Origin of the sequence: Microbacterium insulae, assembly GCF_042677065.1 — a bacterium.
Lineage (GTDB): Bacteria > Actinomycetota > Actinomycetes > Actinomycetales > Microbacteriaceae > Microbacterium > Microbacterium insulae.
In genome coordinates this window covers 1404315-1635000 of the sequence record NZ_JBHTII010000001.1, presented here as the reverse complement: position 1 = coordinate 1635000, position 230686 = coordinate 1404315, and the positions used below count along the sequence as shown (strand labels likewise).

The following is a 230686-nucleotide window of genomic DNA, read 5'->3' as shown; positions in this document are numbered from 1 at the left end:
CGCCGCGCATCGTGATGTCGAGCAGCAGCGTGTATCCGGCGACGTGGTCGAGAGCTTCCTCGGTGGTCACATGCGACGCGCGCCGGCCGATCACGAGTGCCAGCTCGCCTTCCTGGTCGAACCGCCGGTCGGTGTACGGAAGGCGGATGTGTTCCCCCGCTGCGATCACGGACGAGGGGGCTTTCAAGAACAACCCGAGTGAATCGACGTGATAGGCCTCCTGCATTTCGGCCTTGTGGTCGAAATAGTTCACCGGTGCGGCGATGATCTTGCCGGGATCGGGCACGATCGGATCGAGACGCAGGTCGTCGAGCGGCATCGGGTCGCCGTCGAGTCCGGACAGGATGTCTTCGAGCGGTCGCCCGTCCTCCAGCAGCCGGCGCATCGCACTCGTTCCACCGGCCTGTGGGCGGAGCAGCCCGGTCGCGTCGATGACGGCGTCGTCCACGACGACCCCCACGCGGGAGCCCCCTGCCTCGTCTCGGTAGCTGACGATCTTCACCGGGCGGCCTCCAATGTCGTTCGCGTGGGTCCGAGCAGCTGCTCGAGCGCGTCGTCGTAGAGCCAGGCGAGCTCGCTGTAGTCGTCCGGCCGGCGCATCCGGAAGTAGCGGTCGCGGTAGGCGACGAAGCCCGGATCGGCCGTGTGCCAGGATGCGCCCCAGGGTCTGGCGATGCGCTGGCAGCGGGTTGCTCGAGGGACGCGCATCGCGTCGTACGCCGCGAGCGCCGATACGTCGTCGATCTGTCCGCCGAGTACGCCGGCGAGCGCGAGTCCGTCTTCGAGCGCCTGGCACGCGCCCTGACCGAGATACTGAAGCATCGGATGCGCGGCGTCGCCGATGAGCACGGCGCGACCCGAGACGAACGTGTCGAGCGGCTCCTTGTCGTAGTTAGGGTAGGCCTGGGCCTGGGCCTGTGCCGGGACAACCGATCGCACGGCCTCGCACGTCGCCTCGAATCGCTCTCTGAGCTCGTCGGGGGTGCCCCAGTCGGAGCGACCCTGCTCACGCCACGTGCTGTGGAAGACAGCGACCTGGTTGTACAACTCACCTCGACGCACCGGATACTGCATGAGATGGAGGCCGGGGCCAATCCACAGCCGCACCTCGTGCGCATCAGGCGCGGGTGCGCTGTTCATCGGTGCGACGCCGCGAAACGCGACGTGTCCGCTGAAGACGGGCTCGTCGATGATGATCAGGCGGCGTACTCGGGAGTTGATCCCGTCTGCGCCGACGACGAGCCGAGCCGTGATCGCCCGGCCGTCCGTGGCGACGACGCGCATCGCTGGTCCTTCGTCGATGACCTCGTCGACGGTCCAGTCGTTCTCGAGGGTGACGTTCGCATGAGCGCGGCATGCGTCGAGGAGGGGTGAGAGGACGTCGCTGCGGTGGACCACGATGTAGGGGTAGCCGAATCGAGCGACGAGCGGAGCCTGGAGGTCGAGCGTCGTGAGACGCTCACCCGTGACGGCGCTCGAGATCACCCCGCGCTCCGGGAACACCGCGGTGCTGCAGATGTCGTCCATCACGCCGAGGCGATCGAGCACCCGGACCGCATTCGGCCCGATCTGAATGCCCGCGCCCACCTCCGAGAACTCGGCAGCGCGCTCGAGCACCTGCACCTGCAGCCCCGAGTTCGCCAGGGCGAGCGCGGTTCCCAAGCCGCCGATGCCACCACCCACGACGACCACCTGATGATCGGTCTGCTTCACAGTTCCTCCTCGAAGTCACCAGGACGGTAACCCGGCGCGCGCATCGCACGCATCACGTTTCTGTCCTCTGGAATATCGACGGACGAGGTGGACGGGTGGCTCGAATCGGCGGCCTCCTGCGGGAACACCGTGGTCACCAGTTCGTCGAAGCAGGGCCCCGGCCGACCTGCGACCATCGGCGTGCACTCCGGCGCGAGCTCCAGGCAGAATTCAGCGCCGTCGTCGATGAGCGCGTCGAGGAATCCCGGGAGGTGCGCGAGACCGTCGGGGTACGAGTCGTGCAGCACGACGACCCCGTGATCGACCGTCCGGCAGCGGTCGCGGGCGGGGGCTGCCCAGCCGCGGGGGTTGAGCCAGTCACCGGGCAGCACATTCCACAGCGCCGTGGTGTAGCCGCCGTCGCGCAGGACGGCGGCGGCCTCGTCGTTGAGGAGCCGGCGATCGATGATGCCTCCGGGCGCCGCGCCGACGGGACGGAACAGTGGCGGATCCGACGCGAACGAGGCGATCGCTGCCTGTGCTCGCAGAATCTCATCGCGCGCCGCACCCGGCGGCCGCAGCTCGCCGAGCGGCCCGGAATGCGACCACGTGTGGTTGCCGATCACGTGACCTTCGGACGCCGCCCGGGCGACGAGTGCACGATGGGCACCCACGGCTTTGGCACCGATGACGAAGAACATCGCAGGGATGCCGCGTCGGCCGAGCTCGTCGAGGACGAGCGGGGTGCCCACCGGGTGCGGTCCGTTGTCGAACGTCAGCGTCACCCTCATGTCAGGGCACGGTTTCCATGGCGGCGAGACGCAAGCCGCTCTCTCCACCGCGTATCAGCCAACGCAGCACGTCTGCGGGCGCGCCGACCGCCGCGATGCCGTCACGTTCGGCGCGTGCCGGTCCGCCGCCGGGCTCGTGATGAACCCCGACCTCGGCGAGCAGGCGATCGACGAGGGACGCCGGGAAGTCGGAGAAGCTCGCCCCCGTTCCGAGATCGACCGCCGAGATCCACGTCTGGCACGCCCGGAGCCAGGGCGTGTCCGTCATCCGCAGCGGCCGTCCGCGGTCGTCGCGACCGCTCGCCGCCCACGCCTGGGCGGGCAGATCCCGCCATTCGACCCTCAGATGCACGGCTGAGTGCTCGACGAGGTGCCGGAGCGCACGAGGCGGCTGCGTCGCGCCGAGTTCGAGCGCCTCCTGGCGTTCGCCGGGGCCGAACGTCACCGGGTCCACGCGACCCTCGCGCACCTCCTCCGCGAGCCGGGCCCACCCTCGCGCGTCGTATCCGACCGCCGCGATCGTACGACGCCGGACGCCCACGGTGTGTTCCCCGGTTGAGTCGTCATACGCGTGCTCCGGCAGCTGAGCGAGCCAGCGGAGGAAGTACGCCGTGCCGCGATAGGCCAGCAGCAGATCGTCCGCCGGGCCGCCCAGAGGGGAACGCGGTCCAGTCATGATCGCGAGACGAGGGTGCGCGCGAAGCCGAGCCGCTCGATAACCGGGCCGTCGTTGAATCGAAAGAGGTCGAACTCCGACTTCGCTTCGATCGACCACGGTATCCACGAGGGCACCACCACGAGATCGCCCTTCTCGAGCGCATGCCGCACACCGCCGACGACGAAGGTCCCGCGCCCGTCGAACACCTGCCAGACCGACGATCCCACCTCGTGGCGCTCCGGCGTGAGAGCGCCGGAGCGCAGTCGGTGGAACTCCGCGCGCAAAGTCGGCATCACGTCGCCTCCGGTGGTCGGATTGACGTAGCGGATCGCGGCGTGGCCCTGTTCGACCGTCGCCGGATGACCTTCGTCCTCGAGCTCCAGCTGCGCGGTCAGTGCGCGGTCCGTGTGCTCCCAGCGGTAGGCGGAGAGCGGTGAGCTGACGCGGTCGTCGAGCGCCGACAGCGGCCGCAGCCCGGGATAGGCCCAGAGTCGTTCGGATCGCGATACGTCGGGGCTCGCCTCGTCGGTCACCCGCTCGGTTCCGTACTCGAAGAAGCCCACGTCGATGTAGTCCGAGAGTGGGACGTCGAGACCGTCGATCCACGCCATCGGGTGGTCAGTGTCGTTGTGATGCCCGTGGAAATTCCAGCCCGGGGTGAGCAGGAAGTCACCACGACGCATCGCGACGGGGTCGCCGTTGACGACCGTCCAGACCCCTTCCCCCTCGACCACGAACCGGAAGGCGTTCTGCGCGTGACGATGCTCCGGAGCCGTCTCGCGCGGGCCCAGATACTGGATCGCCGCCCAGATCGTCGGCGATGCGTAGGGCGCGCCGCGCAGGCCGGGGTTCGCCAAGGCGATCGCGCGCCGCTCACCGCCACGTCCGACCGGCACGAGCTCCCCCGATCGCTCGGCCAGCGGATAGAGGTCCCTCCATCGCCAGACGAACGGCACGGCCTCCGACCGCGGGTGGAACGTCAGCACGTCGGATGTCTGCGTCCACAGCGGCGCGAGGTGGTGGGCGTCGAAATCGCGGTAGAGCTCGGCGAGCTCGGGCGTCATCTCGAGTTCGGCGTTCTGCAGTTCTGCGACGCCCTCGGCTTCGATTGTCATGGGTGACTCCTTCGGGTCGGCGCGCTACACGTCCTGCGGTGTGCCCTCGGGCAGGACCACGAGTTCCGCGGGAACCAGGTTGCGGATCAGCTGGTAGTGCAGCTGGCGATGGATGTCGGCCAGGCCCGCTTGATGGATGGGCACGACGATGCGCGGCTCGACCACGCGGGCGAACTCGATCGCCTCGGAGAGCTTCATCCACGGACCACCGACGGGAAGGAGCAGGATGTCGACCACGGGCGGCTTCGCATCGAACGCGTCGCCGGGATGCCAGACCCGCTCCTCCAGCAGGAAGCCCGTGTTGGCGAGGGAAGGAAGGGAGGGATGGATTGGCGCATGGGCCGATGGCGTCGGCTGAATCCGTACGCCTGCGGCCTCGAAGGGCGTGCCGTCGGACACCAGCCGGTCCCGCGGATTCGCCTCAGGCCCGGGCGCCGCTCCCGCAGCCGCAAGGCCTTCGGCGTTGCTCGCCAGGATCGCCTCGGGGTTCGCGGCGCGCAGCGCCGCCAGACGCTCGGCGTCGACGTGATCGGGGTGCGCGTGAGTGACGAGGATCAGGTTCAGATTGCAAAGCGACTCGAAGCCGGCCGAGTACGTGCCGGGATCGATCAACGCGGTGGCGCCGTCATCGGTCTCGACGAGGACGGCGGCGTGACCGAAGTGGGTCAGGCGCATGGTGCAGCTCTCCTTTGGTTCGAAGTCCGGTCAGATCCACACGCGAAGCGGCGGGCTGGGCGGATCCGGCGGTGCGGCGTCGCCCGGGACCCTCCGGCCGGTCGCCCACGCGATCAGTGCTCGCGGTTCACCCGTGATCTCGGTCGTCCCGTCAGCGATCGATGCGGAAGTCAGAGCCCGGTCGTCGTTGCGGATCACGAGCTCGAATCCGGTCAGTTCCCCGGCGAGGATCGAGGGAAGCATCGAGACAACGGTCACGGCATCCGTCTGCGAGAGGTCCTGCCAGGACCGGCCGAGGTCGGCGTGGTGCACGATCACCTGAAGTAGGCGATGGGCGGGCACGACCTGCAACTCCGCAGGAACGGCCGACCAGTCCTCGACGAGCGCCATCGCGTTCGTGAGGCGCTCCGCGGAGACGTCGAGGTCTGCGACGAGCACGGCTCCCGGGCGGAGGTTTCCGCCTTCGCCGAGCTCCCATCGACGATCGCGGTCGGGCGCGGGTAGAGGTCTGCCGATCGCGGCCAGCAGCAGGTCGGCCATCCGGTCGGCCTCGCGGGCGAGGTAGGTCACGACATGCCCGCCGCTCAGGCGGCCGCCGAGGATCGAGTGCTCCAGGAAGTCGTAGTCGAGAAACCCCGAGAGGGCGCGATCCACAAGCGCATCGGTCTCACGCGCGAGGGCGGGCAGCACCAGCGCGATGTCGGGCCGGCTCACGATCCCGCGCGTGCCGCTCACGGGTGAACCTCGCGTTCGGCAAGACCGGCCTTGCGAACGAGGTAGTCGAAGCCGGCTCGCAATTGCGCCGGGTTCCACACCTGGTCGCGTTTGAACGCAGTCTCCTGCTCATCCGACCAGACCTTCGGGCCGCCGGCGGCCCGCGCGTCCAGCTCGGTGCGGCAGGCGCGCTCGAGCAGCACCGCATACATCACTGCGGCCGCGGCATCCGCTCCCACGGTCACTGCGCCGTGGCTCGGCAGCAGCACCGCGTTCGCGCTTCCCGTCGCCCGGGCGACGGCAGAGCCCAGTTCGATCGTGGCGATGAGAGCTCCCGTCACTGCCGTCAGACGCGGCAGCTGCGGATGAGTGAAGGGCACCGCGTCGTGCGAGAGCGGGTGCAGCTCGGCGTCGAGCGAGGCGAACGCTGCGATCGCGGGAGCGTGGGTGTGCACGACGGCGTTCACGTCTTCACGCGCGCGGTAGAGCTGCGCGTGAATCGGGTACTCGATATGGCGTCGCCCGCTGCCCGCGAGAACGTCACCGTCCCACGAGACCAGCACGACCTGTTCCGTCCCGACCTCGTCGAATCCGTGGCCTGATGCCTTCATCCAGAGTCCGCGCCCGCCCGCGTCGCGGACGGACGGGTGTCCCCACACCATGTCACCGAGTCCGGCCGCGGCGAGCGCTGCGCATGCGTCGACGACGTCGTCGATGTGAACCTGGTCGCTCATCTACCCCTCCGCGATCTCGGCGACCAGCGGTGTGTCGACGCCGACCGGTCCAAAATCCGTTGCACCGCCCGGGCTGCCGATGGGGTCGGATCGGGTGGGCAGTGGCAACGCGAAGAAGGCTCGGTTGTCAGCGACCCACAGCGGGTCCTGACCGTCCGCCGGCGCCTGGATCGCCGAGACGGGGCACGCCGTCAAGCACGCGCCGCAGTCGATGCACTCGTCGGGCTGGATGTACCGCTTTTCCAGACCTTCGTAGATGCAGTCGACGGGGCAGACGTCGACGCACGAGCCGTCCATTTCGCCGATGCACTCATTCGAGATGACGTAGGCCACGTCACACCCCCGTTCCGGCAGTCGCGAGGCTGCGCGGCATTTCTGACGAGTGCCCGGGGAAGAGCTCCTCACCGGGACGGAGCAGGACCGCGATGTTGTTGACGGCCGTTGCTGCCTCGCCGAATCCGACGACCATCAGGCGCACCTTGCCCGGGTAGTCGGTGATGTCACCGGCTGCGAAGACTCTGGGGCGGCCCGTCGACATGTCGGTGCCGACTTCGATCTGCCGGGCCTTGATCGGCAGTCCCCAGGTCGTCAGCGGGCCGAGTGAGGCGATGTGGCCGAGCGCGGGGATGACGACGGATGCCGGGATCATCTCCGTCTCGCCGCTCTTCGCGTCGCGCACGACCAGGTGCCTGACAGTGCCCTCGCCGCACACCTCGCTGACTTCGGCGCCTGTGATCACTCGCGTCGCACCGCCGTGCATCTGCGCGACGGAGCTCTCATGGGCGGTGAACCGGTCACGGCGATGCACCACCGTGACGGTGCGAGCAGCGCCCGCGAGCATGTTCGCCCAGTCGACTGCGCTGTCCCCGCCGCCGACGACAACCACGTCGTGATCGGCGTAGTCGCCGGCTGGACCGACGATGCGGTGGATGCCGCCTCCGGCGTACTGGTCCACCGCGGGAAGCGGACGAGGCGTGAACCTGCCGATGCCGCCCGTGATCAGGACCGCGCCGCACCGGATCGTCGTGCCGGCGGTGGTGGTGACGACGACTCCGTCCGGCTCGTCTTCGAGCGTGGCGCACTCCTCGTCGAGCAGGATGCGGGGCCTCGCCGAAAGGGCCTGGTCGACGAGGCCGGAGATGAGGTCACGGCCGCGCACCGCGGGGAACCCCGCGACGTCGTAGATCTGCTTCTCCGGGTACAGCGCCGCGACCTGGCCGCCCAGGTGGGTCAGGCTGTCGACGAGGACGACGTCCAGTCCGCGCATGCCGGCGTAGTACGTCGCGAACAGACCGGCAGGTCCGGCGCCGATGATGAGCAGGTCACAGTCGAGCATTGTTCACGTCCAGAGAAGTCCGTCTGTCAGGGGCGGCTTGCCGGTGAGGTCGTCGTATGCGCGGCGGGCGCTCTCATGAAGAGGCACCGGGACGTCGCGCATGCGCGCCGGGTCGAGTGGGTACCCGAGCGGGGTGCGGTCCGGTGGCAGATGTGCGTACTGGCCTTCAATCGCCCCCCTGGTCTGCACCATGCACCATGTCGCGAGATAGGCGACCTCTTCGTCGAGGTCTTCGCGGCACAGCAGGACGAAGTCGGCGAAGTCGAGGGTCAACAGGTCGTGGTCCAGTCCCGGGAGGTAGCCCTTCTCGACGATCGCGCTGGGCCAGCCGAGCTCTGCGAGCCCAGCCAGTGCCGCATCGCCCCACTCGAGGTATCGCACCGGCCTGCGATCTGCGATCCGCTGCCATGCCGGCATCATGACCGCTTCCTGGATGACCACGTTGGCGTGCCCCGTCGCGAACGTGTGTATCAGCGGAAAGGGGCGCTCGTCATAGAGGAACCGGGCGCCCGCTGCCACGAGGGCCTTCGGGTCGGCGCCCGCAAGGTTCATACCCAGATGCGATGCGAGGCCGATCGCATTCACGCCGTCGTCGGGCGATGTGGCGATGACGAGCTGCCCGGCCGCGGCACCGAAGTCCGCGACGCTTTCGGCGGGAAGCGCGGCATCCACGGCGACGACCAGCCGATCACGGTGGGCGATCGAACCCAGCGCGCGCAGCCAGGGCGCGGCAGGACGCCCGGCCGGACCGGTGCCTTCATAGAGCAGCCGCGCGGCGGCAGCAGGCGTGACGAGGGCGATGTCGACCTCCCCCGCCTCCAGCGCGTCGACGGCGTCGGCGCCGCCGCGCCCGGCGTGAATCGAGAAGGTGGAAGTCGCGGGCGACCGGTCGCCGATCTCCTGGGCGAGCCAGCCGGCGATTCGTGTCAGGTTCGCCTGGCCCCAGTCCGCCTTGAATCGAATGTCGACGGGTCGGTTCAGTCGCGGCGAGGCGCCCGCCGGCGCCAGCATTGTCATGACGTCGGAATTGCGTCGAGGCCGTCCCTGTCCACCGAGAAGTGGACCTCGTTGACGGAGTCCACCGGCCAGCCGATGCGGTCGAATTCCTCTCGCACCGCGGACTCGTCCTCGCCTTCGTACAAGGTGACGATGAATCCCTTCTCGAGGTTGATGAAGCACTGCTGGAATTCGGCGTGGACGTTCTGCTTGATGTCGGGGATGTACGCCGCGACCTCATCGGGGTCGAGCGCGGGTGCCTGGTGGATACTCACGAAGACGGGCATGACGGTTCTCCTTCTCGATGGTGGATCAGTGGGATGCCGGAGCCGGGGTCCAGCCGAGGCTTTCCAATGAGATCTCGGCTGCGACGGCGCCGCATGTGTCGCACGAGCGTGCCGCGTCGTCCCCGTTGAAGCGACGGACGACTTCGGAGTACACCGCGATCGCCTCCACCTCGAGGTCCTGCTTCCACTCCAGGCGGTCAAGCTCGGCATCGCACTGCTCGCACGCGAAGACCGCGGCCCGGTAGGCGGGATCGTTGCCGATGTACCGGACCACCACGCTCTCCTCGTGCGGTTCGAAGCGGTGCGGGGTTCCTGCGGGCACGTACACGTGGTCGCCCGGAATGAGTGGCCAGTAGGTGACGTTCGTGTCGCGGAGCCGAACGTTGGCGCGACCGGCCATCAGAGCGATCACCGTGTCCTCTTCGAACGCGAGGTAGAAGGGCTGCGTCACACTGTTGCGCGAGAGCGTGATCTGCGGATCGACGTCCACCGGCATCACCGGTACATCGGCGTAGTTGCCCAGGTTCTTGGCGGCCTCGAAGGCCTGCACCATACGTCGCCGAGCCATCAGCCGAGCACCTCCTTGGCGCTGCCTGCGAGAGCGTGGAAGGCGGCGTTCGACACCCGCGTCTGCCCGACGAGGCGGTCCCACCCCCATGGTCGAAGGTCGAAGATCTCGTTCTCGTGGCCGCAGTTCGCACACACCCGGACGTCGTCCGAGTTGCGGATCCGCACGAATTCCACGCCTCCCCACTGGGTGGAGAACTGGGGGAACACGTCGGTCTCGTCGCCGAATGCGTTGGGGTCGTGGTCGGGGGCTCCCTCCGGGGCCGACCCGTACTCGAACTTCACGAGGTCCTTCTTGCACTTCGCGCATTTGGCGGTCAGTGCCTCGCTCTGGCCGGCCTCCGAAGACTGGCGCTGAGTGATCGTGACGAGCGCGAACGTGCCTTCCTTCGTCTCGTCGCGGAGGAACGAGTTCACGCCGTGGAACGGCTGGGTCGCCATGAGCGAGCCGGTGGGGATCATCGCCTCGTTCGTGCCCCACGACACCAGAAGCTCCGAAACGGTGTTCCAGTGGAAGAAGTGGTGATGTGTGCGGCCGGGTCCCCCGTAGAGCATGGCGCCGCACGGAACCATGACGCCCGCCCCGTCGTAGGGGAAGATCGGCATCAGTTGGGCATTGGATTTCGACATCCGCTCGTACACGCTCACCTTCAGCGGCTCGCGTGGTCCCACCGGCGCCGGGATCCGTCGTGTCCGATTGATGTCGGGCAGGGTCGAGACAGGCGACTCATCCACAATCGTCGACATGGAATCTCCTTCGATTCACGGGCAGGCAATGTAGCGCTATGCGGAACACTTCCGGGTTGATCAAGCCTAAACGCGGGTTCAGGAGTCAGCGCTGACTTTCTGCATGGCGACATATCGGGTGATTCCGCCATGAACGAGAATCACACCTCATTGACAACGGATTGTCAATGAGGTTCAGGGAATCGTCAGTCGAGCGCCATCCTCGACCGGACCAACCGCCGCAGGCGACGCAGCCGGCGTGTGGTCTCGACGATCTCGGACTCGGTTAGGGACTCTTCCATCCGGGAGGTCCACGTCTCGCGCCACCGTTCGAGGGCGGCTTCGTACGCCCTCATTCCGGCACCCGTCAGAACCACGATGCGAACGCGTCGATGATTCGGGTTGTCGCGCAGTTCGAGCAGGCCGTCTCCCGACATTTCGTTGGCCAGCCGCTGCACGGCCTGGCGCGACAGGCCCATGCTGCGCGCGATCTGGGCAACCGGAAGCGGCTTCGGCGACATTGCCACAGCGCCCAAAACCAGCCAGCGCGCGCTCGTGAGGCCGAGGCCCTTCACCGTCGCGTCGCCCACCGCGAGAAGGCGGTCATTCGTTCGGAAGATCTCGAACATCAGCTCGTCGATCGGACGAGTTCCCCGCCGCACCATCGAAGCGCGGCGGGGCGGGGCTGCTTCGTCGACGGCGGAAGGCTCTGCCGGAGGTGCGGACCGCGCGACTCCTCCCCACGCGGGGCCGGGACGATAGGCGCGCGTGACAGGGTCTTGTTCGACGTAGGAGTAGGACGCAAGTGTGGCGAGCAGCCGATGAACCGTCGACCGAGAGAGCCCGAGCTCACGGCTCGCGCGGTTCACCTGGATTTCCCGGCTTCCCTCGAAGAGGCGCAGCAGCTCGAGAGCGTTGGCGACCGAGGCGATACCTCCGGCTTCCCTTTTCGGGGATCCTTCGGCTGCTCCACCGCTCGTCGCCGTCACCCGGCCCATTCTGGCACCCGTGCTCTGGCGAGGCCGGGCGGTGGCGGCATCCGATTTCCTGCTGTGCAGAAGATTGACGCGACGCAGCGCCTCACCGGCGATGATCTGACTCAGTGGCGCCGGAAAGTGCGGCACTGGAATCTCAACGAGGAGGTGCCCATGAGCGCATGGCTCGGAGCATGGGACGTGGAGCAGAAGGCCATCGTCGGCACGTTCGTCATGGAGATGGTGGTCACCGAGCACCGCGGGGAACATGCCGTGGACTTCACCGGCGATCGCATCGCGGCGACCGTGTCGGACATCGTGGTCACCGGGGACTCACTGAGCCTCACGACGCATCTGACCAAGCCGCTCAAGGGCAACGCACTGGTGGAGCTCAAGCTCACCGGACCGGATTCGTTCGAGGGAACCGGCAAGATCAAGTTCCTGCCGAACTCGACCTTCACCGGCGTGCGCCGCGGCACGTCGTGATGCGGCTGCGCTGATCGTTATGTGGGTTTCGGGCGAATCGAGATCACGTCTGCGGCGGATCCGTCTCCGCTGAGCGTGCTCTGACGAACGATCAGCTCGGGGTCGAACACGACGTGCGGCCGCTTCCCCGGTGCGGTGGCGTCGACCTCGTCGAGGAGCAGCTCGACCGCAGTGCGCCCGAGGGCTTCTTGTGGTTGTCGGATGGACGAAAGCGGATAGAGCGGAAACGACTCGAGCGCTACGTCGTTGTAGCCGATGATCGCGAGGTCTTCGGGGAGGCGAATGGAGCCATCCGTCAGGAGGCGCTGGAGAACGCCGACGGCGATCGTGTCGTTGACGCAGAAGAGGGCGTCCGGCCGCTGGGCCGGCGGCCGGGCCAGGATCCGCTCCGCCACAGACCGCCCTGCGGCGGTGTCGCGATCCTCCGTACTGATGACCTCGAGCTGGGCTCCGCGTCGTTCGCCGATGGCAAGCTGCGCACCGTGCAATCGATCGCCGATCTGCTGGATCGAGATCGGGCCTCCGACGAAGGCGATGCGCGTGCGGCCCTGGTCCAGCAGGTGGTCGACGGCAAGGCGACCGCCGAGCACGTTGTTGACCGAGACGGATGAGAACCGGCCGGAGTTGCTCCGGTGGTCGATCATCACCGTTGGCTGTCGAATCTGCGCTGCCTCTAGGTAAGACTCGTTGTCGACGGCGGACACCAGAACGCCGCGGGCACGCTGCTCCTCGAACATCTTGAGATAGTCGCGTTCGATCGATGAGTCGCCTTCGGTGTCGGCGATCACCACCCGGAAGCCTGCCTCGGCGGCGCGACGCCGCGCGCCCCGAGCGACCATGTAGGTGAACGGGTCGCCGACGTCGAAGGCCACGAATCCTACGACCCCGCTCGTGCCTCGACGCAGCTGCCTGCCGGCGTCGTTGCGAACGTAGCCAAGCTCGTCGATCGCCTGCTGGATGCGCCGGGCCTTGTCCGGCGCGATCTTCTCGGGAGAGTTGAGGTAGGTGGACACCCATCCCGCAGAGACCTTCGCCCTCACAGCGACGTCTCGTATGCGTGCTCCCACCGCTCCGCCTTTCTGTGAGTGCGCCGGTTGCCATGCTAGCCGTGGGTCGCGCGATGGCGATGTCGCGGCCACCGTCCGCAACCGCAGGGGCTGGGCTCCGGGTGGAGCCCAGCCCAAGGCGGCGTCTACTCGATGAAGTCGGCCACATTCTCGGTCGAGATGAGCGTAATCGGCTGGTAAACCTCGCGCTCATCCGGGTTGTCGAAGTCGATCTCTTCCCCGTTGAGTGCCTGGGTCGCGAGGTCGATGGTGAGTGCTCCCATCGCGGCGGGATCCTGTGCCACAGTGGCGGACAGCGTGCCGCCCTGGATTGCCGTCAGCGCTTCGGCATCGCCGTTGAACCCCACGGTCACAATGCCGCTGACGGGGTCGAGCCCGGCGTCCTTGATCGCGTTCGATGCGGCGACGGCCATGGGGTCGTTGCACGCGAAGACTCCGGCGATGTCGGGGTCCTTCGCGAGCGCATCCTTCATGATCTTGTAGGCCTCTTCAGCCTTGGAGTTACCGGAGAGTTCGGTGACGACTTCGTAGCCCAGGCTTTCGATCTGATTGACGAAGCCGACGTTGCGGCGCGCGGCGTAGACGGCAGACGGCTCACACGTGATCGAGACGACCTTCTTGCTCGCCACGCCGTTCGCCTGAATCTGCGCATCGATGAAGTCGGCCGCCTGCACGCCGCCATCCTCGTTGTCGGAGATCACGATCGCGTCGTAGGGGACACCGCCGCCACCGATGTCGTTGATGATGACAGGGACACCCAGTTCCTGCGCCTTCGCCACAACAGGGCCGAGCGCGTCGGGCTTGAAGGGGCTGATGACCAGGACGTCGACGCCCTGATCGAGGAGCGCCTGGGCGCCCGTCACCATCTCGTTCTCGTCGCTCTTCTGGTCGTGCAGGACATACTCGTATCCGGCCTCCTCGACGGCGGTACGCGTCCCCTCCTCCATGCTCTGGAAGAACTCGTACTGCATGTCGTAGACGGAGAACCCGACGGTGACGTCGTCAGTGCCTTCCGTCTCGGCTGCACCGGGTGCGCCTGTCGTGCACCCGGTGAGGGCGATCACTGCCGTCGAGACGACGGCAACGCCCATGAGCCATTTGCTGTGCTTCATTGCGACTGCCTTTCTTTCCGGAGATTGTCCGGTGTTGGTGTTTCTTGATTGGGTCTGGTCTGCGTGAGTCGTTCAGGCCGTCAAGATCTTGGAACGATGACGCGGGGAACGTCGGAGTCGGCTGAATCCGGTGAACTTCGTGCGCAACCCGTCGATCGCCAGCGCAACCACCAGAACGGTGCCGAGGATAATCCGCTGATAGGCCGCGTCGACGCCCTGGCTCACGAGGAGGTCGTTGAGGACGGAGACCAGAAGGACAGCGGAGAACGTCCCGACCAGCGATCCCTTACCGCCCTGAAGGCTTGCGCCACCGAGCACGGCCGCCGTGATGACTCGAAGTTCGAACCCGTCCTGGGCCGACCCATCGGCTGTCCATACGCGCGTGACGTACGTGAGGCTGGCGATGCCGACCGCGACGCCGAGCAGCGCGAAGACGAAGAGGCGGACCTTCCACGCCGAGATCCCGCTGAACCGAGCCGCTGCGGGCGATGAGCCGTAGGCGATGACCCGACGCCCCGTCGGAGTGCGGCGGAGGATCAGATAGCCAGCCGCGAACACCAGCAGCATGATGATGAAGGTCGTAGGAACATACGCGATGCCGCCACTGCCGATCTGAGCGAACGGGGAGTCGACGTCGGAGTACGGCAGGGTTGCGGGGCCGTCCTGAGTGAGCACGAAGGCAATTCCTCGGAAGACGAAGAGCATGCCGAGCGTGGCGATGAAAGGCGGCACTCTCAGCGCGGTCACCAGTGCCCCGTTGATGAGGCCGCAGGCCAGTCCAGCCCCGAGCGCCGCGGCGATTGCGAGGCCGGTGCCGCCGATGCCGAACGCGAACAGCGAGATGACGCTGACGAGCGCGAGCTGACCGCCCACCGAAAGATCGAATGTGCCGTTCATGATCGCGATCGTCATCGCGCAGGCGACGATCCCGACATAGGCGCTCTCTCGAAGAATGGACTGAATGTTCTGGACGGAGAGGAAGTCGGGCGAGATCACGGCGGCGACGATCACCAAGAGCACCAAGACGGATGCAATTCCCCACCTGTCCCAGAACAGACCGAAGTCGAACGACCGTGTGGCCGTGGGATTACTTCTTCTCATCGAGTGCCTCCAGAGGGACCTTGCGGCGGATCGCCTGAATGGCCAGTGCGGCGACGAGCAGCAAGCCGATGCTGATGCGCTGGTATGCGGGCGGGACGTTGAGAAGGTTGAGGCCGTTGCGGATCGTCTCGATCAGCAGCGCTCCCAGAACCGTCCCCAAGATGGCAGCCCGCCCGCCGAGGAGGCTCGTGCCACCAATGACCACGATCGTGATGGCGTCTAGTTCGAACCCGACGCCGAGCTGACCGGAGCCCTTCTGCAACTGGGCCGAGATCAGGATCCCCCAGATCGCTCCGGCGATGCCGAGCAGCACGTAGACCGTGATGCGGATGCGGTCGACGGGCAGGCCAGACAGGCCTGCGGCATCCCGGTTGCTGCCGATGGCGGCCACCCAGCGGCCGAATCGCGTGTAATAGGTGACCCAGAACATGACGCAGATAGCGACGATGGCCAGCAGAATCGGGAGCGGGATGCCGAGCGGTCGGCCAGCGGCGAGATACTTCAGCACCGCGTCGTTGACGATCACGTCGCGACCCTCGGTGTAAGCGAGCGCTGCGCCCCGGATGATTACCAGCGTTGCCAGCGTCGCGATGAAGGGGGTCACGCCGAGCTTGGTGATGATCAGCCCGTTGACCAGACCGACGACAGCGCCGACGATCAGGCCGAGTCCGACCGCGAAGGCCGTGGGAGTGCCGTTGACGATCGCCGTACACGTCACCGCTCCGGTCAGTGCGACCGTCGAACCTACGGACAGATCGAACTCGCCCATCGTGATGCACAGGGTCATCGCAAGCCCGGGGATCACGATGATGCTCGCCGCGAAGAAAATGTTCTGGATGTTCTGGCCCGACACGAATTGCGGTGCCGCGACAGCAAGCGCCGCGACGACGACGATCAGCGGGATGAGGAGCGGCGCGGACTTGACGACGCGGGCGACGACGGTCATCGGCGAACGACGAGTGTCGTGACTGGAAGTGATCATCATGCAGCCAGTCCGATCCGCTTTTCGGTCGTCGCACACGCGATGACGTTCTCTTCCGTGCGATCGTCGCCGTCGAGCCGGCCCACCACGGTCCCGTGTGAGAGAACGACGATCCGGTCGCTCATCCCGATGAGTTCAGGAAGGTCGCTGCTGATCATCAGCACGGCGACACCCGCAGCCGTGAGCTCAGAGATCAGTGCGTGGATCTCTGCTTTCGCCCCGATGTCGACGCCACGGGTGGGTTCGTTGAGCAGAAGCAGTTGACCCTCGCGCGCCAGAGCGCGTCCGAGAAGGACCTTCTGCTGGTTGCCGCCGGAAAGCTGTGAGATGAGCTGACCCGGGCTGGAGGCTTTAATGCGCATTCGGGACCTATAGGTCTCATATGCGGTCGCCTCCTTCGAGAAGGACAAAAGCCCGAGGAACCATCGAACGCGATCGAGGATCGTGACAGTGAGATTGTGGGTGACGGAGAGGTGGGGGAAGATTCCCGCTTGCTTACGGTCGTCGTGGAGGTAGCCCACCCCTGCAGCGATCGCGTCAGCCGGCGTGGATGGCGCGAACGCGGTACCCTCGAGCGTCATCGTGCCCGACCTCAGCTGCAGCGCGCCGAAGACGGCCTGCGTGAGCTCGGCCTGCCCGGCGCCCGCGACTCCGCCGATGCCCACCACCTCGCCTGCCCGGACCGTCAATGAAACGTCACGGAGGATGCGCCCGGCGGCGATGCCCTTCACGTCGAGAACAACGCCGCCGATCACGCCCGGCTCACGTTCGAAGACCGACTTGACGTCTCGGCCGACCATCAGCTGGACGAGCTCGTCCTCGTTAGTGTCGGCGATGTCCAGCGTGGTGACCCTCTTCCCATCGCGAAGGATCGTCGCGCGATCCGCGACCTCGAACACCTCTTCCAGGTGATGGCTCACATAGATAATCGAGCGGCCTTCGGCTCGCAGCCGCTTCACGATGGTGAGGAGGCGCTCAACCTCACTCCGCGACAGCGCCGCGGTGGGCTCGTCCATGACGATGACTCGGCCATCGACCGACAGCGCTTTCGCGATCTCGACGAGCTGCTGCTCGGAGACGCTCAAGTCGCCGGCGAGGGCATCCGGATCGATGTCGGTGTCGAGCGTTGCGAAGACTCGCCGGCACTCATCTCTCATGGACGCGTAGTCGATTCCACGGGTGAACCTGCTGTAGGGCTCGCGACCGACGAAGACGTTCTCGGCGACGGTCAAATCGGGAAAGAGCGTGAACTCCTGATAGATGATCGCGATGCCCGCGAGAATCGCGTCACTGGGACGCGACGGCGCATACGGCTCTCCAGCGAGGGAGAGGCTTCCACGAGTCGGCGCATACACGCCCCCGAGGATCTTCAAGAGGGTCGACTTGCCGGCGCCGTTCTCGCCGACGATGGCGTGGACCTCGCCCGGCAGAACCGAGAAGGCCACGTGATCGAGGGCCTTGACTCCGGGGAACTCGACGGTGAGGTCAGTCACCTCGAGGACGGCGTCTTCACCAGCCATGGAACCCGACCCTTCAGCCACGTTGCGGAACGCAAGTTATGAATCGATTCACACCTGCCATCCAGATAGTAGATCGCGACGGTCGTCTTCGTCAACTCCATTGGCCCGCTCCCGGCAAACACCGGTCAGTGGCTGATGTCGATCAGGTCCTGGCCAAGGGTCGGTGCCGTGGGCTACGCTATGAATCGATTCATACCGTAGCCGACTTCTCGCAGTGTGTGTGAGGAACGTCGTGGGAGACCTTCAAAGGAGAAAAATGGCTGTCACCGGCACCGCGGTCGCTGAGCTCTTGCCCCAGAAGACCCGACGCAAGACACGTGTCGGTCTTGTAGCGGGCGGACTGGGCACGTACTGGCCGCAGTTCCCGGGTCTCCTGCCGCAGCTGCAGGAGTCCTCGCACTTCGTTTCTGAACGATTCGCTGAGATGGATGCCGAAGTGATCGATGCCGGCTTCATCTCGGACGCCCAAGAGGGTGCGGCCGCGGGCGAGCTCCTTCGCGTCGCCGACTGCGACCTCATCGTCATGTTCTTGACAACGTATCTGACCTCATCGATGGTTCTGCCAATCGCGCAGCGCGCCAACACACCCGTGCTGGTCATCGATCTTCAGCCGACCGAGAAGATGGATCACGCGAACTTCGACACCGGCATGTGGCTCGCGTACTGCGGGCAGTGCCCAGTGCCGGAGGTCGCCAATGTCTTCCGGCGTGCAGGGATCCCCTTCCGGTCCGTATCCGGGTACCTCCGGCAGGAGTCTGCGTGGGAGCGCATCGGGCAGTGGGTCCGCGCCGCGCACATTCGCGCCGCCCTCCGCCACGCTCGCCACGGCCTGATGGGTCACGTGTACCCCGGGATGCTCGACGTATCGACGGATCTCACCCTGCTTCCCGCGACCTTCGGCTCGCATGTGGAAGTCGTAGAGTTCGACGACCTTCGTCAGCGGGTCGAGGAGGTGACCGAGGCGGACGTCGCCGACCGGATGGCGCTGGCGCGAGAGATCTTCACGCTGGACGACACCGTCGTCGAGGAGGACTTCGCGTGGGGCGCGAAGGTCAGTGTCGGCCTGGACAGGCTCATTGACGACTTCGACCTCGACTCTCTGGCCTACTATCACCGCGGCCTAGATGGCGAGCAGCACGAGCGGCTCGGCGCCGGGATGATCCTGGGCGCGTCCTTGCTGACGGCCAGGGGCATCCCGACCACCGGCGAGTACGAGCTCAGGACGACAGTCGCCCAGCTCGCCACGCAGGTCGTCGGGGCTGGTGGATCCTTCACTGAGATCCAGGCGTTGAACTTCGAGGACGACGTCGTCGAGATGGGCCACGACGGTCCTGCCCATCTCTCCGTCTCCGCTCGCGATCCGCTGCTGCGCGGGCTCGGTGTCTATCACGGCAAGCGAGGCTGGGGCGTGAGCGTCGAGTTCGACGTGCAGCATGGCCCCGTCACCCTGCTCGGACTCGGCCAGGACCAGGACGGCTCGCTCGCTTTCGTCGCCTCTGAGGGCGTCGTCGTGCCCGGTCCTCTCTTGGCGATCGGCAACACGACGAGTCGGGTCGACTTCGGCCGTGACCCCGGCCTGTGGGTGGATCAGTGGAGCCAGACCGGCATCGGACACCATTGGTCCCTCGCGGTCGGGCACCGAGCTGCCGACTTCAAGGCGGCCGCCAACCTGCTCGGCATCGACTTCCGGCAGGTGTGAGATGCCCGTGTCGGTAATCGCAGTCCTGACTGCCAAGCCGGGGATGGGACCGCGCGTCATCGACGCGTTCCGCGTGGTCTCACCGCTCGTCCACCAGGAGCGGGGTTGCGAGCTGTACGCGGCGCATCTCGAGCAGGACGGTGACGTCGTCATCATGGTCGAACGATGGACGACGCGGGCGGACCTGGATGCGCATGCCGCGGGTGTGGCCCTTCGCAGGCTGAACGAGCTGAACGCCGACCTGCTGGTGCGGCCTTACGACGTCTGGTTCGTCGACGCGGTCCCGCTGGGCGACGCGCGCAAAGGTGAAATCCCCGACTGATCACTGTTAAACCGGCTCGGTCACAAATCGATGACGGCGACTCGGTCACAAATCGATGACGGCGACTCGATCGCGATCGCGATCGCGTGTGAGGGCGCGGCCGAGGACGGGAGAGCGCGGGACGATCGCCGCGGTGAGCAGCATGTGCCCGGTGCCGCGATGGGGCCGAGCACCTGCGCACCTGCAAGAGTGCTCAGCTGTTCGCCAAGGATGCGAGGTCGTCGCTCTCGGCATCCTTCAATCTCCCGCCCCATCGCTGGATGTCACGACAGCAGCGTTCGATCTTCCGCGTCAGGGAAGCTCTTCAAGCGGATGTGACCCGCGCCGATTCGGAGTCCGGCGGCGTGCTCCGGCTGGAGGCCTCATCGCGGCGCGACCGGACAGCCCGAGTAGCCCGGCCAAGACGAGGACACTGATCGTCAGTTAGACCCACGCTCCACGGCGAGAGGTCAGGACGGGACAGCGATTCAGACAGCGCACGCACACCCCAGCACACCCCGCTCGTTCGCTGACGACATCACCCCTCCCGCCGAGAGGGATATCAGTCAAGAGATGCATGCGCACAGCAGCCCCCTACAAACCTCGCGGGTCGAGTGGCCGGCCTGGGTTGCGCGCCCGGTTTACGTCAAGAAGGGCCGGTCCTCGCGGACCGGCCCTTCTTGACACTCAGCTATCAGTAGGTGCCGAGATCCTGCCACGGACCGTGGGGATCACCCGGCTGCTGATTGCGCGTCCACCACTTGGCCTTCCACGTGTGACCGTCGTGCGCCACCGTCTCGCCGCGCGTGTACACCCACGAAGCCGTCCAGGTAAGGACGCTCACTCCCGCTGCAGGAACGAGAGCGCCCTGTTCCATCCACGAACCCGTTGCTGAGCTGCCTGGCTTCTCGTTCTGGGTCCACCACTGCGCGACGTAGACCGCGCCGCCGTACGAGACCTTGTCACCCTTCTTGTAGACCTTCGTCGACACCCAAGCCGGCACGGGAGGCGCGGGAGCTACGAGGGTGAAGCTGACGGCCGTGGCGTTGCCTGCGACGTCGTACACCTTCAATTCGTTGGTCCCGAGCACCGCCCCGAAGACACCCGGCTTCACACCGTTCAGGTCGGACCACGTGTTGTCGGTCAGGTTCTTCTCGACACCGTTAAGCGTGAGCACGTCCACCTTGTACTGATCGAACAGCTTGAGCGAGAGGAGTTCGTACCCGGCCGATGCCGTCCCGACCGTCTCCGTCGCGCCACCCTTGATCGTTACCGTCGGGCCGGTGACGTCCAGGACGAAGCCCAGCGTCGCGACGTTGCCTGCCGTGTCGTACACCTTGAGCTCGTTGCTACCAGCCTTGCCACCGAACGCGCCCGGCTTGACCCCATCGAGATATGCATCGACGCTGTCAGTCAGGTCCGTCTCCACACCATTGAGGATGACCTTGTCCGTCTTCCCCTCATCGAAGAACGCGAACGAGACCTCGCGGAACACACCGTCCTTGCCCTGCGCACCCGGCTTGACGTTGATGGTCGGTGCGACCGTGTCCGCCGGCGGCGCCACGGAGGTGATGTCGGCCTCGAAGTGCAGCACCCTGCCGTTCTCGACCGTCCAGGTCTGACCGCCATTGTTGGAGATCAATGCCTTTCCGCCCGTGTACGGCGTGGTGTCGCTGTATGCGAAGCCGTAGGCGATGCTCGACGGCGTCGACATCACGATGGCGAACTGGTCGCCCGCCGACACCGCGAGGGGCGCCTCGAGCTGGAGTTCGACCCAACGCGCCGCATACGAGACCTCCGATTGCGGGACCGTCAGCTGCTGAATCGTCTCCCCCGGCGTCCCGTCGGCATTCACTCGGTGGAGCGCGAGCTGGAGCGGGCCCGTCGGTGCAGGCCGGTCACGCTGGAATGCGGTGAAGCGCACGGCAGACAGTGAGCCCGCTTCCTCAGCTGTGAACGTCTGGGCGCGCTGAAGCCCGCCGGAGACATCCCAGTACGTCAGGAAGCCTTCATCCCCGGATGAAACCGAGCCACGCTCCGGGAGTTCCGCAGCAGGCCCGACCGGAATGGTGACGTCGTAGCGCGCACCGCACGTGATCGGCTTGATCGCACCGCTCTCATCGAACTCGAGGGGCTGCCAGTAGTGCTTCGCGACCGCCTGGTTCCCCTGTGCACGTCCCGACTTCTGCTGATCCGACCAGACATCGGACTGATAGAGGTACACGGTCCCCGTCGACGTCTCGATCGGAAGGACATCTGTCGGCTGGCCGCCACACGACGTGGTCGTGATGTTCGTGCCCTTGATGATCGCCGGCGGGCGGTCCCAGTTGCCGAGGCCCTGCGAGAAGTCATCCTCGAGCAGCACAGCTCCGGATGCATCAGTCACTTCGATGTGGTTCACCGTGACCGACTCTCCTGCAGACTGGTCGTGTCGGAAGCCCACACGGCCTGAGAACGCGGTCGTACGCGGGGTGGTATCGAAGACCTCACCGTTCAGAGAGGTCGTGATCGTGTCGCCGATCGCGCGAATCTCGATGTCGAGCGTCTCGCCGACCGCGATCAGCTGTGGCGTGGCGACGATCTGAATCCCGCCGTCCGGTCGGATCTTCGTGAGGTTGCCTCCCGGCGCCTGGGCATGTCCGTAGTTGCCCACCAGCCACTGATAGCCGCCGCCGAACGCGATGCCGAACTGTGAGTAGTCGGCGTTGGCTGCCTTCCGAGTGGTCACGTTGGCTTTGACGATTACGTCGCCCCAGTCCTCGCCGTCACGGGAGTAGCCGACGCTGCCTCCCGTGATCTGCAACGCACCGTCGCGGATCTCCCACGAGTCCGCGCTCGCGCTCGTACCTGTCCACGGCCCTAGCGGGTTGTCCGCCGTGACGAAGCCCGTCCCTGTCGTCATGTATCCGCGGTTCGGGTCCGAATACGTCAAGTAGTACGTGCCATCGCGTTCGAAGATCGTGGGCGCTTCGGTCGCCCGCAGTCCGACCCGTGACCAATCGCCTGAACCGGACGTGTAGTCGTCGTTCAGGCGCTCGACGACGAGGTCGCCGCCACTCAGCCAATCCGTGGCGACGAGATAGGCCGAATTGTCGTCATCGATGAAGATCTGGTGGTCGCCGTAGTTCAGGCCGCCATCATTTCCCTTGGGAAAGGCGAGCTCCGGTTCGTCGATCTCGGTGAAAGGGCCGATCGGGCTGTCCGCCACGAAGACCCGGTAGCCCGAGACGTTGTCGTAGACGTTGAGCCACATCACATACTGATTGTTGGCCTCGTTGTAGGCGACGTGCGGTCTGAAGCACCCGTAGGTTCCTTCGCCGCAGCGCTCCTGCCACGTCTCGGTCGAGGCATCGAAGAGATCCTCGTGCGGAGTCCAGCTCACGAGGTCCGGCGACGAGTACACCTTCACGCCGCAGAACTGCGATCCCGCCGCCTGCCACTGGAAGCCACATCCGTACGTGGTGCCGTACAGGTAGTACGTATCGCCGTACCGCAGGATCTGACCGTCGTGCGCGTCGAGAGCATCGCCGTTCAGGTCGAAGCGAAGCGTGCCGTCGCGGTAGCCGGTGATCTGGCCCTGGGCGTTGCGAGTCTCATAGCCAGCGCGGTCGCGGTTGATGAGAGTCACCGTCTCTTCGCCGGTCGGTTCTGGTGGCGCGGCGGCCGCGGTGGACCCGACCACTCCAACCCCAGCTATGGCTAGCGCTGCGACTACGGCTGCGATTCGCAACCGGATTCTGCTTCTGTTCACAAGTCCTCCGACCTCACTGTCGTTCTCGTCCGCATTATGAATCGATTCATATGGTGGCTCCTCCGACTATAGGCCGACGTCGAAACGGAAGTCAACAAGGTCTCAGAGACGCAAAGACTGGCGCAATCCATACATGAGAGTGGTGGGGGAGGTCGAAATGAACCGATTTAGTCGACTGAACCGGCACGCGCAGAACGGTAATCGGCGGGTGATCCGCACACGGGGGCTGCGAGGCCACCGGCGCGTGCTCGACAAGTGTCACGACTTCAGATGGACAGATACCCACGCGAGGCGTCAAGGCAGCAGCGGCGCGCGAGAGCCACGCCGGCCGCCTCGTGGGCCGTTCCTCCTCCGATATACAGTGGGAGACACGACTCAACTTCGCCGATCTCCTGGCCTAGCCACAGATAGAGCTCAGTAACAACAGCGTCGTGCACGCGGTAGACCACTCGTTCCCCCTGCTTGCGCGTCGCGCGGAGCGGATCCGCAGTCAGGAAGCCCTCTTCCTCCAGTTCCCCCAGGTTGACGGGCACGATACTGCTGGTTTGCAGACCCGAGATCGGAACTGAGATTCGACGTAAGGGACTCAGTGCGCTCATCGAACGCATCCGATTCGAGCTCCGCCAGAGCGGGCGAGAGCGTACCAAGGGTCGCCGTCGTGGTCGCGTAGTCCATGTCGCTCCATGAAGTGGTCGCGACGTAGTCGCGGTCAGTCTGGTTTGCGGTGACGACCGCACAGATTGGCGCCTGTTCAGCGGAGCCTGACCCGGTCTCCCGGACGGTTCCTGTGGGTTGATCATGCCGCGATGTCGGCGGCGGTGTGAAGGGCTTCATCGTCGGCGGGGCTGAAGTTGTCGAGGCTGGTGGTGCCGGCGGCGGGGGTTGTAGAAGCCCTCGATCCGCTCGAAAATTGCCGACGCGAGTTGCGCCCGGTAGTCCCAGCTGGTTCGGTCGGGTGGCTCGCGTTGCATGGTGGACCAGAACGCCTCGATGAGAGCGTTGCCGCACAGCCCGCACGAACCGGTCGTGTGAAACCGGCGCGCGGGGTCGGGAATGGGCGGCGCGACGCCCGGGGCGAGTGTGACATCGAGCACGCAAAGCATCGGGTCCTCCGCCACCGATCAGAGACACCGCAACGTCCCGGCCAGGTGGGTCAGCGATCCAACGAAACGTCGGGGCACATACGAACGGGAGCTGCGCTAAATCTCTCCGATCGCGAGCCCTAGGCGAAGGTACATCTCGGTTACGGCTTCGTCATTGACGCGGTATCGAACGCGTTGCCCGCGGGTAGCGAGTTCGCGCGGCGGGTCTGCGATGAGCAGCTCGAACTTGAGGAGCTCGTCGATGCCGGTGATGACGGTCTGCTCGGGGAGGTTGAGCGCGTCGGAGATCTCCTTACGCCCACCGTCCGGGTGCGCGCGCAAGTGGCCGATGATGCCGGCCTTGAGCATGCTGCCGAATGCCTTGATGGGATCCTCCGCGGCTTCTGCGTTCGCGGGGCGGGCGACTCTCGGCATGCCTCATTCTTTCGCGGGCCGGGTGTCGCCGTCCAGTGGAACCGTATGAATTAGTTCTACACATTCCGAGTGTATGCATGTAACCTACACTCATGTCAACGACGGACATCGCATACCGTGCCGCTCTCGCGGCCCGCTCGGTGTCCCCCGAAGTTCCGACAGACAACGCCTGTCGACCAGGCGTAGGGTGCGACCCAAGTGCGTCAAGCCCTCCCCGGGGCGACCCGCGCTGCAGCGCTCTGCGTGTCACCCGAAACAAGGAAACCGAACCTTTTCGGTTCGACCCTTTCGTGCGTAGGATGCCCAGGACGGCGTGTCCCCCACGTGTCGCAACTCGCACCGATCGGGGCCGCCCGGTTGCCGGGAGGTGCGGATCATGACGTCACCGAATCCTGGAACGCGCCGCGCCCGCGGATGGGCGATCATCGGCGGCGCAATCCTGCTCGCCGGGATCATCGCGATCATCATCGTCGCACTGTCGAATCAGCGGCCCCCGCAATCCGCCCCGACGGAGACACCTAGTTCTTTCCCCTCCTCGACCCCCGCGGCCACCGATCCAGCAGACGCGGTGGTGGACGCGGCAGCCGAGGAGAACGGTTGGCGGGCTGAACCGATCACCACCGACGCCGAGCGTTACGCGGCCGCCGCGCTCGAGGCCGCTGCGACATTCGACACTACGAAGGCTTCCCGAGACGAATGGCTCGCCTACCTCGACTCGTGGTTCACTCCCGACACCAGGTACAGCTCAGCCCCTGATCAGCAGGCAGAGCTCGAGGCCGCTCAGCTGGAACTACGACAGGGAGTGGTCCTACCCGAGCAGGAGTGGGATTCCCTCGCCGCCGAGGATGGCCGGGTGGTCGCTGTCGCTGGGCGCGTCGTGACCGGTCAGGTCACGGATAACGCATCGGGCGACATGGCGATCGCGACGGCGGATGTCGTTCTGACGTTCACCCGAACGGATGGCGCCGGCGGCGAATCCTCGTTCGAGGAGTCAGTGCGGGTGAGTGTGCAGGTGCTGTGCGGTGCGGGGTCGGTTCCGACGCCGGACTCGGCTCAGCAGGCCGGGGACTGCAAGGTGGTGCGTTACTTCACGGAGCCCGTGGAGCCCTGACATGCCCACCCCGGCCGCTGCCGTCACTGCCCTCGCCGGAACGAGGACGGGACGCAGAGTGGTGGTCGGCATCGTGATCGCCGTCCTGCTCGTCGCGGCGATCGCGCTTACCCCGCTAATCGCGATCCCGTTCGCCGTCATGGGCGCGAGCATGGGCGTCCCCGCCGCCGAGGCACCCGGTGGCGGTCCCGCGGTGAAGGGCGAGTGGGGATACCCGCTCGCCGGCGTGTATACGAAGGGTCGCGGCTTCGGATACGGACCGGTGGTCGGGTGCAGTTATTGCCCTGCCCAGCACCGCGGCTACGACATGGCCCAAGAGTGCGGCAGCACTATCTACGCGGCCGGACCCGGCGAAGTGATCACCGCGGGCGTCTACCTCGACTACGGGAACTCCGTCCGCATCGACCACGGTGCCGGCCTCGTCACGATCTACGGGCACATGCAATGGGACTCGATCCGCGTCAAAGTCGGCGATCCCGTCACCGCAGGGACCGCCCTCGGTGCGGAAGGGAATACTGGACGGTCGTTCGGCTGTCACCTGCACTTCGAGGTCCGCGAGAACGACGTCCGACTCGATCCACAACCGTTCATGGCCGCTCGCGGCCTCCCCCTGATCTGAGAGCAACCATCGGAAGGAACTGCCATGGCCACCCCGCTTCGTATCCCGCTGGACGTCGACGTCCCCGACATCCAACCGGACTACTCGGCCCCCTTCTTCGAAGGCTTCCAAGTCATCGCGTCATGGATCCTCGCCGTCGCCATGCTCGTAGTCCTGGTGATGCTGATCCTCGCTGGCGCCGCCCTCGCCTTTCGTGGGCTGGCATCCGACCGGGTTCGCACCTGGGCGGGAGAGAGCATCATGTGGATCTTCCTGGCCGCCGCCGTCCTCGGCGCAGCCAGCGGTCTGTTCGCGTTCTTCGTGAACTTCGACTTCGGCTTCTGACATGCATGCCGTGCGCATCCTGCTCGCCTCGCTCGCGCTCGGCGCCGGCCTCGCGATCGCCGCGCACGCGCCTGCCCTCGCGACTGGCACCGCTGACCACCCCACAGCTCTCGTCTCGATGGATGCCGCCGCGATCACAGGCGAACCTTGGTCTGCACCCGCTCACCCAGTGGACTGCCGGGCGGCGAGCAATCAAGTGACGTGTACGCCGACGAACCCCGCCGAAGTCGCCGCACAAACCTGCTACCTCGGCGTGCTCGTCACGGGTGAGCGCACCACGGTCTGCACGACGTACGAGGATCACGCGGATGCAATACAGGCCGATGGCGGGAAGGTCGCGCTCGTCGAGTACGGCTGCAGCATCGGGGACGTCGCGTGCATCACCTTTGAGAACGCGGGGCGCGGGATGGCGATGGGGGCGACATCGATGATGTACGCCGTCGCCGCGAACATGCGCTTCGATACCTCGTCGCTGCTGTGGGATGCGGCTACCGGGGAGTGGTCGTTCTGGGCGTGGGCGATCCTCATCGTCACGTTCGGGTCCATGGTGTGGGCTGTGACCGCCGCCGTTGTCTCTGGCGACCGCGGCGAGGTCATCGCGGCGATCGGCCGATCATTCGTCGCGGTCGCGGCCGTTCCGATCACGCTCTGGTTGACGGGGCACCTGCTCAACGCGGTGGATGACATGACCTGGTACATCATGAGCCGCGACGGCCCGTCCGCGTTGTTCGCGACCCTGCAGGGCGTGATGTGGGCAGGCGGGCAGGCGAACTACTTCTTTGCGTTCCTGATCCACGGGCTACTGATGATCGGGATGCTGCTGCTCATGCTGGTGTTCACGTTCCGCAACATCGTCCTGGCCGCCCTCATCGCTGTCGGCCCCGTGGCGTGGATGCTGTTCCCCGTCCGCGGTGTGGGCCCGCAGTGGGTGGTCCGGTACGTGTCCGCCGTCGTGGTGTTGTTGCTGACCGGTCCGCTCACGATCGGGTTCGTCACGCTCATCATCAACGGGCTCTCGGCCGTGAACACGATCTGGGACCCACAGGCATGGCCGCTGCTGTTCGGCCTCGCCCTGGTGGCGTTCGCACCGTTCGCGATCTTCGGCCTGTTCAGCTTCGTCGGCGCGGTCGCCGCTGACGGCGTCGGCTCCCGCCTCGGCAGCCACGCCGGCCACCTCGGTGGTCGCGCGGCACGCACCGCAGTCGCCATCCCCACCCGCCTCGGCAGTGCTCCGGCAGGTGTCGCGAGCAGCGCGGCCAGCCGAACGAGCCGCACCGCGACGACAACAACGAGCGCGGCCAGCGGGGCGAAGACATCGACCGCCCAAGGTGCTAGTTCGCCCGCGAACAAGACCGCCGGCGCGACTTCGACCGCGCCGCCTGCGACTCGCACCACAGCTCCCTCGCGGCAGCAAAGTCACGGGCAATCTGCGCCGCCGTCGTCGCCTCGAGTGGAGAGGACTCCGTCATGACCACGACTCCCGATCTCGCGCGCCCGGTCCGGCTGCCGCGGCGATCCCGGCAGGGGATCGTGATGGGCATGGATGGGTGGCAGCTCACCTTCCTCACAGCCGCCGCAGTCACCGTGCTGGTCGCCGTGAACCGGTTCGGCCCTCCCGGGCTTCTCTATTCCGCCCCGATCTACCTCGCCCTCGGTGGCACCGCTGTCGCCACGATCCATGGGATCTCCGCGCCGCGAATGGGCGGTCTGTGGGTGATGAAGCAGATCCGCCACGCGACCGGTGCGACCGAGCAGCGGTTCCGTCCGGAGCGGCGTGAGCTGGTGGGGACGCTGAATCTACCGGGGGTGCGGGCGTCGATTCAGTTCTGGGACGTCAACGACGTGGCCTGCCTCTACAACCCGCACGAACGAACCGTGTCCGTGACAGCTGAGCTCGAGGTGCAGGGGTTTCTGATGCACGACACCCCTGACCGGTACGACCTCGCCCAGCAGTGGGCGCAGGTCCTCGCCTCCTTCACCCAACGCTCCGGCGTCAAACGGGTCACGCTGCAGGAGCGCACCCTGCCCACCACGATCCGTGCAGCCCGCGAGCACTACGACACCGTCCGCGTCCGCCGTGAACTCGACGCCGCGACGCCGGTCGGGGAGAACTACGAGGAGGTGATGAATGGGTCGGAACGGTTCGCGGTCGCGCACCGCAACTACCTCACCTTCACTCTCGACCTGATCGCGCTCGGCCCGCAGCTGAAGTCCCTCGGCGGCGGCAAGGACGCCATCCAGACCCTCGCCTACCTCGAGGCCAGGAACCTCGCCGACGCTCTGCGGGCCGCGAAGGTCAGCGTCCGGAAGTGGCTGTCTCCGCGGGATGTCGCGGCGCTGGCACGGGTGTCGTTCGACCCAGAGTTCGCCCCTGTCGTGCAGAACCGCGACGACACCCACACGGGCGTCGACCCGGTCGCGCTCGGACCGATGCACCTGGAGGAACCGAGGGGCAAGAACGGTGTGGTCTACACCGACTCCGGGGTCCACACGACCATGTGGGTGCACGAGTGGCCGCGGTCGGACGCGCCGGTCGGGTTCGTCGCGCCGGTGGTGTTCGCCCGCCACCCGCACACCGGCGAAGCGGTGACCCACATCTTCTCCCTCGTCCTCACGCCCGTCCCGGTCTCGAAGGCGCTCAAGCGGATCCGGGACGAGAAGAAGGTGTGGCGAGGGAACGAGAAGCTGCGGGCCAAGCGTGGTGCCGACGGTTCCGCCGCGGATGCCGCGGACTGGGATGCGTTGGAGAAGCAGGAGCAGGAGATCGTCGCCGGGCACGGCGAGTTCCGCTACGGCGCCTATCTCACCGTCACCGCCCCCGATGAGGAACGTCTCGACCAGGCGCTCGCGGGGATGCGCAATGCGCTGTCGCGGGCGGGGATGGAGGCGCAGATCCTGTATTGCCAGCAAGCCGAAGCCCTCATGGTCAACGCACTGCCGGTGGGGTTGGGGATGAAGTGATGGCCCGTCACACCCCGTTTTTCGAGCCGGCCGGCCTCAGCCGGCAGGAGCGTCGTGCCCTAAAACGAACCGCGGCGCCAGGTGCGGACGAACGGACACAGCGGACCTCGCGCCGGGACCGAAGCCTGCCTGAGCCCACGGTGCGAGGGCCGTTCGGACCGGGCCTGATCGACGGCGGCTATTGGAACCTGGCGCCGGCGTGGGTGCCGGCGCATCAGGCGACCTCGCAGCACCTGGCTGGGATCTACCCGTTCGTGGCCGACGCCGGGCTCGGCCACCGCGGCCCCATCATCGGTGTCGACCTGAACGCGGACGCGCTGTGGCACTTCTCCCCGTGGGAGACCTACGTCGACGCCACCGAGCGCGGCACCTTCTCCACCAACATCCTCGTCCTCGGCGCATACAGGGCAGGGAAGTCCGCCGCCGTGAAAACCCTCGTCACCCGCTCCCTCGCCTTCGGCCACCAAGCCGTCGTCCCCAGCGATGCGAAAGGCGAGTGGGTGATCGTCGCCGACGCGATCCCCGGCGGCAAGGTCATCACCCTCGGCGGCGGCACCACCGCCCGGCTCAACCCGCTGGATCGCGGTCCGCGCCGGTCGGATGCGAGCGATGAGCAGCATGAGCAGATGGTGCGGCAGCGGCGCATCGCCACCCTCATCACCCTCATCGAACTCGCCCTCGGCGGGCAACGACTCACCGCCGTCGAACACGCCTGCATCCACGACGCGCTGCAACGCTGCATCACCGACACCAACGACCAGCCCACCCTCCGCGGCGTCTACGACGAACTCGGACGCATGACCGCCGACCCCGGCACCGACACCCGCCTCGCGGAAGCGGCCGTGCAGCCGCGGTTCGTGCTGCGCCGGTTCGTCGAAGGCGACCTCTCCGGCCTCTTTGAGGATGAGTCCACCGTCGCGTTCGACGCGGACGCCCCCATCGTCGTCGTCGACACCAGCGAGCTGTTCGCGCGCGGCGACCTGGTCGCCCAGCTCACCCAGGTGTGCACGACCGCGTGGATTCAGGCGGTGGTGTCGGACCGGTCCGCGCACCGCACCCGGTATGTCATCCGCGAAGAGGGCTGGCGCGACATGACCTCACTGGCCGCGCTGCAGATGTACCAGCAGTGGCTGAAGCTGTCGCGGCACTACGGGATCAGCAACATCGTGATCCTGCACAAGATGGGCGACCTTGACGCGGTCGGAGACGCCGACTCCCAGGAACGCAACCTCGCCTACTCGATCGTCGGCGACATCGAGAACAAGTTCATCTTCCGCACCAACCACCAAGAACAGACCTCGCTCCGCGCCCGGCTGAACATGCCCGCGCCGCACGTCGACATGGCGAGGCAGCTGCGCAAGGGCGAGTTCCTCGCCTACGTCGGCCAATACGCCTACCTCGTGGACTGCTTCGCGACGTCCACGCCATGGGAGTACGAGCTGTTCAAGACCGACGACGCCGTCCGCGCCTCCGACCATCAAGACCCCGCCCAACTCACCGTCCTCGCTCCGGACGAGTTGGACGAGTACTGGCCCGCCCCCGCCGACACCGGTGTGGACGGGTGGCTCACCCCCACCAAGGAGTACCAATGACCACCCCACGCGCGTACGCGACCGTCACCGGTCCCACCGCCACCTTCACGACCCCCGACGGTCACACCGAACCTCTCATCGTCGGCGCCGACGAAGACATCCGGCAGGTCATCGTCGCCCGCACCGCCGAAGAAGCGCGCCGCAGCGGCGAACCGGTCGAGCTGGTCACCGCCGGCGACCGCGGCACCCACCGCCTCCTCATCACCCTCACCGGCGACATCACCGAAGCCCCCGACGTCGACGCCTTCGCGCCCACTGAGGCCGACGACTCGGACGCTCCCGAGGAGACGCTTCGCCGCGACATCCGATCCACCGAACCTGCACCTGAAGCACCCCTGGAAGAGGAGCCGGAGGCGGAGGTGCCGGCACGCACCTCCTTCATCACGCCACACAGCGGACAGGAAACTGCGACCGCCGGATGGCGCGGAGCCCTTGCGAGCCTCGGCATCACCGTGAAGCCGTCAGCTGCCGAGATGGCGCGACGGGAGCGAGAGCAGGTCGTTTCGAGGCAGTGGGCCGGATGCCGAACCATCGCCGTCGTCAACGGCAAAGGTGGCGTCGGCAAGACCATGACCACCGCCATGCTCGCCGCCGTCTACGCGCGGTTCGGTGGTGGGAACGTGCTCGCGTGGGACAACAACGACACCCGCGGCACCCTCGGCTGGCGCACCGAACAGGGCCTCTACGACACCACCGTCCGCGACCTGCTCCCTTCCGCCGAGGAACTCCTCGGACCGGCCGCGGGAGTGTCGGATATCTCCCGGTTCGTGCACCACCAGACCACCGACCGGTACGACGTGCTCCGCTCCAACCCGGAACTGCTCGCGACGGATCAGCGAATCGAGCACTCCGAGTTCGACCTGCTGATGCAGGTCGCCGCCCGCTACTACCGGCTCGTGATCTTCGACTCCGGCAACGACGAATCCGCCGAACGCTGGCTCCGCATGGTCGACTCCAGCTACCAACTCGTCATCCCCACCCTCGCCGCCCCCGAACCCGCCGAATCCGCCTCCCTCCTCCTCGACGCACTCCGCCGCCGCGACGAACGCTCCGCCCACCTCGCGGAGAACGCGGTCGTCGTAGTCACCAACCCGGAACCAACCCGGCGACTCGAGGTGGACCGTATCGTCGACGGGTTCACCGGCCACGTCCGCCAGGTCGCAACCATCCCGTTCGACCCCGCACTGAAGTCCGGGCCACTCCGCTTCGACGCACTGCGTGCGGCCACCAGGGATGCGTGGGCGGCGGTCGCCGCCCACGCCGCCACCCAACTCTGAACCGGACGGGAGTCGGCTGATGTTTGAGGGGTTGCTGGGCAGGATCGCCGCCGTCGGGGTGGCCGCCGCGATCCTGCTCAGTCTCCTGTTCGCCTTCCTCGCCGAAGCCACCACCCAGCTCATCTGCGGCACCCGCCCCACCCCCGCCAACCTGTTCTCCGGACTCTGGCTCGCCCTCACCGGCGACCCCACGACCTACACCGCACCCACTGACTGTGCTCTGCCCGTCTGGCAGATCCGCGTCCTCGACCTCGTCGCGCTCCTGCTTGTCGGCGCGATCGCGGTGTGGGCGCTGGCGGCGTACCGGCGATACCGGCACTCAGACCGGTCCTTCCTCACCGACCTCCGCCTCCGCCCCGGCTTCGCCCCCGCATCCGAGATCCGCGACCACCTCTCCGCCAAAGCAGTCCTCCGCCGCGCCACGCAACTGCGCCCCGACCTCGCGAAGCCCGGACCGTCCGACGTCGGCTGGCGGGTCGGACGCTCCCGTGGCATGGACGTCTACGTCTCCATCGAAGACTCCGTCGCCCTCGAAGGCCCACCCCGCTCCGGCAAGGGGTACCGGGTGCTGATATCCGCGATCCTCGACTGGACCGGACCGCTCATCACCACATCCACCACGAACGACAACCTCACCGCCACGATGCGGATGCGGCAGCGCCGCGGCGACGTCCACGTGTTCGACCCGCAAGGCCTGTCTGGCATCCCCCACCCGCTTCGCATCTCACCGATTGCCGGCTGCGAGAACCCGCTCGTGGCGATGCAGCGCGGCACCGCGATCATCACCGGCACCGCACTCGGGGCCTCGCAGACGAACGGGGAATGGGCGCAAGCCTCCGGAGTCGTCCTCGGCCGCCTCCTCCACGCTGCCGCCGTGGGTGGCCGGTCGATCGCCGACATTTACGACTGGGGCTCCAGCCCACACCTCGCGCGCGCCGCGGTCGACGTGCTCCGCTCCGACGGCGCGCCCGGGTGGGGCGACAGCCTCGAGGCCACCATCGCCGGCGACGAGAAGCTCGCCTCTTCCATCTGGTTTGGCGTCCAAGGCGCCGTCGCACCCCTGGCCGTCCCGCAGATCCGCGACGCCCTCAACCCCGGCCCCGGCGACCGCACCTTCGATCCGCGCACCTTCCTCGACGACGCCAACACCCTCTACCTGATCGGCTCCGCCTCCGGGGCATCCGCGATGGGCGGCTGGCTGTCTGCGGTGCTGGACGACATCGTCGAGGTCGCCCGCATCCGCGCGCTCGCCTCCCCCGGCTCCCGGCTGCCGCACCCGCTCGGGCTGATCCTGGACGAGATCGTCAACATGTTCCGATGGGGAAACCTCCCTCGCATCATGGCCGACGGTGGCGGCCGCGGAATCTGCACCTTCGTCGTCCTTCAAGCGCTCTCCCAAGCCGAGACCGCCTGGTCGCGTGCCGAGGCCGACACGATCTGGGCTGCCGCCACCGCCAAAGTCATCCTTGGGGGCGCGAGCCACGTCGATCACCTCCGCGATATCGAAGCGCTCCTCGGCAGCAGGGAAACCCGCCAGACGAACCGGTCCTGGTCCACCCGCGACGCGGGGCATTCCACCAGCGAGCACCGGGAACGGGTCCCGTTGATGTCGGTCGACGAGATCCGGCGGATGCCGCAAACTGCGGGCCTGCTCGCCTACCGCAACCGTCGCGGGGTGCTGCTCGAACTCACCGGCTGGGACGAGCGCCGCGACGCCGCCGACATCCGCAGCACCAAAGCCGCCACCGAAGCCGAACAAGCCCAGGTCTTCCGCACCCCCGCACCAGCACCGGCATTGGACCCTGAACCGGCCGTGGAGGAGGTGCCCGAGTGAGCAATTCCCGCCGCCCAGCCAACACCGACCGCTCCTACCGCACCGGCTACTTGAAGTCGCCCGCGTGGTTCGCACGCCGCGACCGGTGGTTCCGCACACACGCCCGCACCGGCATCCCCCTCACCTGCCAAGCCTGCGGGCACCCGGCGACATCAGCCGAGCTCGAGCTGCACCACACCGACTACCACGGCGTCGACAAGGACGGCGGGCAGTGGCGCGCCCGCGAGCCTCACGGCGACCTCGTGCCGCTGCATCCCGGATGCCACGAACTGCTCCACCGCCTCATCGACCGCGACACAGTCCTCTCTCGCGGCCGCGATCGGCGCACTGCCTCTGCCCTCGCGCTAGACCGTCTCCGCGCGAAGCTCGCCGAGCTGGATGGTGTGCCCCATGGGTAGCGACGAGGACGTCAGCAGGGCCGAACAAGCATTCGCGGCCGGTTTCACCGGTCCACGCGCCAGCCGGAATGTGTCATCCGAGGCGATCGGGGCACACATCGTCGATTGGTACACCCTCCCCGACGCCACCGCGGCCGATGAATGGGATCGCTTGCGGCGGTGGGTGGAGTGGGTCACCGTCCGCTACAACATCCCGCAGACCGTGATCCCCGTCTGCTGGTACCAGCACAGCGCGCTCGTCGAAGAACTCTCAGCCATCCACACCGCGCATCGCGCCATGTTCGACCGCTCCGACGCCGGCTTGGGACCGATCGGTTGGCACGAACGCTTCGCCATCGCCCTCCCCCGCCTCGCCAAGGCGTACGGCGGCGGCTGCAACAACGGACACCAAGCTTCGAAGCCCCGCACCTGGCCAACCCCGGGCGCGGAATGGGACGCGTGGACCAGCCAGGCCCACGCCCACCGAGACACCCACCCGGGTGACTCACAACGAAAGGAAACCCACCCATGACGACCAAGATCCCGGTCACCATCGAGGGCAACCTCACCGGCGACCCCGAACACGGCACCGGAGAGTCCGGCACCGACTACGCCAGGTTCACCGTCGCCGTCAACGACCGACGCCTCAACGAGAGCACGCAGCGATGGGAAGACGCCGGCACCGTCTTCCACCGCGTCGTCGTCTTCAACCAGCAGGCCCGGCACGTCGCCGACTCGCTCCGCAAGGGCGATAGCGTCCTCGTCGCCGGCGACCTGCGATTCGGCACCTACGTCGACAAGGACTCCGGTCAGACCCGCGAAACCCGCGATATCGTCGCGGACAACGTCGGTGCCTCGCTGAAGTTCTCGGGCATCGCTGTCGAGCGCAGCCCAAAAGCTGACGGCCCCGCAGCAGAGGCTACGGGGCCGTACGTTGCGCCGGTGGCCACCGGCGCAACAGTCGCTCGCTGAACCCTCGCAAGAAGGAGCGGGCGGGAGTCATCGTACTCCCGCCCGCTCCTCCATCTCCACGACTTCGCTGCGTCCCCGCCTGCCGGTAGGACAAATCCTGTCGCGAACCAGCTCATGCACGACGTCAACGCAGCCGCGCCCGGTGACGCCCAAGGGGCCGCGCGTTAGGGTCTGTCGGCTCATTGCTCTATGACTTGAACGAGGACGGCCTTCGGCGGCGTTGTTTCGTTCACCTCAAGGATTGATGCCCCGCCACGCCTGGGCATCGTAGGGTGGTCGCGACGTCGCATCGCCCGAGGCCGTCCCCAACTGCCGTTCGAGGGCACGCACCACCCCAGGGTGCGAGCCGGACCTGTCCCCAACAGGCCCGGCGTCGCGACCGTCCGGTCCCCTCGGGCTGCTTGGTTGGTGCCTGGCTGGCTCGAGGGGGCTGTTTTGCGCGAGCACAAGCTCGCGGCAAGTAGGTGTTACCCAGGTGCGAAAGCCTCGCGGAACGAGATCCCCAGAACCTCCCCAGTGTCCCGCTCGGCGTCGCTGAAAGCTACGGTACCTGTCCCCCATTCGGGGGACAAGTTGAAGCCCGCTGATGTTTCCTCAAGGTTCCCGCAAGAGTGGTCGATAGGGGGCGGGGAGTGCCCTGAGGCGTCGCCGTCGAGCGCAGCCCAAAAGCTGACCGCCCCGGTCCAACAGTTACTCGCTAAACCCTCCACAAGAAGGGATCGGGCGCGAATCGCCGTACTCCCCCGCTCCACCATCTCCTCGGCTCCGGTCGATCGGCCTAAGCTGACGGATCCGGCGTGGTCTGAGCAGTGACCGCGCTTCGCCACACCCAACACCGCTGCTCTTTGCCGGCCACCTGGAATCGGATCGCGACCGCCCGATCGGTCCACGCACACGCTTCAGCGAGCACGCGCGCAGGTGTTCCCCCGAACCGCACCCATGCCTCGACCGTCGCCGGCTGCGGATCCTTCGTCATTGGGAGAAGATCTAACTCGAGCTCGCTTCCGGTCAGCGTCTCCAGGCGCCCGGACTTCGCAAGCCGCTCCAGAATGCGCTGGTCCATCCGCCTGTCGATCTGCTCGGCGTATCGACGATTCGTAGTCACCGACCCCGGGACCTCCCTCCCGGCCAACAACCGAACTCTATCGCGCATCGAAGTTATGTTCTATTCTGTGATGTCATGAGCGCGATCGACATCGAACACGAACTGACGATATGGATGACCGACGACATCCCCACGCGCATGTTCTACGCAGGCCGCCGCTGGCGCATCACCGATACCCCTACGCGCCTTCGGCACTCGATCTGGGATCAGCCGACCGACGGCCACGCGCTCTACGGGTGGAGGTTTCAGGCAACCGACGAAGACGGCGCCACCTACGTGTTCGACGTCTATCGAGAGGAAGCTGGCTGGCACGTTCATCACACGTACCGCTGAAGCCACCAAGGAGTCATCCGACGCGGGCGGCGACACGCGCGGGTAGAGTCTGACGCCTAAGAACCGGTCCTCCGCAACTGGCGGCTAATCTTCCCCCGTGCCCCTCAGCTCCCTTGCCCCATACGGGGCGGCCGCGCTCATCGGCCTTCTCGTCGGCATCCTGTTGACCGTTCTTGTCTATGGCGGAACACGACGCTTTCGCGCGTACCTGCGCGCCCGTCGGGAGGAACGCATCCGCGAGCGGCGCATGAAGGCCTCGGCCAAGCCCCCGCTCCCGCAGCTCTGGAATCCCGGGCCTGCGCAAACGGCGACCGGCACGCACTCACGCCATCCCAGTACCGGCACCATCAACGACTTCCTGGACGGCCCGCGCCAGCGACCCGACTTCAATCCAGAAGCCGGACCGCGCGACTGGTGAGCCTGCGGAGTTGACCGGAGTGGCCCCGCCGTTCCGGTCCCGCTCGCTCGCTAGGCTGGGCCAACTTCGACCATTGGGGGCTTTTGTGGACACCGACACCTCGGGATGGATCGCTGGACTCGGTATCGCCGGCGTGCTGTTTGCGATCGTTCTCTACCTTGGAACGCTCGCGCTCACCCTGTGGGTCTTCTACCTGATCATTCGGACCGCCGTGAAGAACGGCATTCTTCGAGCTGACGAGGAACGGGCACGCCGCCGCTACCCCGGCTGACCAGCCCCCGCCCGCCCGCCGCGGCCATGGTCCTAGAGGCCGCGACCTGGACCGCCCCGAGCATCGACACCCGCAGCGGCGGCGGCAACTACCGTCGGGTGCGCCGCGCCAGCCGTACGCGCCGCGCGTTGCAGGTCGGTGCGCGCCGCTACCCGCGAGTCCTCGACGGTCGCTTCCGGGACGCCTCGGTCGAGGGTGGCGGCGATGGCTTCTCTCGCTGTCCCGGCAGACGCGGCGATAACGACCGCGTGGTTGCGCTGTCGTCCCCGGGTCAGGCCGACATAGAGGCCGGCGGCATCCACGTCCGGGCCGACGAGGCATTCATCCGTCGTCTCTCCTTGGATTCCGTGAACTGTCGTTGCATAGGCGAGGTGAACGTGGTCGGCGACGTAGTCCAGGGGGATACGCCGACGGTCGGTGGAATCGCTGATGTTCTGAAGCTCCATCCGGTCGGTTCGAATTCGGCTGATAATCCACGTGGCACGGTTTTGCACTCCGGCGTGGGTGTCGTTGCGCCGAGTTTGAACAACGTCTCCCTCGAGCAGGCGCTGACCGTCCTGACCAAAGGCCGCCCGGTTTGGTAGAAGCTCGCCTGCCTCCACCCGCCGCTGCTGGATTGCTTCGTTCACCGCGTCCGCCTCGTCATTGCTGCCGACCACCAGGGCCGTCCGCATCCTTGCGTGCTGGGCAGCGAGCCATGCGTCAACCATGATGCTGCGGGCTCGGTCGGTGCTATCTGCACGGATGACGTGACCGCCGGCGTCGAGGTCGACGGCCACCGCGAGGGCTTCCTCGCGTGTTGCCGCGTTGCGAAGGCGAAGGGTGAGGGCGGCATAGGTCCGATCGGTGAAGCGGTGGACATCGGTGAGCTCGACGGTTCTGTTCGCGTGCTGGCGCAGGAGTGCCATCGCACCTGCGTGACCGACGGGTGCGGCTTGGTGCGGGTCTCCGACCATCGCGATCCCGGTGCCGGTCTGAAGGGCGAGCTCGGCGAGTGCGCTGGCCGACTGCAGGTCGACCATGCCGGCCTCGTCGACGATGATGCGGTCCCCGTCTTGTAGTGGGAACTGGCGCGGGCCGGAGTAGATCCACCCGCCGTCGTCGACGTCACCCGGAGCGAGCTGGCACCACACTTGCACGCCGGTCTCGTCATATCTCCACCGGTAGCCGTGATCGTGGAGAAGCGCGTGAAGGCTGGATGCGGTGGCGCCGATCTCGCGTTCGGCGACCGTGGCCGCCTTCTTGGTGGGAGCGACCACGATCATTCGTCGTTGCTGCGCGGCAAGTCCGTGCGACGCGATCTTCAGGATGGTGGTCTTGCCCGCGCCGGCGGGCCCGGTCACGGTCACCAGGCGGTCGGTGCCCACCAGCGCCGTCACGGCGTCGAGCTGTCCGTCGGTGAGTCGCGTTTTCGACTGGAGGGCACGCGCGAGCCTCACAACCGCGTCGCGCGCGGGCACGTCTCCGGGTGTGGAGAGGCGGGCGAACAGGGCGGCGACGCGGAGCTTGAGCATGACCGTCCGCTCGGCCATGAGGGCTTTGATGTGTGCCGGCTTGTCTTCATCGTCGGGGATGAGGTCGATGGTTTGCGCGAGCGCACGATCTGCGATGTCGTCGATCAGTTCCTCTACGACGGCGCGTTCGGTGACGATGCCACTTTGCGCGAGTGCCCTGATTGCGCCCGCCCGGAGATCCCACGGGCTGAACCTTCCACTGCTGGACACCGAGCGATCGTCGGCGTCCACGACTGCGACACCGGCGAGCTGAGCACGGTCCACTTCTCCGATGGGGACCGCTCGGGCGAGTGTGGGAGATCTGCGACACTGCAAGGTCGGGTCGATCGCCGCGAGTTCGTCACGTACCCTTTCGATCCACGCATCTTCGTCGAGACGGCCGGGTTTGTTTGGGCGGCCTATCGCCCACGCTCGTTCGTCGATGTGGTGCAACTCCTCTGGGCCCGGCTCGGTATCTGGATGCAACTCCTTCCACGCCGCGATGAGTGACAGACGGTTGGCTTCGATCTGGTTGGAGCGTCGGGAGAACGGTCGCACCGCTTCGACGAGCTGCGAGATCTCACCGGCGCTGTCGAGGGTGTACCCGTGGGCCGCGAGGGCGGCGAGCCACTGCGGGTCTGTGCGCGCTGCCAGTTCGCCCTCCGCGTTGATGACGGTGTGTAGTTTCATGGCGACACGAGAGTCGACGTTGGACCATTTCCCGTCGGCCCCTTGGACCTTGATGTTCAGCCAGAGGTGTCGATGCACATGCGGATCCAGGGCCCGCGAGCGGCGATGCTGCAGCTCGACCACCTCAAGCCTGGCAATGTCCTCGCGGATGCAGCCGCCCGCGCCGCGGCGAGCGTTGAGGTCACGCCGCCAGGTGGTGATGATGCGATCGCGAAGCCGGTCCTGCAAGGCCTCGAACTCCGCGGCGATCTCCGGGTTGATGATCGCGGCGATGCTGTAGGACTTGGGAAAGTTGATGGTGCCGTCGAGCATCAGGTCGGCGTTAGGCGAGCGCATCTGCCGACCGCGTGGCTCACCGGATGCCGGGTCCTCCCCCGAGATCCACCGGCGCAGAGCGCCGACACTCAGCGCATCAACATCGACCGCATCGCAGGTTGCGACGAACCGAGTGACCGCAGCGCCACCCCCGTAACCGAGCGCCGCCTCGACACCCTGCAGACTGCCGAAGTGTGCGTCGCAGGTCGCCTCGGTCGCGTACGCGACGGCATTGCTCACGCCCCGCGAGTCCACCCCGCGCTTCCATCTCCGCAGCCCGCCGCGCATGCCAACAGGCTAGCGAGAATTGCCCATCTGCGACACACCTTCGCAAGAAGTGCCTACGTGCATTGCATCCATCTGTGCGCTCGTCGGACAATTGCCCCGCGCAGCCAGCCGTCCGTCGAGCGTAGATGGGACTGTCATCGAGCAGCGTCTCGATCGGGTCTATTGCGACTTGCCTCAACCGGTAAGGCGCTTACGTTCCCGCACTGAGTGCGGGGGTCGACCCCGGCGACCAGCGAGGGCCGGGTTGAGTGCACACCTGTGCAAGTCAGGTCGGCGGCTCTCGTTAGGTTCGTTGCCACGCCTGTAGTGCCCAACACCCAGCCATGAGTCGCTGTGGTCACCCGCTCGACGTCGTCAAGGAACTTGAAGGCGGCCGCGCCTCACACCCGCAAGACCTTCGGCCGGGGTGGAGCGCTCGAGATAAGCGAGCCTCATCGAGCCCATACGATCGGCTCATGGCAGTTGCGCCGACGGCAGCTCGCGATCGATCGCGGCGAAAGCGGACTCCGAAGTGGGTGCGGGTCACAGCGGACGTTGTGGCGATCGTCGTGTTGCTCGCGACGATGGGAGTCTGCTTGGCGTGGGTGATCTTCGAGCAGCCCTCGTGGGATGAGGACGCGCAGGGCAGTTACAGCTCGATCGGAATTGTCGGAACGGAGCACGTCCCGTTGCGCGGCGGAGGATTCGTCACCTCGGACCCGTCCCTCGACCTGTGGGTGCTCCAGGACGATGACGGAAACGAGGGTCTGGCCGGAATCTTTCGCATCAACCCCGTTGGCATTGATGACAACGACGACGCCGCGAAGGTGGGGCTCATCTTGCCGCTGCGCTCCCAGTTCACAGTTGGCGGCGTCGGACCTCCTGGACAGATGGTGGTGGTTCAATCTTTCGCGAACCCCGACAACGAGCCGCGACCGCTCTCGTGTGCCGCTTCGGAGATGCCGGGGACTGATGACGCGAACGAGATGGGTGTCGCGATGTGGCAGGGGCTGGAGTGGACTGCCGAATGCTTGCCGGAGGCAACAGTGATTTGGACCCATCTCCCGCGTGAACCCAAAGAAGACGCAGGCTGGTTTGCCGACGACAGTCAACGAGTGATGACCTCCACTGCGGGAATGATCGATTTCCGAATCCCGGCCTTTGATGGCGTCACGCGGACGACTTTCGACACCTGGACGTTCAAGGCTCATATCGAGAGTGGGCGCCTGCTGCCAGGTACGGACATACAGCCACCTGACGACTTGCTCCCGGGTATCACTCCGGTTCTCGCACTGCATGATTCGGGCGAGATGACGGTCCACGATCCGCGGCCACGAACCGACCGCGCCTTCCGACCGTGGCTCGACATCGAAGCCCACACTTGGGAGATGCCACTCGACGGTCGAGTTGTGGAGTACTCCGCCACATTGACGAAGCGAGGCGAACACTCAGCTCGTCAGGTTGTGGGATTCCTCGCCCCCGCACTCGCTGCGATTGCACTCACGGGCCTGCCTACGTGGGTTTACAGACGATTCCGGCCAGCATCGAGGCGGTAACGAGTCGAGCCCCCGCGCGACACGCAATCGCCCAGAGAAGCCGCACGCGTCAACTCCTAACCGGTCTTCCGACGGCTGTCGTGCGTAGTTCGCGGTTTCAGCCATACCGCAGCGTCTCTGGTAGCCAAGACCGTCAGCGTCATGACCGCCGTGATGGGCGCCAGTTGAAGACCGTCGCGAAAGTGCCGAACCCAACGCGAGCGACGCGACGGCTTCAGTCCGGGGATCCACGGATCAGCCTGTAGCTGCCCCGCAAACCATTCGTTATCGAGTTCGCGGCGTCCCCATTGAACGACGTGACTCGCTATGTCTGCCCCAATCACCACTTGAGCACGCCGGCTCAGAGCATTCCGGAGGTGCTGTAGCCTCCGAGCCACCCACGTCGCGACCACGGAGTCTTCCTGGGGTAACTCCGCGAGCAGGCGAGGTAGCAGGAGGGCGTACTCGAGCTCGTTCGGCGACCACCAGCTAGCCACTGGAGCTCGCGACGCGGCGCGCGTTCCACGCTCAAGTGTGTCAAGCACGCGACTAACAATCTGTGCGCGGCGGAGCTCCGCTGCTTCTCGACGACGGCGTCGGAACTCGAGCAGCGCAAGCCATATCGTGACCGCGAGCGTCGCCGCCGTTGTGGCGAATGCGATGAATGCGGCTTCCATCGACCGAAGGCTATCGGAGTCCCTGAGAGGCGGGCTCGCTCTCGACGAGGTGTTTCGCGGCTATCGGTTTCGACGCGCTAATAGACCCTCTCGCGGGCGTCAGCGTAACCATGGGCCGCTGACCGAGCGTATCGAAGCCACCTCAGCCCAACCCCGGCGGGGATACGGTCAAGCGTACGTCCGCGCGACCCAGCGAGCATACGCGGGGTGGCGAGCCCAAGACAGACCCAGCGGTTGGATTGCGACTAGCGGCCCATCATGCGTTCGAACCGCGCATGTGCGTCCGGGTCGAGCGCGATCTGCATGTACAGGTTCTCTCGTTCGACCTGCGCAAGCTGAAGTTCGTCCGACCGGCTCACCCGAGAGAGGATCGCCTTCTCGGTCAGCTTCGTCAGCGGGTCACCGACGCCTCTGCGAAAGTTGAACCCCAGTAGTTGGAGCACGGTAACGGTTTCAGCCGAAAGCAACGGCTTCAGATCGCTGATCGACTTCTTGAACGCGGTACCCGAAGCGCCTTGAGCGTCCGCGACCTTCTCAAGCATCGGCACGACGGTGTCGGCTATGTACCGGACATCACCTGCCGTGAGTGTCTGAGCGACGAGCTCCGCTTGGAACGCCTGCGCGATTCGCGTCAGCTCCGCCTTGTCATCGATGAGTTCACTGATGATCTCCTCGAGCCCAGCGATCGTCTCGTCAGTCTTCTTGCCTGCGCGGAGCGAGCGGACTTTGTCGCTGACGAGCTGGGCAGAGCTACGGGCCGCCGCAGCCGTCAGCGAAGCCGCGAGCTGATGCATTTCCGGGGGCATGTCCATACTCGCCGAGCTTACGATGTGGTCATGCACAGGGTCAATAATTCGGACAGTTCCACGGTCAACCGATCGGACAAAAATTAGTGCAATAATCCTTGCATGACGCCGACCGACACCATGCTTCGTCAGTACACCGGCACACATCCCTGGTTGAGCTTCACCGTCGATCTCAATCGGCTCTCACACGCGGTATGGATGCTCTTGGGCGAAGCGGAATCGAAGTGCGAACACCTCGCGGGCGCCGCCCTCACCCCAAGCGTCGCCTCCGAGCTGCACAGCATCATTCTGACGAAGGGGATCCACGGCACCACCAGCATCGAAGGCAACACCCTCAGCGAGGACGAGGTGCGCCAGCGCATCGATGGCGAACTTGAGTTGTCGAAATCCCGCGAGTATCTCGGCACAGAGGTCGACAACATTCTCGGCATCTGCAACGATCTCGCCGATGAGATGCGGGCTGGGAGCGACTTTGCGCTGAGCGTAGACCGGATCAAGGAGTTCAACCGTCGGATCTTGACTGGACTCCCACTGCGGGAGGGCGTCGTACCGGGAGTCACTCGCACGGACAGCGTCATCGTGGGAATCTCGGGATACCGTGGCGCCCCCGCCGAAGACGCAGAGTTTCTCCTCCACCAGATGGTCACCTGGCTCAATCAACTGCAGGCGCCTGACTCCCAGCCTGAGATGCGATTTCCCATCGCAGTGATGAAGGCGATCCTGGCACACCTCTACATCGCGTGGATCCACCCGTTCGGTGACGGCAACGGGCGCACGGCCCGCATGATCGAGTTCCAACTCATGATCGAGGCTGGAGTTCCTTCCCCTGCCGCGCATTTGCTGTCCAACCACTACAACCTGACACGCGACGTCTACTTGATCGAGTTGGACAAGACCAGCCGGCTTCAGGGCTACCCCATCGAGGGATTTGTTCGATACGCGATCCAGGGCCTGGTCGATCAACTGCGCGAGCAGATTGGCATCGTTCGGCAGCAGCAACTCGCTGTCACGTGGGTGAATTACGTCCACGACAACTTCAGAGACGAGGACACCCCCGCCAAGCGCCGCCAGATGCACCTGGTTTTGGACATGCCGTCGGGTGAAGTAGTTGCGAAGGCGAAACTTCCCGAAGTGAGCGCTCGGGTTCTTCGCGAGTACGCAAACAAGGAAACCAAGACCCTCTCGCGCGATATCAATGAACTGCTTCGCAGAAAGTTGGTCGTGCGGAGCGGAAAGGGTTTCCGCCCGAACCGCGAACTGATCGAGGCATTCCTCCCGATCCGGTTGAACGGAAACGTGTGACCAGCCTCCGCCAGTAGCTATTCGCGCCGAGGCTCGGCGAGAGAACTACGTCCCCCCAAGCAGGAGTCTCCGCCGTGCGGTTGCGGTGCTCCCGGGTCGCGCGCAAGGGGATGCCGGACACTGCAATCGCCGGCGCCGCGTAGGAAGCGCCGGCTTCACCTCTACTCGGACGAACACCTGCGCGATCCAATAGTTTGAATGCCAGTTCGCCGAGCGCGGCCGGCGCAGAGTCAGGAGGATCTTATGTCGGAGCTCTGGCAAGGGGTGCTGTGGGGCGCACTCCTCTCTATCCCAATCGGAATCATCGTCAATGTGTCTTCCCCCGCGATCAGTCGAGCACTGGACCGCCGAAACTCAACGGCCGCCGCGAGACGATCTGCTGAGGATCTGGAGTTTCGGGCAGAAGCAGCTCGGCTGGCCAAGGACAGACCAGCTCTTTACACGGTGCTACTCGAGTCATTGTTGAGAATCGCGTTTGTCACGGCGATCTTCGGCGCGCTCGCTGGCGTCCTCACGCTTGTCGGACAGCTCCTCGATCCCGTAATTGCGATGACCTACATCGGGTTCTTCGGACGGGGAATCGAGTTCCTCCCCAGCCTCGTTTTTGCAGCTAGTCAGCTCGCAGCGTTGATCGGAACGATCCTCGTACTGAACATTGCTCGCCAGGCCATCATCTTGATTCGCGAGGTGCGCAAGGTCAGTATCGCGCCCTAAAGGCCATCACATCGGACCGGCTGACGCGGGGCCGGCGGCACACGCTGCGCCCGCCCTTACCTCGACGGTGGGTCGGGCGTTTCACTCTGTTCGGTTAGGGCTTCGATGTGAAGACCCGCGCCCCATCGGATGTAGTAGGCGATGAAGGGGTCTGCGATACTGAGAACCGAGTTCGGGCCGTCTTCTACGTATTCGAGGACCGGCTCTACGCCCGCGTAGATGTACGTCCCGTCCGCGTCCTCCTCGTCCAGCAGTTCCTCCGGCAGCACGTCTTCTTCCAGACTTCGCCCGGCGATCCGCGTCATGTGCTTTAGGAATCGCGTGACCTGATGGTCGGCCGGCTTGGCACCTTCGCCCACGAGGACATCGATGGCGCTGTTCAGCTTCTGTCGCGTGATCACCAGCTCGGGCAGGGTAGCCGCCACGGCCAGCAGAATCAGCCCGTAGCCGTCGACCTTTCGGCCGTCAACGATGTCGTAGGTCGTGCGAGTGTTGCCACCCTTCTTGGGTCCGCTCAGCAGTCGGGCGAACCATTGGCCCGCGCGGCCGTCCACCTGCTTGCGAAAGAACTCGTCCCAGTCCGCCGGTTCATGCAAATCCCGCGCAGGTTGGACCGCCTCGGAGATTTCGTTCACGTCGCGCACGAACTCGCGGCAGAGCCGCTGCATCAGGTGCGGGCTTCCGAAACTGTTCTCGGCGAGCGTCCGAGCGAGCCGATTCTCGTAGTCGACCACGCGGAGTTTCTCGAACCCGCGCCTCGCGATCACGAGCAGCTCGTCGATCTTCCAGAGCTCGATGCGGAGGGGCTCTGTCCGTCCCGCCATGTCATCGACAGCCTGGGGTACATCGAGAACTCGGTGCGAGATCGCGGCAAAGACGACTCGCGTGTCGTTGTAGACGAGTGGCTTTACAGCCTGGACGATCTGCTGCTGCACATCGCGAGCGATGAAGTGGAAGTCGTCTACGACCAGAACGCGGCCACTATCCTGCAGCGCCTTCCGCGACTCGACCGAGGTGACCCGGACGGCGGACTTGCCCAAGCTCTGACCTGTGCTCGTCGTCACTTTGCCGCCGACATTGAAGACGCCGGCGTTGACTCCTCCGCCACCCTCCAGGCTGTCGTTCGAGTCGGAGGAAGTGCCGGAGTCCACGTAAAGACCAAGCTCGTTACCCACGAGCGCCCAGAACGTCTCCGCGCTGTCGATTCCCTGCGCCTCAATCCACACAGGCGTTTCGATTACCTCGCGCAGCAGCACAGTCTTTCCGGTTTTGGTTGGGCCGACGAGCGTGAGGATCGCTCCGCCGTCATCCAGATAGAGGCGCAGCCGCTCTTCGAGTTCGCGGTCCGAGCGGGGGTTGTACGTGTACTGGGGGTTCCTCCCCGGCACGAAAACGTCGCTCGTTTTGATGGGCTTTGCCATGTCGAGACCATATCGCGAGGGGCGGGCTCCGGACGGGGCACGAGGAGCATTGGTTCAGGGAGGTTCAACCCATCCCCGGACCAAGAACACCGGACGCGGGCGGCAAGGAATCTTTCCAGTACGAATTGGGCAGTGTGCTGCGAACATCCGACAGGTTCCCGGCCACATGGCACTCAGTCGAGCGCCCGGAACGGTCCCTGTCCAGACGCGGCACGCTCATGCATCCGAGATGCCGCCGCCTCGCACTCTGCTCCCGCTCCGACAATCGGCCGATCAAGCGGGGAGGGGATGACGCAGTGCCCGAGTGAGCGGTTGATAAGCGGAGCTTGGAGCGCAGCGGAGAGCGGAGTCTGCAAATAGCGATCGAGAGGAACGAAGTCGTCCACGCCCCGCTATCCTCTCGCCGTCGGAGGGAGGGGAAGCCGCGCCCCGGTCGACCGGGCCTGGCGCCGCGCCCAGGCTAACGCCGACCGCTTTCCTTGAGGCATCGGCGTGGCGAATCGAAATGTGCCGATGAGCCTTTTCGGGTGGTCGATACAATTGGGGCAGGAGGCGTGATGCGACCCGATTCATCGGCCTGGCGAGTCAGTGATGCCGTCGCGTACGACGGCGCGCTGAGTGCTGCAGACGATGGTCTTGCGGGAGGTTCCGATCTCAGTCGCGCGGTGACCCATCGGGCGAGCGTGCTGCAGGCGGACGGGTTTGACCGCCCCGCTGTTGAGTCCCTCGGTCCGGCACCAGACCCGCAGCCGGGGACCGCGGGCGCGAGCGATGACCCCCACGTGATCCTTGAGAAGCGCATCTTGCCGACGGTCTTCGCTGATGCCCGACCGACGGATGCCCCTCGCCTGGTTCTCCTCAGTGGGCAAGCGGGGTCGGGCCGTTCTCGTGCCATCAGCCACCTTCTGGGCGAGGATCCGGACGGGATGGCGGTGATCTCGGCCAACCTGCTTCGCTCGTTCGTGCCTCGGGTGGAGAACGAGAACGCCGGCGCCGGTCAAGTCGCCGCGACGTCGGCGTCGTGGCTGATCGCTTGTATGCGGCACGCTCGAGAGCACCGACTCTCGCTTCTCCTCGACGGTCCTATTCCGGCGGCTGCGGCCGAGGGCATCCTGACGACATTCGGACAGGTCGGATACGGCACGCATGTCGCAGTGGTCGCTTCCGCGCGTGCGGAGAGCCTCCTGGCCGTGGCGTCGGCGTACGCGTCGGGCGATCGCGCGCGGCGCCCGCCGGAGCTGGTCCCCGTCGAGCAGCATGATCGCGATTTGGAAGAGGCGCGCGCACTACTGGCGAAGGCAGGGGCCGTGGGTGCCCGACTGACGGTGTTCGACCGAGACGGCGGCGTCGCCGTCGATCAGGTGGACGGACCGTCGGCGGTGCGAGCTTTCAATGCCGCCAGCCGGACCCCGATGTCCACGCTCCAAACGGTGCAATGGTTGAGCGAGCTGAAGCGCGTGACCGCCTACGCTCGTCACCCCTCATCGCCGTTGCCGGAACTGGGGCCCCATCTGATCGCCCTCCATGAGGCAGCGATCCGTGAGGTTGTGCCGAACCTTCGAATCCCCACCGGCTCGGTCGTGGCCCGAGACTTGGAGAGTCGCCTTGCGAGCGAACTCGTCGTGCTCCGTCGGGCCGCTGCGCCGAGGCTCGTGCAAGAGTCGCCCGCACCTATTCCTACGCCCCCGGCGCCACAGACTGATGGGCCTTCGAGATGAGGCGCCTGATCGGATACTTGCGACCATGGTGGCCGGGTGAAGACCTCACTATCGACATTGAGACTCTCGCCGAGGCGGGTGCCGAGGTAATCCTGACGGACGCCGGCGTCGAGGGTCCGTTGGATGACGGAAGCGCGCTGCGCTCGCTCGAGTCGGGTGACATCCTGCTGGTGTCCAGCGCCGCGCGGCTCGGATCCTCACTTCCGCGGGTCGTTCAGACCATCGCCGAGCTGGGTCGCCAGGGTATCGCCCTTCGTTCACTCAACGAGCCCGCGCTGTCCACCGATGCCGGCGTGGCCGATCCCGCGGAAGTGTTTGCCACGTTGGAGGGCCTCCGCCGGAGGCTGGCGGGCATCCGAACACGGCAGGGTATGCTGCAAGCCGAGGCTGCCGGCCGGCGACCAGGCCGGCCGTCGGTGATGACTCCCGATCGCGTTGCCGTGGCGGCGGAGTTGCGCCGCCAGCACCGCTCGATCGCACATATCGCCCGCGTGATCGGTGTAAGTCCGAGCGCCGTGCAGCGCGCCCTCTCGGTACCGGTGTGAGCCGGGAGTAGATCAGCCGGGCGGCGTGAGTCCATCCCCGTGCGCGACGATCGTTGCTGCGACGACCGTCCCGAACACACAGATCGAGGAGATCAGGGCCAGGAACGTGGCACGGCGAGATCGACGACGAACAGCGGCGATCAGCGCGGCAGCCCCGAAGATGATCGCCGCACAGGGGAACACGATGGTCGCGATCACGGCGACCGTCGACTCGAACGTGAGCATCGTCTTGACCTCCTCAGCCTCGTCTACCGATCGGCGAGACGTTCCAGTTCTTTTGTGATGGCTGCTCGGTGTGCGGTGGGATCCACGATTGCGGCTTCCACGAGATGGGAGAGCCGCTCAAGCACGGTTTGGTCGACTCTGCTGAGTGGCTCGAGGCACCATGCGATGTCCTCGCCGACGGTGTACCCGGGCTCGTCAATGTGTCTGGTCGGGTAGTAGCTGAACGCGGACACCGCGGTTCGCCAGAGCGTGCTTTCGGTGTGGGCTCGGTCGATCATGATGTTCCTCTCGAAGACATTGTGGCGACGGACGGCGCCGCGGGGGACGATCAGATGTGAAGTTGTGGACCCACTGTCCCCGGTGGGAGGTGGGGAAGAGTCGGGTCGGCGTGGGTGGGTCGTCGTGGCACGCGGCGAAGGCGATCGTTGATGTCGCGTGCGATCGCGTCCATGCGTGCGTCTTCGGTCTCTTGCTGCCGGCGGAGCAGCTCTCGTGCGGCCTCCACGCGTCGTCGCGATGCGGACTTGTAGTCGGCGACCTCGGGATCGGTGGCCCGGCGATGCGCAGCACGTGCACGAGCGCAGTCGCGCCTCCACGCTGCGAGAAGGTCCGGCGGCGTCGCGAGTGCGACAACAGCGTCGCGCAACTCTTGTCGCGTGTAGCTCCGCGCGAAGAACTCGTCCGCGTTGCGTTGGTTCTCATCACGCTCCGTGGGGCGCACCACGTGCCGTCGTGGGGGCGGAAGCCCGAGCTCGCGGCGCCGCCGTTCACGAGACCGATACTGCTTCGCCTTGGCACGGGCTTCTTCCGGGTTCGCCGCGTACCGCGCCCGAGCTCGCTCCAGGATCTGCTCGCGGTTCTTCTCGTAGTACCTGCGTTCTGTGTCGATCCGCGCGCCGGGGTTATCAAGTCGGTGGTCGCGCAAGCACTGGTTCTGTTCATCGCGATGACTGTCGCGCCACCTTTGCTGTCGCGCGTTCGCCATCGCGCGGTAGCGCTCAGGGTTCTCGGCCTTCCGGCGTGCTCGCGCGACGCGCTGCTGTTCGAGGACTCGCTCCCGATTGCGTTCGTACCAGCCACGGGCGTAGTCCTTGCGGCGTTCCCGCTTTGCCGCCTCGCGCTTCTTCCGGAGGTGCTGCCTGTGCATGGAGAATCGGTTGAGTTCTCGAGCGCGATCGGGGTTCGCCGCTTTCCACGCCAGGTTGGATTCCCGCACGCGCTCTCGGTTGCGTTCTCGCCACGCCCGCATGAGCTCCGCCTCGCGCTCCCGCCTCTCTCGCATGCGATCGCTCTCCCGAGGTTTCCGCGAGCGTCGGATCTCCGAGTGCGCCGATTGAGCCCGCTGAGGCGGGTTGGGGTCGGGGGTCTCGCCTGCGACCGGCGGGGTGCTCATACGCCGGCTCCAGCTGCCAGCCGGTCGATCAGGTCGGGGCGGAACCCGTACCAGTGGTTCTCCGGTTCGTCATCGACGATGACAACCGGCGCCTGCGTGTAGCCCAGCTGATCGGTGACGTACTCAAGAGCCGCGTCCTTGGTGCGCAGATCGACCTTGGTGAAGTCAACGCCGCGGCGTTTGAGGTGCTCGAAAGTCTGTGTGCACTGGACGCACGCCGACCCTGCGGAGTAGACGGTGACGCTGGTCATGACTCACCGCCTCGCATCCGAGCCGTGTGCGCGCGCTTCGACCCAGTCGTCCAGTTCGTCGAGCGGGTAGACGATCCGGGCGCCGAGCTTTCGGTACGGCGGCCCGATCTGGCGGTACCGCCACATCGAGAGCGTGCGCAGGGTGATGCCCGGAAGCATCGCGACCACCTGCGCCGGGGTGACGAACGTGTGCGAAAGGCGCTGCGTCACCGAGTGATCCAGTGTGCTCATCTCGACCTCCGTTGCGTACTTGCGTCTCGACTTGACACGAGTGAACCATTTAGAGATACACTCGTCAAGAGGAAAGCGTGAACCCCTGACGCGACTAGACATAATGGGGAGGTGAAGGTCGACGTGAAGACACTCGATGGCAACCCGATGACCGCAGCAGCGGCAGTGCAGCCGCTGGGATCCGGGCTTCGCATCGCGCCAGGGTTCGCTGCCACCACGACAGATGAAACGACTGGCCTCGCGACGCGCATCGAAGCGAAGTACATCCGCACCACGGGCCGCTACATCGTGACGGCGGTTGCCGTCGAAAGCACCACCGACGCGGTCGAGGTGAACGCGAATACGTTGCGTCAGGTCACCGTGCAGGCGATCGTGCAAGCGGCAGCTCCGCATTGCATCGCGCTCACGCTCGATGACAGCCCCGATGCGACATGGTTGAGCGTCTCTGAGCTCTCGAGCCGTGATGGACGGCTCATCCCCGAATGGCTCGCAGCCGATGTGGTCAAACGCGGATCATCCGAAGCCCGTCTCGACGTCATCCAGATCCTCTACGGTGTGGCTGCCCTATCGGGGCAAGCGCCGCTCCGGATGATCATGGACGAACTCGGAGTTCCTCATCGCACCGCCTCCGATTGGACGCAGAAGGCGAGAGCAGCAGGACGCCTCGACGGAATGTCAGCAGCCGCCGGCCGAAAGGCCGATGGGTAGCATCCACAGCTACACCACCAGCGAAGGCAAGCGGTACATGGTCAAGTACCGCAAACCCGACCACTCACAGACCTCCAAACGCGGCTTCAAGACCAAGCGCGACGCAGAGCGCTTCCTATCCTCGACGTCCGTCGAGATCGCTGAAAAGCGATACATCGACCCCACCGACGCGAGGATGACAGTCGGCGAGCTCGGCGCTATCTGGATGACAGACCAGGAAGCGGTCCTCAAACCCTCATCTGTTCACCCTCTGGAGTCGGCGTGGAGGATCCACGTCGAACCCGCATGGGGTAACCGACAGGTCGGCGACATCCGCCACAGCGACGTACGCGCCTGGGTATCGCAGCTCTCCGCCACGCTCGGGCCGACCACCGTGATCCGCTCATTCGGGATCCTCGCCGCGATTCTCGATATCGCCGTCCGGGACCGACGACTCGCCGACAATCCCGCCCGGGGCGTCAAGCTCCCGAAGAAGCGCCCGAAGCCCCGCGTCTACCTGACGCACCGACAGGTCGCCGAGCTCGCCCAACGAGCCGCCTATCCTCACGTCGTCTACTTCCTCGCCTACACCGGTCTCCGGTGGGGCGAAGCGACGGGCCTTCGTCTACGAGACATCGACCTTCCCCGCCGTCGCGTCACCGTGTATGAGAACGCCGTGCTCGTGAACGGCCACATCCACGTCGGCTCACCAAAGTCCCATCGAACCCGGTCGGTGCGATATCCGGACTTCCTGGATCCGATGATCCGGTCGCTGTTCGTCGGGAAGGACGCGACACAGCTTCTGTTCGGCGACGGGACCAATCACCTCCGGCTGCCCAACTCCAAGGACGGCTGGTTCGCCAAAGCGGTCAGGCGCGCTCAGAAGGAAGATCCGACTCTCCCGCGAGTCACACCGCACGACCTCCGCCACACCGCGGCAAGCCTTGCGATCAGTGCCGGAGCGAACGTCAAGGCCGTCCAACGAATGCTCGGCCACGCCTCCGCGGCCATGACGCTGGACACCTACGCCGATCTCTTCGACGACGATCTCGATGCCGTCGCGACCGCCCTCGCACATGCGCGGAATCGGTCGATCTACCCGCCCTCTGATACGCCCGTCGTGCTGCCGCCAGAGGTCCCCGGCATCGGCATCTGAGTCCGCCGCCGAAGACATTTGTTCTCAAGATGTTCTCACGGCGGGATTCGGCGCAAGAGGAAAGCCCCGCGATCCCAGTGTTTCCAGGGGTTCGCGGGGCTTCGACGTGGCGGTGACGGTGGGATTTGAACCCACGGTAGGGGGTTACCCTACACAACTTTTCGAGAGTTGCACCTTCGGCCGCTCGGACACGTCACCGCCGAAGAGTTTACGTCACGCCACGCGAACCCGCCAATCGACGGGACGCTACGTGACGGCCGGTACGACTTCGGCCAGGAGGTCCGTGATCGCGCGGCGTTCCGGCATCTCGCGGGCGAAGACGTAGGCGACGGTGAAGCCGAGGCGACCCAGCTCCTCGAGCTGCGCGACGACACCTTCGACCTCCGACGACGAGTCGATCGAGATCATCGTCGTCTTCTCGATGTCGTCGTAGTCCCGGCCGACGTCGTCGCAGTGGCGCCGCAGCACGTCGAGCTTGTGCGCGGCCTGCGGGCCGGCGAACAGGTTGCAGGCGTCGGCGTACTGCGCGACGAGCCGCAGCGTCTTGCGCTCGCCGCCTCCTCCGATCATGAGATAGGGATGCGGCCGCGACAGGCTCTGAGGAGAGTTCAACGTGCGCCCGAGCCGGTAGTGCTCGCCCTCGAACGGGTCCTCGGAATCCGACCACATCTGCAGGCACACGCGGATCGCCTCCTCGAGGCGCTCGAACCGCTCGGCGGTCGGGGGGAAGCGGAAGCCCAGGCCCTGCGACTCGTCCTCGTTCCATGCCGCCCCGATCCCGAGACCGCCGCGTCCGCCCGACAGCACGTCGAGGGTCGTGACGTCCTTCGCGAGCAGGGCGGGCTCGCGGTAGGTCACGCCGGTGACGAGGGTGTGGAGCAGCGCCCGCTCGGTGTGTGCGGCGATGAAGCCGAGCGTCGCGTACGCCTCGAGCATCTCGTTCTCGACGGGGCCGACCCCGCCGATCTGCCAGAAGTGGTCCATGACCGTGATGCGCGCGATCCCGGCCGCCTCGGCTTCGCGCACGTGGGACGCGAGATTTGTACCGAGCGCCTGAGGGCCGCCGTTCCAGGTGAAGTCTGCGATGTGTAGTCCGAGCTGCATGCTGTCCGGTCTCCGCTCCGGGAAGGAGGAACGCCCTCTCGCCGTTCACGCTAGTGGCCGGGAGGCACCCTCGGGTCGATCACGCGGAACCGGTCGCATCGACTACGGCTCGATCGGGCGCCCGTTCGGCATCGGCCCGGTCGTTCCCGCCCGACGCGTCACGCTGCCGCGCGGCGGGTGGTCGCGAGCCACGCGGCCAGCGCGAGAAGGATGCCGCCGCAGACGCGCTCGATCCACACAGCGCCCCGCTGCTTGAGCAGGCGAATGGCCTGCGAGCCGAGCAGCGCGTAGCCCAGCATGATCGCGAAGTCGAGTGCACAGAAGACCGTGCCGATCACCAGGTACTGGGGCAGCTGCGCCGCGCCCGGATCGATGAACTGCGGCAGCAGCGCCCCGACGAACAGGTAGCCCTTCGGGTTGGTCACGGCGACGAGGAAGCTCTTCGCGAACAGAGCGCTCCGCGCCCCGCGCGGATCGGCTGCCGGGTCGCCGTGGAGCAGCGCGCCCCGTGAGATCAGCATCCGCAGTCCGAGGAACGCAAGGTACGCGACGCCCACCCACTTGACGATCGTGAACGCCGTCTCGCTGGCCAGCAGCAGCGCTCCGAGGCCGACCCCGACCGCGATGACGAGCACGATGTCGGAGGCGACGGCACCCAGCATCCCGAACGTGGCGCGGCGCACGCCGTACCGTGAGCCGTTCGCCAGCGCGAGGAGCACGGTCGGTCCGGGGATCGCGATCGCCACCCCGGCGGCGAGCGCGAAAGCGAGCAGCACGTTCACGTCCACGGGCGGTCCTCCGGTGAGCAGGGCAAGGCGGGGTGCGCCGGATTCGGCGAGTGGCGCCGAGCATAGCGGCCGCGCCCGACACGGCGCGAGGACCCTCTCGGTCGTCAGCCCTCCGCCGTGACCGAAACCTCCGCACCGTCGGGCGCGATGAGCGTCACCACGACCGAGACGGGCGCGCCGAGCGGCACGCCGATCTCGACGGTCGATCCGATGAACCGCCCCACGCGCCGCACCCGCCGGAACGAGATCGTCCCCTCGACGAGCGGCGCGCGCGGCGCGATCGGGATCGCCGCGAGCTCGACCTCGGCGTTCAGCCCCCGCAGCAGCGGGAGGATCGGGCCGGGCGGGAACGGCCGCGGCTCTCCGAACGGATCACGGAACGGCTCCGGCACCGGCCGCAGGTCGGGGAAAGTCCGCCCCCGCCGCCGCGCCGCCGCCACCCGCAGCCGGTACGGCTGATCGGACGCGGCGTCGGTGGCGACGACCACCACGACCCCGGCGAGCGCCCGCGCGGTGATCCCGATCAGATCGAGGGTGGCGGCGGGCGGCGGTGGCGGGGGCACCCATCCGGGGATGGTCGTCGTGCGGCTCGTGGTGCGTCCGCGGGGATCGGTGATCGACACGTCGACGGTGACGGATGCCGCGGCATCCGCTCTCGAGAACCACAGCGCGAGCGGCGACCGACCGGCTGCCCGCGCCCCGCGCTGCAGTTCGGCCGGTCCGCCGGGCGGGGTGGTGAGCGGCGTCTCGACGAGCGACCCCAGCGAGACCGGTCCGATCTCGACCGGCGCGGGCCCGGCCCCCGTGATGACGGCGCGCAGCACGTGATCGCCGAGGTCCACGGCCGCAACGGGCGCAGTCGTCGCCGTGCGGACGACGAGCCCGGTGTGGGCGGCGTCGGTCTCGGCGAACGCGAGGTCTTCGAGCACGGGCGGGGTGTCCGGCGCGGCGAGCACGGTCACGACGTCCGAGGCCGGGGAGTGCAGCCCGCGCACGGCGCGCTGCGGCTCGATCGCCTGCGGCACGGCGATCGCGCGCACGAACCACGGCTGCCACGCCGGCGGCATCACGCCCTGCCATCGGGCCTCGTAGACGAGCTGCCCGGTCACCGCGTCGCGCACCGGCGTCGCGCCGTCGAGCTTCACCTGCGCGACCGCCTCGGCGAAGGCGGGCCCCATGGTGTCGGCACGCAGCGCGGCGCGATCGCTGCGCGTGCGCAGCAGGCGGAAGCTCTCCACCGGAAGCGGACTCGCCGCCTCGAGCTTCAGCAGCACCTCGGTTCCGGTGGTGACCGCGACCGGAACCGAGCGCACGACGGGCGGCTCCGGCCGGCTGAGGCGCGGGGCGATCACCACCCGCAGATGCTCGTGGGGTGCGGTGCCGGCCGGCCCCTGCGGCCACGGCGACTCGACCGCCGTCGACGAGACGATCGTGACGGCGAAGAGATGGATGTCGGTCGACCCGCGCGGCAGCGTCACGTCGGTCGTGCCCGCCCCCGCGTCGACCTCGGACAGACGCCGGAACACGCCGCGCTGCCGGTCCGGGGTGAGCCCGTCGTACGCGGCGCGCAGCGCGACCAGGCGCTCGGACGGGCTCAGGGCCGGATCGGCCTGCGGCGAGAGCCCCGCCGTCTGGCGGAGCGCCGTCTCGGCGCACTCCCACACCACGGCGGTGCGGGCATCGGCCCCGGCGGGCAGGCTCCACGAGACCGACGCGTGCGAGCATCCCGCCGCGTCGGGGAGGCTCGCGAGCGGTACGTCGGGCAGCAGCGGCGGGGGAAGCGGATGCACCGGCACGGGGCTCGCCGCCTGGATGTCGGTCCGCGCGCCGAACGGCGTCGGCGTCGGGCCGACCAGCAGGTGCCGGCGCCCCCACAGGGCCGCCCCCCACCGGCGCACGGTGGCGAAGTCGAGCGTCGGCACCGTCGCCGTCATGCGGTAGCGGCGGGCCCCGGTGCCTCGGGGTGCGCCGCCGAGCGGAGCGGTGCCCTCCTCGTTCAGCTCGATCACGGTGCAGCCGACCCCGGTGGGGGTGTCGCCCGCGAAGGTGATCGCGAGGTCGCGGGCGAAGCCGCCCGCCGGCACCGATCCCCCCGGGTCGAGCGTCGGCGGCACCCCGGGAGCCGGAGCGACCGGATGGAACACGACACGCACATCGATGCGCGACGGCCGGCGCTCGGACCACTCGGTCGCGACATCCACCTCGATCGTCGTCGGCGCGGCCGTCGAGCCGGCGTAGCGCGTGTCGAGCTTCGCCGTCACGATGGCCGGCAGCTCCGGAGCGGGCTCGGCGCCGGCGTAGGCCACGTCGCGCCAGGGCGACCACACCCCGAACACGTCGGCGACCGCCACTCCGTAGCGCACGGAGCGCCCGCCGCTGCCGAGCGGGATGACGGCCGGCGCATGCATGAGGGAGGCCCGGTCGAAACCGGGCTGGCCCTGCGGCGCATCCGGCGAGATCGCGACGGTTCTCCAGCCCTGCGGGCTGCGTCGCTCGATGATCGGGTCGGCCGCCGGGGCTCCGGCGTCGGAGACGATCGCCGCCTGCTGCGTCGGGGTCCCCAGCATCGCCGAGGCGAGCGCCCGCTTGTAGGACAGACGGATGCTCTCCCCCCACGCCTCGTCGGGCTGCCGCGGCTCCACGATCCCCGCGCGGGTCGCGGTGAGCTGCGCCGGCGCGGGGACCTGGGTCAGTCGCGCCCCCCTCGGGGCGTAGGCGGCGAACTCCGCCGACCCCATGCCGCCCGGGAGCGGTTGACCTTCGACGACCTGCTCCCCGGGTGCGAGCACGTTCGCGTACTTCGCCGTGATGAGCAGCTCGTCGCCGCCGATGGCGATCTGGTCCTCGCCGAGCGGTTCGACCGCGTAGACCGAGCCGAAGCCCGTCGCCAGGTTCAGGAACGGATCGACCTGCGCCGTGAGGCCGAGGACCGCCCACGGGCGCACGTCCGTGTTCGTGTCGAGCGAAGAGGTGGATGCCTCGTCCACGTGCGGTGCGGTGGTCGAGGTCCACGCCTCCTTCTGCATCTGCGCGAACTCGGGCAAGGCCGGGTCGTAGAGGTCCCCGATCGCGGGGAGCACGAACGCGCGGACCTCGTCGACGAGCGACGGCGGATCCGGCTCCTCCCAGGGCGGCGCCTGCACCCCGGCGGGCGTCAGGCCGTCCCAGCCGAGGGGCGGCGCTCCGCGGGTGAGGCGGTGCACGGCGGCGTCGACGGGCCGCTCGAGCGAATGGACCCACCCTTGATCGCTCGTGTCGTAGTCGCCGAGCCCGCCGTCGACCGGCAGCCCGACGAGCTCGAGCGGCTCCCAGTCGTCGGCGTTGACGATGTCGTGAAGGGTGGTGATCGCCACCGTCGGCGAGTGGCCGTTGACGAGCACCGCCCACGTCGCCCCACCGGTCCGCACGTCGAGCTCCGCCGCCGCCCCCGCCGCGACGCGCTGCGCGGCGGCGCCGACCGTGCCCGCGAGCCCGTCGCGCCCGAGCCGGTAGAGGAAGAGGCCCACCGGCTGGGCGGGATCGGACGGGGTGCACCGCACCACGACGCGTCCGGCATCCACCCCTCCCCACGCGAGCCGCAGCCCGCCTGTGACCCCGACGACCTCGGCCTCGACCGGCTCCGGCTTGCGCCGCTGCGAGACCGGGCGCCGCCACACCATGAAGGCGCCGTGCGGGACCCCGAGCTCGGCGGAGCACGCCCACACGACCCGGACGTCGCCGGAGCGGCGCTTGAGCCGCTCCCAATCGACCTTCCGGCCCAGCAGCTGCGCACGCTCGCGTGCGACGCGGGTCCAGTCGATCTCGACGGCCTGAGCCCGCATGCGGAACGGATCGGCGATGCGTGCCATCAGTCCTCCACCTCCCAGGGCGCCCGCTGCAGATCGACGCGCACGGCGGTCACCGCGGTCTCGGTCGTGGTCGTGGGCATCACGTCGCGGTGCACCAGCGCGAAGCGCGCCTCGCACCCGCGCGCCGAAGGCCCGAGGATCGCGATGGCCCGCGTGCCGCCCGGTCCGCGGATGATGCGCTGCACCGTCGCGCGGGGCAGGTCGCCGGCCGCCGGCGGCGTGGCGTCGGCGCGCAGCACGAGCCACTCGCCGGGACGCCCGGCCCAATACCCGTGGCTCGGGTCCGGAGCATCGGGCGGCGCGGCCACCCAGGTCGGCACGGTTCGCGTGCGCCAGAGCGGCTCGCTGCCCTCGACGATCACCGCGAGCGGCTGAGGCGTGGCATCCGTGCTCCACAGCACCCGCGTGCGCGGCCAGTCCGGCACCGGCTCGACGTCGAGACCCGCGCGCTGCAGTGCGTCGTCGACGGCGGCGCCGGTCGGCTGGTCGGCGAGCGCGGTGATCGCCGAGAAGTCGGCGACGGCGCGGTGCTCGACGACGGCACCCGAGGTGAGCGCTGCGAGGTCGGCGGTGTCGCGGAAGCGCGAGGTCGTGAACCCCACGCGGTGCACGAGGATCGGATCCGCGCCCGTGCCCTTCACGACGCTGTGGACGTCGACGAGGTAGTCGGTCAGCGGCTCGAAGTCGTACTCGAGCGTCGTCGTGTACACGTTCTCGGCGTCGACGTCGACGTTCACGCAGGCCAGGCCGTCCTCGCCGATCACCTCCAGCACGGCCGTGTGCCACGGCTTCAGCACGCCCGCCGCGCTCTCGAGCGTCGCGAGGACGCCGTCGGGATCGACCGGGAGGATCACGCCGTCCGCCGGGGAGCCGCCTCCGGGAGGTGCGGGATGGTCTCCGGATGCCGCGCGCACCGTCACCCGAAGCTCCCGGCCGTACGCGTCGAAGAGTCCCGTCACCCGCTGCGTCGCGAAGACGATCTTCACCTTCTCGCGCGTGAAGACCCCGACTTCGTCCATGCTCGGCGAGGTGCTCGTGATCCAGGGATCCAGGTCGATCGGCGCAGTGCCGGCGGTGCGGAACGCGAACGTCTGCGGCGTCGCGACGGGCGCCCAGCCGTCTCCCTCGTCCCCCGTGCCCGGCTGCCCCTCGCCCTCCTTGCTCGTGGCCTCCCACGTGACGGCGAGCGTGTAGTCGGTGCCGGGGTTCAGCAGCGCGACGTCGTCCGCGCCCTTCGAGAGGGCGTTGGACAGCGCCGTGCGGTCGCGGTCGATCGTGAGCTCGTCCCACTCGTAGCGCTCCCGCTCACTGGCGAACGCGCCGGTCGCGGCGACGACCACGAACGGGTCGCTGAACTTCCCCTGCCCGTCCCGCCGACGCCCGATGACGATACGCGCCGTGCCGTCGGGCACGTCCTTCAGCGGAACGAACGCCGGCAGCAGCTGCCGCCCGGCCCAGCGCAGCCGCGCGGCGATGACGCCCGCGCGCCACACCGGGTCCGCCCACGGCCCGTCCGGCTCGACCCACTCGTCCGGGAGCCGCTGACCGCCGCCGAGCATGTCCGAGCCCCTCACCGGCCGCTCGTCGAGCGCCGTGCCGTCGGCGCTCTCGCACCGGAGGACGACGCCGTCGTTGAGGCCCCGCTCGTCGACGAGCAGCAGCACCGCGAAGGCGACGAAGGTGTCGTCGTCGCGCACGAAGGCGACCGCGTCGCCCAGTTCGTGGGGCCGGAATCCCTCCTGCTCCCACGCCGTCTTCACGAGGATCTGCTCGTCCTCGGTGCCCCAGGGGGCGGGCTGGTCGAGGTCGCGCGACGGCGCGCGGAGCACCGCGCCGCGGCATCCCCCCTTCGGCTGCCGGCCCGTCGCCGCGCGGCGTCCGTCGGCGACGGGCGCGGGCGGTTGCGCCTCCCAACCGGTGCGCTGGGCGACCGCGCCGAGGTCGTGGAGCGACCCGCCGTCGCTCAGGTACTCGGCCGCCTCCGTGAGCGAGACGCCGCTGGCGAACGCGCCGGAGCTGAAGGTCGTCGGGGGAAGCCCGTCCCACCGTCCGAAGGGATCGCGCGGGTCGACCGGGTCGGCGGCGGGATCGAAGCAGAGCACCTGATCGCCGATCACGACCGCCGGGGAGGTTCCCTGAGCGAGATCGACGCGGGGACGGATGCGCCACAGCTCGATGACGCGCACCCGCACGTCGGCGGCCTGCGTGCGCACGGTGCCGGGCGGATCCGGCCACGGGGCACCCGTGAGGCGCCACCCGTCGTCGCTCGGTCCGTCGGGACTGTCGTGGAACGTCCACAAAACGCGGGCGGGCGGCGCGCCCTGCGAGCACACGCTGCCCCACTGGTGGCGGACCGTCTCGACGAGGTTCTCGCCGTACGGGACGGCGGTCGGCGTGGCCGTCGGAAGCCAGTCGAGGAGGGCCAGCGTCGGCCCGGCGTGCGGACCGGTCGTGGCGAGCGGCGCGATCCACGTGCTCGGCGCGTCGCCCGGCCCGATGCCGCCGGTGAGCGTGATCGCGTTCACGCGGTATCGCCACCAGCGGTCGCCGACGCGGGTCCAGAAGTTCGGCCCGCCCGCGGGGAGGTTGACCGGAGGCTCGCCGAGGATCTCGACCTCGGTGCCGCCCGGACCCCCGTTCATCTGCGGCGCGGTGTGGAAGGCGATGAGCGGGATCGCGTCGATCGGCACGACCGGGACGGGCTCGCTCGTGCCCGCGCGCGCGGCATCCCCCAGCTTGCCGTCGATGACCTCGCCGGCGCCCGAGCCCTCGATCTTGGCCGGGGTCCGCGCGATGATCGAGACCCCGGCGACGAGGTCGCGGGGCTTCGGAGTCGGAGTAGGCGGCGCGCCGATCGTGAGGCTGACGCATCCCTTCACCGAGAAGAAGAAGAAGTCGACGCTGCCGCACACCTCGCCGTGCACGTACGGCTCCTGCGTGATCGTGCCGTCGGGGTTCGCACGCGTGCCGACCTGGACCTCGAGCGTGGCGCTGGCGGAGATCCCGACGATCCACAGCCGCAGCTCGCCGCGCACGTAGATCAGCCCGGCGAGGTAGAAGGGGTCGAGGCCGAGGATCGCGTCGAACCCCGCCGCGACCTCCAGGTAGAGGCCGATCGACTTGCTGCCCATGAGCACGGCCTGCAGGTGGAAGCCCGTCGCCACGGCGAACCCCGACGGGACCGACAGGACCGGATCGGTGGCGAGCGTGATGCCGTTGCCGTGCACCATCAGGTAGCCGCTGCCGCGGATGACGTCGAGCACCGCGACCGTGACGCGCTCGGCCTCGGGGTAGCGGCCGAGATCGACGAACCAGTTCTCGGGGTTCGCGGTCTCGAAGCTGGCCGTGACGGGCACGCGCACCGTGAGGATGCTCTCGATCTCGTAGGCCGCGACGATGCCGATGAGGATCTTGCCCGCCCCGAAGTCGATGTCGAGCACCGCGAGGAAGGTCGCCGTCTGATTGCTGCCGAACACCGGCGGCAGGCTCAGGACGTCGGCCTTCATGATCAGGAGCAGGCGCGGGCCGGGCAGCTCGATGAGCACGATGCCGTCGAGGTGCACGGTGAAGCCGCCGTCGACCGTGCCCACGGCGATCCCCGCCGCGAACGCGAAGGCGCCGGGCTCGAGCCGCCAGCCCTCGGGCGCCATCACCTGCCCGGTGCGCGGGTACTGGGCCATCACCCAGTCGAGCGCCGGAGTGAGCGACCCGGCGAACGGCGACTCGTCGCGGCGGTAGTTCACGCCCACGCCGCCCATGAAGCCGTAGATGCCGAGACCCGAGTTGCCCAGCAGGATCGGCACCGGGAACTCGACGCGACCACCGACCAGCACGCCCGTCACCCCACGGGCGGGGTCGCGCTCGACGGCCAGCACCGCGCCCACGCGGATGTTGACCGGCGTGACGGTGAGGTCGAACGCGCCGCGGAAGCCGAACTCGGTGAACTCGAGCGACCCCGACCCGTGCAGGGTCCCGGGGATCTCGATGCTCGCGCGCAGCTTCGTGATCTGCAGGTCGAGGGGCGGGCCGTCGAGGCGCACCCGGACGCGCACGGCATCGACGCTGACGATGCCGAGGTCGACGCCGAGCCCCACCTCGACCTCGAGATAGGTCGGATTGTCGCGGCTCACCCGGAAGCCGAGGATGCGCAGGATCTCGTCGAGGGGCGGGGTCGCCGTGAGCGCTCCGGCCGGGACGTCGAGCGAATAGCCCCGGCTCGGGTCGAACACCGGCAGCGGCACGTACTCCACGCCGCCGGGCGCGGACCCCGTCCCCCACTCCGAGCGCACGCCGATCGCCTTGTAGCGCGCCTTGATCGGCTTCGCCGGGTCGACGCGCACGAGTTCCAGATCGAAGCTGAAGGCGATCTCCAGATCGAGCAGGATGCTGATCTGCACGCCGCGATCGGAGGCCGCGGTGATCCCGTCGGGACCGAGGACGCCGCTCGAGACGACGAGTTCGCCGCCGCGCAGCATCAGCTCGTGGGTGTGGAGCACGTCGCTCGCGCCGAGCGCGACACTGCCGAGGGCCACGATCGCTCCCGCGGCGGGCGAGAGCTCGACGGCGCTCGAGGTGAGAGGTGCCATGACGGCGAGCGCCCCCAGCACATTGAGGGCGTCGGCGTTCGCATCGCCCTCGGTCATGATCGCGAGACCGTCGAGGTCCTGCTCGGCGGCGCGGAACTCGGCCGTGATGTCCCACGCGGCACGATTCTCGCTGAGGCGCAGCCGCACCAGGAAGAGGCAGATCCCGTCGGCGGCGTTGCGCGCGCCCGATCGCAGCGGGCTCTCCCCGCGTCGTGCGAGCGAGGACTCGACGGCCGTCTCGATGTCGAACTCGCCGTAGATCTCCGCGCGGACGAGCGTGTCCCGCACGATCTCGACGCGCACGCCGATCTTGCGGAAGCAGTCCGGACGCTGCGCCTGCGGCGGCCGCGGATCGGTGCGGGGCGCCGGCGGCAGCGCCGTGCGGGTGATCTCGGCGCGGCAGATCTCCTCGGTCGCCGGCATCGGCTGCCAGCGCGCGACGGCGAGCCACCAGTACGAGGCGCCCCGCGCCGGGCGCGGCGTGACGCCGTCCATGAGCCCGGGGATGGTCGCGGTCGAGTTCGCGAATCCCGAGCCGTGAGGAGTGCCCGCCTGCACGTTGGTGAAGCCCGCGTTGCGGAGGGCTCGGATCGCCGCCTCCATCCGGCGGCGTGACAGCGCGAGATTGTGACTGTCCTGTGCGGTCGAGCCGGGATCCTCGTGCGAGGCGTAGCCGTCGACCGTGATGAGCTGCCCCGCCCCGACCTGCGCGACGCGCGCGGCCATCGCCGTCTCGAACGCGGAGCCCCCGGCGGCGCTCGTCGCCCGCCCGGACGCGGGCCGGTCGCGCATGTCGGCGTTGCTGTCCGCCCAGGCCAGCCGCGCATCCTCGCGCGCCTGCTCCTCGGGCGTCAGCGGCGGCACGGGAGCGGGCACGGGCGCCGGCGGGAGCTGGCCCGCGGTCGGGCGATCGAAGTGGAACCAGCATCCCGCCGTCTGCGCCACCCCCGCCGGAATCGTCGCCGTGACCGACACCGGGGCGCCCGCGGCGACCGGCACGGTGAGCGTCTCCCCGGTCGAGCTGCCGCCGCTCCACGTCCAGGCGACCGAGCGCCGCGGCTCGAGGCGCACGGTCACGTGCGTCGCGGTCTCGCCGTCCTTGACGATGACGTGCGTGCCGCGCTGCGTCGGACGCACCTCGGTCGTCGATCCGCTCGCGCCCGCGCCGCCGGTGGGCGCCGTGTCGCGCGCCGCGGTGATGGTGCGCACCACCGCCGGCGCCGGTCCGCCGTCGTCGGCCGTGACCGTGATGGTCACGGTGCCCGTCGCCGGCGTCGTGACGGGTGCCCGGTCGTCGGTGACGGCGCTTCCCGAGCCGACCGTGATCGAGATGTCGACGGGGGCGATGCCGCCCTCGGTGTCGACGACGATCTCCGACGTCTCGGGCAGCAGCGCCGTACCGGCTCCGGGATCGGGGATGTAGCGACCTCCGGCACCGCGGAAGCTCACGAGGATGCGCGGCGAGCCGCCGCGGTTGACGACCTCGGCCTCGAAGATGCCGGTGACCCCCTGGTGCTCGCCGACGCCGATCCAGAGGTTGCGCACTCCCGCGCTGACCGCCACGCCCTCGAGCCCGGACGGCGAGACGAACAGGCGCACCTCCGGCAGGAAGAGGCCCTGCCAGGCGGCGGGCTGCACGCGCGCCTCGGGCGGCAGGCCCGACGGAGCAGCCTCGCCCGACAGATCGAGCACGGCGGTGCGGTAGGCGAACCCCACGGTGGAGCCGGGCCCGATCAGGGCGTACGGCGGCTCCATCCGCACGAACTCGTAGATGTCCTCGGTGCCGCCGCCGGAGCTCGTCGCCGACGACAGGAGCTTCACCGCGACGGCCTCCCCGGCCAGCTGCATGACCCGCACCCGCAGCTGCGGCACGACGAAGGTCACCTCGGGGAAGGCGGGGTCGGGGATCAGCTGTCCCTGCGCGTCGAGCTGCGCGCCGACGAGGCCCGGCACCCGGATGGCGGCGAGGGGCGCCGTGATCACGACGCGCCAGCCCGAAGCGGGGGCCTGCAGCTCGCCGACCGCGACGGTGACGTCGGGGTCGCGCAGCTGCAGCACCGAGCCGCTCCCGCCGAGGCCGCCGGTCGCGAGGTCGAGGCCGGGGATGCTCGTCACGCTCTGCGTCACCGAGGTGACGTCCCACGTGCCGAACTCGTCGGTCTCGGTCGAGGTCGTGACCGCGTCGGTCATCTGCTCGAGCAGCGGTCGCAGTCGATCCGCACCGCCGCCCGCGCCGGACAGCGTATCCCAGAGGCTCATGGCGCCCTTCCGCAGGATGGATCACCGAAAGAAGCGACGCCCGCAGGCTCGCTCGTTGTGTGGCACTTCCGTGGAACGGTCGCAACTCCATACGCCGACGGGCGGTGAGCCCCGCGCGGCGGAACCCCCGCTGCGATGCGAGCCACATCATCCTCCCGGCGCGCGGCATGCGCAAGAGGGTCGGCCGATGGGGCGGGATGCCGCGGGACGTCAGGCCGCGAGGAACTCCCGGTGGTGGTACCCGTCCGGGTCGAGGACGGCGACGGTGGACTCGGGCACCTCGAGGAAGACGCCGGGGAGGTCGTTGAGCGGCTCGGACACCACCACCTGCGCGCGGTCTCCGAAGGCCTCGAGGCGCGCGGCATCCGGATACATCTCCCGCAGCGCGGGGACGTCGGCCGAGTGGAACAGCGTGCGCGAGCGGCCCTGCGTCGAGTAGCGGAACGCCCACAGCGTGGAGCCGTCCGAAACGGCGATCGTCCCCTGCATCGGGAACGGGACGCCCGCGTCGCGGCCCACCTGCTCGACGCGCCGGATCGCCGCGCCGACGCCGGCGACCGGGTCGTCCATCAGCCCGTGGGTGAGGGCGAGGTGGAACAGCACCTCCGAGTCGGTCGTCCCCTGGATGAAGGGATAGAGCGACGGGTCGACGTCGAGCACCAGGTCGCGCTTGTAGGTGCCGAAGCCCGAGATCGAACCGTTGTGCATGAACAGCCAGCGGTCGTGGCGGAAGGGGTGGCAGTTGGTCTGCTGGATCGGCGGTCCCGCGGCGGCACGCACGTGCGCGAAGAACAGCGGCGAGCGTACGGCTCGGCTGATCTCACGGAGGTTCTGGTCGTGCCACGCGGGCTCGATCGACCGGAACACCGCCGGCTCCGCGCCGGGCGCGGCATCCGGATACCAGCCCAGGCCGAATCCATCGCCGTTGACCGTCTCGGCGCCCAGCGGCGAGTTCAGCGACATCGCCACGACCGAGTGCTGCGCGTCGAGGATCAGGGTCGAGGGCGCCAGCGCCTCGCCCGTGTAGGCCAGCCATCGGCACATCGCGACTCCCTGAGCTCGGCGGGCGCCCCGGCGGACGGGAGGATGCCTCGGCACGAGGCATCCACCTCCTCACGGCGGCGTGCGGACTCAGCATACGGCGGGGGCGCGTCGTGCACAGCGGACGGAAGACAACGCCCTGGTGTCGCCGATCGGGCATAGCGTGGGGCCATGACAGAGCAGCCGCCCGCGAGCGCCGCGAAGCCGGCCGGGTCCGCCACGACCACCCAGCGGTTGGTGCTGTGGATCGCCGTTCTGGCGTCGTTCGTGGCCTTCCTCGACGGCACCATCGTCAACGTCGCGCTGCCGGCCATCAGCGACGAGCTCGGCGGCGGCATCACGACGCAGCAGTGGGTGGTCGACGCGTACCTGATCACGCTGGGTGCGCTGATCCTGGTCGCCGGCTCCGTGAGCGACGCGTACGGCCGGGTGCTCGTGCTGCGCATCGGGCTCATCGGGTTCGGCGTGGCATCCCTCGCCATCGCCGCCGCGCCGACGGCCGAGTTCCTCATCGTCGCGCGCGCCGTGCAGGGCGCTGCGGGCGCCTTCCTCGTCCCGAGCTCGCTCGCCCTCATCACGTCGAACTTCGCCGGGGCGGCGCAGAGCCGCGCGATCGGCATCTGGACGGCGATGACGACGTCGGCGATGATCGTCGGCCCTCTGATCGGCGGGCTCCTGGTCGACCTCGCGAGCTGGCGCCTCGCGTTCCTCATCAACGTCGTCCCCATCGGCGTGACGCTCGCCCTGCTCGCGCGCGGCGACTTCCGCGACACGCGACGCCCGGATGCCTCGATCGACTGGCTGGGCGCCGCGCTGTGCACGCTCGGCCTCGGCGGAATGGTCTTCGCGCTGATCGAGCAGCCCAACCTGGGCTGGTCGTCGCCCGCGATCTGGCTTCCGATGGTGCTCGGCGCGGTGCTCTTCGTCCTCTTCATCGTGCGCCAGCGCACCGTGCGCAGCCCGATCCTCCCGCTCGACCTGTTCCGCGTGCGCAACTTCTGGACGGGCAACGTCGCGACCGCGTTCATCTACGGCGCCCTGGCGCTCAACGGAATGGTGGTCGTGGTCTACCTGCAGGAGGGAGCCGGTCTCTCCGCGACCCTCGCCGGGCTGGCGAGCCTTCCCACGACGGTGCTCCTGATCCTCCTCAGCTCACGTGTGGGCGGGCTCAGCGGCCGCTTCGGTCCGCGCTTCTTCATGACGGTCGGCCCGATCACGATGGGGATCGGCGCGCTGCTCCTGCTCACCGTGGGCACGGACTTCTCCTACTGGTGGCAGGTGCTGCCGAGCATGATCGTGATGGGGCTCGGTCTCGCCCTCACGGTGGCACCGCTGACCTCGGCGATCCTGGGGGCGATCGGTCCCGAGCGCTCCGGCATCGCCTCCGCGGTCAACAACGCGGTCGCGCGCGTCGCCGGGCTCATCGCGATCGCGCTCGTGGCGACCATCGTGGGCGGCACGCTCGACCTCGACGGCTTCCACCGGGCCGCGATCGTCACCGCCGCCCTGATGATCGTCGGCGGGGTCGCCTCGTTCCTCGGCATCCGCAATCCCGCCCGCGATACGGCGCACGACGCCGATTGACCGGCGGCTCTTCCGCTACGGGACACCCGGTGCCAAGATGTGCGCATGAATCGCCGTCGCCCATGGCGGCTCGGCGTCGCGCTGCTGCTGGGGGTTGCGCTCTTCACGTCGGGATGCGGCACGACCGCACCCGCCGAACCCGAAGCGGCTGAGCCCGAGTCGAGCGAAGCCGTCCCGTCCGAGCCCGCCGAGGTCTGCCCTGACCCGCTTGCTGACGCGCCCACCGGCGCCGTCGACGACCCCTTCGCGCTCGGAGACGAGATCGTCGTCGAGTGCTTCACCGTGACCGTCGACGCCGTCGAGAGGGATGCGACCGAGGCCGTCACCGCAGCGAATCCCGGCGCCGAACCGGCCGCGGGCAACGTGTACATGACGGTCACCGTGACGATCACGCGCTCCGCCGGCGGAGCCGCCGAGGCGTCGGAGGTGGAGGTCGCGCTCGGCGGTTCGCAGACCACGAGCGGCGAGCCGTCGCCCGACCTCGCGGTGGACCCCGCGCCGCCGAGCGGAACGCTCGACGAGGGGCAGAGCGTCACCGGCACCTACGTGTATGAGATGTCCGGCGGAGCCTCGACGTCCGTCGAGATCGCCGTGGGCGCCATGACACCGCTCAACGTGCTCCCGTACTGACGCGCTCGCGGCTGGCTCGCAGCATCCGCTCACTGCCAGACTGGCCGCATGGCCGTCATCGAGAACTCGAAAGTCACCATCGTCGGCGCGGGCAGCGTCGGATCGAGCGCCGCCTACGCCGCGCTCATCCGCGGATCGGCGCGCCACGTCGCCCTGTACGACATCGCGACCGCGAAGGTCGAGGCCGAGGTGCTCGACCTCGCGCACGGCACCCAGTTCACCGGCACGAGCGACATCATCGGCGGCAGCGATCTGTCGGTGGTGGAGGGCTCGCACGTGGTGGTGATCACGGCGGGCGCCAAGCAGAACCCCGGCCAGACGCGCATCGAGCTCGCCGGCGTGAACGCCGGGATCATGAAGAAGATGATGCCGGAGCTGCTGAGCGTGGCACCCGACGCGATCTACGTCATCGTCACGAACCCGTGCGACGTGCTCACGGTGCTCGCGCAGGAGGAGTCCGGCCTGCCGCCCGAGCGAATCTTCGCGTCCGGCACGGTGCTCGACACGTCGCGCCTGCGGTGGAAGCTCGCCCAGCGCGCCGGAGTGTCGACCTCGAGCGTCCACGCGTACATCGTGGGCGAGCACGGCGACACCGAGTTCCCGCTGTGGTCGAAGGCGACGATCGGCACCGTGCCGATCCTCGAGTGGGTGACGCCGGCCGGGGACCGCATGACGACCGCCGAACTCGACCAGATCGCCGTCGACGTCCGGGACGCCGCCTACAAGGTGATCCAGGGCAAGGGAGCGACGAACTATGCGATCGGGCTCTCCAGCGCCCGCATCATCGAGGCGATCCTGGGCGACGAGCGCGCCGTCATGCCGGTCTCGCCGGTGCTGCGCGACTTCCACGGCGTCGACGGCGTCGCGCTGTCGGTGCCGTCCGTGGTGAGCGCGGCGGGGGCAGTGCCGATCCGCGAGACGCAGTTCGCCCCGAACGAGCTCGAGCTCCTCCACCGCTCGGCCGCCGCGCTCCGCGACGTCGCCGACTCGCTCCGCTGACGCGCCGGGCAGCGCGCGAGAGGCACACTTTCGTGCGAGGCGGTCAGTGATTCGCGGTCGGTCTCGCACAGAAGTGGCCTGCTCACGGCGGATGCCGCCACCCCGCCCCCTACCCGCCTTCGACGAGGCGCGCGAGGTTCGCGAGCGACGATGCGAGACCCACGGCGTGGTCGGCGGGGTCGATCCCCTCGGGCACATCGGTCGCCGCCACGTCGACGTACGTGCCGCCGTCTCCCTCGGTGAACGTCCACGTCAGGGTCATCGTGCCCGCGTAGGCGGGGTCCTCGGAGGGGAAGTCGACCTCCTCGACGATCAGCTCGGGAGCATCCACGCGCACACGACGGACCACCGAGACATCCTCGTCCGCCGCCGCCTTGCCGCCGCCGCGCGGCGCCTCGAGGTAGTGCAGCACCATGCGGTATCCCGCGCCGGGATCGAACCACTCGAACCGACCGGTCATCCCTTCCGGCGGCAGCCACGCGAGCAGGCGGGCCGGGTCGACGAACGCCCGGAAGACGTCGTCCTGGTCCGCCGCGACGAATCGGGATGCCGCATCCACCCGCATGCCGACAGGCTACGCCGCGCCGCGGGGCGATGTCGCGACCCCGCCGTACGCTGATCCCATGGCCGCCACCCGACGACCCGCGCAGACTGCTCCCTACCGGTGCACCGAGTGCGGGTGGACGACGATCAAGTGGGTCGGCCGGTGCGGCGAGTGCCAGCAGTGGGGCACGGTGGTCGAGGCATCCGAATCCACCGGCATCGTGCGCACGGTCACGCCGATCTCCCCCGGCGCGGGTCGCGCGGCACGCCCCATCACGACCATCGACACGACCGACGCCCCGCGCCGCACGAGCGGGGTCGGCGAGTTCGACCGCGTGCTCGGCGGCGGCGTCGTGCCGGGCGCCGCGATCCTTCTTTCGGGCGAACCCGGCGTCGGCAAGTCGACGCTGCTGCTCGAGGTGGCGGCGCAGTCGGCCAAGTCCGGCCGGCGCGTGCTGTACGCGAGCGCCGAGGAGTCCACCGCGCAGGTGCGACTTCGCGCCGAGCGCACCGGCGCACTCCACGACGAGCTCTACCTGGCGAGCGAGACCGACCTGGCGACGATCCTCGGGCACGTCGACGAGGTGCGGCCCGACCTGCTGATCGTCGACTCGGTGCAGACCGTCGCCTCGTCGCTGTCCGAGGGCATGGCGGGGCATCCGTCACAGGTCCGCGAGGTCGCATCGACGCTCATCCGCGTCGCGAAGGAGCGCGGACTCCCCGTCATCATCGTCGGGCACGTCACGAAGGACGGATCGATCGCCGGTCCGCGCATCCTCGAGCACCTCGTCGACGTCGTGTGCCACTTCGAGGGCGATCGCCAGACCTCGCTGCGCTTCGTGCGGGCACTCAAGAACCGCTTCGGGCCCACCGACGAGGTCGGATGCTTCGACATGACCGGTGCCGGCATCGCCGAGGTGCCCGATCCCAGCGCGCTGTTCCTCGGCCACGGGTCCCCCGAGCCGGGGACGTGCGTCGCGATCGCCCTCGAGGGCAAACGAGCGATGCCGGTCGAGGTGCAGGCGCTGACCATCACGGCCACGAGCCCCAATCCCCGGCGCATCGTGAACGGCGTCGACGCCGCGCGGGTGGCGATGGTGCTCGCCGTTCTCGAGAAGCGCGGCGGCATCAAGACCAGCGACAAAGACGTCTACGTCTCGACCGTCGGCGGGGTGCGCTTCACCGAGCCGGCCGCCGATCTCGCGATCGCCGTGGCCGTGGCGGGCGCCGTCACGAACCAGGCGTCGCCGAAGACGCTGGCCGCGGTCGGCGAGCTGAGCCTCGCGGGCGAGGTCCGCCCGGTCACCCAGGCAGCTCAGAGGCGCACCGAAGCGGCGCGCCTCGGCTACAGCGACGTGATCGACAACCGGTCGGGCACGCTCCGCGGTGCGCTCAATGACGTCCGCACGCGGGTGCGCCCCGGCCGCGGCGACGACATCCCCGAGTTCTGACGCCGCTCAGGCCTGCGGCGGCGGAGCCGCTCCCCAGAACAGCGCGTCCGGACATCCATCCGGGACGTACCAGCCCTGTCCCTGCGTCCGCGTCTCGCCGCCGCCGATCTCGATCGTCTCGCCGTCCGTCCAGACGCGGCCGTAGACGAGGTTGCCGGCCTCCATCCGTGCTTCACCGACCGGGAACACCGGCACGTAGGTGGCGTCGGGGGTCTCGACCCACACGCAGTCCTCATCGATGTGCAGCGTCCCCGTGAGGAGCGCGTCGTGCCACGCCTCCGCGGGCGGCTGCACCGCGAGAGGTCCCGCGGTCGGAACGCACCCCGCCAACCCGACGGCCGCGCCGGCGAGCCCGACGGCAGCGAGGAGTCGGCGCATGGCCCGAGCGTAGCCCGCCTCGGCTCGGCCCGCGTTCGCAGAATCTCGCGAGAATCTCAGAAATATGACGCGAACGTGCGGGACTCGGCTGAATCTGCGAACGCCGAGCATCGCCGACGAGAACTCACGCGTCGAGGGCGGCGATCAGGTCGGCGGGCGAAGCCTGCAGCGGGTGCGGGCCGGCGATGTCGAAGAAGACCGTGGTGATCTCCTCCTGATGAGTGCCCAGGAACGACCGCAGCCAAGCGGGGGACTGCAGCGCGACCCCGGGCGGCAGCGTCTCGGGCTTATGCGCGGCATCGCTGAACAGCAGCAGCGCGATGTCGCCCGTGCGAGGGTCCTTGTACGTCCATACCTCGCCCACATCGAGCGGGTTGTCGCGTTGACCGGGGCGCATCAGCGGCACCACGGTCGGGCCGTGCCGCAGCGCGAAGGCGACGGCGGCCATGTCCTGCGTCTGCAGGGCGTCGCTGAGCTGCGTGTTGCGAAACTCCAGCTCCGTCTTCGCGCGCTTCTTCCCGGCCATCGTCCCAGCGTAGACGGCGGGCCCGCGCTAAGAAGGACGCATGAAGAAGTGGATGCTCGCCCATCGCACCTCCGTCGGCTGGATCGGCGCCGGCATCGCTCTGGCCGTCGCGGTCGTGTACTTCTTCATCGTTCCGGCCGAGACGGCGCGCGCCGAGGGGATCGGCTGGGTGATCCTGCGCTTCGGGCATTCCCTCGTGTGGGTGCTGCTCGCGCTCGCGGGCGCGGGGTTCGCCCTCCGCTGGCGCGAGAAGCTCGTGGGCGGCCTCGCCTGGTCGGCCCTGGGCGTCTACGCCGCCTTCCTCGTCACCCTGCTCGTCGTCGGGCCCCTGAGCTGACCCGCGCCCACCGAACCACCCGAGCCTGCCCGAACCACACCGGGCAGGGCCGCACCTGCCGAGGCCGATCCAGGCGACCTCAGAGGAGGAAGCCGCGCAGCAGGGCCTCCGACCCGGCCAGGTGGTCGAGGATCGCCGCCTCCGCGGCATCCGCCCGCCCCGCCAGGATCGCGGTGACGATCTGCTCGTGCTGGGCGTTGGAGTGCTCGATGTTGCGGGGCAGGAGCGGGAACGTGTCGAGCCACGCGTTCACCTGGGCACGGTTCTCGGCCGCCAGGGCCACGAGGGACGGGATGCCGGCCACCTCGGTGATCGCGAGGTGCAGCAGCGTGTCGAGCCGTCGGTACTCGGGTTCGGATGCCTCCGCCACCGCTTCGTACCTCGCCCAGAGCTCATCACGCTGGGCGGGATCGAGGGTCCGCGAAGCCGCCGCCCTCGCCGCACCCGCCTCGAGCACGCGGCGCAGCCCGAGGACATCGTCGAGCTCGGCCGGGTCGACCTCGCCCGGATGCGGCGGCTGCGGCAGCGGGTCGGCGACGAAGGTCCCGCCGTACCTCCCGCGCCGGCGCACGAGGTAGCCGGTGTCGGCGAGTTCGCGGATCGCCTCGCGCACCGTGTCGCGGCTGACCGCGTACAGCGCGGCGAGCTCGCGCTCGGGCGGCAGCGACTCCCCCGGTGCGACGACGCCGAGCCTGATGGTCTGCACGAGGCGGGCGACCGTGTCCTCGAGGGCGTTCCCCTCGCGAACCGGCCGGTAGACCGCCCGGCGCACCCCCCGCAGCGACGCCTCGGTCACGACCTCACCGCCCTGCGTGCAGGATGTCGGCGATCCGCACCCGAACTCGCGCGATCGACCGGTCCACGGCCGATTCGCCGCCGGATCGCCGACATCGTGCACGCCGCCATGGTCAGAGGGGCGTCACGTAGGCGTTGGTGATGCCGCCGTCGACGACGAAGGCGGTCGCCGTGATGAACGACGCGTCGTCCGACGCGAGGAACGCCACCGCGGCGGCCAGCTCCTCGGGCTCGGCGAAGCGTCCCATCGGCACGTGGACGAGCCGGCGCTGCGCGCGCTCGGGGTCCTTCGCGAAGAGCTCCCGCAGCAGCGGCGTGTTGACGGGTCCGGGGCAGAGGGCGTTCACGCGGATCCCCTGCCGCGCGAACTGGACGCCGAGCTCGCGGGTCATCGCGAGCACGCCACCCTTCGACGCGGTATACGAGATCTGCGACGTGGCCGAGCCGAGCAGCGCGACGAACGAGGCCGTGTTGATGATCGACCCATTGCCCGCCGGCACCATGTGGCGCAGGGCGGCTCGCGAGCAGAGGTAGACGCTCTTGAGGTTCACGTCCTGCACGCGATCCCACGCCGGCAGTTCGGTGGTCTCGATCGAGTCGTCGTCGGCGGGCGAGATCCCGGCGTTGTTGAAGGCGATGTCGACGCCGCCCAGGTCGGCCGCGACACCGTCGAAGAGCGCGTCGACGGATGCCTCGTCCGCCACGTTCACGTGACGGAAGACCCCGCCCACGTCGGTCGCGGCGGCTTCGCCGCTGACGGGGTCGAGGTCGGCGATCACGACCCGCGCCCCCTCCGCGGCGAACCTGCGGGCGGTGGCGAGTCCGATGCCGGACGCACCGCCGGTGATGATCGCGACGCGGTCCTGGAGTCGGTGGGTCAGGTCCATGTCGGGGTTCCTTCCTGGTGCATGTAACGAGGCAGGCGGGTCGAGGGTCGCTCGACCCGCGGCTTGTGAGACACGGGGGTGTGGGATCGGGACACGGCCGAGGGGCGGATGCCGCTCATGACGCGTCCGTGGCGAAGAAGACGTTCTTGGTTTCGGTGAAGTGCTCGGCGGCGTCGGGTCCGAGCTCACGGCCGAGGCCTGAGGCCTTCATGCCGCCGAACGGGGTCCAGTAGCGCACGGAGGAGTGCGAATTGACCGACAGCACGCCGCTCTTGACCGCCCTCGACACACGCACGGCTCGGCCGAGGTTCTCGGTCCAGATCGACCCGGCCAGCCCGTAGATCGTGTCGTTGGCCAGCGCGATGCCGTCGGCCTCGTCCTCGAACGGCAGCACGGCCACCACGGGACCGAACACCTCCTCCTGGGCGAGGCGGTCCCCGCGGCCGGCGAGCACCACGGTCGGCGCGAACCAGAACCCGGGCCCGTCGGGAGCCGAGCCCCGGAAGGCGACGTCCGCCCCCTCGAGGAAGCCGGCGACGGTGTCGCGGTGCGCGGCCGAGATGAGCGGCCCCATCTGCGTGGACTCGAGCGACGGATCCCCCACCGCCCAGTCCCGCACGGCGGGTTCGAGCAGCTCGAGGAACCGGTCGTACACCGAGCGCTGCACGAGGATGCGGCTGCGTGCGCAGCAGTCCTGCCCGGCGTTGTCGAACACCGCTCCGGGTGCCGACGCGGCAGCCTTCTCGAGGTCGGCGTCCTCGAACACGACGTTCGCGCTCTTCCCCCCGAGCTCGAGCGTGACGGGCTTCAGGCCGCGCGCGCATCCGGCCGCGACCTCGACGCCGACCTCGGTCGATCCGGTGAACACGACCTTCCGCACGTCGGGATGCTCCACAAACCGCCGGCCGACGACCGAGCCCGACCCGGTGATGACCGTGAACAGCCCTTCGGGCAGGCCCGCCTCCTCGGCGAGCTCGCCGAGACGGACAGCGGTGAGGGGCGTGAGCTCCGCCGGCTTCAGCACCACCGCGTTTCCCGCGGCGAGCGCGGGAGCGAATCCCCACGACGCGATCGTCATCGGGAAGTTCCAGGGCACGATGATCCCGACCACGCCGTACGGCTCGTGGAAGGTGACGTCGAGCCCGCCGGCCACCGGGATCTGCTGACCGCTCAGCCGCTCGGGCGCTCCGGAGTAGTAGTGGAGCACCTGGGCGACGTGCCGGGCCTCCCACCGCGCCGACTCGATCGGATGCCCCGAGTTGCGCACCTCGAGCCGTGCGAGCTCCTCGACGTGCTCCTCGACCACCTGGGCGAACCGGCGCAGGGCGTCGGCGCGCGCGACGGGCGCGTCGGCCGCCCAGCGCCGCTGCACCTCGACGGCCCGGGCGATGGCCGCATCCACCTCGTCCGCGGTGGCGCGCGGCACCTCGCGGAAGCCCTGTCCGGTCGCCGGATCGACGAGCGTGAACGTTCCGCTCATGCGGGCACGGCCTTTCCCTCGGAGGCGACGGACGCGGAGGCGGCGCGGAAGGTGGATGCCTCGGCCACCAGTCCGGCGAACAGCCGCCGGTCCTCGGCGTTCTCCTCCGGGTGCCACTGCACACCGACGAGGTAGTGGTCGCCGTCGGACTCGAACGCCTGCACGAGGCCGTCGTCGGCGCGCGCGGTCACCACGAGTCCTTCGCCGAGCCGGTCCACGCCCTGGTGGTGATAGCTGTGGACATCCAGTGACCCGGCGCCGACGAGTCCGGCGAGCCGCGAATCGGCGTCGACGGTCACCTCGTTGGTCGCGAACACGCCGCCGCCGATGCGGTAGCGCTCGGTGCCGAGCGCCTCGGGCAGATGCTGGTGGAGGGTGCCCCCCTTCGCCACGTTCACGAGCTGGAGCCCGCGGCAGATCGCGAGCACCGGCATCCGTCGCTCCTCCGCGCCGCGGAACAGGGCCAGCTCCCACGCGTCGCGGTCCGGCCGCGCCGGGTCGGTGAGCGGGTGGCGCTCGGCGCCGTAGAGCTCGGGCTGCACGTCGAGGCCGCCCGTGAGGATGAGTCCGTCGATGCCGTCGAGCACAGCGGGGGCCGCGGCATCCGGCTCCGGCTGCGGCGGCAGCAGGACGGCGATCCCGCCCGAGGCGGTGACCGCGTCGAAGTACTGCTGCGGGAGGAACGCCGCCCGGACGTCCCACACCCCCTGCTTCGCCTGCTCGAGGTACGTCGTGAGGCCGATCACCGGCCGCACCCTCGCGACGTCAGAGCCGCTCAAAGCCCCGCACCCTCTCCCAGTCGGTCACGGCGGCGTCGAAGGCCTCGACCTCGATGCGCGCCTGATTCAGATAGTGGTCGACCATGTCGTCGCCGAAGGCCGCGCGGGCGATCGCCGACCGGTCGAACAGCAGCGCGGCCTCGCGCAGCGTCGTCGGCAGATGGTCGACCCCGGCCGCGTAGGCGTTGCCGGTGAGCGCCGAAGGCAGCGGGAGCTCGTTCTCGACACCGTGCAGGCCGCCCGCGATGATCGCGGCGATGCCGAGGTAGGGGTTGACGTCGCCGCCGGGCACGCGGTTCTCGACGCGCAGCGACGGCCCGTGTCCGACCACGCGCAGCGCGCACGTGCGGTTGTCGATTCCCCATGCGACTCCTGTCGGCGCGAACGAGCCCTGGGCGTAGCGCTTGTACGAATTGATGGTCGGGGCGTACAGCAGGGTGAACTCGCGCAGCGTCGCGAGGATGCCGGCGATCCAGTGCTCCATGAACGGGCTGAAGCCGTGCGCGTCGTCGCCGGCCATCACGGCGCTCCCGTCCTCCCCGCGCACGGACAGGTGGATGTGGCAGCTGTTGCCCTCGCGCTCGTTGAACTTCGCCATGAACGTGATCGACTTGCCGTGCGCGTCGGCGATGGACTTCGCGCCGCTCTTGTAGATCGTGTGCTGGTCGGCGGTCTCGAGCACTTCGGCGTAGCGGAACGCGATCTCCTGCTGTCCGAGGTTGCATTCGCCCTTGACGCCCTCGGTGTACAGCCCGGCACGGTCCATGCTCAGGCGGATGTCGCGCAGCAGCGGCTCGATGCGTCCCGACGCGAGCAGGTCGTAGTCGACGTTGTAGTCGGTCGACGGTGTGAGGTCGCGATAGCCCTTGGCCCAGGCATCCCGGTACGAGTCGTCGAAGACGATGAACTCCAGCTCGGTGCCGGAGTAGGCGAGGAGGCCGCGTTCGGCGAGCCGGGCACGCTGACGCTTCAGGATGTCGCGCGGCGACTGCACGACGGGGTCGCCGTTCTCCCAGCCGAGGTCGGCCATCACGAGCGCGCTGCCGGGCACCCACGGCACCCGGCGAAGGGTCGCGGGGTCGGTCAGGAGCATCATGTCGCCGTACCCCTTCTCCCAGCTCGACATCGCGTACCCGTCGACCGTGTTCATGTCGACGTCGACCGAGAGCAGGTAGTTGCAGGCCTCGGCGCCGTGATCGCGCACCTCCTCCTGGAACAGGCGCGCCGAGACGCGCTTGCCGACGAGGCGCCCCTGCGCGTCGGCGAAGGCCACGATCACGGTGTCGATCTCGCCCGCCGCGATCGCGGCATCCAACTCGGCGTACGTGAGGTTCCCCGGCATGCGTGCACCCTTCCGACCCGCGTCACGGGCGCGACCCCACCGGCCGCGCCCCGCTCCACTGTAACGAGCAATTCTCACCCAAAGGTAGACACACCCCACCAATAAGCGCCACAATCATCCGCAAGACGCACCCCCCGCGTCCCACCCGAGCGCACGGAGGACCGATGTCACAGTCGAGCGATGGCTCCGCGAAGGTCGCAGGAGCGACCTATACCCGAGCCGGTCAGGAGTACTTCCAGAAGCGGACGCTCAAGAGGTCCGCCGGAGTGTGGGGCCTGTGGGGCCTCGCGGTCGCCGCCGTCATCTCGGGAGACTTCTCGGGCTGGAACTTCGGCATCGACTTCGCCGGGTTCGGAGGGATGCTGATCGCCTTCGCGATCCTCGTCGTCATGTACTACGGCCTGATCTTCTCGATCGGCGAGATGTCGTCCGCGATGCCGCACACCGGAGGCGCCTACTCCTTCGCACGATCGGCGATGGGGCCGTGGGGCGGCCTGGTCACCGGCGCGGCCGAGACGATCGAGTACGTCGCGACGACCGCGGTGATCGTCTACTTCTCGGCTTCGTACGCCGACGCCATCACCGCCGAGCTGCTGGGCGTGTCTCTGCCGGCGTGGGTGTGGTGGATCATCCTCTACCTCGTGTTCATCGCCCTGAACGCCGCCGGCGCGAACATCTCGTTCAAGTTCGCGATCGTCGTGTCGATCATCTCGATCGGCATCATCCTCGTCTTCTCCGCGATGGCCGTCTTCTCCGGCGCGTTCCAGTGGGCGAACCTGTGGGACATGGCGCCCGATCCGGGCCAGACGGAGTTCCTGCCCCACGGTGTGCTCCCGATCCTCTTCGCGCTGCCGTTCGCCATGTGGTTCTTCCTCGGCATCGAGGAGCTGCCGCTCGCGGCGGAGGAGTCGCACAATCCCGTGCGCGACATCCCTCGTGCCGGCCTCTGGGCCCGCGCGACGCTCATCGTCACGGGGCTCCTCGTCCTCTTCCTCAACACCGGAGTCCTCGGCGCGGAGGCGACGGGAGTCGCCTCCGAACCACTCCTCGACGGCTTCCGCGCCATCGTGGGTGACGGCGCTGCCGCAGTGCTCGCGCTCTTCGCGCTCGTCGGTCTCCTCGCCTCGCTGCAGGGGATCATGTTCGCCTACGGGCGCAACATGTACTCCCTCTCCCGCGCCGGGTACTACCCGCGCTTCCTCTCGCTCACCGGCAAGCGCCAGACGCCGTGGGTGGCCCTCGTGGTGGGAGCGGTGATCGGCTTCGTCGCCCTGCTCGCCCTCGACACGATCGCGGCGCTCAACGAGGGCGCGGGTGCCGTCGCCGGCGCGATCGTGCTCAACATCGCCGTGTGGGGGGCCGTGCTGGCCTACTTCCTGCAGATGGTGTCGTACGTCATCCTGCGGCGGAAGTTCCCCGACGTCGCGCGTCCGTACCGCAGCCCCTGGGGTGTCCCCGGTGCGATCATCGCGGCCGCCATCTCGGCGCTCATCTTCGTGGGCTTCCTCCTCAACGAGGCGTTCCAGCCTGCCATCATCGCGATCGCGATCGTGTACGTCGTCATCCTCGTCGGGTTCGCCCTCTTCTTCCGCCACCGCCTGGTGCTGTCACCCGAAGAGGAGTACGCCCTCTCGGGCGGCAAGCACGGCGACCCGCAGGCCGAGGGCTACGACGCCATGGAGTCCGAGGTCTTCGGCGGGGAGAAGCCGCAGTAGCAGGACCGGGCGGGGTCGGAGCGGTCCGGGGGGACGCTCCGGCCTTGCGCTCGCGCCGCCCCGCTCGATCGTCCGGGCCCCGGCGTCGAGCGGCCCCCTCGCGTCGCGATGCAGACGCCGACTCGAGGAGGCCTATGGCTCCCAGGGGCCCGGTCACTCGGTTGGGGGATCGAGAACGCTGCTGGGGGACAGCCGCCGAGCACACGCCAGAAGCTTGATTCCAGGGTACGCCCCCTGAGCACGGAGAGGGCCTGTCCGCCATTTGGGGGACAATTCCCGCCGGAAACCCCCAAAACTGCGCATTTTGTCCTCCGAAGTGGGGACAGACACGACGAACCTGCCCACGTAACGTTGTACGCGAGGTGTCCCCAGCACCTCAGAGAGTGGTGTCCCCAGCGCCCTCTCGTATCATCGTCGCAGATCGCGCCTTGGGGGCGCAGTTCTCACACCGACGATGGCAGGCCCCCGGGAGTCCCCAACCCCGGGGGCCTTTTCTGTGCCCGGGACCGGTCTGCGCCCGGGACCGGGTCGAGCGTGCGCATCCGACGTCCGCACACGACCCGGTTCGGTCGTCTTCGCCTCTCGGCGCCTCTCGGCGAGGTCCGCAGTACCCGGAGTGGAGCTCGCGGCTCCGGTCAGTACAGCAGGAACTGCGTGGTCTGCGTGGACCCGACGCCGCCGATCTCGACGGCGAGGTGGTACGAGGCCCCTCCCCCGGGCGCGCGCTGGCGGGAGTCCTGGTCGCACGTGTCGACGGCAGAGCGGGTGCGGTCCCACACGAGCGGCGCCGCACTCGACACCGACTGCCCCGCGGCCAGCGTCACGATCATGTCGCTCGGCTCGCTCTGGCAGTCGGTCGACCGCCACCACACGTCGTTCCCGCTCGTGACCGTGTACACCTGGGTGGTCGTCCCGACGTTCATCGTGCAGTCGGCACCGCCGGTGTTGGTGAGCGTGATCGTGAACGCCGGCTGCTGGTCGGCGGCGTACGAGGTCCGGTCGGTCACCGCCTCCACGGTGACGTTCCGGGCCAGGCACGGCTCGATGTCCGACGCGGCCGTCGCGGTCGGCGACGGTGTCGGCTTCGCCTCCGCCGTGGGGGTCGGCGTCGCTGACGGCGACGGCGTGGCGGTCGGCGTGGGCTGGGCCGAGGCATCCGGCGTCTGCGACACCTGCGGAACGGGGATCTCGGATGCCGCGCCCCGCCATGGCTGTGCCACGAGAAGCCACACGACCACCGCGGCCACCGCGATCAGCGCGAGGAGGACGACCAGGCGCCGCCGGCGGTACACGGCGGGCGAGTGCCGTCGTCGGGGGGTCGGCGCGCTCATGCTTTCCAGGGTAGGCGGCCCGCGGTCACGCACTCGCCCGGCACGCCCGGGTGCCCGGGCGCGGAGCTCAGCTGACGAGCATCAGGACGATGAACTCCAGGATCCCGAGCAGCATCGCCAGGGCGAGGAGCGAGAGCACCGGCATCGCGAGGACCCAGGCGGGCGACATCCGCATCAGGACACGACCCCCGGCCTCACCCGAGCTCCTTGAGCATGCGGGTGTTGCCGAGCGTGTTGGGCTTCACGTGCGCGAGATCGAGGAACTCCGCGACACCTTCGTCGGGAGAGCGGATCAGCTGCGAGTAGACGTCCGGGTCCACGACCTGCTCGCCGATCGGCGCGAACCCCCGACGGGTGAAGAACTCGACCTCGAAGGTCAGGCAGAAGAGCCGGGCGAGTCCGAGACGGCGGGCATTGTTCTCTAGGGTCTCGACGATCGCCCGCCCGACGCCGCGGTGCAGCCACTCGTCGACGACGATGAGCGTGCGGATCTCGCCAAGGTCCTCCCACAGGACGTGGAGGGCACCGCAGCCCACGAGCTCGCCGCCGGCGCTCTCGGCGACGACGAACTGCTGCGTCGCCTCGTACAGCACGACGAGGTCCTTGCCGAGCAGGATGCGGCGCTGCACGAACGGCTCCAGCATCGCCTGGATGCCCCGCACGTCCGCCGTCGTCGCAGGCCGCACCGTGAACTCGCTCATCCGTCCAGGTTAGGCCCGGCACCGGGCCACTTCTTGCTCGTTCCGCGTCGTGTCTGCCCGCGTCCACTTGTCAAACCCGCGGGAGATTTCGCGAGGCCGGACGCCGTGGGCGCCGCTCCACCGCGAATTCTCCCGAGCGTTTCACCGCACCACGCGGAAACGACGGAGAGCGGATGCCTCAGCATCCGCTCTCCGTTCGTTCCGTGTATGCGCGCTACGCGTTGGCCGCCAGGTCGGGCGTCGCGGTGATCTCGCCGCCGTGGACGACGCCCACCGCGACCTTCTCGCCGCGCGGGCCGGTCTCGAAGACGAACTCGCCGTTCTGGGCGTCGACCTTCACGTGATCGCCGGGCTCGAGCTCGCCGTGGAGGATCTTCTCGGACAGGCGGTCCTCGACCTCGCGCTGCATCGCGCGACGCAGCGGGCGAGCGCCGAGCGCCGGGTCGAACCCGATGTCGATGAGCTTGTCCTTCGCGGCATCCGTCAGCTCCACCGTCATGTCGCGGTCGAGCAGACGCTCGCCGAGGCGCTTGGTGAAAAGACCCACGATCTGGCGCAGCTCGTCCTTGTCGAGCTGCGGGAAGACGATGATGTCGTCGACGCGGTTGAGGAACTCGGGCTTGAAGTTGCGCTTGAGCTCCTCGTTGACCTTGCCCTTCATCCGCTCGTAGGTCGTGCCGCTGTTGCCCTCGACCTGGAAGCCCACGGGGCCTCCGGCGATCGCCGACGAACCCAGGTTGGTCGTCATGATGATCACCGTGTTCTTGAAGTCGATGACGCGACCCTGACCGTCGGTGAGGCGCCCCTCCTCGAGGATCTGCAGCAGCGAGTTGAAGATGTCGGGGTGGGCCTTCTCGATCTCGTCGAACAGCACGACAGAGAACGGCTTGCGGCGCACCTTCTCGGTGAGCTGGCCGCCCTCCTCGAAGCCGACGAATCCGGGAGGGGCGCCGAAGAGCCGCGACACGGTGTGCTTCTCACCGAACTCCGACATGTCGAGCGAGATGAGCGCCGACTCGTCGTCGAAGAGGAACTCGGCGAGCGCCTTGGCCAGCTCGGTCTTTCCGACACCGGTCGGGCCGGCGAAGATGAACGAGCCCGACGGGCGCTTCGGGTCCTTCAGACCCGCACGCTGACGGCGGATCGTCTTGGACAGGGCGGCGATGGCCTCCTCCTGGCCGATGACTCGCTGGTGCAGCGCCTTCTCCATGAAGACGAGGCGGCTGGACTCCTCCTCGGTGAGCTTGAAGACCGGGATGCCGGTCGCCTGGGCGAGCACCTCGGCGATCAGGCCCTCGTCGACCACCGCGTGTGAGGCGACGTCGCCCGAGCGCCACTGCTTCTCGAGGCGCAGCCGTTCGGCGAGGAGGGACTTCTCCTCATCGCGCAGCGACGCGGCCTTCTCGAAGTCCTGCTCCTCGGAGGCGACTTCCTTCTGCTCGCGCACGTGGGCGATCTTCTCGTCGAACTCCCGCAGCTCGGGCGGGCTCGAGAGGATCGACAGGCGCAGGCGGGCGCCGGCCTCGTCGATCAGGTCGATCGCCTTGTCGGGCAGGAAGCGGTCCGAGATGTACCGGTCGGCGAGGTTCGCCGCGGCGACGATCGCGCCGTCGGTGATCTGCACCTTGTGGTGGGCCTCGTAGCGGTCGCGCAGCCCCTTCAGGATGTTGATCGCGTGGGGAAGGCTCGGCTCGGCGACCTGGATCGGCTGGAAGCGGCGCTCGAGCGCGGCATCCTTCTCGAAGTGCTTGCGGTACTCGTCGAGCGTGGTCGCGCCGATGGTCTGCAGCTCGCCACGGGCGAGGAGCGGCTTGAGGATCGATGCGGCGTCGATCGCACCCTCGGCGGCGCCGGCGCCCACGAGGGTGTGGATCTCGTCGATGAAGACGATGATGTCGCCGCGCGTGCGGATCTCCTTCGTGACCTTCTTGAGGCGCTCTTCGAAGTCACCGCGGTAGCGGGAGCCGGCGATGAGCGAGCCGAGGTCGAGCGAGTAGAGCTGCTTGTCCTTCAGCGTCTCGGGCACATCGCCCTTGACGATGGCCTGGGCGAGGCCCTCGACGACCGCCGTCTTTCCGACACCGGGCTCGCCGATGAGGACGGGGTTGTTCTTCGAGCGGCGCGAGAGGATCTGCATCACGCGCTCGATCTCCTTCTCGCGCCCGATGACCGGGTCGAGCTTGTTGTCGCGGGCGGCCTGCGTGAGATTGCGGCCGAACTGGTCGAGCACCTGGGACCCGCCCTGGGTGGTGCCCTGGGTCTGCTCGCCGGCACCGCTCGCGACGCCCGCGGGCTCCTTGCCCTGGTATCCCGACAGCAGCTGGATGACCTGCTGACGCACCTTGTTGAGGTCTGCGCCGAGCTTCACCAGCACCTGTGCGGCGACGCCCTCGCCCTCGCGGATGAGGCCGAGGAGGATGTGCTCGGTGCCGATGTAGTTGTGCCCGAGCTGCAGCGCCTCGCGCAGCGACAGCTCGAGCACCTTCTTGGCGCGCGGAGTGAAGGGGATGTGGCCGGTCGGCTGCTGCTGACCCTGGCCGATGATGTCCTGCACCTGCTCGCGCACGGCGTCGAGCGAGATGCCGAGGGACTCCAGGGCCTTGGCGGCGACGCCCTCGCCCTCGTGGATCAGGCCGAGCAGGATGTGCTCGGTGCCGATGTAGTTGTGGTTGAGCATCTTCGCCTCTTCCTGGGCGAGGACGACCACTCGACGGGCACGGTCGGTGAATCTCTCGAACATCGTCTTTCCTCCGGGGTGCGCACGGTGCCGTGATGCACGTCTGGCTCCTTACACACGAGGGTACGGCGCGGGTGGATGCCGCAAGCGCGTGTTCGCCAGGGGCGGACCGTCGCCCGTGAGCGACGTGATTGCGCCGCGGCATCCGGTGGCTTATCGTTTTTCGATAACAACGTTTATCGATACGGAAGGGCGGGACGATGAGTGCTCGGACAGAGGAAGCGAAGGTGTGGTCCCGCTGGGACGCCGCCGCGATGTGGTTCTACGCGCTGCTGGGAGCGGCGTTCGTCGTGTGGACGATCGTGCTCGCGGTGCGCCGCATCATCGAGGTGCTCACCGCCGAGATCGTCCCCGTCCCCGCCGAGTTCTCGGGCACCCCCGCCGACGCGCCCATCGGACCGGGCGGCGCCGGCGTGACCGTCGAGCTCGACCGGGCGGTGCTCCTCCCGCCGGAGCTGCCGATCGCCTCGACGGTCGCCCTGGTCCTCGAGCAGCTCGTGATCGTGGCGTCGGTGACGGTGACGGTCGGCTGCCTCCTTTGGCTCACGTGGGGCGTGCTCCACGGGAGGCTCTTCAGCCGCCGGCACACCGCACTCGTCGCGACGGCGACCGGAGCAGCGCTCTTCGGCTTCGCGGCCGCGCCGTTCTTCGGCAACATGGGCGCGAACGGCGCGTTCGCGTGGATCTCGGAGCGGACGTTCGACAACGTCATCATCGCCGTCAATCCCGTGCTGTGGTTCGGCGCGGCCTTCATCGGGGCCATCGTGACGACGGCGTTCTCGGTCGGCGACCGGCTCCAGCGCGAGACGGAGCTTCTCGTATGACGCCCGCCGCGACCGAGGACGAAGGACCTTCCGGAGTCCACTGCCGGCTCGACGAGCTGCTCGAAGCCCGCGGAATGACGCTCACCCGGCTCTCCGAGCTCGTCGGCGTCTCGGTGGTGAACCTGTCCATCCTCAAGAACGACCGGGCCCGCGCGATCCGCTACTCCACCCTCTCGGCGATCTGCCGCGCGCTGGACTGCGAGATCGGCGAGCTGCTCGTCCGCGCCGACACCTGAGGCCGAGGCATCCCTCGCCGGTGCGCGGCGGCGGGCGTAGCGCTGCAGTTCGCGACGCGCGCTGCGTCGCGCGACGGCGCCGGTGTCGCGAACTGCAGCGGCAGCGGCGCCCCCACCCCCACGGGAGAGGCGCGAGGGAGGGATGCCTCGGCCCGCGGCATCCCTCCCTGCGGCGTCAGTTCGGGATGATCGGGACCCGGACGTCCTCGAACTCGGCGCCGGTGAGGATCGCGACGATCCCGGCGTCCTCGTCCGGGTCCTCGGGCACGGCCGTGACCGTGCCGCGCGGGGCCATGTCCATCGTGCAGGCCTGGTCCTCCGGCGGGTCGACGAAGGTCACCGTGATCTCGGTCTCGCTCGTGAGCTCGGTGTTCTCGATCACCGGCACGCAGGAGGACGAGCCCCACGTGAGGATCACGAACTGCCCGTCGACGTCGGTCCAGCCCGCGCTCGGCGCGTAGTCCGTCTCGCCCCCGGTGGCCAGCCCCGGCACACCGTCGAGGTCGGTGTCGCCGGCCCAGCCGTCACCGGTGACCTTGATCTCGAGCTCCTGCTCGGGGTCGACGTCTCCGGGCACGCCGACGAGGGAGACCCGGGGCACCAGGTCTGCGGTGCACGCGGTGTCGCCCTCGACATCGACGAGCGTGACGTTGAGCACGCCATCGGCGTACGTCGTCTCCTCGGCGGTCGGGATGCAGGTCGAGCTGCCCTGGGTGACGATGCCGATCGAGCGTCCGCCGTCGAGCCACGCGGCGCTGATCTCCTGCTCGGTGGAGCCCCCGTCGTCGTCGTTCGTGGTCGGCGCGGTCGACGGCGTTCCGCCGCTGCCGGTGGCGCACGCGGCGAGGACACCGGTCAGGAGGACGGCCACGCCGAGTGCAGCGAGGGCCGTGCGGGTGCGAGTTGCCATGGGAGAACCCTTCCGTGAGCTGAGGCGCATGCCGGTGCCGCGGCATCCGTCGTCCCTTATGGTGTCGCGATCGCCCCGGGAATCTCAGGGTGTGCGGTCACGGACCGGTCACAATCACCCGCAAGATCACCTATTGAAGCGCAGAGGTGAGGCGCGCCAGGTTGTCGAGCACGGTCGACCGCAGCGGCTGCTTCATCCACTCCTCGAGCGTGAGCTCGCGGCTGAGGGAGCGGTAGCCGTCCTCGACGGCGCGCATCTCATGCACGAACTCCTCGCCGCGCACGAGCATCGAGATCTCCATGTTGAGACCGAACGACCGCATGTCCATGTTGCTCGATCCGACGATCGCGACCTCGTCGTCGATCGTCATGGACTTCGAGTGCAGGATGAACGGCCGCTGGTACATCCAGATCTTCACGCCGGCCCGCAGCAGCGCCTCGTAGTAGCTGCGCTGCGCGTGGTAGACCAGCGCCTGGTCCCCCTCCTCCGACACGAACAGTTCGACATGGATGCCGCGCTGGCACGCGGTGGTGATCGCGAGGAGCAGCGCCTCGTCGGGGACGAAGTACGGGCTCACGACGATGATCTTGCGCTGGGCGGCGTAGAGCAGGCCCGCGAACAGTTTGAGGTTGTTCTGGAACTCGAACCCCGGGCCCGACGGGATGATCTGGCAGTCGAGGTCGCCGGGCCCGGATCTCACCGAGAACAGGTCGATCTCCTCGGTGAGCACCTCGTCGGTCTCGCTGTACCAGTCCGAGAGGAACACCGCATTGATGGATGCCACGACCGGCCCCTCGACGCGCACCATGAGGTCGACCCAGTGCAGGCCGCGTCGGATGTTCTTCGGCAGGTTGTACGTCGAGTCGGTGACGTTCTGCGATCCGGTGTAGGCCACGCGCCCGTCGACGACGAGGAGCTTGCGGTGGTTGCGCAGATCCGGCCGCTGGTACTTGCCCTTCAGCGGCTGGACCGGAAGCATCAGGCGCCACTGCGCGCCCATCGCGTCGAGACGCTTGAGCGTGGCCTTGTAGAACGGCTTACCCCGATTCGCCCAGTGGTCCAGGAGGACGCGCACCGCAACGCCGCGCGCGCAGACCTCTTCGAGCGCCGTGAAGAAGTTGTCGGTCGCCGTGTCGGCCTGGAAGATGTAGAACTCGACGTGCACGTACCGCTCCGCCTTGCGGATGGCGTCGGCCATGGCGTCGAGGCTCTCCTGGTAGCCGCCGATGATGTGGGCGGAGTTGTCGCCCGCGAGCGGCATCGCGCCCAGGTTGCGGTTGAGGGTCACCAGCGACGTGAACCAGTCGGGGGCGTGCGGACGCAGCGTGCCGAAGTCGAGCGACGCCGAGGTGTCGTGGATGTACTCGTTGATGTCCTCCTGCTTGCGGCGGCGCTTGCGCGGCAGTCGCGGGTTGCCGATCAGGAGGAACAGGAACACCCCGATGAGCGGGATGAAGTAGATCGCCAGGAGCCACGCCATCGCCGCAGTGGGGCGCCGGTTGCGCGGCACGATGATGATGGCCGCGATGCGGATCGCCAGGTCGACCACGAAGACGAGCACCAGCCACCACGTCGCGTCGAACGTGATGCTGATCACCCTGGCTCCTCGCGCTGGTGGAAGGCGTGAGCCCAGCGTAGTGGGGGCCGGGGTCAGCGCTCGGCGACGGGGGCGGGTTCGGTCGTTCCCGTCGCGGGGGGAAGTCCGCGCTTCGCGCGCTCCTCCGCCTCGATGCGGGCGTACTCGCGGCGCTCGGTGCGGTCGGCTCGGATGATGCTCCGGAGCACGAAGAAGAAGATCGCGCTCACGACGATCGTCGGCAGCAGCGTCCAGAGGACGGCGACCCAGTAATCGTCCATACCTCCAGGATACGGGGCGTCGCGGACCGCGCCGCCCTTCCTCCCCATCGCCGGGCTGGGGGCGGCCGTCCACAGATCTCCCGTGTCCCCAGCGGGCGCGGCGCCAGCGGGCGCAGAGTCGGTGGGCATGACCACCATCGTGAAAGCGGCCGATGCCGCATCCTTCCTGTCCCTCGTCCCGCGCATGCTCGGCTATCAGCCTTCGCGGAGCCTCGTGATGGTGCCCTTCGAAGGCACGCGGAGCATCGGGGCCATGAGGTTCGATCTTCCCGATGACCCGGACGACGTGGACGGGTTCGCGGCCACCGCCGTGGGCATGGTGTGCCGGCTCCCCGGCGCCGACGCCGTTGCCGCGGTGGTCTGCACCGACGTCCGGTTCGACGGGGGCGGGATGCCGCACGCCGGCCTCTTCGACGCGCTCGAACGGCGTGCCGACGAGTCGGGTCTGCGGATGGGGGACGCCCTGTGCCTCGCGCCCGATGGCTGGGGTTCACGGTTCGACGCCGCGCTGCCGCCGGGCGGCCGCGCGCTCACCGAGCTCGACGCCGTCCCTCCCGGCACCGAGGACCTCGAGATGGTCGCCGGAGATCAGGGCTCCGGCGCGGAGCTGCCCGCGACGGGTCTCGTCGAGCAGGAGCGGGTCGGACGCGCGCTGATCGCGCTCACTCGTGCCGTCGGCATCCTCAACGGGTCCGACGACGACGACGGAACCGACGGCGGCGGACGCGTCGACCCGAGGGCACTCGCGGCCGCGTGCGCCCTCGACGACCTGCCCGCGCTCTTCGAGGATGCCCTGTCCTGGCCCGTCGACAACCTGTCTCCCTTCGACGCCGCCACCGTCGCCTGGTGTCTCGACCGACCGGCGCTGCGCGACGTCGCCCTCGTCCAGTGGGCCGGGACGATGGCCGACGGCGACACCGCGCTCGAGGCCCAGCTGCGATGGGAGTCGGGCGAGGAGTACCCGGGCGACCTCGCGATGCGCATGTGGGGCGAGGGGGAACGCCCCGATGTCGCGCGGCTCGCGCGGGCGCTCGAGCTCTCCCGGCATGTGGCCGCCCTCGCACCGCGTGCGTCGCGACCCGGGACGCTGTCCCTGTGCGCGTGGCTTTCGTGGTCGCTCGGGCGCTCGACGCACGCCGACGTGTACGCGAGTGCCGCGTGCGAGATCGAGCCGGACCACGGGCTCAGCGAGATCGTGAAGTCGTTCGTGCAGGCGGGCCATCTCCCCGACTGGGCATTCCGGCCCGCCGGACGCAAACGGCGGTGAGACGGTGCTACTTCACGAGCGGGAAGAGGATCGTCTCGCGGATGCCGAGACCGGTGATCGCCATGAGGAGACGATCGATCCCCATGCCCATGCCCCCGGTGGGCGGCATGCCGTGCTCGAGCGCACGCAGGAACTCCTCGTCGATGCGCATGGCCTCGAGGTCTCCGCGGGCCGCCAGCTTCGCCTGCTCGACGAACCGCTCGCGCTGGATGACCGGGTCGACCAGCTCGGAGTAGCCGGTCGCGAGCTCGAAGCCCCGCGTGTAGAGGTCCCACTTCTCGACGACGCCCGGGATCGAACGGTGCTCGCGCACGAGCGGGCTCGTGTCGATCGGGAAGTCCATCACGAACGTCGGACGCGTGAGGTCTGGCTTGACGAAGTGCTCCCACAGCTCCTCGACGAGCTTGCCGTGCGTGGCGTGCGGGGGGATGTCGGCGCCGACCTCGTTCGCGAACGCGATGAGCTCCTCGACCGGCGTCTCGGGTGTGATCTCGCGGCCGCCGGCCTCCGACAGCGACCCGTACATCGGGATGCGGTCCCACTGGCCGCCCAGGTCGTACTCGGTGCCGTCCGCCCACGTGACGCTGGTCGATCCGGCGACCGCGACGGCGGCGTTCTGGACGATCTCCTGCGTGAGGTCGGCGATGCCGTTGTAGTCGGAGTAGGCCTGGTACGCCTCGATCATCACGAACTCGGGGCTGTGCGTGGAGTCGGCGCCCTCGTTGCGGAAGTTGCGGTTGATCTCGAACACGCGCTCGATTCCGCCCACGACGGCCCGCTTGAGGTAGAGCTCCGGAGCGATGCGCAGGTAGAGGTCGGTGTCGAACGCGTTCGAGGTGGTGATGAAGGGCCGGGCGGACGCCCCGCCGTGCTGGATCTGAAGCATGGGGGTCTCGACCTCGAGGAACCCGTGGCTCGCGAACGTCTGCCGCACGCTCGCGTTCGCCTTCGCCCGGGCGACGACCGTCTCGCGGGCGCGGTCGCGCACGATGAGGTCGAGGAACCGGCTGCGCACGCGGCTCTCCTCGCTGAGCTCGGTGTACATGTTCGGAAGCGGCAGGATCGCCTTCGAGGCGATCGCCCACTCCGAGACCATGATCGACAGCTCGCCGCGACGGCTGGAGATGACCTCGCCCCGCACGTACACGTGGTCGCCGAGATCGACGAGTTCCTTCCACCGCTGGAGCGACTCCTCGCCGACTGCGGCCAGCGACACCATCGCCTGGAGGCGGCTGCCATCCCCCGACTGCAGCGTCGCGAAGCAGAGCTTGCCGGTATTGCGGCTGAAGACGACGCGGCCGGCGACGGCGGCCGTCACACCGGTCTCGGCCCCCGCCTCGAGGTCGCCGTACCGCTCGCGCAGCGCCGGGATGGTGTCGGTGAGGGGCAAGGCGACCGGGTACGGGCCGGCCGCGGCATCCACTCGTTCGTCGAGGAGTCGATCCCGCTTGGCCATGCGCACGGCCTTCTGCTCGAAGACGTCCTCTTCGCTCGGTTCGGGCGCGGTCGTGTCGGTCACGGGGTGGGCTCCTCGGTGGGGTTCTCCGCGGCGCGCGGACCCTCAATCCTACCGAGGGCCCGAGCGATGCTTTCCGGGGCTCGGCACAGCCCATCGGCCTCTTGGCGACCGTGTTCTGCGGGAGTAGCGTCGGACGCGTTCCCGCAGGCGCCCCCTCGACCGATCGGATCGAGCGATGCCACGACCTCGTCGCACCATGTCGGACTCCGCCGGCTTCTGGACCGTCGCGGTCTCCTTCACGGCGGTGACGGCGTACGCGACCGTGCCGACACCGCTGTATCCGCTCTACCAGGAGGCCGATCGGTTTCCCGTGGCGGTGGTGACGCTGATCTTCGCCGCCTTCGCGGTCGGCGTCGTGGTCAGCCTCTTCCTCATCGGTCACATCAGCGATTGGGCGGGTCGCCGCCGCATGGCGATCCTCGCGCTCCTCGTGTCGGCGGCGGCAGCGCTCGTGTTCCTGCTCTGGGATGCCGTGCCGGGCCTGATCCTGGCCCGATTCGTCGACGGCGTGAGCGTGGGGATCCTGACGGCGGCGGCGACCGCGCATCTGGCGGAGCTCCGGGCACGGTCCCGTCCCGCCGAGGACCCGGTGATCGCGGCGTCGGTCGCGGGGGCGGCGAACCTGGGCGGACTGGCGCTCGGGCCGTTGATCGGCGGGCTGTTCGCCGAGTTCCTCCCCGACCCGCTCGAGCTCCCGCACCTCGTGTTCCTCGTGCTGTTCCTCGTCGCCGCCGTTGCCATGCGGGCGGTCCCCGAGACGGTGGACACCGCCGCCGCCCACACGCCCTATCGGCCCCAGCGGCTGGCGTTCCCGCCGCGATCCCGCGCCGCCTTCGCCGCGGCCTCGATCGGTGCGGCCGCGTCGTTCGCGCTGTTCGCTTTGTTCACGTCGCTCGCACCGACGTTCCTCCACGACACCTTCCGCGTCTCGGACCACCTGGTCGACGGGGCGACGGTCTTCGCCGTGTTCGGAGCGGCCGCCGTGGCTCAGGTCGCCCTCGTGCGCGTCGCGCAGCGAACCCAGCTCGCGATCGCGATCGGATGCTTCGTCGCCGGACTCGTCGGCATCGCGGCGGTTGCGCTCACCCCCGCGTTCGCGCTCTTCCTCGCGGGCGGGATCGTCGCGGGCGCCGGGGCGGGCATCATGTTCCGCTCCGCGATCGCCGGCGCCGCCTCCCTCGCCGCGCCGGGCCGGCGCGGCGAGACGCTGGCGCTGCTCTTCCTGATCGCCTACACGGGCCTCATCGGACCCGTCCTCCTCGTGGGCTGGAGCCTGGAGACCACCCCCGAGACGATGGTGCTCCTCGTCTTCTCCGTGATCGTCCTCCTCGCGACGGTCGGCGCGGGCGTGGTCATGCGGCGCCGGCTCGCCGTGGACGATCCGACCGCTTCAGCTCGATCCGCGGACGACCCGACCGACGGATGAGGGAGCCACGGCGACCATCACGGAAGGTAGATCAGCGCGTTGTCGATGAAGCGGTGACCGGCGACGCTCGCGGCGATGAGCGCCAGCGCGGGCCCCTGATGGCCCTCGTCGACCGGCAGGAACGTCGCCGGGTCCACCACGCTCAGGTATTCGAGCCGGATGCGCGTCTCGCCCATGAGCGCCGACTGCGCCGCCGCGATGCACGCATCGACGCCGCGGTCGGCATTGGACGCCGCCGCATCGAGAGCCGCCGGAAGGAGGCCCACGGCCGACAGGTCACGGTCCTCGAGCATCCCGACGCGGGTCGAGACGGGGAGTCCGTCGTCGCCGCGCACCGTGCCGACGGTGGCGATCTCGACGTCGAAGAGCAGGTCGCGCACCATACGGCGGATCAGGAAGATCCGCTGCGGGTCGCGCTCGCCGTACACGGCCACGTCCGGTCGGACGAGGTTGAGCAGCTTCGCCTCGACGGTGAGGAGCCCGTCGAAGTAGAACGGGCGGGCACGCCCCTCGTAGCGCAGGCCCAGATCGCCGGCGGTCACCTTCGTCGTCGCACTGCCGTCCGGAAGAAGCTCCGCCGCCGCGGGGGCGAAGACGATGTCGACGCCGAGGGACTCCAGTAGTCGCTCGTCGTCGTCCGGGGTCCGGGGGTACGCGGCGTACTCGGCGGGCGTCGCGAAGCGGAGCGGGTTCACGAACACCGACACGACCACGATGTCGGCGACCTCGCGGGCGCGATGGACGAGATCGATGTGGCCGTCGTGCAGGGCGCCGATCGTCGAGATGAGCGCGACCCGTGATCCCTCGGGTGCGGCGGTGCGGGCCTCGGTGAGTCGGGCGCGCAGCGCGTCGACGGTGCTGATCATCCGTCGATCGTAGCGGCGGGGTCGACGCTCGGTCCGGAGCCGGCGTCGGCGAGCGAGTGGTCGATCGTCGAATGCACGAGCGCCGACAGGTACCTGCCCGGGTACGGCACGCCCGCCTCCGCGAGCAGCGCCGCCGACTGCCGCACGATCGAGCGCGAGAACTCCGTCGCCGCCCCGACCGCCTCCGCATACGTCGGGCGATCCTCCTCGGCGACCACGACGGGCTCGCAGCCGAGCTCCACCGCCAGCGCCTGGGCGATCGGCAGCACCGGCGCGGGCGCCGTGACCGCCGCGTAGGCGGTGGGGAGCTGCTTCAGATCGATCGAGGTGCCCGTGAAGACCAGGGCAGGATGCACCGCGAGAGGGATCGCCCCTTGGGCCATCGCCGGAGTGAGCACCGCCGTGCCGAACGCGGGGTCGGTGTGCAGGACCAGCTGGCCGGGCTGCCAGGCTCCGAGCGCCGCGAGCCCGGCCACCAGACCCTCCAGCTGGTCGTGCGGGACCGCCACGATCACGAGCTCGCTCCTGCGCACGACCTCCGCCGGCTCGAGCGTGGGCACCCCCGGCAGGATCGCCTCGACGCGCTCAGGATCGGATCCGGCGGTGATGCCGACGAGCGCGTGACCCGCGCCGCCGAGAGCCGCGCCGACGATCGGGCCGACCTTGCCCGCCCCGATGATCCCGATGCCGAGGCGCCCCTCGCGGCTCATGCTCCCCCCTCGGCGCCGCCCCCCGGCGAGAGGGTCACACCCGGAGCGTCGGGCTTCTCGGAGTGCTCGTGCGTCTCGGCCCACCGGTGCGAGCGGTCGCCCGAGGCGGCCGCGACGGCGCCGCGCGACGCGTCCGCGAACAGCGTCAGCGCGCGGTCCCGATCGATCGCGGAGAGGTTGGCGTAGACGGGACCCGAGACGACATGGGCGTGCAGCGACGCCACGCGCGACATCCGGTCCAGCGGTCCCTGGTTCAGGCCGAGGCTCTGAAGGCGCGCGAGCGGCAGGATCGCGAGCTTGCGCCAGATCACGCCGCGCCGCAGCAGGAGCAGGTCGTCGGTCAGCCGGAAGCCGTTGCGCCGGAACGACAGCGGCCGGATCCACCACGCCCGCGGCGGCGTGTTGACGAAGGTGTCGGCGTCGCGCGGTCCGAGGATCCCCTCCTGCACGATCACCGGCCACTCCGTCTCGGGCACGCCCGGTTGGAGCAGGCGCAGGACCCGCTCGACATCGGCGGCCGTCCCCACCGGCAGTGCGGTCGTGAACTGGTCGGTCGACCCGTCCACGGCACTGCGGCCGGTCAGGCGGTTGATGCGGATCATCCACCACCCGGCGGGTCGCCACAGGATCGGCTGCGTCACTTCCAGGGCGTGCACGCGCCCGGGCGGGACGATCTCGGTCACCGTGGTGAGCAGCCCGAAGGTGATGCGGACGCCGTCGGGAGTCGGCGCGATCGAGTACCGCAGCGAGCGCACGATCGACCGGACCCAGTACGCCGCGAAGCCGATGAGGGTCGGCACCATTGCGAACAGCAGCCACGTGGCACCGAGGGACACCCCGACCGACACGGCGACCGCAGCCACGATGAGCGCAACCGTCGACATGCTCACGATGTGGGATGCCACAAGCCGCCCGACCGGGATGTTCACGACGGACTCCGGCACATCGACCGGCGCTTCCGATCCTTCGATGAGGCCGGTGATCTCGCGGCCGACGGTCTGGCTGAGCGCGGCCAGGCGGCCGTCGGCCCGCGCGCCCGAGGGCTGACCGGGAGCGGAGGCCGCGGCATCCGCCAGCCGCCGTCCCGACGCCAGGCGAAGGATGTCGGATCGCACCGCCTCGGCGTTCGACGTCGAGAGGTACTCGAGCTTGACGTTCGCGTCCGCACCGGCGCCGACGACCTCGAGCTTCGCCATCCCCAGCAGTCGCGCGATCATCGGGCGCGTGAGGTTCACCCCCTGGACGCGGTCGAGGGGCGCGCGCCGCTGCGTGCGGAACAGGATCCCGCTGCGGACCTCGACGTCGTCGTCGGTGATGCGGAAGCTGTGGAAGCGCCACGAGAGGTAGAACACCGCGACGAGGATCAGCAGGACGCCGAGCACGGACAGCGCCGCGACGACGTACAGGTTGTTCGCGATGATGTAGTCGATCGGGTCGCCGCCCGAGCTCTCCCACTCGAGCAGCTCCTCCGGCAGGAACAGAGCGATCAGGCGATCGCGCAGATTCGCGATGATCACGCCGATGATCACGATCAAGAACAGTCCCCCGCGCAGCAGAGGCGTGAGGGGATGGAGGCGATGCCACTCGCCGTCGCTGAGCGGCGAGCGCACGAGCTCGCGCGGCGGCGCGCCCTTCACGGGGACGGAGTCGGTCATAGTCCCGTGCGCCGGCTCTCGGCGACCTCGATGAGGTGGTCGCGCAGCGTCTCGGCCCGCTTCTGCTCGAGGCCCGGGATCACGACTCCCGTGGTGGCTGCGGCCGTCACGAACTTGAGCTGGGCGATCCCGAAGCCGCGGTCGAGCGGACCGTGGGTGATGTCGACGAGCTGCATGCGGCCGTAGGGGACCGCGACGAAGCGCTGCCACAGGATGCCGCGGCGGAACACCAGGTCGTCGTCACGGAGCTGGTAGCCGATCGCGCGCGCCTGGCGCGGGAGGATCGCGAGCGTCCAGACGAGTATCGCGGTGAGGATGCCGCCCGGGATCCACGCCCAGGTCTGGCCCAGGACCAGCGTCAGCACGAGCATGGCAGCGACGACGACCACGAGGAACGAGCCCGTGGAGATGAACTGCACCCACACGTACTTGAGCGAGATCTGGTGCCACACGCCCTCCTCGAGCACCAGGCGATTCGCCGAGCGAGGCTCGACGAGCCGATCGAATGCGGCCCCCTGCGGCTCAGTGGCCGTGGATGCGGGGCTCGAGTCCGGGCTCGTCGCCTCCGGGCTGTTCGTCATCGTCGTCCTTCCGGATCGTGCACAGGTGCTCGGCGACGAGCGCCGCCGCCACGAGCAGCGCGCCGCACACCGCGGTCGCGATCACCGTTCCCATCGAGCCTAGCGACGGTGCGACCGGCCGGGTTCCGAGGAAGACGAGCAGCCCGACGGCCATCCCCCCGATCACGGCGCCGACGATGCTCGAGGCCTTGGCGAGCATCGCGATGCGCAGGGCGCGGAACGGGTTCACGGCCGCTCCGGGGCGCCCGCGCGTGGCACGGCGGATGGGCACGGCGAGCGCGATTGCCACCGCGCCGAGCAGCACGAGCAGGATCGGCAGCGTCACCGCGGGAGTGAATGTCGGCCGCCCGGCCGACGTGAGCACCTGGTCGACGAGGAAGCCCGCCGCCACACCGAGCGCGGCCGCGACGACGAGGACTCCCGCCCCGGTGCGCTTCATCGCGCGGCTCGCAGCCGAGCGAGGGCTTCGTCGACGCGTCCGACGCCGGGCAGCACCGCGTCGGGGTCGAGCTCGAGCCAGGGGGCGAGGACGAAATCGCGCTCGGCGGCGCGCGGGTGGGGCAGCAGAAGCCCCGGCGCGTCGCTGCGCAGGTCGGCAAACGCCACCAGGTCGAGGTCCAGGGTGCGGTCCCCCCATCGGACACGCCGTTCCCGGCCGTGGCGCTCCTCGATCGCGTGGAGGTATCCCAGCAGCACGGTCGGGGCGAGCCGGGTGGTGACGATGGCGACCGCATTGAGGTAGGCGGGTGCCGAGGCATCCGGACCCTGCAGGGTCACGGCGACGGACTCGACCGGCCGAGATGCCCTGACCTCGTCGACGAGCGGCAGCCTCCGCAGGTCTTCGACCGCAGATGCCAGCGTGTCCTGACGATCGCCGAGGTTGGCGCCCAGCGCGACGACCGCGTCGACCGGAGCGTGACGGGTCGGGTGGGCCTCGTCGTGGAATCCCTGCGCGAGCCGGCGGTTCATCGTCCTCCTCGCGTGCGCTCGATCGTCACCGACACGTCGGTGAACGTCAGCGGGATCGGCGCCTGCGGCTTGTGCACCGTCACGCGGACCTCCTCGACGAGCGTGTGCTCCAGCAGTCGATCGGCGATGCGGGCGGCGAGCGTTTCGAGCAGATCGACCGGCTCTCCGCCGACGAGGTCGGCGATCTGCTCAGCCATCTCGCCGTAGTGGACTGTGTCGGCCACGTCGTCGCTCGCCGCCGCCGCGCGGGTGTCGAGCCGGAGCGTCACATCAACCACGAAGTCCTGTCCGTCCCGGCGCTCCTCGTCATAGACCCCGTGGCGCCCGAAGACGCGGAGCCCGGTCAGCGTGATCTGGTCGGCGACGCCCATCGGCTCTCCCCTTCCCACGCGTGCGCGATCCGCAGCGCATCGACGGTCGAGGCGACATCGTGCACGCGGACTCCCCACGCTCCGGCCTGCGCCGCCAGCACGCTCGTCACCGCCGTCGCGAGATCCCGTCGCGCCTCTCCGATGTCCTCCCGCGCGTCGGCGCCGGCCAGGGTCTCCGCGAGGAATCGCTTCCGGCTCGTGCCGACCAGCACCCGCGGGCCGAGCCCGGCCAGGCGCGTCGTTCCGCGCAGCGCCGCCCAGTTCTGGGTGCCGCGCTTGCCGAACCCGATTCCCGGGTCGACGATCACGCGCGACGGAGCGATGCCCGCACCTGCGGCCGCCTCGACCCGCGCCGAGAGCTCCGCCAGCACGTCGGCGACGACATCCGAGTACTCCGCCTGCGCGTACATGTCGGACGACGGTCCGCGCCAATGACCGAGCACCACCTCGGCGTCCGTCTCGGCGACGGCTTCCAGCATCCCCGGGTCGGCGAGACCGCCCGACACGTCGTTGACAAGGCGCGCGCCGGCCTCGACCGCCGCGAGGGCGGTCACGGCGTTCATCGTGTCGATGCTCACGACGGCTCCGGCGTCGGCGAGCGCCCGGACCACCGGCACGACCCGCAGCTGCTCGACCGCCGGGTCGACCCGCTCCGCACCTGGCCGGGTCGACTCGCCACCGACATCGAGGATGTCGGCGCCCTGGTCGCGCAGCCGCAGCCCGTGGGCGACGGCGGCATCGGCATCCGCGTAGCGCCCCCCGTCACTGAAGGAGTCGGGGGTGACGTTCACGACGCCCATGACGACGGTCATTCGCGCGCTCCGCCGTGGCCGCCCGACAGCAGCGCGATCAGCTCGGCGCGGGCCACGGGGTCGGCGAGTTCGCCGCGCGCCGCGATGGTCACCGTCGAGGCATCGCCCTGCTGTCCGCCGCGCATCGTCACGCACTCGTGGGAGGCGTCGAGCACCACCAGCACGCCGCGGGTGTCGAGGGATGCCGCGATCACATCGGCGATCTGCTCCCCGAGACGCTCCTGCACCTGCGGGCGGGACGAGAGCACGTCGACGACCTTCGGCAGCGCACCGAGACCCACGACCTGCTCGCCGGGCAGGTAGGCGATGTGCGCGTGCCCGCGGAACGGCAGGAGATGATGCTCGCACACGGAGCGGAAGCGGATGTCGCGCAGCATGACCGCGCCGGAGGGCAGCGTGTCGGGAGCCGGGCCGCGCGTCACCGAGATCGTGTGCGCGAGGGGGGCCGCTGCATCCTCTCCGACACCCGAGAAGAACTCGGCGTAGGCGTCGGCGACCCTGCCCGGGGTCAGCTTGAGACCCGGGCGATCGGGGTCCTCTCCGATCGCCTCGAGCAGTTCACGCACGAGCGCGGCGACACGCTCACGATCGACGGCCACGCGCCGAGCCTACGCGGTCGCGGGACGCGCCTGACCGCTGGGGCGACGCTGCGGGGCCTTCTCGGGCGCCGGCTGCTCGGCCTCGGTCTGCGCCGCCGCGCCGACGGGCTCGCCGCGGACCGGGACCTGGACGGGGGGCAGCACGGAGACCGGACGCTGCTCGCTCGAAAGCCACTGCGGACGCGGCGGGAGGCGCTTGACGTCCGCGAAGATCTCGGCGATCTCGAGGTGGTCGAGGGTCTCCTTCTCGAGCAGCTCGAGCGCGAGCCGGTCGAGGATCTCGCGGTTCTCGTTGAGCACGTGGTACGCCTCGTTGTGCGCCTGCTCGATGAGCCCGCGCACCTGGGTGTCGACGCGCTCGGCGACGCGCTCGGAGAAGTCGCGGCCGTGACCCATGTCGCGACCCATGAAGACCTCGCCCGAGGACTGGCCGAGCTTCACGGGGCCGACGTCGGTGGTCATCCCGTACTCGGTCACCATCTTGCGGGCGATGCTCGTCGCCTTCTCGATGTCGTTGGAGGCGCCGGTCGTCGGGTCGTGGAAGACGATCTCCTCGGCGACGCGGCCGCCCATCGCCCACGCGAGCTGGTCCTGCAGCTCGTTGCGGGTGATGGAGTACTTGTCGTCGAGGGGCATCACCATCGTGTAGCCCAGCGCCTTGCCGCGCGGCAGGATCGTGATCTTCGTCACGGGGTCGCTGTGGTTCATCGCCGCGGCGACCAGGGCGTGACCACCCTCGTGGTACGCCGTGATCAGCTTCTCCTTGTCTTTCATCACGCGGGTGCGCCGCTGCGGTCCGGCGATGACGCGGTCGATGGCCTCATCGAGCGCACGGTTGTCGATCAGCTGCGCGTTGGATCGCGCCGTCAGCAGCGCCGCCTCGTTGAGGACGTTCGCCAGGTCGGCGCCGGTGAACCCGGGCGTCTTGCGGGCGACGACCTCGAGGTCGACCCCGTCGGCCAGCGGCTTGCCGCGGCCGTGCACCTCGAGGATGCGCTGGCGGCCCTTGAGGTCGGGCGCGTCCACGCCGATCTGCCGGTCGAACCGACCGGGGCGCAGCAGCGCGGGGTCGAGGATGTCGGGGCGGTTCGTCGCCGCGATCACGATGACGTTCGCCTTCGGGTCGAAGCCGTCCATCTCGACGAGCATCTGGTTGAGCGTCTGCTCGCGCTCGTCGTGCCCGCCGCCCATGCCGGCGCCGCGGTGACGGCCGACCGCATCGATCTCGTCGATGAAGATGATCGCCGGGGCGGTCTCCTTCGCCTGGTTGAACAGGTCGCGCACGCGGCTCGCGCCGACACCCACGAACATCTCGACGAAGTCCGAGCCCGAGATGGAGTAGAACGGGACGCCCGCCTCACCCGCGACGGCGCGGGCGAGAAGCGTCTTGCCGGTACCGGGAGGGCCGTACAGCAGGACGCCCTTCGGGATGCGCGCGCCGACGGCCTGGAACTTCGCGGGATCCTTGAGGAAGTCCTTGATCTCCTCGAGCTCCTCGATCGCCTCGTCGGAGCCGGCGACGTCGCCGAACGTGACCTGCGGCATCTCCTTGGTCACGAGCTTCGCGCGCGACTTGCCGAACTGCATCACCTTGCTTCCGCCACCCTGCGCGCTCGACAGCAGGAACCAGAACAGCAGGCCCAGCAGCAGGATGGGCAGCAGGAGCGAGAGGAACCCGTCGAACCAGGTGGCGCGCGGCACGGCATCGTCGAAGCCGTCCGCCGGGTCGGCGGCGTCGATGGCCGAGACGACCTCGTCGGCACGCGCCTGGACGTAGTAGAACTGCACGTCCGTGGCGCCCTCGTACTCGTCGGACAGCTTCATGTCGACCCGCTGGTCGCCGTCGGTGTTGAGAACCTCGACGACGGTGTCGCCGGCGAGCAGCTCGAGCCCTTCCTGCGTCGAGATCTGCTTCGCGCCGTTCAAGCTCGAGATGAGCGAGAACCCCACGATGAGGAAGATCCCGATGATCAGGACGTAGAAGAGCGGGTTGCGGGTGATCTTCTTGAAGTCCATGGTGCGGGCGCCAGCCCGATCCCTTTCGTCGGCGAACCGGCTCTGAAGCGAACGGATGCCTCGAGAACGGTGGAATCAGGGTATCGCGGCGTTCCTAGGCGCCGACTGTGCATTCGCCGACGGCTTAAGCCGACGCCGAATCGGTTGTCGAGTGCGAGCGCCAGCGCGCGTATCGAGACACGCCGACGGCTTAAGCCGACGCCGAATCGGTTGTCGAGTGCGAGCGCCAGCGCGCCCAGCAGGCCTGGTTCTACGCGTAGACGTGGGGCGCGAGCACGGCGACGTCGCGCAGATTGCGGTAGCACTCGGCGTAGTCGAGGCCGTAGCCGACCACGAACTCGTTCGGGATGTCGAAGCCCACGTACTTGCAGTCGACCTCGACCTTCGCGGCATCCGGCTTGCGCAACAGGGCGAACACCTCGATCGAGGCGGCACCGCGGGACTCGAAGTTCTCCAGCAGCCAGCTCAACGTCAGCCCCGAGTCGATGATGTCCTCGACGATGAGCACGTGCTTGTCGTGCAGGTCGGTGTCGAGGTCCTTGCGGATCTGGACCACACCGCTGGACTTCGTGCCCGCGCCGTAGGACGACACCGCCATCCAGTCCATCGGCACGGTGACCGGAAGCACGCGCGAGAAGTCGGCCATCACCATCACGGCGCCCTTGAGCACGCCGACGAGCAGGAGGTCCTTGCCCGCGTAGTCCGCGGCGACCCGGGCGCCGATCTCCTCCAGCTTCGCCAGGATCTGCTCCTCGGTGACGAGGATCTCGGTCAGTTCGCCTGGGATGTCGGCCGCGCGCATGGAGAGAGTCTAGGCGGATCGACGCCGTCGTCTCGGTCGATCCACAGGTGCCGGATGCCGCGCCGTCCGCGCTGCACATCGCGACACCCGCGCCGTCGCGCGACGCAGCCGGCGTCGCGAACTGCAGCGCGAGCGCGGCAGGGCGATCACGGCCGAGCGGTGAACTCGATGCGTCCCCCGACGCGGCGGGCGCGGCATCCCGGCAGATCGATCGGACCCTGCCCCGCCCAGTCGATCACGAGCCTCGCGACCTGGAGGGTCTGCGCGCGCGTGAGGCTCTCGTGGAACTCGCTCGCCACGACGTGCCGGATGATCCGGTGCCGCAGCGCGGCCGGGTTGGCGGCGAGCGCTCCGACCGAGACCGAGATCCCGGCTTCGACGTGCTCGACGATGTCCTCGATCGTCTCGTCGATCATCTCGTCGAAGGCCTCGGCGTCTTCGCGCAGCTGCGCCGCGGTGCGGGCGAGCGCTTCGGCGATCCCGGGTCCGAGCTCGGCCTCGAGGACCGGCAGCACCGACTCCCGCACGCGGACCCGCGCGAACCGCGACTCGGTGTTGTGGGGGTCCTCCCACGGTTCGAGGCCCTCGGCGCGGCATGCGGCGCGCGTGGTCGCGCGGCGCACGCCGAGGAGCGGCCGCAGCAGGGTCACGCCGTCGAGGTCGGTCGACTCGGCCATGCCCTGCAGGCTCGCGGCTCCTGATCCGCGGGCGAGTCCCAAGAGCACCGTCTCGGCCTGGTCGTCGAGGGTGTGACCGGCGAGGATCGCGGTCGCGGGCAGAGTGGATGCCGCCGCCCGCAGTGCCGCGTACCGCGCCGTGCGCGCGGCCGCCTCGGGGCCCCCGTCCGTGCCGACGGCGGCGCGCACGACCCGAGCGTCGAGTCCGAGGGCGCGAGCCTGGGCGGACGCGGCGGCCGCAGCATCCGCCGACCCATCTTGCAGCCCGTGGTCGACGGTCACCGCGGCCGCGGTGAGCCCCGCCCTCGGTGCCTCGAACGCGGCCGCGGCGGCCAGCGCAAGGGAGTCCGCGCCGCCGGAGAGGGCGATCACCACCACGGAGCCCTCGGGGACGCCGGCGAGCGCCGCACGGACGGCGCGTCGCACCTCGGCGACGGCGGGATCGAGTCCTGGCCTGCGGTCCTCCACCCGCCCACCGTACCGGCGAGGCGCCGGGCACGACGTCGGCGATCCGACGGACGACGGGCCCCTGCGGGTCGGATCCGGCGGAGACCGGTCCGAACTGCCGTCGTCGTGCACACGCGACGTGGGGTTCGTGCGCCCGGCGCCGCGGAACTAGGCTGGTCCGCGGCATCCACCGGCTTGAGAAGGAGCACCAGCATGGGCGCGTACGACGCCGTCATCGAGATTCCGCGGGGCAGCCGCGTCAAGTACGAGGTCGACCACGGCACCGGCCGGGTGTTCCTCGATCGCATCCTCTACACCGCGTTCGGCTACCCGACCAACTACGGCTTCTTCGAGAACACCCTCGGCGAGGACGGCGACCCGCTCGACGTCCTCGTGCTGCTCGACTTCGACCTCGCCCCCGGCGTCCTCGCGTCGGTGCGCCCCGTCGGCGTTCTCAAGATGAGCGACGAGGCCGGCGGCGACGACAAGGTCGTGGCCGTGCTGGCCAAGGACCCGCGCTGGGCGCACGTGCAGGATGTCGCCGATATCCCGGAGTACACCCGCAAGGAGATCGAGCACTTCTTCGAGCACTACAAGGACCTCGAGCCGGGCAAGTGGGTCAAGGTCGACGACTGGGCGAGCGCCGCCGAGGCCGAACGCCTCGTGGGCGAGGCGTTCACGCGCTTCACCGAGCACGAGGGCGAGACCCGCACGCAGGGTGAGGGCGTCGCGCCCAGCACCCTCTGACATCGCCTTCGACGACGAGAGCGGATGCCGCGGCATCCGCTCTTTCGTCGTCTTCGGGTCGTGGGATCAGACCGAGACGCCCCGGGCCGCCATGAAGGGCACGGGGTTGGTGGGAACGCCGTTGATGTAGACCTCGAAGTGCAGGTGGCAGCCGGCCGAGGCACCCGTGTTGCCCTCGCTGGCGATGAGCTGACCGGCGTTGACCCACTGCCCCGGGCTGACGAAGATCCCACCGGGGCGGATGTGCGCATAGCCGCTGCCCACGCCGCCGCCGTGCTCGAGCCGGATGTAGTTGCCGTAGCCACCGGCGTTCCAGCCTGCGTAGAGAACGGTGCCGGATGCCGCGGCATAGATGCCCGCACCGCAACCCGCGGCCAAGTCGACACCGCGGTGGAACCCCGACGTGCACTGGCCGTTGCCGCAGATGACGCTGCGCGGGCCGTAGCCGGACGTGTGCCAGCCCGAGTTCGGTCGCACCCAGCCGGAACCGCCGCCGCCGCCACCTCCGCCGCCGCCGCCACCGGCCGCAGCCTCTCGGGCGAGCCGCTCTGCTTCTTCGCGCGCGCGCCGTGCCGCCTCTTCCCGCGCCTTGCGGGCGGCCTCTTCGCGGGCACGGACGCCGGCCTGGTACTGCGCGACCGTGCGCTTGGTGGTGTCGGAGAGGGCTTCGAGCTGGGCTTCGAGCTCGACCTGCTTGCTCTGCTGGGTCTCGAGCGCGGCCTGGGCGGCTTCGGCGGCCGCCTGCGACGCGACCATCTTCTCCTGCGCGACCTGCTGCAGGCGGTCGCGTTCCGTGCGCTGCACGACGGCCTGGTCGCTGAGGCTCTGGGCCGCGTCCCGGGCGGTCACCGCTTCGGCGTAGACCGCCTGGTTCCGCTCCACGAGCTTGTCCATGGTGCCGAGGCGCGCGAGGAGGTCATCCGCGCCGGCGGCCGAACCGGCGAAGAGGAGTTGGAGCGAGGTGTCGTCCCCGCCGTTGCGATAGAGCTGAGCGGCGACGCGACCGGCCTTGTTGGCGGCATCCACGGCCGTCTGCGCCTGCTCATCGGCCTGCTGCTGCAGCTGTTCCGCCCGGTAAGCGGCATCGAAGAACTCTTCCTGCGCCACGTAGAACTCGGTGGCGGCCTGCTCGGCGGCCGCCTGCTTGGCGGCGACGTCGTCGGCGAGCGACGTGATGAGGCCCTTGATCTTCGCGACCTGCGCCTGTTTCGCGGCTTCGTTGGACTTCGCCCGGACGACATCGTCCCAGCTCGGGTAGTCCACGGCGAAGGCCGGGGCGATGAGCGGGCCGCCCAGCGCTCCGAGCGTGGCGAGCCCGAGGGCGCCGAGACCGAGGGCGCCGCGACGGCTCAGCGCGGGCCACAGGAGCTTCTGCTCGCGGGGCGAGGGAGCGCATCCGCACTCGTCGGAGGTGTCTTCGGTGTGCACCGGATCCTCCCCTCGCAAATGGCAACGCGTTTCACATTAGCAACATCAGTCACATACGCAACCGTTGAGCACGCACGCTTCTCACCGCTTCACTCGAGCGGATCTTCAGCCAGTCTCATCCGCGGGGGTCGCGGGCACAAGGACGCCACGCCCTCGATTGGCACATTCGACATCCATTGCGTATGCTTGACCCTCGGTAAGCGTGAGCCCCCGGGTTCACCCGGCCCCATCGTTTAGCGGCCTAGGACGCCGCCCTTTCACGGCGGTAGCACGGGTTCGAATCCCGTTGGGGTCACTCCGAATCACACAACTTCACAAGCATGGCCCTGTAGCGCAGTTGGTTAGCGTGCCGCCCTGTCACGGCGGAGGTCGCGGGTTCAAGTCCCGTCAGGGTCGCTCCGAGCGACGGGCCCTTTTCGAAGGGCCTTTCGTCTAGGACGCGGCAGGCCTTTCGAGGAACCGCCGTGCGGCTCTGTAGCTCAGTTGGTAGAGCGTTCGACTGAAAATCGAAAGGTCACCGGATCGATGCCGGTCGGAGCCACAAGGGCGAGCGTTACACTCGTCCCAGGAACCCTCGCGTAGCTTCTACATCGCGGGGGTTTCGTCTTTCCGGCGTACGGCCTCACTCCCCGCCCCGCCGCGACACGGGAGGTAGCCTCGAAGCATGCTGCGTCGACAGGCACCGCCGCCTCCCCCGCACACCTGCGGGTGGTCGACGGCGGAAGGGCGCACCGTCTCGAACGACGAGTGCGAGCGCTGCCAGCTCGAGGACCAGCTCGTGCTCGACACGCAGATCGTCGCTCAGAAGCGACGCGCCCGCACCTACCGCCCGGCACGGGCGACGACTGTCGAGCGCCCCGCGAGCGAGATCGACATCGGCGCCACCGCCCCCACGCAGCCGAGGCCCGTGCGCCGCCAGACCTACATCGCCCCCGTCGTCGAGCTCGACCCGGATGAGACGCTCTTCCCCCTCCAGCGGCGTCGCGACGGGGCCGGGTGACGGGGTCCCGTGGTCGCACGGCGCCCCGCGGACCGGTCTCGTGACATGATGTGGAGCAGGCGTGATCGCAACGACGTGGCGAGGTTCTGGAGCACTGCGGCGTCGGCCAAAACGAGTCGACGGACGCCGAACCTCAAGAATTGCTGAAGTTCTTTGGATTTGGACTGTCCCCCATATGGGGGACAAGGTACATTGTCCTTGTTGCGAATCCCGGGCAGTCTGGGGATAAGGCTTCTGGGGAGCCGGCCCGAGATTCGCATCGATAGGGGGAACGCAGTCTGGGGCTGCGGGATCTTTCCGCATGGGGATGCGGACGGCCCTCTCGAGAGCACGGATTCACCGGCTCTCGAGAGGGTCGACATCGTTGACGACCCGGACGTTCCGCGCGGATCAGTCGACCGTGACGTCGACCTGGATCTCGGCCGCGAGCCGCTCGATCTCGTCGGCCACGGCGGCCACATCGACGTCTCCGGGCGCGGACGCGACCACGGTCGCCTCGAACAGGCGGCCTCCCGCCATCGCCGCATCGCGCGTCTGAGTCGTCATGCGGTCGATGCTGACGCCGTGCGCGCTCAGCGCGGACGACAGCTCGCGGACGATGCCCGGGTGGTCGTTGCCCAGAACGCGCAGCACGAGCTGGCGGTGAGAGGGGGATGCGGCATCCGATCCCGCGGGCATCGCGACCGTGTGCAGGCCGTCGAGGTCCGCGAGGGCGGTCCGGAGCGCCTCGGCCCGCTCGGCGGGCACCGAGACCTCGACGATGCCCGCGAAGGCACCCGCGAGCTCCGCGAGCTGGCTGTTCTCCCAGTTGCCGCCGTGCGCCGCCACGACATCCGCGACCGAGGCCACGATCCCGGCGCGGTCGCCGCCGACGACGGTGAGCACGAGAGTAGTCATGCGCCACAGCGTACCCACCGGGGCGCCGCGGGGTCAGGCCTGTTGCAGCTCCGCCGGTGCGGGGAACGGGAGCCGGAAGCGCTCGAGGACCGCTCCGACCGCGGAGGCGGCGCCGTACTCGTCGCCCACGACAGTGATGCCGCGCGGGCTGGCCTCGGCGATCCGCACCGGACGCTCGACGCCGCCATCGAGGCGCAGCATCCACTTCTCCGCGAGGTACCCGATGCCGAGCGCGTCGAGCATCTCCTCCGCCACGAGCCATTCGACCGGTTCGGCGGTCCGCTCGCGCCCGAGCAGGTCGTACACGCGGAATCCCTCGCCGTCGGCGAGCATCCATCCGAGCACTTCGCCGTCCGTGCGGCGGTGTTCGATCCAGTCGGCGGGAAGCATGCACGCGAGGCTAGCAGCGGCCGCCACCTCAGGATTCTCCACATCTCGTCGTCGCCTCTATCGGCGAACCAAGAAGTCTGGCTAGAATCAACTCGCGTTCACTGACCGTTCACGGTTGCGCGACGTCCGACTTGGGGCCGGATGAAGCGTTGATGTATCACCAGCGCAGTCGCTGAACTCAGAGAGCGTGTTCGTAGGGGGGCCTACGGACTTCTGGGGACAAATCTGGGGATGCATCGATGATTCGATGGTTGCGCGACTTCGCGCATTTGCAGGATGAGGACAGGCCGTGAGCGCCGTCGAAAGCGCTCTGCCGACGGCATTGCGGGCGCTTCCGGTACCTGGGCTGAGCGCCATCGCGCCGTCTTCGCTCGATCGGGGCTACACGGCTGCGCGCGTCTCGCCGCGCGCCACGCCGACGCTCGAGCGACGACTGCTGTGGGAGCGCCGCTACGTGCGGCGCCTCCGCGTCACCGACGCCGCGATCGTGGTGCTGGCGACGGCGCTCACGCCTGTCCTTCAACTCTCGCTCGTCGCGCCGGAGCTGCTGAGGAACGATCCGTGGATCGTCGCGCGGATCCCTGCGGTCACCGCGGTGTTCTGGCTGCTCGTGCTCGCGGCGTTCCACACGCGCGACCGCGCGATCACCGGGTCCGGTGCGACCGAGTACAAGCGCGTGGCGCACGCGTCCGGCCTGACCTTCGGCATGCTCGCGATCGCCTTCGTGGTCTTCCAGTGGCAGGGCATCCGCTCGCAGCTCATCATCGCCGCGCCGATCGGGCTCCTCGCACTGCTGATCGGGCGCTGGTCCTGGCGCCGGTGGCTCCATCGCCAGCGCCGCTTCGGGCACTATGTCTCCCGCACGTTGGTGGTGGGCAGTCGTGACGACGTCGAGTACGTGATCCGCACTCTGCAGCGAGACGGCCAGCTCGGCTACCTCGTCGTCGGGACGACGATCGCCGACTCCGACGAGAAGGCGATCTCGGTGGGCGGCCTGTCGTACGACGCGGTGGGGAGCATCGACCAGGTCGCCCGCACGGCGAGCGACCTCGGTGCCGACTCGATCATCATCGCGAGCCGGCCCGACACCGATCCGGACTTCATCAAGCGGCTCAGCTGGCAGATCGAGGGCACGGCCGCCGAGCTCATCCTCTCGAGCCGGCTGGCGGATGTCGCAGGCCCGCGCATCTCGCTGCGGCCCGTCGACGGGCTCCCCCTGATCCACGTGAAGATCCCGCGCTTCGAGGGCGGCCGGCTTGCGCTCAAACGCTCGATGGATGTCGTGGCCTCCGCCGCCGCGCTGCTCCTCTTCGCCCCCTTCGCGATCGTCATCGCCATCGCCATCAAGCTCGAGGACGGCGGGCCGGTCTTCTTCTCGCAGGCACGGGTCGGACGCGACGGCAAGGAGTTCCGCATCCTGAAGTTCCGGTCCATGCGCACCGACGCCGAACAGCGGCTCGCCGAACTGCTCGAGGCGAACGAGGGCGCGGGCCCGCTGTTCAAGATGAAGGACGACCCCCGGGTCACCCGCGTCGGTCGCATCCTGCGCAAGCTGTCGCTCGACGAGGTGCCGCAGTTCTGGAACGTGCTCGTCGGCGACATGAGCATCGTCGGCCCGCGGCCGCCGCTGCCGCGCGAGGTGCGGGCGTACGATGGGACCGTCTTCCGCCGCCTCTACATCAAGCCGGGCATCACCGGCCTGTGGCAGGTCAGCGGGCGCAGCGACCTGTCGTGGGACGAGAGCGTGCGGCTCGACCTCCGGTACGTCGAGAACTGGTCGGTGATGAACGACCTCATGATCATGTGGCGGACCGGGCAGGTCATGGTCCAGCCGAAGGGAGCGTACTGACCGATGGCGCTGGACGATTCGCTCACCATCGCCATGATCGGCACGCGGGGGGTTCCCGCCGCGTACGGGGGTTTCGAGACCGCCGTCGAAGAGGTCGGACGACGACTGGTCGAGCGCGGCCACACCGTGACGGTCTACACGCGCGGGTCGGAGTCCCGCGAGCCCGAGTATCTCGGCATGCGGGTCGTGCATCTGCCCGCCCTGCCGCAGAAGCAGCTCGAGACCCTCAGCCACACCGGGTTCTCGACTCTGCACGCGATGGTCCACCGGCGTCCGGACGCGGCCTTCGTGTTCAACGCCGCGAATGCGCCGTTCCTCCCGCTCCTGCGCGCGCGGGGGATCCCGACGGCGCTCCACATGGACGGACTCGAGTGGCGGCGCTCGAAGTGGGGCCCGCGCGGCAAGGCCTACTACCGCTGGGCCGAGCAGTTCGGAGTCCGCACAGCCGACGCGCTCATCGCGGACGCGCCGGGCATCTCGGACTACTACACCGATCAGTTCGACGTCCCGACCGAGCTCATCCGGTACGGCGCGCCGATTCTCGACTCTGCTCCGGCGGACGGCATCCGCGGACTCGGACTCGAGCCGGGCGCCTACCACCTGGTGGTCGCGCGCTTCGAGCCCGAGAACCACGTGCTCGAGATCGTCGAGGGCTATCGCCGCAGCGACGCCCGGCACCCGCTCGTGGTGGTGGGCACCGCGCCCTACAGCGCGGCCTACACGGAGTCGATCCGCGACGCCGCCGGCGACGACCCGCGCATCCGGTTCCTCGGGGGCGTGTACGACCAGAATCTTCTCGACGCGCTGTACTTCCACGCCATGACGTACGCTCACGGCCATTCGGTCGGGGGCACGAATCCGTCGCTGCTGCGCGCGATGGGCGCCGGCACCGCCGTCATCGCCTACGACGTGCCGTTCAACCGCGAAGTGCTCGCCGAGGAGGCGTGGTTCTTCGAAGACGAGCGAGACGTCGCGATGCACTTCTCCGCGGTCGAGACGGATGCCGCGGCCGTCGAGCGACTCGGAGCCCGTGGCCGCGAGCGAGCCCGGTCGAGCTTCCGGTGGGATGACGTCGCGATCGCTTACGAAGAGCTCGCACAGCGCCTCGCGCGGGGGGAGTCGGTGCACGCCACCGCTCGGCGTGCCACTCGCCGTGCCCAGGAGTGGGACTTCGGCACGTCGCGCCCCATGGTGTCGACGACCTGACCGCCGAACGCCGCGGCGCCGACGCGGTGCGCGCCGTCCGCGACCTCTAGGCTCGGACACGTGCGGGGCAGCTCCGCCGGAGAGGGAGTGCCACGCGTCATGCAGACCGACCGCAGTCCGCGACCGCTCACGTTCGCCACGATCACTTACCGCGCCGAGGACACCCTTCAGCTGCTCCAGGCGAGATCAATGGCGCTCTACGCGCGCGGGGAGGACGTGGCATCCATCATCGTCGTCGACAACGGCGCACCGGCGATGTCGCGTCGCACCCGCAAGCGCCTCCTCGCGGCCTACGGTCCTCTGGCCGACCGCGTCCGGATCGTGCCGCGCTCCGCCTTGGGTGCGGACGTCGCGTCTTCGGGCTGGATGAGTCAGCAGGTCATGAAGCTCGCCGTCCACCGCCTCGTGACAACCCCGACCTACGTTCTCCTCGATGCCAAGAACCACCTGATCCGGCCGGTCGCCGTCGACGACTTCCTGGCGGCGGACGGCCGCGCGCGCACCGGATTCCAGAGCTACCGCGATCATCCGCTGCTCCCCCGCGTGCAGAAGGTCCTCGAGTACCTCGGACTCGACCCGACCACCGCGGACCGCTTCCCCCCGACATCCACACCCTTCGTCATGCACACGGACGTCGTGGCCGCACTCATCGCCGACGTGGAGGCCTCGTCAGGGCGTCCGTTCACGGAGGAGTTCGTGGCGGCCGACCTCACCGAGTTCCCCCTCTACTCGGGCTGGCTGCTGCGCCGCGACGGCGACTTCGACGGCACCTACGTCGACGACGCCATCCAGTCGCCCACGATCTGGGGCGGCGGAGCCAACCGCGCAGGCGTCGAGCGGGCGATCGCCGAGGCGAAGGAACGGGATGCCCCCGCATTCGGTGTGCACCGGCGGGCGCTCAACCGCCTCGACGCGGACACCGCCGCCCCGCTGGCGGATTTTCTCACCGAGCGGGGGATCGTGTCAGGGCCGGCAGAGTTCAGCGCGCTCAGGCGCGCTTTCCGCTGGCAGTACGGTTCTGAGATCCTGCGCGCCCGCGTGGCCGCACGCGTGCCCTCCCGACGCGCCTGACGGCGCGGGCACGGGCCGGGCGAGGAGCGTCACGCCCCCGCGGAGAGATGGCGGCTCATCTGCCCGTAGAGCTCGCGGACGAGATCCCGCGACTCCTTGAGCACCCGCGTATGCCGGCGGGCAGAGTCGTGGTGCACGTCGGGGACGTCCCGAGGGTCGTTGGGCGAGGACCACGGGAGCCGAAGACCGGTCTGCTGCGGCAGAACGACTCGCCCGCGGCGCTGATCGAGGAGATCCGCGTACCCCGCCAGCGAGGGTGCGGAATCCGCCTCCCCGGCGGAACGCCGGAGCTCGCCCTGCTCCGGCACCACCCGCCCGAGAGCGACGGCCTCCTTCAGGGTGAATGTGCGCTGCCGCGTGCTCGGCCGCATTCGTGCGAGCCGGGCGCGCTCCTCGCGGGAGGCCGTGATGATGAGGTCGTGATCTTCGAGGTCCGCGTGGGCGATCTGGGTCGACTGATGTCCGGCCGCGGATGCGGCGGCCGGCGATCCCGGATCCACCAGAGACATCGCGACGCGACACATCGGGTGGGACCGGACGACGGAGATGCCGCGACTGCGGATCTCCCACCGCGCGCCGTCGGAGCCTCGGGACGTCTCATCGTCGAGAACGGTGGCCATGAACGGAGACCGGCACACGTTGGCCGCGCAGACGAAAAGCACCCGATGGGACATACTCCTCCTTCATAGGCCCTGACGCCCACCGTACCGGCTGGTCGGCGTCCCCCCTCGCGCTCTGCCAGACTGAATCGATGAGGTCGTCCACCGTGCTCGTCGCCCATCCGGGATCCGAACTCTACGGCTCGGACCGTGTCCTCTTGGACAGCGTCATCGGCCTCGTCAGATCCGGCGCGCGCGTCATCGTGACGCTTCCCGAGGAGGGTCCCCTCGCCGCGGCGCTTCGTGCGAACGGTGCGGAAGTGATCGTCGCCCCCGCCTTCGTGCTGCGCAAGCGCCTGATGCGTCCCTCCGGCTGGGGAGAGCTCCTGCGGACGGGATGGAACGGCGCGCGGTCCGCCCGGTCGATCCTTCGCGCCACGCGGCCCGACGTCCTCTACGTCAGCACGATCACGCTCCCCCTGTGGCCACTGCTCGGCAGGGTGCGCCGCGCACCGGTCGTGTTGCACGTCCATGAGGGCGAGGCCTCCGCGGGGCGACTCACGAAGTCCGTGCTCTACGCGCCGGCGCTCGCGGCGAAACGCATCATCGTCAACAGCTCGTTCAGCTCGACCGTGATGACATCGACCTATCCGCGACTGGCCTTGCGCTCGGAGGTCGTCCTCAACGCGGTCCCCGGTCCGTCCGAAGCCGCGGAGCCGCGCGAGGACGTCTCCGACGGACTCCGAGTGCTGTTCGTCGGACGGCTGTCGCCGCGCAAGGGTGCCGACCTCGTCGTCGAAGCCGTCCGTCTGCTCGACGCGCGGGGAATCCCGACGACCCTCGACATCGTCGGGTCGACTTTCGAGGGCTACGAGCCGTACGAGGAGGCGCTGCGCACCGCCATCGCCGACGCCGGACTCGGCGATCGGGTCACCCTCCACGGGTTCCAGACGGACATCTGGGGTTTCCTCGAGCGAGCCGACGTCCTCGTCGTACCCTCGCGACTGGACGAGCCCTTCGGGAACACCGCCGTCGAGGGCATCCTGGCAGCGCGACCGGTCATCGCGAGCGACACGTCGGGTCTGCGCGAGGCGACGGCCGGCGTCGACACGGCGTGGCGCATCGCGCCCGACTCAGCTCCCGCGATCGCGGATGCCCTCGTCGCGATCGCGGAGCGATGGCCCGATGTGCGGGAGCGGGTGGAGTCTTCGCGCCGCGCCGCGGCCGATCGGCACTCGCCCGCACGCTACCAGGCCACCGTGGCGGAGATCGTCGCGAGCGCCGACGATCAGCGCTGAACCGGACGGCTCTCCTCCGCGCGTTCCGGCGAGGCCTCGACCTCGGGCTCGTCATCGTCGTCCGCATCCGCGAGTTCGATCTCGTCGGCCGGGGCGCCCGTCTCCTCGAGCCCGTCCGGGGCGGCCGCGTCGGCCGATACGTCCATCAGCCCTGAGGCGTCCGCCGAATCGTCGGCGACATCCACCGCAGCGGCATCCGGAGCCTCGACGATCGCCGACTCCGTGATCTCGTCGACGCCCGCCTCCGCGGTCGACTCGGCGGGCGCGAGCGGGGCGACGTCAGTCGGTGCGGATGTCGACCTTCTGCTCCCCCGCCGCGCTCGGCGGCTCTGCGACTCGGCCGCCCGCTGGCGCCGACCACCAGAGGGTCCGTAGTAGTAGTAGTTGTAGTCGTCTCCGCGCTGACGCTTGACCCTGCTGAAGACCACTCCGGCGACCTGGGCGCGCGCGCGGTCGAGCGCCTCGAGCGATCGTGCGAGCTGGGCCAGGTGGACCTTGCTCACATCGGCCACGACGATGGTCGTGTCGACGCTCTGAGCGATGATCGTGGCATCCGACACGCTCAGCAAGGGCGCGGTGTCGACCACCATCATGTCGAAGTCGTGGTGGAGTTCGCGCAGCAGCTCGGTCATGCGGGCGGACGCCAGCAGTTCGGCGGGATTCGGCGGCACCTCGCCCGCCGGGAGCACCCAGAGCGACGTCTCGCCCCACTGGAGTGCGGCATCTTCGAACACGACCGCGCCGACGAGCATCGTCGTCAGTCCGACGGAGTTCTCGAGGCCCAGCGTCTCGGCCACCATCGGGCGCCGCAGGTCGGCATCGACGAGGAGGACGCGCATGCCCGCCTCGGCATACGTGAGCGCGAGGTTGACCGCGGTCGACGTCTTGCCCTCCCCGGGGATCGAGGACGTCACGGCGATCGCAGAGATGTCGTGCTCGACCGCGGCGAAGCGGAGGCTCGACCGCACCCGGCGGTAGGCCTCGGCGCTGGTTCCGTTCGGCTCGGCGACGACGATGGCCTTGCGCTGCGCATCCTTGCGCCGCGGAATCGCGCCCAGCACGGGGAGGTCGGTGATGCGCCGCAGCGCCTCCTCCGACCGTACGCGCGTGTCGAGGAGCGTCCAGACGATGATTGCCAGAGCCGCCAGGAGGACGCCCGCGAAGGCACCCAGGACCGCGTCGCGCTGCTTGTTCGGCGAGGACTGGAACGCCGCAGGCGTGGCGGGCTCGATCACGCGCGCCACGACGGTCGCCACACCGGAGTCGTCCTTGGGGGAGATGTCGTCGACGACGAGGGCGAGGTTCTCGGCGATGCTGTTGGCCAGCTCCGCGGCGAACTCGGCATCGGTGGAGCCGGCTGTGACGTCGAGGATGACGGTGTTCTGCGGGATCGTCACCGTCGTCATGTTGCGGATCTGCGAGTTGGTGAGGTCGGCGTCCAGATCGTCACGCACGGCGTCCAGCACGACGGAGGACATCGCGAGCTGCGCGAACGAGAGCATCTGGCTCTGCGTATAGGCCGACCCCTGGTTGATGTCGGACCCGCTGCTGGCGGAGCGCATCGAGAAGTAGGTCGACGCGGTCGACTGGTAGATGGGCGCGAGCGTGCTCGAATAACCGAAAGCGATCGCGCCACCGAGGAGACCCGCGAGCAGCAGCACCCACCACGCGCGAAGAAGCACCCCGAGGATCCGCCCCGGCGTCACCTGAGTTCTGATATCGGCCACTCGCTCCCGTTCGTGTCGCGCGTCTCCCGAGAACGCGAACCGATGGGGGGACGATGCCCCGCGACCCCCCTGACGTACAGGTTACCGACCCCGCCCGCGATTCCCACTCTCATCGGCCCGCCCCCGTGGACAGCCGGCGCTCGCCCACCCGCGGCGGCGTCTCCGTGAGAGCGGCTGCGGCGGCCAGGTCGGCGGCGTCGCGGCCGTACCGCAGCGCGTAGGCGCTCACCGCGAGGCCCGCGGCGAACCACACGAACGCTGCGTACTGCGTGATCAGGGCGACCGTGGCGAACGCGGGGATCTGCGCGGCGAGCGCGACGCTGGCCGGCGTGGCGCGGCCGATGACGACGCTGCCGATGAGCACGGCGAGCAGCACGAGGACCACCGCGAGGGGCAGCATCCCGAATCGCAGGCCGATCAGGATGAGGGCGCTGTCGATGGAGCGGAATCCCGCCCAGTAGTCCTCCCCCGTGGGCAGCACCTCCCGGTCGGGGGAGATTCCGAGCACCACCATCGAGTTCGTGAGTCCGAGCAGGTCCAGGCGGTAGTTGGCGCTTCCCTCGGCCTCCGATCCCGCGTCGCCGAAGACATCGAGGATGACCGGTGTGACGGCGATCGCGCCGGCCACGAGGAAGCCCAGAACCGTGATCCGCAGACCGCGGCCGACGTAGACGCCGAGGAACACCACGCCCAGGACGAGCGTGAGCGCGAATCCGATGATCCCGAGGCGGCTGAACGTCAGCACGGTCGCCGCTCCGACCACCACCAGGGCGACCGCTCGCACCCACGGGCGCCACCGCACGACGAGGACGAAGGCGGCGGACATCGCCAGAACCCCGCCGAGAGCGATCGAATGGCCGAAGGCCCCCTCGACGCGCAGGAATCCTCCGCGCACCTGGAGCACGCCCCAGATGGACGACGATGCGCCGGGGATGCGGAGGAAGAAGTTCTCGCTCGTCACGAACTCCACGATGCCGAGCACGGCCGCCGCGACGGCCGCCGTGGCGAGGCACGCGGCCACCCAGCCCTCGTCGACCCGGGCGAGGACCATCCGGCCCCAGACATAAGGGAGGAACCACATCACGACCGCGTCCTGGACGTGCCCCGTGATCGAGCCGCCGATCGCGAAGGCGAGGAGGATCACCAGGAACAGGATCAGCACGAGGGTGTCCACGTTCGACCACCGCAGGTTGGGGCTGATCCCCGAGATGATCGCGATCACCGTCATGGCGGTCAGCGCGCTGACGAAGACGCCCATCGCGCCCGCTCCGAGCCAGACGGGGGTGAAGAACAGGGCGACCGTCCACAGCGCGATCCCCCACCTCGGATGCCGCCGGATCAGCAGCACGAGTCCGAGCACGGCGATCATCGCCGCAGCCCCGAGCGCGACGAGCTGTACCGGATTCGATCCCACGCCGGGCCCCCTGCAGTCCGTTGCCCGATTCTACGTGCGCCAGGGCCGGTTCGAGAGACCGGGGCACGGCCCCATAGGATGTTGCGGGGCATGGTTTGGGGTGGACCGGCCGAAGGGGGTCACACGAGTGCGCGTACTCGTCGGCTGGGCAGGGGACTCGTCTCCGAATCTGGGCGTGCGCGCGCTCGGGCGAGGTTCCGCCGACCTGCTGCGCGCGGCCCTTCCCGAGGCGACGATCGAGTTCATGGACTTCGGCTCCCGCCCCGCAGCTCTCCCGTGGGGGCGACCCCGCTCCCTGATCCGCGAACGCCTCACGGGTCGTGCCGGGATGATGGAATGGCTCGGTCGGTTCGACCTCTTCTGGGACACCCGATCCGGCGACAGCTTCGCCGACATCTACGGCATCCAGCGGCACGCCAAGATGTCGCTCGTCCACGAGTTCGCCGTGCAGGCCGGCGTCGCCGCCGTGCTCGCACCGCAGACGATCGGCCCGTTCGAGACCCGTCGCGGTCGCCTGCTCGCCCAGCGCAACCTGCGCCGCTCCGCGCTCGTGTTCGCGCGCGATCCCGCGAGCGCTCGAGCCGCGGAGGATCTGGGCAGGCCCGCCGACCGGCTCACCACCGATCTCGTGTTCGGCATCTCGCAGCCCACGCCGTCGGGCGGACACGATGTGCTGCTGAACGTGTCGGGCCTCCTGTGGAAGGAGAGCGACCATGTCGACCACGCGTCGTACCGCGACGCCGTCCGCACGATCATCTCGAGGCTCCTCGAAGACGGCCGCCGGGTGACGCTGCTCCCCCACGTGCTCGACAGCCACGACCCCGACAACGACGTCCCGGTCTCGCACGCGCTGCGCGATGAGTACGACGGACGGATCGGCCTGCACGTTCCCGCTGACCTCGACGACGCCCGCGCGGTGATCGCCGGGGCGGACCTGGTCATCGGCGCGCGCATGCACGCGTGCCTCAACGCGCTGTCGACCGGCACTCCGGCGGTCGCGATGGCGTACTCGCGCAAGTTCCAGCCCCTCATGGCCGAGCTCGACTGGCCGCACGTGGTCTCGCTCGCGCAGTCGACGGATGCCGCCGCCGACGTCCTGCGCGCCGTGCAGGCACCCGAGCTCACCGAACGCGCGCGACGCGCGATGGCACGGGGTCAGGAGCTCCTCGCCCCGGTCGGCGAACTGGTCGGGGGTGTGGTGTGACCGCGCTGCGGCGCGCCGTCCGCGACGTCCTCGACCGGGACGCATGCTCGGGGTGCGGTCTGTGCGCGCAGCTGGACGACGGCCTCCGGATGGAGCTCGACTCCGACGGGTACGCGCGCCCGGTCGAGGCCGGACCCGCCCGTGAGGCGCCTGATGCTGCGCGGACATTCGCGCGTGCGTGCCCGGGGGTGCGCGTGGCGGCGCAGCATCCCGCCGGCGCCGACCGGCACCCGTTGCTCGGCTCGTACTTCGCGGCGTGGGAGGCGTGGGCGACCGACCCCGAGATCCGGCTGGCCGGCAGCAGCGGCGGCGTCCTGACGGCGCTGCACGTGTGGCTCGTCTCGGCGGGTCGCGCGGCGCGCGTCGCGGGCGCCTCAGCGGACCCCGCCGCGCCGCGCCGCAGCATCCCCGTCACGATCACGACCCGCGCGGAGGCGCTCGCCGCTGCGGGATCGCGCTACGCGCCCGTCGCGGCGCTCACGAATCCCGACGCCTTCGTGCCCGGGAGCGCCGTCACCGCGAAACCGTGCGAGATCGCCGCGCTGCGAGCGGCGAGTGATGCGCCGGCGGGCGAGAAGCCCCTCCTGCTGTCCTTCTTCTGCGCGGGGACCCCGAGCCAGAAGGCCACCGACACGCTGCTCGAGGGACTGGGCATCGGACGGGAGGTCGAGGTCGACGCGCTGCGCTATCGCGGCCACGGGTGGCCGGGCCGGTTCGCCGCGCGCGCGGGCAGCACCGAGGTCAGTGCGGATTACGAGGAGTCCTGGGGGAGCACCCTCGGACCGACGACGCAGTGGCGCTGCAAGGTGTGCCCCGACGGCGTGGGCGAATCGGCCGACGTCGTCGCCGCCGACTCGTGGGCCACCGACGAACGCGGCTACCCGCAGTTCGCCGAGGGCGCGGGCGTGAGCGCCCTGATCGCCAGGACCAGGCGCGGCCTCGAGGTGATCGAGGAGGCCATCGCCGCCGGCGTCATCGCCGTGCGGCCGCTCGCGATGGAGCAGCTCGCTTCCGCGCAGCCGCTGCAGACCGCGCGGCGCCGCTATCTGCTGGCCCGGTTGTGGGGCTCCGCGCTGGGTGGCCGGAAGCCGCCGCGCTACCCCGGCTTCGGGCTCGCCCGTCTCGGCCTCGGTCATCCCCGGCGGTTCGCCCAGGTGCTGCGGGGGACCTTCCGCCGCGTGCGGACGGCGCGCGGGCGGCGGCGATGACCTCGGACCTCGCCCACTCCGCGGCGCGCGGCGCGTTCTTCACGCTGGCCGCCCAGGTCGCCAAGCTCGTCCTGCAGCTCCTGTCGGTCGTGATCCTCGCGCGCCTGCTCACCCCGCACGACTACGGCCTCCTCGCGATCGTCCTCGTCGTGGTCGGCGTGGGGGAGATCTTCCGCGACTTCGGCCTGACCACCGCCTCGATCCAGGCGCCGGTGCTGACCACGGGTCAGCGCGACAACCTTTTCTGGATCAACGCGGGGATCGGCGTCGTGCTCACCGGCGTGATGTTCGGGCTCGCCTGGCCGATCGAGGCCGTCGTGAACGAGCCGGAGATCGTCGGCATGGTGCAGTGGCTGTCGCTCCTGTTCCTGCTCAACGGCCTCGCCACCCAGCACCGCGCGAACCTCGCGCGCGAGCTCAAGTTCAAGGCGCTCGCGGTCATCGACATCACCTCGGCGGCCGTCGCGCTGGCGGTCGCCGTCGTCGCCGCGCTCGCGGGCGCCGAGTACTGGGCGCTGGTCATGCAGCAGCTCGCGGGAGGCATGGTCGTGCTCGTCGGCTGCGTGGTCGCCGGTCGCTGGCTGCCCGGGTGGTACTCCCGTGCGGCGTCGGTGCGCGACCTGATCGGTTTCGGGTGGAACATCGTCGCGACCAACCTCCTGGTCTACGCCGGCTCCCAGATCGACACCATCCTGGTCGGGCTGAAGTTCGGCACCACCCCGCTGGGCCTCTACAACCGCGCGTACCAGCTGGTGATGACCCCGCTCAGCCAGGTGCGCTCGCCCACGAAGAACGTCGCCCTCCCCGTGCTGTCCCGCGTGCAGGAGGATCCGCCGCGGTTCAACAACTACGTCACGTCCGCCCAGCTCCTGCTCGGGTACGGCCTCGGCATCCCTCTCATCCTCGTCACTGCGCTCGCGGATCCGATCGTGCGGATCATGCTCGGTCCGCAGTGGCTGGACGCCATCCCGATCGTGGCGCTCTTCGCGGTCGCGGGCCTGCTCACGACGCTCGCGTTCGTCGGGTACTGGGTCTACCTCTCCCGGGGGCTCGGCAAGCAGCTCTTCCGCTACACGATCGTCACCACGATCATCAAGATCACCTGCATCGTCGTGGGATCGAACTTCGGGGTGCTCGGCGTGGCGATCGGCTTCGCCGTCGCGCCCGCCATCTCGTGGCCGCTGTCGCTCTTCTGGCTCTCGCGGATCACGCCGATGCCCACCGCACGGCTCTACGGCGGCGCCGGCCGCATCCTCGCCGTGTGTGCGTGGACATGTGCGGCGGCCTGGGCGGCGTCGACCGCGGTCGCGGGCGTGGGCACGTGGGCGATGCTCGTCGTCGGTCTGATCGCCGGGTCGGCGGCGGCGGCATCCGCCCTCATCATCCCCATCTACCGCCGCGACACGCGCAACCTGACCGCCTTCGCCCGCCTCATGCTGAAACGTCGGCCCCGCAGCTGACCTCAGCGCACCTCGACGTCGTCGACGCTCACGATCACCGGCGCGTTGGTCGTCGAGCCCGACAGGTAGGCGAGCACCCCGATCTGCCCTGCGGCCTGCAACTCCGCCTGAGCGTCAGTGGCCGACACGAACCAGCCGCCCGGCTCGGCCGAACCGTCCGGCCAGACGTTCGCGGTGAGCGTCGTGGTGCCGCCGGCGGTCGCCGTCACCAGATGCAGCCGCAGCTTTCCCCCCGCCGTGTGCGTGTACCCGCCGAGACTGCGATTGACCAGCAGCGTCTCGGTCGTCCCGACGACCTTTGCGATCGACACGGTCACCGCGCCTGCCGAGGAGATGCGGAGCTTCAGCCGGTACTCACCCGCCGCGGTCTTGTGCACCTGGTAGTTGAAGTGCACCCCGCCGCCGTTGGCGACGACATCGGTGCTGAAGAGCGCCCGGGCGTCGACATCCTGCGCCGACGTCCCCGCGAGCGTCGCACTGCGAGTCTGACCCGCGTTCATCGAGATGAGCCCCGCGCTCCCGTTGACGGAGAAGGACGCGGCGCTGTTGACCGTCCAGGCTCCGCCGACCGTCGCCGACCCCCAGCCTCCCGAGACCGACCGGGTGAAGGCATCCTGAGCCACGAAGGTCTGCGCAGACACGGTCACCGACTGCGAAGCCGGCGGGCTCGTGGACCCCATGCTGTCGGTGACGGTCAGCGTGACCACATACGTCCCCGGTACGGCATAGGTCTTGACGGGGTTCGCCTGCGTCGAGGTCGTGCCGTCGCCGAAGTTCCAGGCGTAACCCGTGACGGTCGCGCCCCCGGACGCCGTCGATCCCGAGCCGGTGAAGTTCACCGTCAGCCCCGACGCGCTCGCGCCGATGACGGCGACCGGGGCCTGGTGCGGTCCGGACGCGTTCACGGTGCGGGTGGTGGATGCCGTCATGCCGGCGCTGTCGGTCACGGTCAGCGTGACGGTGTACGTGCCCGGCGAGGCGTAGGTGCGGCTCGCGTTCACACCCGAGCCGTTCGATCCGTCTCCGAAGTTCCACGCGTAGGACGTGATGGTGCGCCCGCTCGGTGCGCTGGACCCGCTCCCGTTGAAAGACCACGACAGGTTCGAGCCGGATGTCGTGAACGACGCGGTCGGCAGGCTCTGGCCACGCCCGAGCGCGTAGTGCTGAGCGATCTGCGCACCACTCAGGACGTGCGGGTAGATCGCGACCTCGTCGAGGGAGCCGTTGAAGAAGTTCGACGACGGACGATTGGGCCATCCGTTGAGGTTGTCGCCGCCGATGCGCCAGAAGCCGGTGAAGAGCTGACCCGCCGTCGCCGAAGGGTCGGAGGCCACGAGCGTGCCGTCCACGTACAGCTGGATGCCCGTCCACGGGTTGAGCTGCGCGACGGCGTGATGCCACTGGTTGTCGCGATAGGTTCCCGGCGATGCGATCACCTTCTGGTAGCCGGGCGAGACGCCGAAGACCAGCGCACCGTCGTTGCGCATGTAGAGATGCCGGTCGTAGCTCCCCGAGTTGCCCGATGAGCCGTTGCCATAGCCGATGAGCTTGCCGCCGGACGTCGTCGATGTCTTGAACCAGAGCTCGACCGCGAAGGCCTCCTCGACGACCGTCGTGTCGGTCGAGCGCGCGAAGCCGCTCGTCGAGCCGTTGAAGGTGGAGGAGCCGTTGGCCTCACCCGCCAGGCCGTCGTCCGACGTCGTTCCGACGCCGCCGAACGAGACGAGGTTGTTCGAGCCCGCCAGGTCGGTGCCGCCACCGGACGGCCCGAGGCGCCAGTACGTCGTGGCACCGTCGTCGAGGACGGTGTCGGCGTAGGACGACGTCGAGGTCCCGCCGACCGTGACGGTGACGTTCGCGCTCGTCGCGCTGTTGCCGTCACCGTCGCGGGCGATCACGCGGTAGGTCCGGCTCGATCCCGCCGGGATGCCCTCGGCGGCGAAGGTGACGACCGGCGTGAACCAGTAGGTCGACTTGACGGCCTTCGTCGCGATCGGGCTCGCTCCGCCCTGTGCCCACAGCTCGTACGTGAGGTCGAGGTCGTCGCGGTCCCAGTTGGCCGGGATGCGGACGTGCGCCGTTCCGGCGCTCACCGAGCGCGCGGTCGGCGTCCAGTTCGCGCCCGACAAGCGCGGGCCCTGGTTCGCGCCGGTCGACGGGGTGCGGGCGAAGCGCGCGAGGCCCTGATTGCGCTGGCCGTTCACCAGCGGGAACTCGCCGCCGAAGACCACGTATTGACTGTTGCCGGTGACCGTCCAGGCCGCCTGTCCGGATCCGGACGCCGTGCCCGTCGTCCAGTCCGGGTACCAGTTCACCGCAGCCGGAGCGGGGTAGCCCGTCCAGTCGGCGTAGATGCTGTTGACGTACGGGCTGCGGGTCAGCGTGCCCTTGGCGGCCGCGGTGTACACGCTCGAATTGCGCATGTTGCCCGGCGAGGGGTAGGCCTGCGGCATCCCGCCCGCCGTCTGGCAGTCGTGCTCGTGGCCCGTCGAGTAGACGTTGGTCCCGTCGGAGAACACGCCGTAGTGGTCGCCGTGGCAGTCGGCGATCCAGCTGACGGCGCCCGTCTGACCGTCGGCCGCGAACAGACCCTCGAGGTTGCCGATCGTCGCGTTGGAGAACACCCACCCCGCGCCGTACACCTTCGAGCTGTCGGCGGAGAGCGCCCAGATGCCGGCGCGGCCCGCCAGGCTGCCCGTCGCCATGCCGTTCTTCACCACGTTGGTGACGGCCCAAGGCAGCAGTGCGCCCGTGGTGAGATCGAGCGCCCCGAGGCCTCGGGACGTCGTCCCGTTGATCTTCTCGAAGCGCCCTCCGACGATGAGCTTGCCTCCGCCGGGAGCCATCACCATGGTGTCGACCTGCAGGTCGGGGGTCGGCGCCCACCCGAGGACCGCTCCGTTGGACGCGTTCACGGCGGCGAGGTTCTTGCGCGTCACGCCCTGTGCCGCGCCGATGAGTCCACCGATGTAGACGGTGCTGCTCGTGGCGACGATCGCGTTGACGTACGAGCCTCCGATCGCCGGCTTGACGGTATCGATCAGCGCACCGGTGGAGGTGTTGAACACCGCGAAGTTCCACCGGGTCTGGCCGTTGACCTGGTTGAAGGAGCCGCCGACGTACAGCCGGGAGCCGTCGGGCGAGACGGCGAGCGCCTTCACGGTTCCGTTGATCGTCGGGGCGAAGCTGGTCGCCACGCCGGTGGTGATGTTGTAGGCCAGGAGGTTGCTTCGCGGCATCAGGTTCTGACCCGGGTTCGCGCCCGCCGGACGCGCGTTCGAGAAGCTCCCGCCGGCGTACACGGTCGTCCCGTTGACGACCTGCGTCCACACGATGCCGGAGTCGATCTGCACCGTCGGCAGTGGGTCGGCCGTCACTGTCTGCGCGTTGCGCTGTTCGATCGGAGCCGGCCCCGGGGCAGCTGCGGCCGGATCGGCGGCCACCGCCACCAGACCCGCCGCGATCAGCGCGGCGGCCGCGAGAACGGCCGCCGCTCGCCCCCTCGGCCGCGTGGACGTCGTCGATACCGCGTGGTGCATCAGGAACCTCCCCCGGTTCCGGTGCCGCGTGGAGCGGCTACCCCAGACTGCTCGCCAGCTCAAGAGGCGCCGAGGTCTCCCAGAAATACGACGGCGCTCTTCCGGCAGAGGTTAGCACCACGCCGCGGTCCGCGCGAGAGGTGCGCGGACCGCGACCCGGCACTCGGCCGGAGGGTGAGACACCCGCCTCCGGCGTGGGAAGGAGGCGGGTGCCTGGGTGCTCGATGTGCGCTAGGGGGGTTCAGCGCACCTCGAGGTCATCGACGCTCACCGTGAGGGGAGCGTTCGTCGCCGAGCCGGAGAGATAGGTGAGCACACCCACCTGCCCCGCGCCCTGGAGCTCGGCCTGTGCGTCGGTCGCCGAGACGTACCAGTCGGCCGGCTCGGCGGTGCCGTCGAGCCACACCTTCGCACCGAGGGTCGTCGCGCCGCCGGCCGTGGTGGCCTGGAAGCGGAGCCGCAGCTTCGCCCCCGCGGTGTGGGTGTATCCCGACAGAGTGCGGTTCGACAGGATCGTCTCGGTCGTGCCCACGATCTTGGAGACGGAGACCTGCACGACGCCCGTCGCAGAGATGCGCAGCTTCATGCGGTAGTCGCCGGCGGCGGTCTTGTGCACCAGATAGTTCAGGTGAAGGCCGCCCCCGTTCGCCACCTTGTCGGTCGAGATCGCGAGCCGCGCGTCGACGTTCTGCGCGTTCACGCCCCCGAGGAGGTTCGTGCGCGTCTGGCCTGCCGCGAGCGAGATCTTGCCCGTGCCCTCCGACACGGAGAAGCCCGCCGCGGTGCCCCACGCGCCACCCGTGGGGGCGGTGCCCCATCCGGTGGCGACGGTGCGCTCGAAGTCGTCCCGTGCGACGAAGGCGTCCTCGGTCACCGCGACCGATCGCGTGGTGCTCGCTGACGCACCGAGACTGTCGGTGACCGTCAGGGTCACGTCGTACGTCCCCGCAGCGGCATACGTGTGCGAGGCCGTGACGCCGGAGCCGGCGGGCGAGCCGTCGCCCCAGTTCCAGGAGTAAGCCAGCGTCGCTCCGTCGGAAGCCTGGGAGCCGGATCCGTCGACGGACACCGCCAACCCTGCAGCGGATGCGCCGAACGCTGCCACCGGGTTGCTGTGGGCGACCGCGACCGACTGCGAGGCGACTGCCGACACCGCACCGGTGCTGTCCGTCACGGTGAGCGTGGCGGTGTACGTGCCGGCGGCCGCATACCGATGGGTCGGCTTCGACTCGGTGGAGGTGGAGCCGTCACCGAAGTTCCACGCGTATCCGGCGATGCTCGCGCCTCCGGATGCGCTGGACCCGGTGCCGTCGAAGGCGACGGTGAGGCCAGAGGCGGTGCCGCCGATCACGGCGACGGGCGCCGCATGCGGCTCTCCGGCTCCGAGGGACGTCACGCGGAAGTCGTCGACCGACACCACGACCGGGCCGTTGGTGACGGAGCCCGTCGCGTACGCGATCACCCCGACCTGACCCGCACCCTGCAGGGCCGCGACGTTCCCCGATCCCGTGACGGTCCAGCCGGAGGGCTCGGTCGTTCCGTCGGGCCACACCTTGCCGCGCATCTCGGTGACGTCACCCGTGCCCTCGGTCTCGAACCGCACGCGCAGCTTGGCACCCGCCGTGTAGGTGTAACCGGAGAGGGTCTGGGTGGCGAACACGGTCTCGGTCGTGCCGACCAGGCGGGTCATGCTGACCTGGACCGAGCCCGTCGCCAGCGTGCGCACCTTGAGGCGGTACTCGCCGGCAGAGGACTTGTGCACGACATAGCTGAAGTGCAGTCCGCCGCCGTTCGCGACCTTGTCCGCCGAGAACACGAGGCTCCCTGAGAGGTCGTCGACCGAGGTCGAGGTCAACGTCAGCGCGCGTGTGCGGCTGGCGACGAGCTCGATTCGCCCGGTACCGCCCGCGACCGAGGTGTTGGCCGCCGACGACCACGCGCCGCCGATCGCGGCGGTTCCCCAGCCACTGCCGAGGTTCCGTGCGAAGTCGTCGTCGGCGATCACCGTCTGCGCGGCCACCGTGACGCTGCGAGAGGTGCTCGCGCTCGCGCCGAGGCTGTCCGTCACGGTCAGCGTGATCTCGTACGTGCCCGCCTCGGCATACGTGTGGGAGGCGGTCTCGCCGGTGCCGGCGGCTGAACCGTCGCCCCAGTTCCAGGAGTGCTCGAGCGTCGCGTCGTCCGCGGCGGCGGATGCCGAGGCATCCACCTCCACGTCCAGCATGCTCGTCTGCGCCGTGAAGCTCGCGGTCGGGTCGGCGTGGGTCGCCGTGACCGACTCGGTCGCCGTCTTCGACGCACCGAGGGTGTCGGTCACCGTCAGGGTCACCGTATAGGCGCCCGGTGCCGCGTACTGATGGGATGCCGTCACTCCCGTGCCTGCGGGTGAGCCGTCGCCCCAGTTCCAGGAGTAGGAGAGGCCGGCGCCGTCCGAAGCCGACGACGCGGACGCGTCGACCCACACGCTCAGGCCGGACTCCTCGGTGCTGAACGACGCGGTCGGCGCCGCGTGCTCGACCGTGATCTCGGTCGTCGCCGGCTCGCTCGTCGCGCCCAGCGAGTCCGTCACGGTGAGGGACACCGTGTAGGTGCCGGGTGCCTCATACGCGTGCGTCGGAGCAGCCTGCGTCGCGGTCGTCCCGTCACCGAAGTTCCAGGCGTACGAGGCGATCGTCGCGTCACCGGACGCCGTGGATCCGGACCCGTCGAAGGACGCGGTCAGGCCCGCCGTCTCGACCTCGATGTCCGCGACCGGTGCCGCGTGCGGCGGAGCGATCACGACGTTCGACGTCGCGACCCCGGTGCGGCCCGCCGAGTCCGTCACGGTGAGGGTCACCGTGTAGGTCCCGGGCTCGCCGTAGGTGTGCGACGGCGTCGCGCCGGTGCCGGTCTCGCCGTCGCCGAAGTCCCAGTCGTAGCCGGTGATGGTCCGGCCGGGAGCGGTGGACGACCCGCTGGCGTCGAACTCCCGCGTGTCGCCCGTCCCGGCCACCGTGAACTGAGCCTGCGTTGTCGGCAGGTCCTTCGCGATCCGGTAGTGGTCGTCGACCTCGGTCGCCGACAGCGTACGGCTGTAGGCGGAGAAGTCGTCGAGCTGACCGGCGAAGTAGAACGACGCCGGCTGCGACGGCCATCCGCTGATGTTGTCGCCGCCGATGCGCCAGTAGCCGTCGTACGCCTGGGCACCTGTCACCCCGGCGTCGGACGCGACGAGCTGTCCGTCGACGAAGAGCTGCTCCCCTCCGGCGCCGACCTGCGCGACGACGTGGTGCCACTGGCCGTCGTTGTACGCCTGCGGCGTCTGCACGACCGCGGCGAACCCGAGCCACACGCCGAAGACGAGACGGCCGTCGTTCGCCATGTACAAGTGGCGGTCGTAGTTGCTCGAGTTGCCCGAGGTGGAGCCGCCGTAACCGAAGATCTTTCCACCGTTGGTGGTCGTCGTCTTGAACCAGACCTCCGCCGCGAAGGGCGTGTTCGCCGGGATCGTGCGCGAGGTGCGACCGAACGCCGAGCCGCCGTCGAACGTCGCCGACGCGCTTCCCGCGAGGGGGCTGACCGCGTCGGCGCTGGAGCCGACGCCGGGCGTCGTCACGAGGTCGCGGTCGCTCACCCAGTCGACGCCTCCGACGGGTCCGCCGAGCGACCAGTGCACCTGGGCGCCGTCGTCGATCACACGCTGGGTGTACCGTGCCGCGGCGGTCGCCGGGGCGGAGGCCGTGACCGTCTCGGACACCACCGGGCTCACCGATCCCTTGGAGTCGGTGACGGTGAGGGTCACGGTGTAGTCGCCCGCCGTCGTGTACTGGTGGGTCGGGGTGATCTCATCGGACGTCGCGCCGTCGCCGAAGCTCCACGTGTACGAGACGAGGTCGGCATCGCCCGAAGCGGTCGAGTCCGCCGCCGAGAACGTGACGGTCTGGCCAGCCGTGACTGCACCGATGACCGCGGTCGGGGGCATGTGCGGCCCCTTGGCGATCTCGTAGTGGTTCGTCACCTGCGTGGACGTGAGCGTCGTGCCGTACACGGCGAACTCGTCGATGGACCCGCGGAAGTACGACGACGAGGGCTGGTTGGGCCAGCCGCCCAGGTTGTCGCCGCCGATCCTCCAGTACCCGGTGTAGCTCTGCGCACCGCTCTGGGCCGAGGAGCCCACGAGCTCGCCGTCCACGTAGAGCTGCTGACCCGAGGGGCCCTGCTGTGCGACGACGTGGTGCCACTTGTTGTCGTTGTACGACTTCGTGCTCTGCACGGTGGCGACGAAGCCGGGGTAGGTGCCGAAGACGAGCTGGCCGTTGTTCTTCATGTAGACGTGACGGTCGTAGCTGCCGGAGTTGCCGTCGGCGCTGTTGCCGTAGCCGACGAGCTTGCCGCCCGTGGTCGTGTCGGTCTTGAACCAGAGCTCGGCCGCGAAGGACGAGCCGACGGTGGCCGTCGTGTTCGTGACGGCGAAGCCGTTGCCGCCGGGCATCGTGGCGGACCCGTTCTCCTCGTTCGCGAGGGCGTCGTCGGCGGTCGTTGCCACGCCGTTCTTGAAGGCCGCGTCGGTGGTGCCGGCCCAGTCCGCTCCGCCATCGCTGCCGCCGAGGCGCCAGTAGAGCGAGGCGCCGTCGTCGAGCACCGCGTCGGCGTACGCGGAGGCGTCGGCCGAGCTGACGGTGACGGTCACCCACGCGCTGTTGGCGGTGTTGCCGTCGCCGTCCTTCGCCACGACCCGGTAGGTCTTGGTCGCGCCGGCCGGGAGATCGTGAGCGGTCAGGACGACGTTGGGCGTGTTCCAGAACGTGGACTGCTTGGTCGTCGTCGCCACGGGCGCCGAGACGCCCTGCTCGTAGAGCTCATAGGTGAGGTCGCGGTCGTCGCGGTCCCAGTTGGCCGGGATGGCGATGCGCGCGGTTCCCGCGCTCACCGACCGGGCCGTCGGCGTCCAGTTCGTGCCGGAGAGTCGGGGCGCCGACTTCGGCCCGCCCGGAGGCGTGGTCGAGAACCGCGTGAGGCCCTGGCTCCGCTGGCCGTTGACGAAGGTCTGCTCGCCGCCGACGACGAGGTACTTGCCGTTGCCCGTCGCGGTCCAGCCGGCCTGTCCTGAGCCCGACGCGGTTCCCGTCGTCCAGTCGGGGAACCAGTTCACCGCGGCGGGCGCCGGGTACCCCTGCCAGTCCGCGTAGATGTCGTTGACGTACGGCGAACGCGTGAGGGTGCCCTTGGCGGCCGCCGTGTAGACGGTGGCGTGGCGAATGTTGCCCGGCGCCGGATAGGCCTGCGGCAGTCCCCCGGCGGTCTGGCAGTCGTGCTCATGACCCGTGGTGTAGACGTTGGTGCCGTCCGAGTAGATCCCGTAGTGGTCGCCGTGGCAGTCGGCGATCCAGCGGATCTCTCCGGTTCCCGCCTCGGCCGCGAACATCCCCTCGAGGTTGCCCACCCACTTGTTGGCGAAGACCCAGCCGGTCCCGTACACCGCGTTCTCGTCTGCGGTCAGCGCCCAGATGCCGGCCCGTCCTGCATACGCATCGGTCGAGACCACGCCGTTCTGCACCGTGGCGGGAGCCGCCCACGGCAGGATCGCGCCGGTCGTGAGGTCCAGCGCGGCGAGTCCGCGCTGGGCGGCATCGTTCACCTGCCCGAAGCGTCCGCCGACGATGAGCTTGCCGGCCCCGGGTTCGAGGACCATCGTGTCGACCTGCATGTCGGTGGTCGGCGCCCAGCCGAGGATCGCGCCGTTCGCCGGGTTGGCCGCGGCGAGGTTCTTGCGGGCGATGCCGCCCGCGGCACCGATGAGACCGCCGAAGTACACGGCGGAGTCGGTCGCCACGATCGCATTGACGTAGGAGCCGCCGATCGCGGGGCGGAAGGTCGTGAGCAGCGCGCCGGTCGCGACGTCGAACGCCGCGACGTTGAATCGGGTCTGCCCGTTGACCTGGTTGAAGGAGCCGCCGACATAGAGGGTCTTCCCGTCGGGCGACACGGCGAGCGACTTGACGGTGCCGTTGATCGTCGGTGCGAACGAGGTCGCGACACCCGTCTCGATGTCGTAGGCGAGGATGTTGCTGCGAGGCATCAGGTTCTGGCCCGGGCTCGCGCCGGCGGGCCGCGCGTTCGAGAAGCTTCCGCCGGCGAACACGGTCCGACCGGCGATCGCCTGCGCCCACACGATGCCGGAGTCGATCTGCACGGTCGGAAGCGGGTCGGCCGTCACCATAGCCGCGTTGCGCTGCTCGATGGGGGCGATGCCCGGAATGGGATCCGCCGCGGCGGCCGGAGCTACGGCCCCGAACGCGAGGCCCGCGATGACGACGGCCGAAGCCGTGACGCCGGCGAGCGCGCGCCGGAGTGTCGACCCCGGACCTGAAACAAACGACTTCCCAGCCATATGACTTTTCCCCAAATGTTCTCGGATGTTTCGCAGACATCCGCTCCCGAATCCACTCCGCCGTCCCCGCGGCGGAGCTTCTTACTTCACTTCGATGTCGTCCACGCTCACCGTGACGGGCACGTTGGTGGCCGAGCCCGACAGGTAGGACAGGATGCCGATCTGACCAGCGCCCTGCAGTTCGGCCTGAGCATCCGTCGCCGAGACGAACCAGTCCGTCGGCTCCGCCGTCCCGTCGGCCCACACCTTGCCCTTGAGCGCCGTCCCGGCGCCCTCGGTCACAGCCTGCAACCGCAGCTGGAGCTTGGCTCCTGCCGTGTGGGTGTATCCGCTGAGCGTTCGGTTGACGATCAGCGTCTCGGCCGTACCGACGACCTTCGCGAGCGAAACGGTGACGGCGCCGGCGGACGAGATCCGGAGCTTCAGCCGGTAGTCGCCGGCGGTCGTCTTACGCACGAGGTAGTTCAGGTGCAGGCCGCCGCCGTTCGCGACGACGTCCGAGCTGAGTGCGACGCGGGCATCGACATCCTGGGCGGCCACGCCGGTCAGGAGGTTGGACCGGGTCTGGCCCGGGTTGAGCGTCGCCTTGCCGACGCCGTCGGCCACCGAGAAGCCCGCGGTCGTGCCCCACTGACCGCCGGTGACCGCGGTTCCCCAGCCGGATGCGACGGTGCGCTCGAAGTCGTCCTTCGCGATGAACGCGACCGGCGGCGCCGTGACGGTCACCTGCTGCGACGTCGTGGCCGTGCCGCCCAGCGCGTCGCTCAGGTTCAGCGTCACGGTGTAGGTGCCTGCTGCGGCATAGGTGTGCGAGGCGGTGGCGCCGGAGCCTGCCGGTGTACCGTCGCCCCAGTTCCACGAGTATGTCAGCGCCGCACCTTCGGAGGGTGTCGACCCCGACCCGTCCACGGTGACGCCGAGATCGCTCGTCGACGCGGTGAACACGGCCACAGGGTTCGGGTGCACATGCTCGCTCACGGTCACGGACTTGGAAGTCGTCGCGGTGCCGCCGAGGCTGTCGGTGAGTGTCAGGGTGACCGTGTACGTCCCGGCTGCCGCATAGGTGTGGGAGGCGGTCGCCCCCGAACCGGCCGCGCTGCCGTCGCCCCAGTTCCACGAGTAGGCGAGCGTCGCTCCGTCGGATGCCGTCGACGCCGAGGCGTCGGTCGACACGGTGAGCTCGCTCTGCGCGGCGGTGAACGACGCCTCCGGATCGGCGTGCTCGGGCGCGGCAGATGCCGCGGTGTCGACCACCGCGAGGTCGTCGAGCGAGACCGTCACCGGCACGTTGGTGGTCGAGCCGGAGAGGTAGGCGAGGACACCCACCTGTCCGCCGCTCTGCAGCTGCGCCTGGCTGTCGGTCGTCGACAGGAGCCAGCCCGCGGGCTCCGCTCCGCCGTCGGGCCAGACGTTGGCGGTGAGGGCGGTCGACCCGCCGGTGGTGGTGCCGACCCAGTGCAGGCGCAGCTTGGTGCCTCCGGCGTACGTGACACCGGTCAGGTTCTTCGTGACGAGCGTCGTCTCGGTCGTGCCGACGAGCTTCGTGATGCTCGCTGCGACGACACCCGTGGACAGGGTGCGGACCTTGAGCCGGTACTCGCCGGCGGCGGACTTGTGCGCCGTCAGGTTGAAGTGCAGCCCCCCGCCGTTGGCGAGCTTGTCGGCCGAGACGACTGCCGTCGTGTCGAAGTCGCGCACGGACACGCCGGTCAGCGCGCTGGTCCGGGTCTGGCCGGCGTTCAGGGCGATGGTGCCCGCACCCCCGGCGACAGCGAAGCCGGTCGTGCCGCTCCAGGCGCCCCCGGTCGTCGCCGTACCCCACCCGGAACCCGCCGTGCGCTCGAAGTCGTCGCGTGCCGCGAAGACCTGCGAGGCGACGGAGACGTTGACCGTCTCGCTGTCCGTCGAGCCGAGACTGTCGGTCACCGTCAGCACCACCTGATAGATCCCGTTCGCCGGGAACGTGTGGGTCGCGCTCTCGCCCGATCCGGCGGGCGATCCGTCGCCCCAGTTCCACGAGTACTCGAGGGTCGCCCCGTCGGAGGCGGACGAGGTGCTCGCGTCGAAGGCCACCGTCAGGCCGGTCGGGGAGGTGGTGAACGCCGCCACCGGTGCCGCATGGCTGACGGTCACCTCCCGGCTGACCGGCGTGCTCACGGCGCCGAGGTTGTCGGTGACGGTGAGGGTCGCGGTATAGGTGCCCGCGCTCGCGTAGCGATGCGTGGGGGATGCCTCGGTCGAGGTCGCACCGTCGCCGAAGGTCCACGCGTACTCGGTGATCGTCGCCGCGCCGGACGCCGCCGACGCCGAGGAGTCGAAGGTGACCGACAGGCCGGCGACACCGGGCTCGAAGGCGGCCGTCGGCGCCTGATGCGGCGGCGTCGCGGTGACCGAGGAGGTCTTGGTCGCGGTGAACCCGGCGCTGTCCTTCACCGTCAGCGTCACCGTGTACACACCTGGATCGGCGTAGGTGTGGTTGGCGGTGGCCCCGTTGCCGGTCGTGCCGTCGCCGAAGTTCCACGCGTACGACACGATCGTGCGGCCCGACGGTGCGGTGCTCGCGCTTGCGTCGAACGACTTCGCCATCTCGTCGCCGGCGGTGGTGAAGTCGGCCGTCGGCATCGCCAGGCCCGCGCCGAGGGCGTAGTGCTCGGACACCTGCGCCGCGGTCAGAGGTGCGGGATAGACGGCGAACTCGTCGATGCGTCCGTTGAACCAGCTCGAGCTCGGTGCACCCGGCCAGCCGCTGACCGTGTCGCCGCCGACACGCCAGTAGCCGGTGATCGGGCGGGCCGAGGCCGTGGTGGTGTCGTCGGAGGCGACGAGGACGCCGTCGACGAAGAGCTGCATACCCGCAGTGGGGCTGAGCTGGGCGACCGCGTGGTGCCACTGGTTGTCGCGATACGTCGCCGGGGACTCGATCGTGCGGTTGCTGCCCTGCCAGACACCGAACACGAGCGCGCCGTTGTTGCGCATGTAGAGGTGACGGTCGGGGTTGGAGGAGTTGCCCGACGCCGCGCTGCCGTAGCCGACGAGCTTGCCGCCGCTGGACGTGGACGTCTTGAACCACAGCTCGGTCGCGAAGGACAGACCCACCGGCGTCACGGACGACGTGCGGGCGAGCCCGCTGGAGGAGCCGTTGTAGACCGCCGAGCCGTTGGCCTCGTTCGCCAGCGCGTCGTCGGTGTTGGTGCTGACACCGCTGCCCATGACGGCGTTGTTGCCGCCCGCGATGTCGGCGCCGCCGGTCGCATTGCTGCCGCCCAGGCGCCAGTAGAGGCTCGCGTTGTCGTCGAGGACGGTCGTGGCATAGGTCGAGCCGGCGGCACCGGAGATGGTCACGGTGACATCGGCGCTCCGCGCCGAATTGCCGTCGCCGTCCTTCGCGACAACGTAGAGCGTCTGGGTCGATCCGGGCGTGAACCCGCCCGCGGAGAGGACCTGCGTCGGTCGGTTCCAGAACGTCGCCTGCGCCGTCGTGGTCGCCACCGGCGCCGTTGCGCCCTGCACCCACAGCTCGTAGGTGAGGTCGAGGTCGTCGCGGTCCCAGTTCGCGGCGAACTGGACGCGCGCGGAGCCGGATTCGACGGAGCGAGCGGTCGGCGTCCAGTCCGCACCGCTGAGACGCGGGCCCTGCTTCGCGCCGCCGGGGGGCTCGACGGCGAACCGTGCGATGCCCTGGCTGCGGATGTTGTTGACGAGGGGGAACTCACCGCCGACGAGGAGGTACTCCCCATTGCCGGTGGCGGTCCAGCCGGCCTGCCCCTGGCCGGTCGCGGTGCCGGTCATCCAGTCGGGATACCAGTTGATCGCCGCGGGTGCGGGATACCCGCTCCAGTCGGAGTAGATGGAGCCGACCGAGGGGGAGCGCGACAGCGTTCCCTTCACGGCGGCCGTGTATACCGTGGCGTTGCGCATGTTGCCCGGGTTGCCGCTCGCCTGCGGGAGACCGCCGGCGGTCTGGCAGTCGTGCTCGTGTCCGGTGCTGTAGACGTTCGTGCCGTCGGAGTAGATGCCGTAGTGGTCGCCGTGGCAGTCCGCGATCCAGCGGATCGAGCCCGTCTCGCCCTCGAGGGCGAACAGCCCTTCGAGATTGCCCACGGTGACGTTGGAGAACACCCATGCGGTGCCGTACACGCCACCGCCGGCGTCGGTGGAGATGTTCCAGATGCCGGCGCGACCGGCGAGCGAGCCGGAGGCGAGTCCGTTTCGGATGGTCGCGTTCGCGTTCCACGGCAGGAGGGCGCCCGTGACCGGATCGAGCGCGGCCATTCCGCGCGACGTCGTGCCGTTCGCGGTCTCGAAGCGACCGGCTGCGACGACCTTCGAGCCCGACGCGTTGATCACCATCGAGTCGACCTGCAGGTCGGTGGTGGGCGCCCACGAGAGCACCGCGCCGTTGGTGGCGGACACGGCGGCGAGGTTCTTGCGGGTGATGCCGCCCGCCGCGCCGATCAGCCCGCCGAAGTACACGGTGGTGTCGGTGGCGACGATGGCGTTGACGTACGATCCGCCGATCGCCGGCTTCCACGTCGTGAGGAGCGCACCCGTCGCGACGTTGAAGGCGGCGACGTTCCACCGGGTCTGTCCGTCGACCTGGTTGAAGGAACCGCCCACGTAGAGCGTCTTGCCGTCCGGGGACACGGCGAGCGACTTCACGGTGCCGTTGATCACCGGGGCGAACGAGGTGGCGACGCCCGTGTTGATGTTGTAGGCGAGGAGGTTGCTGCGCGGCATGAGGCTCGTGCCCTGGCCGGCACCCGCCGGGCGCGCGTTGCTGAAGCTGCCGCCGGCGAACACGGTGTCTCCGGCGATCACCTGCGCCCACACGACTCCCGAGTCGATCTGGACCGTCGGCAGCGGGTCGCTCGACACCGTCGCCTCGTTGCGCTGCTCGATGGGAGCCGGGCCCGCCGTCGAGACGGCCGAGGCCGGTGCCGCGATCCCCACCACGGCGCCCGCGGCGACGACGGCCGAGACCGCCACTCCCGCGATGATCCTGCGTAGACGAAACGCCCCAGCGTTCATTCTCTTGCCCTTCAACCCCAGTGAAATCTCTTGCGCCTACACGTCGCCGGTGAACAGCGCGATCGGCGCTCCGGCGATGTACTCGACGGTGACCTGCAGCGAGTCCCGCTCGTCGGCGGGAAGCCGGAAGACGTAGACCCCGGAAGCCGTCTCACCCGGCGCGAGCGTGCCGGCGAACGGACTGTACGGCTCGGACGTGGTCGCCTGCCCGTAGGAGTCCTTCGACCCCGTGACCGAGACCATCGCGGTGCTCAGGTCGATCGCGTCGTCGGAGCCGTTCTCGACGGTCAGCGTCAGAGCGACGGCCGGACCGGCGATCTCGCCGGGCGTCTCGGCCTTCACGTCGAGCTGCTCGACCTCCGAGATGGTGACGTCGACACCGCCCTCGAGGCGTGCGGTGTCACCGAGTTCGGCCTCCTGAGTGGGGCCCGGGTCCACCGGCTCGACGGTCTCCTCGATGGAGCCGCCGTTCGGTGCGGGCACCGTCGCGCTCGGAAGCGGATCGGAGTTCTGCGTGCCGGGCTCCGGCTCGGCCGTGCACGCGCTGAATGCGACGGCGCACAGCACGGCCCCCGCCGCTACCGCAGTCGCACGAATGAATAGACGCCTCAGCGCCAACGGCTGTCCCACGCTCATCCCCCAGATGTGCACTCGCCACGCACGCACCCACCGCGCGAGACGATCCCAGATGTGGCGTGGACGCCAGTTCCCGCTGGCGCCACGCATGTCCCCGCGCCGACTATATCAGGGGACGCCGCGCCGTGAACCTCAGGATTCGCCCAAGGAATGGGGACTCAGCGCGCTGAAGGGCGCAGCGGGTCCGTCACCACGACTGGTCGGTCGTCGGGGCCGAACCGGGTCGCGGCATCCGTCATCGAGGTCTCGAGGCGCAGCGACGGCCCCGCCAGCTGCTGCGCGATCTCGGGAAAGCTCGAGTAGTGCGGCGCGAGGAGGTGGGTGCTGCTCGCCAGCAGGTAGAGGTCCACGACGGACGACACGAGCGCCGCCTTGGTGTTGTAGCCGCCCTTGTCGTTCAGTGCGACGGTTCCCGGTACCGCGTCGATCACCGCCTGCTGCGCCTGCTCGGTGTCGGCGGAGAGGAAGAAGCGGATGCCGGGATGCTCGGCGGCGACCTGTCTCATGCGCTCGATGTACCAGCTCACGGGCGAGTGCTTCAGCGTCTCGACGTTGGAGACCGCGTGCGCGCGCACCATCACCCCGACGTAGGGCGCGCCCTCGAAGTGCCGGGTGAAGAAGGACTCGACCCGCCCGGCGATCTCAGGCACGGGCGCGAGAGCCTGAAGCTCCTCGCCCCACGACACCGCTCCCGGCGGAAGATGCAGCGCGTGGGCGGTGCGGATCTGCCAGATCCGATCGTCGCGGGCGTCGTCGAGCCAGTCGAGATCGTGCCGACGGTAGGGATGCCGCACCGCGAGAACGCGCGATCGCAGGGTGCTGATCCGCTTCTCGCCGAATTGCCACAGCTCGTCGAAGCGCGCCCCGAAGTGCTCGCCCGTCGGCCAGACGTAGGCGAACCCGCGATCCGTGGATCTCGCGAGCGAGCGGGCGCCGAGCGTCACGCGGAGGCGGTTGCCCAGACCGTGACGCTTCCGGGTGACGGCGATGACCGTCCCGCCGCTCATGAGCGCTTCCTCGCCGCGCGTCGGCTCCCGCGGAGGTACGCCAGCCCCGACATCGTCCCGCGCACGGCGGGGACGATCGTGCGCGCGGGATGGAGCAGCTGCCGACGGCCGCCGCGCATCAGGATCTCCCACGCCGCGGGAACGGCCCGTCGCGCCCAGCGGCGCTGGCCCCGGGCGTCGAGGTGCTGGGCGGCGAACACGAGTCGGTTGCGCACGTTATAGAAGTAGTACACCGGCGACTTGCCGGCGCTTCTCGTCTCGTCGGTCTGGGTGCCGCCGGCGCTGTGCACCGCCCGAACGCCGTCGTCCACCCTCAGGACGGCACCCGCGCGAGCCGCGCGGACGGAGAGGTCGACATCCTCCCAGTAGAGGAAGTAGTCGTCGTCGAAGCCGCCGAGCCGCTCCCACATCGCGCGGCTGATCGCGAAGCACGCGCCGCTCAGCCACATCGCGGAGTCGGCATAGCGACGACCGTCGCGGATACGGCGCATCGACCCCGAGTCGAGATCGAGCTCCATCTCCGACGAGAAGTGACCTCCGTCCGGTCGGACGACGAGTGGCGCCACGACACAGTCCGGATCGGCGATCACGGTCTCCGCCAGTCGCGCCACGCCGTCACCCTCGAGGTAGGCGTCGGGGTTGAGGAGCACGTAGGCCGCGGCATCCGAGTCCGCCGCCCGGCGCGCGGCGGCGTTCATGCCCGCGCCGAACCCGAGGTTGCGATCTGGCGTGACGAGCTCCCAGCCCTCACGGTCGGCGAGAGCACGGGCGGCCGCCCGCTCCTCGTCGGTGGTGTAGTTGTCGACCACCACCACGAGCGTCCCCTCCGGCAGAGCCGTGCGGCGGAGGTTGTCGGCGACCATCTCCGACGAGCCGTAGCTCACCACGAGGACGGCGGTGCGCGCCGGCGTCACGGCGCGACGGCCTCACGATCGAGCCGGACCATCTGGCGGAACCAGGTGACGGCGGCCGCGACGAGGAACGCCGTGCACGCGAGCAGCAGGAGCGCGTAGACCCCCAGGAACAGCTGCGGCCATCCCCACAGCACGAACGCGAGCATCAGGATGCCGTAGTCCGTCGGCAGCAGGAGGAACGAGCGGAGAGACCCGCCGCCACCCGCGCTGTGCGCAGAGGCGACGCCCCGCTTGCCCTTGAGCAGGTCGTTGAGGATCATCGCGAAGAACGTCGTGTTCGCCACGACGGTGAAGACGATGGGGACGAGCAACCACGTCTGCGGAATGCCGTCGACCCTGCTCAGCCCCACCAGCACGGCAAGGTGCAGGGACGAGATCTTCGCGGCGTCGACGAAGTGGTCGAGCCACTCGCCGGCCAGGGATCCACCCCCGCGCAGTCGGGCGACCTGCCCGTCGGCGGAGTCCCACGCGTAGCCGAGGGCCAGCAGCAGCCAGATGCACACGCCGATGACGGGGTTCGGGGGAACCAGTGCGATCAGCGCGATCGCCGTGAAGGTGAAGACCGCGCTCACCAGCGTCACCTGGTTCGGCGTGAGACCGATGCGGTAGGCGACGGCGGCGAGGAGCCGCCCCACGGGCCGGTTGACGTACACCGAATAAGCGGGCGCGCCCCGCGCACGCCCCTTCTGAGCGAGCCGAAGCCGCGCGTAGGTCTGTGAGATCGTTTCCACCCGGTACCTCCCCGAAAGATGACGGGCGTGCACAAGCAAGTATGACGGTCGAGAGGCAACTCCCCCGACCGCTAGATTTGGGCGGGGGTGGTGCGGATGCGGCGGATCAGGGTCATGCAGTCGTTCGGCGCACCCCGTCCCACCACCAACCCGTACATCGTGATGCTGCAGGACGCCCTGCGGCGGACCCCGGGGATCGAGCACGTCCCGTTCTCGTGGCGCACCGCGATCTTCGGGCGCTACGACGTCTTCCACGTCCACTGGGGCGACACGCTGCTGGCCGCCGGCAGTCGCCGCACACGACTCGGAAAGCGCGCCGCGATGGCCGTCCTCCTCGCGCGCCTCACCGTGACGCGCACGCCGGTCGTCCGCACCGTTCACAACGTCACACCCCCCGAGGGCACCCGTGCCGAGGTCGCCCTCCTCACCGCTCTCGAGCGCCGCACGACACTGCGCATCCGGCTTTCGCCGACGACGCCGGACGTTGCCGGCATCCCCTCGGCGCTGATCCTGCACGGGCACTACCGCGACTGGTTCGCGGCGATGCCGAAGGAGGATGCCGAGCCCGGCCGGCTCGCGTACGTCGGCCTCATCAAGCCGTACAAGGGCGTCGAGCAGCTCCTCGTCGCTTTCGAAGAGGCATCGCACGATCGAGGCGATCTCCGTCTCACGGTGGCCGGCCGCGCCACCGACCCCGAGCTCGCTCGGGACATCGTCGAGGCGGCCGAGCGGCTGCCCGCGCTCGATGCCGACCTGCGCTATCTCTCCGAGGAGGAGTTCGTCGCGATCGTGTCGGATGCCTCGGCCGTCGTCCTGCCCTACCGCCACATGCACAACTCCGGCTCCGCGCTCGCCGCGCTGTCGCTCGACCGGCCCGTCCTCGTCCCCGAGAACGAGACGACGCGCCTGCTGGCCGAGGAGGTCGGGCCCGGCTGGGTGCACTTCTTCGACGGCGAGCTGTCCGCCGACGCCCTGCGTCGACTCGCCGATGCGAGCGCCCAGGGCACGGAGGGCCGGCCCGACCTGTCGGCGAGGAACTGGGACAGCGCAGGTGCCGCGCACGCTGCCGCGTACCGCGAGGCGCTCGCGGTCCGCGCGCGCAGCCGTCGATCGAAACCGGAAGGATCCTGATGCTCATCGTCGTCGCCATTCCGACGTTCCGCCGTCCCGAGGCGCTCGAGAGGGCGCTCTCGGCCGTCGAACCCCAGGTCCGCGAGGTGACCCGCGACGGAACCACGGCGCGCGTCCTCGTGGTGGACAACGACGCCGCGGCGACCGGGCGCGAGGTGGCGGCATCCTTCGACGTCGACTATGTCGTCGAATCGCAGCCCGGCATCGCGGCGGTGCGCAACCGCGCCATCGACGAATCATCGGACGCAGACGCCGTGGTCTTCATCGATGACGACGAGGTGCCCGAGGAGGGGTGGCTGCGCACCCTGGTGACCGTGCACGCCGAGACCGGCGCTCACGCGGTCGCCGGGCGAGTGGTGACGCAGTTCCCGGACGACGTCGAGCCGTGGGTGCGCGCGAGCGGGGCATTCATCCGCCCGATCCGCACGGACCGCCAGGCGATGGGCGAGGCCGCGACGAACAACCTCCTCCTCGACCTCACCCGCATCCGGCCGCTCGGTCTCCGCTTCGACGAGCGGTTCGGACTGACCGGCGGCAGCGACAGCATGTATACGCGGCTCCTGGTCGCTCGCGGCGGCACCATCCGGTGGGCGCAGGACGCGGTCGTCGTCGAGCAGGAGGATCCGGCGCGGTTCACGCGTGCCTGGGTGCTCATGCGCACCTTCCGCTTCGGCAACACCGCCGCCCGCGTCGAGATCGCCCTCGCCGGGTCCCCGGTGAAGCGACTCGCGGCGCGCGCCCGGATGTGTCTGCGCGGCGGTGCGCGCGTGGTCGGAGGGCTCGGGCGGTGGCTCGTGGGCGCCGTCACGCGCTCGCCGTCCCATCGCGCTCGCGGCCTGCGCACGACGTACCGCGGCGCCGGGATGATCGCCGCCGCGATCGGCTACGCCCACGACGAGTACGGCCGGCGACGCGCCTCGGCTTGACCCGCGACACGACGATGGCCCCCGCCTCACGGGCGGGGGCCATCGAACTGCGGGGATGCCGCTTACGGAGCAGGCGTGAACGCGTTCATGAGGAGCCCGGTCGCGTCCCAGGTGTTGCCCGAGAGCACGGGAGCGTTCGCCCTCGCGGCGATGACCGCGCAGTGGCCGTGCTGACGCTCCGGGCCGAACACGTTGGTCGAGAGCACCGGCCTGACGACGCTCGGCGTGGAGGCGATGTTCACGGTGCACGCGCCGCCCTGCAGGTAGTTCCCGTCGATCTTGATGCTGCCGAGCTTCGTGCGCGACGTGTCCTGCGAGATCATGATGGCCGCGTTGTGCGCGTCCTCCATGCGGTTGTTCTGCAGCACGATGTTCGTGCCGGCCTGGATCTGGACGGAGTCGTCGTGCGTCGGCGTGCCGTCGCGCAGCGGGTCCTTCGCGGAGTAGGTCGTGTCGTGGAGCCACGAGTCCTTGACGGTCACATTGCTGCCGAGGATGCGGATCGGGTCGACGACGCGGTGGACGTCCACCCGCACGGCGGTGAAGTTGCTGCCGAAGATGCCGTTCCAGGTCGTGTTCTCGACCGCCGCAGCGATCTCCGAGTCCATGATCGTGAACGGTGCGCCAGAGACGACGTTGTTGACGAGGCCTACCGAGCGCGGCGTCGAGGTACCCACGATCTTCGAGTTCTTGATGACGGCGCCGGGGGCGTTGACCGTGATGATCCCTCGCACCTCGAGGCCGTCGATCACCGTGTTCGGCTCGTTGATCGTGATGTCGCCGTTGTGCACCTTGAGGGTGACACCCGCCGGCACACCGGTGTTCGAGGCATCCGGGCGACCCGTCGAGGGCGCCGGCTCAGGTGCCGGCTCCGGCGTGGGCGTCGGGGTCGGCGTGGGAGTCGGGGTCGGCGTGGGCGTCGGGGTCGGCTCCGGCGTGGGAGTCGGCTCAGGCGTCGGGGTCGGCTTCGGAGTCGGGGCCGGCTTCGCGGGCGCGACAGGCTCCGTCGGCTCAGGCGTCGGCGTCGGAGTCGGCTTCGGGGTGGGCTTCGGGGCGGGAGTCGGCGTCGTCAGCGATACGCTGCGGGCGGTCACCGTGGCCGACATCGCCGGCGTGGATCGCGAGATGTAGAAGCTGTAGTCGGCCTGTCCGGTCGAGGTGTGCGGCCGCTGGGAGTCGGTGTAGCCGAGCGAGACCGACTTGCCTCCGACGGTCACCGTGCCTCGCAGCTCGGTGGCCGACGAACCGCCGATGCGGAACGAGAGAGTGATGGGCTTGCCCGCTGCGAGCTTCGCCGGGGCGAACTTCGCGGAGCCGAGCGGCGTCAGCGACTCGACGCCGCGGCCCTTCGTGGACTTCTTGAACGAGACCTGCACGGACCCGGTCGGGTACACACGGGTCTGCAGCACGTACGCTCCGGCGCTGTTGGAGCGCAGCCGGAGGGCGGTGTAGGTGCCGCTGCTCCCGGCGCGCGGGAGCTTGGGGAGGGTGAAGGTCATCGCCGCGGAGCCCTCGGTTCCGTTGCCGCCGATGGACACGACCTTCGTCGAGCCGGGCTTCAGAGCCACCGTCGTCGACGCGGTCGCGGCATTGGCGATACCGAACACGCCTCCCGCCGCGAGAGCCGCGGCGGTGAGGAGGGCGAAGATGCGGGTTCTGTTCTTGTTCTTCTTTTCGAGCTTGCGAAGGGACGATCGAGTATGCACAGGCCACCTGGGGAGTTGTACGCGAGTTCGGGGGGACTGCAGGGGAGCAGGCCTCGCGTGTGGTCGGGTCCGGAAAGCGTAACTGAATCGTGACCACTTACCCAATATCTGAGAGCAATCTCATTGTCAAGCGGTTTCCCGGCGCGGCGCGCCTGATCGCGCACGCGACCCCTTTCCGGACGTTTGGCGCGGTGCTACTTTGAGCCATCGGCATCCGATCACCCTGGGGAGGCGGATCGATGCGCACGCATCTGCGACGACGCACTCGCGCGGCGGCGGTTCTGGGGATCGCGGCACTCTGCGGGGCGCTCCTGGCGGTACCGACCGCGGCCAACGCGAGCGGCGCGCCGCCGGCCTCGCCGACTCTCGTGGCCCCGGCCGACGGGGGCACCACCGCCCCCGGCTCGTCGCTGAGCGTGCGCGCGAACGACCCCGACGACCCCACCGTCGAGGTCACGTTCCACGCCGCGGCGCGGGGGACGGTCGAGCCCGGCGCGGGTGGCTCGCCCTTCACGTTCCTCGTCATCCCCGACACCCAGAACTACGTGCTCACGGCGGCGAACACGCCGTTGCTGCAATCTCAGCTGCAGTGGATCGTCGACAACCGGTCGTCGCTCAACCTCGCCTTCGCCGCGGGTCTCGGCGACATCGTCGACAATCGCCTCTCGGATGCGCAGTGGGGCCGCGCGACGACGAGCATGGCGATCCTCGATGATGCGGGAGTACCGCACTCGGTGATCCCGGGCAACCACGACTACGACCTCGCCACCGGCGATTTCTCGAAGTACGACCAGTACTTCCCGGTGAGCCGCTACCGGGATGCCACGTGGAACTCGGCGAACGCCTCCTACGGCGGGTACTACGGCCAGAACGAGTTCGGACCGGACCCGGTCGACCGCGGGAACATGAACAACTACGCCCTGTTCCAGGCGGGAGGCATGAAGTTCCTGACGCTGAACCTCGAGCTCAATCCGCCCGACGACGTGCTGGCGTGGGCGCAGCGCGTGCTCGATGCGCACTCCGACCGCCGCGCGATCGTGAGCACCCACAGCTACCTCGCCGTCTCGGGGAATCTCAGCCTCCAGCAGCTGCGAACGGATGTCGCGGGCAACAGCGGCGCGCAGATCTGGCAGAAGCTCATCCGGCCGAACTGCAGCATCTTCCTCGTGGTCAACGGGCACTTCACCGACGGTCTCGACGGCGAAGCCCACCGCACGGATCTCAATGACTGCGGTCAGCCCGTCCGATCCGCGCTGAGTGATTTCCAGGGTCGGCCCAACGGCGGTGACGGGTGGCTGCGCTGGTACACGTTCACACCGTCGGCGGGCACCATCACAGCCACCACCTACTCGCCCACCCTCGATCAGTACGAGACGGATGCCGACAGCGCGTTCACCTGGAACTACGACATGACCCCGCCGGCCGATCTGCCGGTCGTCGGCCGCGAGACCGTGTCGGCCGGCGCGGTCGCCTCCGTCCCCCTTCCGGACGCCCCGGAGGGAACGGTGCTCGACTGGTACGCGACGGTCGACGACGGCACGAGTGTCACGCGCGGCCCGACGTGGACCACGACGGTCCAGCCGCCCGCCGCGACGCCGCTCATCGCTGACAGCTTCGCCCGCTCCGTCACCGCCGGATGGGGGACCGCCGACGCCGGCGGCGCGTGGGTCGTGAACTCGACGAGCAAGCTCTCGGCGACGGGCGGGGTCGGACGAATCTCCTCCAACGCCGGGTCCACGCTCACCGCGACGCTCCCGGCAGTGGACTCCACCGCGGTCGACGCGCGAGCGACATTGTCGTTCGACCGCATCCCGAATCGATCCCTCACGTTCACGACAGCGGCGCGGCAGGTCGGCTCGAACGCGTACGCGGCCCGCACGGTCGTCAACGCGAACGGCACCTTCACGGTGCACGCGATGCGGGACGGCACGGCGCTCGCCGGCGGCACCGTGCCGGGCGCGACCCTCACGCCCGGGGCGAAGCTGCGCCTGCGGGTGCAGGTCGAGGGCACGAGCCCCACGACGATCCGCGCGCGGGCATGGCTCGACGGCGCCGCCGAGCCGACGTCGTGGACAGCGACCGCAACCGACTCCACGGCCGCACTCCAGCAGCCGGGCGGACTCCGGTTCACCAGCTACCTGAGCTCGTCGGCCACGAACGGGCCGGTGATCGTCTCGGTCGACGACGTGTCGATGACACGGATCGGCACCCCGCCGCCGTCCAACACCGCTCCGACGGCGGAGTTCACGTGGCAGGCCGACGGCCTCACCGTCACGGCCGACTCCTCCGCCTCGGCCGACTCCGACGGCACGCTCACCGCGCGCACGTGGTCCTTCGCCGGCGCACCGGCGAGCGGCACGACCGCGACGCACACGTTCGCGGCATCCGGGACCTATCCGGTGACCCTCACCGTGACGGACGACGACGGCGCCGTCGGCACGGTCACGAAGAACGTCACGGTCACCGCGCCGGCGCAGAACGCGCCACCGACGGCGGAGTTCACGTGGCAGGCCGACGGCCTCACGGTCACGGCCGACTCGTCCGGCTCGGCCGACTCCGACGGCACCCTCACGGCCCGCGCCTGGAGCTTCGCCGGCACGAGTGCCACCGGCACGACCGCGACGCACACCTTCGCGGCATCCGGAACCTATCCGGTGACCCTCACCGTGACGGACGACGACGGAGCGACGGGCACCGTGACCAAGAACGTCACCGTCACCGCACCACCGCCCCCGCCCACGGGCGCGCTCGCGAGCGACCAGTTCGCGCGCACGGTCGGCTCGGGCTGGGGCACGGCCGACACGGGCGGAGCGTGGACCGTGAACTCCACCGCGAAACTCACCGTGACCGGCGGCGTCGGACGGGTGTCATCAAACTCCGGCTCGACCCTCACCGCCACGCTGGGCGGCGTGAGCTCGTCGCGTGCCGACACGACCGTGACGGTGTCGCTCGATCGGGTGCCGAACCAATACCTCGACCTTGCCGTCCAGCCGCGCGTGGTGGGCACCTCCTTCTACGGCGTGCGCGTCCGCGTGAACCCGAACGGCAGCGTCGGGATGCAGAACATGCGCGGATCGACGGCCTTGACCGCGAGCTCGAACGCCGGCGGTCTCGTGGTGACGCCGGGGGCGAGGATCAAGATCCGCGTGCAGGTCGAGGGCACCTCGCCCACGACGATCCGCGCCCGCGCGTGGCTCGACGGAAGCCCCGAGCCGACGGCCTGGCATGTGACGAGCGCGGACTCCACGTCGGGCCTGCAGGGGGCCGGATCGCCGAGACTCGGCGCCTATCTGAGCTCGTCGGCGACCAACGGCCTGGTGATCGTGTCGTTCGACGACCTCACCGTGGCCGCGATTCCGTGAACAGGCGGTAGTCAAAGACCCGCCCCCAACGGTAGGCTGTGTCCAGTCGCGGTGGGGACCGCGGCGTTTCTGGGGAAATCAGGCGATGGGGATCGCCGATCTTGAGTTCTGGGGGCTCACACGTATGGCTCAGCGCATTGGCTATGCCGCAGGTGCATTCGACCTTTTCCACGTCGGGCACCTGAACATCCTTCGACACGCGAAAGAGCACTGCGACGTCCTCGTCGCGGGCGTCGTCAGCGACGAGATGCTGCGGGCGGTGAAGGGCATCGATCCGGTGATCCCGACACTCGAGCGCGCAGAGATCGTCCGTCACGTCCGCTTCGTCGACCGGGTGCACATCGAGACGGTGCCCGACAAGCTCGACGTCTGGCGAGAGGTGGGCTTCACCCACTTCTTCAAGGGCGACGACTGGCGAGGCACCGAGAAGGGCGACCGCCTCGAGCGCGAGTTCGCCGCCGTCGGCGTCGAGGTCGTGTACTTCCCGTACACGGTTCACACCTCGAGCACGGCGCTGCGGCGCGCGCTCGACTCCCTCTCGGGTTCCGAGCGGGGAGAGCGCTCCACGGTGGGCGCCCACTGAGACTTCCGCACGTCGGAAGCACGTGACGCGCACCTCTCCGAGGCCGCGGTCACGCCCGGGCGGTTCCACCCCGAGTCGTCACGTCCACCCCGAGCGTGGCGACGAAAACCCCCATCCCCGGGGTGGGGCCGTCCCGCGGTTCTCCCTGCGTCGAACGCAGGATCCGCATCGACCGGAAGACGGGATGCCTCGGCCGAGGCATCCCGTTCCGTCACAGCTCGCCGGGCGACATCGCCTGCGCGTCGAGCTCCTCGACGAGGCGACGCGTTCGTGAGGGCTCGACCCCCGGGCGCCGCGGGGCGTAGACCACGAGCGAGTGGAACACGAACCGCACGAAGAACGCGACCACGAGGGTGAGGCCCGTCGCGAGGACCGCCGAGATGTGCCACGTCTCGACGAGCAGCGCCATGATCGGGATGCGGATCAGCGCCTCGGCGTTGTTGAAGCCGAACGACTTCGCGAAGCGCAGCCAGACTCCCGAGGCGGCATCCCGCATGTCCTGGAAGACGAAGCGCTCCATGAGCAGGAAGTTGCCGATGATCGTGACCTCGGCCGCGATGACAGCCGCGACGATGTAGTCGACGCCCATCCGCGTCAGCGCCCACACGATCGCGAGGTTCGCCACGGCGCCGAGCCCGCCGATGACGGCGAACAGCGACATCTTGCCGAATCGCAGCGCGGTGAGCTGCGCGACGAAGTGCAATCCCTGCCGCATCGACGCCTTCGACTATCCGGCGTGACGTCCGGCGAAGTCGAACGGCACCTCGGCGACCCGCAGGCTCTTGCGGGCGAGGATCTCCAGCAGGATCTTGAAGCCGCGCGGACGCAGCGTCGATGCCTCGATCGCGCGGCGGTCCACGAGGAAGTACCCGGTCATCGGGTCGGTCACGTCGCGGAGGCGGTTGGGGAACATCGCGCGCGTGAGGGCGGTCGCCGCCTTCGACACCAGGACGCGGGTGCGATCGGCGAGACCGGTCGAGGTGCCCCCGCCCGCGTAGCGGGAGGCGATCACGACGTCGACGTCGCCCCGCTGAAACCGCTCGAAGAGCAGCGGGATCTCCTCGGGAGGATGCTGCAGGTCGCCGTCGATCACGAGGCACGTGTCGGACTCCGCCAGCAGGAAGCCCTCGATGACCGCGCCGCCGAGGCCGCCCGTGCGCGACGAACGGTGCACCAGCCGCACCGGGAGCGCCGCGGACGCGGCCACCGCGCGGATCACGTCCGGAGTGTCGTCGGTGCTGTCGTCGACGAAGATGACCTCCGCCTCGATCCCGTCGACCGCCGCGGTGACGCGCCTCATCAGCTCCGCGACATTGGGAGCCTCATTGAAGGTGGGGACGATGATCGACAGCTGCACTGCCCTCCATCGTCGCATGACCGGCGGCTCGTCCGGCCCTCGCCCAGGTTCCATCCGTGAGAATGGAACCTATGACTTCCCCCTCGACGATCACCATGTTCGGCGCGGACTGGTGCCGCGACTGCGTCCGCACCAAGCGCCAGCTCGACTCCCTCGGCGTCCAGTACACCTACGTCGACCTCGTCGCCGACCCCGCCGCGGCCGACGTCGCCCGCGAGATCTCCGGCCGCACCAACATCCCGGTCGTCGTGTACCCGGACGCCTCGCACCACGTCGAGCCGTCGAACGACGACGTCGAGGCCAAGCTCCGCGAGCTCGCGCTCCTCTGACGCGGCCTCTCCGCTCCGAACTCGACCCGACCCGAGGGAACCGAGAGGCCTGACGAAGCGGCATCCGCTCTCGTTAGGCTGACGGCGTGACCGAAGGCGTCGAAGGCAACACCCGCACGATCGAAGGCTCGGTCGTCACCGACTTCCGCGACCGCATGAGCTACGGCGGGTACCTCGAGCTCGACACGCTGCTGGCCGCCCAGCACCCGCTGAGCGACCCCGAGCACCACGACGAGCTTCTGTTCATCATCCAGCACCAGACCACGGAGCTGTGGCTGAAGCTCGTGCTCCACGAGCTCGCGGCCGCGTGCCGCCTGCTGCGCGCCGACCAGCTCGCCCCGGCGCTCAAGTGCATCGCCCGCGTCAAGCACATCCAGAAGACGCTCACCGAGCAGTGGTCGGTGCTCGCGACCCTGACGCCCGCCGAGTACGCGCAGTTCCGCGGCGTGCTGGGCAACGCGAGCGGCTTCCAGTCCGCGCAGTACCGCGCCGTCGAGTTCACACTCGGCAACAAGAACGCGGCGATGCTCAAGGTCTTCGCCTCCGACCCCGCGGCGCACGCGCTCGTGGCGGCGGCCCTCGAAGCGCCGAGCCTGTACGACGAATTCCTCGGGATGCTGGCGCGGTCGGGGTATCCCGTCCCGACGGCGATCCTCGAGCGCGACGTCACCACGGCGTGGACCTTCGCTCCCGAGCTGGTGCCGCTGTTCGCCGACATCTACGCCGACCCGCAGACCCACTGGGCGGCGTACGAGACGTGCGAGGAGCTGGTGGACCTCGAGGACAACTTCCAGCTCTGGCGGTTCCGGCACCTGAAGACCGTCGAGCGGATCATCGGCTTCAAAACCGGGACGGGCGGGTCCAGCGGCGTGCCGTTCCTGCAGCGCGCGCTCGAGCTCACCTTCTTTCCCGAGCTGTTCGCGGTGCGCACCGAGATCGGCCGGTGACATGGGCGTGCACCGCCTCCGCGTGAGGGATCTCCTCGGTCCCGAGGCATCCCTATGCCATCGCGCCCTCGCGCTCGAGCCCGGCGTCTCGCTGCCGCCCTTCGTCGACCACCACGTGCACCTGCACCTCATCAACGAGCACCGGCTCCCCGCGGGCGGGATCGCCGCGGTGCTGGACCTCGGCGGCGACCCCGTGAGCCTGGCACGTCACCGCGAGGGGATGCCGCACCTGGCCTACGCGGGAGCCTTCCTCACCGCCCCCGGCGGCTACCCCTCGGGTCGTGGCTGGGCGCCCGACTCCATCGTGCGGACGGTGACCGACGGGTCCTCGCACCCCGGCGTCGCGGGGGGTGCGGCGACCGCCGTCGACGAGCAGGCGTCGTTCGGAGCCTCGGTCATCAAGGTCGCCCTCAACGCGAGCGCCGGACCGGTGCTCGACGCGGGGATCCTCGCGGCGGTCGTCGCTGCCGCGCACGATCGTGGACTCCCCGTGGTCGCGCACGTCGAGGGAGCGGGGATGACCGCGCGCGCGGTCGAGGCCGGCGTCGACGCTTTCGCGCACGCGCCGTTCAGCGAACTCCTCGACGCTTCGCTCATCGCGCGGGCCGCGGCATCCGGTCAGCGCTGGATCAGCACCCTCGACATCCATGCGGAAGACCCGGCGGCCGCGCGCACCGCGGCGGCGAATGTCGCCGCGTTCGCCGGGGCCGGCGGGACGGTGCTCTACGGCACCGACCTCGGCAACGGCGACCGGCCGGTCGGCGTTCTCCCCGGCGAGCTGGCCGCGCTGGACGCCTCCGGAATCCGCGGACCCGCGCTCGTCGCGGCGCTCGTCGATCCGTGGCCCGCGGCACCCGCCTCGGGCGTCTCGACCTTCGTCCCCGGTCCGCCTCCCGCGTCGCTCGGCGCCGTGGCCGAGTGGCTGGGGCGCGCGACCGTCGTCCCCACCGAGGAGCTCATCCATGACGACCACTGACCCGCACGCCCCGAGTGCGACCGACCTCGACGCCGAGGCATCCGCCCTCGACGCCGCCGACCCGCTGAAGCACCACCGCGACGCGTTCGTCGGCGCCGACACGTCCCTCGTCTACTTCGACGGGAACTCCCTCGGCCGCCCGCCGCGCGCGAGCGTCGAGCGGCTCGCGCAGTTCGCGACCGACGAGTGGGGCGGTCGCCTGATCCGGGGCTGGGACGAGTCGTGGATGCAGCTCCCCTTCGAGATCGGCGACGCGATCGGACGCGCCGCGATCGGCGCCGCGCCGGGACAGACCGTGGTCGGGGACTCCACCACCGTGCTGCTGTACAAGCTCGTGCGCGCCGCTTTCGACGCGCAGCACGCGGCCGACGCGGCGCGCGTGGAGATCGTCATCGACCGCGACAACTTCCCCACCGACCGCTACCTCGTGGACGGCATCGCGCGCGAGCGCGGCGGGCGCGTGCGCTGGATCGACGTCGACCTGACAGCGGGCGTCACGGCTGAGTCGCTGCACGCGGCCGTCGGCCCCGAGACGGCCGTCGTGGTGCTGAGCCAGGTCGCGTACCGGTCGGGTCATCTCGCGGATGCCCCGACCCTGACCCGCATCGCGCACGACGCCGGCGCGCTCGTGGTGTGGGACCTGTGCCACTCCGCGGGATCGGTGCCGGTGCGCGCGGACGAGTGGGGTTTCGACCTCGCCGTCGGCTGCACGTACAAGTACCTCAACGGCGGCCCCGGCTCCCCCGCGTTCGCGTACGTCGCGGCCCGCCACCAGGACGCGCTCGCCCAGCCGATCCAGGGGTGGATGGGCACGGCCGATGTCTTCGCCATGGGTCCCGAGTACCGCCCCGCCGCGGGCATGCGGCGGTTCCTGTCGGGCACCCCGCCGATCGTCGGGATGCTCGCGATGCAGGACACCCTCGCGCTGATCGAGGAGGCCGGGATCGACGCGATCCGAGCGAAGTCGATCGCTCTGACCGAGTTCGCCGTGCGCGTGACGGATGCGCTCCTCGCACCGCTCGGGGTTGCGGTGGCCTCGCCGCGGGATGCCGCGGAGCGCGGTGGGCACGTGACGCTGTCGCATCCGGCGATGCGCGCCGTCACCGCCCGCCTGTGGCGCGAGGACGTGATTCCCGACTACCGCGATCCCGGCGGCCTGCGCATCGGCCTGTCGCCCCTCTCCACGAGCTTCGGTGAGACGCTGACCGGACTGCGCGCCGTCGAGGCCGCGGTCCGCGCCGAGGCCTGACCCCGGGCCTACACTGGCGCGATGAGCAACGAGGCTCCCGGCCGGCCGGAGGCCGCGGCATCCACCCCGCCCGCATCCGCGCGGCTGACGCGCGGGACGATCGCCCGCTACGCCGCGGGGTCCCTCGGCACCGGCGGGTTCGCGACGCTGCCGGGGCTCGTTCTGACCTACTACCTGACCGATTCGCTGGGCGTCGCCGCGCTCGCGGCCGGGCTCGTGATCACGCTCGCGAAGGTGTGGGATGTCGTCGTCGACCCGGTGATCGGCGCCCTCACGGACCGCGACCTCGCACGACACGGCTCTCGCCGTCGCCTGATGCTCGTCGGCGCGTGCAGCATCCCGGTGTTCTTCGCCCTCACGTTCGCCGTGCCGCCGGCGGTCGGGCCGGTGGTCGCGGCGATCTGGGTGCTCCTGGCCTTCACGCTCACCGCGACGGCGTTCAGCCTGTTCCAGGTGCCCTACATCGCCCTGCCCGCTGAGCTCACGCCCGACTACGACGAGCGCACGCGCCTGCTCACGTGGCGGGTGGTGGTGCTGACGCTGGCGATCCTGCTTTTCGGGGCGGGCGGACCGGCGCTGCGCCGCACGAGCGACGATCCCGTCACCGGCTATCTCGTGATGGGGATCGTCGCGGGGGTCGTGATCGGGCTCGGAATGCTGGTCGCGACGACCGTCGCGCGGCGTGCGCGGGCCAAGACGGCAGCGACGCCGGCGGGATCGGCCCCGGCGGTCCGCGAGCACTTCCGGGAAGGCATCCGCTCCCTCAGGCGGAGCGCCCCGTTCCGCGCGCTGCTGGCGACGTTCGTGCTCCAGGCGCTCGCGACCGGCCTGATGCTCGCCGGCGCTCAGTACGTCGCGACGTGGGTGCTCGAGTCCGAAGCGGCCGTCGAGCTGCTGTTCGTGGCCCTGATCGCCCCCGCCCTCTTCGCGGCGCCAGCCTGGGGCGTCGTCGCCCGCCGCATCGGCAAGGAGCGCGCCTTCGCCATCGCGAGCACCGTGTTCGGAGTCGCGGCGCTGTCGATTATCGGCGTGCTATGGGCCCCCGGCGACTGGATCTACGCGCCCGTCGCCGTCGCGGGCATCGCCTACGCCGGCATGCAGTCGCTGCCCATGGCGATGCTCCCCGACGTCATCTCGCACGACGAGGCCGCCCACGGGCCCGGGCGCGCCGGGGCGTTCAGCGGCGTGTGGACCGCGGGTGAGACGGTCGGCTTCGCGCTCGGAGCGACGGCCCTGTCGCTCATCCTCGCCACCACCGGGTACGTCTCGTCGATCGCGGGCGAGACGGTGGTGCAGCCGGATGCCGCGATCACGGGCATCGTCGTGAGCTTCAGCCTCGCCCCCGCTGCGCTCATCGCCCTGAGCCTGCTCGCGCTGCGGCGCTATCCGCTGCGCCGCTCCGACATCCAGTCGCAGCAGGGCTGACATCGGGTCCCACTGCCGGACGTAGACTGGGAACCCCGCCCGAAGGAGAGCGCCCGTGCCGCAGGCCGCCCCGGTGAAGTCCCCCCGCACCCCCACGCTGCCCGCCGCGCAGGTCGCCGAACTGGATGCCGCGGTCGCCGATCTCCGGACCGGCGCGCGCACGTGGTCGCACCTGACCCTCGACCAGCGCGCCCGGCTGCTCGGCCGTCTGCACGCGTCGGTCTCGGCGGTCGCCGAGGAGTGGGCGGACGTCGCCGCGACGTCGAAGGGCCTCGAGCCGGGGCATCCCCTCCGCGGCGAGGAATGGCTGTCGGGGCCGTACGCCACCCTCGTGGCGCTCGACGCCTACCGGCGCACCCTTCAGGCGCTCGCCCGCGGCGAGAGTCCCCTGAAGGGCGTGAAGACGGATGCCGCGCCCGGCGGCCGCCTGCGCGCCCACGTGTTCCCCCTGTCCCCGGTGGACGGCGTGCTGCTCTCGGGCTACACCGGCGAGATCTGGTTCGAGCCCGGAGCGACCGAGTCCGAGGTGCGGGCCGGTGCGGGCCTCGCCCAGCTGACGCCGACGGAGCCGGGCGGCGTGGGGCTCGTGCTCGGCGCCGGCAACGTCACGTCGATCCCCGTGCTGGACGTGCTGTACGAGCTGCTCGCGCACAACCGCGTGTCCCTGCTCAAGGTGAACCCCACCCAGGACTCGGTCGTCCCGGTGTTCGAGCGGGCCCTCGCGCCACTCATCGAGCCCGGCTTCCTGCGCATCGTCCGCGGCGGCGGAGATGTGGGCGGGTACCTGACCGGCCACCGCGGGATCGACCATGTCCACATCACCGGCGCAGCCACGACCTTCGACGCGATCGTGTGGGGCCCCTCTTCCGGACCCGCGTCCGGGGCCACCACGCGCCGCCGGCGCGAGAACCGGCCGAAGCTCGCCAAGCCGATCACCGCCGAGCTCGGCGGCGTCTCGCCGATCATCGTCGTACCGGGCGAGTGGAGCGAGGCCGACCTCGCGTTCCAGGCCGAGCACGTGGCGACCATGCGGCTGCAGAACTCCGGGCACAACTGCATCGCCGGTCAGGTCGTGCTGCTGAGCTCGGACTGGCCGCAGCGCGAGGAGTTCCTCGCGGCCCTGCGCGCCGCGCTCGACGCGGCGCCGGCACGGCCGGTCTGGTATCCGCACGGCGACGAGAAGCTCGCGGCCGCGGCATCCGACTATCCCGATGCGGAGTGGTGCGGCGACGGAACGCGCGCGCTCATCGAGGTCGCGCCCGGCGAGGCCGCGGAAGCCCTCGAGAACACCGAGTACTTCGCGCCGGTGCTGGGCGTGGTCGCCCTCGCCGGCGACGGCCAGGAGTTCCTCGACCGCGCGGTCGCGCACGCGAACGACGAGCTCGCGGGATCTCTCGGCGCGAACGTCCTGATCGACCCGGTCACGCAGGCGGCGCTCGGCGACGACTTCGAGCGGGCGATCGCGGACCTCCGCTACGGAACCGTCTCGATCAACTCGTGGACCGCGTTCGGCTTCCTCACCCCCACGCTGCCGTGGGGCGGCTTCCCCGGAGCCACGGTCCAGAACGTGGAGAGCGGCATCGGGGTGGTGCACAACGCGCTGCTCGTCGATCGCATCGAGCGGGCGGTCACGCGCGGACCCTTCCGCCCCTTCCCGCGCTCGCTCGCGCCGGCGGCCCTGAGCCGCTCCCGCGGACGCTCGTTCTCGGTGCTGCCCAAGCCCCCGTGGTTCGTGACCTCACGGACCGGGACCGCGGTAAGCGAGGGATTCACGCGCTTCCGCATGGACGGCGACTACGGCCGGCTCGCCGCCACGCTCGTGCGGGCCTTCCGGGCATGAGCCCGCGCGGACGCTCCGACCTCGTCGCCGACTACATCGTCGTCGGAGCCGGCTCGGCAGGCGCGGCGCTGGCCGCCCGGCTCAGCGAGGACCCGGCGGTCACGGTGCTGCTGCTCGAGGCCGGCGGACCCGACACCGCGCTCGAGCTGCACGTGCCGGCGGCCTTCTCGAAGCTCTTCCGCGGGCGCTACGACTGGAACTACGACACCGTCTCCCAGGAGCGGCTCGAGGGTCGCACGGTCTACTGGCCGCGCGGCAAGACCCTCGGGGGCTCGTCGTCGCTGAACGCGATGATGTGGGTCCGGGGCTTCGCGGCCGACTACGACGAGTGGGCGGATGCCGCAGGCCCGGCCTGGTCGTGGGACGCGCTGGTGCCCTACTTCCGCCGGGTCGAGCGCACCCAGGACCCCGTCGACGACACCCAGGGCGCGGACGGGGCGCAGTCGATCGAGCATCAGCGCGATCCCCGGCCCCACACCGCGGCGTTCCTCGCGGCGGCGCGCGAGGCGGGGCATCCCGTGACTCCGGCCAACCTCGCCGCCGGCCAGGGATTCAGCCAGACGATGGTGTCGCAGCGCCGCGGTGCTCGCGCCTCCACCGCCGACGCCTACCTGCGTCCGGCACGACGCCGCCCGAATCTGCGGGTCGTCACGAACGCGCTCGTGCGCCGCGTGACGTTCGCGGCCGAGGACGAGGCGCCGCGCGCGACCGGCGTATACGTCGAGGTCGACGGGATCACCCGTCATGCGGCGGCCCGTCGCGAGGTCGTCCTCGCCGGCGGAGCGATCAACACGCCGCAGCTCCTCATGCTGAGCGGCATCGGGCCGTCCGCGCACCTGGCCGAGCACGGCATCCCGGTCGTCGTCGATGCGCCCGGTGTCGGCGAGAACCTGCAGGACCACCTCGTCGCCGGGCTCGCACCGGAGGCGCGCGGCGGCACCCTCTACCGGGCGGAGAGCGTCGCTCAGCTCGCCCGGTATCTGACCTCCCGCACCGGGATGCTGACCTCCAACGTCGCCGAAGCGTGCGGGTTCGTGCGCACCGACATCGCACCGCGAGCGGGCGTGCCGGACGGCCTCCCCGATATCGAGATCATCTTCGCGCCCGTCCCGTACGTGGGGGAGGGACTCGTGCCGACGCCGGGCGAGGGGATCACGGTCGGCGCGATCCTGCTGCGACCGAAGAGCCGGGGGACGATCCGACTGGCATCGGCTGATCCCCGGGACAGGGCCGTGATCGATCCCCGCTACCTCACCGACCCGGACGGCATCGACGAGCAGACGATGCTGGCCGGCCTCGCCGAGTGCGAGCGGCTCATCGCGACCGACGCCCTGCGCGCGGTGACCACCGGGGGCTGGATCCAGCCCGAGGGCGGCGACCGCCTGTCCCCCGCCGAGCGCGCCGAGCTGTCGCTCCGCCGCTACTCGCACACGCTCTACCACCCCGTCGGGACAGCCCGCATGGGTACGGATGCCGCGACCCCCGTCGACCCCGAGCTGCGGGTGCGCGGGGTCCACGGACTGCGCGTGGCCGACGCATCCGTCATGCCCACGGTGATCCGCGGGCACACCAACGCCCCTGCCATCGTGATCGGAGAGGTCGCCGCCGACCTGATCCGCGTGCGCTGACGCGTTCGATTCGGTTGCGTGACGCGCGGCTCAGCGGCCGGTGCGGCGGCCTCCGCCGTTCTGGCGGACGACCGAGCCGACCATCAGCTTGCCGCCGGTGCCGCCGCCCGAGGCGCGACGACCGGGCGTGCGGGGGTTGCCCTGCGGCTGGGCGGACCGGGTGTGACCGGCGCTCTGGTCGGAGCGCTGGTGGCCGGACTGCACGCGGTCGGACGAGCGTCCGGCGGACTGCGAGCGACCGGAGCCCTGCCCGCGGCCCGAGCGCTGCCCGCCCGTGCCCTGCTCGCGTGCCGCGCGCTTGCGCTGGGCGTTGGCGCCGGTGCTGCGACCGCCGCCCTGCGCCGGCCGCTGCACGGGCTCGGGCTTGACGTAGGGGGCGACCTCACCGACGAGCCCGGTGACCTCGGCCGACGTCGCCGTCACACGGACGGGCGCGACCGAGATCGCGGCCTTGCGCAGCAGCTGGGCTACGTCCTTCTCCTGGCCGGGGAGGACCAGGGTGACCACGGCGCCCTCGGCACCGGCTCGCGCCGTGCGGCCCGAGCGGTGGAGGTACGCCTTGTGCTCCATGGGCGGATCGACGTGGATGACGAGCTCGACGTCGTCGACGTGCACGCCGCGGGCCGCGACATCCGTCGCCACGAGCACCTTCGCGGTGCCGGCGGAGAACGCCGCGAGGTTGCGGTCGCGCTGCGGCTGGGAGAGGTTGCCGTGCAGGTCGACGGCCGGGATGCCCTGCGCCGTGAGCTGCTTCGCGAGCTTCTTGGCGTGGTGCTTCGTGCGCATGAAGAGGATGCGGCGGCCCATGCCCGACGCGAGGGCCGTGACGACGTCCTTTTTGGCGTCGGCGTCGGTCATCGTGAAGACGTGGTGCGTCATGGCCGCGACGGGCGAGTGCGCCTCGTCGACGGAGTGGAGCACCTGGTTGTGGAGGAAGCGGTTCACGAGCTTGTCCACGCCGTTGTCGAGGGTGGCGCTGAAGAGCAGGCGCTGTCCGCCGGAGGGGGTCGCGGTGAGGATGCGCGTCACGACGGGCAGGAATCCCAGGTCGGCCATGTGGTCGGCCTCATCGATGACGGTGATCTCGATCGCGTCGAGGTGGGCGTAGCCCTGCTTCATGAGGTCTTCGAGCCGTCCGGGGCACGCGACGATGATGTCGACGCCGGCGTTGAGCGCCTGCACCTGGCGGTTCTGGTTCACCCCGCCGAAGATCGTGGTGGTCTTGAGCCCGTAGGCGGCGGCGAGCGGCGCCAGGGTGGCGTCGATCTGGGTCGCCAGCTCGCGGGTCGGCGCGAGTACGAGCCCGAGGGGACGGCCCTTGCGGCGCGAGCCGCCGGCGAGCGCGCCGCCGAGGCGGGCGACCATCGGGATCGCGAAGGCCAGGGTCTTGCCGGAGCCGGTCTTGCCGCGGCCGAGCACGTCTCGTCCGGCGAGGGTGTCGGGGAGCGTGTCCACCTGGATGGGGAACGCGGAGGTCTTGCCCTCGGCCGCGAGAGCGGCGACGAGGGGCTGGGGCACGCCGAGCGTGCTGAAGGTGACGTCAGTCATGTGAGGGGTTTCTCCGGGCGCTCGGGGACGCCCTGGTCGGTGGCCGGTGGCGGATCTCGCCCACGGGTCGCCGTACGAAAGTATTCAGCCGACGGCGTCTGCCGGGGCGGTGCCCACGGGACGGCGGCGAGAGAAGCGTTCTACGACGCGAGAAGCGCGATGACGCGCTGCAAGTCCGTCCACCCTATCAGTCGTCGCCTGCGAGCCGGTCGGTCGCCGCCCGGAGGGCGCGCGCGATGCCCGGTTCGGATGCCGCGTGCGAGGCATCCGGAACCATCACCAGCTCGGCCTCGGGCCACGCGCGGTGCAGGTCCCACGCGGTCATCGCCGGCGTGCAGACGTCGTAGCGGCCCTGCACGATGACCGCGGGGATGCCGCGGATCGCGTCGACGCCGGCGATGAGCTGACCCTCGTCGAACCAGCCGCCGTGGACGAAGTAGTGGTTCTCGATCCGCGCGAAGGCGATCGCCGCCGCGGGGTCGGTCATCGTCTCGACGAGCGCGGGGTCGGGCAGCAGCGTGAGCGTCGACGCCTCCCATCGGGTCCAGGCGAGGCCGGCCGGCCGGTGCACCGCGGGGTCGGGGTCGAAGAGGCGGCGATGGTAGGCCTCGATCATGCGGGACCGCTCGAGGACCGGGATGGGGGCGATGAAGTCCTCCCACAGGTCGGGGAAGATCGCCGATGCCCCGCCTTCGTAGAACCACTCCAGCTCGTGGCGGCGGAGGGTGAAGATGCCCCGCAGCACGAGCTCGCTGACCGCATCGGGGTGGGCCTGCGCGTACGCGAGGGCGAGCGCGCTCCCCCACGATCCGCCGAAGACCTGCCACCGGGCGATGCCGAGGTTGCGGCGCAGCAGCTCGATGTCGGCCACGAGGTGCCACGTCGTGTTGTGGCGCAGATCCGCCCCCGGCTCGCTCGCGTGCGGCGTGGAGCGGCCGCAGCCGCGCTGGTCGAACAGGACGATCCGGTAGCGCGCGGGGTCGAAGAACCGGCGGTGCCACGGAGACGTGCCGCCGCCGGGGCCGCCGTGCAGGAAGACGACGGGCTTGCCGTCGGGATTGCCGCTCTGCTCCCAGTAGACGCGATTGCCGTCGCCGACGATGAGCTCGCCGGTCTCGTAGGGCTCGATCGGCGGATACAGGATCTCGTCGAGGTGTTCGTTCACAGGCTTCCCCCCGGAATGCCGAATGTGTCGCAGGCGCTCACCCCGCTCCGGTAGCCGGTCTGGAACCACCGCTGCCGCTGCTCGCTGGACCCGTGGGTCCAGCTCTCAGGGTTCACGACGCCGCCCGACTCCTGCTGGATGTGGTCGTCGCCCACGGTCCCGGCCGCGTCGAGCGCGTCGGCGATCTGCTGCTGCGTGGGCGCCTCGAGGAAGGGTACCCCGTTCTCGTCCACCTGTTCGGTCATGTCCCCGACCCACGCGCCGGCGAAGCAGTCCGCCTGCAGCTCGAGGCGCACGCCGTTGCTGTCCGGTCCGGTGCCGTTGTTCGGGTTCTCCTCCATGATCCCGGTGATGTTCTGGATGTGATGCCCGTACTCGTGCGCGAGCACGTAGAGCTGAGCGAGCGGACCCGCGGTGGCGTCGAACCGCTCGCGCAGCAGCGCGAAGAAGGTCGGGTCGACGTAGACGCCCTGCTCGGGCGGGCAGTAGAACGGGCCGGTCTGGTTCGAGGCGGTGCCGCACTGCGTGGAGGTCGAGCCGTCGACGATCACCAGCTGCGGCGCCTGGTACCCCTGCACCTGACCCTCCCAGTACTGGTCGAGGGCGAGGGATGCCGCGGCCAGCCGGCAGTCGTCGCGCGCGTTGGCGTCGGCCCCCGTCTCGCAGCCCTCGATCTGCGTCCCCTCGCCGCCTCCGACCGGAGCGCCGCCACCGCCGCCCACCAGCCCCGAGAGATCGGTGCCGGTGAACAGCTGGAACAGGAGGACGGCGATCGCGGCGAGGCCGGCGACACCGCCACCGGCGATCACGGCTCCGCCGCCGCCGCGGCGGCGTGCGGTGTTCCCGCCGACGCTGGCGTTGTCGTTGAACGTCATGCGCTCACGGTACCGTCCGGTTCACCACCCGGCGAGAAGCCTTGACACCGCAATAGGCTCAGGGCATGGCGAGCGAACCCACCACGGTCACGATCACCGGCGCCGGCGGACAGATCGGCTACGCGCTCCTCTTCCGCATCGCCGCGGGCGACATGCTCGGCGAGAGCCGTCCGGTGCGCTTGCGACTCCTCGAGATCCCGCAGGGGATGCGCGCCGCCGAGGGCGCCGCGCTCGAACTGCAGGACTGCGCGTTCCCGCTGCTCCACGGCGTCGAGCTGTCCGACGATCCGGTCCGTGCGTTCGAGGGCGCGAACATCGCGTTGCTCGTCGGCGCGCGCCCGCGTGGTCCCGGCATGGAGCGCGCGGATCTTCTCGCCGCGAACGCGGGGATCTTCGGCCCGCAGGGCGCGGCGATCGGCGCGGTCGCGGCGGACGACGTGCGCGCCGTCGTGGTCGGCAACCCCGCGAACACGAACGCGCTGATCGCGGCATCCGCCGCCGAAGGCGTCCCGGGCGACCGCTTCACGGCGCTGACCCGCCTGGACCACAACCGCGCCGTGGGTCAGCTCGCCGAGGCCCTCGAGGTCGGACCCGGCGAGCTGGACGGCGTCACGATCTGGGGCAACCACTCCGCGACGCAGTTCCCGGATGCCGCGCACGCAACGGTCCGCGGCGAGCCGGTGGTCGAGGCCCTGGCGTCGCGCCTGGGCGGTCTCGACGCGGCGCTCCGGTGGCTCGATGACGTCTTCATCCCGCGGGTGGCGAAGCGGGGGGCCGAGATCATCGAGGTGCGTGGGTCGTCGTCGGTCGCCTCGGCGGCGAACGCGGCGATCGAGCATGTGCGCGACGAGCAGCTCGGAACCGGGGGTCGGACGACGTCGGCCGCGGTGGTCTCGCGCGGCGAGTACGGCGTGCCCGAGGGTCTCGTGTGCTCGTTCCCGGTGGTCTCCGACGGTGACGGGTATCGCGTGGTCGAGGGGTGGGAGTTCGACGAGCGCGGGCGAGCCCGGTTCGAGGCATCCGTCGCGGAGCTGGTGGTCGAGCGCGACGCGGTCGAGGCTCTCGGGGTGCTGTAGCCATCATGGAGGTGCTGGTCTTCGCGATCCTGGCCGTCGTCGTCATCGCACTGGCGACGGCGATCGCGCCGCGACTGAACATCGCGGGCCCGCTCATCCTGGTGCTCGTGGGGATCGGCGTCGGGCTGCTGCCGTTCGTGAGCGTTCCCCAGGTGAACCCGGAGTTCATCCTCGTGGGCGTGCTCCCGCCGCTGCTGTACTCGGCCGCCGTGGCGCTGCCGGCGATCGAGTTCCGGCGCGATTTCGGGCCGATCGCGGGGCTGTCGTTCCTGCTCGTGATCCTCAGCTCGGCCGTGATCGCGGTGTTCCTCATGCAGGTGATCCCGGGGATGAGCCCCGCGATCGCGGTGGCGGTGGGCGCGATCCTGAGCCCGACCGACGCCGTCGCGACCTCGATCGTCAAGCGGCTCGGGGTGTCGGGGCGGGTCGTGACGATGCTCGAGGGCGAGAGCCTGCTCAACGACGCCACCGCGCTCGTGCTGCTGCGGACGATGCTCGCGACCGCGGCCATCGGCGTGGCGGGATCGGTCGGTGAGGACGCGGAGCTGGGTCTGGGTTTCCTGCCGGCGTTCGCGTGGGGGGTGCTCGTCGCGGTCGTCGTCGGGGCGGTCGTCGGCTACCTCAATCTGCGGCTGCGCTCGCTCATCGGCCATTCGGCGGCGAACACCGCGATCGGCTTCGTGATCCCGTTCGTGGCGTACCTGCCGACGGAGGAGCTCGGGGGATCGGGGCTCGTCGCCGCCGTCGTCGCGGGCATCGTGACCGGCCAGGGCTCGGCCCGGTGGTTCACGCCGGAGCAGCGGATGTCGGACGAGCACAACTGGCGCACCATCGAGGTCATGCTCGAGGGGGCGGTGTTCCTCATCATGGGCCTCGAGCTCAAGGAGATCGTGACCGGCAACGTCGAGCAGCACAACGGGCTCGGGACCGGTATCGGCATCGCGGCGGGGGCGCTGGGCATCCTGCTCCTGGTTCGCACGGCGTACGTCGCCGTGCTGGTGTGGGTGCAGAGCAGGCGCGCGCGCGGAACACGCCGCATTCGTCTGGAGCAGATCAGCGCGCGCATCGATGAGATCTCCCTGTCTCCCGCGCAGCAGGGGGGACCGCCCGGGCGGCACGGCGGCTCGGTGGATCACCCGCGCGCGCAGCGCCGGCTGGCGTCGATGCGGTCGCGCGTCGCGCGGTCATTGCGCGACCTGAACTACTACCAGGCCTCGCCGCTGGGCTGGAAGCACGGTGTGGTGATCGTGTGGGCGGGCATGCGCGGGGTGGTGACGCTCGCGGCGGCCCAGACGCTGCCAACCGGCACCGCGGACCGAGAGCTGCTCGTGTTCATCGCGTTCTCGGTCGCCGTCGGCAGCCTCATGCTGCAGGGCTTCACGCTGCCGTGGCTGGTGCGGATGCTGCGCCTCCAGCCGACCGAGGACGGTCCGCTCGACCGCGCGGAGCAGTCGGACCTGGACGACCGGCTGCGGGAGGCCGCGGCATCCGCTCTCGCCGACCCCGCCCTGCGCAGGCGTGACGGGAAGAAGTTCCCGCCCGAGCTGCTCGAAGCGGTCGGCACGAGGCTGCTCGACCCGCCCGACGACGAGACCACGTCTGCCGCCCGCGACGTACTGGAGCTGCGGTTGGCTCTGATCGAGGTGATGCGGAAGCGTCTCATCGCCCTGTCATCGGGCGGGGCGTTCAGCACTGCGGCGCTGCGGCACGCCCTCGCCGAGCTCGACGCCGATCAGCTCAGTCTCGAGCTGCGGCTCGACGACGAGCTCTGACGCAGGCCTCGCGAGCCGGCGCGTTTCGGCGGGGCGCGGCGATGAGCGAGAATGGGCGGGGCGAAGGAGCGTGACATGAGCGGTGCGGGGCGAGCGGAGTCCGTGGCGGCGCCGGCGGGTGCGCCGGGGGGTACTCAGTCGCTGGAGGATGCCTCCGACCAGACGAGCCCGGTGCATCTGCCGCACGCGGCCGCCGAGTGCCCGAAGTGCTTCACCGAGCTGCAGCGCGACCGCGACTGGTGGCAGGCCCGGCCGGCCGGTTCGCGGCTGGTCGGTCTCGTCGTCGCGCGGGACGACATGCCGTCCGTCGTCGAGCAGCGCGCCGACCTTGCGCGGTTCGGGGTGCCGATCGACGGGTTCCGGCATCCCGCACCCGAGACCCTCGAGTCGTGGGAGGAACGGCTCGTCCGACTCTTCGGGCGGCTCGGCCGGGGAGACGTCCTGGTGGTGACGAACGTGCACGCCCTCGGCCGCGACATCGACGAGGAGACCCGGACGGTTGCGGAGCTCCACCGCCGCGGTGTGGTCGTCAAGGTTCTGAGCCACGGCGGGCGGCACCTCTACGACGCCGGCCGCTGACCCGACCTCCCGCTTGGTGGGGTCACGAGTCGTCGTCGGAGGCGGACTCGCGCTCCTGGTCGAGCAGCGGCAGATCCTCGCGGGTGACGAGACGCGCAGCGATTGCGTGCTCGACGAGCCGCACCCGGCGGTTGGTCGCGTACGAGCGCACGCCGCCGCGCATGCCGGGCACACCGATCCGGTCCAGCTTGTCGCACACGTTGTCGAGCTTGCGGTTGAAGCGCGTGAGCGTCCATCCGAGGCGCTCCGCCGCCTGCGCGGAGGTCGGCAGCTCGCTCATGCCCGTCCCCTCGCGCCGCAGCACCGGCTCGGCCAGCGCGAGGATCATCACGCGCTGGGAGTGAGTGAGCGGGATGTCGCCGATCGTGCTCAGTCCGTCGTCGTCCCCGAAAGACTGCGTCTCGCGGAACGCAGGCTCCGCGACGTGGATCGTCAGCTCGTACGTGGTCGGACCGGCGCTGAAGATCACTGCCGTCGCGGCGAACACGAGCGGCAGGCGGGCACCCGGCGCGAGCCACGCCTGCACGCGGCCGCCCGTGTCGGTCACGGTCGCCGACAAGCGGCTGCCGACATTCGACAGCAGCCACAGGCCTGCCACGTTCTCGATCGTGAGGAAGTGGCGGTGCAGGAAGAGGTTGTCGTCGATCGCGAGGTCGCCCTCGCGCCCCACCGTGAACACGGCGCCGGGCTCGACGGTGAAGGCCTCCCCCGCGAACTCGACGGTCAGCTCGTCGGTCACACTCGCGCTCACGGCGCACACCCCCTCACCGGATCGGACGACTGGCCGTTCTCCCGGACCAGGAGCACCTCCACGCACGTCGTGCCCGACGCGTCAGCCGGCACGACGACCTCGGTGTCGGGCACCGGCTCGAAGGCCGGCTCGTCGTCGGACTGCGTCACCACCCCGACCAGGTAGCGGTCGCCGTCCTGCGGATCCGGATTCGTCCACGCGAAACGCACACCGTCGGCGACGACGGCGCCCGCAAGATCCTCGGGCTCGGGCACGACCGCCGAAACCGGGTCCTGGGGTTCGGACGTCGTCGCGGGAGTCGGCGCTGCGTCACCCCCGGCGAGCATGCCCGGGAGCGACACCCCGACGATCACCGCCGCCACGACGGCGAGCGCCGCGGCGCCGAGCCCGATCCACAGTCCCCGGCGCGACGGCCCCTCACCCGGAGCCGCCTCGGGGCGAACAGCCGCGGGCGGCTCGCTCGCGGGCGGCTCCGCGAAGACGGATGCCGGAGCCCGCGCGACCGTCGCATCCACAACGGCCGGCACCTCGACCGGACCGCGCACACGGGTCTCCGCCGCGTCATCGGCCGCCGGGACCGCCCCGCGCAGCACGGTCTGGGCCTCCGCCGGCTCGTACGCCGGGGCAGGGGCCGCCGACGGACGCGTCCGCCCCGCCGCCGGCGTCGTCTGCGGATCGATGCTCACGACGCCGCGGACGCGCGTGAGGCCCTCATCCTCGTCCTGCACGGCATCCTCGGCCACGCCGTCGTCGAGGATGTCGATCGGCGTCACGGAGTGCGACAGCTCGATCTGCACCTTCTGCAGGGCCCGGGCGAACGCGATCGCGGAGTCGTAGCGGTCCCCCGACGACCTCGCCATGGCGCGCTCGAGCGCCCGCTCGAGGGATGCCGGGGCATCCGGCCGCCCCAGCGGGGGCAGCGGCATCGTCTCGATGCGCTGGATCAGCTCGGCCGCGGTGTTGCGCTGGCCCGGCAGCTCGAACGGCGAACGACCCGCGAGGAGCGTGTACACCGTCGCACCCAGCGCATACACGTCGGACCGCGGGTCGCTGCGCGGCACATCGGCGAACGACTCCGGCGGCGACCACGGAATCGACAGGCCCGCGGACTCCGCCGCCGCCGACGTCGTCGACGCGATCCCGAAGTCCGTCAGCGCCGGACGGTTGTACTCGGTGACCAGGATGTTCGCGGGCTTGATGTCGCGGTGGAGAACCCCCGCGCGGTGCGCGGTCTCGACGGCCGCCGCCACCTGCACCCCCACGCGCAGCGACTCGGCGACCGAGAACGGCTCCCGCCGGTAGCGCACCTGCAGGTTGGGCTTCGGGCAGTACTCCATCACGAGGTACGGCCGCCCGTCCCGCGCGACCCCCGCCTGATAGATCGTGACGATCGCGGGATGCGTCGACAGCATCGCCATGACATTCGCCTCGGCGGTGAACTCGGCGACCGAACCGCTCGACATCCGCTCGGTGAGGAGCACCTTCACCGCGACCCGCCGCTTCGGCAGCGCCTGCTCGTAGAGGAAGACGTCGGCGAACCCGCCCGACCCCAGGACGTCGACATACGTGAAGCCCGGGAGATCGGGCGGCGCCATGGGCGCACGCTTGCCGCTCACGCGATGTCCTCGATCGTCGCCGTGATGCCGTCGCCCAGATCGATCACGTCACCCGGCACGACGACCGTGCCCTCACCCGGGTGCAGCCGCATCGGGTCGACGCCCGACCGCAGCAGCGTCGTGCCGTTCGTCGTGTGCAGGTCGGTCGCCACGATGCTGTCGCCCTCGACCCGCAGCTCGACATGACTGCGCGAGATGTCCTGCTGCGGGCTGTCCACCGCGACCAGGTGCGGAAGATCCGTGCCGGACACGCGCGTCGACCGCGGGCGGCGACCGATCACGACCGTCCGATCCAGCAGGATCACCGGCCCCGTCGACATGCGGACCCGCCCGGGTGCCGGAGGCCTCGGCGGTGCGAGCGGCGGCGGAACGGAATCACCCGTGCGCATCGCCCGCGCCTCGGCGACCGAGATCGTCTCGCCGTCGTGATCGCCGAGCATCGCGGGGGGCGGACCCACCTCCCGCACGACGGTCGCATCCACGGGCTCCGCCGGCTCCGCCTCACTCGCCACGGCATCGGTCGCCCGTTCCTCCTCGTGCTCCGCCGCGGGGATGAGCGTCGACTCGGCCGGGAGCAGGGTGTCGGCGACCGACAGCACGGCGGCAGAGTCGATCAGCCCCGGCAACGGCGCAGGCGCGACAGGCTCCGGCTTCGGGGCCGGCGGCGGGACGACCGCGACCCGGGGGGCGGGGGCGGATGCCGCGGCCGGGCGCTCGGGCGCCGGCTCCGGCTCCGGCTCGTCAGACTCCGGGACCGGCGCCTCCTGAACGGGCTCCGGCTCCGGGACCGGCGCCTCCTCACCAGGCTCCGGCTCCGGAGCACCCGCCGCCACCGCCGCAGGCGCGACCTGCGGACCGTCCGCCGAGGGCACCCACGTGAGGGATGCCGCGAGCACGACGCCGTCCGCGACGGGAAGCTCGGGCGGCGCGGAATCCGCCGGCGTCAGCTCCACCCGCGACACGTCGGAGATCACCCGCTCCGTCCACGTCGTGACGCCCTCGCCCGACACCCGCTCGGCCGCGCCGGCCGTGACGTCGAGGACGAACGCGCCGCGCACCGCGAGACGCACCGCTCCGCTCTCGGCCAGGGCGACCGCGAACGGCGGCACGGCGGACAGCGACGTGCCGTACGCACCCGTGAGCGCCTCGAGCACGCCGCCGAGACCGCGGCCGTCGGCCAGAAGAGCGTGGATGCGCGCGGCGAGCGCGGGCGATGTGTCCTCCGCGAGCACCGCGACGCCCTGCGGCGTCACGGCGACCGGGTGCGTGCCCGGCGAATAGTGGACCGGCATCAGTTCCCCCTTGCGGCGACCGCGCGTGGGAGCGTGTCGCCGTCGATCTCGTCGGCGACCGGCGTCGACGGCGCGGTGTGATCGCGCGGACCGCTCGCGCGCGAACGGACGGCCGTGGCATCCACCACCAGCGCCGTGATGTTATCGCGTCCTCCGCGCAGCATGGCCTCGTGCACCAGCCGCGTCGCTGCGGCCTGCGGGTGACTCTCCGCGAGGAGGATCGCATGGATCGTCTCGCGCTCCAGCTCGCCGGACAGCCCGTCGGAGCACACCAGGATGCGGTCGCCGGCCTCTGCGGGGAGCAGCCAGTAGTCCGCGTCTCCGGCGCTGCCCGCACCGATCGCCCGCGTGATCACGTTGCGGCGCGTGTCGCGCTGCGCGGCCTCCGGGTCGAGCTGACCCGCGTCGATCAGCTCCTGCACCACCGAGTGATCCACGCTGACCTGCTCGAATTCGCCCTCGCTCAGGCGGTACGTGCGGGAGTCGCCGAGGTTGATCGCGAGCCAGTAGCCCTCGCCGTCCACGTCGGCGATCACGACGCCCGTGAGCGTCGTCCCCGCGCCCGCGGGGAGCGCCTCCACGCGCCGGCGGGCCGCGGCCAGCGCGGTGCGCACGTCGTCGATCCCGACGCTCGGGCGCCCCGCGAGGGCGGCGAACTCCTCGATGACGGCAGCGCTCGCGATCTCGCCCGCCTGGTGGCCCCCCATGCCGTCGGCGACGAGGAACAGCGGCGCCGACGCGATGTGGGAGTCCTCGTTGATGCGTCGCCGCAGGCCCGCGTCCGTCGCGGCTCCGAAGACCACCGAGATCGGGGCGCTCATGAGGCGAGGTCCACGATCGCGGCCCGGTCGCCGAGCTCGAGGCGGTCGCCCCCGCGCAGGGCCGCCGGCCGCCCGGGGACGAGCGGATGGCGTGCGGCCCCGCGCACCAGCACCGTCCCGTTGGTGGAGTGACGGTCGGCGACCCACGCGCCCGTCGCGCCGCCGCCGACCTCGAAGTGGGTCTTCGACAGCGACAGGGTCTCGTCGCGCACCGGCACGCTCACCGTCCCCGCCTCGACCGCGGGATTGCGGCCGTACAGCGTGCGGCCGTACACCGCCATTCGCGTCCCGTCGTCCCACGTGAGCACCGCGAGCAGCGGCGCGTCGACGAACCGGTCCGCGGGGCGCGCGGCCGGGGGGACGGTGCGTGTGATCTCGAGAGCGGATGCCGCGGCATCCGCCGTCCGCTCCTCGAGGCCGGTGCGCTCGGCGAGCATCGCCGCCCCCGCGGGCGTCACGGGCGGGCGCGCGGGTGGCGGCGCGGAGTCCGGCGCCGCGATCTGCGGAAGGGAGGCTGTGACGGGCCCGGCCGTCGGACGGCCGGGACCGAGGAACCAGGGCGCGGGATCGGATGCCGTGTCGGGATCGACCGGCGCGGCGGCGGGCATCGCCCCGGCCGCGGCGCGGCGCGCCGTGTACAGCACCGCCCACACGAGCGATCCCGCCCACGCCATACCGGCGACACCCGCGCTCGCGACGGCGAGCACGCTCACGCCGCCGGCCGCGAGGCCGACCGCGGCGGCGATCCCGGCGGACAGCAGGCCCGCCGCGCCGACGGCGACGAGCGTGAGGGCGGATGTCGGGCGGGCGGTCATTCGGCCTCCTCGGTGCGGGTCTCGTCCGCTTCGCGCGGGCCGCGGAGCGAGCGGGGGGAGCCGGGCTCTCGGGTGGGACGGGCGGAGCGCGGCGGCAGCGCGAAGCGCGTGCCCGCCAGCAGCGAGCGCACGTTGAGCCGGGCGGCGAGGCGAGCCCAGACGGAGCGGCCCGCGCCCATCCCGCCGACGATCTCATCGACCTGACGCCAGAACTCGGCGACGTCGTCCGTGGTCGGCTCGGACGGTCCGAAGACCTCGAGGTCCGCCTGCTGAGCGAGGGTCGCGACGCGCGGCTCGGCGAAGGCGGTGCCGACGATCCCGGCATCCTCGCGGCGTGTGCCGCCCGGCCGGACGGGCGTGCCGTAGTCCGTCGCTCGGTCCACGAGCTCGTCCCAGCCGCCGCTGATGCGGTCGGCGGCGCGCTCGGCCTCGCGCCGCTTGCGGCGGCGGGAGGCCTTGATGGCGCCGATCACGAGGAACGGCGCGGCGAGGAGCGCCAGCAGACCCGCGATCCCGACGACGAGGACCACGATGAGGGCGAGGAGCGCGGCGTCGAAGCCGCTCTCGTCCTCGGACTCGCGGTCGTCGGGCACCGTCGGCGGAAGGTCGACGGGCTCCTGCGGAGGGGGCGGCGGCTGGAGCACCTGCGGCTTGGGGTCGGCGCGGGGCTTGGTGGTCTGGTCGTTCGGGATCTGGTCCTCGGGCGGCGTGGGGTCGAACGTGACCCACCCGTGGTCGGCGAAGGCCACCTCGACCCACGCGTGGAGCGTGTCACCCGTGGCCGCGAAGACGGGCTGGCCCGCACCCTCCTCCTCCTCGGGGTAGAAGCCCATGACCACGCGGGCGGGGATGCCGATCTCGCGGGCGAGGAGGGCCATGGCGGCGGCGTACTGCTCGTCGTCCCCGACCATCTGGTCGCTGCCGAGGAGCGTCGAGATGCGCTCGGCGCCGTGCCCGGCACGGGAGAGCACCTCCCCCTCGAGCCCGTGGCTGAAGAACCCGCCCTCGGCGAGCATCGTCTGGAGCGCCCGCACCTGCTCGATCGGGGTCTCCGCCTCGGCCACCGCTTTCGAGGCGATCTCGGCGAAGTCCTGCGGCACGCCCTCCTGGTCGGGGAGAGCCACCGGCGCGAAGTCGGCGTCCTCCAGCGCATCGTCGCTCGGTGACGCCGGCACAACGGTCTCGAGGGTGTACGCGTCGCCCTCGGAGAGGCGCTCGGTGACGACCGCCGTCTCGGTCGCCTCGTTGTAGAACGCCGAGCGCCGAAGCTCTTCGGCGCGGTCGCCGTCGAACTCGACGCTTCGCACAGCACCGATCTCCGGCATCCACACGCCGTCGAGCGCCCCGACCTCGACGCGGACCGTGGCGGGCGTCCCCTCGGCTTCGGCGGACATGTTGCCGCGGACCGGGCCGAACGCTCCGGAGGTTCCACCGCCGTCGTCCGAGACGTTGTAGACCGTGCCGTCGTAGGCATCCATCGTCGCCAGGCGCACCCGGGCGCCGTCGGGCATGCCCGAGACCGTGAAGAGCGGCACGTCGGCGAAGTCGCGCACGTACGCGCGGAACGACTGCAGCGGACTCGCATACTCCCGGATGTCGAAGGGCGGGATCACGACGTCGCGCAGCACGTACCGCGGACTCTGGGGCGCGGCGAACGCCGTCGCACCGACGCCGATGAGCGTCGCGACGACGACGACGGCGCTTCCGACGACGATGCGCCGCACCGCGAGGCCGCGAGCGGGGGTCTCCTCGCCGCCGAGGGGGATCGCCCCCGTCCCGTGCTCCCAGCTCTGCCGCACCGAGAGCCACACCGCCGCCACGATCGCGAACAGGACTCCCTGGACGAGCGGCGCCGCCGGCTGCGACGTGCCGAGGGCGATCTGCGCGCCCAGGAGCACCGCCGCAGGGAGGAGCGCCCACGCCGCGGTCCGCAGTCGCAGCGCGAGCGAGGCCGTCACGACGCCCGCCACGAGGGTCAGCAGGAACGGCACGACCAGATGGCCGTCGGATGCCGCGACCGGCGCAACGGTGGTGAGCAGCTGCTTCCACGACGTGACCACCCCCGTCGCGAGGCGGGCGAGCGTGTCGAGGGTGGGCACGAAGCCGAGCGCGGCCGTGTGCGGCAGCGCGAGCGCCCCGCCGAAGAGGAAGTACGCCACCACCGTCAGGCCGGCGAGCGACAGGATGCCCCAGCCCATCCGTGCGCACACGGCGGCGAGGCCCATCCCGAGCAGCAGGCCGCCGAGGGCGGCGGGGAGGTAGGCGGGTCCGCCGAAGGTGGGCCAGAAGCCCACGATCGGCACGAGGAGCAGCACCCCGACGGCAGAAAGGTCGAGGATCCAGCGCCGGAGCGGCAGCACCACCGCGGTCGGGCTCATGCGAGCACCTTCCGCAGGGCGGCGGGCAGCTGCTCGAGCGAGCCGACGGTCACGACATCCGCATCGGCGATGCGGCGCAGGCTCGGCGCGGCGCCCGAGTGGGCGACGACCGCGAGCGCGCGTGCCCCGAACGGCAGGCGCGCGCACGCCGCCCGGAGGCTGTTCGCGTCGACGGAGCTTCCGCACACCAGCACCACGACGCTCGCGAGCGGCAGGGTGGCGGCCACCACGCCCGCGAGCTCGACGATGCCGCCCGCGCGCGGCCGGGAGTGCACGACGGCGCTCAGCGAGTCGAGGAACTGCTTGCCCGTCCCCGAGGGCAGCGACCGCTCCTGCACCCGCACCTCGACGCGCTGCGAGTCCCGCAGCGCACGGAGGCCCAGCGAGCCGGCGGCCGAGACGGCGAGCTCGAACTCCTCGTCGTCGCGGTAGTCGCCGGCGTGCGTCGACAGCCCGATCACGAAGTGCGAGCGGCGGGTCTCCTCGTACTGGCGCACCATCACGCTGCCCGTGCGCGCGGTCGACTTCCAGTGGACGTGGCGCAGGTCGTCGCCGGGCTGGTACTCGCGCAGGGCGTGGAACGAGACGTCGTCGCGCGACAGGTCCGTCGCCGGGAGTCCCTCCAGGTCGCGCAGGAAGCCGAGGGACTGACCCTCGAACAGCACCGTGCGGGGGTGGACGAAGAGGTCGACCGGCTCCTCGCGCCGGTGGACCCGCTCGAACAGTCCGAGGGGGTCGCCGCGCACGACGCTCACCGGGCCGACCGCCACCACCGCGCGGCGCACCGTCGGGATCGCGAAGAGCTCCTCGGCCGAGGCACCGGGCGCCAGCCGCGACACCTGGAACTCGCCGCGGCCGGCTCCGACCGGCAGCACCACGCGGGAGGGGAGGATGGCGCGGCCACCCGAGTTGGACAGCGTGAGGGCGCCGACCGCGCGCTCGCCGACCACCACTCGGGTGCGGGTCAGGTCGAGGGTCACGTCGTAGGCGGTGCGCCCGATGAGGAAGAGCGCGCACAGGGCGAGCAGGACGGCCAGGACGACGGCCGCGACCGTGAGCTCCCACCACCCCAGGGACGCACCCGCGATCCACAGCACGATCGCACCGGCGATCAGCACCCAGGCGGCCGGGCGGACGACGTCGAGCACACGCCGCACGCGCCCCCAGACGCGTGCGGCGAGCTCCGCCCACCGGTCGCGGCGGTCCCCGACGGGCACCGCCTGCCCGAGTGCCTCGGTCGTCATCAGGCGGCGGACCTCGCCTGCGGTGCCGCGACGTCCTCCAGGACACGCGCGATCACGGTGTCGGCCGTGGTGCCGGCGAACTCCGCCTCCGGGTCGAGCACGAGACGGTGCGTCCACACCGGTGCGGCGAGCTCCTTGACGTCGTCGGGCGTGACGTAGTGGCGGCCCTGCGCGGCGGCCCACACCTTCGCGATGCGGATCATCGAGAGCGCGCCTCGCACCGACACGCCCAGGCGGGTCGCGGCATCCGTCCTCGTCGCCTCGGCGAGCTGGGCGGTGTAGCGCAGCACCGCCGACTCGGTGTGCACCGTAGCGGCGAGGTCGGCCATGTCGGCCACTGCGCCGGTCGTGATGATGGCGGGGAGGCTCGCCGCCGGGTTGCGGTCGGCGGCACCGGCGAGGATGCGCTCGGAGGCCGCGAGGTCGGGGTAGCCGATGGAGGTGCGCACGAGGAACCGGTCGAGCTGGGCCTCCGGCAGCTTGTAGGTGCCGGCCTGCTCGATGGGGTTCTGCGTCGCGATGACGAGGAACGGGCGTCCGGCCTCGTGGGTGACGCCGTCGACCGTGACGCGGGACTCCTCCATGACCTCGAGCAGCGCGGACTGCGTCTTGGGCGACGCACGGTTGATCTCGTCGGCCAGCACGATCGAGGCGAACACCGGGCCCTTGTGGAACTCGAAGCGATGTGAGGCCTGGTCGTAGATCGTGACGCCCGTCACGTCGGACGGAAGCAGGTCCGGCGTGAACTGGATGCGGCTGCTCGTGCCCTGAACGGTGGCGGCGAGCGCCTTGGCCAGGCTGGTCTTGCCCGTTCCCGGCGCGTCCTCGAGCAGCACGTGGCCCTCGGCCAGCATGGCCGACAGCACCAGGCCCACGACCTCGCGCTTGCCGAGGACCGCGCGGTCGACGTTGTCGACCAGCCGGGTGAAGGTCCCCTGGAACCAGGCGGCCTGTTCGGGGGTCATCGTCATCGTCGTGTCTTCCTTCTCGTCGTGGCGCGCGTGGGCGTCACCATTGCGTCGTCTCGTATCTCTTGCCGTTGAGGACCACCCAGACGTTCGCGCCCGGCTGCCCGTAGTAGCACTGGAGCTGGGTGCGGCCGTTCGCGGGGAAGTTCACCGGGCCCTCCCACGTGTTGAACTTGCTCCCGCCGCCCCAGCATTCGTACCGGTAGCTTCCCGCCGGGAAGTCCTGCGTGTTGACCACGAAGAAGGCGCACGACGCACTCCCGCAGCCGGGCTGCCCCTGGGCGTTCGCTCCGCGCGTGACGTAGGCGCGCGGCTGCGGCTGCGGCGCCGTCGTGGCCTGCGCGGAGACGACGGCCGAGACCTGCCCGGCCGTGTCGAACGCACGGACGTCGATCGCGCGCGTCTGGTCGTAGCCGTAGTCGATCGTGCGCGACCCGTTCCTGCCGAGGTTCTGCCAGCCCTGGCCAGGCAGGCGCACCTCGACGCGGTCGATCGGCCGGCCGTTCTCGGCGGGTGCGCTCCACTCGAATCGGATCGAGGTGCCGTCTCGCGTGGCGTCCGCTCCCGGGTTGCGCACGGGCCCGTAGGGCACGGCGGCGTTCGAGGACGCCGACTCCGCTCCGTTGTAGCGAACCCCGTCGAGGGCCGTGTACGCCCGGACCCGCACGGTGTAGGTCTGACCGTTGTTGAGCCCGCCGATCACGCGGCCGTCCCAGTCCGCGCGCCACTGGTTGCCGTTGAGCGAGAACTCGTAGCGCAGCTCCGAGGCGTTCGCGCCGTTGCCGGGCGCGGGGTTGTACGTGACGACGATCGCGGAGTTGCCGTTCGGCGTGGATGCCTGCACGTTCGTCGGCGCGCCGGGCGCGACGAAGGCACGGCGCGGTGCGGACGGCGGGCTGTCGGCACCCCAGCCGGCCTTGTTGCGTGCGGCGACGGTGAACGTGTAGTCGCTCGTCGACGCGTCGATCGCGAGCGCCTGCGAGGTCTGGCTGCCCGGGACGCTCAGCGTGTTCACCACGGCCCCGCCGCGGATGACGTTGAGGCGGTACTCGGCGATCGCGTCGCCGTTGTTGGCCGGCGCACCCCACGACACGCGCATCTGCGCCTGGCTGCCGACCGGGTCGAGACGCTCCGTGGAGGGGGCGGCCGCGGCATCCGGAACCCTCGCGGGGATCTCGGTCGCCGACCACGCGCTCCAGCTCGACGGCTCCGGCGCGCGGTTGTGCGCCTGCACGCGCACCTGGTAGGCGACGCCGTTCTCGAGGCCCTCCCACACGGTGCTGTTGCCGGTGAGCCCGGACTTCTGCACGATGCCCGACGGCGGGGCGGGCGAGATCTCCAGCGAGAACGACTCGACGGGCGAACCGGGGGTGCTGGGCGTCGTCCACGCCACCTGGAGGCTGCGGTCGCCGAACACGAGGGTCGGCGGGTTCGGGGTGTCGGGACGCGCGTCGGGCCGGGCGGTCTCCGACGGTGCCGACGGGTCGGACTCGCCGACGCGGTTCACCGCGACGACGGTGAAGTTGTACTCGACGTTGTTGGTGAGACCGGTGAGCGTGCAGGTCGTCGAGGCGCACTGCTGCGTGTAATCGCCGGCGACCGAGGAGACCTCGTAGCCGGTGATCACCGCGCCGTTGTTCGACGGCGGCGTCCACGACAGCACGACCGTGCGGTCCTGCACGCTCGACACCACCGGCGTGCCGGGCGCATCGGGCCGGCCCTGCACGGTGAGGCGGATGCGTCCCTCGACCTCGCGGTCGGCGTCGTTCGTAGCATCCGCGATGCGGTAGCGGACGACCATCGTGCCGAAGAAGTCCTCGGCCGGCGTCACGCTCACCTGATCGCCCGTGATCTCGGCGACGCCGCGACCGGTCTCGGGGATCACGTTCTGCAGCTTCAGCGGGGTGTCGGGGAACGGATTCACGTCGTTGCGGAGCACGGGAACCACCACGGTGTCGCCCTGGTGGGCCTCCTCGACGATGTCGTCGTTCGCCGTCGCCAGCTCACGGGTGGATGCCGTCACCCGGACGGTCACCGTCCCCTCGACGGGGTCGGTCTCGCCGTCGGAGATCCGGATCGTGAGGCGTTCGAGGGTGCCCTTGGGGGTGTCGGATGCCGCGCTCACCCGGAGCTCCTGACCGTCGATCGACGCGGACAGGCCGTTCGGCACGCCACCGGCGATCTCGTAGCGCATGCCGTCGAGGTCCTCGGGGTCGGGGTCGGTCGTGAGGGCGCGCAGATCCAGGCTCGTCGGGTCCTCGCCGGGCGCGACATCCACCTGCCCGTCGACGAACTCCGGCTGCTGGTTGTCGGGCGGGAGGACCGTGATCGGCATGGTGAGCGTCGCCTTGAGCCCATCGGGATCGTCGGGACCGGAGCCCGTAGTGACCTCGAACGTGAGCGCGTCCTGCCCGAAGTAGCCCTGTTTCGACGTGTAGACGAGCGTGGTCTGGTCCTTGACGAGGTTGGATCCGTCGGAGTTCACCGCACTGACCTTCGCCGCCTCGGTGATCACGACGCGCGCGCCCCCCGCCGCCTGGACATGATCCTCGAGCGGGAGCTCGATCGTCTCGCCGCTCTTGACCTCGATCGCGTCGGTCGAGATGAGGGTCGGCGGCAGCGATGTGAGCGAGGGCACGTGCACGAACGCGGACGCCGTCTGACCGTCGCGGTCGGTGATCGTGTAGGTGAGGATCCGGTCGGTGTCGTCGAGCTCGATGCGCACGGTGCCGTCCGCGAGGACGCGCGCCCCGGCTCCGTCGACGGACACGGCGAGGTCCTCGACGGTTCCGTCGGGGTCCTCGTCGTTCGCCAGGACCTCGATGTCGACGCTCGTGCCCTCCACATCCGCCGCGCGCACGAAGTCGTCGCGGGCGATCGGGCGCAGCAGCGGCACGTCCTCCGACACGGTGACCTGCACGACCGCGGTCGCGGTGGCGCCGCGCTGGTCGCGGATCGTGTACTGGAGGGAGGTCTCGAGCTCCTCCTCGGGCGCGGTCACCAGCACCCGGTCGCCCGACACCCGCGCTTCGAGTCCCTCGACGTCGGGGAGGATCAGGCCGTCGGCCACGACCGAGAACGGGTCGCCGTCCGGGTCGGAGTCGTTCGCGGCCACCGGCACCGCGACGGTGCGGCCCGGCCGCATGACCACGGCGTCCTTGGCGGCATAGGGCGCCTGGTTCGCGCTCTCCGCGGGCGCGATGCCGATGCGGATGGAGCCGGTCGCCTCCGCGCCCAGCCGGTCGCGCACGCGATAGGTGAAGGCGTCGACGCCGCCGCCTTCGTCGAAGGCCTCGTAGACGATGTAGTTGGAGCCGACCTCGACCACGCGGCCCTGCTCGGGCGCGGAGGCGATCCCCTCGAGCCGGACGGAGTCGCCGTCGGCGTCGATGCCGTCCAGCGGCACCGCGATGCGAACCTCGCTGCCCGCGAGCGCGCGCGCGACGATGTCGCGGGGCCGGGGCGCCGCGTTGGTCTCCTCGTTCACGGGGAGCACCTGGATCGTCACGTACCCCGCGTCCTTCTGCCCGGTGCTGTCGATGACCTCGTAGGTCGCATAGACGGTCCCCGGCTCGTCGGAGGCCTTGAACCGCAGAGTGTCCTGCGACACGAACATCTCGCCGTCCTCCGGCTCGATGAGCGGCGGCACGAGGTCGGGCGCGACGTGGATGGCGTCGCCGTTGGGGTGGTAGTCGTTCTCGAGCACCGGGATGTTCACGACGTCGCCCGCGCGCACGACGACCTGGTCGTCGTTGGCGACGGGCGGACGCAGCTGCGAGGGCGCCGGGATCGGGATGACGATCACCTCGCCCTCGGCGGACTTCAGACCGTTGGACACGCGGTACGAGATGCGCACCTGGGTGCCCAGGGCGGCCTGGTCGCTGATGCGGAGCGTCTCGTGGTTGAGGACGGCCACCGAGATGCCCGAGTTCGGCTCGACCGTGACCGACTGCACGACGAGGATGCCGCCGGCCGGATCGGAGTCGTTCGCGAGCACGTTCGCGAGCACCTCGCCGCCGCTGGGCAGCAGGGCGACGTCGCGCACCGCGACGGGCGGCAGGGTCGTGTCGGCCTTCGCGAGCACGTCGACCCGGACGAGCCCCTCGGCGTTCTTCGACCCCGCGGCCACGAGGTACTGCACGTAGTAGGTGCCGGGAGCGTCGGAGCGGAAGGCGAACGTCTTGTTCGCGAAGTCCGGCGTGATCGTGGTGCCGGGAACCTCGTCGACCCGGACGAGCCGCAGCTGCTCGCGGCCGGAGCTGGTGTCGTTGGCGAGCGGCGCGACCGTGGCGACCTGACCCGCTTGCACGACGACGCGGTCGGCGTTGGTGACGGGGTCGGTCGACCCGAGCGGGCGCACGTCGAAGCGCACGGTGCCGGCCGCCTGCTCCTCGCCGTCGGACACGACGATCTCGACGTCCTTGCGCCCCTGCGTGCCGCCGACGGCGCGGTACGTGATGCGCCCGTCGGAGGTGAAGTCGGCCTCGTCCCCCGGAGCGGGGGTGACCGCCTGCAGGAAGACGTCGTCGCCGTCGGGGTCGATCCAGTCCGGCAGCACGTTGTACGACACGACGCCGCCCGCCTCGACCACGACGGTCGTCACACGCTTCTGCACGGGCGCGGCGTTGACGCTCCAGTCGTGCACGCTCAGCGTCACGGTGCCGGTGTCGGTGCCCTTGCGCCCGTCGTCGATGCCGTACGCGAACGACGTAGCCCCGGTCGCGTTCTCCGGCACGGCGACCTGGAGCGCGGCGCCGTCGTTGATCGCGGTGACCTCGCCGAACGACGGGCCGTCGCCCTCGACCGACGCGATCAGCACGTCGCCGTCGGGGTCGCTGTCGTTGTCGAGGACCGGAAGCAGCGTCGTTCGACCCGGCCGCACGCCGAAGTCGTCGTCCGTGGCGATCGGGGGCGTGTTCTCGTCGGACCGCTCGGGCAGCGTCGTCTCCACCGTCTCCTCGGTGGTCTGCTCGTCCTCCTCGGCCTCGCCCTCGGGCGGCGTGATCTCGTTCCAGTTGTCGACGCGCTGCATGCTGTCGCTGGCCATCCACGCCGCGCCGCCGATCACGTCGTTGAGCACGACCACGTCGCGGTTGACGCGGAATCGCAGGACGGATGCCGCGTCGAGGCCGTCGATGTCGGTGGCGAGATCGTCGGCCTCGCCGACGCAGTCGCGCAGGAACTTCCCCGAGCCGTTCCACGCCGAGTAGGAGCATCCCTCGAGGAAGACCGGAGCCGCCGGCTCGCCCTGCGCGCCCGACGACTGGGCGACCGGCTCGGAGCCGTCGAGCGGGACGTGCACGAGCGACGACGTCGTCGCGAGCGTCACCGCCGCGTTCTGGGCGGACGGCTGCTGGAGCACGGCGGTCTGGCCGCCCTCGATCGGCGTCGCCCGGCCGTCCGCGAAGAGCGTGCCGGTGGCGGTGTCGAGCACCGCCGGGCGGTCTCCGACCGCGGTCACGGTCACCTGGGATTTCTCGTCGAGCCCGTCGATGCCGGAGCGCTCCGGCTCCGCGGGCGCGCCCTCGGCGTCGGTCCGCACGGTCACGAGCTCGGACTCCTCGGCGGAGACCGCGTACACGGTGCCGTCGACGCCGGCCGCGACATCCGCCCCCTCGCCCAGGGTCGCCAGCGGTTCGGCGGCCTCGACGGCGAACGCGCCGATCCCCTGCGCGGGAACCACCCAGAGATCGCCGGACTCGCGGTCCAGGATCCCGACGGTCCTGCCCCCGAGCACGACCTTGGCGCCGCCCGGGATGTCGGCGGACTCGCCGAGCGCGACCATCGCGGGATCGACGCTCGTCACGGTCGAGTCGGTCGCGTCGACCACCATGACGTCGCCGCCGGACTGGAGGATGTCGTAGTCGGTGCCGGCGGTGCGCAGGCCGCCGTCGAGCACCTGCGACTCGTGGTTGAAGTGGCCGACCAGGAGCGCGGACTGCTTCGTCACCCAGACGCCGCCGTCGTGGAGGTCCACCTCGGTCGTGGGGTTGCCCTCGTACACGAAAGCCATGGTCGTGATCGCGACCGCAGCCGCCGTGACGACGCCCGCCGAGGCGAGCGCGCGCGGGCGCGCGCGAAGCCACGCGAATGACGTCATCGGACCTCGGCCTCCTCCGGCGGTCTCGTGCATGCGTGGCGAGCGCAGTGGCGGGAACGCTTCAGCCTAACCCGCGCCGCCGACCGCCCCCGCGCCGCGCACCCGCCTGGGAGATCGTATTCCGAGAGCGCGGCGATCGCCCATGGGGACAATGACCCATGGGCCACCCTCCCGCATCGAGAACGCACGATCTCGCCGAGGACGCACGCCGGCGGCGTCGATAAAGGGGCTGCTCGGCGGGAACCTGCGAACTCGGCGCCGCAGCGCGCGTCAGCCGGCGACGTACGCCCGCAGGTGCTGCGCCGTGAGGGAGTCGCCCGTCGCGACGAGGTCGGCCGGGGTGCCCTCGAACACGATCGTGCCGCCGTCGTGCCCCGCACCCGGCCCGAGGTCGATGATCCAGTCGGCGTGCGCCATCACGGCCTGGTGGTGCTCGATGACGATCACGCTGTTGCCCGCCTCGACGAGGCGGTCGAGCATCCCGAGCATGTTCTCGACGTCCGCCAGGTGCAGGCCCGTCGTGGGCTCGTCGAGGACGTAGACGGCCCCCTTCTTCGCCATCGAGATGGCGAGCTTCAACCGCTGGCGCTCGCCTCCCGAGAGGGTGTTGAGGGCCTGCCCGAGCGTGATGTATCCGAGGCCGACGTCGATCATGCGCACGAGCGTCGTGTGGGCGGGACCCTTCGTGAAGAACTCGGATGCCTCGGCCGCCGACATCGCGAGGACCTCGGCGATGTTCTTCCCATCGAGGGTGTATTCGAGCACCTCGTCGCTGAAGCCCGTGCCGTCGCACGTCTCGCACAGCGTTTCGACGGTCTGCGTGAACCCGAGCGTCGTGATGATCACCCCGAGCCCCTTGCAGGCCACGCACGCGCCCTCGGAGTTCGCGCTGAACAGGGCGGGCTTCACGCCGTTGGCCTTCGCGAAGGCCGAGCGGATGGCGTCGAGGATGCCGGTGTAGGTGGCCGGGCTGCTGCGGCGCGACCCCTTGATCGGCGACTGGTCCACCACCACCACGTCGTCGAATGCGGGCACGTTGCCGTGGATGAGGGAGGACTTGCCCGACCCCGCGACGCCCGTGACGACGGTGAGGATGCCGAGCGGGATGTCGACGTCGACGTCCTTGAGGTTGTGCTGGGTCGCCCCGCGGATCTCGAGCGCGCCCTTCGCCGTGCGGGTCTCGGGCTTGAGCCGCGCACGGTCGTCGAGGTGGCGCCCGGTGATCGTGCCGGACGCGCGCAAGCCCGCGACATCCCCCGTGTACTGGATCTGGCCGCCTGCGCGGCCGGCGCCGGGGCCCAGGTCGACGACGTGGTCGGCGATCTCGATGACCTCGGGCTTGTGCTCGACCACCAGCACCGTGTTGCCCTTGTCCCGCAGTTGCTGGAGGAGCGTGTTCATGCGCTGGATGTCGTGCGGGTGCAGCCCTGCGGTGGGCTCGTCGAACACGTAGGAGATGTCGGTGAGCGCCGACCCGAGGTGGCGGATCATCTTCGTGCGCTGCGCCTCGCCGCCCGACAGGGTGCCCGACGCGCGATCGAGCGACAGGTAGCCGAGGCCGATGTCGACGAAGGAGCCGATCGTCTGCCGCAGGCCCACCATGAGCGGCGCCACCTCGGGGTCGTCGACCGTGTCGAGCCACGCCGCGAGATCGGAGATCTGCATGGCCGCGGCATCCGCGATGCTGATGCCCTTGATCTTCGACGAGCGCGCCCCGTCGTTGAGCCGCGTCCCGTCGCATGCCGGGCAGGGCATGAATTTGACCGCGCGCTCGACGAACGCGCGGATGTGCGGCTGGAGCGCGTCGCGGTCTTTCTGCAGCATCGACTTGGTGATCTTGGGCACGAGGCCCTCGTACGTCATGTTGATGCCGTTGATCTTGACCTTCGTGGGCTCCTTGTAGAGGAAGTCCTCGCGCTCCTGGTCGGTGTAGTCCTCGATGGGCTTGGCGGGGTCGACGAAGCCCGATTCGGTGAAGCCCTTCACCATCCAGCCGTCGACGTTGTAGCCGGGGATCGTGAGGGCACCGTCCGCGAGCGACTTCGTCTTGTCGTACAGCTCGTCGAGGTCGACGTCGCTCTTCTCGCCGAGTCCTTCGCAGTCGGGGCACATGCCGCCGGTGATCTCGAAGCTGCGGCGCTCCTTCACCTTCTGGCCGGCCTTCTCGAACGTCACGGCGCCCGCGCCCTTGACCGACGGGATGTTGAACGAGAACGCCTGCGGCGACCCCACGTGCGGCTGCCCGATGCGGCTGAAGAGAATGCGCAGCATCGCGTGCGCGTCGGTGGCGGTTCCCACGGTGGAGCGGGAGTTCGCTCCCATGCGCTCCTGATCGACGATGATCGCCGGGCTCACGTTCTCGAGCGCGTCGACCTCGGGGCGATTGAGCTGCCCCATGAACTGCTGCACGAACGTCGGATAGGTCTCGTTGATGAGCCGCTGCGACTCGTTGGCGATCGTGCCGAAGACCAGCGACGACTTGCCCGAGCCACTCACGCCGGTGAAGACGGTCAGCCGGCGCTTGGGGATCTCGACGTCGACGTTCTTGAGGTTGTTCTCGCGCGCGCCGACGACGCGGATGACCGCGTGCGAGTCGGCGATGTGGGTCTCGGATGCCATGCGCACGAGTATGCCCGCCGATGCGGACATGTTGCTTCCTCGATTCTGCTCGATCCGGTCACGTCGCGTCGCACGCCCGTGCCGCTGCATCCCTCCGAACTCGACCGGTGTCACCTCGCAAGGTGGGCCTCGATGATCCGGGCGGATGCCGCAGCTCCGTCCTCCGCGGCCATGGCCTGCTGGACCCGCGCCGCAACCTCGTGGAAGGAAGGCTCACCGAGGACGCGGCGCACGGCGGCGACGAACTCCGGCGTGCCCACGCGCTTCGGGGACACCGCGAGCGCGTTGCCCTGGGTCTCGCACACGCGGACATTCCAGACCTGCTCGGGCTGGAGCCCCAATCCGACGAAGGGGATGCCCGTCGCGCAGGCGGTCTGCACCGTTCCCTGCCCGCCATGGAGGACCGCGGCGTCGACCAGCCCCCCGAGCAGGTGGGCGGGCAGGAGATCGGTGACGCGGACGTTCGCGGGAACCTCGTCCTCCGCGCGCAGATAGTGCCGGATAGGGGCGATGACATTGACCGGCAGTGTGCCCAGCTGAGCCGCGGCGGTCAGCGCGAGTTCGCGGTTGGCGGACGAGCCGAGAGCCAGGTACACCAGCGGTTCGTCGGCGGCCGCGAGCTCGTGGACGATCGGCGGCAGCTCGCCGCCGAGGTGCGCGAAGATCGGTCCGACCCGGCTGTAGCCACGCGGGAGGGAGAACCCCTCGAGCTCCCGCGCCATCACCGTGACGAGGTTCACATCGGCGTCCAGAAGCGAGGCGACGGTTCGGAGCGGGACGACCCCGTTCTCGCGGGCGACCGACGCCAGAGCTCTCGGCGCGAGAGGAGCCCGTGTGTAGACCCACCGGAATGCGGCCGTGACGGCACGGTCGGCCGTGCGGGCGATCCATCCGTCCCCGTCGATGAAGCGGAACCTGCGGACCTGCTCGACCTGCGGACGCGAGAGCGCCCACGGCACCGGGTAGAAGAGGGGCACGCCTTCGGCGCGAGCGGAGATCATCGAGGTGACGTTGCTCCCGATCACGACGGCGGCGCCCGCGTGATCCCGGATCATCCGCCTCTCTACCGCGACGCGTGCGGCGACGAGCTCGCGCGTGAAGGGGCTGCGGAGCGCTCTTCCCTGGTCGAACTTCAGCGCCTGCTCACGCTCCGCCGCAGTCCACGCCGGCTGACAGGGGCGGTACTCGAATCCCGCGCCGGTGATGAGTGAGGCGAAGTCCTCCTCGTAACCCATGAACACCGCCTGATGCTCGGGAGCCAGTGCCCGCGCGACCTCGATCATCCGGGTCGTCTCGGCCAGATTGAATGTCACCGGGCAGAAGATCACCGTGCTCACCCGCCCAGCACAGCACAGTTCCCTTCCCGGTGGGGCTGACCCGCGCGCGTGGGCTCAGGGGATCGCGAAGACCACCTCGGAGCCGGAGGGAACCGCAGAGGTGACGATGCGGGTGTCGAACGTCGCCAGCTGCGCGTCGTGGGATGCCGCGAGGTGGAGGAGGTAGGTGTCCGTCACCTGCGAGCTCGCGAGCAGTCGCTCGGTATGCACAGAGCCGTCGAGCAGCGAGACGGAGTCGGAGAGGAAGACGTGCTGCGGGCGTGCGACCAGGCTCGCGAGGCTGGCCAGAACGACCGGCGCCGGCTGCGTGTTCGGATAGCGGGGATTGCTGACCACCCGCACGGCCCCGTTCTGCACGATCGGACACGTGTGCCAGGCGTCGTCTCCGCGCGCGGCGAACCACCGGTGCGCGCGGTCGTGGTGCAGGTGCAGCGGGTCGATCAGGGCGATGACGGCGTTGACGTCGAGCAGATGCTCGGTCACTCGGTGTCGTCCCTCAGGGCGTTGACGTCGTCGAGGGTGGCCTGACGCGCATCCGCCGGAGCGGGCAGGAGGACGATCCCGTTGCGGGTGTCGTGCCGGCGCCGCTCGGTCAGGGTTGCCCGCGCGAGCTGCGACACGGCCTCGCCGAGGGTCAGTCCGCGGGCATCGGCGAACTGCTTGGCGGCGGCGAGCACGTCGTCGTCGATCGTGAGGGTCGTGCGCATGCATCGATCATCACGCATCACGCATCAGGGGTCAAGGGCTGCGCTCAGGCGGCGTCGGCCCCGGACGCCTCAGCTACGGCGGGTGCGGCCGGTTCGATCGCGAAATTGTCGCGGAACACGCACGTCGGGTCGTAGGCCGCCTTCACGGCGCGCAGGCGCGCCAGCGTCTCGGGCGGGAACGCCTCGGCGATGCGCTCGGGGCGCAGCGACGAGTCGAAGCTCAGGTACATCCCGTCGACGTGCTCGGCGAGCGTGCGCCACTGCGCATCGAGCCGATCGGGGTGGGAGCCGAGCGCCACGACCGAGAAGTTGGCGGAGCGGTGCGCGTATGCGGTCGCGTCCTCGGCGACGTCGGTCACCGCGCCGCCGACAGCGCGCAGCTGGAAGAACGGGACAGCGCCGGAGGACAGCATCCGCTCGACCGCCGCCGCGAAGGCGGGCGTCACGTGCTCGATCAATCCCGACCGGGAGTGCGGCTCGCCCGCGCCGTGCTGGGGGCCGAGGTCGGCGTTCGCCATGACCTGCGCGTAGGTCGTGAGCTGCACCGACTGCTGCACGAGCGGCGCGAGCTCGGCGAACGGCTGCAGCCGCGCGATGATCGTGTCGGGGTCGTCGGAGTCGACGATCCCGTAGAGCTGGACGATCTGTGGCTGGCCCGGGGTCGGCGCACCCGTCAGCAGGAACAGCGTGAGGTCGCGCGGCGAGGACTCGACGATCCGCCCGTACCCCTCGAGGAACTCCGCGACGTCGTCGACCTGGAACGCGAGCTGGGCGTAGCCGACGTCCCCGATCTCGTCCACTTCGAACTCGAACGCGGTCACGATGCCGACGTTCGCGCCCGCGCCGCGGACCGCCCAGAACAGCTCGGAGTGCGTCGCGGCATCCGTGCGCACGATCGAGCCGTCGGTGAGCACGACCTCGGCCGCGCGGAGGTGATCGATGGTCAGACCGTGCTCGCGAGCGAGGAACCCGATGCCACCCGCCGTCGCGAGGCCGCCGACGCCCACGCCGCCGTAGTCCCCCGACGTGAGGGCCCACCCGTGCTCATCGAGCGCTGCGGCGACGTTCGCCCACCGCGCCCCCGGGCCGATGCGCACGAGGCGGCCCTCGGCGTCGAGCACTTCGATGCCGTCGAGGCGGCGCAGGTCGATCACGATGCCGCCGTCGTTCGTGCTGCGCCCGCTGATGCCGTGGCCGCCGCTGCGCACCGACAGCGGGAGATCCGGATGCCGCCTGGCGAAGCCGATCGCCGCGGCGACCTGCTCGGCCGACTCGGGCTGCAGCACGATCCCGGGAGAGCCGCCCCGCATGTACGTCGCGCGCACGTCGGCGTACTCGAAGCTGCCCGGCTCGATCGCGCGCAGCCCGGCGGGCACGTCGTCGTAGGCGATGCCGCCGCGGCGCGCGGCGAGGGCTGCCGCTGAACGCACGGGCGCCTCGGACGTGCCGCGGTCGCCGCGCTCGCGGGCGACGAGCTCGCGGACCGCGGGGGCGACGTCCTGGCCGAACTCCTGCAGCAGCCGCGGATCGTCGCCGGCCAGGATGAACGTGCCGATGCCGTCCTCGAGCGCCAGCTGCGCCAGCCGCTCGGCGAACTCGCGCGGGTCGGCGGAGAGCCGGCCGACGTTCAGCAGACGCCGGATCTCGCGGGGATCCCGGCCCGCGCCCGCGGCGGCCTCGTCGATCGCCGCGTTGCCCGCGGTGAGGTCGCCGGGCTTCATGTAGCCGAGGGACGGGAGCCAGCCGTCGCCCTTGCGACCGGTGAGGGCCAGCATCCGCGGCTTGTACGCGCCGATCCAGATCGGGATGTCATGCGCCGGACGCGGGCCCCGCTTCGCGCCGTGCACGCGGTGGTACCGGCCGTCGGTGAAAGCGCCGCGCCGCTCGCTCGTGTCCCAGAGCTCGCGCATGAGGTCGATGGCCTCCTCGAGCGCGGTCACGGCCTGGCCGGGGGTGAGGCGGCCGCCGCCCATCGCCTCGATCGCGTCCCAGAATCCGCCGGCGCCGAGGCCGAGGTCGAACCGTCCGCCCGAGAGCAGGTCGAGGCTGGCGGCCGCGCGTGCGGTGACGGCGGGCGGCCGGAGCGGCACGTTCAGCACGTTGGGCGCGATGCGGATGCGGTCGGTGCGCGCCGCGACGAACGACATCAGCGTCCACGTGTCGAGGAACGCGGGCTGATACGGGTGGTCCTGGAACGTGACGAGATCCAGACCGGATGCCTCGGCCGCCCGCGAGAGCACAATCGGGGCCTCGGGGGTCGTGGCGGTGGGGGTGATGAACGCGCCGAACTCGAGCGCGTGGCCGTAGTCCATGTAGATCCTCCGAACGCTCGAACGCCCCGGCGCGGCCGATCATTCCGCCGGCGCCTCCGGGCCGAACCGAGCGGCGAGCGCGATCGAGTCGAACAGGTTCAGCATCGCGTGCCGCAGCTCGCCGAGTGGCGTCGCGAAGCTCGCCAGCACGACCTGCTTCGAGCCCGGTACGGCGAACCAGTACTCCGCCTCGAGCCGCGTCGCCACCGCCGTCTTGCCGTCCTCCTCGACCGTCTCCTCGTGCAGCCGATCGAGACGAAGGATGCCGGCGCGCGGCCCGTCGAGCCGCTTCGCGGTCGCGGCCCCGGGCACCGCGAGTGCGCGGAAGCTCTCGGCGAGCACGCCGAGCACCGCGTCCGCCGAGGTGCCGATCGCCGGGCTCATGCGCATGCCCTCGGGGGCATGGACCGTCAGCGACGCCGGTGTCGCCACGTCCGGCACGATCTCGATGCACAGGAAGAGCGCGTGCGCCGAGGCATCCCGAGCCGCATCGACGGCACGCTGGAAGGCGACGCGAAGGCGGCGGCGCGCGATCGCGGCGTCGTCAGCCGGACCTGCCAGTTCGCGGACGGCCTCATCGACGCGAGCCGCAGCCACGTCGACGTCGCGCGGGTCGAGGGCGAGCCATCGCCCGGGGAGCTGGAACGTGAGCTGCGGCACCGCGAGCGGCGGCGAGGTCACTCGGCGCCCTCCGGCACCTCGAGCTCCCCCGCGCGCACGAGGATCATCTGGGCTCCGGTGTCGGTCAGCCCGAGCTCGGCGTAGACCTCGGGAAGGATCGTCACCTCGGGTGCGCGCGAGAAGTTCTCGCGCGTGTAGTCCGCGCGGTCACCGTGCGCGAAGCTGACCGCGACGTCATGACGGGATGCCGCGGGGTCGGCCGCGAGCACCGGGATCGCCCCCTCCATCGCGGTGGTCACCGCGGCGGTGGACGCCTCGTCGAGGAAGAGCGCGACGTTGACCTGGGTGTTCCACGGCGCCCCGGGATGCGTCGACCACACGAGCGCGCCGTTCACCCCGTCGATCTGCGAGAGCTGCTCCTCGAGACCGGACACCTCGGGGTCGCCCGCACATGCCGACAGCGCCAGCATCCCGAGCACGATCCCGCCGGCCAGAACAGTCCGCATGCGTCTCATCACGATCCTCGCGTGTACTCGGCGATATACGCCTCTTCGTAGGAGCCCGAGCCCTCCTGGGCGAAGAAGATCTCGTCTCCGGGTCGGGGCTCCGGCAGGTACCGCTCCGCCTCGGCACCATACATGACGGCATCGTGCAGGGGCCACGTGAGCGGCCGGTACGTCTGCCAGTCGGTGTCGAACCGCACGTAGTCGATCGGGTCGAGGCCCAGCAGCTCGAGCGTGTGCACCGGGTCGATGCCGTTGTTGATCTGCGTGACCCGCACGTCGGGCGGCATGTCGCCGTAGTGCTTGTCGATGGCCGAGCCGGCCGTGAACACCGACCCGACGCGATCCGACACACGGGGATTCGTGGCCAGCTCGCCGGCCATCATCCCGCCGAGCGACCATCCCGTGAACATGATCGGGGCATCGCTCTCGAAGACCCCGGCCTCGGTCATCGCGTCCCACACGGCCTGCTCGTACTGGGTCGGAACACCGGGGAACAGCGCCAGCATCACGTCGGTCCGGGCGTCGTTGAGCGCTCCGTCGGTGTTGAGCGGGTTCCAGTTCTGCGTGCTCGGCAGCTGCACGCGCCACGAGATGATCTCGCCCGCGGCGTTGCGGATCGCCACCACCTTGATCTGAGTCGCCGCCTCGTTGCCGTCCCGGTCTTGATCCGCGAGCTGCTCCATCAGGTCCTGGTAGTCGCGGGCCTCTCCGCCGTCTGCCAGGGCGTCGGCCTCGGCATCGCCCGTCGGCGCGGTGCGGGTGGTGTCGCCGCGTCGCTGCTGCGGCCCCGCGAGCAACTCTCCGATCGCGATCGCCAGCAGCGCGATCGCGAGCGCCGCTGCCAGCACCAGGAGCCCGACGACCCCGAACAGCACGAACACGAGCCCCACGACGAGCAGTCCGACCACGAGCAGCAGCGCGACCACGAGCGCCGAGACCAGCGCGCTCAGCAGCTCCTGCAGCACAGCGACGACGACCGAGAGCACCTGCGAGGCCCACTCCCCGACCATCTCGAAGAAGTCGCCGACGCCCTCCCAGAACTGGTCCCAGTTGTCGCCCCACGAGTCCGCGCCGTGCTCGATCGCGGTCTCGATCGCGTCGATCGCGCGGTCCGCGGCATCCCAGATCTCCTGCCGTGCCCGATTCAGAGTGCGACGGGCCTCCTCGACCTGGCCGGCCGAGTACGCCGCCCCGTCGCTCTTGGACCACAGCTCCTCGTACAGGGCGTCGGTCGATCCGCCCTCCGCCTCGGCGAGCGTGATGTCGCCCCGCAGATCGTCGAGGTCGTCCTGCATCCGCAGGGACCGGGCCTGGTGGAAGTCGGCATCCTCTACCGCGGCGCGAGCCGTCTGCTGGATCGGCGCGAGCTCGACGGCGTACGTCGTGAGCGCGGTCGCGGTGCCGCCGTAGCGGCGACGCGCACGACGAAGACCGGCGGATGCCTCGGCCGCCGACTCCTCGACCGCCTCCGTCGCGCGGCTGCGCTGATCGTCGACGAGGTCGCGCAGCGCATCGGCCGCGCGGGAGATCGCCTCGGCCGTGGACTGCAGCCGCCGCGCGCGACTCTCGAGCTCGGCAGGCCGGCCTTCGAAGACGTCCTCGAACTCGACAGCCAGGCCCGAGGTCACGGGGTGTCTCCGTCGCTGTCGACACCGTCGCCCATCGTGCGGTCGAGGTCGGTGTAGGTGTCGTCGATCGCCTGCAGCCAGTCGCGCACCGCGACGAGCTGCTCCTCGAGCTTGCCCCGGTTGTGGTCCCAGTTGCCTGCGAAGTCACGGACCTTCCAGGCGAGGCGGTACTCCCCGGTGAGCTCGGCGAGGTCGTCACCGACGCGATCGGCGCTGCGGAAGGTCTCCAGCGCCTCCGCGACACGGATCTTCGCGGTGCGCAGGGCGGTGAGGTCGAGATCGACGTCGGTCATCGGCTCCTCCGGGACGGGTTCTGCTCCGGAGCCTAGGAGTCCGGTGCGACGCTGACGATGGGGACAATCCCCCACCGTGAGACGGCGGTCACGCGCCGCTCACGCCGCGCGCCAGCATCCGTCGACGTGGTCGTCGACCATCCCCGCCGACTGCATGAGGGCGTACATGGTGGTCGGGCCCACGAACCGGAAGCCGCGCGTGCGGAGTGCCTTGCTCATCGCGTCGGACTCGGCCGTGGTCGCAGGGACGTCGGCGAACGATGCCGGTCGTGCCCAGGCATCCGGCGCGAACGACCAGAGGAGGGCGTCGAGCTCGCCCTCGGCCATCTCACTCACGAGCTGCGCGTTCGAGATCGTCGCGAGGATCTTCGCGCGGTTGCGGATGATCCCGGCATCCGCCATCAGGCGTTCGACGTCGTCGTCGCCGAAGCCGGCCACCAACCCGGGCTCGAATCCCAGGAACACCTCGCGGAACCGCGGGCGCTTGCGCAGGATCGTGATCCACGACAGCCCCGCCTGGAAGCCCTCGAGACTCATCTCCTCGAACAGGGCCCGGTCGCCGTGCAGCGGAAAGCCCCACTCCTCGTCGTGATAGCGCCGGTACTCGGGGTCGTCGCCGACCCACGCGCAGCGGGCGAGACCGTCGGGGCCGCGGCGGATGTCGGTGCTCACGCGGGTCAGCCTAGGTCGTCCGTGCGACACCGGACCGCGCGGCCCGGCCGCGCACACGCTTCATGTCACACGAATGGCGGGTCGAGCGAGCGGCAACCCACCATTCGCGTGACATGAAGGGGCAGCGGGGGGCTACTTCTTCTTCTTCAGCGACTTCTCACTCACCGGCGCCTGACCCGACGCCGCGAGGGCGGCGTAGTAATCGCGGGCCTCGTCCTGCCGTGCCTGCTCGGCTCCCGACGCGATCGGCGCGCGCACGTGCTCGGGCGCGAACCCGTAGGCGTCGACGAGATCCTGCGCGTGCGGGCGCAGCCGCGCCGTGAGGCGGTCGATATAGCGTCCGACCGCGGCCGCACGCTGCGCCGAGAGCCGTCCGTTGATCAGATACCACGCCAGGTGCTTCTCGATGAGGTGCAGGCCGAAGAGGTCGCGCAGCCATGTCAGGACGCGGCGGGTGCCGTCCTCCTCGATGCGGTGGATGCCGTCGGTGAAGGCCTCCCACTGCAGCAGCTCGCCGTGGGCCCGGGCCGCCTCGATGAGCTCGGCCTGGTGGCTGTTGAACAATGCCGCGGCTTCGTCTGCCGAGAGCTTGGACGCGGGGCGCACCGCGGCCGCGACATCCGACACCATCTGCTGCACCCGGCCGGCGAGCAGATCGTGCTGCTGATCCTCGCGCAGCCCGAGCTCGACCGAGCGCGCCGTCGAGCCGAGGTCGGCGACGGACTGGCCGAGCTGGCGCAGGCCCGCGCCGTGGAAGACCTTGCCCGCGGTCTGGCCGACCGCGAAGCGTGCGAGCTTCGCGGCATCCGCTCCCTTGAACTGCCGCGCGTAGTCGGCCAGGAGCCGCTTGCCCACGAGCTGGAGCAGGACGTTGTTGTCGCCCTCGAACGTGGCGTACACGTCGAGGTCCTGGTGAAGGCCGACCATGCGGTTCTCGGCGAGGAAGCCCGATCCGCCGCACGCCTCTCGCGCCTCCTGGATCGTGTCGAGCGCGTTCCACGTCGACAGCGGCTTGAGCGCCGCCGCGAGGGTCTCGAGGTCCTCGCGCTCCGCGGGGGTGTCGGCGCGCCCGGAGAAGACACCGTCGAACTTCACGAGCAGCTCATCGTGGCTGAAGAACTGCGCGTAGTTCTGCGCGAGGAGCGGCAGCAGTCGCCGCTGATGCTTGCCGTAGTCCAGCAGTACGACCTCGGACGTGCCCGCGCCGGAGTCGAACTGGCGGCGCTGGTTCGCATAGGTCACCGCGATGTGGAGCGCGAGCGCCGTTCCGGTCGTCGCAGCACCGTCGAGCGAGACCCGGCCCTGAACGAGCGCGCCGAGCATCGTGAAGAACCGGCGGCCGGGGCTCGGGATGTCGGAGCTGTACGTGCCATCCGCCGCCACGTCGCCGTAGCGGTTGAGCAGGTTCGTGCGGGGGATGCGCACCTGGTCGAAGTGGAGCCGGCCGTTGTCGATGCCGTTCAGGCCGCCCTTGACGCCGTCGTCCTCACCGCCGATGCCGGGGAGGAAGTTCCCCTCGTCGTCGCGGAGCGGAACGAAAAAGCAGTGCACCCCGTAGTTCACGCCGCCGGTGATGAGCTGCGCGAAGACCGTCGCGGCCTTGCCGTGCAGGGCGGCGTTGCCGAGGTAGTCCTTCCAGGCGCCGCGGAACGGCGTGTGGATCACGAACTCCTCGGTGTCCGGGTCGTAGGTGGCCGTGGTGCCGATCGCCGCGACGTCCGAGCCGTGCCCGGTCTCGGTCATCGCGAACGCACCCGGCAGGCTCATGTCGATCACGCCCGGCAGCCACTTGTCGTGGTGCTCCTTGGTGCCGAGCTGGAAGATCGCCGATCCGAACAGCCCCCACTGCACTCCGGACTTGATCTGGAGGCTCGGGTCGGCGAGGACGAGCTCCTGGAAGCCCGCGAGGTTGGCGCCGTTGTCGTTCTTGCCGCCGTACTCCTCGGGGAAGGCGCGGCGCGAGCCGCCGTGCTCGACGAGCAGATGCAGCTGGGTGAGCACGCGCTCGCGGTGCTCGGGCATGGGCTGGCCCTCGATCCGCCAGAAGGCGGGATCCTTGATCATCTCGCGCGCTTCGCGGCGCGTGTCGGCCCATGTGCCGAGCAGGAGGTCGGTGACCGCGGCGACATCGATGCGAGGCTCGGATGCCTCCTCCGCGGTGTGCGCGGCGGTCGGAGCGCCCCCGGCGGGCGTGCGCTTGCTGGTGGCGGGCTTGTGAGTGCGGACGGCGGCGTCGGCCATATGCGTCACCTCTCGGTTCGGAGATGGGAAGTCACTATCGACGGTAGGACTCCCACAACGCCCGTTCAAACCAGTTGGAGCTTCCTGACAACCTCTCCCGACGGCGTCCCTCGCCGGAGTTGTGCCGATCCCACACCCCGGTCGTTCGGGGCTGGGACGATGGGGCGATGGACTCCGGACTCGAGCTGATTCCCTGGCGCGAGGGCGACATCGAGGTGCTGCGCCGGGCGAACTCGCCAGAGCTCACGCGGCACCTCGGCGGACCCGAGGACGACGACGCGCTCCGCGCGCGGCATGCGGAGTACCTCGTCGGGGGCGATGCCGTGCGGATGTTCCGCATCGAGGTCGATGGCCGCACCGCGGGGTATGCGGGCTGGTGGGAGCAGGACCACGACGGAGCGCCTGCCTTCGAGGTCGGATGCGTCGTCGAGCCGGCCTGGCAGGGGCGCGGGGTGGGTGCCGCGGCGCTCGGCGAGGTCGTGCGCCGCGCGATCGCCGCGGGCGGCGGGCGGCCGATCGTCGGTTACGGGCACGTCGGGAACGACGCATCCGAGGCGCTCTGCCGTCGCGTGGGATTCGTGCTCGAGGGCACGGGCGAGTTCCCCGGCGAACCGCCGACGGCCGTGAACGTATGGGTGATCCGGCCGGGCTGAACGGACCGCGGGACGACGTCGGCGCCGAGCGGATGTCGGTGGCGCCTCCGACAATGGGTCCGACGGAGGGGGGACGGATGCCGGTCGAACTCCGCCCGTGGGCCGAGGGCGACCTCGGAGTGCTCGAACGCGCCAACGCGCCCGAGATGACCGCCCACCTGGGCGGGCCCGAGACCGAGGCGCAGGTGCGCGAGCGCCATGAGCGCTACCTGCGGCTCAATGCGTCTGGCGAGGCCTGCATGCTCCGCATCGACGTCGACGGCGAGCCCGCGGGCGGCATCGGGTACTGGCTCACCGAGCACGAGGGCGCCCCCGCGTTCGAGGCGGGCTGGAGCGTCGAGCAGCGGTTCCAGGGTCGCGGCGTCGCGCGCGAGGCGCTGCGGCAGCTCACGCACCTCGTGGCCGCCGACGGGCGCCGAGGGCTGCTGGTCGCCTTCCCCGGCGTCGACAACGCCGCGTCGAACGCGCTATGCCGCAGCGCCGGGTTCGAGCATCGCGGCTCGTCGACCGAGCCGTGGCGCGGCGGCGAGCTGACGTCCAACGTCTGGGTGCTCGACGTCTCGCCCCTCGACCTCGCCGGCCGCGTCCCCGACGTCGACGAGCGTTTCGACGCCCCCGCACTCGACGAGTCGCGGTGGTGGCCGTTCTACACCCCGCACTGGTCGTCGCAGGATGCCGCCGCCGCGCGCTGGGCGGTCGGCCCGAGGGGTCTGCGGCTGCGCATCGACGCCGACACCGTCCCGTGGGCGCCCGACCTCGACGGGGACCTGCGCGTCTCCCACCTGCAGTCGGGGCAGTACTCGGGCCCCGTCGGCAGCGGCATCGGTCAGCACCGGTTCCGACCCGGTCTCGTCGTGCGCGAGGCTCAGCCGGAGCACCGGGGCTGGCTCGTGCGGCACGGCGTGATCGAGGTGCGCATGGCGGCGATCCGTCACCCCGACGCCATGGTCGCGTGCTGGCCGATCGGATTCGAGGACCGGCCCGACGACTGCGGAGAGGTGTGCATCGCCGAGATCTTCGGGAGCGAGCTCGACGATCAGGGCGGATGGGTCGGGATCGGCGTGAAGCCGCAGAACGACCCGAGGCTGCGGGAGGACTTCGAGAAGATCCGCGTCGACGGCGACCTCACGGCGATGCACGACTACGCCGTGGAATGGACACCCGAGCGCGTGCGCTTCTTCGTCGACGGGCGCTGGGTCAAGACATCCGTCCAGTCCATCGATTACTCCGTGCAGTTCATGCTCGACGTGTACGAGTTCCCACGCGCCGACGGCACGCGGGATGTCGCCGCGCTTCCTCACGTGCTGCGCGTCGAACGCGTGCGGTCGTTCCCGCCGGGCTGAAGCGCCCGGCGAGCCACCCACCGCTGCAGTTCCCGGCACGCGCTGCGTCGCGAAACGCAGCGACTGCCGCAAACTGTCGCGCGTGGCTGGCGCGGGAGCACACGAACAGACCGAGCGGGCTGGGCGGGCCGGTGGGCCGGCGGGGCGGCGGGGGACGGCACCCCGGCTCATCCGGAGACCACCGCTCCGCTGCAGTTCCCGACACGCGCTGCGTCGCGAAACGCAGCGACTGCCGCAAACTGCCGCGTGTGGCTGGCGCGCTGAGCACCCCGCCCCGTGGGGATCGACCAGGCCGTCACATACGAGCCGCGAATCACGCGGCGCGGATGACGTCGAGCACGGCCTCGCCGTAGGCCTCGCGCTTCTTGGCTCCGATACCCGTGACGCCGTCGAGGTCGGCGAGGCTCTCCGGGCGGACCTCGGCCAGCGCACGCAGCGTGGCGTCGCCGAACACGATGTATGCGGGCACGCCCAGTTCCCGGGCGACCCCGGCGCGCCATTCGCGCAGCGCCTCGAAGAGCGGGCGGTCGCGTTCGGCGAGGGTGTCGGATGCCGAGACCTTCCGCACGCGCGGCGCTCCGCCCGCGCGACCCAGGGCGTCGCGCCGCAGCGGCACCGGCGTCTCGCCTTTGAGCACACCGGCGGCGGGCTCACCGAGCGCGAGGGTGCCGTACTCGCCGCGCGCCACGAGGATGCCTCGTGCCAGCAGCTGCCGGATGACGCTGCGCCAGTCCTGCTCGGACAGGTCGGCGCCCAGCCCGTAGGTCGAGAGGCCGTCGTGCCCCTGCTGCCGGATCCGCTCGGTCGAGGACCCGCGGAGGATGTCGATCAGGTGGCCGGCGCCGAAGGCCTGTCCGCGCTCGCGCTGCAGCCGGACGATCGTCGACAGCAGCTTCTGCGCGGGGACGAGGCCGTCCCACGTCTCGGGCGCCTCGAGACACGTGTCGCAGTTGCCGCACGGCTCGGCGGACTCGCCGAAGTAGGCGAGCAGGTTCTGGCGGCGGCATCCGACCGTCTCGCACAGCGCGAGCATCGAGTCGAGGTGCTGACCGAGCCGGTTCTTGAACGCGCGGTCGCCCGGGCTCTGGTCGATCATGCGGCGCTGCTGCACGACATCGCCCAGGCCGTACGCCATCCACACGACCGACGGGTCTCCGTCGCGGCCGGCGCGACCGGTCTCCTGGTAGTAGCCCTCGACCGACTTGGGCAGATCGATGTGGGCGACGAAGCGCACGTCGGGCTTGTCGATCCCCATGCCGAAGGCGATGGTCGCCACCATCACCACGCCCTCGTCGCGCAGGAACCGCGACTGGTTCGCCGCGCGGACGGATGCCTCGAGCCCGGCGTGGTACGGCAGGGCGTCGAAGCCCTGCGTGCGCAGGAACTCGGCGGTCTGCTCGACGGACTTGCGGCTGAGCGCGTACACGATGCCCGCGGAGCCCTCGGGCTGCGACCGGATGAAGGCCGCCAGCTGGCGGCGGGGATCGGTCTTGGCGTCGATACGGTACTGGATGTTGGGGCGATCGAAGCTCGAGACGAAGTGCCGGGCATCGGGGAGGCGCAGCCGCTCGGTCAGCTCGCGATGCGTGGCCGGGGTCGCCGTCGCGGTGAGGGCGAGGCGCGGCACACCGGGGAACCGCTCGGCGAGGTCGCCGAGAGCGAGATAGTCGGGACGGAAATCGTGCCCCCACTGTGACACGCAGTGGGCCTCGTCGATCGCGATGACGCTGAGCTTTCCCCGCGCGAGGAAGCGGAGCGTGGCCTCGGTGTTGAGCCGCTCCGGCGCGACGTAGAGCAGATCGAGCTCGCCGGCGAGATAGGCCCGCTCGACGGCGGCACGCTCGTGCGGCGCCTGCGTCGAGTTGAGGTAGGCGGCGCGCACGCCGTTGGCGAGGAGCGCGTCGACCTGGTCGTGCATGAGGGCGATCAGCGGGCTCACCACGAGGCCCGTGCCGGCTCGCACCAGCGCCGGGACCTGATAGCAGACGCTCTTGCCACCGCCGGTGGGCATGAGCACGACGGCGTCGCCGCCGGCCACCACGTGCTCGACGATCGCACCCTGCTCGCCGCGGAAGGCGTCGTACCCGTACACCTCGTGCAGCACCGCGCGCGGATCGGCGCCGACGAAGTCGCGACGCGGCGCCGAAGCGAATGCCGGCTCCGGGGCGCTCGCGGGCGGCAGCGCTGCGCCACCGCGCCCACCGAAGCGCCCACCGGACTCGTCGAAGGGCGGTTCGTCGAACTCGGGCGGCGGCGCGAACTCGTCGGGATCCCACACGAGGTCGGCGTACGGGTCGCCCTGCGGAGTGCTCATCGATTCCAGGGTAGCCGCGGCATCCGACGCTCCCTCCGCGGTCCGGGCCTGTGGAGGAAGCGGCACGGGCCATCGGGTAGGGTCGGACCCATGCAATGCCGATGACCGCCTCCCATCCCGGGCCCGACCGGACTCCCGGTCAGCACATCGGAAAGGCATCGCATGCACCGCTCCCCCCACCTCCCCTTCCGCGGACGCACCGCTCTCGTCACCGGCGTCTCGCGCCGCCGCGGGATCGGCTTCGCCGTCGCGCAGCGCTTCGCCGAGCTCGGCGCCGACGTGTTCGTGCACCACTACTCGCCCCACGACGCGGCACAGCCGTGGGGCGGCGACGACCTCGACCTCGTGCGGGCGGAGCTGCGGTCCGCGCTGGTCGACGGCGCGCGCCTCGGCGACCTCGACGCCGACCTCCGCGACCCCGCCGCGATCGACGAGGTGATCGACGCCGCCCGTACCCTCACGGGCCGGCTCGACATCCTGGTCTGCAATCACGCGCGCTCCGGCGGCGACGGATCGATCCTCGACATGAACCCCGAGACCCTCGACGGATTTTGGGAGACGAACGCCCGCTCGACGCTGCTGCTCACCCGCGCCTTCGCCCTGCTCCATGCGCCGACGGGGCCGACGGCTCGGCCGGGCGAGCGCATCCCGCGGACCGGGCCGTTCGCAGCGCCCGTCGGACGCGTGTTCTGGATGACGTCGGGCCAGATCCACGGTCCGATGCGGGGTGAGGTCGCGTATGCCGCGAGCAAGGCGGCGCTCGCGGGAATCACCCCGACCGTCGCCGCCGAGCTGCTCGAACTCGGGATCGTCCTCAACACGATCGACCCCGGACCCGTCAACACCGGCTACCTCGACCCCGAGACGACCGATCGCCCGCTGGAGGAGATCCAGGAGTGGATCCGCACCACCCCGTTCGGCCGGGTCGGTCGCCCGACCGACCCGGCGAGCCTCATCGCGTGGCTGGCGACCGACGACGGCGCCTGGGTGGTGGGTCAGGTGCTGACCTCCGACGGCGGCTTCAGCCTGGGCTGAGCGGGGCTCTGCCGGGTGCCAGCTGGGGTTCGCGCTGCAGTTCCCGGCGAGCGCTGCGTCGCGCGACGGCGCATCTGCACGAAACTGCAGCGGGGGATGCCGCGGCCCCCTACAGCCGGACGACCTCGGTGATCCGCACCACGGCGGTGCCGGCATCCTCCGACGCGGCGAGGTCGACGACACCGCGGATCCGCCAGTCGTGATCGCCGGCGGGGTCGTCGAGCGTCTGCTCGATTCTCCAGACACCGGATGATCTCGATACACCGCCTGCGGCGGCACTCGATCCGGCGGCCGCGGCATCCGATTCGTCGATCGTGACGAGCCGCGGCGACCGCGCGGGCCCGCCGGTGAGGATCTCGTCGTGCTCGTCGAAGTACGCGTCGAGGGCGGCGGGCCAGTCGGCGTCGGGGTCGAGGGCGACGAGCTCGTCGTCGCGCTGAAGCGCCGCGAGCTGCACGCGGCGGAAGAGCTCGTTGCGCACGAGCACGTTGAAGGCGCGCCGGTTGGTGAGCACGGACGGTGGAGCGGGCGGCACCACGGGCTCGTCGGGATCCGCCGAGGGGCTGATCAGCGCCTCCCACTCGTCGACCAGGCTCGAGTCGACCTGGCGCACCAGCTCGCCGAGCCACGCGACGAGGTCGTGCAGGGACTCGGTCTGCGCCTCGGCGGGGACGGTCTGCCGGATCGCGCGGTAGGCGTCGGAGAGGTACCGCAACACGAGTCCCTCACTGCGGGCGAGCTGGTAGAACGAGATCAGCTCGGAGAAGGACAGGGCACGCTCGAACATGTCACGGACCACGGACTTGGGCGAGAGCTCGAAGTCGCGGATCCACGGCTGACTCGAGGCGAAGACCTCGTACGACTGGGCGAGCAGCTCTTCGAGCGGCTTCGGGTAGGTGATCGCCTCGAGCAGCTCCATGCGCTCGTCGTACTCGATCCCCTCCCGCTTCATCTCGGCGACCGCCTCACCGCGGGCGAGGAACTGCTGCTGCGCGAGCACAGGACGCGGGTCGTCGAGGGTGGCCTCGATGATGCTCACGACGTCGAGGGCGTAGTGCCCGGTGCCGGCGCCACCCGGCGCCTCCTCGGGGTCCAGCAGGGAGATCGCGGCGAGCGCGAACGGCGAGAGCGGCTGGTTGAGCGCGAAGTTCGGCTGCAGCTCGACGGTGAGCCGGATGGCGCCCGTCGCGCGATCGACCTCGACGACGTCCGCGGCGAGGAGCGTGCGGAAGATCGCCAGCGCGCGGCGCGCGAGCTCGAACCGCCGCGCCGGCGGCTCGTGGTTGTCGCGCACCAGGTCGCGGACGTTCGCGAACACGTCGCCGCCGCGCGCGATGACGTTGATGATCATCGCCGCGGTGAGCTGCAGCTGCGGCACGAGCGGCTCCGGCTCGGCGTCGACGAGGCGGTCGAAGGTGGCCTCGCTCCAGTTCACGAACCCCTGCGGCGCCTTCTTGCGCACGACCTTCTTGAGCTTCTTCGGATCGTCCCCGGCCTTCGCCAGTGCCGCGGCGTTCTCGATCTCGTGATCGGGAGCCATCACCACGACGGTCCCGGCGGTGTCGTAGCCGGCGCGCCCGGCACGGCCGGCGATCTGGTGGAACTCGCGGGCGCTGAGCTGCCGCATCCGCTGTCCGTCGTACTTGGCGAGCGCCGTGACGAGCACCGTCCGGATCGGCACGTTGATACCGACGCCCAGCGTGTCGGTGCCGCAGATGACCCGCAGCAGCCCGCGCTGCGCGAGGGTCTCGACAAGGCGCCGGTACCTCGGCAGCATGCCCGCGTGGTGCACGCCGATGCCGGCGCGGACGTATCGCGAGAGCGTGCGCCCGAACGCCGTGGTGAACCGGAAACCGCCGATCGCCTCGGCGATCTCGTCGCGCTGCTCCCGCGACACGATCCGGATGGACGACAGCGCCTGGGCCCGCTCCATCGCGGCGGCCTGCGAGAAGTGCACGACGTAGACCGGGGACTGGCCCGTGACCAGCAGCTCCTCGACCGTCTCGTGGATGGGCGTGCGCGAGTACGAGAACGACAGCGGCACCGGCCTCTCCACGCCGGTGATGCGGGCCGTCGGCCGGCCGGTCCGCCGCGACAGGTCGTCCGCGATCGCGGTGACGTCGCCGAGAGTCGCCGACATCAGCACGAACTGCGCGCGTGGAAGGAGCAGGAGCGGCACCTGCCAGGCCCACCCGCGGTCGGGATCACCGTAGTAGTGGAACTCGTCCATCACGACCTGGTCGACCTCGGCGTCCGCTCCGCGCCGCAGGGCCAGGTTCGCGAGGATCTCGGCCGTGCAGCACACGATCGGGGCGTCGGGATTGACCGATGAGTCGCCCGTGACCATACCGACGTTCGCCGCACCGAAGATCTCGACGAGAGCGAAGAACTTCTCGCTCACGAGCGCCTTGATGGGCGCGGTGTAGTACGTCCGGCCTCCGCGGGCGAGGGCGGCCGCGTGCGCGGCGACCGCCACGAGCGACTTGCCGGTCCCGGTCGGGGTCGAGAGCACGACGTTCGATCCGGACACGATCTCGATGACCGCCTCGTCCTGCGCCGGATACAGCGTGAGCCCGCGGTCCTGCGCCCATTCGACGAAGCCGAGGTAGGCGGTGTCGTCGTCGGCTCCCCGCGGGACGGCGTCGAGAAGCGAGACGGGCATCCCCCGAGTCTGCCAGTCGCTTCTGCGACCGGGCGCCCAGTGGCGGAACACCCTCGGGCACACGTACGTTGAGGAGAAGGACGAAAGGATGCCGATGCCCGCCTCCACTGACGAGATCACCGTCACCCGCAACGACGACGAGCGCCGCTACGAGATCCACGTGGGCGACGTCCTCGCGGGCTTCACGACCTTCCGGCCGGACTCCGAGGGACGCCTGCGCTTCCCCCACACCGAGGTGGATCCGGCGTTCCGCGGCCGGGGCCTCGCGCAGGCCGTCGTCGGCGAGGCGATGGCGGACTCCGCCCGTCGGGGGGAGACGGTGGTGCCGCACTGCCCCGTCGTCGCGAAGTACATCCGCGAGCACGACGTCCCGGGCCTGAGCGTGGTGTGGCCCGACCTGCCCCACCCCGAGTGATCTGACCCGCCCGTCGACATGACCAGACTCGACACCGACGACGCCGTCGCGACCACGCCTCGACCGGACCACGAGCCGGAGACCGCGGGCCACGGCCCCCGCGCGCTGCTGCTGGAGGCCCGCGAGGTCCCGCTCGGCGGCGTGCGCGCGATGAACGTGCGCCGCGCGCTGCCGCAGCGGGATCTGCCGCTGGTCGGCGCGTGGTGCTTCCTGGACCGGTTCGGGCCACAGGTCACGCGCATGCGCGTCGAGCCCCATCCGCACATCGGACTCCAGACCGTCACGTGGCCGCTCGAGGGCGAGGTCCGCCACCGCGATTCGGTCGGCAACGACGTCGTGGTGCGGCGAGGGTCGCTCAACCTGATGACGAGCGGCGCCGGGATCTCGCACTCGGAATACTCCGTAGGGGAGGATGCCGCGCCCCTCGACGCGCTCCAGCTCTGGGTCGCCCTTCCCGAGGCGCGCCGCCACGGCGGACCGGCGTTCGAGCAGCACGCGGTGCTCCCCGACGTCGCCCTCGCGCCGGTCTCCGGCGACGCCGGCGATGCGACCGTGGTGCTGGGCGAGCTCGCCGGCGCGCGTTCGCCCGCCACGGTCCACACGCCGATCGTCGGTGCCGAGGTCCGGGTGCCGGCGGGTTCGCGTGTCCGCGTCCCGCTCGACCCGGCGTGGGAGCACGCGCTGGTCGGGATCTCCGGCGACGTCGCGGTGCACGCCGACGCCGAGTCGATCGAGCTAGACAACGCCCATCTGCTGTATCTCGGCATCCATCGTCCGTCGATCGAGATCTCCAGCCGCGAGGGTGCGCGGCTCTTCCTCCTCGGCGGCGAGCCGTTCGAGGACGACATCGTGATGTGGTGGAACTTCGTCGGCCGCACGCACGAGGAGATCGTCGAGGCCCGCGAGGCGTGGGAGAGCCGGGGGGAGAGGTTCGGGCGCGTGATCGATCACGGCGACGAGTGGATCCCCGCACCGCCGCTGCCCGCCGTGCGGCTCACGCGCCGGCGCCGCCGGGTCTGATCGCCGGTTTCCGCCGGCGCGGAACGACGAAGGCACCCGGACCGAAGCCCGGGTGCCTTCGTTCGGATCAGCGAGTGACGAGGAATCCCGTCAGACCCACGGAGGAGTCCACCTGGTCGGAGCCCGGGTAGAACCCGGTCACGACGCGCACCCCCTTGCTCTGCTTCGGCAGGGAGATCGTCGCCGCCCCGTCGGCGAGCTCGCCCGAGTACTTCTTGGCGTTCACCCACACGGTCACGGTGCCCGTGGCCGCGACGTCGCCCGACGCCTTCACCAGCACCGTCACCTTGTAGTTCTGCGAAGACGTGCCGATGTAGCGGTTCATCGTCACCGCCGTCGTCGACGAGAACTTCACGAAGACCGAGGCGCTCTCGGCGGAGCCCGGGTTGATGTTGCCCTCCTGCGTCGCCGTCACGCGGACCGACAGTGCGGTTCCGACATCCGCCTTCGTCACCTTGTACTTGGCCGCCGTGGCACCCTCGATCGGGGCGCCGTCACGCAGCCACTGGTAGGCGACGGTCACCTCCTTCGGATCCCACTTGCCGGGGTGGGCCTTGAGCGTGCTGCCCACCTTCGCCGATCCGGTGATCTTCGGTGCCGTGGTGTTCACCGGAGCAGCCGCACCGGAGTCCACCGTCAGGATGGTCCGTACCGCGGAGTCGCCGTACTGCACGACCCCGTAGTAGCGCGTCTCGGGAGCGAGTCCCGTCCACGACAGCGTGTACTCGGTCGGGGTGCTCTCGGTGACGGGCAGCGGGTTCGGGGTCGCCGTCAGCGAGCCCTCTCCTCCGGTACCGACGACCGCGGTGGTGAGGTCCCACGTGAACGGGTCCGTGTAGCCGTACACGTGCGCCTCGACGAGGTACGTCCCCGCCGTCGGATCGTCGAGCACGACCGACTCATCCGCCGAACCCGATGCCGAGGACCACGTCTCGTAGTACCGCAGGTCATCGGCCGACACGACGCGGTAGACGAAGAGGTCGAGGTCCGAGCCCTCGTCATCCGACGAGTCGAGGTCGAAGCGCGCGAGCTTGGAGCCCTCGGGCACGTCGACGATGTAGTACGAGTAGCCGTCCGCATCACCGGTGTTCTCGTCACCGCTGTGACCGGGAACCGGGTCGCCGTTCGGGAACAGGGGCTCCGTCTGCAGCTGGGCCGGCGCGAGGCCGCCGAGGTTCAGCGCGAGCTCTCCCGAGACTCCCGGGGTGATGGTGACCGCTGTGCTGCCGCTGATGCCCTCACCGGCGACCTCCTCGGGTGCGTCCGCCGTCACCGGGTACACGGCGATCGGCGAACGGACCGTCGTCGGCCCGGTCCACGTGAGGAAGCCCGTCGCCCACTGCTCTGCCTCGGCGGTGGTCTTCGTGAACGTCACCGTGAACTGGCCCGTCTCCCCCTCGGCGAGGGTGAGCGAGGCCGGCTCGACGACGGCCGTGAGACCCGGGACGGATGCGGTCGCGGTGTAGGTCCCCGCCGTGGTGGCGCGCACCGTGCGCGTCACCGTCTGCGGACCCGACAGGGAGCCGACCGCGATCGAGGCCAGGTTGAGGTCGCTGCCGTCGATGGGCTCGGCGCCCGAGTCGTACAGATCCTTGCCCTGCAGGAAGCTCAGCCAGTCCGCCGGCCCGTTGTCGTAGATCAGTCCCGCGTTGAAGAAGCGGGTCGGGTCGACGTGACCCGCGCCCTGTGCGAACGGGTCGGTGACGGGCTGACCATCCGCGCCGACGGTGTCGTACGCGGACGTCATCATGGCCGACTTGACCTCGGCGGGAGTGGCGAGCGGCCGCTCCCCGAGGTACAGCGCCGCGAGACCCGCGATGTGCGGCGACGACATCGACGTGCCGGACTTGAAGCCGAAGGTCGGCTCCTCGGCCTCGGCGTTGTGCGTCGCTGCGAGGATCGCGACGCCGGGCGCCGAGATGTCGGGCTTGAGGATGTCGCTGCCATCGGCCAGCATCGGGCCACGGCTCGAGAAGCCGGCGACCACCGGAGTCGGGGTCACCTCGCCGGTCGTGTTCTCGCCCACGAGCGTCGCAGTGGCGTCGGCCGTGTTGCGCACGTAGTCCAGGATCGCGGTGCGGTACTGGGCGTCGAGGTGGACCGTGGGAACCGAGTGGAAGTCGTTGTCGAGCGAACCCGGCGTGACGTTCACGAGGATCATGCCCACGCCACCGGCTTCGGCGACGGCCTGGGACTTCTCCACCCGCGCGTTCGTGCCGCGGTCGCAGACGACGATCTTGCCTTCGACCTGCGCCGGGTCGAGGGTGTCCAGGAAGCACAGCGCGGCCTCGGCCGGAGCCGCTCCCGCGAGGGCGACGTCGCCGGAGTACACGACGGGTGCCGTGACGGTCTCGCCGAAGGGCACGGTCACCGACGCACCGGCTTCCTCGAAGCCGTTGGGCAGCTGAACGGTGCCCTCGTACGTCGGGATCGTCGACGCGGCGACGGTGGTGTACCACGGCGAGGCGTGGTCGGCCGTCGAGGCGCCGGGACCGTCGTTGCCCGCGCTGACGGCGACGAAGATGCCCGCCGCCGCGGCGTTGAAGAACGCGGTGTCCTCGGTCGCGAACGTGGTCGTGGCCGCGCCGCCCCCGATCGAGTAGTTGATGACGTCCACACCGTCGGCTGCGGCGGCGTTGATCGCCGCCATCAGGTCGCTCAGCGCGCAGATGTCGTCGGTCGACACCAGCTCGTCGGGACCGACGTAGCAGGCCTTGTACGCCGCGACCTTCGCGGCGGGCGCGACGCCCGAGACGGCGCCGAAGTCGATGCCCTCCACCGAGGCGGGGACGTCGTGGTTGCCGGCGGCCGTGCCCGCGGTGTGCGAGCCGTGCCCGTCGGCGTCGCGCGGCGACATGTGATCGCTGCTGAAGTCGTAGCCCGACGCGGCGGCACCGGCGCTGAAGTACTTGGCGCCGATCAGCTTCGTCGAGTAGTCGTCGGCGCTCCACTGCTCGCCGGTCACGCGGTCGCTGCGGAAGACGCCTCCGTCGGCCTTCTGGAACGTCACGGTGTTGCCCACGAGATAGGGCTCCGATCCCGGAGCGGTGCCGAGCGGGTCGCCGGCGAACGAGGCGTTCTCCGGCGAGATGCCCGTGTCGATCACGCCGACGACAGTGCCGGCGCCTGCTGCGTCGACGCCGCCCACGGCGTTCCAGACCCCGGTGTCGCCCTCGAGTCCGAGGAACTCGGTCGACGGCACGGCGTCGGGGTGCAGGATCTCGTCGGGGACGACCGACTGGACACCCCGGCTGCCGGCGAGCTTGGCCGCCTGGCCCGCGGTGAGGTTGGCCGTGAATGCGTTCAGGGTCACCGTGAGGTTGCCGTCCGGCGTCACCCCCGCGTCGGATGCGATGTCGTCCTGCCGATTCTCGAGGAACGCGGAGTATCGCTGGGCGTCCCTCGAGCTCGCGTCGAGCTTCTCGCCCTCGTCCGGCTTGGTGGGCGCGAGCCCGGGCTCGCCGCCGTCGTAGGTCGCCACGGGCGCCTCGTCGAGGAGGACGATGTAGCGGCCCGCGGGGAGGTCGATGGGAATCGGAGCGTTCACCTCCTCCGGTGCGGCAGCGAAGCTGGCTGTTGCTGTGCCGGTGAACAGTGCGGCGAGTGTGACGACCGCTGCTGCTCTCACGGAGGTGCGACCCATGGAGTCCCCCATCTCGGTGTGCAGGAGTGTTGCCGCGCCACGACTTCGGGGCGCAACAGGCTCAAACGTAACTTCCGTATCACCCGTCGCAGATGAGGAAACCGTGAGAAACGAAGAGACGGCGGCCAGTACGCTTGGCACGTGGTCAACTCCTCCCGACTCTCGACGAGCGTTCTGCTCACCTGCGCCGCCATCGGCGTGGCGGCGGGGATCCTGGGGGGCATCGCGGGGTGGATCACCGTGCCGCTGCTCGCGGCCGTGCCGCTGCTCTACGGGTTCGTCCTGGGCGTCCACGTCCTGCCCGGGATCGTCGCGCAGGAGGCGCTCCGTCTGCCGTGGGTGGCCCTCATCACGCACGGCGTCGCCGCCCTCGTCGGAACCGCGATGGCACCGATCTACGCCGCCCAGTTCATCGGCACGGCCATCCTCTTCGGCGGCATCCAGGAGCTCGTCGCCGCGCTCGTGCGCTACCGCTCCTGGGCGCCGTGGCGCTTCTTCGTCTCGGCCCTCGTGATCGGCGTGATCGTGGCCGCCGCCGTCTTCTTCGCCGCGGACCTCGGTGCGCTGCCGCTGTGGGCGCTGATCCTGTATCTCGCGCTGTCGGTCCTCGGCCCCGTCGCGTGGACAGCGGTCGGGCTCGCGATCGGCGTCGCGCTGCGCCGCGCCGGGGTCGTGCGCCGGCGCACCTCCTGACCCGCCGTACACCCACCCCGGTAAGGGTGAGCTAAGTTAGGTTGCACTTAGTTCCCTCCTCGAGGAAGTTCAGTGACCACACCGGAGCGCGACACTTCCGCCGCGCTCGCGGCGGATCGCGCCGAGCCGATCGCGCGCGTGCGCGGGCTCGGGGTCGTCCACGAGGGCGAGTCGCGGGCGGCTCCGGCATCCGTCTCCTTCGACATCGCCCCGGGCGAAGTGGTGCTTCTCCTCGGTCCGAGCGGGTCGGGCAAGTCGACGCTGACGCTGACCATGAACGGCCTGATCCCGCACGCCGTGCCGGCTGGTCTCACCGGCACCGTGGAGGTGGACGGCATCGACACGGCCACGAGCACCGTCGCCGCCCTCAGCACGCGCGTGGGGATGGTGTTCCAGGATCCCGACGCGCAGCTGGTCACCGGCACCGTGCTCGACGAGGTCGCCTTCGGGCCTGAGAACCTCCGGATGCCGGTGGCCGAGGTCCTCGCGCGGGCCGAGGCGGCGCTGCGCCGTGTGGGCCTGTGGGAGCGACGCGCCGAGAACCCCGACCGCCTCTCCGGCGGCGGCCGCCAGCGCCTGGCGATCGCCTGCGCCCTGGCTATGGGCTCTCCCCTGCTCGTACTCGACGAGCCGACGGCCAACCTCGATCCGCGCGGCATCGAGGAGGTCTACGGCGCGCTCGCGGACCTCGTCGCCACCGGAGACCGCTCCGTCCTCCTCGTCGAGCACAACCTCGACGCGGCCGTCGACCTCGTCGACCGAGTCGTCGTCCTCGACAGGGAGGGGCGACTCCGCGCCGACGGAACGGTGGACGAGGTGCTCCGCGACCGCGCCGACGAGCTGCACGCGATGGGCGTCTGGCTGCCGGTGTCGACGATCGCGGCCCTGCGCCTGCGCGGCGCGGGGTTCGCTCTCGATCCACTGCCGCTGACGCCGAGCGAACTCCGCGAGGCGCTCGGGCGCGAGTCGCCCCCGCACGCCTCCGTGTCGAGCGTCCGAGCGCGGCCGACGAGCGGATCCGCCCGCGATCCCCTCATCTCGGTTCGCGGACTCCGCCTCCGTCGCGGGCGCACCGAGGTCCTGCACGGCATCGACCTCGACATCCCCGCCGGCGAATTCGCCGCGGTCGTGGGAACGAACGGCGCGGGGAAGACGTCGCTCATCCAGGCGATGGCGGGCGTCGTGCCGCCGCCACGCGGCACCGTGCGCGTCGCCGGCCTCGACGTCGGGCGCGCCGACGCGAGCACGCTGTCGTCCCGCATCGGCTTCGTCTTCCAGAACCCCGAGCACCAGTTCATCACCCACTCGGTTTTCGACGAGATCGCCTACGGGCTCCGACGCCGGCATCTCCCCGAGGACGAGGTCCGCGAGCGCACGCTGGCGCTGCTGCGCCGTTTCGGCATCGAGGACCGCGCCGACGCGCACCCTTTCCTCCTCTCCGGCGGCCAGAAGAGACGCCTGTCGGTCGGCACCGCTCTCGTCGCCGGGGCACCCGTGCTGCTCCTCGACGAGCCGACGTTCGGTCAGGACCGCGAACGCGCCGACGAGCTCCTCGGGCTCCTGCGCGAGCTCAACGGCGAGGGCACCACCATCGTGGTCGTCACGCACGACATGCAACTTGTCACCGAGTACGCCCACCGCACGATCGTCCTCGACGGCGGCCGCCTGCTCGCAGCGGGTCCGACGGAGCGCATCTTCGCGGACGACGCCCTGATCGACCGCGCCGGACTTCGGCTCCCGCCGTTGCGACGCGCCCTGCGGGGCCTGGCGCAGCATCCCGAGCTGGCCGGCGTCGCGCGCATCGACGATCTGCCCGGCGGGAGTGCCGGCGCATGACCGCCCCGATCACGGTCGTCGGCGATCCACGGACCGTCGACCCTTACGCCGAGCCGGAACGCGCCTCGTCCGTCCGCTTCCTCTACGCGCTCAACCCGCTCGTGAAGCTCGGGGCACCGCTTCCCACGATGGTCCTGCTCGTGTTCGTCCGCGACCTCGCCACTCCCGCGGCGTTCGTGCTGCTGAGCTTCGCGATCCTCGTGGTGGGGGTGCGGTTCACCGCGCGGCTGGCGGCGCTCCTGGTCGCCCTCCCGCTCGCCGCGGCCGTCGTCGGGATCGGGTTCTCGATCTGGACCGATCCCGCGCGCGTCGATCACACCGCCGCACTGCTCCAGGTGGGCGGGTGGACGCTCTACGCCGGCGCCCTGGAGACCGGGCTCGCCACGGGATTGCGCCTCGCGGCGATCGTCGCCCTCACCCTGATCGCCGGCCTGTCCACCACCGGTCCGGACTTCGTCCGCGCGGCCGTGCAGCACCTGCGCGTGCCGTACCGGATCGGCTACACCGCCCTCGCGGCGTTCCGGTTCGTGCCACGCTTCGCCTACGAGCTGGACGTCATCCGTCAGGCCCATCGCGTCCGCGGGGCGCACGGCCGGCGGGGACCGTTCGCGGCGGCTGCACGATGGTTCGGCTACGTCGTGCCGCTGCTGGCGGGAGCGATCCGGCATGCCGAGCGGGTCGCGCTGGCGATGGATGCGCGCGCCTTCGGCGCCCACCCCGATCGCACCGAGCGGCACCTCGTCCCCCTCCGCGCGCGCGATCTCGTCTTCACCCTCGCCCTGTGGGCGGCGTCCGCGGCGATCTTCTGGACGTTCTTCCCGCGGGGCTGGGACTAGGCCGCGCCGCGGCGTCCCCCACCGACACCGACACCGACACCGACACCGACACCGACACCGACACCGACGGAGGATCATGGCCGCGGCCAGCAGACTCGTGAAGCCCGACACGCAAGGCCTCGTGCACCTCACCGTGCTGCGACGCGAACGCCTGTCGCCGCACTGGATGCGCGTGACCCTCGGCAGCGGTGAGATCTCCGCGTTCCGCCCGATGGGCTACGACCAGTGGTTCCGGCTGTTCCTCCCCCTCGGCGGTGACGAGGGGCTCGAGCGGCTGCCCACGAAGGCGAACAAGCTCTTCGGCTACCTGCGGTACCTGCGCATCCCCGACGGTGTGCGGCCGGTCATGCGCAACTACACAGTGCGCGCGTTCCGTCCCGCCACGGAGGAGCGCGGCGCAGAGCTCGACGTCGACTTCGTGCTGCACGGCTCGGCCGAGGAAGGCACGGCCGGACCGGCCTCGCGGTGGGCCGAGACGTGCGAGCCCGGGGAGAGCGTCGTCGTGATCGACGAGGGTCTCGCCTTCAACCCCGAGCGCGGCACGGACCGCGTCCTGCTCGTCGCCGACGAGACGGGGCTGCCCGCGATCGCCGGCGTGTGCGCCTCCCTTCCGCCGCATGCCTCGGGCCTCGTCGTGATCGAGGTCCCGTCCGCCGAGGACGCCCTCGAGTTCGCCCGCCCGGAGGGCATCCGCGTGCAGTGGATCGTGCGAGAGCAGGGCGCCAAGCCGGGGACGCTCGCCCTTCAGGCCCTGCGCGATGCGTCGCTTCCGGATGCCCCGTTCCACGCCTACGTCGTCGGCGAGCAGGCCCTGGCGACGGAGGGTCGGCGCCACCTCGTGAACGACCGCGGAGTGCCGAAGGATCTCGTCAGCTTCTGCGGGTACTGGCGCACAGGCTCCACCTCGCCCACCCCGAAGTCGCAGCTGACCTCCGCGGAGGCGAACTCGTGAGCCGCTTCACGACCTCGTACCTGCTGACGTGCGCGGCGATCGGCGTGGCCGGCGGCGTGCTCCTGTGGGCGGCCGGCTGGATCTCATCCGCGCTGTTCGCGACCGTTCCCTTCGCGTCGGTGGCGCTGGCCGGACTCTGGCTGCTTCCGGCCACGGTCGCCCTGCGCCTGCTCGAGCGGCCGCTGGCCGGCATCCTCGTCGGCCTCATCTCGGGTCTCGTGGCGTTCCCGTTCCTGGGTGCGGCCCTGTGGTGGGCGCTTTTCGCCGAGATCCCGTTCCTCGTTGCGATCTACCGGTCGTGGCGCACGTGGCAGTACTACGCCGGCGCGGTCTTCGTGGGCGTCGTGTATCCCGTCGCCGCGGCGGCGTCGTTCGACCTCTGGTCGATGCCGGGGTGGACGCTGGTCGCCTTCTTCGCGCTGACGATCGTGGGATGCCTCGCCGGCGTCGGCCTCGGCATCCTCATCGCCGACCGGCTCAAGGCCGCCGGGGTCGCCCGCCTCGCCCGCCGTCGCGGGCTCGCCTCCCGCGGGCTGGGCGCCGGGAACGGCCCTGCCGGCCAGAGCTGACTGCGCGCCGGAGCCGACGGCAGGCCAGAGCTGACCGCACGGGTCCTGCTCGGCCTCGTCCGGCTGCCGCAGTCAGGAGATCTGCCGAGCTCAGGCCGTGCCGGGCGCAGGTCATCCTGAGCCCGGCAGATCTCCTGACCCGCGCCGCCGCACACCCGCGCCGCCGCACGCCGGAACGACGACGGGCGGATGCCTCAGCATCCGCCCGTCGTCCGTGCCGGCTGCTAGCGCTTGCCGACGATCTGGCGCGAGACGATGTCGCGCATGATCTCGTTCGTGCCGCCGTAGATGCGGTGGACGCGGGCGTCGAGGAACGCGCGGGCGATCGGGTACTCGGTGATGTAGCCGTAGCCGCCGTGCAGCTGCACGCCCATATCGAGGAGCTCCCACTCGCGGTCGGTCGACCAGAACTTGACCTTCGCGGCCTCTTCGGCGGTGAGCTTCTCGTCCTTGTAGAGCATCATCGCGCGGTCGTTGTACGCCCACATGACGTCGACGGTGGTGGCCATGTCGGCGAGCTTGAAGCGCGTGTTCTGGAAGTCGGCGATGGGCTGGCCGAACGCCTCGCGGCTGAGCACGTAGTCACGGGTCCAGACATACGCGGCCTCGCCGGCCGCCGCGGCGGCGACGCCGATCGACAGACGCTCGAGCGGCAGGTTCATCATGAGCTGGATGAACCCGAGGCCCTCCTTGCCCCCGATGAGGTTCGCCTCGGGCACGAAGACGTCGGTGAACGACATCTCCGCGGTGTCCCACCCGTGGAAGCCCATCTTCTCGAGCTTCTTACTGTGGTCGAAGCCCTCCATGCCGTCCTCGAGGATCAGCAGGCTGAAGGCGTCGGGGCGGTTGCCCTCGCCCGTCTTGACGAACGTGACGACCATGTCGGCCGTCTTGCCCGACGAGATGAACGTCTTCGCGCCGTTGACGAGGTACCCGCCGTCGACCTTCTTCGCGGTCGTCTTGATGCCGCGGAGGTCGCTGCCCGCCCCCGGCTCGGTCATCGCGAGCGCGCCGAGGATCTCACCGGTCGCCATGCCGGGGAGCCACTTCTCCTTCTGCTCCTGCGTGCCCATGTGGACGACGTAGGGAACGGCGAGGTCGTCCTGGATGCCGAGCGCTCCGGCGAGCGAGCCGAGCCCGGCGCCGATGGTCTCCTCGAGCACGATCGAGCGGAAGCGGTAGTCCTGCAGCATCCCGGCGCCGCCGAACTCCTCCGGAACGGAGAGGCCGATGATGCCCGCCTCACCGGCCGCGAGCATCGTCTCGCGGTCGATCTCGCCGTCGCGGTCCCACTGCTTGCGCTTCTCGTCGGACGCGTACCGCTTGATGAACTCCTTGACCACGTCGCGGAACGCCGCGTGATCCTCGTCGTAGATGTCGCGCTCCATATGCGCCCTCCCTCTCGTCTTCGAGCGGACGCCCCCGCCGTCGGATCCGACGCGGACACGGGCGACCCCTCATCGAATCCTAGGGGCGGCGGTCGACACGGAGGCATCGATATGGCATCCGGTCCTAACGTCGGTGGCACTCAGTCCCGGACTTTTGTGGGATGCCTCCACCCTCGCCCGCCCGGGCGGTCAGCCGAGATAGCCGGGGGCCGCGGGAAGGCCGAAGAACTCCTCGAGGGTGCTCCAGCCGCCGTCGTGGTAGGCGCGGGCGAGCTCCGGGCCGATGTAGCGCAGATGCCACGGCTCGGGCAGATACCCGGTGATGTCCGTCGTCCCCTCGACATACCGCACGATCCACCCGTACTCCCACGATCGCTCCTCGACCCACTGGCCCTGCGGGGTCCCGGCGAGGTCATCGAGGCTCCCGCACGGGCCGGCGCACGCCACCACGTCGCCGGCGAGGCCGGACTGGTGCTCGCTGTACCCGGGGCGCGCGCTCACGAGGTCAGCGCCTTCGACCCCGCGTGCGGCGACATGGCGCCCGTAGGTCGCCGTCTGGGAAGGGAACGAACGGAACGCGCTCAGCAGCGCGATCTCGCCCACGCCGGCCTCGCGCGCCGCGGTGACCATCGAGGTGAGTGCGGCCGAGGCATCCGCTCGCAGCGACCCGCCTTCGAGGCTGCGCACGCCCTCGGGGAAGATCATGCCGGCGGGCCAGTAGTCGACCGGATCGTACGGTCGCGTCTTGTTGATGACCACCCACACGCGCGTCGGATCGCCCAGGTCGATGCACGGCGCGTCGCCCCCGGCCACAGCCGCGCGGAACCACTCCGCCCCGCCCGCAGCCGCGATCGCGGCGGTGTCGTCGCCCGCTTCGAGGGCCGCGATCACCTCGGGGCGGTCGCAGATCCGGGTCGACACCTCGGTCTGCTCCACGGCGGGGACCGGCAGCTGCGAGACCGGAGGCGGCGCCGGTTCCTCGGGACCGGCGGCGACCGACGCGGCATCCGGCCGCCCGCTGTTCGCGATCGCCGTGACGGCCGCGGTCCCGCCGACCAGCAGTACGCCCCCGACGGCGAGAACGGCGAGCAGCCGCGGCATCGATGGGCGCCGGGGCCGCACGTGCCGGGCCGGGGCCTCCGGGGTACGCCGAGCGTCCCCGTCGCGCAGTGCTCGTGCGGCGCGGCGCGTGGTGGGGGAGTCGGACGGTGGGGGCGCCATCACAGTGGCCATTGTGGACCCTGCGCCGGCGGTCCGACGAATGGCGGGGCATCCGTCGCGGATGGTTCGACTGCACCGAGGGTGCACTTGACAGACTATCGAACATCTGTTCCCATGGAGGCATGCGGTGGCAGGGGCAGGAACTGGGTGTGGCGGATGCCTCGGCCCTGCCCGGTCTCGAACACCTGAACGGTCTCGTGCAGTCGGTCACGACTCCCGAGTTCGCGGGCGTGACCTTCCACGAAGTGCTCTGCAAGACCGCGCTCAACCATGTCCCCGGCGCGTCGGCGATGCCCTTCGACTGGACAGTGAACCCCTACCGCGGATGCAGTCACGCGTGTGTATATTGCCTGCACCCCGAAACGAGAATCCTCATGGCGGACGGGCGCACCCGGCCCCTGCGAGATGTGAGCGTCGGCGATGTGGTCGTCGGCACGAGGCGTGAGGGCGCGTATCGGCGGTACGTGCCGTCCGTCGTCGCGGCCACCTGGGGCACGTGCAAACCCGCCTACCGGGTGCGCCTCGGCGACGGCACGGAGATCGTCGCGAGTGGCGACCACCGTTTCCTGACCGCGCGTGGCTGGAAGTTCGTCCGGCCGGCGGACAGCGGGCAGCGCCCTCATCTCACTCTCAACGATCGACTCATCGGGTATGGCACCGGCGCGACACCGACAGCCGCGACGGAAGAGACCGAGGAGTATCGGACCGGATACCTCTGCGGAATGGTTCGAGGCGACGGCATGATGCTCCGGCGGGACTATCCCCGCAAGGGCGGAGGCACCTACACGGCGTATCGCTTCCGCCTCGCACTCGCCGACCGCGAAGCACTCGATCGTTCGCACGCATATCTCACGAGTGCCGGGGTGACCCTTCGCTCCCATGCGTTCTCCGCACCGACGACGACCCGCCGCGCGATCGACGCCATCTTCAGCTCACGCCGTGCAGACCACGAGCGCATCTCCTCCTTGATCGAGTGGCCGACGACCCCATCGCTCGAGTGGTCCCGCGGATTCCTTGCCGGCGTGTTCGACGCCGAAGGAAGCTGCAGCCGCGGCATCCTTCGGATCTCGAACAAGGACGCGCGAATACTGATGGCCATCACGACCGCCCTCCGAGCGCACGGATTCGTGTTCGCGGTCGAGCCTGCGCGCGCCAACGGGGTCGTGTCGATCCGGCTCACCGGCGGGTTGGCCGCTCGCCGCCGGTTCTTCGAGCTCACCCAACCGGCGATAACACGCAAACTCGATCCGATCGGCGCGATGGTGAAGACGACGACCCCGCTCAGGGTGACGGCGATCGAGGACCTGGGCGAGACCATCGACATGATCGACATCACGACCTCCACCGGGGACTTCATCGCGAACGGCGTCGTGAGTCACAACTGCTTCGCTCGCGGCACGCACGAGTACCTGGAGCTCGATGCCGGCCGCGACTTCGACTCGCAGGTCATCGTCAAGATCAACGTCGCCGACGTCCTCGCGAAGGAGGTGAACCGCGGCAGCTGGGCCCACCAGCCCGTCATGCTCGGGACGAACACCGACCCGTACCAGCGGGCCGAGGGTCGCTACAAGCTGATGCCCGGCATAGTGAACGCGCTCACCGAGTCGGGTACGCCCTTCTCGATCCTCACGAAAGGAACGCTGCTGCGCCGCGATCTTCCACTGCTGACGGACGCCGCGCAGCACGTATCGGTCTCGCTCGCCATGTCGATCGCGGTGTTCGACGACGCGCTGCAGCACCTCATCGAGCCGGGTACGCCCACCGCGGCCGCGCGGCTCGAGACCGTGCGGGCGGCGACGGAGGCCGGATTCCGAGTGACGGTCTTCCTGATGCCGATCATCCCCCACCTCACCGACTCGATCTCCGCCATCGACGACGCCCTCGCCCGCATCAAGGCGGCCGGAGCCGTGCGCGTCGTCTACGGCGCCCTGCATCTTCGCCCGGGCGCGAAGCAGTGGTTCCTGCAGTGGCTCCAGCAGGAGCATCAGGAGCTCGTGTCGTCGTACCTCGGGCTCTACCCTGGTGCGTCCGCCAACGCGCCGAAGGCCTACCGCGCGTGGCTCGCCAAGCGCGTGCGCCCGCTGCTGCGCGTGCACGGTCTGGACGGGCGCGCCGAAGACGACCACCCGCGGGGCGGCCCGGTGCCGGGCCTCGCCTCACGCGCGGACGCGCGCGCCGCCGGTGTCGTCGTCACGTCGCGGGGTCGCGCGGCCGCCGGCGCGCGCCCGACCGTCCCGCGCGTCGCGCCGGTCGAGCCCCGCCTGTTCTGAGCCACTCCCGCCGCGACGCCCGCGCCCGCCGCACAACCTCAAAACCACACTTTTGTGCGAGCACCACAGCGATTCGGTGGCGATCTCGCACAAAGGTGTGGGTCTCGGCGACCCTAGGCCTCGGCGGCACACTGCGTCTCGGGGGCGCGGCGGGAGCGGCGAGCGCCGGTCAGGCGTCGACGTTCGACAGTTGGCGGCCCGCGAGCTCCTCGAGGACGTCGTCTCCGGGACGGGCATCCTCGAACGGCGCATCGATCTCGGCGCGGTCCAGCAGCTCGGTCATCCGCCGACGGCGCTGACGGGTGATGAGCGTCACGACGGTTCCCGACCGGCCGGCGCGGCCGGTGCGCCCCGAACGGTGCAGGTACGTCTTGTACTCGTCGGGGGCATCCGCCTGCACCACGAGGTCGATGTCGTCGACGTGGATGCCTCGTGCCGCGACATCCGTCGCCACGAGCACCTGGACACGGCCCGAGGTCAGCTTCTCGAGGTTGCGGGTGCGCTTGGCCTGATTGAGATCGCCGTGCAGGGCCAGCGCCGGGATGCCGGCGTCGTCGAACTGCTCGGCGAGCATCTCGGCGTACGCGCGGGTGCGGGCGAAGACGAGCGTCTTCCCCTCGCGGTCGACGAGGGATGCGAGGATCTCGGCCTTGTCGCGGTGGTCGATCACGAGGACCCGGTGGTCGATGGTGCCTGATTGCTGATCCTCACCGGCGACCTCGTAGACGGCCGGATCGACGAGGAACTCGTCCACCAGAGCGGCGACCTCGCGGTCCAGCGTCGCCGAGAACAGCAGCTTCTGGCTGCCGTCCGCGGTGAGCCGCAGGATGCGCTGCACGGGTTCGAGGAATCCGAGCTCGCACATGTGGTCGGCCTCGTCCAGGACGGCGATGCGGATGCCGGAGAGGTCGAGCTTGCCCTGTTGCACCAGGTCTTCGATGCGGCCGGGCGTTCCGATGATGATGTCGACGCCCTTCCGGAGCGCGCCGACCTGACGGCCCTGCGGCACACCGCCGTAGATCTGGGTCGTGAAGAGGCCCACGCTCCGCGCGATCGGCTGGATGGTGCGATCGATCTGGAGCGCCAGCTCACGGGTCGGCGCGAGGATGAGCGCCTTCGGCGCCCGGCCGAACTCGCGGCGCTGACCGGCCTGGGAGCGCAGCACGCTCTCGACGAGCGGGGCGCCGAACGCGATCGTCTTGCCCGATCCGGTTCGGCCGCGCGCGAGCACGTCTGCTCCCTGGAGGATCGGTGGGATGGTGGCTGCCTGGATCGCGAACGGCGTGACCGCGCCCAGCTCGGCGAGCGTGCGGACGATGTTCTCGCCGAGGCCGACGTCGCCGAACCTCAGGTCCGCGACCTCGCCGGCCTGCACGGCCTCCGCCTGCAGCCGCTCGTGGACCACGTCGACGCGCGCCTCGTGCGCGGCCGTGCGGATGGGCGCGCCGCGCTCCGGCCGGCTCGGCCGGGAATCGCGACGGGGGCGGTCGTCGTGCTTCCGAGCGGGCCGGTCATCCCGACGGGGCCGGTCATCCCGACGGGGCCGGTCATCGAACGACCGGGCGGGCCGGTCGTCACGACGGGGCCGGTCATCCCTACCCGCGCGGCTGTCGAACGACCGTGCCGGGCGGTCATCCCGACGCGGGCGGTCATCGATCTTCCGAGCGGACCGGTCGTCGTACGACCGAGCGGGCCGGTCGTCGTACGACCGAGCGGGCCGGTCGTCGTACGACCGAGCGGGCCGGTCGTCGCGCCCGCGGGCGTGCGTGCGGATGCCTCGTGCCTCGTCACGGCCCGCGCGCTCCGATGCGTTCCACCGGCGCTTGGGTGGGGCATCCGTCGTTTCCGGACGGTGGCCGCGGTGTCCGGCACTCTTGCTGCCGGGCTTGCCGGCGGAGGACTCCCCGGGTCGGCGTTTGCGGTCCTGATAGCTCGTCTTCGCCGAGTAGCGGGGGTCGAAGTTCTTCGCGGGGCGACCGCCGGCGGGCTTCTTGTTCTTGGGCATGCGGGTGTCCTTCTGGGTTGTGCTCGTGAGAACAGCTCTCCCGGTCGCGCGCGTGCGACGCCGCGGACGCGGCGAGGAGATACCCGGACTTTCGTCGGCCGGGGGCCATTCGATCTGATGGTCGTCGGGACGGATGCGTCCCCACCATCGGCCCCCAGGACTCACAAACCCATCCGCGAGAACGCGGTGTCCAGAGCCGACCAATCTAGCGTAACGGAGCTCCCTGGGAACAGTCCCATGCCCGATTTCGGATACACCCTGGGGGTTTACATCTTTGAAGCGTTATCATGAGCGCAGCGGCACCACCGCTGATCTGGGGATCGCGTCCGCATAGCGCGACGTTTCCCGAAGCGTTCGAGTATGGGGATTCGGGCGATTCGGGATTCGCCGCACCTGAAGAACGTGAGTCCGTTGACCCTCCTCGCCCCTCCCGAACGCTTGAGCGTCACCCCGATCGTCGGCCCGGCCATGCCGCGACACCGGGCTCATCACCATGCCCATCACTTCAGCCACGCCGCCATGGCCGCCCTCGCGGCCGGCGTCATCGTCGCGGTGCTGACCACCCGAGACCCACTGTGGTGGCAGCTGCACTTCTCGCAGCTCGGCACGTTCGACGACGTGTCCGGCCATGTCTTCAACGGCACCGCGATCGTGTCGGGATTCCTCCTGGCGACCTACGGCGTCCTCGCAGTCACAGTACTCCCCACCACGACCGGGCGTCGAACCGTCCGTGCCTTCCGCGTGTCCGTCGTCTCGGCCGGCATGCACCTGACCGTCGTCGGCCTCATCCCCATCCCGGTCAGCGTCGTCCTCCACGACTTCGCGGCGGCCGGACTCGGCCTCTCGCTCCTCGCGATCGTCGCGACGAGCCTGGGGATTCCGGGTTTCAGCCGCGGATTCCGGATCGCGTCGACGCTGTGTGTCGTCCTCCTCGCGACCGGAATGGTGCTCCTCACCGCGGGGTTCATCACGCTCGCTTCCTTCGAGTTCTTCGGGTTTGCCTCGGTGGGCGCCTGGCTCACCGTCCTCCCCCGCCGGCTCGCCGCCTGCCCCGACGCCCCGCCGTACCACCGGATCTTCGAACCGGAGACCGACGCCGAACTCGCCGGCGATCGGGTGGAATGGATGTCATGGCAGAACCCGTGGCCCATCCCATCACCGTGGCGATCGAACGTCGCATCGACCCGGATCGCACCGTCGAGGCGACCAGTTGGATGCAGGCAGGCACCGACCTCGCGACCGGCTTCACCGGCTTCCTCGGTTCGGGGTGGGTTCGCGCCGGAGAGGGCAGTGACCTCTGGTACATGCTCTACCGCTTCCGCGACATCCCGACCCTCGAGGCGTGGGAGCAGTCGGCCCAGCGGGCGTGGTGGCTCGATTCGGGTCGCGCGTTCGCTCGCGAGGTCCGCGTCGAGCGACGCACCGGCATCGAGGGCTGGTTCGACGCCCCTTTCGCGACGGACGTCGAGACGCGGCACGTCGGCGACGCGGACTCCGCTTCCCCGACCGGTCCCATCCAGCAGCCGATCCCCGCAGCGCCCCCTCGCTGGAAGCAGGCCGTCGCGATCTGGCTCGGCTTCTTCCCCACGAATCTCCTCGCGTCGTGGCTCCTCGGGTTCGTCCCGGGCTTCACGGACTGGCCGCTCGTCGTTCGCGTCCTCCTCGCGACCGTCCTCCTGACGCCCGTCATGACCTACCTGGTGCTCCCGTGGGTGACACGGATGCTGCGCCCCTGGCTCCACCGGAACCGCTGACCGGCGCGCTGCAGCGCGGCGTGGAGCCGGAGCATCCGCCGGTCCTACACTGACGCCATGACCTCGCCCGACCTCGCGACCGTCCCCGATCCCTCACCCGCACCGACGCGCCGGGTCGAGTCCGAGGCCGTCTACCTCGCCCTCGCCGGCGGCGTCCTCGGTGCCGTCTACGGCTTCGTCGTCTCGCTCGTCGCGGAGGCGCTCACCCTGGCCGGCGAGGAGACCCCGTTCGCCGTGTGGGCCGCCGTCGGGGCGGCGGTCGTCGCCGCCGTGTCCTCCACGATCGGCTACTGGCACGCACGGAGCCGCCCCGGTCAGGAGTGGCGACGCTCGCTCGCACCGTGGAAGTTCACGGTCAACACCATCTCGGTGGTCATCGTCCACACCGCGCTGGCGTTCCTCGCGACGTATGCGCTGTACCGCGTGCTGGCGCTCGGGTTCATCGGACTGCCGGTGATCACGTTCTGGGCCGTCGTGCTGATGGCCGTCACCCTCGGGCTGTCGACGTACATCGTGTACCTGTCGGCGTCGAGCATGACGACCCAGCGGATGTCGTCGCTGCTCATGGCGTTCATCGTCATCGGGACGCTCACCGCGATGGTCACCACCCCCGACCCGGAGTGGTGGACGATCCACTTCAGCCACCTCGGCTCGTTCGACGCGCTGTCGAGCTGGATCTTCAACGGCACGCTGATCGCCGGCGGCCTGCTGGTGACGACGTTCGCCGTCTACATCGCCAACGACATGGGCGATCTCGTCGAGGCGGGCGTGCTCACCAACGCCCGCGCCGCCCGGATCGTGCCCGTGCTCTTCGTCGTGATGGGCATCATGCTCGCGTGCGTCGGGATCTTCCCGGTGAACGTGAACCTCGCCCTGCACAACATCTCGGCGATGGGCATGGCCGCGATGTTCCTCGTGCTTCTCGTGGCGGGACCGAACCTGTTCCGCGGGATGCCACGCACCTACTTCGTCGCGTCGTGGGCGTTCTTCGCGGCGATGATCACGTCGGTGATCCTCTTCATCCCCGCGATCGGCTACTTCTCGCTCACCGCCTTCGAGATCATCGTCTTCGCCCTGATCTTCGGGTGGATCGCGGTCTTCATCCGCTTCCTGGAGGCGTCCCGCCGGGTCGCCTGACCACGGCGCTTCGCGGCGTGGCCCCGCCCGCGCGGCAGTTTCCTGCAAACGCTGCGCCGATCGGTGGCGCGGTTGCAGGAAACTGCAGCGGTTACGCGCGGTCGTCGTCGGTGGGGCCGGATGCCTCGGCGGCCGGATCGGATGCCTCGGCCTCGGCCCCGGCGTCCGGCTCGGCGGGCGGATCCGCCACCTCGATGTCGGGGCCCTCCTCGATGACCGGGACGTCCGCGAGCTCGGCGGACGCGGCATCCGTCTCGGGCGCCACGCCCGCCACCTCGATGTCAGGACCCTCCTCGATGGCCGGCACGTCGACCTCGGCGAGGGCGACGGCGGTGCCGTCGGATTCGAGACGGCGGCGCTCGCGGCGGCTCAGGACCGGCTCGGCGGCTTCGGCGGCAGGACCGCCGTCGTGCAGGTCGTCTCCCGCGATGCCGTCCTGGTCCCCGCGGCGGCGAGCGGCGCGACGCTCCCGCGCACCCTCGACGAGGTTGTAGAGGGTCGGCAGGACGAGCAGCGTGAGCACGGTCGACGAGACGAGTCCGCCGATCACGACGATCGCGAGCGGCTGCGAGATGAATCCGCCCTGACCGGTGATCCCGAGCGCCATCGGGGTCAGCGCGAAGATCGTCGCCAGTGCCGTCATGAGAATCGGGCGCAGACGGCGGGATCCTCCGGCGATGGTGGCGTCGTAGGCGGTGAGGCCCTTCGTCCGGTACTGGTTCACGAGGTCGACGAGCACGATCGCATTCGTCACCACGATGCCGATGAGCATCAGCACCCCGATGAGCGAGGCGACGCCGAGCGGGACTCCGGTGATGATCTGCAGGAGGATCGCGCCGGTCGCCGCGAACGGCACGGAGATCAGCAGCAGCAACGGCTGGCGGAGCGACTTGAACGTCGCCACCATCACGATGTAGACGATGAGGATGGCCGCGAGCAGCGCGAGCCCGAGCTGCGAGAAGGCATCCTGCTGCTGGGTCACCACGCCGCCGAGCGACGCGTCGGCGCTGTCGGGGAGGTCGGCCCCCTCGATGGCCGTCGATACCGCGGCGGATGCCGCAGCGAGGTCGTCGGTGGAGGGGGTGACCGTGACCGTCGAGGTGCGCTGGCCGCGCTGCGTCGTGATCGAGGTCGGTCCTTCGCTCTCCTCGACGGTGGCGACGTCCGACAGTGGGACGGGACCCGCCGCGGTCGGCACGGGCAGGTCGCGCAGCTCGTCGAGGGACTGTGGCGTCGACGACGCGGCGAGGTAGACCGTGAGCGCGGTGCCGTCGATCTCGACGGTCCCGATCGACTGCGGCTGCATCGTGTTCGAGACCAGCGCTCCGACGGCGACCTCCGACAGCCCGAGCGCCGCCGCGGCGTCGCGGTCGACGACCACGGCGATGTAGGGGAGCGACGCCGAGAGGTTGCTCGACACCTGACCGACGCCCTCCTGGCCCTCGACCGCCGCAACGACCTCGTCGGTCGCGGTCTGGAGGGTCTCCGAGTCCGGTGCCGTGACATCGATCTCGATGTCACTGGACCCGAACCCGCCGCCCGCGGTCGCGACGGTGATGGTGCCGGCGTCGTCGAGATCGGCGACCGCCTCCTGCACCTCTTCGCGCAGGGCGACCTGGTCGGCCGACGGATCGGTCGTGATCGAGTACGTGATCCCGCTGCCGCCGCCCGAGAACGCGTCGCGCAGCGCGGAGCCGCTCGAGCCGATCGACACCTGGACGGTCTCGATGCCCTCGATGCCGGCGAGCGCGTCCTCGACCTGCTCGGCCGCGGTGCTCTCGGCTTCGAGGCTCGGGGCCGCGCCGATCGTCTGGGTCATGGTGAACGTGTTCTGCCCGGAGTCGCCGAGGAAGTTGGTCTTCAGGAAGCCCTGGTTCAGTCCGGCCCACGCGAGCACGCCCGTACCGACGAGGACGAGGATGGCGAGGGTCAGCGTCGTCCAGGAGCGCTTGAGCGTCCACCGCAGCACCGGCAGGTAGCTCTTCTGCAGGCGGCTGGGCGGCGCATCGGGGTGCTCGGGGTCGATGGCCTCGCCGTTCGCGTCGAGGAGCGGCTTGCCCGGCCGGAGGAACCAGTAGGCGAGCACGGGCACGATCGTGAGCGCCACGAACAGCGACGCGGTCATCGCGATCGTCACCGTCAGCGCGAAGGGCCGGAACAGCTCCCCCGTGACGTCGCCGACGAACGCGATCGGGAGGAAGACGGCGACCGTCGTGATGGTCGATGCCGTGATGGCCCCCGCGACTTCGCGGACGCCGAGGAGGATCGACGCGAGCTTGTCGGCTTCGCCGACGTAGTGCCGCTTGATGTTCTCGATCACCACGATGGAGTCGTCGACCACGCGCCCGATCGCGATCGTGAGCGCGCCGAGCGTGAGGATGTTGAGCGAGTAGCCGAATGCCTGGATGCCGATGAAAGTGATGAGCACGCTCGTCGGGATCGAGATCGCCGTGACGAGCGTGGCGCGCACCGACAGGAGGAAGACCAGGATCACCAGCACCGCGAAGAACAGGCCGAGCAGTCCCTCCTTCGCGAGCGTGTCGATCGATTCCTGGATGTAGGGCGCCTGGTCGAAGACGACGGTGAACTCCGCACCGCCGAGCGAGTCCTCCAGCTCCGGCAGGATCTCGAGCACCCCGCGGGACACGTCGACGGTGTTCGCGGACGGGAGCTTGGTGACGGCGATGGTGAGCGCGGGCTCGCCGTTCACGCGGGAGATCGTCGTGACCGGATCGGCGCCCTGCTCCACTGCGGCGACGTCGCCGATCGTCACGGCGCCCGCCTGGAACTGCTCCGCACTCGAAGGCACGAGCGGCAGTGCCGCGATCTCGTCCGCCGACGTGATCTTCGAACCCGTCTGGACCGTCAGCGTCTCGTCGTCCTCGGTGATCTGCCCGCCGGGGAACAGCACGCCGTTCTGCTCCAGCGCGTCGCGGATCGCCTGCTGGGTGTACCCGGCCGCCGCGAGCTCGGCCTGGTCGGGCGTGATCGTCACGCGCTGTCCGACGCCGCCCACGATCGCCGCGGCGTTGACGCCCGGGACGTCCTCGAGTTCGGGGATGACGGATGCCTCGAGCTGCGCCTGGATCGCGTCCTCGTCCTCGTATCCGGTCACCGCGAGCTGGATCACCGGGAAGTCGTCGATGCTCGCCGAGATCACCGTGGGCTCGACACCCTCGGGAAGGTCCGCGATGCGGTTGATCGCCTGCGTCATCTTCTGCTCGGCGGTCGCGAGGTCGGTGCCGTAGGTGAACGAGGCCTGGACGATGGAGGCGTTCGTGGTGCTCGTCGCGGTCGAGGATTCGAGCCCGGGAACGCCCTGGATCGCGGTCTCGATCGGTGTCGAGACGTCGTTGTTGACCACCTCGGGAGACGCGCCCGGGTACGTCGACACGACGACGAGCGTCGGGAACTCGATCGAGGGGATCAGCTCCTGCTTGAGGTTCACCAGCGCGAGAGAGCCGAAGATGGCCGCGACGATCGTGATGAGCGCGATGAGTGCCCGGTTCTTGAGGCTGAGGACGGCGAGGTTCGACACGGATGCCTTCACGGGAATGAGCGCGGGAGCGCTGCGGGCGGAACGCCGATACGGAGATGTATCGGAATCAGTATCTCATCCGGTTCCGCGCCCAGCGCCGGAGAGCACTCAGGCGAGGGAGCCTCCGGCGAGGGCCCCCAGGGCGATGCCGCCCGCGGCCGCGAGCACCGCGAGCACGAGCGTTCCCCCGAGGTTGGCCGCGGCATCCCGCCACCGGCCCTTCTCGGCGAGGAGCACCGACTCGACGGCGACCGTGCTGAAGGTCGTGAAGCCGCCGAGGAGGCCGACGCCGAGCGCGACCGCCACGTCGGGCGCGAGGACGGTGCCGATGCCGGTGAGTACTCCCAGGGCGAAGGATCCGGTCACGTTGACGACGAGGATCCCGAGCGGGAAACCGCGCCGAGGCGGGACGAGGCGATCGACCGTGTAGCGCAGGCCGGCGCCTGCGCCGCCGGCGACGGCGGTGACGAGGAGCAGCAGCCACGTGCTCATTCGGCGTCCTCCGGGTCGACGGCGCCGCGGCGCGTGCCACCCGTGATCCGTCCCGCGAGCAGTCCGGCGACCGCGCCCGCGACACCGGCGGCGAGGGATGCCGCGGCGAGCCCGATCGCCTGCCACGGCGACGTCAGCCACAGCGCGGTCTCGACGGCGAAGGCGCTGTACGTCGTGAAGCCGCCCAGGACGCCGGTGCCGAGGAAAGCGCGCACACGCGGCCGGCGGTCGTCGAGCGCCCTGACGAGGATGCCGAGGAGGAAGGAGCCCGCCGCGTTCACGCCGAGCGTCGCCCACGGGACAGCGGCGGGATCCCCCACCGGCAGCAGGAGGAGCGCTCGGGCGAGGACGCCGAAGGCGCCACCGATCACGACGTAGCCGAGGATGCGGGGATCGACCGGCTGCGGCATGGGTTCACGCTACCCGCCGGTGGACCGCCGCTTCGGGCGGATGAGCGCGAGGATCGCCGATTCGGGGGAGATCGAGAGGTCGAGCGTCTCCCCGTCGCGGTACCGGCTGAAGACACGCGGATCGATGTAGGAGCCGCGTGCGACGGCGGGGGTGTTCCCCAGCGCCTCGGAGGTGGCCCGCACGGCGAGGACCTCGGCGCGCTTGCGATCGGTCGGCGTGTCGACGGGGCCGATGCGCGCGAGGGCCTCGGCGGCCATGATCGTGCCGCGGAGGGTGCGGAAGTCCTTTGCGGTGAACTTCGCGCCCGTCAGCGACCGCACGTAGGCGTTGACCTCCGCGGGCGTGAGCGGAACGCGCCGCCGGCCCCTCTCCCACGACAGGAGCGGTGAGCGAGGCCGCCCCGCGGCGAGGATCTCGACGACTGCGGAGAGGTCGCCGTCGTCGATCTCGAGCAACTGCCGCTTTCCGCTCTTGCCCGGGAACGACAGGGTGACGACGGATGCCTCCACCGACGCGTCGCGGCGCTGCAGCGTGGTCAGGCCTCGGCTGCCGTGCGCGGCGAGATAGCGCTCGGAGCCGATGCGCGGGGCCGCCTGGTCGAGCAGCCGGAACGCGGTGGCGAGCACCCGCTCGCGGTCGAGACTGCTGCGCCGCAGCGAGCTCGTGACGCGGCCGCGCGCACGCGGCAGGGTCTCGGCGAGGTGCAGCGCTCGCGCGTACTTGCGCCGATCGCGGCCCGACAACCAGTCGGGGTGGTAGAGGTACTGCTTGCGCCCGGCGTCGTCGGTGCCCACCGCCTGGATGTGGCCGTCGGCACGAGCGCAGATCCACACGTCCTGCCACGCGGGCGGGATCACGAGGGCGCGGATGCGCTCGACGTCGCGTTCGGGAAGGCCGTTCCCCTTCGCGTCGAGGTAGCGGAAGCCCGAGCCCGACCGCACGCGGCGGAATCCGGGGTCGTGGAACGGGCGGACGCGCGAGAGTCTCGGCATCCGTCCCTCCCCTCGGCTCGTGTCAGTGGTTGCGCAGCATGTCGATGAGCTCGGACTTGCGCTTGCCCGAATAGCCGCGCATCCCGAGTTCCTTGGCCCGGCCGCGCAGCTCGTCGACCGTCCAGTCCTCGTACGAGCCGGACTCGCCTCCGCGCTTGCCGACGCTCTTGCGCCCGTCGCGGGCGGCGGCGTTCGAGATGCGCGCAGCCTTCTCCTTCGACGCCCCGTCGGAGCGGAGCTCTTCGTACAGCTCCGGGTCCTTGAGGCTGTTGGAACCGCGTCCCTGAGGCATGGCCCCCTCCTCTTTCGGTGCCCTCACGCTAGAGCCGGCCGCTCCCGGCGACCGGGGGCTTGACAGGGCACCACCGCAGATGGTTGGAGCAGTCGCCAGATCCTCGCGCGAGCACGACTACACCCGCGATTCCGGGGCCGTCAACCCCCTCCCTGCAGACACCCAGGGATGCAACGGTTGAGACGTGCCCACGAGGCACCCGGTGCGTCACCCCGCGTACCGACGAAGGAGAAGGAGAACCTCCATGAACCTCGCCCTCATCATCATCATCGTCGTCGCCGTGGTGCTCGCCATCGTCGGCGGGCTGAACTCCGCGCTGAGCTGGCTCCTCTGGGTCGCGCTCATCGTCGGTGTGATCGCGCTCATCGCGTTCCTCTTCCGCGTCATCAGCGGAAGCCGTCGCGCCTAGCGAGAACGACGTCGGGGAAGACCCCCGAGAACGATGGATGCCGCGGCCCTCACGGGTCGCGGCATCCATCGTTCTCACGCTCAGAGCTGAGCCTCGGCATACGCCGTCAGAGCGTCACGCACGAACTCGGCACCGGCCGTACCGCCTTCGCTCGTGGCGTAGTTGGCGCCGAAGCGCGGGTCGGCGACGTACATCTCGCCGAGCCCGATGACGTACCCCTTCACGTCTCCGCCCGGGATGGCGGCGGGCGTGCCCGGAATCCCGGTCAGCCACTCGACGTGGCGCTTGGCGAGTGCCTGCGCCTCGTCGGACTCGGGATCGATGCCGCTCTCGGCGGCGGCGATCCAGTCCCGCCCGAGGTCGGAGACCCGTTGCTGCCACGCGGCCTTCTCGTCGGCGCTCATCGAGCGCCACCAGCGGTCGCTGTCGGCGTAGGACTTCTCGCCCCAGCGCTCGACGACCTCCTCCTTGTACTGGGTGTGGTCGAACCCGTCGAACATGTTCTCTGCCATCAGTCGTTCACCTCCTCTCAGTGCTGTGATGGTGTTCTTGACCGACGCGACCTGTCGCCTCAGTCGATCCTGCTCCTGCCGCAGCCACGCGAGGTGGCTCTCCAGCGCGGGGACGTCGTACGCTTCGCGCTCGAGGATGTCCGCGATCTGCGGCAGTCCCAGTCCGAGCTCGCGCAGCAGCAGGATGCGCTGCAGGCGCACGAGCGCGGACTGGTCGTAGTACCGATATCCGTTGTGGCCGATGCGGGACGGCGTCAGGAGCCCGATGTCGTCGTAGTGACGCAGGGTGCGGCTCGTGGTGCCGGCGATCTTGGCGATCTGCTGGATCGACCACTCGGATTCGTTCATGTCCACGACGGTAGAGGTTGACGTTGCGTCAATGTCAAGAGCGGTTCGCGGCATCGCTTGACAAAGACGCGATATATCGTGTTAGTCTCGATACACGCGATATATCGCGAACTACCCTCGAACCCTGGAGAACATCATGACCCTGGAGAAGTGGATCATCCACCCGGGCGAGACGCGCGTCATCGACATCGAGACGGTGCGATCGCTCAAGGTCGGCCTGATCGGCGGACAGATCGACGTCATCGCCCACGACGAGCCCGGTGCGCGCATCGAGGTGCACGGAGTGACCGTCAAGGACCTCCGGATCGAAGTCGTCGGCGACGCCGTCGAGATCGACCACCCGCAGCTGCGCTGGGACAACTTCCTCGAGGTGTTCCGCAACTTCACCGCGAGCGGGCCCAAGGCCGAGATCAGCGTCGCCGTCCCCCGGTCGGTCGCGCTCACCCTCGGGGTCGTCAGCGCGAGCGCTCTGGTCGCCGGCCTCCAGTACGACGCCAAGCTCAACACCGTGTCCGGAGACATCATGGTCGACGGGCTCGCCGGCGACCTCTCCGTCAACGCCGTCTCGGGCGACGTGCAGGTGCGCGGCCTCGTCGGCTCGCTCAGCGCCAACAGCGTGTCGGGGGACGTCACCGCCACCGGCACCCTGGCCAAGGCGACCGTCGACACGGTATCGGGCTCCGCCCTCATCGACTCTGCGGGGGACCTGCTCAGCGTCAACGTCAACACTGTCAGCGGCGGCGTCACCGTCCGCATGGACGACGGCCATCCGGCCAACTACGTGGTGCGCAGCGTGAGCGGCAAGGTCCAGGTCGACGGCGTGATGCGCTCGGGCACAGGCACCGGGCCGACCACGAACTTCTCGGGATCGATCGGCGAGCTCAGCGGCAGCTTCGCCGACGTCCGCGCCAACAGCGTGTCGGGCGACATCACGGTGCTCCGCCGCCCCGCGATCGCCTCGGATGCGCCCGCCGCCGCCGTGGAGCCCGCGTCCGGGACCGAGGAGGAGTGGCGATGAGCCCCGTCTTCTCCCACGGCGACCTGCGCCTGTACCTGCTGAACCTCCTCGACGAGGGGCCCCGGCACGGGTATGACATCATGCAGGCGCTGTCCGACCGCACCGGCGGCACGTACACGCCGAGCGCCGGCACGATCTATCCGCGCCTCGCCAAGCTCGAGGAGGAGGGCCTCGTGACCAAGTCGGTCGACGGCCGCAAGACGGTCTACGCCATCACCGAAGCGGGTCACGCCGAGGTGCAGGCGCGCGCCGGAGAACTCGAGGGCATCGAGGCGGGGCTCGCGGACTCGGTGCGCCTCATCGCCGACGAGGTGCGCGGCAGCGTCCGCGAGGCGATGCGGAGCCTCCGCGCCGATCTCGCCGCCGCACGCTCGCAGGAGCGCGAGAGCGCGACGGCGCAGGGCGTCTCCGACGACCCCCGCACCGCCAGCCGCGAACAGCTGCATCGGGCGGATGCCGCGATCAACGAGTTCCGCGTCCGGCTGCGCACCGATCTGCGTGGCCACGTCGCCCGCGGCGGGGAGTTGGCGGCGACGATGGTCGACGAGCTCACCGCCGACCTCGACCGCATCGCCCGCGACGTCACCCGGGTGCTGCGCGGCTGAGACCACACGGACGAGGGCCGGTTCCGGTGTTGCCGGGGCCGGCCCTCTCCGTGTCTCACGAATGGCGGGTCCGGCCGCCGGCCACCCGCCGATCGTGTGACACTGCGGGTGGATCGCGGGTCAGCCGGGCCAGATCTCCTCGTCGTCGGGGACGGGCTCGCCCAGTGGGACCACGAGGATCGGGCGGGGCTGGCGATGCGCCAGGCGCGCGGCGACGGAACCGGTGAAGAACTCGCGGATCGACTCGCCGATGCCGCGCTTGCGTGTGCCCACGACGATGAGCTTGGCGTCGACCTGTTCGGCGAGGTGCTTGATCGCCATCGCCGGGTCGCCCACGAGCTGCTCCACGCTCCAGCGCACGTCATGCCCTTCGAGGAACGAGGATGCCGTCGCCTTGACTTTCTCGAGCTCGCCCTCCCCCGCCGCGATGTTCATGTCGATCGGAGCGGAGTGCACGTACCCGTCGGGGTCCTCGTACGTGACGAAGCGCGTGACGTCGACGTGGACGACGAGGAGCGGCGCGTTCAGGAGCCGGGCGTAGCGGGCGGCCTCGGCCAGCACTCGCGTCGGCTGGTCGGGGATGAGACCGGCGATCACCGCGCCGCGCTTGTCGGGGTCCTTCGTCACGGCCTCTGCCGGGTCGGATGCCTCGTCCGTCATGCGTCCTCGCTCCTCTTCGCGCCCCTGGCACCATCACGACGGAGCCGGCCGGGCTTCGGAGGCTCCGTGTTATCCTGAATGCTACTCTTACCGGCCTCGAGCCGGCGTCGTTGCGGCGGGCCTCCAGAGCCCGCGACTCACAAATGAGGGGGTCTCGCATGGGGCGTGGCCGTCAGAAGGCGAAGCACACCAAGATCGCCCGCGAACTCAAGTACGACGTGCACAGCGTCAACTACGGGGCGCTCGAGCGCGAGCTCGGCCACCCGTCGGATGACCCGTACGTCGACAAGTGGGCCGACCAGTACTCGGACGAGTACGAGGACGAGAAGGCGTAGCCCTCACGACCTCTTGCGGTGCCGCCTGGGCGGACGCCTCATCGGGCGCTGAGCAGATGCCTCACCAGGCCCCGTGGCGACGCTCCCAGTCGTCCTCGACGGTGTGGCGTCGTGCTGCGACGACCCCGGCGGGGATGGCCGCGGAGATCACCGCCGCCAGGATGAGGAGCGGGATCGTCCACGAATCGGTCCACCCGTGGACCAGTCCGATGCCGACCGGGAAGAGGGCGACGATCGCGTAGCCGACGCTCTGCACGAACGCGCTCAGCGCGACGGCGGTTTCGTGCGAGCGTGTCCGCAGCCCCAGCAGCACGAGGGTGAGCGGGAAGAGCAGCGGCGCCGTGCCGAGCAGCACCACCCACAGCCACGGCGCGAACGCCGGAGCCAGGAGCAGTCCGGCGACT

The 230686-nt window shown here is 70.0% G+C and carries 190 protein-coding genes, 4 tRNA genes and 2 pseudogenes (2 of these 196 only partly in view); 78 read left to right on the top strand and 118 right to left on the bottom strand.

From position 1 onward, the window contains the following. The 15 genes from ACFQ0P_RS07635 to ACFQ0P_RS07565 form a co-directional block, all read right to left on the bottom strand. A protein-coding gene (locus ACFQ0P_RS07635; protein ID WP_378771808.1) for a fumarylacetoacetate hydrolase family protein crosses the window boundary here: on the bottom strand, positions 1-502 show its 5' portion. The gene continues 404 nt to the left of window position 1, outside the view; the window shows 502 of its 906 coding nt (coding positions 1-502); it begins with the start codon at positions 500-502; its stop codon lies off the left edge, out of view. Continuing rightward, positions 499-1713 (bottom strand): FAD-dependent monooxygenase, encoded by a 1215-nt coding sequence (locus ACFQ0P_RS07630; RefSeq protein ID WP_204978006.1) that lies wholly within the window; start codon positions 1711-1713, stop codon positions 499-501. Before ACFQ0P_RS07630 ends, ACFQ0P_RS07635 begins: the two co-directional genes overlap by 4 nt. Next, a complete protein-coding gene (locus tag ACFQ0P_RS07625) occupies positions 1710-2483 on the bottom strand; it encodes a polysaccharide deacetylase family protein (protein ID WP_204978005.1) in 774 nt (257 codons plus the stop codon). The genes ACFQ0P_RS07630 and ACFQ0P_RS07625 overlap by 4 nt, the downstream gene beginning before the upstream one ends. Before the next feature lies 1 nt (position 2484). Next, positions 2485-3159 (bottom strand): maleylpyruvate isomerase N-terminal domain-containing protein, encoded by a 675-nt coding sequence (locus tag ACFQ0P_RS07620; RefSeq protein WP_204978004.1) that lies wholly within the window; start codon positions 3157-3159, stop codon positions 2485-2487. Continuing rightward, positions 3156-4256: a cupin domain-containing protein gene (locus ACFQ0P_RS07615; RefSeq protein ID WP_204978003.1), complete on the bottom strand. Its 1101-nt coding sequence runs from the start codon at positions 4254-4256 to the stop codon at positions 3156-3158. The genes ACFQ0P_RS07620 and ACFQ0P_RS07615 overlap by 4 nt, the downstream gene beginning before the upstream one ends. 24 nt (positions 4257-4280) lie before the next feature. Beyond that, complete coding sequence (locus ACFQ0P_RS07610; RefSeq protein WP_204978002.1) at positions 4281-4931, bottom strand: MBL fold metallo-hydrolase; 651 nt, start codon at positions 4929-4931, stop codon at positions 4281-4283. Between the two features lie 30 nt (positions 4932-4961). Continuing rightward, a complete protein-coding gene (locus ACFQ0P_RS07605; protein ID WP_204978001.1) occupies positions 4962-5666 on the bottom strand; it encodes a hypothetical protein in 705 nt (234 codons plus the stop codon). Next, a complete protein-coding gene (locus tag ACFQ0P_RS07600; RefSeq protein ID WP_204978000.1) occupies positions 5663-6379 on the bottom strand; it encodes a class II aldolase/adducin family protein in 717 nt (238 codons plus the stop codon). The genes ACFQ0P_RS07605 and ACFQ0P_RS07600 overlap by 4 nt, the downstream gene beginning before the upstream one ends. After that, positions 6380-6712 carry an indolepyruvate ferredoxin oxidoreductase subunit alpha gene (locus ACFQ0P_RS07595; RefSeq protein ID WP_204977999.1) on the bottom strand — a complete coding sequence of 111 codons (333 nt, stop codon included), beginning with the start codon at positions 6710-6712 and terminating at the stop codon, positions 6380-6382. 1 nt (position 6713) lies between these two features. Then, entirely contained in the window at positions 6714-7715 is a 1002-nt protein-coding gene (locus ACFQ0P_RS07590; protein WP_204977997.1) for an NAD(P)/FAD-dependent oxidoreductase, read from the bottom strand. Positions 7716-7718: 3 nt separating this feature from the next. Beyond that, positions 7719-8732, bottom strand: coding sequence for a hypothetical protein (locus ACFQ0P_RS07585; RefSeq protein ID WP_204977995.1), 1014 nt, complete (start codon positions 8730-8732; stop codon positions 7719-7721). Then, positions 8729-8998, bottom strand: a complete 270-nt coding sequence (locus ACFQ0P_RS07580; RefSeq protein WP_204977993.1) for a nickel-binding protein — start codon at positions 8996-8998, stop codon at positions 8729-8731. The genes ACFQ0P_RS07585 and ACFQ0P_RS07580 overlap by 4 nt, the downstream gene beginning before the upstream one ends. Positions 8999-9023: 25 nt before the next feature. Then, on the bottom strand, positions 9024-9566 hold the full coding sequence (locus tag ACFQ0P_RS07575) for a hypothetical protein (protein WP_204977992.1): 543 nt from the start codon (positions 9564-9566) through the stop codon (positions 9024-9026). Next, positions 9566-10171, bottom strand: a complete 606-nt coding sequence (locus ACFQ0P_RS07570; RefSeq protein WP_378771802.1) for a hypothetical protein — start codon at positions 10169-10171, stop codon at positions 9566-9568. The genes ACFQ0P_RS07575 and ACFQ0P_RS07570 overlap by 1 nt, the downstream gene beginning before the upstream one ends. Before the next feature lie 326 nt (positions 10172-10497). Next, positions 10498-11160, bottom strand: a complete 663-nt coding sequence (locus ACFQ0P_RS07565; protein ID WP_378772368.1) for a MarR family winged helix-turn-helix transcriptional regulator — start codon at positions 11158-11160, stop codon at positions 10498-10500. Here ACFQ0P_RS07565 and ACFQ0P_RS07560 point away from each other — a divergent pair. Then, positions 11113-11751: a hypothetical protein gene (locus ACFQ0P_RS07560; RefSeq protein WP_378772403.1), complete on the top strand. Its 639-nt coding sequence runs from the start codon at positions 11113-11115 to the stop codon at positions 11749-11751. The genes ACFQ0P_RS07565 and ACFQ0P_RS07560 overlap by 48 nt on opposite strands. A 17-nt stretch (positions 11752-11768) precedes the next feature. On the opposite strand, the gene ACFQ0P_RS07555 is transcribed toward ACFQ0P_RS07560, so the two are convergent. The 5 genes from ACFQ0P_RS07555 to ACFQ0P_RS07535 form a co-directional block, all read right to left on the bottom strand. Continuing rightward, the gene (locus ACFQ0P_RS07555) at positions 11769-12818 is read right to left on the bottom strand and encodes a LacI family DNA-binding transcriptional regulator (protein ID WP_378771800.1); all 1050 of its coding nucleotides are present in this window, start codon (positions 12816-12818) and stop codon (positions 11769-11771) included. A 125-nt stretch (positions 12819-12943) separates the two neighbouring features. Then, the gene (locus ACFQ0P_RS07550) at positions 12944-13882 is read right to left on the bottom strand and encodes a substrate-binding domain-containing protein (protein ID WP_204977987.1); all 939 of its coding nucleotides are present in this window, start codon (positions 13880-13882) and stop codon (positions 12944-12946) included. Positions 13883-14002: 120 nt separating this feature from the next. Continuing rightward, positions 14003-15031, bottom strand: coding sequence for an ABC transporter permease (locus ACFQ0P_RS07545; protein WP_378771797.1), 1029 nt, complete (start codon positions 15029-15031; stop codon positions 14003-14005). Next, complete coding sequence (locus ACFQ0P_RS07540; protein ID WP_204977985.1) at positions 15018-15977, bottom strand: ABC transporter permease; 960 nt, start codon at positions 15975-15977, stop codon at positions 15018-15020. The genes ACFQ0P_RS07545 and ACFQ0P_RS07540 overlap by 14 nt, the downstream gene beginning before the upstream one ends. A 35-nt stretch (positions 15978-16012) precedes the next feature. Next, positions 16013-17533 carry a sugar ABC transporter ATP-binding protein gene (locus ACFQ0P_RS07535; RefSeq protein WP_204977983.1) on the bottom strand — a complete coding sequence of 507 codons (1521 nt, stop codon included), beginning with the start codon at positions 17531-17533 and terminating at the stop codon, positions 16013-16015. A 256-nt stretch (positions 17534-17789) separates the two neighbouring features. On the opposite strand from ACFQ0P_RS07535, the gene ACFQ0P_RS07530 reads away from it, so the two are divergent. Together ACFQ0P_RS07530 and ACFQ0P_RS07525 are read left to right on the top strand one after the other, a co-directional pair. Beyond that, positions 17790-19232 carry an L-fucose/L-arabinose isomerase family protein gene (locus tag ACFQ0P_RS07530; RefSeq protein ID WP_204977981.1) on the top strand — a complete coding sequence of 481 codons (1443 nt, stop codon included), beginning with the start codon at positions 17790-17792 and terminating at the stop codon, positions 19230-19232. Between the two features lie 7 nt (positions 19233-19239). Continuing rightward, on the top strand, positions 19240-19554 hold the full coding sequence (locus ACFQ0P_RS07525) for a putative quinol monooxygenase (protein WP_204977979.1): 315 nt from the start codon (positions 19240-19242) through the stop codon (positions 19552-19554). Positions 19555-20227: 673 nt separating this feature from the next. On the opposite strand, the gene ACFQ0P_RS07520 is transcribed toward ACFQ0P_RS07525, so the two are convergent. The 4 genes from ACFQ0P_RS07520 to ACFQ0P_RS07505 all read right to left on the bottom strand — a co-directional run bounded on the left by ACFQ0P_RS07520 (position 20228) and on the right by ACFQ0P_RS07505 (position 24801). Next, entirely contained in the window at positions 20228-23161 is a 2934-nt protein-coding gene (locus tag ACFQ0P_RS07520; protein WP_204977977.1) for a family 43 glycosylhydrolase, read from the bottom strand. Between the two features lie 389 nt (positions 23162-23550). Then, the gene (locus ACFQ0P_RS07515; RefSeq protein WP_204977975.1) at positions 23551-23883 is read right to left on the bottom strand and encodes a hypothetical protein; all 333 of its coding nucleotides are present in this window, start codon (positions 23881-23883) and stop codon (positions 23551-23553) included. Between the two features lie 231 nt (positions 23884-24114). Further along, positions 24115-24378: a hypothetical protein gene (locus ACFQ0P_RS07510; RefSeq protein ID WP_204977973.1), complete on the bottom strand. Its 264-nt coding sequence runs from the start codon at positions 24376-24378 to the stop codon at positions 24115-24117. A 105-nt stretch (positions 24379-24483) separates the two neighbouring features. Continuing rightward, complete coding sequence (locus tag ACFQ0P_RS07505) at positions 24484-24801, bottom strand: hypothetical protein (RefSeq protein WP_204977971.1); 318 nt, start codon at positions 24799-24801, stop codon at positions 24484-24486. Positions 24802-25177: 376 nt separating this feature from the next. On the opposite strand from ACFQ0P_RS07505, the gene ACFQ0P_RS07500 reads away from it, so the two are divergent. The 14 genes from ACFQ0P_RS07500 to ACFQ0P_RS07435 all read left to right on the top strand — a co-directional run bounded on the left by ACFQ0P_RS07500 (position 25178) and on the right by ACFQ0P_RS07435 (position 37995). Beyond that, positions 25178-25912, top strand: coding sequence for a hypothetical protein (locus tag ACFQ0P_RS07500; RefSeq protein ID WP_204977969.1), 735 nt, complete (start codon positions 25178-25180; stop codon positions 25910-25912). A 1-nt stretch (position 25913) separates the two neighbouring features. Continuing rightward, on the top strand, positions 25914-26531 hold the full coding sequence (locus ACFQ0P_RS07495) for a M23 family metallopeptidase (protein WP_204977968.1): 618 nt from the start codon (positions 25914-25916) through the stop codon (positions 26529-26531). 24 nt (positions 26532-26555) lie between these two features. Beyond that, entirely contained in the window at positions 26556-26855 is a 300-nt protein-coding gene (locus ACFQ0P_RS07490) for a hypothetical protein (protein WP_204977966.1), read from the top strand. Between the two features lies 1 nt (position 26856). Continuing rightward, entirely contained in the window at positions 26857-28326 is a 1470-nt protein-coding gene (locus ACFQ0P_RS07485) for a hypothetical protein (protein WP_204977963.1), read from the top strand. Further along, on the top strand, positions 28323-29816 hold the full coding sequence (locus ACFQ0P_RS07480) for an SCO6880 family protein (protein WP_204977961.1): 1494 nt from the start codon (positions 28323-28325) through the stop codon (positions 29814-29816). Before ACFQ0P_RS07485 ends, ACFQ0P_RS07480 begins: the two co-directional genes overlap by 4 nt. A 140-nt stretch (positions 29817-29956) precedes the next feature. Next, the gene (locus ACFQ0P_RS07475) at positions 29957-31408 is read left to right on the top strand and encodes a hypothetical protein (protein ID WP_204977959.1); all 1452 of its coding nucleotides are present in this window, start codon (positions 29957-29959) and stop codon (positions 31406-31408) included. Then, complete coding sequence (locus ACFQ0P_RS07470; protein WP_204977957.1) at positions 31405-32685, top strand: ParA family protein; 1281 nt, start codon at positions 31405-31407, stop codon at positions 32683-32685. The genes ACFQ0P_RS07475 and ACFQ0P_RS07470 overlap by 4 nt, the downstream gene beginning before the upstream one ends. Positions 32686-32716: 31 nt before the next feature. After that, positions 32717-34519 (top strand): type IV secretory system conjugative DNA transfer family protein, encoded by a 1803-nt coding sequence (locus ACFQ0P_RS07465; RefSeq protein ID WP_378771790.1) that lies wholly within the window; start codon positions 32717-32719, stop codon positions 34517-34519. Continuing rightward, positions 34516-34917, top strand: a complete 402-nt coding sequence (locus ACFQ0P_RS07460) for a hypothetical protein (RefSeq protein WP_204977953.1) — start codon at positions 34516-34518, stop codon at positions 34915-34917. The genes ACFQ0P_RS07465 and ACFQ0P_RS07460 overlap by 4 nt, the downstream gene beginning before the upstream one ends. Beyond that, on the top strand, positions 34910-35428 hold the full coding sequence (locus ACFQ0P_RS07455; protein WP_204977951.1) for a hypothetical protein: 519 nt from the start codon (positions 34910-34912) through the stop codon (positions 35426-35428). Before ACFQ0P_RS07460 ends, ACFQ0P_RS07455 begins: the two co-directional genes overlap by 8 nt. Then, on the top strand, positions 35425-35868 hold the full coding sequence (locus ACFQ0P_RS07450) for a single-stranded DNA-binding protein (RefSeq protein WP_204977949.1): 444 nt from the start codon (positions 35425-35427) through the stop codon (positions 35866-35868). Before ACFQ0P_RS07455 ends, ACFQ0P_RS07450 begins: the two co-directional genes overlap by 4 nt. A gap of 1180 nt (positions 35869-37048) precedes the next feature. Then, positions 37049-37306, top strand: coding sequence for a hypothetical protein (locus ACFQ0P_RS07445; RefSeq protein WP_204977947.1), 258 nt, complete (start codon positions 37049-37051; stop codon positions 37304-37306). Between the two features lie 97 nt (positions 37307-37403). Next, complete coding sequence (locus ACFQ0P_RS07440; protein WP_204977945.1) at positions 37404-37724, top strand: hypothetical protein; 321 nt, start codon at positions 37404-37406, stop codon at positions 37722-37724. 85 nt (positions 37725-37809) lie between these two features. After that, a complete protein-coding gene (locus ACFQ0P_RS07435) occupies positions 37810-37995 on the top strand; it encodes a hypothetical protein (RefSeq protein WP_204977943.1) in 186 nt (61 codons plus the stop codon). A 32-nt stretch (positions 37996-38027) separates the two neighbouring features. Here the strand turns inward: ACFQ0P_RS07435 and ACFQ0P_RS07430 are convergent, their stop codons facing one another. Next, positions 38028-40733, bottom strand: a complete 2706-nt coding sequence (locus ACFQ0P_RS07430; RefSeq protein WP_204977942.1) for an AAA family ATPase — start codon at positions 40731-40733, stop codon at positions 38028-38030. A 503-nt stretch (positions 40734-41236) separates the two neighbouring features. Between ACFQ0P_RS07430 and ACFQ0P_RS07425 the strand changes: the two genes are divergently transcribed. Further along, entirely contained in the window at positions 41237-42316 is a 1080-nt protein-coding gene (locus tag ACFQ0P_RS07425) for a hypothetical protein (RefSeq protein WP_204977941.1), read from the top strand. A 901-nt stretch (positions 42317-43217) separates the two neighbouring features. Here ACFQ0P_RS07425 and ACFQ0P_RS07420 read toward each other — a convergent pair. Next, a complete protein-coding gene (locus ACFQ0P_RS07420) occupies positions 43218-43784 on the bottom strand; it encodes a hypothetical protein (protein ID WP_204977940.1) in 567 nt (188 codons plus the stop codon). A 96-nt stretch (positions 43785-43880) separates the two neighbouring features. Here ACFQ0P_RS07420 and ACFQ0P_RS07415 point away from each other — a divergent pair, with 96 nt between their 5' ends. Then, positions 43881-45080, top strand: coding sequence for a Fic family protein (locus ACFQ0P_RS07415; RefSeq protein WP_204977939.1), 1200 nt, complete (start codon positions 43881-43883; stop codon positions 45078-45080). 243 nt (positions 45081-45323) lie between these two features. Next, positions 45324-45794: a hypothetical protein gene (locus ACFQ0P_RS07410; RefSeq protein WP_204977938.1), complete on the top strand. Its 471-nt coding sequence runs from the start codon at positions 45324-45326 to the stop codon at positions 45792-45794. Positions 45795-45850: 56 nt separating this feature from the next. Here ACFQ0P_RS07410 and ACFQ0P_RS07405 read toward each other — a convergent pair whose 3' ends face one another. Next, the gene (locus tag ACFQ0P_RS07405) at positions 45851-47215 is read right to left on the bottom strand and encodes a hypothetical protein (protein ID WP_204977937.1); all 1365 of its coding nucleotides are present in this window, start codon (positions 47213-47215) and stop codon (positions 45851-45853) included. A 782-nt stretch (positions 47216-47997) separates the two neighbouring features. On the opposite strand from ACFQ0P_RS07405, the gene ACFQ0P_RS07400 reads away from it, so the two are divergent. Together ACFQ0P_RS07400 and ACFQ0P_RS07395 are read left to right on the top strand one after the other, a co-directional pair. After that, the gene (locus ACFQ0P_RS07400; protein ID WP_378771787.1) at positions 47998-48933 is read left to right on the top strand and encodes a zeta toxin family protein; all 936 of its coding nucleotides are present in this window, start codon (positions 47998-48000) and stop codon (positions 48931-48933) included. Continuing rightward, positions 48930-49478 (top strand): recombinase family protein, encoded by a 549-nt coding sequence (locus tag ACFQ0P_RS07395; RefSeq protein WP_204977933.1) that lies wholly within the window; start codon positions 48930-48932, stop codon positions 49476-49478. The genes ACFQ0P_RS07400 and ACFQ0P_RS07395 overlap by 4 nt, the downstream gene beginning before the upstream one ends. Positions 49479-49490: 12 nt before the next feature. Here the strand turns inward: ACFQ0P_RS07395 and ACFQ0P_RS07390 are convergent, their stop codons facing one another. The 5 genes from ACFQ0P_RS07390 to ACFQ0P_RS07370 all read right to left on the bottom strand — a co-directional run bounded on the left by ACFQ0P_RS07390 (position 49491) and on the right by ACFQ0P_RS07370 (position 51578). After that, positions 49491-49703, bottom strand: coding sequence for a hypothetical protein (locus tag ACFQ0P_RS07390; RefSeq protein WP_204977931.1), 213 nt, complete (start codon positions 49701-49703; stop codon positions 49491-49493). Positions 49704-49726: 23 nt separating this feature from the next. After that, on the bottom strand, positions 49727-49981 hold the full coding sequence (locus ACFQ0P_RS07385) for a hypothetical protein (protein WP_378771783.1): 255 nt from the start codon (positions 49979-49981) through the stop codon (positions 49727-49729). A 50-nt stretch (positions 49982-50031) separates the two neighbouring features. After that, positions 50032-50952, bottom strand: coding sequence for a hypothetical protein (locus ACFQ0P_RS07380; RefSeq protein WP_204977929.1), 921 nt, complete (start codon positions 50950-50952; stop codon positions 50032-50034). Positions 50953-51092: 140 nt separating this feature from the next. After that, a complete protein-coding gene (locus ACFQ0P_RS07375) occupies positions 51093-51347 on the bottom strand; it encodes a glutaredoxin family protein (RefSeq protein WP_204977927.1) in 255 nt (84 codons plus the stop codon). Positions 51348-51350: 3 nt separating this feature from the next. Continuing rightward, the gene (locus ACFQ0P_RS07370) at positions 51351-51578 is read right to left on the bottom strand and encodes a helix-turn-helix domain-containing protein (RefSeq protein ID WP_204977925.1); all 228 of its coding nucleotides are present in this window, start codon (positions 51576-51578) and stop codon (positions 51351-51353) included. Positions 51579-51689: 111 nt separating this feature from the next. Here ACFQ0P_RS07370 and ACFQ0P_RS07365 point away from each other — a divergent pair, with 111 nt between their 5' ends. Continuing rightward, positions 51690-52286, top strand: a complete 597-nt coding sequence (locus ACFQ0P_RS07365; protein WP_378771781.1) for a hypothetical protein — start codon at positions 51690-51692, stop codon at positions 52284-52286. Next, on the top strand, positions 52279-53421 hold the full coding sequence (locus tag ACFQ0P_RS07360; RefSeq protein ID WP_204977924.1) for a tyrosine-type recombinase/integrase: 1143 nt from the start codon (positions 52279-52281) through the stop codon (positions 53419-53421). The genes ACFQ0P_RS07365 and ACFQ0P_RS07360 overlap by 8 nt, the downstream gene beginning before the upstream one ends. A 107-nt stretch (positions 53422-53528) precedes the next feature. On the opposite strand, the gene ACFQ0P_RS07355 is transcribed toward ACFQ0P_RS07360, so the two are convergent. From ACFQ0P_RS07355 to ACFQ0P_RS07330, 6 genes are all read right to left on the bottom strand, one after another. After that, positions 53529-53619 (bottom strand) — tRNA-Ser (locus tag ACFQ0P_RS07355). A 48-nt stretch (positions 53620-53667) separates the two neighbouring features. Continuing rightward, positions 53668-54525, bottom strand: coding sequence for an LLM class F420-dependent oxidoreductase (locus ACFQ0P_RS07350; RefSeq protein WP_204977923.1), 858 nt, complete (start codon positions 54523-54525; stop codon positions 53668-53670). Between the two features lie 158 nt (positions 54526-54683). After that, on the bottom strand, positions 54684-55313 hold the full coding sequence (locus ACFQ0P_RS07345; protein ID WP_204977922.1) for a LysE family translocator: 630 nt from the start codon (positions 55311-55313) through the stop codon (positions 54684-54686). 104 nt (positions 55314-55417) lie between these two features. After that, positions 55418-59161 (bottom strand): hypothetical protein, encoded by a 3744-nt coding sequence (locus tag ACFQ0P_RS07340; RefSeq protein ID WP_204977921.1) that lies wholly within the window; start codon positions 59159-59161, stop codon positions 55418-55420. Beyond that, a complete protein-coding gene (locus tag ACFQ0P_RS07335) occupies positions 59161-66006 on the bottom strand; it encodes a DUF6603 domain-containing protein (RefSeq protein ID WP_204977920.1) in 6846 nt (2281 codons plus the stop codon). Before ACFQ0P_RS07335 ends, ACFQ0P_RS07340 begins: the two co-directional genes overlap by 1 nt. Before the next feature lie 210 nt (positions 66007-66216). Continuing rightward, positions 66217-67050 (bottom strand): class II glutamine amidotransferase, encoded by an 834-nt coding sequence (locus ACFQ0P_RS07330; protein WP_204977919.1) that lies wholly within the window; start codon positions 67048-67050, stop codon positions 66217-66219. 168 nt (positions 67051-67218) lie between these two features. Here ACFQ0P_RS07330 and ACFQ0P_RS07325 point away from each other — a divergent pair, with 168 nt between their 5' ends. Genes ACFQ0P_RS07325 through ACFQ0P_RS07315 form a run of 3 tightly spaced genes read left to right on the top strand, consistent with a single transcriptional unit; the run spans position 67219 to position 70260 of the window. Continuing rightward, positions 67219-68631, top strand: a complete 1413-nt coding sequence (locus ACFQ0P_RS07325; protein WP_204977918.1) for an MFS transporter — start codon at positions 67219-67221, stop codon at positions 68629-68631. Between the two features lie 45 nt (positions 68632-68676). Further along, positions 68677-69261, top strand: a complete 585-nt coding sequence (locus ACFQ0P_RS07320; protein ID WP_204977916.1) for a hypothetical protein — start codon at positions 68677-68679, stop codon at positions 69259-69261. 48 nt (positions 69262-69309) lie between these two features. Beyond that, positions 69310-70260 carry an L-lactate dehydrogenase gene (locus ACFQ0P_RS07315; RefSeq protein ID WP_204977914.1) on the top strand — a complete coding sequence of 317 codons (951 nt, stop codon included), beginning with the start codon at positions 69310-69312 and terminating at the stop codon, positions 70258-70260. A gap of 109 nt (positions 70261-70369) precedes the next feature. Here ACFQ0P_RS07315 and ACFQ0P_RS07310 read toward each other — a convergent pair whose 3' ends face one another. Further along, positions 70370-70825, bottom strand: a complete 456-nt coding sequence (locus ACFQ0P_RS07310) for an SRPBCC domain-containing protein (RefSeq protein ID WP_204977912.1) — start codon at positions 70823-70825, stop codon at positions 70370-70372. Between the two features lie 58 nt (positions 70826-70883). On the opposite strand from ACFQ0P_RS07310, the gene radA reads away from it, so the two are divergent. Then, a complete protein-coding gene (gene radA, locus ACFQ0P_RS07305) occupies positions 70884-72254 on the top strand; it encodes a DNA repair protein RadA (protein WP_204977910.1) in 1371 nt (456 codons plus the stop codon). Positions 72255-72260: 6 nt separating this feature from the next. Here radA and ACFQ0P_RS07300 read toward each other — a convergent pair whose 3' ends face one another. Both ACFQ0P_RS07300 and ACFQ0P_RS07295 read right to left on the bottom strand, forming a co-directional pair. Further along, complete coding sequence (locus ACFQ0P_RS07300; protein ID WP_204977908.1) at positions 72261-72632, bottom strand: hypothetical protein; 372 nt, start codon at positions 72630-72632, stop codon at positions 72261-72263. Positions 72633-72756: 124 nt separating this feature from the next. Next, on the bottom strand, positions 72757-73158 hold the full coding sequence (locus ACFQ0P_RS07295) for a dehydrogenase (protein WP_204977906.1): 402 nt from the start codon (positions 73156-73158) through the stop codon (positions 72757-72759). A 40-nt stretch (positions 73159-73198) separates the two neighbouring features. Between ACFQ0P_RS07295 and ACFQ0P_RS07290 the strand changes: the two genes are divergently transcribed. Next, positions 73199-73495, top strand: a complete 297-nt coding sequence (locus tag ACFQ0P_RS07290) for a hypothetical protein (RefSeq protein WP_204977904.1) — start codon at positions 73199-73201, stop codon at positions 73493-73495. A gap of 79 nt (positions 73496-73574) precedes the next feature. On the opposite strand, the gene ACFQ0P_RS07285 is transcribed toward ACFQ0P_RS07290, so the two are convergent. The 5 genes from ACFQ0P_RS07285 to ACFQ0P_RS07265 all read right to left on the bottom strand — a co-directional run bounded on the left by ACFQ0P_RS07285 (position 73575) and on the right by ACFQ0P_RS07265 (position 78778). Beyond that, positions 73575-74291 carry a FadR/GntR family transcriptional regulator gene (locus ACFQ0P_RS07285; protein ID WP_204981306.1) on the bottom strand — a complete coding sequence of 239 codons (717 nt, stop codon included), beginning with the start codon at positions 74289-74291 and terminating at the stop codon, positions 73575-73577. A 112-nt stretch (positions 74292-74403) separates the two neighbouring features. After that, on the bottom strand, positions 74404-75177 hold the full coding sequence (locus ACFQ0P_RS07280) for a 3-oxoacyl-ACP reductase (protein ID WP_204977903.1): 774 nt from the start codon (positions 75175-75177) through the stop codon (positions 74404-74406). 115 nt (positions 75178-75292) lie between these two features. Further along, positions 75293-76657 (bottom strand): aldehyde dehydrogenase family protein, encoded by a 1365-nt coding sequence (locus tag ACFQ0P_RS07275; protein ID WP_204977902.1) that lies wholly within the window; start codon positions 76655-76657, stop codon positions 75293-75295. Then, the gene (locus ACFQ0P_RS07270; protein ID WP_378771773.1) at positions 76654-77436 is read right to left on the bottom strand and encodes a gamma-glutamyl-gamma-aminobutyrate hydrolase family protein; all 783 of its coding nucleotides are present in this window, start codon (positions 77434-77436) and stop codon (positions 76654-76656) included. Before ACFQ0P_RS07270 ends, ACFQ0P_RS07275 begins: the two co-directional genes overlap by 4 nt. Continuing rightward, positions 77423-78778, bottom strand: a complete 1356-nt coding sequence (locus tag ACFQ0P_RS07265; protein WP_204977901.1) for a glutamine synthetase family protein — start codon at positions 78776-78778, stop codon at positions 77423-77425. Before ACFQ0P_RS07265 ends, ACFQ0P_RS07270 begins: the two co-directional genes overlap by 14 nt. A 164-nt stretch (positions 78779-78942) precedes the next feature. Between ACFQ0P_RS07265 and ACFQ0P_RS07260 the strand changes: the two genes are divergently transcribed. Further along, positions 78943-80493, top strand: a complete 1551-nt coding sequence (locus ACFQ0P_RS07260; RefSeq protein ID WP_204977900.1) for an amino acid permease — start codon at positions 78943-78945, stop codon at positions 80491-80493. A gap of 635 nt (positions 80494-81128) precedes the next feature. Here ACFQ0P_RS07260 and ACFQ0P_RS07255 read toward each other — a convergent pair. From ACFQ0P_RS07255 to ACFQ0P_RS07245, 3 genes are all read right to left on the bottom strand, one after another. After that, positions 81129-81824 carry a hypothetical protein gene (locus tag ACFQ0P_RS07255; RefSeq protein ID WP_204977899.1) on the bottom strand — a complete coding sequence of 232 codons (696 nt, stop codon included), beginning with the start codon at positions 81822-81824 and terminating at the stop codon, positions 81129-81131. A gap of 194 nt (positions 81825-82018) precedes the next feature. Beyond that, complete coding sequence (locus ACFQ0P_RS07250) at positions 82019-82525, bottom strand: amino-acid N-acetyltransferase (RefSeq protein WP_204977898.1); 507 nt, start codon at positions 82523-82525, stop codon at positions 82019-82021. Positions 82526-82739: 214 nt separating this feature from the next. Then, entirely contained in the window at positions 82740-85265 is a 2526-nt protein-coding gene (locus ACFQ0P_RS07245; protein WP_204977896.1) for an ATP-dependent Clp protease ATP-binding subunit, read from the bottom strand. Positions 85266-85462: 197 nt separating this feature from the next. Between ACFQ0P_RS07245 and ACFQ0P_RS07240 the strand changes: the two genes are divergently transcribed. Continuing rightward, positions 85463-86086, top strand: coding sequence for a hypothetical protein (locus ACFQ0P_RS07240; protein ID WP_204977894.1), 624 nt, complete (start codon positions 85463-85465; stop codon positions 86084-86086). Further along, positions 86083-86322 (top strand): helix-turn-helix domain-containing protein, encoded by a 240-nt coding sequence (locus ACFQ0P_RS07235; RefSeq protein ID WP_204977892.1) that lies wholly within the window; start codon positions 86083-86085, stop codon positions 86320-86322. Before ACFQ0P_RS07240 ends, ACFQ0P_RS07235 begins: the two co-directional genes overlap by 4 nt. 175 nt (positions 86323-86497) lie before the next feature. On the opposite strand, the gene ACFQ0P_RS07230 is transcribed toward ACFQ0P_RS07235, so the two are convergent. The 3 genes from ACFQ0P_RS07230 to ACFQ0P_RS07220 all read right to left on the bottom strand — a co-directional run bounded on the left by ACFQ0P_RS07230 (position 86498) and on the right by ACFQ0P_RS07220 (position 89089). Beyond that, positions 86498-87232 carry a hypothetical protein gene (locus tag ACFQ0P_RS07230; RefSeq protein ID WP_204977890.1) on the bottom strand — a complete coding sequence of 245 codons (735 nt, stop codon included), beginning with the start codon at positions 87230-87232 and terminating at the stop codon, positions 86498-86500. A 130-nt stretch (positions 87233-87362) separates the two neighbouring features. Beyond that, positions 87363-88829 carry a cardiolipin synthase gene (gene cls, locus ACFQ0P_RS07225; protein WP_204977888.1) on the bottom strand — a complete coding sequence of 489 codons (1467 nt, stop codon included), beginning with the start codon at positions 88827-88829 and terminating at the stop codon, positions 87363-87365. A 53-nt stretch (positions 88830-88882) separates the two neighbouring features. Next, on the bottom strand, positions 88883-89089 hold the full coding sequence (locus tag ACFQ0P_RS07220) for a hypothetical protein (protein ID WP_204977887.1): 207 nt from the start codon (positions 89087-89089) through the stop codon (positions 88883-88885). Between the two features lie 127 nt (positions 89090-89216). Here ACFQ0P_RS07220 and ACFQ0P_RS07215 point away from each other — a divergent pair, with 127 nt between their 5' ends. Then, on the top strand, positions 89217-90356 hold the full coding sequence (locus ACFQ0P_RS07215) for a DUF4192 family protein (RefSeq protein ID WP_204977886.1): 1140 nt from the start codon (positions 89217-89219) through the stop codon (positions 90354-90356). 7 nt (positions 90357-90363) lie between these two features. On the opposite strand, the gene lysS is transcribed toward ACFQ0P_RS07215, so the two are convergent. Beyond that, positions 90364-91875 carry a lysine--tRNA ligase gene (lysS, locus tag ACFQ0P_RS07210; RefSeq protein ID WP_378771766.1) on the bottom strand — a complete coding sequence of 504 codons (1512 nt, stop codon included), beginning with the start codon at positions 91873-91875 and terminating at the stop codon, positions 90364-90366. A gap of 175 nt (positions 91876-92050) precedes the next feature. On the opposite strand from lysS, the gene ACFQ0P_RS07205 reads away from it, so the two are divergent. Beyond that, positions 92051-93301 (top strand): MFS transporter, encoded by a 1251-nt coding sequence (locus ACFQ0P_RS07205; RefSeq protein ID WP_204977885.1) that lies wholly within the window; start codon positions 92051-92053, stop codon positions 93299-93301. Between the two features lie 17 nt (positions 93302-93318). Here ACFQ0P_RS07205 and panC read toward each other — a convergent pair whose 3' ends face one another. The 12 genes from panC to tilS form a co-directional block, all read right to left on the bottom strand. After that, a complete protein-coding gene (panC, locus tag ACFQ0P_RS07200) occupies positions 93319-94167 on the bottom strand; it encodes a pantoate--beta-alanine ligase (RefSeq protein WP_204977884.1) in 849 nt (282 codons plus the stop codon). Further along, positions 94164-94877: a DUF2520 domain-containing protein gene (locus tag ACFQ0P_RS07195; protein WP_204977883.1), complete on the bottom strand. Its 714-nt coding sequence runs from the start codon at positions 94875-94877 to the stop codon at positions 94164-94166. The genes panC and ACFQ0P_RS07195 overlap by 4 nt, the downstream gene beginning before the upstream one ends. Beyond that, a complete protein-coding gene (locus ACFQ0P_RS07190) occupies positions 94874-96532 on the bottom strand; it encodes a PH domain-containing protein (RefSeq protein WP_204977882.1) in 1659 nt (552 codons plus the stop codon). The genes ACFQ0P_RS07195 and ACFQ0P_RS07190 overlap by 4 nt, the downstream gene beginning before the upstream one ends. Next, entirely contained in the window at positions 96529-97113 is a 585-nt protein-coding gene (locus ACFQ0P_RS07185; protein WP_204977880.1) for a PH domain-containing protein, read from the bottom strand. Before ACFQ0P_RS07185 ends, ACFQ0P_RS07190 begins: the two co-directional genes overlap by 4 nt. Further along, positions 97055-97552 carry a DUF3180 domain-containing protein gene (locus ACFQ0P_RS07180; protein ID WP_204977879.1) on the bottom strand — a complete coding sequence of 166 codons (498 nt, stop codon included), beginning with the start codon at positions 97550-97552 and terminating at the stop codon, positions 97055-97057. Before ACFQ0P_RS07180 ends, ACFQ0P_RS07185 begins: the two co-directional genes overlap by 59 nt. After that, positions 97549-98082, bottom strand: a complete 534-nt coding sequence (folK, locus tag ACFQ0P_RS07175) for a 2-amino-4-hydroxy-6-hydroxymethyldihydropteridine diphosphokinase (protein WP_204977878.1) — start codon at positions 98080-98082, stop codon at positions 97549-97551. The genes ACFQ0P_RS07180 and folK overlap by 4 nt, the downstream gene beginning before the upstream one ends. Continuing rightward, complete coding sequence (gene folB / locus ACFQ0P_RS07170) at positions 98079-98453, bottom strand: dihydroneopterin aldolase (protein WP_204977877.1); 375 nt, start codon at positions 98451-98453, stop codon at positions 98079-98081. The genes folK and folB overlap by 4 nt, the downstream gene beginning before the upstream one ends. After that, positions 98426-99265, bottom strand: coding sequence for a dihydropteroate synthase (gene folP / locus ACFQ0P_RS07165; RefSeq protein WP_204977876.1), 840 nt, complete (start codon positions 99263-99265; stop codon positions 98426-98428). Before folP ends, folB begins: the two co-directional genes overlap by 28 nt. Then, positions 99262-99864, bottom strand: a complete 603-nt coding sequence (gene folE / locus ACFQ0P_RS07160) for a GTP cyclohydrolase I (protein WP_204977875.1) — start codon at positions 99862-99864, stop codon at positions 99262-99264. Before folE ends, folP begins: the two co-directional genes overlap by 4 nt. Before the next feature lie 9 nt (positions 99865-99873). Then, entirely contained in the window at positions 99874-101880 is a 2007-nt protein-coding gene (ftsH, locus tag ACFQ0P_RS07155) for an ATP-dependent zinc metalloprotease FtsH (RefSeq protein ID WP_204977874.1), read from the bottom strand. 250 nt (positions 101881-102130) lie between these two features. After that, positions 102131-102682 carry a hypoxanthine phosphoribosyltransferase gene (hpt, locus tag ACFQ0P_RS07150; RefSeq protein WP_204977873.1) on the bottom strand — a complete coding sequence of 184 codons (552 nt, stop codon included), beginning with the start codon at positions 102680-102682 and terminating at the stop codon, positions 102131-102133. Positions 102683-102828: 146 nt separating this feature from the next. Further along, a complete protein-coding gene (gene tilS, locus ACFQ0P_RS07145; RefSeq protein WP_204977871.1) occupies positions 102829-103827 on the bottom strand; it encodes a tRNA lysidine(34) synthetase TilS in 999 nt (332 codons plus the stop codon). A gap of 192 nt (positions 103828-104019) precedes the next feature. Between tilS and ACFQ0P_RS07140 the strand changes: the two genes are divergently transcribed. Further along, entirely contained in the window at positions 104020-104553 is a 534-nt protein-coding gene (locus tag ACFQ0P_RS07140) for an inorganic diphosphatase (RefSeq protein WP_204977869.1), read from the top strand. A 66-nt stretch (positions 104554-104619) separates the two neighbouring features. Here ACFQ0P_RS07140 and ACFQ0P_RS07135 read toward each other — a convergent pair whose 3' ends face one another. Next, entirely contained in the window at positions 104620-105981 is a 1362-nt protein-coding gene (locus ACFQ0P_RS07135; protein WP_204977867.1) for a peptidoglycan DD-metalloendopeptidase family protein, read from the bottom strand. A gap of 222 nt (positions 105982-106203) precedes the next feature. Here ACFQ0P_RS07135 and ACFQ0P_RS07130 point away from each other — a divergent pair. The 4 genes from ACFQ0P_RS07130 to ACFQ0P_RS07115 all read left to right on the top strand — a co-directional run bounded on the left by ACFQ0P_RS07130 (position 106204) and on the right by ACFQ0P_RS07115 (position 106981). After that, positions 106204-106276, top strand: a tRNA-Glu gene (locus ACFQ0P_RS07130). A gap of 27 nt (positions 106277-106303) precedes the next feature. Then, positions 106304-106377 (top strand) — tRNA-Asp (locus ACFQ0P_RS07125). Between the two features lie 72 nt (positions 106378-106449). Continuing rightward, positions 106450-106522, top strand: a tRNA-Phe gene (locus ACFQ0P_RS07120). Positions 106523-106645: 123 nt separating this feature from the next. Continuing rightward, positions 106646-106981, top strand: a complete 336-nt coding sequence (locus tag ACFQ0P_RS07115) for a hypothetical protein (RefSeq protein ID WP_204977865.1) — start codon at positions 106646-106648, stop codon at positions 106979-106981. Positions 106982-107371: 390 nt separating this feature from the next. On the opposite strand, the gene ACFQ0P_RS07110 is transcribed toward ACFQ0P_RS07115, so the two are convergent. Beyond that, a complete protein-coding gene (locus tag ACFQ0P_RS07110) occupies positions 107372-107878 on the bottom strand; it encodes a glycine cleavage system protein R (protein ID WP_204977863.1) in 507 nt (168 codons plus the stop codon). A 33-nt stretch (positions 107879-107911) separates the two neighbouring features. Beyond that, positions 107912-108268 (bottom strand): hypothetical protein, encoded by a 357-nt coding sequence (locus ACFQ0P_RS07105; protein ID WP_204977861.1) that lies wholly within the window; start codon positions 108266-108268, stop codon positions 107912-107914. Positions 108269-108557: 289 nt separating this feature from the next. Between ACFQ0P_RS07105 and ACFQ0P_RS07100 the strand changes: the two genes are divergently transcribed. Genes ACFQ0P_RS07100 through ACFQ0P_RS07090 form a run of 3 tightly spaced genes read left to right on the top strand, consistent with a single transcriptional unit; the run spans position 108558 to position 112394 of the window. Beyond that, positions 108558-110117, top strand: coding sequence for a sugar transferase (locus ACFQ0P_RS07100; protein WP_378771755.1), 1560 nt, complete (start codon positions 108558-108560; stop codon positions 110115-110117). Positions 110118-110120: 3 nt separating this feature from the next. Next, positions 110121-111323 (top strand): glycosyltransferase, encoded by a 1203-nt coding sequence (locus ACFQ0P_RS07095; protein WP_204977860.1) that lies wholly within the window; start codon positions 110121-110123, stop codon positions 111321-111323. Positions 111324-111383: 60 nt separating this feature from the next. Next, on the top strand, positions 111384-112394 hold the full coding sequence (locus ACFQ0P_RS07090; RefSeq protein WP_204977859.1) for a DUF6492 family protein: 1011 nt from the start codon (positions 111384-111386) through the stop codon (positions 112392-112394). 29 nt (positions 112395-112423) lie between these two features. Here ACFQ0P_RS07090 and ACFQ0P_RS07085 read toward each other — a convergent pair whose 3' ends face one another. Next, positions 112424-113068, bottom strand: coding sequence for an arsenate reductase/protein-tyrosine-phosphatase family protein (locus tag ACFQ0P_RS07085; protein ID WP_204977858.1), 645 nt, complete (start codon positions 113066-113068; stop codon positions 112424-112426). Positions 113069-113145: 77 nt separating this feature from the next. On the opposite strand from ACFQ0P_RS07085, the gene ACFQ0P_RS07080 reads away from it, so the two are divergent. After that, the gene (locus tag ACFQ0P_RS07080) at positions 113146-114291 is read left to right on the top strand and encodes a glycosyltransferase (RefSeq protein ID WP_204977857.1); all 1146 of its coding nucleotides are present in this window, start codon (positions 113146-113148) and stop codon (positions 114289-114291) included. On the opposite strand, the gene ACFQ0P_RS07075 is transcribed toward ACFQ0P_RS07080, so the two are convergent. Together ACFQ0P_RS07075 and ACFQ0P_RS07070 are read right to left on the bottom strand one after the other, a co-directional pair. After that, positions 114282-116018: a polysaccharide biosynthesis tyrosine autokinase gene (locus tag ACFQ0P_RS07075; protein WP_204977856.1), complete on the bottom strand. Its 1737-nt coding sequence runs from the start codon at positions 116016-116018 to the stop codon at positions 114282-114284. The genes ACFQ0P_RS07080 and ACFQ0P_RS07075 overlap by 10 nt on opposite strands. Before the next feature lie 109 nt (positions 116019-116127). Beyond that, positions 116128-117432, bottom strand: coding sequence for a hypothetical protein (locus ACFQ0P_RS07070; protein ID WP_204977855.1), 1305 nt, complete (start codon positions 117430-117432; stop codon positions 116128-116130). A gap of 127 nt (positions 117433-117559) precedes the next feature. Here ACFQ0P_RS07070 and ACFQ0P_RS07065 point away from each other — a divergent pair, with 127 nt between their 5' ends. The 3 genes from ACFQ0P_RS07065 to ACFQ0P_RS07055 are packed head-to-tail and all read left to right on the top strand — an operon-like array spanning position 117560 to position 121304. Beyond that, on the top strand, positions 117560-118636 hold the full coding sequence (locus tag ACFQ0P_RS07065) for a polysaccharide pyruvyl transferase family protein (RefSeq protein WP_204977853.1): 1077 nt from the start codon (positions 117560-117562) through the stop codon (positions 118634-118636). After that, positions 118633-119844, top strand: coding sequence for a Coenzyme F420 hydrogenase/dehydrogenase, beta subunit C-terminal domain (locus ACFQ0P_RS07060; protein ID WP_204977851.1), 1212 nt, complete (start codon positions 118633-118635; stop codon positions 119842-119844). Before ACFQ0P_RS07065 ends, ACFQ0P_RS07060 begins: the two co-directional genes overlap by 4 nt. Continuing rightward, the gene (locus tag ACFQ0P_RS07055; protein ID WP_204977849.1) at positions 119841-121304 is read left to right on the top strand and encodes a lipopolysaccharide biosynthesis protein; all 1464 of its coding nucleotides are present in this window, start codon (positions 119841-119843) and stop codon (positions 121302-121304) included. Before ACFQ0P_RS07060 ends, ACFQ0P_RS07055 begins: the two co-directional genes overlap by 4 nt. A 2-nt stretch (positions 121305-121306) precedes the next feature. Here ACFQ0P_RS07055 and ACFQ0P_RS07050 read toward each other — a convergent pair whose 3' ends face one another. From ACFQ0P_RS07050 to ACFQ0P_RS07020, 7 genes are all read right to left on the bottom strand, one after another. Further along, on the bottom strand, positions 121307-124843 hold the full coding sequence (locus tag ACFQ0P_RS07050) for a PKD domain-containing protein (RefSeq protein WP_204977846.1): 3537 nt from the start codon (positions 124841-124843) through the stop codon (positions 121307-121309). 241 nt (positions 124844-125084) lie between these two features. Beyond that, entirely contained in the window at positions 125085-131213 is a 6129-nt protein-coding gene (locus tag ACFQ0P_RS07045) for a PKD domain-containing protein (RefSeq protein ID WP_378771747.1), read from the bottom strand. Positions 131214-131294: 81 nt separating this feature from the next. Then, complete coding sequence (locus ACFQ0P_RS07040) at positions 131295-136199, bottom strand: PKD domain-containing protein (RefSeq protein WP_204977844.1); 4905 nt, start codon at positions 136197-136199, stop codon at positions 131295-131297. Positions 136200-136277: 78 nt separating this feature from the next. Then, positions 136278-136808, bottom strand: a complete 531-nt coding sequence (locus ACFQ0P_RS07035) for a DUF4352 domain-containing protein (RefSeq protein WP_204977842.1) — start codon at positions 136806-136808, stop codon at positions 136278-136280. 227 nt (positions 136809-137035) lie between these two features. Continuing rightward, complete coding sequence (locus ACFQ0P_RS07030) at positions 137036-137884, bottom strand: hypothetical protein (RefSeq protein ID WP_204977840.1); 849 nt, start codon at positions 137882-137884, stop codon at positions 137036-137038. Further along, positions 137881-138798, bottom strand: coding sequence for a glycosyltransferase family 2 protein (locus tag ACFQ0P_RS07025; protein WP_204977839.1), 918 nt, complete (start codon positions 138796-138798; stop codon positions 137881-137883). The genes ACFQ0P_RS07030 and ACFQ0P_RS07025 overlap by 4 nt, the downstream gene beginning before the upstream one ends. Further along, positions 138795-139529, bottom strand: coding sequence for a CDP-alcohol phosphatidyltransferase family protein (locus ACFQ0P_RS07020; RefSeq protein WP_204977838.1), 735 nt, complete (start codon positions 139527-139529; stop codon positions 138795-138797). Before ACFQ0P_RS07020 ends, ACFQ0P_RS07025 begins: the two co-directional genes overlap by 4 nt. A gap of 114 nt (positions 139530-139643) precedes the next feature. Between ACFQ0P_RS07020 and ACFQ0P_RS07015 the strand changes: the two genes are divergently transcribed. Beyond that, positions 139644-140660 (top strand): glycosyltransferase, encoded by a 1017-nt coding sequence (locus ACFQ0P_RS07015; RefSeq protein ID WP_378771745.1) that lies wholly within the window; start codon positions 139644-139646, stop codon positions 140658-140660. After that, positions 140660-141586 carry a glycosyltransferase family 2 protein gene (locus ACFQ0P_RS07010; RefSeq protein WP_204977836.1) on the top strand — a complete coding sequence of 309 codons (927 nt, stop codon included), beginning with the start codon at positions 140660-140662 and terminating at the stop codon, positions 141584-141586. The genes ACFQ0P_RS07015 and ACFQ0P_RS07010 overlap by 1 nt, the downstream gene beginning before the upstream one ends. A gap of 62 nt (positions 141587-141648) precedes the next feature. Here the strand turns inward: ACFQ0P_RS07010 and ACFQ0P_RS07005 are convergent, their stop codons facing one another. Further along, positions 141649-143292, bottom strand: a complete 1644-nt coding sequence (locus tag ACFQ0P_RS07005; RefSeq protein ID WP_204977835.1) for a hypothetical protein — start codon at positions 143290-143292, stop codon at positions 141649-141651. A 239-nt stretch (positions 143293-143531) separates the two neighbouring features. Between ACFQ0P_RS07005 and ACFQ0P_RS07000 the strand changes: the two genes are divergently transcribed. Together ACFQ0P_RS07000 and ACFQ0P_RS06995 are read left to right on the top strand one after the other, a co-directional pair. Further along, positions 143532-146654, top strand: a complete 3123-nt coding sequence (locus ACFQ0P_RS07000; RefSeq protein ID WP_204977834.1) for a PKD domain-containing protein — start codon at positions 143532-143534, stop codon at positions 146652-146654. Between the two features lie 124 nt (positions 146655-146778). Next, the gene (locus ACFQ0P_RS06995) at positions 146779-147237 is read left to right on the top strand and encodes an adenylyltransferase/cytidyltransferase family protein (protein WP_204977833.1); all 459 of its coding nucleotides are present in this window, start codon (positions 146779-146781) and stop codon (positions 147235-147237) included. Between the two features lie 211 nt (positions 147238-147448). Here the strand turns inward: ACFQ0P_RS06995 and ACFQ0P_RS06990 are convergent. Then, positions 147449-148594: pseudogene (locus ACFQ0P_RS06990) on the bottom strand (glycosyltransferase). Positions 148595-148665: 71 nt separating this feature from the next. Between ACFQ0P_RS06990 and ACFQ0P_RS06985 the strand changes: the two are divergent. The 7 genes from ACFQ0P_RS06985 to ACFQ0P_RS06955 all read left to right on the top strand — a co-directional run bounded on the left by ACFQ0P_RS06985 (position 148666) and on the right by ACFQ0P_RS06955 (position 156988). Further along, positions 148666-148923, top strand: coding sequence for a glutaredoxin family protein (locus ACFQ0P_RS06985; protein WP_204977831.1), 258 nt, complete (start codon positions 148666-148668; stop codon positions 148921-148923). A gap of 86 nt (positions 148924-149009) precedes the next feature. Next, entirely contained in the window at positions 149010-149870 is an 861-nt protein-coding gene (kynA, locus tag ACFQ0P_RS06980) for a tryptophan 2,3-dioxygenase (RefSeq protein WP_378771741.1), read from the top strand. Position 149871: 1 nt separating this feature from the next. Then, complete coding sequence (locus tag ACFQ0P_RS06975) at positions 149872-150846, top strand: hypothetical protein (protein ID WP_204977829.1); 975 nt, start codon at positions 149872-149874, stop codon at positions 150844-150846. Continuing rightward, on the top strand, positions 150833-152095 hold the full coding sequence (locus ACFQ0P_RS06970; RefSeq protein WP_204977827.1) for a kynureninase: 1263 nt from the start codon (positions 150833-150835) through the stop codon (positions 152093-152095). The genes ACFQ0P_RS06975 and ACFQ0P_RS06970 overlap by 14 nt, the downstream gene beginning before the upstream one ends. 21 nt (positions 152096-152116) lie before the next feature. Further along, positions 152117-153520, top strand: a complete 1404-nt coding sequence (locus ACFQ0P_RS06965; RefSeq protein ID WP_204977825.1) for an MFS transporter — start codon at positions 152117-152119, stop codon at positions 153518-153520. A gap of 55 nt (positions 153521-153575) precedes the next feature. Continuing rightward, positions 153576-155360, top strand: coding sequence for an aldehyde dehydrogenase family protein (locus ACFQ0P_RS06960; RefSeq protein WP_204977823.1), 1785 nt, complete (start codon positions 153576-153578; stop codon positions 155358-155360). After that, positions 155357-156988: a GMC family oxidoreductase gene (locus tag ACFQ0P_RS06955; protein ID WP_204977821.1), complete on the top strand. Its 1632-nt coding sequence runs from the start codon at positions 155357-155359 to the stop codon at positions 156986-156988. Before ACFQ0P_RS06960 ends, ACFQ0P_RS06955 begins: the two co-directional genes overlap by 4 nt. 30 nt (positions 156989-157018) lie before the next feature. Here the strand turns inward: ACFQ0P_RS06955 and ACFQ0P_RS06950 are convergent, their stop codons facing one another. The 3 genes from ACFQ0P_RS06950 to ypfJ all read right to left on the bottom strand — a co-directional run bounded on the left by ACFQ0P_RS06950 (position 157019) and on the right by ypfJ (position 160576). Next, positions 157019-158536 (bottom strand): DEAD/DEAH box helicase, encoded by a 1518-nt coding sequence (locus ACFQ0P_RS06950; RefSeq protein WP_204977819.1) that lies wholly within the window; start codon positions 158534-158536, stop codon positions 157019-157021. A gap of 187 nt (positions 158537-158723) precedes the next feature. After that, on the bottom strand, positions 158724-159701 hold the full coding sequence (gene pip, locus ACFQ0P_RS06945; RefSeq protein ID WP_204977818.1) for a prolyl aminopeptidase: 978 nt from the start codon (positions 159699-159701) through the stop codon (positions 158724-158726). Continuing rightward, the gene (gene ypfJ / locus ACFQ0P_RS06940; RefSeq protein WP_204977816.1) at positions 159698-160576 is read right to left on the bottom strand and encodes a KPN_02809 family neutral zinc metallopeptidase; all 879 of its coding nucleotides are present in this window, start codon (positions 160574-160576) and stop codon (positions 159698-159700) included. Before ypfJ ends, pip begins: the two co-directional genes overlap by 4 nt. 65 nt (positions 160577-160641) lie before the next feature. Between ypfJ and ACFQ0P_RS06935 the strand changes: the two genes are divergently transcribed. The 3 genes from ACFQ0P_RS06935 to ACFQ0P_RS06925 all read left to right on the top strand — a co-directional run bounded on the left by ACFQ0P_RS06935 (position 160642) and on the right by ACFQ0P_RS06925 (position 164003). Next, positions 160642-161652 (top strand): malate dehydrogenase, encoded by a 1011-nt coding sequence (locus tag ACFQ0P_RS06935; protein WP_204977814.1) that lies wholly within the window; start codon positions 160642-160644, stop codon positions 161650-161652. Between the two features lie 5 nt (positions 161653-161657). Further along, the gene (locus ACFQ0P_RS06930) at positions 161658-163424 is read left to right on the top strand and encodes a cation:proton antiporter (protein ID WP_204977812.1); all 1767 of its coding nucleotides are present in this window, start codon (positions 161658-161660) and stop codon (positions 163422-163424) included. A 75-nt stretch (positions 163425-163499) separates the two neighbouring features. Beyond that, the gene (locus tag ACFQ0P_RS06925; protein WP_378771735.1) at positions 163500-164003 is read left to right on the top strand and encodes a recombinase family protein; all 504 of its coding nucleotides are present in this window, start codon (positions 163500-163502) and stop codon (positions 164001-164003) included. Between the two features lie 22 nt (positions 164004-164025). On the opposite strand, the gene ACFQ0P_RS06920 is transcribed toward ACFQ0P_RS06925, so the two are convergent. The 20 genes from ACFQ0P_RS06920 to ACFQ0P_RS06825 all read right to left on the bottom strand — a co-directional run bounded on the left by ACFQ0P_RS06920 (position 164026) and on the right by ACFQ0P_RS06825 (position 192924). After that, positions 164026-164754 (bottom strand): hypothetical protein, encoded by a 729-nt coding sequence (locus ACFQ0P_RS06920; RefSeq protein ID WP_204977810.1) that lies wholly within the window; start codon positions 164752-164754, stop codon positions 164026-164028. Then, positions 164751-166370, bottom strand: coding sequence for a serine/threonine-protein kinase (locus ACFQ0P_RS06915; protein ID WP_204977808.1), 1620 nt, complete (start codon positions 166368-166370; stop codon positions 164751-164753). The genes ACFQ0P_RS06920 and ACFQ0P_RS06915 overlap by 4 nt, the downstream gene beginning before the upstream one ends. Further along, complete coding sequence (locus tag ACFQ0P_RS06910; RefSeq protein ID WP_204977807.1) at positions 166367-167662, bottom strand: FHA domain-containing protein; 1296 nt, start codon at positions 167660-167662, stop codon at positions 166367-166369. Before ACFQ0P_RS06910 ends, ACFQ0P_RS06915 begins: the two co-directional genes overlap by 4 nt. Continuing rightward, positions 167662-168483 carry a PP2C family protein-serine/threonine phosphatase gene (locus ACFQ0P_RS06905; protein ID WP_204977806.1) on the bottom strand — a complete coding sequence of 274 codons (822 nt, stop codon included), beginning with the start codon at positions 168481-168483 and terminating at the stop codon, positions 167662-167664. Before ACFQ0P_RS06905 ends, ACFQ0P_RS06910 begins: the two co-directional genes overlap by 1 nt. After that, entirely contained in the window at positions 168480-169298 is an 819-nt protein-coding gene (locus ACFQ0P_RS06900) for an FHA domain-containing protein (RefSeq protein ID WP_204977805.1), read from the bottom strand. Before ACFQ0P_RS06900 ends, ACFQ0P_RS06905 begins: the two co-directional genes overlap by 4 nt. Then, on the bottom strand, positions 169295-171676 hold the full coding sequence (locus ACFQ0P_RS06895) for a transglutaminase family protein (protein WP_204977804.1): 2382 nt from the start codon (positions 171674-171676) through the stop codon (positions 169295-169297). Before ACFQ0P_RS06895 ends, ACFQ0P_RS06900 begins: the two co-directional genes overlap by 4 nt. Further along, positions 171673-172920, bottom strand: a complete 1248-nt coding sequence (locus ACFQ0P_RS06890) for a DUF58 domain-containing protein (RefSeq protein ID WP_204977803.1) — start codon at positions 172918-172920, stop codon at positions 171673-171675. The genes ACFQ0P_RS06895 and ACFQ0P_RS06890 overlap by 4 nt, the downstream gene beginning before the upstream one ends. Then, the gene (locus tag ACFQ0P_RS06885; RefSeq protein ID WP_204977802.1) at positions 172920-173891 is read right to left on the bottom strand and encodes an AAA family ATPase; all 972 of its coding nucleotides are present in this window, start codon (positions 173889-173891) and stop codon (positions 172920-172922) included. The genes ACFQ0P_RS06890 and ACFQ0P_RS06885 overlap by 1 nt, the downstream gene beginning before the upstream one ends. 37 nt (positions 173892-173928) lie before the next feature. Beyond that, a complete protein-coding gene (locus ACFQ0P_RS06880) occupies positions 173929-179988 on the bottom strand; it encodes an Ig-like domain-containing protein (RefSeq protein ID WP_204977800.1) in 6060 nt (2019 codons plus the stop codon). Positions 179989-180258: 270 nt separating this feature from the next. Continuing rightward, positions 180259-182607, bottom strand: a complete 2349-nt coding sequence (locus ACFQ0P_RS06875) for an ATP-binding cassette domain-containing protein (RefSeq protein ID WP_204977798.1) — start codon at positions 182605-182607, stop codon at positions 180259-180261. Positions 182608-182717: 110 nt separating this feature from the next. Then, on the bottom strand, positions 182718-183944 hold the full coding sequence (locus ACFQ0P_RS06870) for a glycosyltransferase (RefSeq protein WP_204977795.1): 1227 nt from the start codon (positions 183942-183944) through the stop codon (positions 182718-182720). A gap of 54 nt (positions 183945-183998) precedes the next feature. Next, complete coding sequence (locus ACFQ0P_RS06865) at positions 183999-184427, bottom strand: TA system VapC family ribonuclease toxin (RefSeq protein ID WP_204977793.1); 429 nt, start codon at positions 184425-184427, stop codon at positions 183999-184001. After that, a complete protein-coding gene (locus ACFQ0P_RS06860) occupies positions 184424-184651 on the bottom strand; it encodes an antitoxin (protein WP_204977792.1) in 228 nt (75 codons plus the stop codon). The genes ACFQ0P_RS06865 and ACFQ0P_RS06860 overlap by 4 nt, the downstream gene beginning before the upstream one ends. Positions 184652-184695: 44 nt before the next feature. Next, positions 184696-186963 (bottom strand): LLM class flavin-dependent oxidoreductase, encoded by a 2268-nt coding sequence (locus ACFQ0P_RS06855; RefSeq protein ID WP_204977790.1) that lies wholly within the window; start codon positions 186961-186963, stop codon positions 184696-184698. A gap of 39 nt (positions 186964-187002) precedes the next feature. Next, complete coding sequence (locus tag ACFQ0P_RS06850) at positions 187003-187644, bottom strand: hypothetical protein (RefSeq protein ID WP_378771727.1); 642 nt, start codon at positions 187642-187644, stop codon at positions 187003-187005. Beyond that, positions 187641-188099, bottom strand: a complete 459-nt coding sequence (locus ACFQ0P_RS06845) for a hypothetical protein (protein WP_204977788.1) — start codon at positions 188097-188099, stop codon at positions 187641-187643. Before ACFQ0P_RS06845 ends, ACFQ0P_RS06850 begins: the two co-directional genes overlap by 4 nt. Next, positions 188099-189718 (bottom strand): hypothetical protein, encoded by a 1620-nt coding sequence (locus tag ACFQ0P_RS06840; protein ID WP_204977785.1) that lies wholly within the window; start codon positions 189716-189718, stop codon positions 188099-188101. Before ACFQ0P_RS06840 ends, ACFQ0P_RS06845 begins: the two co-directional genes overlap by 1 nt. Then, a complete protein-coding gene (locus ACFQ0P_RS06835; protein ID WP_204977783.1) occupies positions 189715-190011 on the bottom strand; it encodes a hypothetical protein in 297 nt (98 codons plus the stop codon). Before ACFQ0P_RS06835 ends, ACFQ0P_RS06840 begins: the two co-directional genes overlap by 4 nt. 99 nt (positions 190012-190110) lie before the next feature. Next, positions 190111-190683 (bottom strand): DNA-3-methyladenine glycosylase I, encoded by a 573-nt coding sequence (locus tag ACFQ0P_RS06830; protein ID WP_378771723.1) that lies wholly within the window; start codon positions 190681-190683, stop codon positions 190111-190113. 132 nt (positions 190684-190815) lie between these two features. Further along, the gene (locus ACFQ0P_RS06825) at positions 190816-192924 is read right to left on the bottom strand and encodes an acyl-CoA dehydrogenase family protein (protein ID WP_204977781.1); all 2109 of its coding nucleotides are present in this window, start codon (positions 192922-192924) and stop codon (positions 190816-190818) included. Between the two features lie 167 nt (positions 192925-193091). Between ACFQ0P_RS06825 and ACFQ0P_RS06820 the strand changes: the two genes are divergently transcribed. Together ACFQ0P_RS06820 and ACFQ0P_RS06815 are read left to right on the top strand one after the other, a co-directional pair. After that, positions 193092-193577, top strand: coding sequence for a GNAT family N-acetyltransferase (locus ACFQ0P_RS06820; RefSeq protein WP_204977779.1), 486 nt, complete (start codon positions 193092-193094; stop codon positions 193575-193577). A 77-nt stretch (positions 193578-193654) separates the two neighbouring features. Beyond that, on the top strand, positions 193655-194920 hold the full coding sequence (locus tag ACFQ0P_RS06815) for a GNAT family N-acetyltransferase (RefSeq protein WP_204977777.1): 1266 nt from the start codon (positions 193655-193657) through the stop codon (positions 194918-194920). A gap of 313 nt (positions 194921-195233) precedes the next feature. On the opposite strand, the gene recQ is transcribed toward ACFQ0P_RS06815, so the two are convergent. Then, the gene (gene recQ, locus ACFQ0P_RS06810) at positions 195234-197234 is read right to left on the bottom strand and encodes a DNA helicase RecQ (protein WP_204977774.1); all 2001 of its coding nucleotides are present in this window, start codon (positions 197232-197234) and stop codon (positions 195234-195236) included. 162 nt (positions 197235-197396) lie between these two features. Here recQ and ACFQ0P_RS06805 point away from each other — a divergent pair, with 162 nt between their 5' ends. Beyond that, positions 197397-198269 (top strand): SDR family oxidoreductase, encoded by an 873-nt coding sequence (locus tag ACFQ0P_RS06805; RefSeq protein WP_204977772.1) that lies wholly within the window; start codon positions 197397-197399, stop codon positions 198267-198269. A 109-nt stretch (positions 198270-198378) separates the two neighbouring features. Here ACFQ0P_RS06805 and ACFQ0P_RS06800 read toward each other — a convergent pair whose 3' ends face one another. Then, positions 198379-200931 carry a DEAD/DEAH box helicase gene (locus ACFQ0P_RS06800; RefSeq protein WP_204977770.1) on the bottom strand — a complete coding sequence of 851 codons (2553 nt, stop codon included), beginning with the start codon at positions 200929-200931 and terminating at the stop codon, positions 198379-198381. Positions 200932-201025: 94 nt separating this feature from the next. Here ACFQ0P_RS06800 and ACFQ0P_RS06795 point away from each other — a divergent pair, with 94 nt between their 5' ends. After that, positions 201026-201346, top strand: coding sequence for a GNAT family N-acetyltransferase (locus ACFQ0P_RS06795; RefSeq protein ID WP_204977768.1), 321 nt, complete (start codon positions 201026-201028; stop codon positions 201344-201346). Between the two features lie 18 nt (positions 201347-201364). Next, entirely contained in the window at positions 201365-202366 is a 1002-nt protein-coding gene (locus ACFQ0P_RS06790; protein WP_204977766.1) for a pirin family protein, read from the top strand. A 67-nt stretch (positions 202367-202433) separates the two neighbouring features. On the opposite strand, the gene ACFQ0P_RS06785 is transcribed toward ACFQ0P_RS06790, so the two are convergent. Beyond that, positions 202434-206009 carry a S8 family serine peptidase gene (locus ACFQ0P_RS06785; protein ID WP_204977764.1) on the bottom strand — a complete coding sequence of 1192 codons (3576 nt, stop codon included), beginning with the start codon at positions 206007-206009 and terminating at the stop codon, positions 202434-202436. Positions 206010-206150: 141 nt separating this feature from the next. Here ACFQ0P_RS06785 and ACFQ0P_RS06780 point away from each other — a divergent pair, with 141 nt between their 5' ends. From ACFQ0P_RS06780 to ACFQ0P_RS06760, 5 genes are all read left to right on the top strand, one after another. Next, positions 206151-206702, top strand: a complete 552-nt coding sequence (locus ACFQ0P_RS06780) for an ECF transporter S component (RefSeq protein WP_204977762.1) — start codon at positions 206151-206153, stop codon at positions 206700-206702. Between the two features lie 72 nt (positions 206703-206774). Next, the gene (locus ACFQ0P_RS06775) at positions 206775-208538 is read left to right on the top strand and encodes an ABC transporter ATP-binding protein (protein ID WP_204977760.1); all 1764 of its coding nucleotides are present in this window, start codon (positions 206775-206777) and stop codon (positions 208536-208538) included. Then, positions 208535-209374, top strand: a complete 840-nt coding sequence (locus ACFQ0P_RS06770; protein ID WP_204977758.1) for an energy-coupling factor transporter transmembrane component T — start codon at positions 208535-208537, stop codon at positions 209372-209374. Before ACFQ0P_RS06775 ends, ACFQ0P_RS06770 begins: the two co-directional genes overlap by 4 nt. Positions 209375-209450: 76 nt before the next feature. Continuing rightward, complete coding sequence (locus ACFQ0P_RS06765; RefSeq protein WP_204977755.1) at positions 209451-210326, top strand: siderophore-interacting protein; 876 nt, start codon at positions 209451-209453, stop codon at positions 210324-210326. Then, positions 210323-210895, top strand: coding sequence for an ECF transporter S component (locus tag ACFQ0P_RS06760; protein WP_204977753.1), 573 nt, complete (start codon positions 210323-210325; stop codon positions 210893-210895). Before ACFQ0P_RS06765 ends, ACFQ0P_RS06760 begins: the two co-directional genes overlap by 4 nt. 224 nt (positions 210896-211119) lie before the next feature. Here the strand turns inward: ACFQ0P_RS06760 and ACFQ0P_RS06755 are convergent, their stop codons facing one another. Together ACFQ0P_RS06755 and ACFQ0P_RS06750 are read right to left on the bottom strand one after the other, a co-directional pair. Further along, entirely contained in the window at positions 211120-212283 is a 1164-nt protein-coding gene (locus tag ACFQ0P_RS06755) for an acyl-CoA dehydrogenase family protein (protein ID WP_204977751.1), read from the bottom strand. A gap of 189 nt (positions 212284-212472) precedes the next feature. After that, positions 212473-213384 carry a M15 family metallopeptidase gene (locus ACFQ0P_RS06750; protein WP_204977749.1) on the bottom strand — a complete coding sequence of 304 codons (912 nt, stop codon included), beginning with the start codon at positions 213382-213384 and terminating at the stop codon, positions 212473-212475. A 242-nt stretch (positions 213385-213626) separates the two neighbouring features. Between ACFQ0P_RS06750 and ACFQ0P_RS06745 the strand changes: the two genes are divergently transcribed. After that, on the top strand, positions 213627-215774 hold the full coding sequence (locus ACFQ0P_RS06745) for an intein-containing Rv2578c family radical SAM protein (RefSeq protein WP_378771714.1): 2148 nt from the start codon (positions 213627-213629) through the stop codon (positions 215772-215774). 169 nt (positions 215775-215943) lie between these two features. On the opposite strand, the gene ACFQ0P_RS06740 is transcribed toward ACFQ0P_RS06745, so the two are convergent. After that, a complete protein-coding gene (locus tag ACFQ0P_RS06740; RefSeq protein ID WP_204977747.1) occupies positions 215944-217779 on the bottom strand; it encodes a DEAD/DEAH box helicase in 1836 nt (611 codons plus the stop codon). A gap of 285 nt (positions 217780-218064) precedes the next feature. Next, the gene (locus ACFQ0P_RS06735) at positions 218065-218409 is read right to left on the bottom strand and encodes a hypothetical protein (protein ID WP_204977745.1); all 345 of its coding nucleotides are present in this window, start codon (positions 218407-218409) and stop codon (positions 218065-218067) included. Here ACFQ0P_RS06735 and ACFQ0P_RS06730 point away from each other — a divergent pair. The 3 genes and pseudogenes from ACFQ0P_RS06730 to ACFQ0P_RS06720 all read left to right on the top strand — a co-directional run. Continuing rightward, positions 218299-218748, top strand: a pseudogene (locus tag ACFQ0P_RS06730) (DUF998 domain-containing protein); the annotation flags it as partial. The gene ACFQ0P_RS06735 and the pseudogene ACFQ0P_RS06730 sit on opposite strands and share 111 nt — an antisense overlap. Positions 218749-218900: 152 nt before the next feature. Next, entirely contained in the window at positions 218901-219533 is a 633-nt protein-coding gene (locus tag ACFQ0P_RS06725; protein ID WP_204977743.1) for an antibiotic biosynthesis monooxygenase, read from the top strand. A 57-nt stretch (positions 219534-219590) separates the two neighbouring features. Beyond that, positions 219591-220670: a DUF998 domain-containing protein gene (locus ACFQ0P_RS06720; RefSeq protein WP_204977741.1), complete on the top strand. Its 1080-nt coding sequence runs from the start codon at positions 219591-219593 to the stop codon at positions 220668-220670. 91 nt (positions 220671-220761) lie between these two features. On the opposite strand, the gene ACFQ0P_RS06715 is transcribed toward ACFQ0P_RS06720, so the two are convergent. The 5 genes from ACFQ0P_RS06715 to ACFQ0P_RS06695 all read right to left on the bottom strand — a co-directional run bounded on the left by ACFQ0P_RS06715 (position 220762) and on the right by ACFQ0P_RS06695 (position 226395). After that, a complete protein-coding gene (locus ACFQ0P_RS06715; RefSeq protein ID WP_378771709.1) occupies positions 220762-224208 on the bottom strand; it encodes an efflux RND transporter permease subunit in 3447 nt (1148 codons plus the stop codon). Between the two features lie 108 nt (positions 224209-224316). Further along, a complete protein-coding gene (locus tag ACFQ0P_RS06710) occupies positions 224317-224700 on the bottom strand; it encodes a fluoride efflux transporter FluC (RefSeq protein ID WP_204977739.1) in 384 nt (127 codons plus the stop codon). Beyond that, positions 224697-225110, bottom strand: coding sequence for a fluoride efflux transporter FluC (locus ACFQ0P_RS06705; protein ID WP_204977737.1), 414 nt, complete (start codon positions 225108-225110; stop codon positions 224697-224699). Before ACFQ0P_RS06705 ends, ACFQ0P_RS06710 begins: the two co-directional genes overlap by 4 nt. A 9-nt stretch (positions 225111-225119) precedes the next feature. After that, entirely contained in the window at positions 225120-226103 is a 984-nt protein-coding gene (locus ACFQ0P_RS06700; protein WP_204977735.1) for a DNA topoisomerase IB, read from the bottom strand. A 22-nt stretch (positions 226104-226125) separates the two neighbouring features. Then, entirely contained in the window at positions 226126-226395 is a 270-nt protein-coding gene (locus tag ACFQ0P_RS06695) for a DUF7218 family protein (RefSeq protein ID WP_204977733.1), read from the bottom strand. Between the two features lie 244 nt (positions 226396-226639). Between ACFQ0P_RS06695 and ACFQ0P_RS06690 the strand changes: the two genes are divergently transcribed. Continuing rightward, entirely contained in the window at positions 226640-226804 is a 165-nt protein-coding gene (locus ACFQ0P_RS06690; protein ID WP_200950703.1) for a hypothetical protein, read from the top strand. Positions 226805-226884: 80 nt separating this feature from the next. Here ACFQ0P_RS06690 and ACFQ0P_RS06685 read toward each other — a convergent pair whose 3' ends face one another. Further along, positions 226885-227664: a MerR family transcriptional regulator gene (locus ACFQ0P_RS06685; RefSeq protein WP_204977731.1), complete on the bottom strand. Its 780-nt coding sequence runs from the start codon at positions 227662-227664 to the stop codon at positions 226885-226887. Positions 227665-227800: 136 nt separating this feature from the next. Here ACFQ0P_RS06685 and ACFQ0P_RS06680 point away from each other — a divergent pair, with 136 nt between their 5' ends. Further along, positions 227801-228682 (top strand): DUF4097 family beta strand repeat-containing protein, encoded by an 882-nt coding sequence (locus tag ACFQ0P_RS06680; RefSeq protein WP_204977729.1) that lies wholly within the window; start codon positions 227801-227803, stop codon positions 228680-228682. Further along, positions 228679-229287, top strand: a complete 609-nt coding sequence (locus ACFQ0P_RS06675; protein WP_204977727.1) for a PadR family transcriptional regulator — start codon at positions 228679-228681, stop codon at positions 229285-229287. The genes ACFQ0P_RS06680 and ACFQ0P_RS06675 overlap by 4 nt, the downstream gene beginning before the upstream one ends. Positions 229288-229407: 120 nt before the next feature. Here ACFQ0P_RS06675 and ACFQ0P_RS06670 read toward each other — a convergent pair whose 3' ends face one another. Next, the gene (locus tag ACFQ0P_RS06670; protein ID WP_204977725.1) at positions 229408-229947 is read right to left on the bottom strand and encodes a universal stress protein; all 540 of its coding nucleotides are present in this window, start codon (positions 229945-229947) and stop codon (positions 229408-229410) included. 158 nt (positions 229948-230105) lie between these two features. Here ACFQ0P_RS06670 and ACFQ0P_RS06665 point away from each other — a divergent pair, with 158 nt between their 5' ends. Next, a complete protein-coding gene (locus ACFQ0P_RS06665) occupies positions 230106-230282 on the top strand; it encodes a DUF3073 domain-containing protein (protein WP_204977723.1) in 177 nt (58 codons plus the stop codon). 61 nt (positions 230283-230343) lie between these two features. Here ACFQ0P_RS06665 and ACFQ0P_RS06660 read toward each other — a convergent pair whose 3' ends face one another. Then, positions 230344-230686 carry the final stretch of an MFS transporter gene (locus tag ACFQ0P_RS06660; protein ID WP_204977721.1) on the bottom strand. Its footprint extends 884 nt past the window's final position, so 343 of the gene's 1227 nt are visible here — the last part of the coding sequence; its start codon lies beyond the right edge, outside the window; it ends in the stop codon at positions 230344-230346.

What these genes read in the sequence shown, in the direction of transcription:
- ACFQ0P_RS07625 (WP_204978005.1), bottom strand. Translation starts at nt 2,483, where the DNA reads ATGAGGGTGACGCTGACGTTCGACAACGGACCGCACCCGGTGGGCACC.
- ACFQ0P_RS07620 (WP_204978004.1), bottom strand. Translation starts at nt 3,159, where the DNA reads ATGACTGGACCGCGTTCCCCTCTGGGCGGCCCGGCGGACGATCTGCTG.
- ACFQ0P_RS07615 (WP_204978003.1), bottom strand. Translation starts at nt 4,256, where the DNA reads ATGACAATCGAAGCCGAGGGCGTCGCAGAACTGCAGAACGCCGAACTC.
- ACFQ0P_RS07610 (WP_204978002.1), bottom strand. Translation starts at nt 4,931, where the DNA reads ATGCGCCTGACCCACTTCGGTCACGCCGCCGTCCTCGTCGAGACCGAT.
- ACFQ0P_RS07600 (WP_204978000.1), bottom strand. Translation starts at nt 6,379, where the DNA reads ATGAGCGACCAGGTTCACATCGACGACGTCGTCGACGCATGCGCAGCG.
- ACFQ0P_RS07590 (WP_204977997.1), bottom strand. Translation starts at nt 7,715, where the DNA reads ATGCTCGACTGTGACCTGCTCATCATCGGCGCCGGACCTGCCGGTCTG.
- ACFQ0P_RS07585 (WP_204977995.1), bottom strand. Translation starts at nt 8,732, where the DNA reads ATGACAATGCTGGCGCCGGCGGGCGCCTCGCCGCGACTGAACCGACCC.
- ACFQ0P_RS07580 (WP_204977993.1), bottom strand. Translation starts at nt 8,998, where the DNA reads ATGCCCGTCTTCGTGAGTATCCACCAGGCACCCGCGCTCGACCCCGAT.
- ACFQ0P_RS07575 (WP_204977992.1), bottom strand. Translation starts at nt 9,566, where the DNA reads ATGGCTCGGCGACGTATGGTGCAGGCCTTCGAGGCCGCCAAGAACCTG.
- ACFQ0P_RS07570 (WP_378771802.1), bottom strand. Translation starts at nt 10,171, where the DNA reads ATGCCGATCTTCCCCTACGACGGGGCGGGCGTCATGGTTCCGTGCGGC.
- ACFQ0P_RS07560 (WP_378772403.1), top strand. Translation starts at nt 11,113, where the DNA reads ATGAACCGTCGACCGAGAGAGCCCGAGCTCACGGCTCGCGCGGTTCAC.
- ACFQ0P_RS07545 (WP_378771797.1), bottom strand. Translation starts at nt 15,031, where the DNA reads ATGAGAAGAAGTAATCCCACGGCCACACGGTCGTTCGACTTCGGTCTG.
- ACFQ0P_RS07540 (WP_204977985.1), bottom strand. Translation starts at nt 15,977, where the DNA reads ATGACCGTCGTCGCCCGCGTCGTCAAGTCCGCGCCGCTCCTCATCCCG.
- ACFQ0P_RS07535 (WP_204977983.1), bottom strand. Translation starts at nt 17,533, where the DNA reads ATGGCTGGTGAAGACGCCGTCCTCGAGGTGACTGACCTCACCGTCGAG.
- ACFQ0P_RS07530 (WP_204977981.1), top strand. Translation starts at nt 17,790, where the DNA reads ATGGCTGTCACCGGCACCGCGGTCGCTGAGCTCTTGCCCCAGAAGACC.
- ACFQ0P_RS07515 (WP_204977975.1), bottom strand. Translation starts at nt 23,883, where the DNA reads ATGAGCGCACTGAGTCCCTTACGTCGAATCTCAGTTCCGATCTCGGGT.
- ACFQ0P_RS07505 (WP_204977971.1), bottom strand. Translation starts at nt 24,801, where the DNA reads ATGCCGAGAGTCGCCCGCCCCGCGAACGCAGAAGCCGCGGAGGATCCC.
- ACFQ0P_RS07500 (WP_204977969.1), top strand. Translation starts at nt 25,178, where the DNA reads ATGACGTCACCGAATCCTGGAACGCGCCGCGCCCGCGGATGGGCGATC.
- ACFQ0P_RS07495 (WP_204977968.1), top strand. Translation starts at nt 25,914, where the DNA reads ATGCCCACCCCGGCCGCTGCCGTCACTGCCCTCGCCGGAACGAGGACG.
- ACFQ0P_RS07490 (WP_204977966.1), top strand. Translation starts at nt 26,556, where the DNA reads ATGGCCACCCCGCTTCGTATCCCGCTGGACGTCGACGTCCCCGACATC.
- ACFQ0P_RS07485 (WP_204977963.1), top strand. Translation starts at nt 26,857, where the DNA reads ATGCATGCCGTGCGCATCCTGCTCGCCTCGCTCGCGCTCGGCGCCGGC.
- ACFQ0P_RS07480 (WP_204977961.1), top strand. Translation starts at nt 28,323, where the DNA reads ATGACCACGACTCCCGATCTCGCGCGCCCGGTCCGGCTGCCGCGGCGA.
- ACFQ0P_RS07470 (WP_204977957.1), top strand. Translation starts at nt 31,405, where the DNA reads ATGACCACCCCACGCGCGTACGCGACCGTCACCGGTCCCACCGCCACC.
- ACFQ0P_RS07455 (WP_204977951.1), top strand. Translation starts at nt 34,910, where the DNA reads ATGGGTAGCGACGAGGACGTCAGCAGGGCCGAACAAGCATTCGCGGCC.
- ACFQ0P_RS07450 (WP_204977949.1), top strand. Translation starts at nt 35,425, where the DNA reads ATGACGACCAAGATCCCGGTCACCATCGAGGGCAACCTCACCGGCGAC.
- ACFQ0P_RS07445 (WP_204977947.1), top strand. Translation starts at nt 37,049, where the DNA reads ATGAGCGCGATCGACATCGAACACGAACTGACGATATGGATGACCGAC.
- ACFQ0P_RS07425 (WP_204977941.1), top strand. Translation starts at nt 41,237, where the DNA reads ATGGCAGTTGCGCCGACGGCAGCTCGCGATCGATCGCGGCGAAAGCGG.
- ACFQ0P_RS07420 (WP_204977940.1), bottom strand. Translation starts at nt 43,784, where the DNA reads ATGGACATGCCCCCGGAAATGCATCAGCTCGCGGCTTCGCTGACGGCT.
- ACFQ0P_RS07415 (WP_204977939.1), top strand. Translation starts at nt 43,881, where the DNA reads ATGACGCCGACCGACACCATGCTTCGTCAGTACACCGGCACACATCCC.
- ACFQ0P_RS07410 (WP_204977938.1), top strand. Translation starts at nt 45,324, where the DNA reads ATGTCGGAGCTCTGGCAAGGGGTGCTGTGGGGCGCACTCCTCTCTATC.
- ACFQ0P_RS07405 (WP_204977937.1), bottom strand. Translation starts at nt 47,215, where the DNA reads ATGGCAAAGCCCATCAAAACGAGCGACGTTTTCGTGCCGGGGAGGAAC.
- ACFQ0P_RS07395 (WP_204977933.1), top strand. Translation starts at nt 48,930, where the DNA reads ATGAGGCGCCTGATCGGATACTTGCGACCATGGTGGCCGGGTGAAGAC.
- ACFQ0P_RS07390 (WP_204977931.1), bottom strand. Translation starts at nt 49,703, where the DNA reads ATGCTCACGTTCGAGTCGACGGTCGCCGTGATCGCGACCATCGTGTTC.
- ACFQ0P_RS07385 (WP_378771783.1), bottom strand. Translation starts at nt 49,981, where the DNA reads ATGATCGACCGAGCCCACACCGAAAGCACGCTCTGGCGAACCGCGGTG.
- ACFQ0P_RS07380 (WP_204977929.1), bottom strand. Translation starts at nt 50,952, where the DNA reads ATGCGGGCGTGGCGAGAACGCAACCGAGAGCGCGTGCGGGAATCCAAC.
- ACFQ0P_RS07375 (WP_204977927.1), bottom strand. Translation starts at nt 51,347, where the DNA reads ATGACCAGCGTCACCGTCTACTCCGCAGGGTCGGCGTGCGTCCAGTGC.
- ACFQ0P_RS07370 (WP_204977925.1), bottom strand. Translation starts at nt 51,578, where the DNA reads ATGAGCACACTGGATCACTCGGTGACGCAGCGCCTTTCGCACACGTTC.
- ACFQ0P_RS07360 (WP_204977924.1), top strand. Translation starts at nt 52,279, where the DNA reads ATGGGTAGCATCCACAGCTACACCACCAGCGAAGGCAAGCGGTACATG.
- ACFQ0P_RS07350 (WP_204977923.1), bottom strand. Translation starts at nt 54,525, where the DNA reads ATGCAGCTCGGACTACACATCGCAGACTTCACCTGGAACGGCGGCCCT.
- ACFQ0P_RS07340 (WP_204977921.1), bottom strand. Translation starts at nt 59,161, where the DNA reads ATGGCACGCATCGCCGATCCGTTCCGCATGCGGGCTCAGGCCGTCGAG.
- ACFQ0P_RS07335 (WP_204977920.1), bottom strand. Translation starts at nt 66,006, where the DNA reads ATGAGCCTCTGGGATACGCTGTCCGGCGCGGGCGGCGGTGCGGATCGA.
- ACFQ0P_RS07330 (WP_204977919.1), bottom strand. Translation starts at nt 67,050, where the DNA reads ATGTGCCGATGGCTGGCCTACACGGGCGAGGCGCTGGCGCCCTCGACC.
- ACFQ0P_RS07325 (WP_204977918.1), top strand. Translation starts at nt 67,219, where the DNA reads ATGACAGAGCAGCCGCCCGCGAGCGCCGCGAAGCCGGCCGGGTCCGCC.
- ACFQ0P_RS07320 (WP_204977916.1), top strand. Translation starts at nt 68,677, where the DNA reads ATGAATCGCCGTCGCCCATGGCGGCTCGGCGTCGCGCTGCTGCTGGGG.
- ACFQ0P_RS07315 (WP_204977914.1), top strand. Translation starts at nt 69,310, where the DNA reads ATGGCCGTCATCGAGAACTCGAAAGTCACCATCGTCGGCGCGGGCAGC.
- ACFQ0P_RS07310 (WP_204977912.1), bottom strand. Translation starts at nt 70,825, where the DNA reads ATGCGGGTGGATGCGGCATCCCGATTCGTCGCGGCGGACCAGGACGAC.
- radA (WP_204977910.1), top strand. Translation starts at nt 70,884, where the DNA reads ATGGCCGCCACCCGACGACCCGCGCAGACTGCTCCCTACCGGTGCACC.
- ACFQ0P_RS07300 (WP_204977908.1), bottom strand. Translation starts at nt 72,632, where the DNA reads ATGCGCCGACTCCTCGCTGCCGTCGGGCTCGCCGGCGCGGCCGTCGGG.
- ACFQ0P_RS07295 (WP_204977906.1), bottom strand. Translation starts at nt 73,158, where the DNA reads ATGGCCGGGAAGAAGCGCGCGAAGACGGAGCTGGAGTTTCGCAACACG.
- ACFQ0P_RS07290 (WP_204977904.1), top strand. Translation starts at nt 73,199, where the DNA reads ATGAAGAAGTGGATGCTCGCCCATCGCACCTCCGTCGGCTGGATCGGC.
- ACFQ0P_RS07280 (WP_204977903.1), bottom strand. Translation starts at nt 75,177, where the DNA reads ATGGACCTGACCCACCGACTCCAGGACCGCGTCGCGATCATCACCGGC.
- ACFQ0P_RS07275 (WP_204977902.1), bottom strand. Translation starts at nt 76,657, where the DNA reads ATGAGCGGAACGTTCACGCTCGTCGATCCGGCGACCGGACAGGGCTTC.
- ACFQ0P_RS07265 (WP_204977901.1), bottom strand. Translation starts at nt 78,778, where the DNA reads ATGCCGGGGAACCTCACGTACGCCGAGTTGGATGCCGCGATCGCGGCG.
- ACFQ0P_RS07260 (WP_204977900.1), top strand. Translation starts at nt 78,943, where the DNA reads ATGTCACAGTCGAGCGATGGCTCCGCGAAGGTCGCAGGAGCGACCTAT.
- ACFQ0P_RS07255 (WP_204977899.1), bottom strand. Translation starts at nt 81,824, where the DNA reads ATGAGCGCGCCGACCCCCCGACGACGGCACTCGCCCGCCGTGTACCGC.
- ACFQ0P_RS07250 (WP_204977898.1), bottom strand. Translation starts at nt 82,525, where the DNA reads ATGAGCGAGTTCACGGTGCGGCCTGCGACGACGGCGGACGTGCGGGGC.
- ACFQ0P_RS07245 (WP_204977896.1), bottom strand. Translation starts at nt 85,265, where the DNA reads ATGTTCGAGAGATTCACCGACCGTGCCCGTCGAGTGGTCGTCCTCGCC.
- ACFQ0P_RS07240 (WP_204977894.1), top strand. Translation starts at nt 85,463, where the DNA reads ATGAGTGCTCGGACAGAGGAAGCGAAGGTGTGGTCCCGCTGGGACGCC.
- ACFQ0P_RS07235 (WP_204977892.1), top strand. Translation starts at nt 86,083, where the DNA reads ATGACGCCCGCCGCGACCGAGGACGAAGGACCTTCCGGAGTCCACTGC.
- ACFQ0P_RS07230 (WP_204977890.1), bottom strand. Translation starts at nt 87,232, where the DNA reads ATGGCAACTCGCACCCGCACGGCCCTCGCTGCACTCGGCGTGGCCGTC.
- ACFQ0P_RS07220 (WP_204977887.1), bottom strand. Translation starts at nt 89,089, where the DNA reads ATGGACGATTACTGGGTCGCCGTCCTCTGGACGCTGCTGCCGACGATC.
- ACFQ0P_RS07215 (WP_204977886.1), top strand. Translation starts at nt 89,217, where the DNA reads ATGACCACCATCGTGAAAGCGGCCGATGCCGCATCCTTCCTGTCCCTC.
- ACFQ0P_RS07205 (WP_204977885.1), top strand. Translation starts at nt 92,051, where the DNA reads ATGCCACGACCTCGTCGCACCATGTCGGACTCCGCCGGCTTCTGGACC.
- panC (WP_204977884.1), bottom strand. Translation starts at nt 94,167, where the DNA reads ATGATCAGCACCGTCGACGCGCTGCGCGCCCGACTCACCGAGGCCCGC.
- ACFQ0P_RS07195 (WP_204977883.1), bottom strand. Translation starts at nt 94,877, where the DNA reads ATGAGCCGCGAGGGGCGCCTCGGCATCGGGATCATCGGGGCGGGCAAG.
- ACFQ0P_RS07190 (WP_204977882.1), bottom strand. Translation starts at nt 96,532, where the DNA reads ATGACCGACTCCGTCCCCGTGAAGGGCGCGCCGCCGCGCGAGCTCGTG.
- ACFQ0P_RS07185 (WP_204977880.1), bottom strand. Translation starts at nt 97,113, where the DNA reads ATGACGAACAGCCCGGAGGCGACGAGCCCGGACTCGAGCCCCGCATCC.
- ACFQ0P_RS07180 (WP_204977879.1), bottom strand. Translation starts at nt 97,552, where the DNA reads ATGAAGCGCACCGGGGCGGGAGTCCTCGTCGTCGCGGCCGCGCTCGGT.
- folK (WP_204977878.1), bottom strand. Translation starts at nt 98,082, where the DNA reads ATGAACCGCCGGCTCGCGCAGGGATTCCACGACGAGGCCCACCCGACC.
- folB (WP_204977877.1), bottom strand. Translation starts at nt 98,453, where the DNA reads ATGGGCGTCGCCGACCAGATCACGCTGACCGGGCTCCGCGTCTTCGGG.
- folP (WP_204977876.1), bottom strand. Translation starts at nt 99,265, where the DNA reads ATGACCGTCGTCATGGGCGTCGTGAACGTCACCCCCGACTCCTTCAGT.
- ftsH (WP_204977874.1), bottom strand. Translation starts at nt 101,880, where the DNA reads ATGGACTTCAAGAAGATCACCCGCAACCCGCTCTTCTACGTCCTGATC.
- hpt (WP_204977873.1), bottom strand. Translation starts at nt 102,682, where the DNA reads ATGCGCGCGGCCGACATCCCAGGCGAACTGACCGAGATCCTCGTCACC.
- ACFQ0P_RS07140 (WP_204977869.1), top strand. Translation starts at nt 104,020, where the DNA reads ATGGGCGCGTACGACGCCGTCATCGAGATTCCGCGGGGCAGCCGCGTC.
- ACFQ0P_RS07115 (WP_204977865.1), top strand. Translation starts at nt 106,646, where the DNA reads ATGCTGCGTCGACAGGCACCGCCGCCTCCCCCGCACACCTGCGGGTGG.
- ACFQ0P_RS07110 (WP_204977863.1), bottom strand. Translation starts at nt 107,878, where the DNA reads ATGACTACTCTCGTGCTCACCGTCGTCGGCGGCGACCGCGCCGGGATC.
- ACFQ0P_RS07105 (WP_204977861.1), bottom strand. Translation starts at nt 108,268, where the DNA reads ATGCTTCCCGCCGACTGGATCGAACACCGCCGCACGGACGGCGAAGTG.
- ACFQ0P_RS07095 (WP_204977860.1), top strand. Translation starts at nt 110,121, where the DNA reads ATGGCGCTGGACGATTCGCTCACCATCGCCATGATCGGCACGCGGGGG.
- ACFQ0P_RS07085 (WP_204977858.1), bottom strand. Translation starts at nt 113,068, where the DNA reads ATGTCCCATCGGGTGCTTTTCGTCTGCGCGGCCAACGTGTGCCGGTCT.
- ACFQ0P_RS07080 (WP_204977857.1), top strand. Translation starts at nt 113,146, where the DNA reads ATGAGGTCGTCCACCGTGCTCGTCGCCCATCCGGGATCCGAACTCTAC.
- ACFQ0P_RS07055 (WP_204977849.1), top strand. Translation starts at nt 119,841, where the DNA reads ATGACCTCGGACCTCGCCCACTCCGCGGCGCGCGGCGCGTTCTTCACG.
- ACFQ0P_RS07050 (WP_204977846.1), bottom strand. Translation starts at nt 124,843, where the DNA reads ATGCACCACGCGGTATCGACGACGTCCACGCGGCCGAGGGGGCGAGCG.
- ACFQ0P_RS07045 (WP_378771747.1), bottom strand. Translation starts at nt 131,213, where the DNA reads ATGGCTGGGAAGTCGTTTGTTTCAGGTCCGGGGTCGACACTCCGGCGC.
- ACFQ0P_RS07030 (WP_204977840.1), bottom strand. Translation starts at nt 137,884, where the DNA reads ATGAGCGGCGGGACGGTCATCGCCGTCACCCGGAAGCGTCACGGTCTG.
- ACFQ0P_RS07015 (WP_378771745.1), top strand. Translation starts at nt 139,644, where the DNA reads ATGCAGTCGTTCGGCGCACCCCGTCCCACCACCAACCCGTACATCGTG.
- ACFQ0P_RS07010 (WP_204977836.1), top strand. Translation starts at nt 140,660, where the DNA reads ATGCTCATCGTCGTCGCCATTCCGACGTTCCGCCGTCCCGAGGCGCTC.
- ACFQ0P_RS07000 (WP_204977834.1), top strand. Translation starts at nt 143,532, where the DNA reads ATGCGCACGCATCTGCGACGACGCACTCGCGCGGCGGCGGTTCTGGGG.
- ACFQ0P_RS06995 (WP_204977833.1), top strand. Translation starts at nt 146,779, where the DNA reads ATGGCTCAGCGCATTGGCTATGCCGCAGGTGCATTCGACCTTTTCCAC.
- ACFQ0P_RS06985 (WP_204977831.1), top strand. Translation starts at nt 148,666, where the DNA reads ATGACTTCCCCCTCGACGATCACCATGTTCGGCGCGGACTGGTGCCGC.
- ACFQ0P_RS06975 (WP_204977829.1), top strand. Translation starts at nt 149,872, where the DNA reads ATGGGCGTGCACCGCCTCCGCGTGAGGGATCTCCTCGGTCCCGAGGCA.
- ACFQ0P_RS06970 (WP_204977827.1), top strand. Translation starts at nt 150,833, where the DNA reads ATGACGACCACTGACCCGCACGCCCCGAGTGCGACCGACCTCGACGCC.
- ACFQ0P_RS06965 (WP_204977825.1), top strand. Translation starts at nt 152,117, where the DNA reads ATGAGCAACGAGGCTCCCGGCCGGCCGGAGGCCGCGGCATCCACCCCG.
- ACFQ0P_RS06955 (WP_204977821.1), top strand. Translation starts at nt 155,357, where the DNA reads ATGAGCCCGCGCGGACGCTCCGACCTCGTCGCCGACTACATCGTCGTC.
- ACFQ0P_RS06950 (WP_204977819.1), bottom strand. Translation starts at nt 158,536, where the DNA reads ATGACTGACGTCACCTTCAGCACGCTCGGCGTGCCCCAGCCCCTCGTC.
- ypfJ (WP_204977816.1), bottom strand. Translation starts at nt 160,576, where the DNA reads ATGACGTTCAACGACAACGCCAGCGTCGGCGGGAACACCGCACGCCGC.
- ACFQ0P_RS06935 (WP_204977814.1), top strand. Translation starts at nt 160,642, where the DNA reads ATGGCGAGCGAACCCACCACGGTCACGATCACCGGCGCCGGCGGACAG.
- ACFQ0P_RS06930 (WP_204977812.1), top strand. Translation starts at nt 161,658, where the DNA reads ATGGAGGTGCTGGTCTTCGCGATCCTGGCCGTCGTCGTCATCGCACTG.
- ACFQ0P_RS06925 (WP_378771735.1), top strand. Translation starts at nt 163,500, where the DNA reads ATGAGCGGTGCGGGGCGAGCGGAGTCCGTGGCGGCGCCGGCGGGTGCG.
- ACFQ0P_RS06910 (WP_204977807.1), bottom strand. Translation starts at nt 167,662, where the DNA reads ATGCCGGTCCACTATTCGCCGGGCACGCACCCGGTCGCCGTGACGCCG.
- ACFQ0P_RS06905 (WP_204977806.1), bottom strand. Translation starts at nt 168,483, where the DNA reads ATGAGCGCCCCGATCTCGGTGGTCTTCGGAGCCGCGACGGACGCGGGC.
- ACFQ0P_RS06900 (WP_204977805.1), bottom strand. Translation starts at nt 169,298, where the DNA reads ATGACCGCCCGCCCGACATCCGCCCTCACGCTCGTCGCCGTCGGCGCG.
- ACFQ0P_RS06895 (WP_204977804.1), bottom strand. Translation starts at nt 171,676, where the DNA reads ATGAGCCCGACCGCGGTGGTGCTGCCGCTCCGGCGCTGGATCCTCGAC.
- ACFQ0P_RS06890 (WP_204977803.1), bottom strand. Translation starts at nt 172,920, where the DNA reads ATGACGACCGAGGCACTCGGGCAGGCGGTGCCCGTCGGGGACCGCCGC.
- ACFQ0P_RS06885 (WP_204977802.1), bottom strand. Translation starts at nt 173,891, where the DNA reads ATGACGATGACCCCCGAACAGGCCGCCTGGTTCCAGGGGACCTTCACC.
- ACFQ0P_RS06880 (WP_204977800.1), bottom strand. Translation starts at nt 179,988, where the DNA reads ATGACGTCATTCGCGTGGCTTCGCGCGCGCCCGCGCGCGCTCGCCTCG.
- ACFQ0P_RS06875 (WP_204977798.1), bottom strand. Translation starts at nt 182,607, where the DNA reads ATGGCATCCGAGACCCACATCGCCGACTCGCACGCGGTCATCCGCGTC.
- ACFQ0P_RS06860 (WP_204977792.1), bottom strand. Translation starts at nt 184,651, where the DNA reads ATGCGCACGACCCTCACGATCGACGACGACGTGCTCGCCGCCGCCAAG.
- ACFQ0P_RS06855 (WP_204977790.1), bottom strand. Translation starts at nt 186,963, where the DNA reads ATGGACTACGGCCACGCGCTCGAGTTCGGCGCGTTCATCACCCCCACC.
- ACFQ0P_RS06845 (WP_204977788.1), bottom strand. Translation starts at nt 188,099, where the DNA reads ATGAGACGCATGCGGACTGTTCTGGCCGGCGGGATCGTGCTCGGGATG.
- ACFQ0P_RS06835 (WP_204977783.1), bottom strand. Translation starts at nt 190,011, where the DNA reads ATGACCGACGTCGATCTCGACCTCACCGCCCTGCGCACCGCGAAGATC.
- ACFQ0P_RS06825 (WP_204977781.1), bottom strand. Translation starts at nt 192,924, where the DNA reads ATGGCCGACGCCGCCGTCCGCACTCACAAGCCCGCCACCAGCAAGCGC.
- ACFQ0P_RS06820 (WP_204977779.1), top strand. Translation starts at nt 193,092, where the DNA reads ATGGACTCCGGACTCGAGCTGATTCCCTGGCGCGAGGGCGACATCGAG.
- ACFQ0P_RS06815 (WP_204977777.1), top strand. Translation starts at nt 193,655, where the DNA reads ATGCCGGTCGAACTCCGCCCGTGGGCCGAGGGCGACCTCGGAGTGCTC.
- recQ (WP_204977774.1), bottom strand. Translation starts at nt 197,234, where the DNA reads ATGAGCACTCCGCAGGGCGACCCGTACGCCGACCTCGTGTGGGATCCC.
- ACFQ0P_RS06805 (WP_204977772.1), top strand. Translation starts at nt 197,397, where the DNA reads ATGCACCGCTCCCCCCACCTCCCCTTCCGCGGACGCACCGCTCTCGTC.
- ACFQ0P_RS06800 (WP_204977770.1), bottom strand. Translation starts at nt 200,931, where the DNA reads ATGCCCGTCTCGCTTCTCGACGCCGTCCCGCGGGGAGCCGACGACGAC.
- ACFQ0P_RS06795 (WP_204977768.1), top strand. Translation starts at nt 201,026, where the DNA reads ATGCCCGCCTCCACTGACGAGATCACCGTCACCCGCAACGACGACGAG.
- ACFQ0P_RS06790 (WP_204977766.1), top strand. Translation starts at nt 201,365, where the DNA reads ATGACCAGACTCGACACCGACGACGCCGTCGCGACCACGCCTCGACCG.
- ACFQ0P_RS06785 (WP_204977764.1), bottom strand. Translation starts at nt 206,009, where the DNA reads ATGGGTCGCACCTCCGTGAGAGCAGCAGCGGTCGTCACACTCGCCGCA.
- ACFQ0P_RS06770 (WP_204977758.1), top strand. Translation starts at nt 208,535, where the DNA reads ATGACCGCCCCGATCACGGTCGTCGGCGATCCACGGACCGTCGACCCT.
- ACFQ0P_RS06765 (WP_204977755.1), top strand. Translation starts at nt 209,451, where the DNA reads ATGGCCGCGGCCAGCAGACTCGTGAAGCCCGACACGCAAGGCCTCGTG.
- ACFQ0P_RS06755 (WP_204977751.1), bottom strand. Translation starts at nt 212,283, where the DNA reads ATGGAGCGCGACATCTACGACGAGGATCACGCGGCGTTCCGCGACGTG.
- ACFQ0P_RS06750 (WP_204977749.1), bottom strand. Translation starts at nt 213,384, where the DNA reads ATGCCGCGGCTGCTCGCCGTTCTCGCCGTCGGGGGCGTACTGCTGGTC.
- ACFQ0P_RS06745 (WP_378771714.1), top strand. Translation starts at nt 213,627, where the DNA reads ATGCGGTGGCAGGGGCAGGAACTGGGTGTGGCGGATGCCTCGGCCCTG.
- ACFQ0P_RS06740 (WP_204977747.1), bottom strand. Translation starts at nt 217,779, where the DNA reads ATGCCCAAGAACAAGAAGCCCGCCGGCGGTCGCCCCGCGAAGAACTTC.
- ACFQ0P_RS06735 (WP_204977745.1), bottom strand. Translation starts at nt 218,409, where the DNA reads ATGGCCGGACACGTCGTCGAACGTGCCGAGCTGCGAGAAGTGCAGCTG.
- ACFQ0P_RS06725 (WP_204977743.1), top strand. Translation starts at nt 218,901, where the DNA reads ATGGATGTCATGGCAGAACCCGTGGCCCATCCCATCACCGTGGCGATC.
- ACFQ0P_RS06720 (WP_204977741.1), top strand. Translation starts at nt 219,591, where the DNA reads ATGACCTCGCCCGACCTCGCGACCGTCCCCGATCCCTCACCCGCACCG.
- ACFQ0P_RS06710 (WP_204977739.1), bottom strand. Translation starts at nt 224,700, where the DNA reads ATGAGCACGTGGCTGCTGCTCCTCGTCACCGCCGTCGCCGGCGGCGCA.
- ACFQ0P_RS06705 (WP_204977737.1), bottom strand. Translation starts at nt 225,110, where the DNA reads ATGCCGCAGCCGGTCGATCCCCGCATCCTCGGCTACGTCGTGATCGGT.
- ACFQ0P_RS06700 (WP_204977735.1), bottom strand. Translation starts at nt 226,103, where the DNA reads ATGCCGAGACTCTCGCGCGTCCGCCCGTTCCACGACCCCGGATTCCGC.
- ACFQ0P_RS06695 (WP_204977733.1), bottom strand. Translation starts at nt 226,395, where the DNA reads ATGCCTCAGGGACGCGGTTCCAACAGCCTCAAGGACCCGGAGCTGTAC.
- ACFQ0P_RS06690 (WP_200950703.1), top strand. Translation starts at nt 226,640, where the DNA reads ATGAACCTCGCCCTCATCATCATCATCGTCGTCGCCGTGGTGCTCGCC.
- ACFQ0P_RS06685 (WP_204977731.1), bottom strand. Translation starts at nt 227,664, where the DNA reads ATGAACGAATCCGAGTGGTCGATCCAGCAGATCGCCAAGATCGCCGGC.
- ACFQ0P_RS06680 (WP_204977729.1), top strand. Translation starts at nt 227,801, where the DNA reads ATGACCCTGGAGAAGTGGATCATCCACCCGGGCGAGACGCGCGTCATC.
- ACFQ0P_RS06675 (WP_204977727.1), top strand. Translation starts at nt 228,679, where the DNA reads ATGAGCCCCGTCTTCTCCCACGGCGACCTGCGCCTGTACCTGCTGAAC.
- ACFQ0P_RS06670 (WP_204977725.1), bottom strand. Translation starts at nt 229,947, where the DNA reads ATGACGGACGAGGCATCCGACCCGGCAGAGGCCGTGACGAAGGACCCC.
- ACFQ0P_RS06665 (WP_204977723.1), top strand. Translation starts at nt 230,106, where the DNA reads ATGGGGCGTGGCCGTCAGAAGGCGAAGCACACCAAGATCGCCCGCGAA.